General features: G+C 36.3%; 180 protein-coding genes and 3 tRNA genes (1 of these 183 only partly in view). 78 read left to right on the forward strand and 105 right to left on the reverse strand.

What is annotated here, in order from left to right; genetic code table 11:
* Window positions 1-1,316: the 5' portion of a hypothetical protein gene (locus ACMAYX_RS11090; protein WP_103216355.1), read on the reverse strand. 412 nt of this gene lie to the left of the window's left edge; 1,316 of the gene's 1,728 nt are visible here — the first part of the coding sequence; it begins with the start codon at window positions 1,314-1,316; the stop codon falls past the left edge of the window.
* Window positions 1,317-1,497: 181 nt separating this feature from the next.
* Here ACMAYX_RS11090 and ACMAYX_RS11095 point away from each other — a divergent pair, with 181 nt between their 5' ends.
* Window positions 1,498-2,640, forward strand: coding sequence for an acyl-CoA dehydrogenase family protein (locus ACMAYX_RS11095; RefSeq protein WP_103216354.1), 1,143 nt, complete (start codon window positions 1,498-1,500; stop codon window positions 2,638-2,640).
* 33 nt (window positions 2,641-2,673) lie between these two features.
* Here the strand turns inward: ACMAYX_RS11095 and ACMAYX_RS11100 are convergent, their stop codons facing one another.
* The 9 genes from ACMAYX_RS11100 to ACMAYX_RS11140 form a co-directional block, all read right to left on the reverse strand.
* Window positions 2,674-4,797 carry a hypothetical protein gene (locus ACMAYX_RS11100; RefSeq protein ID WP_392990906.1) on the reverse strand — a complete coding sequence of 708 codons (2,124 nt, stop codon included), beginning with the start codon at window positions 4,795-4,797 and terminating at the stop codon, window positions 2,674-2,676.
* Window positions 4,797-5,393, reverse strand: coding sequence for a tetratricopeptide repeat protein (locus ACMAYX_RS11105; RefSeq protein ID WP_103216352.1), 597 nt, complete (start codon window positions 5,391-5,393; stop codon window positions 4,797-4,799). The genes ACMAYX_RS11100 and ACMAYX_RS11105 overlap by 1 nt, the downstream gene beginning before the upstream one ends.
* Before the next feature lie 11 nt (window positions 5,394-5,404).
* The gene (locus ACMAYX_RS11110) at window positions 5,405-5,992 is read right to left on the reverse strand and encodes a hypothetical protein (protein WP_393022148.1); all 588 of its coding nucleotides are present in this window, start codon (window positions 5,990-5,992) and stop codon (window positions 5,405-5,407) included.
* Between the two features lie 22 nt (window positions 5,993-6,014).
* The gene (locus ACMAYX_RS11115) at window positions 6,015-6,908 is read right to left on the reverse strand and encodes a hypothetical protein (RefSeq protein ID WP_392990903.1); all 894 of its coding nucleotides are present in this window, start codon (window positions 6,906-6,908) and stop codon (window positions 6,015-6,017) included.
* Entirely contained in the window at window positions 6,895-7,437 is a 543-nt protein-coding gene (locus ACMAYX_RS11120; RefSeq protein WP_412462955.1) for a hypothetical protein, read from the reverse strand. Before ACMAYX_RS11120 ends, ACMAYX_RS11115 begins: the two co-directional genes overlap by 14 nt.
* An 11-nt stretch (window positions 7,438-7,448) precedes the next feature.
* A complete protein-coding gene (locus ACMAYX_RS11125; protein WP_412471950.1) occupies window positions 7,449-8,873 on the reverse strand; it encodes a hypothetical protein in 1,425 nt (474 codons plus the stop codon).
* Window positions 8,874-9,035: 162 nt separating this feature from the next.
* A complete protein-coding gene (locus ACMAYX_RS11130) occupies window positions 9,036-14,027 on the reverse strand; it encodes a fibronectin type III domain-containing protein (protein ID WP_412471951.1) in 4,992 nt (1,663 codons plus the stop codon).
* A gap of 10 nt (window positions 14,028-14,037) precedes the next feature.
* Window positions 14,038-19,197 carry a fibronectin type III domain-containing protein gene (locus tag ACMAYX_RS11135; protein ID WP_412471952.1) on the reverse strand — a complete coding sequence of 1,720 codons (5,160 nt, stop codon included), beginning with the start codon at window positions 19,195-19,197 and terminating at the stop codon, window positions 14,038-14,040.
* A gap of 3 nt (window positions 19,198-19,200) precedes the next feature.
* A complete protein-coding gene (locus ACMAYX_RS11140) occupies window positions 19,201-21,087 on the reverse strand; it encodes a hypothetical protein (RefSeq protein WP_392990892.1) in 1,887 nt (628 codons plus the stop codon).
* A gap of 300 nt (window positions 21,088-21,387) precedes the next feature.
* Here ACMAYX_RS11140 and ACMAYX_RS11145 point away from each other — a divergent pair, with 300 nt between their 5' ends.
* The 3 genes from ACMAYX_RS11145 to ACMAYX_RS11155 are packed head-to-tail and all read left to right on the forward strand — an operon-like array spanning window position 21,388 to window position 23,448.
* On the forward strand, window positions 21,388-22,170 hold the full coding sequence (locus ACMAYX_RS11145) for a motility protein A (RefSeq protein ID WP_103216344.1): 783 nt from the start codon (window positions 21,388-21,390) through the stop codon (window positions 22,168-22,170).
* A gap of 2 nt (window positions 22,171-22,172) precedes the next feature.
* The gene (locus tag ACMAYX_RS11150) at window positions 22,173-22,910 is read left to right on the forward strand and encodes a flagellar motor protein MotB (protein WP_103216343.1); all 738 of its coding nucleotides are present in this window, start codon (window positions 22,173-22,175) and stop codon (window positions 22,908-22,910) included.
* Complete coding sequence (locus ACMAYX_RS11155) at window positions 22,897-23,448, forward strand: hypothetical protein (RefSeq protein ID WP_103216342.1); 552 nt, start codon at window positions 22,897-22,899, stop codon at window positions 23,446-23,448. The genes ACMAYX_RS11150 and ACMAYX_RS11155 overlap by 14 nt, the downstream gene beginning before the upstream one ends.
* Here the strand turns inward: ACMAYX_RS11155 and ACMAYX_RS11160 are convergent.
* Window positions 23,445-24,131, reverse strand: a complete 687-nt coding sequence (locus ACMAYX_RS11160) for a hypothetical protein (protein ID WP_412471953.1) — start codon at window positions 24,129-24,131, stop codon at window positions 23,445-23,447. The two genes, ACMAYX_RS11155 and ACMAYX_RS11160, sit on opposite strands and share 4 nt — an antisense overlap.
* A 120-nt stretch (window positions 24,132-24,251) precedes the next feature.
* Complete coding sequence (locus tag ACMAYX_RS11165) at window positions 24,252-24,431, reverse strand: hypothetical protein (RefSeq protein WP_103216340.1); 180 nt, start codon at window positions 24,429-24,431, stop codon at window positions 24,252-24,254.
* A gap of 228 nt (window positions 24,432-24,659) precedes the next feature.
* Between ACMAYX_RS11165 and ACMAYX_RS11170 the strand changes: the two genes are divergently transcribed.
* From ACMAYX_RS11170 to ACMAYX_RS11205, 8 genes are all read left to right on the forward strand, one after another.
* Complete coding sequence (locus ACMAYX_RS11170) at window positions 24,660-25,793, forward strand: acyl-CoA dehydrogenase family protein (RefSeq protein ID WP_103216339.1); 1,134 nt, start codon at window positions 24,660-24,662, stop codon at window positions 25,791-25,793.
* Window positions 25,793-27,019, forward strand: coding sequence for a glucose-6-phosphate isomerase (locus ACMAYX_RS11175; protein ID WP_412471954.1), 1,227 nt, complete (start codon window positions 25,793-25,795; stop codon window positions 27,017-27,019). Before ACMAYX_RS11170 ends, ACMAYX_RS11175 begins: the two co-directional genes overlap by 1 nt.
* Window positions 27,020-27,130: 111 nt before the next feature.
* Window positions 27,131-28,036 carry a GGDEF domain-containing protein gene (locus tag ACMAYX_RS11180; RefSeq protein WP_103216337.1) on the forward strand — a complete coding sequence of 302 codons (906 nt, stop codon included), beginning with the start codon at window positions 27,131-27,133 and terminating at the stop codon, window positions 28,034-28,036.
* A gap of 8 nt (window positions 28,037-28,044) precedes the next feature.
* Window positions 28,045-29,736 carry a DNA mismatch repair endonuclease MutL gene (gene mutL, locus ACMAYX_RS11185; RefSeq protein WP_103216336.1) on the forward strand — a complete coding sequence of 564 codons (1,692 nt, stop codon included), beginning with the start codon at window positions 28,045-28,047 and terminating at the stop codon, window positions 29,734-29,736.
* Window positions 29,733-30,692: a tRNA (adenosine(37)-N6)-dimethylallyltransferase MiaA gene (gene miaA / locus ACMAYX_RS11190; RefSeq protein ID WP_412471955.1), complete on the forward strand. Its 960-nt coding sequence runs from the start codon at window positions 29,733-29,735 to the stop codon at window positions 30,690-30,692. Before mutL ends, miaA begins: the two co-directional genes overlap by 4 nt.
* Window positions 30,693-30,733: 41 nt before the next feature.
* On the forward strand, window positions 30,734-31,576 hold the full coding sequence (locus ACMAYX_RS11195) for a pyruvate, water dikinase regulatory protein (protein ID WP_146037733.1): 843 nt from the start codon (window positions 30,734-30,736) through the stop codon (window positions 31,574-31,576).
* A 112-nt stretch (window positions 31,577-31,688) separates the two neighbouring features.
* Entirely contained in the window at window positions 31,689-32,234 is a 546-nt protein-coding gene (locus tag ACMAYX_RS11200) for a hypothetical protein (RefSeq protein ID WP_412469905.1), read from the forward strand.
* Window positions 32,235-32,291: 57 nt separating this feature from the next.
* On the forward strand, window positions 32,292-33,113 hold the full coding sequence (locus ACMAYX_RS11205; protein WP_103216332.1) for a hypothetical protein: 822 nt from the start codon (window positions 32,292-32,294) through the stop codon (window positions 33,111-33,113).
* A gap of 252 nt (window positions 33,114-33,365) precedes the next feature.
* On the opposite strand, the gene rpsU is transcribed toward ACMAYX_RS11205, so the two are convergent.
* The gene (rpsU, locus tag ACMAYX_RS11210) at window positions 33,366-33,590 is read right to left on the reverse strand and encodes a 30S ribosomal protein S21 (RefSeq protein WP_021266202.1); all 225 of its coding nucleotides are present in this window, start codon (window positions 33,588-33,590) and stop codon (window positions 33,366-33,368) included.
* Between the two features lie 164 nt (window positions 33,591-33,754).
* On the opposite strand from rpsU, the gene ACMAYX_RS11215 reads away from it, so the two are divergent.
* Complete coding sequence (locus ACMAYX_RS11215) at window positions 33,755-35,002, forward strand: replication-associated recombination protein A (RefSeq protein ID WP_103216331.1); 1,248 nt, start codon at window positions 33,755-33,757, stop codon at window positions 35,000-35,002.
* 1 nt (window position 35,003) lies between these two features.
* Here ACMAYX_RS11215 and ACMAYX_RS11220 read toward each other — a convergent pair whose 3' ends face one another.
* Complete coding sequence (locus ACMAYX_RS11220) at window positions 35,004-35,408, reverse strand: hypothetical protein (RefSeq protein ID WP_103216330.1); 405 nt, start codon at window positions 35,406-35,408, stop codon at window positions 35,004-35,006.
* Between the two features lie 233 nt (window positions 35,409-35,641).
* On the opposite strand from ACMAYX_RS11220, the gene ACMAYX_RS11225 reads away from it, so the two are divergent.
* Entirely contained in the window at window positions 35,642-36,460 is an 819-nt protein-coding gene (locus ACMAYX_RS11225; RefSeq protein ID WP_412469906.1) for an endonuclease I family protein, read from the forward strand.
* A gap of 133 nt (window positions 36,461-36,593) precedes the next feature.
* The gene (locus ACMAYX_RS11230) at window positions 36,594-37,346 is read left to right on the forward strand and encodes an endonuclease I family protein (protein WP_158246750.1); all 753 of its coding nucleotides are present in this window, start codon (window positions 36,594-36,596) and stop codon (window positions 37,344-37,346) included.
* Here ACMAYX_RS11230 and ACMAYX_RS11235 read toward each other — a convergent pair.
* Window positions 37,326-37,460, reverse strand: coding sequence for a hypothetical protein (locus ACMAYX_RS11235; protein ID WP_255407605.1), 135 nt, complete (start codon window positions 37,458-37,460; stop codon window positions 37,326-37,328). The two genes, ACMAYX_RS11230 and ACMAYX_RS11235, sit on opposite strands and share 21 nt — an antisense overlap.
* Window positions 37,461-37,580: 120 nt before the next feature.
* Here ACMAYX_RS11235 and ACMAYX_RS11240 point away from each other — a divergent pair, with 120 nt between their 5' ends.
* From ACMAYX_RS11240 to ACMAYX_RS11250, 3 genes are all read left to right on the forward strand, one after another.
* Complete coding sequence (locus ACMAYX_RS11240) at window positions 37,581-38,312, forward strand: class I SAM-dependent methyltransferase (RefSeq protein ID WP_412470890.1); 732 nt, start codon at window positions 37,581-37,583, stop codon at window positions 38,310-38,312.
* A gap of 93 nt (window positions 38,313-38,405) precedes the next feature.
* Entirely contained in the window at window positions 38,406-39,020 is a 615-nt protein-coding gene (locus ACMAYX_RS11245) for a hypothetical protein (protein WP_412469909.1), read from the forward strand.
* Between the two features lie 8 nt (window positions 39,021-39,028).
* Complete coding sequence (locus ACMAYX_RS11250) at window positions 39,029-39,601, forward strand: glutathione S-transferase N-terminal domain-containing protein (RefSeq protein ID WP_103216325.1); 573 nt, start codon at window positions 39,029-39,031, stop codon at window positions 39,599-39,601.
* Between the two features lie 48 nt (window positions 39,602-39,649).
* Here ACMAYX_RS11250 and sucB read toward each other — a convergent pair whose 3' ends face one another.
* Window positions 39,650-41,287 carry a 2-oxoglutarate dehydrogenase, E2 component, dihydrolipoamide succinyltransferase gene (gene sucB / locus ACMAYX_RS11255; protein WP_412471956.1) on the reverse strand — a complete coding sequence of 546 codons (1,638 nt, stop codon included), beginning with the start codon at window positions 41,285-41,287 and terminating at the stop codon, window positions 39,650-39,652.
* 19 nt (window positions 41,288-41,306) lie between these two features.
* Window positions 41,307-42,695, reverse strand: coding sequence for a dihydrolipoyl dehydrogenase (gene lpdA / locus ACMAYX_RS11260; RefSeq protein ID WP_103216323.1), 1,389 nt, complete (start codon window positions 42,693-42,695; stop codon window positions 41,307-41,309).
* Window positions 42,696-42,837: 142 nt separating this feature from the next.
* Here lpdA and ACMAYX_RS11265 point away from each other — a divergent pair, with 142 nt between their 5' ends.
* The 7 genes from ACMAYX_RS11265 (at window position 42,838) to ACMAYX_RS11295 (ending at window position 47,504) form a co-directional block, all read left to right on the forward strand.
* Window positions 42,838-43,722, forward strand: a complete 885-nt coding sequence (locus ACMAYX_RS11265; protein ID WP_103216322.1) for an exonuclease domain-containing protein — start codon at window positions 42,838-42,840, stop codon at window positions 43,720-43,722.
* A 15-nt stretch (window positions 43,723-43,737) separates the two neighbouring features.
* Window positions 43,738-43,998, forward strand: a complete 261-nt coding sequence (locus ACMAYX_RS11270; RefSeq protein ID WP_103216321.1) for a hypothetical protein — start codon at window positions 43,738-43,740, stop codon at window positions 43,996-43,998.
* Window positions 43,995-44,924, forward strand: a complete 930-nt coding sequence (locus ACMAYX_RS11275; protein ID WP_412471957.1) for a KamA family radical SAM protein — start codon at window positions 43,995-43,997, stop codon at window positions 44,922-44,924. The genes ACMAYX_RS11270 and ACMAYX_RS11275 overlap by 4 nt, the downstream gene beginning before the upstream one ends.
* Window positions 44,925-44,986: 62 nt before the next feature.
* Entirely contained in the window at window positions 44,987-45,841 is an 855-nt protein-coding gene (locus ACMAYX_RS11280) for an AraC family transcriptional regulator (protein ID WP_412462964.1), read from the forward strand.
* 116 nt (window positions 45,842-45,957) lie between these two features.
* Window positions 45,958-46,033, forward strand: a tRNA-Gly gene (locus tag ACMAYX_RS11285).
* A gap of 274 nt (window positions 46,034-46,307) precedes the next feature.
* Entirely contained in the window at window positions 46,308-46,793 is a 486-nt protein-coding gene (locus ACMAYX_RS11290) for a cyclic nucleotide-binding/CBS domain-containing protein (RefSeq protein WP_412462965.1), read from the forward strand.
* Between the two features lie 12 nt (window positions 46,794-46,805).
* Complete coding sequence (locus tag ACMAYX_RS11295; RefSeq protein WP_103219009.1) at window positions 46,806-47,504, forward strand: phosphoribosyltransferase; 699 nt, start codon at window positions 46,806-46,808, stop codon at window positions 47,502-47,504.
* Here ACMAYX_RS11295 and ACMAYX_RS11300 read toward each other — a convergent pair.
* From ACMAYX_RS11300 to ACMAYX_RS11315, 4 genes are all read right to left on the reverse strand, one after another.
* Window positions 47,501-48,139 carry a LysE family translocator gene (locus ACMAYX_RS11300; RefSeq protein ID WP_412471958.1) on the reverse strand — a complete coding sequence of 213 codons (639 nt, stop codon included), beginning with the start codon at window positions 48,137-48,139 and terminating at the stop codon, window positions 47,501-47,503. The two genes, ACMAYX_RS11295 and ACMAYX_RS11300, sit on opposite strands and share 4 nt — an antisense overlap.
* A 40-nt stretch (window positions 48,140-48,179) precedes the next feature.
* The gene (locus ACMAYX_RS11305; RefSeq protein WP_412469914.1) at window positions 48,180-49,274 is read right to left on the reverse strand and encodes a hypothetical protein; all 1,095 of its coding nucleotides are present in this window, start codon (window positions 49,272-49,274) and stop codon (window positions 48,180-48,182) included.
* A gap of 66 nt (window positions 49,275-49,340) precedes the next feature.
* On the reverse strand, window positions 49,341-51,200 hold the full coding sequence (locus ACMAYX_RS11310; RefSeq protein ID WP_412471959.1) for a CheR family methyltransferase: 1,860 nt from the start codon (window positions 51,198-51,200) through the stop codon (window positions 49,341-49,343).
* A 169-nt stretch (window positions 51,201-51,369) separates the two neighbouring features.
* A complete protein-coding gene (locus ACMAYX_RS11315; protein WP_412471960.1) occupies window positions 51,370-52,002 on the reverse strand; it encodes an NAD(P)H-binding protein in 633 nt (210 codons plus the stop codon).
* Between the two features lie 92 nt (window positions 52,003-52,094).
* Between ACMAYX_RS11315 and ACMAYX_RS11320 the strand changes: the two genes are divergently transcribed.
* On the forward strand, window positions 52,095-54,929 hold the full coding sequence (locus tag ACMAYX_RS11320) for a hypothetical protein (protein ID WP_412471961.1): 2,835 nt from the start codon (window positions 52,095-52,097) through the stop codon (window positions 54,927-54,929).
* 36 nt (window positions 54,930-54,965) lie between these two features.
* Here ACMAYX_RS11320 and ACMAYX_RS11325 read toward each other — a convergent pair whose 3' ends face one another.
* Entirely contained in the window at window positions 54,966-56,345 is a 1,380-nt protein-coding gene (locus ACMAYX_RS11325) for a M48 family metalloprotease (RefSeq protein WP_412471962.1), read from the reverse strand.
* A 178-nt stretch (window positions 56,346-56,523) separates the two neighbouring features.
* Here ACMAYX_RS11325 and ACMAYX_RS11330 point away from each other — a divergent pair, with 178 nt between their 5' ends.
* The 4 genes from ACMAYX_RS11330 to ACMAYX_RS11345 all read left to right on the forward strand — a co-directional run bounded on the left by ACMAYX_RS11330 (window position 56,524) and on the right by ACMAYX_RS11345 (window position 65,554).
* Complete coding sequence (locus tag ACMAYX_RS11330) at window positions 56,524-57,000, forward strand: hypothetical protein (RefSeq protein WP_392990848.1); 477 nt, start codon at window positions 56,524-56,526, stop codon at window positions 56,998-57,000.
* Window positions 56,997-57,794: a hypothetical protein gene (locus ACMAYX_RS11335; protein WP_392990846.1), complete on the forward strand. Its 798-nt coding sequence runs from the start codon at window positions 56,997-56,999 to the stop codon at window positions 57,792-57,794. Before ACMAYX_RS11330 ends, ACMAYX_RS11335 begins: the two co-directional genes overlap by 4 nt.
* A gap of 138 nt (window positions 57,795-57,932) precedes the next feature.
* Window positions 57,933-61,985: a tail fiber domain-containing protein gene (locus ACMAYX_RS11340; protein WP_412471963.1), complete on the forward strand. Its 4,053-nt coding sequence runs from the start codon at window positions 57,933-57,935 to the stop codon at window positions 61,983-61,985.
* A complete protein-coding gene (locus ACMAYX_RS11345) occupies window positions 61,982-65,554 on the forward strand; it encodes a fibrinogen-like YCDxxxxGGGW domain-containing protein (protein ID WP_412471964.1) in 3,573 nt (1,190 codons plus the stop codon). The genes ACMAYX_RS11340 and ACMAYX_RS11345 overlap by 4 nt, the downstream gene beginning before the upstream one ends.
* A 1-nt stretch (window position 65,555) precedes the next feature.
* Here ACMAYX_RS11345 and ACMAYX_RS11350 read toward each other — a convergent pair whose 3' ends face one another.
* Complete coding sequence (locus tag ACMAYX_RS11350; protein ID WP_412470900.1) at window positions 65,556-66,299, reverse strand: acyl-[acyl-carrier-protein] thioesterase; 744 nt, start codon at window positions 66,297-66,299, stop codon at window positions 65,556-65,558.
* A 144-nt stretch (window positions 66,300-66,443) separates the two neighbouring features.
* Here ACMAYX_RS11350 and ACMAYX_RS11355 point away from each other — a divergent pair, with 144 nt between their 5' ends.
* From ACMAYX_RS11355 to recJ, 3 genes are all read left to right on the forward strand, one after another.
* Window positions 66,444-67,787 carry a hypothetical protein gene (locus ACMAYX_RS11355; protein WP_412469922.1) on the forward strand — a complete coding sequence of 448 codons (1,344 nt, stop codon included), beginning with the start codon at window positions 66,444-66,446 and terminating at the stop codon, window positions 67,785-67,787.
* 145 nt (window positions 67,788-67,932) lie between these two features.
* On the forward strand, window positions 67,933-68,178 hold the full coding sequence (locus tag ACMAYX_RS11360; RefSeq protein ID WP_021265840.1) for a hypothetical protein: 246 nt from the start codon (window positions 67,933-67,935) through the stop codon (window positions 68,176-68,178).
* 46 nt (window positions 68,179-68,224) lie between these two features.
* Window positions 68,225-69,946, forward strand: a complete 1,722-nt coding sequence (gene recJ / locus ACMAYX_RS11365) for a single-stranded-DNA-specific exonuclease RecJ (RefSeq protein ID WP_412462972.1) — start codon at window positions 68,225-68,227, stop codon at window positions 69,944-69,946.
* A 19-nt stretch (window positions 69,947-69,965) separates the two neighbouring features.
* On the opposite strand, the gene ACMAYX_RS11370 is transcribed toward recJ, so the two are convergent.
* The 5 genes from ACMAYX_RS11370 to rsgA form a co-directional block, all read right to left on the reverse strand.
* Window positions 69,966-70,502: a peptidylprolyl isomerase gene (locus ACMAYX_RS11370; protein WP_412471965.1), complete on the reverse strand. Its 537-nt coding sequence runs from the start codon at window positions 70,500-70,502 to the stop codon at window positions 69,966-69,968.
* Between the two features lie 9 nt (window positions 70,503-70,511).
* On the reverse strand, window positions 70,512-71,255 hold the full coding sequence (locus ACMAYX_RS11375; protein ID WP_103218988.1) for a hypothetical protein: 744 nt from the start codon (window positions 71,253-71,255) through the stop codon (window positions 70,512-70,514).
* 19 nt (window positions 71,256-71,274) lie between these two features.
* Window positions 71,275-72,363, reverse strand: coding sequence for a hypothetical protein (locus ACMAYX_RS11380; RefSeq protein ID WP_103218987.1), 1,089 nt, complete (start codon window positions 72,361-72,363; stop codon window positions 71,275-71,277).
* Window positions 72,364-72,408: 45 nt separating this feature from the next.
* Window positions 72,409-72,870: a PilZ domain-containing protein gene (locus ACMAYX_RS11385; protein ID WP_103218986.1), complete on the reverse strand. Its 462-nt coding sequence runs from the start codon at window positions 72,868-72,870 to the stop codon at window positions 72,409-72,411.
* A gap of 133 nt (window positions 72,871-73,003) precedes the next feature.
* Window positions 73,004-73,990, reverse strand: coding sequence for a ribosome small subunit-dependent GTPase A (gene rsgA / locus ACMAYX_RS11390; RefSeq protein ID WP_412470901.1), 987 nt, complete (start codon window positions 73,988-73,990; stop codon window positions 73,004-73,006).
* Window positions 73,991-74,105: 115 nt separating this feature from the next.
* Here rsgA and ACMAYX_RS11395 point away from each other — a divergent pair.
* The 3 genes from ACMAYX_RS11395 (at window position 74,106) to ACMAYX_RS11405 (ending at window position 75,294) form a co-directional block, all read left to right on the forward strand.
* Window positions 74,106-74,182 (forward strand) — tRNA-Arg (locus ACMAYX_RS11395).
* 19 nt (window positions 74,183-74,201) lie between these two features.
* Complete coding sequence (locus tag ACMAYX_RS11400) at window positions 74,202-74,840, forward strand: hypothetical protein (protein WP_412462973.1); 639 nt, start codon at window positions 74,202-74,204, stop codon at window positions 74,838-74,840.
* A gap of 82 nt (window positions 74,841-74,922) precedes the next feature.
* Entirely contained in the window at window positions 74,923-75,294 is a 372-nt protein-coding gene (locus ACMAYX_RS11405) for a hypothetical protein (RefSeq protein WP_392990832.1), read from the forward strand.
* Between the two features lie 2 nt (window positions 75,295-75,296).
* Here ACMAYX_RS11405 and ACMAYX_RS11410 read toward each other — a convergent pair whose 3' ends face one another.
* The 5 genes from ACMAYX_RS11410 to ACMAYX_RS11430 all read right to left on the reverse strand — a co-directional run bounded on the left by ACMAYX_RS11410 (window position 75,297) and on the right by ACMAYX_RS11430 (window position 79,967).
* Window positions 75,297-77,603 (reverse strand): hypothetical protein, encoded by a 2,307-nt coding sequence (locus ACMAYX_RS11410; protein WP_412469925.1) that lies wholly within the window; start codon window positions 77,601-77,603, stop codon window positions 75,297-75,299.
* Between the two features lie 127 nt (window positions 77,604-77,730).
* Complete coding sequence (locus ACMAYX_RS11415) at window positions 77,731-78,462, reverse strand: tRNA-uridine aminocarboxypropyltransferase (protein WP_103218981.1); 732 nt, start codon at window positions 78,460-78,462, stop codon at window positions 77,731-77,733.
* A gap of 3 nt (window positions 78,463-78,465) precedes the next feature.
* Window positions 78,466-78,798 carry an arsenate reductase family protein gene (locus tag ACMAYX_RS11420; protein ID WP_233189733.1) on the reverse strand — a complete coding sequence of 111 codons (333 nt, stop codon included), beginning with the start codon at window positions 78,796-78,798 and terminating at the stop codon, window positions 78,466-78,468.
* A complete protein-coding gene (locus tag ACMAYX_RS11425) occupies window positions 78,798-79,436 on the reverse strand; it encodes a class I SAM-dependent methyltransferase (protein WP_103218979.1) in 639 nt (212 codons plus the stop codon). The genes ACMAYX_RS11420 and ACMAYX_RS11425 overlap by 1 nt, the downstream gene beginning before the upstream one ends.
* A 12-nt stretch (window positions 79,437-79,448) precedes the next feature.
* Complete coding sequence (locus ACMAYX_RS11430) at window positions 79,449-79,967, reverse strand: YkgJ family cysteine cluster protein (protein WP_412462975.1); 519 nt, start codon at window positions 79,965-79,967, stop codon at window positions 79,449-79,451.
* A 392-nt stretch (window positions 79,968-80,359) separates the two neighbouring features.
* Here ACMAYX_RS11430 and ACMAYX_RS11435 point away from each other — a divergent pair, with 392 nt between their 5' ends.
* The 4 genes from ACMAYX_RS11435 to ACMAYX_RS11450 are packed head-to-tail and all read left to right on the forward strand — an operon-like array spanning window position 80,360 to window position 86,524.
* Window positions 80,360-81,844: a TolC family protein gene (locus ACMAYX_RS11435; protein ID WP_392990827.1), complete on the forward strand. Its 1,485-nt coding sequence runs from the start codon at window positions 80,360-80,362 to the stop codon at window positions 81,842-81,844.
* Entirely contained in the window at window positions 81,841-85,035 is a 3,195-nt protein-coding gene (locus tag ACMAYX_RS11440) for an efflux RND transporter permease subunit (RefSeq protein ID WP_412462976.1), read from the forward strand. The genes ACMAYX_RS11435 and ACMAYX_RS11440 overlap by 4 nt, the downstream gene beginning before the upstream one ends.
* Window positions 85,035-85,643 (forward strand): TetR/AcrR family transcriptional regulator, encoded by a 609-nt coding sequence (locus ACMAYX_RS11445; RefSeq protein WP_103218975.1) that lies wholly within the window; start codon window positions 85,035-85,037, stop codon window positions 85,641-85,643. The genes ACMAYX_RS11440 and ACMAYX_RS11445 overlap by 1 nt, the downstream gene beginning before the upstream one ends.
* A 32-nt stretch (window positions 85,644-85,675) precedes the next feature.
* Complete coding sequence (locus tag ACMAYX_RS11450) at window positions 85,676-86,524, forward strand: class II glutamine amidotransferase (RefSeq protein WP_392990823.1); 849 nt, start codon at window positions 85,676-85,678, stop codon at window positions 86,522-86,524.
* On the opposite strand, the gene ACMAYX_RS11455 is transcribed toward ACMAYX_RS11450, so the two are convergent.
* The gene (locus tag ACMAYX_RS11455) at window positions 86,517-87,947 is read right to left on the reverse strand and encodes a hypothetical protein (protein ID WP_412469926.1); all 1,431 of its coding nucleotides are present in this window, start codon (window positions 87,945-87,947) and stop codon (window positions 86,517-86,519) included. The genes ACMAYX_RS11450 and ACMAYX_RS11455 overlap by 8 nt on opposite strands.
* Window positions 87,944-88,840 carry a YihY/virulence factor BrkB family protein gene (locus ACMAYX_RS11460; protein WP_412462978.1) on the reverse strand — a complete coding sequence of 299 codons (897 nt, stop codon included), beginning with the start codon at window positions 88,838-88,840 and terminating at the stop codon, window positions 87,944-87,946. Before ACMAYX_RS11460 ends, ACMAYX_RS11455 begins: the two co-directional genes overlap by 4 nt.
* A gap of 258 nt (window positions 88,841-89,098) precedes the next feature.
* Between ACMAYX_RS11460 and ACMAYX_RS11465 the strand changes: the two genes are divergently transcribed.
* Window positions 89,099-89,527: a hypothetical protein gene (locus ACMAYX_RS11465; RefSeq protein ID WP_103218971.1), complete on the forward strand. Its 429-nt coding sequence runs from the start codon at window positions 89,099-89,101 to the stop codon at window positions 89,525-89,527.
* Window positions 89,528-89,548: 21 nt separating this feature from the next.
* Here the strand turns inward: ACMAYX_RS11465 and ACMAYX_RS11470 are convergent, their stop codons facing one another.
* A complete protein-coding gene (locus ACMAYX_RS11470; RefSeq protein WP_146037909.1) occupies window positions 89,549-90,193 on the reverse strand; it encodes a hypothetical protein in 645 nt (214 codons plus the stop codon).
* Between the two features lie 163 nt (window positions 90,194-90,356).
* Here ACMAYX_RS11470 and ACMAYX_RS11475 point away from each other — a divergent pair, with 163 nt between their 5' ends.
* On the forward strand, window positions 90,357-91,103 hold the full coding sequence (locus tag ACMAYX_RS11475) for a hypothetical protein (RefSeq protein WP_103218969.1): 747 nt from the start codon (window positions 90,357-90,359) through the stop codon (window positions 91,101-91,103).
* Between the two features lie 29 nt (window positions 91,104-91,132).
* Here ACMAYX_RS11475 and ACMAYX_RS11480 read toward each other — a convergent pair whose 3' ends face one another.
* The 4 genes from ACMAYX_RS11480 to ACMAYX_RS11495 all read right to left on the reverse strand — a co-directional run bounded on the left by ACMAYX_RS11480 (window position 91,133) and on the right by ACMAYX_RS11495 (window position 95,154).
* Window positions 91,133-93,055 (reverse strand): serine/threonine protein kinase, encoded by a 1,923-nt coding sequence (locus ACMAYX_RS11480; RefSeq protein ID WP_412471966.1) that lies wholly within the window; start codon window positions 93,053-93,055, stop codon window positions 91,133-91,135.
* A gap of 61 nt (window positions 93,056-93,116) precedes the next feature.
* Entirely contained in the window at window positions 93,117-93,638 is a 522-nt protein-coding gene (locus ACMAYX_RS11485) for a hypothetical protein (RefSeq protein WP_103218967.1), read from the reverse strand.
* Entirely contained in the window at window positions 93,628-94,356 is a 729-nt protein-coding gene (locus ACMAYX_RS11490; protein ID WP_103218966.1) for an alpha/beta hydrolase, read from the reverse strand. Before ACMAYX_RS11490 ends, ACMAYX_RS11485 begins: the two co-directional genes overlap by 11 nt.
* A 6-nt stretch (window positions 94,357-94,362) precedes the next feature.
* On the reverse strand, window positions 94,363-95,154 hold the full coding sequence (locus ACMAYX_RS11495) for a GYF domain-containing protein (protein WP_158246935.1): 792 nt from the start codon (window positions 95,152-95,154) through the stop codon (window positions 94,363-94,365).
* 164 nt (window positions 95,155-95,318) lie between these two features.
* Here ACMAYX_RS11495 and ACMAYX_RS11500 point away from each other — a divergent pair, with 164 nt between their 5' ends.
* Window positions 95,319-96,926 (forward strand): hypothetical protein, encoded by a 1,608-nt coding sequence (locus tag ACMAYX_RS11500; protein WP_412471967.1) that lies wholly within the window; start codon window positions 95,319-95,321, stop codon window positions 96,924-96,926.
* Here the strand turns inward: ACMAYX_RS11500 and ACMAYX_RS11505 are convergent.
* Window positions 96,923-97,987: a Crp/Fnr family transcriptional regulator gene (locus ACMAYX_RS11505; RefSeq protein ID WP_412471968.1), complete on the reverse strand. Its 1,065-nt coding sequence runs from the start codon at window positions 97,985-97,987 to the stop codon at window positions 96,923-96,925. The two genes, ACMAYX_RS11500 and ACMAYX_RS11505, sit on opposite strands and share 4 nt — an antisense overlap.
* Window positions 97,988-98,030: 43 nt before the next feature.
* Window positions 98,031-99,197: a thiolase family protein gene (locus ACMAYX_RS11510; RefSeq protein ID WP_103218962.1), complete on the reverse strand. Its 1,167-nt coding sequence runs from the start codon at window positions 99,195-99,197 to the stop codon at window positions 98,031-98,033.
* Between the two features lie 121 nt (window positions 99,198-99,318).
* Between ACMAYX_RS11510 and ACMAYX_RS11515 the strand changes: the two genes are divergently transcribed.
* Both ACMAYX_RS11515 and ACMAYX_RS11520 read left to right on the forward strand, forming a co-directional pair.
* Window positions 99,319-99,753, forward strand: a complete 435-nt coding sequence (locus ACMAYX_RS11515) for a hypothetical protein (protein WP_103218961.1) — start codon at window positions 99,319-99,321, stop codon at window positions 99,751-99,753.
* 94 nt (window positions 99,754-99,847) lie between these two features.
* Window positions 99,848-100,189, forward strand: coding sequence for a hypothetical protein (locus tag ACMAYX_RS11520; protein ID WP_103218960.1), 342 nt, complete (start codon window positions 99,848-99,850; stop codon window positions 100,187-100,189).
* 38 nt (window positions 100,190-100,227) lie between these two features.
* Here ACMAYX_RS11520 and aspA read toward each other — a convergent pair whose 3' ends face one another.
* From aspA to ACMAYX_RS11650, 26 genes are all read right to left on the reverse strand, one after another.
* The gene (gene aspA / locus ACMAYX_RS11525; RefSeq protein ID WP_103218959.1) at window positions 100,228-101,646 is read right to left on the reverse strand and encodes an aspartate ammonia-lyase; all 1,419 of its coding nucleotides are present in this window, start codon (window positions 101,644-101,646) and stop codon (window positions 100,228-100,230) included.
* A 92-nt stretch (window positions 101,647-101,738) separates the two neighbouring features.
* On the reverse strand, window positions 101,739-103,019 hold the full coding sequence (locus tag ACMAYX_RS11530; RefSeq protein WP_412471969.1) for a flagellar hook protein FlgE: 1,281 nt from the start codon (window positions 103,017-103,019) through the stop codon (window positions 101,739-101,741).
* A gap of 143 nt (window positions 103,020-103,162) precedes the next feature.
* Complete coding sequence (locus ACMAYX_RS11535) at window positions 103,163-103,627, reverse strand: TIGR02530 family flagellar biosynthesis protein (RefSeq protein WP_103218957.1); 465 nt, start codon at window positions 103,625-103,627, stop codon at window positions 103,163-103,165.
* Window positions 103,628-103,637: 10 nt separating this feature from the next.
* Window positions 103,638-104,504 carry a flagellar hook assembly protein FlgD gene (locus ACMAYX_RS11540; RefSeq protein WP_103218956.1) on the reverse strand — a complete coding sequence of 289 codons (867 nt, stop codon included), beginning with the start codon at window positions 104,502-104,504 and terminating at the stop codon, window positions 103,638-103,640.
* Window positions 104,504-106,066 carry a hypothetical protein gene (locus ACMAYX_RS11545; protein WP_412471970.1) on the reverse strand — a complete coding sequence of 521 codons (1,563 nt, stop codon included), beginning with the start codon at window positions 106,064-106,066 and terminating at the stop codon, window positions 104,504-104,506. Before ACMAYX_RS11545 ends, ACMAYX_RS11540 begins: the two co-directional genes overlap by 1 nt.
* Before the next feature lie 80 nt (window positions 106,067-106,146).
* A complete protein-coding gene (locus tag ACMAYX_RS11550; protein WP_103218954.1) occupies window positions 106,147-106,680 on the reverse strand; it encodes a hypothetical protein in 534 nt (177 codons plus the stop codon).
* Window positions 106,681-107,139: a flagellar FliJ family protein gene (locus tag ACMAYX_RS11555; protein ID WP_412471971.1), complete on the reverse strand. Its 459-nt coding sequence runs from the start codon at window positions 107,137-107,139 to the stop codon at window positions 106,681-106,683.
* A 5-nt stretch (window positions 107,140-107,144) separates the two neighbouring features.
* Window positions 107,145-108,515 (reverse strand): FliI/YscN family ATPase, encoded by a 1,371-nt coding sequence (locus ACMAYX_RS11560; protein ID WP_392990805.1) that lies wholly within the window; start codon window positions 108,513-108,515, stop codon window positions 107,145-107,147.
* Window positions 108,502-109,317 (reverse strand): FliH/SctL family protein, encoded by an 816-nt coding sequence (locus ACMAYX_RS11565; RefSeq protein ID WP_103218951.1) that lies wholly within the window; start codon window positions 109,315-109,317, stop codon window positions 108,502-108,504. The genes ACMAYX_RS11560 and ACMAYX_RS11565 overlap by 14 nt, the downstream gene beginning before the upstream one ends.
* Before the next feature lie 20 nt (window positions 109,318-109,337).
* Window positions 109,338-110,369 carry a flagellar motor switch protein FliG gene (gene fliG, locus ACMAYX_RS11570; protein WP_021266524.1) on the reverse strand — a complete coding sequence of 344 codons (1,032 nt, stop codon included), beginning with the start codon at window positions 110,367-110,369 and terminating at the stop codon, window positions 109,338-109,340.
* 45 nt (window positions 110,370-110,414) lie between these two features.
* Window positions 110,415-112,076 (reverse strand): flagellar basal-body MS-ring/collar protein FliF, encoded by a 1,662-nt coding sequence (gene fliF, locus ACMAYX_RS11575; RefSeq protein ID WP_103218950.1) that lies wholly within the window; start codon window positions 112,074-112,076, stop codon window positions 110,415-110,417.
* A gap of 68 nt (window positions 112,077-112,144) precedes the next feature.
* Window positions 112,145-112,507, reverse strand: coding sequence for a flagellar hook-basal body complex protein FliE (gene fliE / locus ACMAYX_RS11580; RefSeq protein WP_199177570.1), 363 nt, complete (start codon window positions 112,505-112,507; stop codon window positions 112,145-112,147).
* A 26-nt stretch (window positions 112,508-112,533) separates the two neighbouring features.
* Window positions 112,534-112,977, reverse strand: coding sequence for a flagellar basal body rod protein FlgC (gene flgC, locus ACMAYX_RS11585; RefSeq protein ID WP_412471972.1), 444 nt, complete (start codon window positions 112,975-112,977; stop codon window positions 112,534-112,536).
* 14 nt (window positions 112,978-112,991) lie between these two features.
* The gene (gene flgB / locus ACMAYX_RS11590) at window positions 112,992-113,399 is read right to left on the reverse strand and encodes a flagellar basal body rod protein FlgB (RefSeq protein ID WP_021266076.1); all 408 of its coding nucleotides are present in this window, start codon (window positions 113,397-113,399) and stop codon (window positions 112,992-112,994) included.
* Between the two features lie 9 nt (window positions 113,400-113,408).
* Complete coding sequence (locus ACMAYX_RS11595; RefSeq protein WP_103218949.1) at window positions 113,409-114,341, reverse strand: sigma-54-dependent transcriptional regulator; 933 nt, start codon at window positions 114,339-114,341, stop codon at window positions 113,409-113,411.
* 42 nt (window positions 114,342-114,383) lie between these two features.
* Window positions 114,384-117,059 (reverse strand): tetratricopeptide repeat protein, encoded by a 2,676-nt coding sequence (locus ACMAYX_RS11600; RefSeq protein WP_103218948.1) that lies wholly within the window; start codon window positions 117,057-117,059, stop codon window positions 114,384-114,386.
* A gap of 237 nt (window positions 117,060-117,296) precedes the next feature.
* Window positions 117,297-118,838 (reverse strand): sigma-54-dependent transcriptional regulator, encoded by a 1,542-nt coding sequence (locus tag ACMAYX_RS11605; protein WP_412469932.1) that lies wholly within the window; start codon window positions 118,836-118,838, stop codon window positions 117,297-117,299.
* A gap of 152 nt (window positions 118,839-118,990) precedes the next feature.
* Complete coding sequence (locus ACMAYX_RS11610; protein ID WP_103218946.1) at window positions 118,991-119,221, reverse strand: hypothetical protein; 231 nt, start codon at window positions 119,219-119,221, stop codon at window positions 118,991-118,993.
* A gap of 237 nt (window positions 119,222-119,458) precedes the next feature.
* Window positions 119,459-120,625, reverse strand: coding sequence for a methionine adenosyltransferase (gene metK, locus ACMAYX_RS11615; protein ID WP_103218945.1), 1,167 nt, complete (start codon window positions 120,623-120,625; stop codon window positions 119,459-119,461).
* A 119-nt stretch (window positions 120,626-120,744) separates the two neighbouring features.
* Window positions 120,745-122,439: a hypothetical protein gene (locus tag ACMAYX_RS11620; protein ID WP_103218944.1), complete on the reverse strand. Its 1,695-nt coding sequence runs from the start codon at window positions 122,437-122,439 to the stop codon at window positions 120,745-120,747.
* A complete protein-coding gene (locus tag ACMAYX_RS11625) occupies window positions 122,423-123,847 on the reverse strand; it encodes a Mur ligase family protein (protein ID WP_412471973.1) in 1,425 nt (474 codons plus the stop codon). The genes ACMAYX_RS11620 and ACMAYX_RS11625 overlap by 17 nt, the downstream gene beginning before the upstream one ends.
* A 73-nt stretch (window positions 123,848-123,920) precedes the next feature.
* The gene (locus ACMAYX_RS11630) at window positions 123,921-127,766 is read right to left on the reverse strand and encodes a hypothetical protein (protein ID WP_412470914.1); all 3,846 of its coding nucleotides are present in this window, start codon (window positions 127,764-127,766) and stop codon (window positions 123,921-123,923) included.
* Window positions 127,767-127,780: 14 nt separating this feature from the next.
* Window positions 127,781-129,463: a hypothetical protein gene (locus tag ACMAYX_RS11635; RefSeq protein ID WP_412469935.1), complete on the reverse strand. Its 1,683-nt coding sequence runs from the start codon at window positions 129,461-129,463 to the stop codon at window positions 127,781-127,783.
* An 86-nt stretch (window positions 129,464-129,549) separates the two neighbouring features.
* Window positions 129,550-130,437, reverse strand: coding sequence for a serine hydrolase (locus ACMAYX_RS11640; RefSeq protein ID WP_103218939.1), 888 nt, complete (start codon window positions 130,435-130,437; stop codon window positions 129,550-129,552).
* The gene (gene ppdK / locus ACMAYX_RS11645; protein WP_392990789.1) at window positions 130,437-133,088 is read right to left on the reverse strand and encodes a pyruvate, phosphate dikinase; all 2,652 of its coding nucleotides are present in this window, start codon (window positions 133,086-133,088) and stop codon (window positions 130,437-130,439) included. The genes ACMAYX_RS11640 and ppdK overlap by 1 nt, the downstream gene beginning before the upstream one ends.
* A 64-nt stretch (window positions 133,089-133,152) precedes the next feature.
* Window positions 133,153-134,472: a glycine--tRNA ligase gene (locus ACMAYX_RS11650; RefSeq protein ID WP_304466325.1), complete on the reverse strand. Its 1,320-nt coding sequence runs from the start codon at window positions 134,470-134,472 to the stop codon at window positions 133,153-133,155.
* Window positions 134,473-134,787: 315 nt separating this feature from the next.
* Between ACMAYX_RS11650 and ACMAYX_RS11655 the strand changes: the two genes are divergently transcribed.
* From ACMAYX_RS11655 to ACMAYX_RS11680, 6 genes are all read left to right on the forward strand, one after another.
* Window positions 134,788-137,241, forward strand: coding sequence for a DUF3656 domain-containing U32 family peptidase (locus ACMAYX_RS11655; protein ID WP_412471974.1), 2,454 nt, complete (start codon window positions 134,788-134,790; stop codon window positions 137,239-137,241).
* Entirely contained in the window at window positions 137,241-137,501 is a 261-nt protein-coding gene (locus tag ACMAYX_RS11660) for a GIY-YIG nuclease family protein (protein ID WP_103218936.1), read from the forward strand. The genes ACMAYX_RS11655 and ACMAYX_RS11660 overlap by 1 nt, the downstream gene beginning before the upstream one ends.
* A gap of 64 nt (window positions 137,502-137,565) precedes the next feature.
* The gene (locus tag ACMAYX_RS11665; protein ID WP_103218935.1) at window positions 137,566-138,087 is read left to right on the forward strand and encodes a redoxin family protein; all 522 of its coding nucleotides are present in this window, start codon (window positions 137,566-137,568) and stop codon (window positions 138,085-138,087) included.
* 2 nt (window positions 138,088-138,089) lie between these two features.
* A complete protein-coding gene (locus ACMAYX_RS11670) occupies window positions 138,090-138,467 on the forward strand; it encodes a hypothetical protein (protein WP_412462990.1) in 378 nt (125 codons plus the stop codon).
* Window positions 138,467-138,898, forward strand: coding sequence for a FixH family protein (locus tag ACMAYX_RS11675; protein WP_412462991.1), 432 nt, complete (start codon window positions 138,467-138,469; stop codon window positions 138,896-138,898). The genes ACMAYX_RS11670 and ACMAYX_RS11675 overlap by 1 nt, the downstream gene beginning before the upstream one ends.
* A complete protein-coding gene (locus ACMAYX_RS11680) occupies window positions 138,880-139,767 on the forward strand; it encodes a hypothetical protein (RefSeq protein ID WP_412471975.1) in 888 nt (295 codons plus the stop codon). The genes ACMAYX_RS11675 and ACMAYX_RS11680 overlap by 19 nt, the downstream gene beginning before the upstream one ends.
* Here ACMAYX_RS11680 and recO read toward each other — a convergent pair.
* Window positions 139,762-140,559: a DNA repair protein RecO gene (gene recO / locus ACMAYX_RS11685; protein ID WP_103218931.1), complete on the reverse strand. Its 798-nt coding sequence runs from the start codon at window positions 140,557-140,559 to the stop codon at window positions 139,762-139,764. The two genes, ACMAYX_RS11680 and recO, sit on opposite strands and share 6 nt — an antisense overlap.
* Complete coding sequence (locus ACMAYX_RS11690; RefSeq protein ID WP_412477732.1) at window positions 140,547-141,491, reverse strand: DEAD/DEAH box helicase; 945 nt, start codon at window positions 141,489-141,491, stop codon at window positions 140,547-140,549. The genes recO and ACMAYX_RS11690 overlap by 13 nt, the downstream gene beginning before the upstream one ends.
* 79 nt (window positions 141,492-141,570) lie before the next feature.
* Here ACMAYX_RS11690 and ACMAYX_RS11695 point away from each other — a divergent pair, with 79 nt between their 5' ends.
* Both ACMAYX_RS11695 and ACMAYX_RS11700 read left to right on the forward strand, forming a co-directional pair.
* Window positions 141,571-142,275 carry an RsmE family RNA methyltransferase gene (locus ACMAYX_RS11695; RefSeq protein WP_392990773.1) on the forward strand — a complete coding sequence of 235 codons (705 nt, stop codon included), beginning with the start codon at window positions 141,571-141,573 and terminating at the stop codon, window positions 142,273-142,275.
* 1 nt (window position 142,276) lies between these two features.
* A complete protein-coding gene (locus tag ACMAYX_RS11700; RefSeq protein WP_021266260.1) occupies window positions 142,277-142,531 on the forward strand; it encodes a NifU family protein in 255 nt (84 codons plus the stop codon).
* 40 nt (window positions 142,532-142,571) lie between these two features.
* On the opposite strand, the gene ACMAYX_RS11705 is transcribed toward ACMAYX_RS11700, so the two are convergent.
* From ACMAYX_RS11705 to ACMAYX_RS11715, 3 genes are all read right to left on the reverse strand, one after another.
* Window positions 142,572-142,754 (reverse strand): hypothetical protein, encoded by a 183-nt coding sequence (locus tag ACMAYX_RS11705; protein WP_103218928.1) that lies wholly within the window; start codon window positions 142,752-142,754, stop codon window positions 142,572-142,574.
* Window positions 142,755-142,850: 96 nt separating this feature from the next.
* Window positions 142,851-143,657 carry a nitrilase-related carbon-nitrogen hydrolase gene (locus tag ACMAYX_RS11710; RefSeq protein WP_412471977.1) on the reverse strand — a complete coding sequence of 269 codons (807 nt, stop codon included), beginning with the start codon at window positions 143,655-143,657 and terminating at the stop codon, window positions 142,851-142,853.
* Window positions 143,657-144,970 carry a UDP-glucose dehydrogenase family protein gene (locus ACMAYX_RS11715; RefSeq protein ID WP_412471978.1) on the reverse strand — a complete coding sequence of 438 codons (1,314 nt, stop codon included), beginning with the start codon at window positions 144,968-144,970 and terminating at the stop codon, window positions 143,657-143,659. The genes ACMAYX_RS11710 and ACMAYX_RS11715 overlap by 1 nt, the downstream gene beginning before the upstream one ends.
* An 80-nt stretch (window positions 144,971-145,050) precedes the next feature.
* On the opposite strand from ACMAYX_RS11715, the gene ACMAYX_RS11720 reads away from it, so the two are divergent.
* The gene (locus tag ACMAYX_RS11720; protein ID WP_103218925.1) at window positions 145,051-146,043 is read left to right on the forward strand and encodes a lysylphosphatidylglycerol synthase transmembrane domain-containing protein; all 993 of its coding nucleotides are present in this window, start codon (window positions 145,051-145,053) and stop codon (window positions 146,041-146,043) included.
* A gap of 5 nt (window positions 146,044-146,048) precedes the next feature.
* Here ACMAYX_RS11720 and ACMAYX_RS11725 read toward each other — a convergent pair whose 3' ends face one another.
* The 5 genes from ACMAYX_RS11725 to ACMAYX_RS11745 all read right to left on the reverse strand — a co-directional run bounded on the left by ACMAYX_RS11725 (window position 146,049) and on the right by ACMAYX_RS11745 (window position 152,294).
* Window positions 146,049-146,669, reverse strand: a complete 621-nt coding sequence (locus tag ACMAYX_RS11725; protein WP_103218924.1) for a hypothetical protein — start codon at window positions 146,667-146,669, stop codon at window positions 146,049-146,051.
* Between the two features lie 2 nt (window positions 146,670-146,671).
* The gene (lepA, locus tag ACMAYX_RS11730; protein WP_146037906.1) at window positions 146,672-148,495 is read right to left on the reverse strand and encodes a translation elongation factor 4; all 1,824 of its coding nucleotides are present in this window, start codon (window positions 148,493-148,495) and stop codon (window positions 146,672-146,674) included.
* A gap of 89 nt (window positions 148,496-148,584) precedes the next feature.
* Window positions 148,585-149,817 carry a HAMP domain-containing protein gene (locus ACMAYX_RS11735; protein WP_103218923.1) on the reverse strand — a complete coding sequence of 411 codons (1,233 nt, stop codon included), beginning with the start codon at window positions 149,815-149,817 and terminating at the stop codon, window positions 148,585-148,587.
* A gap of 30 nt (window positions 149,818-149,847) precedes the next feature.
* The gene (locus ACMAYX_RS11740; protein WP_021266154.1) at window positions 149,848-150,543 is read right to left on the reverse strand and encodes a potassium channel family protein; all 696 of its coding nucleotides are present in this window, start codon (window positions 150,541-150,543) and stop codon (window positions 149,848-149,850) included.
* A gap of 20 nt (window positions 150,544-150,563) precedes the next feature.
* Window positions 150,564-152,294 carry a TrkH family potassium uptake protein gene (locus ACMAYX_RS11745; protein ID WP_158246933.1) on the reverse strand — a complete coding sequence of 577 codons (1,731 nt, stop codon included), beginning with the start codon at window positions 152,292-152,294 and terminating at the stop codon, window positions 150,564-150,566.
* Between the two features lie 65 nt (window positions 152,295-152,359).
* Between ACMAYX_RS11745 and ACMAYX_RS11750 the strand changes: the two genes are divergently transcribed.
* The 3 genes from ACMAYX_RS11750 (at window position 152,360) to ACMAYX_RS11760 (ending at window position 155,547) form a co-directional block, all read left to right on the forward strand.
* Window positions 152,360-153,508: a class I SAM-dependent RNA methyltransferase gene (locus ACMAYX_RS11750; protein WP_412471979.1), complete on the forward strand. Its 1,149-nt coding sequence runs from the start codon at window positions 152,360-152,362 to the stop codon at window positions 153,506-153,508.
* A gap of 97 nt (window positions 153,509-153,605) precedes the next feature.
* On the forward strand, window positions 153,606-154,409 hold the full coding sequence (locus tag ACMAYX_RS11755; protein ID WP_158246932.1) for a tetratricopeptide repeat protein: 804 nt from the start codon (window positions 153,606-153,608) through the stop codon (window positions 154,407-154,409).
* A gap of 16 nt (window positions 154,410-154,425) precedes the next feature.
* The gene (locus ACMAYX_RS11760) at window positions 154,426-155,547 is read left to right on the forward strand and encodes a helix-turn-helix domain-containing protein (RefSeq protein ID WP_412471980.1); all 1,122 of its coding nucleotides are present in this window, start codon (window positions 154,426-154,428) and stop codon (window positions 155,545-155,547) included.
* On the opposite strand, the gene ACMAYX_RS11765 is transcribed toward ACMAYX_RS11760, so the two are convergent.
* Window positions 155,544-156,725: an LptF/LptG family permease gene (locus ACMAYX_RS11765; RefSeq protein ID WP_103218918.1), complete on the reverse strand. Its 1,182-nt coding sequence runs from the start codon at window positions 156,723-156,725 to the stop codon at window positions 155,544-155,546. The two genes, ACMAYX_RS11760 and ACMAYX_RS11765, sit on opposite strands and share 4 nt — an antisense overlap.
* Window positions 156,726-156,826: 101 nt before the next feature.
* On the opposite strand from ACMAYX_RS11765, the gene ACMAYX_RS11770 reads away from it, so the two are divergent.
* On the forward strand, window positions 156,827-158,335 hold the full coding sequence (locus ACMAYX_RS11770; protein WP_103218917.1) for a leucyl aminopeptidase: 1,509 nt from the start codon (window positions 156,827-156,829) through the stop codon (window positions 158,333-158,335).
* A gap of 12 nt (window positions 158,336-158,347) precedes the next feature.
* Complete coding sequence (locus tag ACMAYX_RS11775; RefSeq protein ID WP_233189732.1) at window positions 158,348-158,824, forward strand: tRNA (cytidine(34)-2'-O)-methyltransferase; 477 nt, start codon at window positions 158,348-158,350, stop codon at window positions 158,822-158,824.
* On the opposite strand, the gene ACMAYX_RS11780 is transcribed toward ACMAYX_RS11775, so the two are convergent.
* From ACMAYX_RS11780 to ACMAYX_RS11825, 10 genes are all read right to left on the reverse strand, one after another.
* A complete protein-coding gene (locus ACMAYX_RS11780; RefSeq protein WP_412470920.1) occupies window positions 158,821-159,807 on the reverse strand; it encodes a hypothetical protein in 987 nt (328 codons plus the stop codon). The two genes, ACMAYX_RS11775 and ACMAYX_RS11780, sit on opposite strands and share 4 nt — an antisense overlap.
* 68 nt (window positions 159,808-159,875) lie before the next feature.
* Window positions 159,876-160,751: a hypothetical protein gene (locus tag ACMAYX_RS11785; RefSeq protein ID WP_412471981.1), complete on the reverse strand. Its 876-nt coding sequence runs from the start codon at window positions 160,749-160,751 to the stop codon at window positions 159,876-159,878.
* Window positions 160,752-160,861: 110 nt separating this feature from the next.
* Window positions 160,862-161,842: a hypothetical protein gene (locus tag ACMAYX_RS11790; RefSeq protein ID WP_412471982.1), complete on the reverse strand. Its 981-nt coding sequence runs from the start codon at window positions 161,840-161,842 to the stop codon at window positions 160,862-160,864.
* A 61-nt stretch (window positions 161,843-161,903) separates the two neighbouring features.
* Entirely contained in the window at window positions 161,904-162,899 is a 996-nt protein-coding gene (locus ACMAYX_RS11795; protein ID WP_412470923.1) for a hypothetical protein, read from the reverse strand.
* A gap of 102 nt (window positions 162,900-163,001) precedes the next feature.
* Window positions 163,002-163,964, reverse strand: a complete 963-nt coding sequence (locus tag ACMAYX_RS11800) for a hypothetical protein (RefSeq protein WP_392990757.1) — start codon at window positions 163,962-163,964, stop codon at window positions 163,002-163,004.
* A gap of 284 nt (window positions 163,965-164,248) precedes the next feature.
* Window positions 164,249-165,214 carry a porin gene (locus ACMAYX_RS11805; RefSeq protein WP_412472123.1) on the reverse strand — a complete coding sequence of 322 codons (966 nt, stop codon included), beginning with the start codon at window positions 165,212-165,214 and terminating at the stop codon, window positions 164,249-164,251.
* Between the two features lie 183 nt (window positions 165,215-165,397).
* Window positions 165,398-166,579, reverse strand: coding sequence for a hypothetical protein (locus ACMAYX_RS11810; RefSeq protein ID WP_412463002.1), 1,182 nt, complete (start codon window positions 166,577-166,579; stop codon window positions 165,398-165,400).
* Between the two features lie 153 nt (window positions 166,580-166,732).
* A complete protein-coding gene (locus ACMAYX_RS11815; protein WP_103218909.1) occupies window positions 166,733-167,869 on the reverse strand; it encodes a hypothetical protein in 1,137 nt (378 codons plus the stop codon).
* 128 nt (window positions 167,870-167,997) lie between these two features.
* Entirely contained in the window at window positions 167,998-169,527 is a 1,530-nt protein-coding gene (locus ACMAYX_RS11820; RefSeq protein ID WP_103218908.1) for a lytic transglycosylase domain-containing protein, read from the reverse strand.
* Between the two features lie 155 nt (window positions 169,528-169,682).
* A complete protein-coding gene (locus tag ACMAYX_RS11825; protein ID WP_392990753.1) occupies window positions 169,683-170,939 on the reverse strand; it encodes a dicarboxylate/amino acid:cation symporter in 1,257 nt (418 codons plus the stop codon).
* 47 nt (window positions 170,940-170,986) lie between these two features.
* Here ACMAYX_RS11825 and ACMAYX_RS11830 point away from each other — a divergent pair, with 47 nt between their 5' ends.
* Window positions 170,987-171,529, forward strand: coding sequence for a hypothetical protein (locus ACMAYX_RS11830; protein WP_146037905.1), 543 nt, complete (start codon window positions 170,987-170,989; stop codon window positions 171,527-171,529).
* On the opposite strand, the gene ACMAYX_RS11835 is transcribed toward ACMAYX_RS11830, so the two are convergent.
* The gene (locus ACMAYX_RS11835) at window positions 171,526-172,335 is read right to left on the reverse strand and encodes a hypothetical protein (protein ID WP_412469952.1); all 810 of its coding nucleotides are present in this window, start codon (window positions 172,333-172,335) and stop codon (window positions 171,526-171,528) included. The two genes, ACMAYX_RS11830 and ACMAYX_RS11835, sit on opposite strands and share 4 nt — an antisense overlap.
* 245 nt (window positions 172,336-172,580) lie before the next feature.
* Here ACMAYX_RS11835 and rplU point away from each other — a divergent pair, with 245 nt between their 5' ends.
* From rplU to ACMAYX_RS11860, 5 genes are all read left to right on the forward strand, one after another.
* Window positions 172,581-172,886, forward strand: a complete 306-nt coding sequence (gene rplU / locus ACMAYX_RS11840) for a 50S ribosomal protein L21 (RefSeq protein WP_103218904.1) — start codon at window positions 172,581-172,583, stop codon at window positions 172,884-172,886.
* A gap of 26 nt (window positions 172,887-172,912) precedes the next feature.
* On the forward strand, window positions 172,913-173,167 hold the full coding sequence (rpmA, locus tag ACMAYX_RS11845; protein ID WP_021266471.1) for a 50S ribosomal protein L27: 255 nt from the start codon (window positions 172,913-172,915) through the stop codon (window positions 173,165-173,167).
* 89 nt (window positions 173,168-173,256) lie between these two features.
* Complete coding sequence (obgE, locus tag ACMAYX_RS11850; protein WP_103218903.1) at window positions 173,257-174,258, forward strand: GTPase ObgE; 1,002 nt, start codon at window positions 173,257-173,259, stop codon at window positions 174,256-174,258.
* Between the two features lie 3 nt (window positions 174,259-174,261).
* Window positions 174,262-174,726, forward strand: coding sequence for a ribosome silencing factor (gene rsfS / locus ACMAYX_RS11855; RefSeq protein ID WP_103218902.1), 465 nt, complete (start codon window positions 174,262-174,264; stop codon window positions 174,724-174,726).
* Between the two features lie 6 nt (window positions 174,727-174,732).
* A complete protein-coding gene (locus ACMAYX_RS11860) occupies window positions 174,733-175,200 on the forward strand; it encodes a 23S rRNA (pseudouridine(1915)-N(3))-methyltransferase RlmH (RefSeq protein ID WP_103218901.1) in 468 nt (155 codons plus the stop codon).
* A gap of 3 nt (window positions 175,201-175,203) precedes the next feature.
* On the opposite strand, the gene ACMAYX_RS11865 is transcribed toward ACMAYX_RS11860, so the two are convergent.
* Window positions 175,204-176,211 carry a tryptophan--tRNA ligase gene (locus tag ACMAYX_RS11865; protein WP_199177574.1) on the reverse strand — a complete coding sequence of 336 codons (1,008 nt, stop codon included), beginning with the start codon at window positions 176,209-176,211 and terminating at the stop codon, window positions 175,204-175,206.
* A 111-nt stretch (window positions 176,212-176,322) separates the two neighbouring features.
* On the reverse strand, window positions 176,323-176,625 hold the full coding sequence (locus ACMAYX_RS11870; protein ID WP_393022161.1) for a hypothetical protein: 303 nt from the start codon (window positions 176,623-176,625) through the stop codon (window positions 176,323-176,325).
* A gap of 143 nt (window positions 176,626-176,768) precedes the next feature.
* Between ACMAYX_RS11870 and ACMAYX_RS11875 the strand changes: the two genes are divergently transcribed.
* From ACMAYX_RS11875 to ACMAYX_RS11885, 3 genes are all read left to right on the forward strand, one after another.
* Window positions 176,769-176,844 (forward strand) — tRNA-Met (locus tag ACMAYX_RS11875).
* Window positions 176,845-177,076: 232 nt separating this feature from the next.
* The gene (locus tag ACMAYX_RS11880) at window positions 177,077-178,291 is read left to right on the forward strand and encodes a sensor histidine kinase (RefSeq protein WP_412469954.1); all 1,215 of its coding nucleotides are present in this window, start codon (window positions 177,077-177,079) and stop codon (window positions 178,289-178,291) included.
* Window positions 178,292-178,339: 48 nt separating this feature from the next.
* Complete coding sequence (locus ACMAYX_RS11885; protein ID WP_412472276.1) at window positions 178,340-179,566, forward strand: sensor histidine kinase; 1,227 nt, start codon at window positions 178,340-178,342, stop codon at window positions 179,564-179,566.
* Here the strand turns inward: ACMAYX_RS11885 and ACMAYX_RS11890 are convergent.
* From ACMAYX_RS11890 to alaS, 3 genes are all read right to left on the reverse strand, one after another.
* A complete protein-coding gene (locus ACMAYX_RS11890) occupies window positions 179,563-179,862 on the reverse strand; it encodes a hypothetical protein (protein WP_103218896.1) in 300 nt (99 codons plus the stop codon). The genes ACMAYX_RS11885 and ACMAYX_RS11890 overlap by 4 nt on opposite strands.
* 65 nt (window positions 179,863-179,927) lie before the next feature.
* Window positions 179,928-180,281 (reverse strand): hypothetical protein, encoded by a 354-nt coding sequence (locus ACMAYX_RS11895; protein WP_412471983.1) that lies wholly within the window; start codon window positions 180,279-180,281, stop codon window positions 179,928-179,930.
* A 136-nt stretch (window positions 180,282-180,417) separates the two neighbouring features.
* Window positions 180,418-182,988, reverse strand: a complete 2,571-nt coding sequence (gene alaS / locus ACMAYX_RS11900; RefSeq protein WP_103218894.1) for an alanine--tRNA ligase — start codon at window positions 182,986-182,988, stop codon at window positions 180,418-180,420.
* A gap of 232 nt (window positions 182,989-183,220) precedes the next feature.
* On the opposite strand from alaS, the gene ACMAYX_RS11905 reads away from it, so the two are divergent.
* From ACMAYX_RS11905 to ACMAYX_RS11940, 8 genes are all read left to right on the forward strand, one after another.
* Complete coding sequence (locus ACMAYX_RS11905; protein WP_412471984.1) at window positions 183,221-184,804, forward strand: phosphoenolpyruvate carboxykinase (ATP); 1,584 nt, start codon at window positions 183,221-183,223, stop codon at window positions 184,802-184,804.
* Complete coding sequence (locus ACMAYX_RS11910; RefSeq protein ID WP_412471985.1) at window positions 184,804-185,340, forward strand: CopD family protein; 537 nt, start codon at window positions 184,804-184,806, stop codon at window positions 185,338-185,340. Before ACMAYX_RS11905 ends, ACMAYX_RS11910 begins: the two co-directional genes overlap by 1 nt.
* Window positions 185,340-185,585 carry a DUF1653 domain-containing protein gene (locus ACMAYX_RS11915; RefSeq protein ID WP_103218891.1) on the forward strand — a complete coding sequence of 82 codons (246 nt, stop codon included), beginning with the start codon at window positions 185,340-185,342 and terminating at the stop codon, window positions 185,583-185,585. Before ACMAYX_RS11910 ends, ACMAYX_RS11915 begins: the two co-directional genes overlap by 1 nt.
* Window positions 185,582-186,376: a 2-oxo acid dehydrogenase subunit E2 gene (locus ACMAYX_RS11920; RefSeq protein ID WP_392990742.1), complete on the forward strand. Its 795-nt coding sequence runs from the start codon at window positions 185,582-185,584 to the stop codon at window positions 186,374-186,376. Before ACMAYX_RS11915 ends, ACMAYX_RS11920 begins: the two co-directional genes overlap by 4 nt.
* A gap of 83 nt (window positions 186,377-186,459) precedes the next feature.
* Complete coding sequence (locus ACMAYX_RS11925) at window positions 186,460-188,313, forward strand: phospholipase D-like domain-containing protein (RefSeq protein WP_412469958.1); 1,854 nt, start codon at window positions 186,460-186,462, stop codon at window positions 188,311-188,313.
* A gap of 41 nt (window positions 188,314-188,354) precedes the next feature.
* Window positions 188,355-188,909, forward strand: coding sequence for a hypothetical protein (locus ACMAYX_RS11930; protein ID WP_103218888.1), 555 nt, complete (start codon window positions 188,355-188,357; stop codon window positions 188,907-188,909).
* 94 nt (window positions 188,910-189,003) lie between these two features.
* Window positions 189,004-190,095 (forward strand): hypothetical protein, encoded by a 1,092-nt coding sequence (locus tag ACMAYX_RS11935; protein WP_392990736.1) that lies wholly within the window; start codon window positions 189,004-189,006, stop codon window positions 190,093-190,095.
* A 1-nt stretch (window position 190,096) separates the two neighbouring features.
* Window positions 190,097-191,467: a hypothetical protein gene (locus ACMAYX_RS11940; protein WP_103218886.1), complete on the forward strand. Its 1,371-nt coding sequence runs from the start codon at window positions 190,097-190,099 to the stop codon at window positions 191,465-191,467.
* On the opposite strand, the gene ACMAYX_RS11945 is transcribed toward ACMAYX_RS11940, so the two are convergent.
* Window positions 191,468-193,204 carry an ABC-F family ATP-binding cassette domain-containing protein gene (locus ACMAYX_RS11945; RefSeq protein WP_103218885.1) on the reverse strand — a complete coding sequence of 579 codons (1,737 nt, stop codon included), beginning with the start codon at window positions 193,202-193,204 and terminating at the stop codon, window positions 191,468-191,470.
* A gap of 65 nt (window positions 193,205-193,269) precedes the next feature.
* Between ACMAYX_RS11945 and typA the strand changes: the two genes are divergently transcribed.
* Together typA and ACMAYX_RS11955 are read left to right on the forward strand one after the other, a co-directional pair.
* Complete coding sequence (typA, locus tag ACMAYX_RS11950; protein ID WP_103218884.1) at window positions 193,270-195,111, forward strand: translational GTPase TypA; 1,842 nt, start codon at window positions 193,270-193,272, stop codon at window positions 195,109-195,111.
* Window positions 195,112-195,334: 223 nt separating this feature from the next.
* Window positions 195,335-196,036 carry a response regulator transcription factor gene (locus ACMAYX_RS11955; RefSeq protein ID WP_103218883.1) on the forward strand — a complete coding sequence of 234 codons (702 nt, stop codon included), beginning with the start codon at window positions 195,335-195,337 and terminating at the stop codon, window positions 196,034-196,036.
* Here the strand turns inward: ACMAYX_RS11955 and ACMAYX_RS11960 are convergent.
* The 9 genes from ACMAYX_RS11960 to ACMAYX_RS12000 form a co-directional block, all read right to left on the reverse strand.
* The gene (locus tag ACMAYX_RS11960) at window positions 196,025-197,092 is read right to left on the reverse strand and encodes a UDP-N-acetylglucosamine--N-acetylmuramyl-(pentapeptide) pyrophosphoryl-undecaprenol N-acetylglucosamine transferase (RefSeq protein ID WP_412471986.1); all 1,068 of its coding nucleotides are present in this window, start codon (window positions 197,090-197,092) and stop codon (window positions 196,025-196,027) included. The two genes, ACMAYX_RS11955 and ACMAYX_RS11960, sit on opposite strands and share 12 nt — an antisense overlap.
* Before the next feature lie 7 nt (window positions 197,093-197,099).
* Window positions 197,100-198,257, reverse strand: a complete 1,158-nt coding sequence (locus ACMAYX_RS11965) for an NAD(P)/FAD-dependent oxidoreductase (protein WP_412471987.1) — start codon at window positions 198,255-198,257, stop codon at window positions 197,100-197,102.
* Window positions 198,258-198,261: 4 nt separating this feature from the next.
* On the reverse strand, window positions 198,262-200,073 hold the full coding sequence (locus tag ACMAYX_RS11970; protein WP_392990730.1) for a DEAD/DEAH box helicase: 1,812 nt from the start codon (window positions 200,071-200,073) through the stop codon (window positions 198,262-198,264).
* A 170-nt stretch (window positions 200,074-200,243) separates the two neighbouring features.
* Window positions 200,244-200,936, reverse strand: a complete 693-nt coding sequence (locus ACMAYX_RS11975; RefSeq protein ID WP_103218879.1) for a hypothetical protein — start codon at window positions 200,934-200,936, stop codon at window positions 200,244-200,246.
* Between the two features lie 74 nt (window positions 200,937-201,010).
* Entirely contained in the window at window positions 201,011-201,400 is a 390-nt protein-coding gene (locus tag ACMAYX_RS11980; RefSeq protein WP_412471988.1) for a hypothetical protein, read from the reverse strand.
* Between the two features lie 166 nt (window positions 201,401-201,566).
* Window positions 201,567-201,956: a hypothetical protein gene (locus ACMAYX_RS11985; RefSeq protein WP_412471989.1), complete on the reverse strand. Its 390-nt coding sequence runs from the start codon at window positions 201,954-201,956 to the stop codon at window positions 201,567-201,569.
* Between the two features lie 127 nt (window positions 201,957-202,083).
* On the reverse strand, window positions 202,084-202,923 hold the full coding sequence (locus ACMAYX_RS11990; RefSeq protein ID WP_412470932.1) for a hypothetical protein: 840 nt from the start codon (window positions 202,921-202,923) through the stop codon (window positions 202,084-202,086).
* On the reverse strand, window positions 202,865-203,584 hold the full coding sequence (locus ACMAYX_RS11995; RefSeq protein WP_103218875.1) for a LysM peptidoglycan-binding domain-containing protein: 720 nt from the start codon (window positions 203,582-203,584) through the stop codon (window positions 202,865-202,867). The genes ACMAYX_RS11990 and ACMAYX_RS11995 overlap by 59 nt, the downstream gene beginning before the upstream one ends.
* A 48-nt stretch (window positions 203,585-203,632) precedes the next feature.
* Window positions 203,633-204,682: a hypothetical protein gene (locus tag ACMAYX_RS12000; RefSeq protein ID WP_412463015.1), complete on the reverse strand. Its 1,050-nt coding sequence runs from the start codon at window positions 204,680-204,682 to the stop codon at window positions 203,633-203,635.
* Between the last annotated feature and the right edge of the window lie 169 nt (window positions 204,683-204,851).

Below are 204,851 nucleotides of genomic sequence, written 5' to 3' on the forward strand. Positions count from 1 at the left end.
CGAATCTTTTCAACACTTAATTCATTTTCTAAGTAGAATGACTCCAGTCTTCTTCTTAAATTCTTTTCAAGGTATGCGATATCAATAAGTACTTTTCCACCGCTCATGAAGAGTTTCAACACTTTACCTAAAAGTTCAGCGTTGATTTCTTTTCCATTGAAGTAAAAAAATTGAAATGGGCTTTCAACAAAATCTTCCCAGTGGAACTCATTTATATCGCTATAGCTATAATTCCAACTAAATTGACTTTTACAAAAATCAATAAAGCCAGAAAATGCAATGATCTCTTTGCTCTTAAAGTCTTTCACATTATGAAAGATATTAACCGCATTTGAAGTTTTAAAAATAAATTCATTATCTGAAAGTATCGTCTTATCGTTATAGAATTCGTCCAAACGAGAAGAATTAATGACTTGTTTCTTTAAATCAGAATAGATCCCATTCTTATTTCGATTTGGAAGAAGAATTGATGAAGGAAGAATTCCATTATCCAAACTCTTAAGGGCATCATCAATAATCTTCGTATCACTTACTTGATCAAGCATTCGGTTTTCAATTGAATTCATCGATCCTTCTAAGAAGGAAAAGTTCTTAACACCTTGCCAGTTCTTGTCTAAAGAATGCTTAACGATATCAATATAGATATGAGAGATTGTTTCATTATATTCAATAATAAACTCATGCTCTTGTTCAGCAGTTATTTTCTCAAGCTTAAGTTCCGCCTTCTTCATTTCCACAAAACGACTAAATCCACTTTGGAATGCGATTGAGCGATCAAAAATATAAGAATGAAAGTGTCCATGAGAATAATGACCACAATTAGCACCCCATAAAGGAGCATTAATTCCACTTTCTTGAAAATATGAGTTTAGCTCAGAACAAAAGCGAGTAAATCCCTTATAAACACGTGGATCATAGAAGCTATAAAAGTTATGAATTGTTCCGTCACTATCAGCACTTGCGCGATTAAGGCCATATTGATCACAGCTAGCTGTTCTTGCTAAAAGATATGGAATTCCACCATTTGGTAAATAAGGTACTGGTGAAACAGGTAAAAGAAAGATAATTTCCTTATCTAGCTCTTTGCAAATATCATAAAGGCGCTTGAAGTCCGTCTCGGGCTTTTGCTTTGCAAAATCAATCTTATCCCCCGTATCAGTATGGAAGCTCCAATTAATCGGTACGATAATCTTGTCCGTTAAAGACGTTTGTTCAATTTTAGATTTCCAAAGAGAAGCTGAAGTTTTCCAGTAGAAAAACCAATTCTCTCCTGGAAATACCGTGTCCTCATCCTTGACTACAGGTGTTGTAAGCATCAATCGACTCCTTAAAAAAAATTGTAGGTCATGTAAAACACTTTGACAATTTCAAGGACTTACAATTTTTATCTTAAGCCTAAATATTGGATATTGTCTAAAAACATCTTTGGGATTATTGCCATAGGATGTAAGACACGGTAAGTTATTTTGATTAAAATAGACAGAGGGGATCATATATATGTGGTATTTCACAGAGGAAGAAAAACAAATCCAAAAAATGTGTCGTGACTTTGCAAGACAAGAACTAGCTCCTGTTGCAGAAAAGCATGATACTGAAGAAAGTTTCAATATGGATGCTTTCAAAAAAATGGGTGAAATCGGAGTTCTTGGAATAACTGCTGATCCTGAATATGGTGGTGCTGGAATGGGTGCACTTGCCGCAACTATCGTTATGGAAGAATTTGGAAAAGCATGTGCTTCTTCAACTCTTTCTTACCTTGCCCACTCTATCCTTTGTGTTAATAATATTGAAAATAACGCGTCTAAAGAACAAAAAGAAAAATACCTTCCAAAACTAATCACTGGTGAGCACATCGGTTGTATGGGTATGTCTGAACCAGAATATGGATCAGATGCTGTTGGTATTCAAACAAAAGCTGAGAAAAAAGATGACCACTACCTTCTAAATGGAACGAAGATGTGGATCACAAATGCACAATATGCAGATATTGCTTACGTATACACAAGAACAGGTAAAGAGAGAAAAAATCTTTCAACATTCATTCTTGAAAAAGACAAAGGTCACTTTGACTTTGGAAGCCCAATTCACAAGATGGGTATGCGTGCATCGCCTACAGGTGAGCTAATCTTTGACAACGCTAAAGTTGGTCTAGAGCAACTTGTTGGCAACGAAGGTGATTCAATTTACCACATGATGAAAAACCTTGAGATTGAAAGAATCACTATTGCAGGTATCTCACTTGGTATCGCACAAGCTTGTGTTGATCAGTGTATTAAATATGCAAACGAAAGATCACAATTTGGAAAAACTATTGGTGAGTACCAAATGATCCAAAAAATGATTGCGGAAATGGCAACTGAAACTGAGATGATGAGAAACTTCCTATACAACGTAGCTTACCGTTACGATCAAGGAGAAAAAGGTCCAGTAGTTGCTGCACAAGTAAAATTAGCTATTCCAAAGATGGCAACTAAAATTGCACTTGATGCGATCCAACTTCACGGTGGATATGGTTATTCAAGAGAGTTCCCGGTAGAGCGTATGATGAGAGATAATAAGCTTAACGAAATCGGAGCGGGAACAAATGAGGTAATGATTATGATTATTGCCAAAAATCTTCTAGCACAAGCAAGAATGTAAATAATAAAAAAGCAGCTCTAAGAGCTGCTTTTTTTATGCTACTTTTAATTCAGTTTGTGTTTCACCTGAACCATATAAATCAAGGGCCCAAGTATGGACGAGATTTTCAATCTCTGTCTTTTCATCTTTCTCTTTAGTAATACGTGTACGAACAAACTTAACAAAATCACGCCAGCTATCATCTCTACCAGCAAGGATTTTACTCTTTCTCATCTCATCACGTTCAACAGATTCAAATTCAATCTGCATTAGATCACGGGCCTTCGTTCCATCAGGAGCAAAAAGATCAAGATAATACATTCTCTCATTCTCATCCATTGCAAAAAGAAGTGAAACCTTCTTCCCTAGATCATAAGTAGCTAGAGACTCTTTTAAGAACTTTGTCGGTAACTCTCGTACTAGCTCGGAAGGAAAGTTCTTCTGGCTAAGTTGAGTGAACTCTTCAACATTAATATTCTGCTTAAGTGTATTGAAAATACTTCTTTCAACAGCAGAAGAAACATTTGGAAGAATATCATAAAGCTTCTCAACAAATGGTAGCTTTGACTTCGATTCAACATATTGTGAAAGAACTTCTTTAATACGAGCCTGGTTATCCCTAACCTCACTCTCTTGAATAATTACTGAAGACATTAAAATCTGATCAACAGTTTCTGGTTCACAACTAGAAAGAACTTCAGCGATAAAACTCTCACTTAAAGCATTAAGTACAAGTGAAACAATATATGGATCTTTTTCATAGATCTGATTGATCATATCAGCATTAAGCTTTAGTAATAAATCGTAAGTGTTAGGATCTTCAATAACTGAAGGTAGGATTACACTTTGTACGATTTGGTTACTAATAAAGTCATTTGCAATAGAAAGCTCATTTGCAGTAAGAGGCTTATTTAGTAAGTCTCTCCACGTTGCTTTTTCTGGCTCACTTAACATCTTGAAAACATCTGCTAGTGCACTATTATCAATTTGTTGTACAAGTGCTCTAAGAGCAGCATGTCCACTTTTAGAATCTTGAGCAATCCATTTTTTCACAAGAAGGATAGCTTCTTGTGGTGTATTATTAGCAAAAACTTTAAATCTCTCGATACCATTAAGAGAGTGAACACCTGCAAGGCCATCTCCACTACCACCACCGGCAGAGATCATCTCGCCCGCACCTGACTCATCATCAGATTCAGACTTGTCACTTTGCATAGTAAAATTACCACCAGCTTGTGAAGCACTATTTAATTCAAAGAATCTTGAAATTAGACGGTTACCAACAAATCCAATAAGTAACACACCAAGGACGATTGCAATGATATTTGAAACACTACTTAATGCTTTTAAGAAGTCACCTTTTGAAATGACATCTTCTTTTTGAGGAACATTAATAGTGTAAGAAAATTTAAAGTTAGGAGTAATATCATTCACACCAAGTTTAATAGACTTGATAAGACCCTCAATTCTAACTCTTTCATCCTTAGCAATATCATTTGGAAGACGTACTGAAATATTAATTTCAGAGATATTTTTAAAAATATCTATTGAAGTATTATACTTCCACATCTGTTCGATCATACTAGGCTTTGCCTTAGTAGCGTCTTTTAGCTTTTTAATTTGCTCAACAAGTTTCTCTTTCTCTTTAGAGAAATCTTCTTTCATTTGATTCATTTTATCTTTAGAGCTATCCCCCATCGTTAGAAGGATTTTTCCTGAAGGAGAGAAATCATTGAAATCATCAATAAGAGGTGCCTCCATACCAAGGCGAGAAAATACAATACTCTCTCCGTAGTCTGTTTCAGGAACATCATTTGTAAACTTGATTTCAGCATCAGATTTTGTTTTCTTCTCTTCATCAGACTTTGCCATTTCAGCATCATCAGACATATCAAGAGTATTTCCATCTTTCCCGTTTACTCCACCATTGCTTCCTTGAGGAGCGGGATTGAGTGGAATACTAAAATTTGGAGTTTCAGGTGTATTCGTTACAATTTCTACATCAACGAAAAAATGTTCATGGCCCAGAATAACTCCGGTACCTCTTTGTAACTTATCGTGAACCTTCATTTCTAGTTCATTCTTTTGCCACTCAAGACTTGGTAAAACATTCATCTTCGGATTTGAAATTGCTGCAGAAGAAAGTAATAGTAATGAGATAAAAGCTAACTTCTTCATTATTTACCTCCTTCATTCTTAGAAACATTAAATTTCTTTTCTAAGTAAATCTTCATTTTATAGGCTTCTCTATTCTTTGGATTAATCCCAAATGCTTTACGATAAAAAGCAAGAGAGTTTTTAAAGTCTTTCTTCATATAAGAAATAGAGCCCTTCATTTCGTGAATAATTGAAAAATGAGGAAATTTTGCTTCTAGCTTTTCTAATTTTGCAAAAGCTAGGTCGAAGTTCTTACCTCTCATAAGTCTTAGTACGTCAAATAAATCACCTACTAGGAAATCGAAGTCTTGTGCTAGTTCGATATCTTTTTCAACTTTTAAATTAGCACTAATATCAATATCTGATTTCGCAAGCATTGGAACTGACAAACTGTAAGGCTCGAAGCCTGGCTTGAATACTTCAATTTGTACTGGACCATTTGCTCCATAATTGGTTTGCATTGTTTCGACATCAGTTTCATAAGGAGTTTTCCCAAGAGAAACTCTTTTTCCATTTTTATCAATAACATAGACATCACAATCACTAGGATCAGACTTAACATTAAACTTAGCAGCAAATACAGATGTAGATAGTAGTAGTAATAATAAGTACTTCATTAAAAAATTATTTATAGATATTGGCTAATACCTACAAATACCCCCATTTTAATTCCAGTTGTTTTAATTCCAGTTGCACGACTAACTGCCGCTTCAGCTTTAATTGTTCTATTCTTCCCCCAGCGCCATCCGCCACCAAGGTTAACTCCCAAATCAAAGAAAATATCTGAGTATTTAGCAGATTCGGTATTGTAAATAACATAACCAGGACCAACAAAAGCACCCCAATAGTACTTACTAGTCGGTGTAATCGTTAGATTCTGTCCATTACTTGTATAAGTGTACTTAGTTCCAATATCACCAAAGTACCAGTTCATTCCAATCGTCGTTGAGTAAACACCTGTTCCTTCCGCCGACATCATTGGAAGAACTCCACTAATGTAGTAACTCTTTTTTAATTCTGACTTAAATTCCCAATTCACTTGAATAGAAATTGCAGAAACAGCAGCTGCAGCAGCATCTGCACTTTCCCCACCAGTTGAACTACCGTCAGTATTCTGTAAAGTACTCTCATTTGGTGTTACCGAATAGTTCATCATTCCCAGTGATATACTTGCAGAATTAAAGAACTTTTCATTTGCAAAGATACTTGTACTCAAGAGAGTAAGTATCAATAGTTTCTTAAATGTCACTCACTGTTCCTTTTGAAACATGCCATCGAACACCATCGATATCGTTTACATTTAATGTGATTTTGAGTTTTGATTGATGATCAGCTCTAAAGTTTTTCACATAAATTGATGTATAAAGATCAGGAAGACGAGATTCCATCACCTTGCAAATATCGTTTAATCTCATTTTTCGTCCATGCCAACTTACATTTGCTTGAAAGTCACCGTCTGAGAAATTGAAATTTGTAAAAACACCAGTTAACTGAAGTCCATTCTTCCCACGACTAAACTCAACCGAACATTTTGTATCTTCAGTTTTTAGATTAAGCACCCCATAAAGTAGCTCAACAAAATCTTTTAAAAGCATTTTTGCTTCATTTGTATTTGCATACAGAAGACAATCATCCGCATATTGAAAATCATTAAGTGTTAGATTATTGTTAATCCAGTTTAATCTTTTTCCAAACACTTCATCTTCAATAAAATTATAAGCATCAAGCTTCTTTGACTCCATTAGAGCTGTTCTTTTAAGTGAGATCTTATTCATTACATCAACAGGAATCTTATAGATCCAACCATAACGATAACCAGTCGACTGATCCATTGATGTATGGATGATATAGTCATTTAAAATATCATTACAGTTCTTAAAAAGGTTACTTGTATCTGCTAATCCCTTCTCTTTGCGAAAAGTTTTTTTGAAGAAAGCGTCCCAATTTCCACCTTTTAGATTAACGTTATTAAACATCTTTCTAAATTCAGAATTCACTTTGATAACTTGGTCATTTTCATCAATAACTACTAAAGCAATACCTGGAAGATTTTTAAAAACCTTAGTCTTCTTAGCTGTTTTTTCTAAATCAACCTTATGATTTGTATTGTCTGCCACATCAAAGAACTTCATTCATTACCTCGCGATTTCTAAACTGTAGAAAATCTTTTTCATCAATATTCTTATATTTTACTTTTAAAACTAGATTAGTTTTCTTCCCACTTCGTGTAAGTCTAATTGCAACTAGATTAGAGAATCCACGACGGCCAAAGATATCCCTTTGCATATTCGCCACAGTAGTACGAACATTACCAATATTACAAAGTTGTATAGTCATAAAACTTGGCGTTACGTAAAGCTTTACGGCTCCAATATCACCAATAACTCTCTTTAGTAGCTTCATTTCTTCGATTAGTAACTTTTGAACGAGATAAGCATTAATCAGTTCTTTCTCTAAACTATTTTGTAGAATTTTAACTTCCACATTTTTAATCTTAAGAGCCTTTACACATTGATCTCTAAACGACTTACTAAAAATTGAAAAATCTTTAACTTGTTGCCTTTGGTTATCACCAAAATAAATTAGTGTTTCCTCATGCGTTGGTCTCACTTCTGGAGATGCATTAGAAAATAGGCTTTCAATTTTTTCCTTAAAATCCATAATCATTATTCCTAATTATAAACTAGCCTTACGCCAAATATTTGATGAGATGTATCGAATGCCGATGATGCTGCAGATGCAAGATTTACAATTTCAACATACCCACCAAGACCAAATTTCTTATATAAATTAACTGAAAAATCGAGAACATATTTATCACCATCAAGTGGTGCAGAGTCTCCATTTGTACTTAAATCAGAAGATCCAATTAATGCCTTTTTATAAAAACCTTCGATAACAGTTTTTTTGGCGAAATGCTCGCTAATGTACTTAAATCCAAATCCAAACCAAAAGACATTATTGGCAAAACCAGAAACCCCGGCCCCTCTATCTTTAATATTGGCAAAACTAATACGCTCATATTCAGCATCAACTGAAGCAAAGAAAGAATCTCCTATAAGAAGTTTGTTATATGCTCCAAAAACAGACATACGAGGAGATATCCCATAAGGATTTTCACTAAGAATATTTGAAAAAGCACCACCAATAGAAAAGTATTCTTGCCACTCTTCTACTTTGTAATTACTTAGATATGTTAAATTAATACTCGTAAGATTTGTTCTTGTATCTACTGTTTCATTTGTACTTAGAGTGTTAGATGCTAAAGTTGTCTCTTTAAGATATCCAATCGCATAAAAGCTATCTGGTATAAGAGTAAGAGTAGAAGGTTCTACTTTTTCTGGTTTTACATTCATTCTTAAGTCTAGATCTGGTGATTTAAACTCACTAATTTTAACCTTATCTTCTTTTTTCTTTTTCTTTTTCTCTAATTTTTTGTTTTTTAGCTTCTTTACATCGGCACCAACAATAATTTCTTCAACAGCTGCAGACTCTTCAACTGAAAAAATACTAACGGCATTAGCATTTACAACTTGTGAATTTCTTTGTGAGTTAATTGCAGAAACTATATCAGAATTTAATTTCTTCTTTATTTTCTTCTTCTCTGGAGTTTCTTTTGAAGGACGTAAGCTTGAAGACCCATCTCCGTAGAATAGTTCATACAATAGTTTTCTTACTTCTAAGTGAAATCTCTTTCTTGGAACGTTATTCTTTGAAACTTCTGTAACAATCTTTCCATTTTGGATATCTTGAATTTTAAAATTTAAAACATAAGAGTTTTCACGTTCTCTTTTCGTTGAAATATCTAGAGAGAATGTATTTTGATAGATGGCCTCAGCACTATCCCCCATTAAAATTTCAAATGAAGATGTTCCTAGAACGATTTCCATTGCTGACTTACGAATAAGTGAAAGGTCTTGCCTTTCTATTCCCTTTGCCTGAACAACTCGAATCATCATGTAAGGAGTAATCTCTTCATCTTGAACAGTCGTCACTGAAGCTGCCTTAACATCGGCTGTTACAGCGTTTCCATCCTTTGCGAATGAAAGAGATGATAAGAGAAATGTTAGAATATAAATGTAAAACGAGTTCATCACCTATATATTCTAAATTAATAAAATATCAATTAATACAGGGCAAAAATCTCTTAAACCATCTGATTTTATTGAGTTTTTTATGAAGATTTTGTTAAGAATTAAACTAAAAAGAGGGTTTGTATTACCCAACTAATTCATTGTGGATAATACTTCCCTCTTTTCTTAATAATCATCTTGAGAAACACGACATCTAGCTGCACCACTAAAGTCATCATAAGCATAAATAATTGTATCTAGTGGAAAGTCTTCCCCACCAACAATCTTAGACAAACTATTACAAGTACAATTATCACAGCTCTTAATAAACATAATGCTATCAGCTTCATTGTGCATATTTGTTAAATCACAACTAAAGCCAGGAAATAATGGTGCAATATCCTCTGGTGCGTCGGCCAACCAGTGTGGGAATGCAAAGAAAGGATAATCACTATTAGTATCGTCAGCATTAATTAAGTAATAGTCATTTAAGTCAATAAGCTCTTTTGCTCTAGTTCTGTTACCACCCTCTTTTCTAATTGTGCGAGTTGATCCCTCACAATTTTCAATGGCCTCTGATTTTGTAATAAAAGTAGGAGAACCAGATCCTTCAGGAAGAGCAAATTTATCTATAATTAATCTTCTCGAGTAATCATAAATTGCAGTCTCGTTAGGTATGACTACTTCTTTCGTCGTAAATCCATTAGGCATAGAAAGATATTGTTTACCTGATGAAGTTTCTCTAACAGCAACAACTCTTAAATAATAAAATCTATTTTGTAGCAGTCCTGTGATTTCAACATTCGGTGTAACACCTGCAGTTTCAACAAAAGTTAAACCAGTTGAGTTATATAAATCATTTAAACTACTTTCAAACTCACTATAGTAAACGCGATAAGAGATAATTGGTCCCCAGTCATTATTGATTGGTGAAAAATCAACCCATTCTAAATAAACTCTTCCTGTATCATCTGTTTCAACATTAAAGATTTCATTTGTCATTGCATTTGAACGGTTTGGTTCAATAAAACCTTTTACATAAATCGGCAGTGTCGAAACTGATGCCCTCTTACTATCGTAGTATTTTAAAATAGCATAGTTTTGACTTTCATCGACGTATTCACCAAGGTATGTTTCATCGAACGTGAATGTTACTCTCATCGTACAAGTACTAGTCGTATTGACATTGAAACCCCACTCTTCCTCTGGAAGAACTCCCCCTTCATCATCACCAAAGAAACAAGGTCGATTTAACTCAACCTGAATGAAGCCTTGGTTATAGACTGTATGAAAGTCACCTGCAGGAATTGTCGCACTTTGATTACCAACATACTCTCTATACTCTTTCAAGAAACTTGCTTTCTCATCACTTGGATTATTAAGATTAATATTCTTAATCAGTGATCCACTTGGATAAGAAGAAAGAATCGGGTGCGCAGGATTCGCATAAGTTCCAATATCAATAAAGTAAGCATTAGGAATTGTTCCACCTGATCCGTCACTAATATTATTTGTAATTAAATTCCCTGCCGCAACTTTGGCCGGATCAACTGCAGTAAATTGAATTCTAAACGATTCTGCATAGTACTGATCTGTACCAATATCATAAGAGAGAATACCGTAGCGAGTAGTCAAAGGTAACTCAGCAATACTGGCCTTATGCTTAACATCTGCAAAACAAGATGCTCCAGGAGCTAAGGTTGCTCCACAATTTACTGACTCAAGAGAATATCCCACACCTGCACCATTATTATCATGGATGGCCCCAAGAAGAGATGTCTTTAAGTTAAATTTCACATTATTAACTGTTGTAGTTCCTTCGTTTGTGAAAACGAGACGAGTTTTTGCATAAACATTTGAACCTCTAACGGCTTCCACCCCTACGGTTGTTGCAACATCATAGCCATTCATTTCAAGGTTATGAGTTGTTTCAGTGACATCTAGGGTTTCAGTATGTGAATTAGTCAGCTCATCATATTCAACAGTATACTTTTGAGACTTCATAGAAAGTCTTCCTGTATTTGCAGCTACTGCCTCTGCAACAACTAGAATACGTAGAGACTTAATATTATTTGTGTAAGCATAAGTATCACGATTAGTAAGAGTTTGAGATCCATCTCTATATTGAATTTCTAATTCAGTCTGAAATGTTCCTTGTACAGTAGGAGCAAATCCTAGTTCAATATTTGCCAAAGATGCTTGTCCAACATTCCCAGGCATTGACGTAACAGAGAATTCACTGTCACCATTTAACATTTGAGATAATGAAGAAGCTTGTTTTTCTCCAGCATTATAAAGTTGAAATGGTAATGTTACTGTATCTCCAGCATAAAAAGTTCCTGCATAATAAACATAGTCATAAGTTGTATCACGATACGGAGCAATTCTATTAACAGACTTTGTAGGTGCATAAGTAATAGGCTCTACAGCAGTACCTTTTGCAAGATCTCGATACATAGCTGGAATTGTGTAACTTCCAAAACTTTGTCCCCATTCTCCGGCCAAAGGAGAATGAGAAGGGATATTTACTTGTTGACGCCATAAAACCGCACTAATCATCGGTTGCGCCCCTTCTGGTACAAGTGCTGCTGATCTTCTTGAGTTTATAGCAACAGGATAATCTTGAGTCATATAGTATCCACCGTGCCCATCTAATTCAGGAGTGTATCCAGTACCGGCATCCGCAATCCCATCTCCATCGAAATACCCAAAATTGAAGAAATCTTGAACCATCATTCCACTACTATATTCTCTTAGCGCATGTGATCCATTTAAAGGCGCAGAAAAGTGACGTTGCCACCTGCGGTCGTTCGTAGTGTAATAGCTATCTTCTCTTTTATCATTTGAGAGCTTTTCCAATTCAATTGTTAAACTACAAACCTCTCCAGGAGCAAGAAGTGAAGGTGCATTTGTCCCTGGTGAAGTTGATACTGGCCCCATCGCGCCACCAAAGTCCATAACGTCATAGCAATCCTTATCAACACCTGCCACAAGTGCAGAGCTTGGGTTATTAACAATTTCACCTCCAAATAAAGGTGTACTTGCATCAGGGGCCCAAAAGAAAGTCCCTGGAAAAACTAGAGGAGTGTTCAAATTAATGTATGTAATACCACCTGTACCAACATTTTCTAATTTTAAATGGAAGTAACGTGTTTCATTAGCTGTAACAGGAGGAGTTGTAATCCCTTCTGTCATTGTAAAATCAGAATAAGAGAGGAATCCTTTTCTAACGAGAAGGCCACGCATCTTCATTTCAATTTCACGATCAGTGCGGGGAGACATATCATCATTATAAGTTGTCCCATCTTTGTATTTGATTCTGAAAATTTTGTAACGATTTGGATAAGCTTCTAGTACATCGTACATTGCTGAGTTTTCTTCATTCTCAGCCGCTGTACTATCTGGGTTTGTTGATACAATTGGATTTAGATCAAATAAGATATCACATTGCCCATTATATGGATTTAGGTAGTCACACCCAGAGTTTTTCACGTTTTGGTAATAGTTATTAATATTATAACTTGTTTCTGTAATAACATTAGCAGTAGGTTGAGCTCCGTCTGTAATACTTACGACCTCTCCAGAAGTTGATCCACTATTATTCACTCTGATTCTAAGTCTTTCTTTATAATTTGAATTTGCAATTAGAGAGATTCGACCTAAGTCATAATCAAATAGATCGTTATCAACGGTATCTGTATTAGTATATGTTGTATTCTTATACTCAATTACATTAAAGCTTAATTTAGCCGCAGCTAAGTAGTTAGCATCTTCAACAATATAGTTATTTTCGTCAGCATCTAAGTCATTTTTAATAACGACATTATCTTTCCATGTTGAATCATAGCGAACATTAAAGCGGTAGTTATTAAAATTACCATCAGCTTCAAACTGCACACTAGGATGAAAAGTAACATTAAAGAAACAAGATCCACCTGGATCAGCAATCGTTCTACCAGCAACTTGCTTTAATGCTGTATTTGTAATTCGACCATCTTCACCACGAATATAGTTAAAATCATTTACATCAATAAAACACTTACTTGAATCGAAGAATTTAAAAGGAATTGTTGTCAGTGGAAGATCACTTGCACTACTCGTTAAATCTCCTGAAGGATCGCGACATACGAGATTATCGCCACCAGTACTTTCGTCTCTTAAACAACGTGCAACGAGCGTATTTGCAGCATTTCTTACGTCAATACTTAGAACAATCGCCTCTTTATATCCCTTATTTGATACTTTTAATGTTTGAGTATCGATATTCCCTACAACAAGATCATCAAAACTTAAGTTAGGAAGACCACCGATTTGAATATCACCTTCAATTCGAATTGACTTAGCATCAAAGTAAACGTTAAGGGCATTAACACCACCCTCAGGGTCACGGCCATAGTCAAATCTAATATTTGAATTGTAATCAACATCAACATTGCCATCAGGTGCACCAACACCATAATTCTTTGCCTCAAATTCAACAAGAAGTTCACAAGTTTCATTTTGTAAGAGTACAGTTCCACATGTATTTGAAACAATACTGATAGCATTTGAAGTCGTGTTATCAAGCTTTGTCATTGTGATATTACGGGCCCTTAATTCTCCCGTGTTTACGACAACAAGTCTTTGGGAGAATACTTTTGGCTCTGTTCTTTCAACAACACCGAATGAATAATTAATCGTCTCCTCTTCAAAGACTAATGATGCTGGAGTTCCTGTTAAGAACTTTAACTGAGTTGACTTCGAAAAATTATCGATTAGAGTTTTGTAGTTAAATTGAAGATCTTGCGTGTGAATACCTGAAGTACGAGCTTCATATCTTAACTTATAATAACAAGTTGCTTTAGAAGCAATAACGAGACCACAATCTCCACCAAAGCCTGGACTTTCTGATTCCCCTGCTTCGTCAGGAAAGAATTTAACTCCAGCAGATGAGGTTTGATCTATAAGTAATTGAGCATCACTTAAATTATAACCAGTATTATTCTTAACTCTTATAAGAATTTCGTCACCGAGTCCGCCAAGTAGGAACTCCCCTCTATCAAGATCTCCAACGACTGAAAATTCAACCGTACCGTCAACACCATCATTTAAAATTTCAGCTGTCTCATCTGCCTTCTCCACCGGAGTACACGAGATAATTGTTATAAAGAATAAGATCAACCAAACGTACTTCTTCATTTATTCTACCTTATTGATAAGACTCATCTTCGATGCGCACAACACACCTTACTGCTGCATACTCATTTCTCATCTGATCATATTCGTTTCTAGCATTAAATCTTGCTGAATAACGACCACTACTCTTAGTGTTCGATTCTCCAAAATTCAGCATATAGATAGGAGTTTCTCGAGAAAGGCTCCATCTTACGTAGTCAACCGCAGTTCCATCATTATCAAGAGATGACTTTAGCGCTCCAGCGTGTGTGCTTGAATATGTGGCATATGTATCCGTTGCTGGGTCAACAGATTCAACAAAGTCGTAGAAATACTCTCTACTTGCAGGAGAAATATAACGGTTACGAGCAATTGAAATTTCAGACATCCCATCCGAAAAAATCTGACTATCACCAACAGGGAAATTTGGAATATCCATTGATGATGGATCAAGACTAAAGTCCGTTACAAAAGTTTCAAGAGAAATCGACATATTATCCAAACTCTCAGAACATAAACTTCCCTGACATTCCAGCGGTAAACCTAGAATTGGGTTAAAGTAGCGGCCACGACGAGGGTCTGTTGAGATATCTTGTGCACGATTAATAACATCCTGATCCCACTTAATGGCCAGAGTGTCATTAATTGAAAGCTTAGGCGCAAAATTATCTTGCCCAAAGTCTAAGAAGAACCCGTCACCATTTCTATAATAACTAACACTTCCTGGGTCCAATGAGTTTACAGATTCTGCAACTCCCGTATTCACGTTTCCAAATAGGTCAAAGATAGGTGTAAAGGCACCGTTTACAAGATAGTTACCACCTCTTGCACCACCTGGTTCAACAAATGAACAACGCCCAGTATCAGTATCAGACATAACCCAAGAAATTAAAGTATTAAGATAGTTAGCACCATTTGGCACCTCAACAGAGTTTGAAGCAAGTCCTGCACCAAGCATTAGCTTTTCACTATCAAAACCACAAAAGATTTGTTCTGATGAAATTTCCGCCTTATTTCCAATAATATCTTGGACACCAAAGCGAGATGTACAAGCTTGAGTCGTAAATTGTGCCCCACCATTATCATAGAAACTTGAGCCAGTAATAAATGGTACACGACGCGGAGTCGTCACTGTTCCCTGATAACTACTTGGCATATTGATCATTAGGCGATCACCTGACCTTTGCTGATTTGTCGCTGCTCCACTGATAACATCTCTATCGTAGACGTTACATGAATTTTGAAAATTCACACCACTTGTTACAGGAGCATCATTTCTTGTTCCTGTCTCAACTTCTGCTACAGCTGCTTCATCAAAGTCTTTAGGATAACGACTTGCCGTAATCCCTTCTCCACGACGCATAAGCCTCTTTTCTCTTACCGGGCCAATTTGCTTAAATTCTTCTGCGTCATCATCATATGTTCCAATCTTTACTTCATATGAATTACAAACACGATTGGCCTGCGTCTGACTAAGCCCCGTTAATGGAGGAAGCTTTGAATCATTAGAAGAGAAAACACGAGATAGTTTTGTATCTCCACGATAGCGTGGTGATGTATCAACATTTGTATAAGCAGGACTAGGAGTTGCATTAATTCCTGAATCAAATAACTTATTATTAGTAAGAATATCATTCATCGACATATCAAGAATGTCGACATCATCTACCCCATGAGCAAGTGTTGAAAGATTATTAACAGCAAGCCATCTCGGCTTAAGCTTATCACCGTCAGTTGAATCCGAAACAGGAATATTAATCATACAACGTGATGGCCCAAGAGTATTTTTATTTCTTAGGTTATTACCATCAGCAAGGGCCGCACCACCTGCTCCTCTATAGTAACCGTGGCTATTACGATCTTCATAAGTCTTTAAAGCATTACGAGAGTAGTAAACTGCCGCAAACTCACTTTGCACATTATAAGAAGCATAACTTCCATTTCCTCCATAAGGATTAAAGAAGTTTGTCGCAATATTGGCCGGATCAGTACAATCAGTAAAATCACCACTAACTCCTGGTGCAACAAAATCTCTACGATCAGCAGTATCCGGATCGCTACATGTAGTACTTGTAATTGCAATTGAAGCTGTATCTTCACCAAAGCAATCACCTACACGAAGTTGACTACGATCTGTATAAGACTCGCCAGTATTTGGGTGATTAACACCAGAAGTGTACCCCGGAGAATTTCCGTTAAAGCAACCCACAAAACCAGAACCTAGATCATTAGAACCTGTAAAATTAGGAATTGTTCCAGAGAAATTACTTCTTTCATATGCGTAATCCCCTCTCGTAAAATTACAACCTAGCTCAAAACGGTCAATTAGCATACTTGGACCAAAATCATAAACTGTTGAACCTTTAATCCATGGAGATGTTAGACCTCTGGCCCCAACCCCATTCCAAGAACAAGTATATTTCTGGCTAATATCTCTTGAATGAACCTTTCCAAGTTCACGACATTGCTGACGGTTTGCCATAAAACGATGAACAAGGGCCATATTTTCAGGAGGAAGGACAACCTTAATAATATGCTGAGGGTTAGTTGTCTCTCTTTCATACTCGAGCTCAACTCCTCTAAAAACTGGAACGACTTTATAGTAGTAAACACGAGCGTGATTAAAGTCATCACCCGCTTGAATATGCTTTACAGAATAGTCTGTAAACATCACGGCACGATATGTTTCAAGTACCTCATTAGTACGACTTCTTTCTGTGTAATCAACTGGGTGAAGTAAACCTTTATTCGTCAGAGTTTGGTAATCAAAGTCACCACTTGTGATATCTTTCCAAGTGATTTTATTATCATCAGAGCGATAAACACGATATCCAATTTTATGATCTTTCTTTTGTAAACCAGTTTCATAGGCATCTATGAAAGTTTGCATCGAAAGTGTTCCACTTGTAAACGTTACATCCTTCCAAGCGATACGAATGATACCAGAGTTCGAGTATTGATGTAGTGAGTTTGTTGTCACTCCATCTTTAGATCCATAAGCACCACTAAATTGAGTACTACCATTTGCAATACCAAATTGATCTTCAAAACCACTTGTAGGAGCTAGTGTAGCAGGATCTACTTCTACTTCAATTGGTTGTCCACTATCATTTAATGTTTCTAAAATATAGTCTTTTTTACGATCAGGTCCCGTTGGAGTAACCATTCCATTTGCTTTAGGACCAATGGCAAAAATATCAACCCACTCTTCAAATCTTGGCTTAGGTACTTCAATCTTACACTCACCTAATCCAGTATTGATATCTGCATAAATCGGAGATGCTCCGTCAATATAAGGAAGAACACCAAATTGATAAATCTTACCTGGAACAAGAGATGGAATTGTATATGTATAAGTTGTCGCAACAATGTTATCAACTCTAGTATAGGCAGGGTCATTTGCTAGAGCATCTGTATACTTAAATACTTTCCCATCTTTTTCTTTATAGAAAACAGCATACTTGTCATAGATACCACCAGTAGGAGCATCCCAGCTTACTGTAATGTAATCGGCACCAGTGTTACATGCATTAATTACACCAGGAAATTGTTCCACAGTAGGAACCTTAACAATTGGAGTAATACACTTTACGATCGCGTTATCAACATCATTAAGTGAAAAGTTATTTCCTGTAACACTAGGAACGGCCGCAAAACAATATTCTTTATCAGCAACAGTATCCCCGGCTCCAAAAAAGTTTCCTTGGATACGTACACTTGTATATGCACCAAATCCTGCATAGTCTCCTGGGTTATCATCTAATCTGATAAGTCCATCACACGATGCCTTACCACTTGCATTTGCAATATTAAAATTCAAAAGCGTTGGACTAGCATCACCTTCACCCTCATAACAGTAAATATCAAATCCATTAAGAAACCCTGTTTCAATAACAGGTGGATCAAAATTAATTGTAATTTGATTAAGGTTGTTAATATCTTGTGGACTCTGAATCCCTAAAATTCCAGAAAAAGAAGCAAGCTTTGGAATTGCACGGTAGAAAACAGGTTTTCCAATTATTCTTTCACCATCACCACATGTTAGAGTTCGACAAGCAATCGCAAAAGTTAGGTAGTAATCATACTCTTCTAAACTTCCTATCCTTTTTGAAAATTCTTCTGCATTAGCTGTTCTATAATCACCGGCCAAGTTAAGAGGATCAATAATTGAAGCATCAATTTCTTCAGGAATTCTTGCTCTTACAAGATCAACGTCTTCCTCGGCTTCACCAAGTTTATAATTATAAATTCTATAATTTTCAAATGGCCCTACTGCAGGGGCCCAAGTTAAATCAATTGAAGTTAGACCTAGATTCTTGTCTGGTGTTGTTGCTCTTAGAGATAGGGTATCCCAGTCAAAAAGCCCTCCTGAACCTAAAGTGGTAACAGAAATAATTTTATTATTTTCTTCAAAACGATAACCTTGTGTATCTTGATAAATACCGTAACTCTTATGAATAGATCTAACTCTGAAATAATACTGCTTGCCAGGCATTAATCCCGTAACTTGTCTTTCTCTTTCAGTTGTTCCACCTGTTGAAGCCGTTACTTCACCAGGCTTTAGATCTCTTTGAATCGCAGGATGTGTATTATTAAATAAGTCCGAAATTGTTCCATCATCAGCAGCGATGTATGAAACCTCATAAGCGATTGGATCGTTAGGCATAGGATTATAAGTTGATCCTAGAGTCACAGCTGGTACCCATTTTACAAGAACAGTATTTTGGCCAGCAGCACCTACCAATGGCTCAACACTCGAAATACCAGCGAAGTCCGCAGTAAAATTTGAAAATGTTTTAGCACTTAATGTTGCATCGTTCTCACTCTGACTTCCAGTACTTCCGTCTCTTACACCAACAGAAAATGTATATTCAGTGTTTACATTTAAATTTCTTACAGTGAAACGATACATCCCTTCATCATTAACTGATAAAGAGTCGGCTTTAACTTCAATAGGAATCGTCGCATCGTTAACTTTAATAAGATAAGTTAATTCAGAAGCAGGTCCAGTCGCAGGAAAGAAATAAACTTCAATCTTATCATTTGAAATTGGTATGACTTTTGAAATACCGGCAAATTGAAATGTCTGCCTACCACTTTCAGCGTTTCTTGCTTTTTCAAGATTAGCGTCTTCTACTTTTCCAACACAACCAGCAAGTAATAATAAACTTAGTACAATAGATAGAAATTTCATAAATTACTCAACCACCAGTGTTTGAATACTATTGTTATATTCAGAGTATTTGTCTTCTTGGTACAGATAAGTTAGTGCACCAAAGTAATATGTCCCAGGCGGAATAAAAGGAATTGTTATACCAACAGCATTCTCTTCGGCCTCAAATCTTAAGTAATCATTATTCCCATTTACAGCATCACTAAAACTAAAAGTTCCAGTGGTTGTCTTCATAAAGACAACATATCGGTCGTAGACACCCTCTTCAGGAGGAGTCCATGAAATAGCTGCGGAATTATTTGAACTATCAAAATATAAAGAACTGATTCCAGTAAAGTCTTCATATGTAGGAGTCATTACCTGCGGAACAATACAGCTAACTACTTCTGAGTCACGGTTAGGTGTAACAACGTCACCAACGTAAACGAATGGTAATAAAGCAAAGCAGTACTCTTCAGTCGAGTTAATGTCGATCCCTCTAATTGAAACTTCTGTTCCATTAGTAAAATCGAGAGTTGATGGATTTAGCGATGTAGGGTTATTACCATCTGGAAAGTTAATGAATGTATCAATAAATGGCTCACCAGTACTTCTCCCTTTTACTTCAATTAACATCCCATCAATTACACCACTAGCTAGATCTACAGGTTCAAAGCTTAAGTAGATTTCGTTAAGGGCCCAATGGTATCGTGGATTATTAATTTCAGTAATTCCTGAGAAGCTTACAAGCGGAGGGCTTGTACGATAAACGTTCGGAGAATTATATATAATTGACTTCCCCGGAGAACATAAAGAATCTAAACACATAATAAGATATACTTCATAAGAAGTATAAGGCTCTAGCTCAACAAGCTTTGACTTACTATCCTCGTATGTAACTTGCTTACAAAAGTAAGCCGGATCTGTCGTTTCCTGACCATTACAAATATCATCGCGACTATTCTTATATGTCGACCACGCCTCACCTGTTCCATTTTCTTTATAGTAGATTCGGTAATGATCGATTGCTCCGATCCCTGTTGCCCAACTTAAATCAAGAGAGGTTTTTCCAGTACTATTACTAGGAGTTGTTACTTCAAAAGAATCTAGATCAACTTGTATGTCCCCCACGCTATCACTTAGTGTAGTAGCTGATAGGTAGTTATTATTCTTTTCATAATAATAACTTGGATCAGAACTAAATTTACTAAATCCGTGGTGAATACCTCTAACTCTCACATAATAAGTTGTACCTGGAAGAAGACCATTTACCTGTTGAGAAATCTTTTTTCCATCAACATAGTTTACAATACGAGTTGGTGCTGTAAATGAAGTGTCGTCGAACGCAACTGGTGTTGCTGTATCAGAATTAATTAAAACAACTTCATACTTTGAAACATCCGAATCTTCAGGAATGTATCCACCAGTTCTCTCTGCCGCTGGCCATTCAATTAATAGAGAGTTTTTCGAAGCTCCACCTGACAGATTTTTAATGCTACCAATACCAGTAAAGTTAGCTGTTTGATTTGAATAAGTTGCTACAGACTTAAAAGCGTCATTAACTGACTGCTGCCCTTTATCGTCTTTAGCCTGAACGTTAAAAACATATTGTTCATTAATATTTAAACCAGTAACTGTGTAACGAAGAAAACCACGATAATCAGGAACAAGAGTACGCCCAGGTACTGTAATTGGAGCAATCGCACCATCGTAGTTAATGATATAAGTAACTTTTAAAGGATCAAGATTTGAAGGTGGAAAATATATTTCAACTTTATCATGTGCAACGGCCATTGCATCCTGAATACCAGTGTAATTAATGACTGTTTCTCCGTCATTAATCCCCTTTGTTAATTCAGAATTTGCATCCTCAACCTTTCCAACACAACTAAAAAGTAAAAAACATCCTAACAGAAAGTAAATTCTATTCATTCGATAACCCATTTTATTTACATTAATTAAAAATAACGCTACGCTTCTCACTCAAAATTGTAGTTTAAAAAGAGAATTATTTTAAGTGCCTAAAATTAAAGGAAAATATTACCGAACGCATATTTAGTTTAGTATTTGTTCAACCTTACCGCTCCCCAACCGATGCCATGACAAACTTAAAGTTAAGAAATCTGAGGCCGCATAATTTCAGGCGGAAAAAAGTGTCGACCTGAGAAGAAATTAACCTAAGTAGTTAAAAATAGTAAAATTTTGGTAATCAATATTTACAAAGGTGAATAAATGAACATTTTTTCTTTAATTGGTTTGGTCCTCTCTGCGGTAATTCTCTTTGCAGGTTTAAGGATGTCATCAAGTGACTTAAAACTTTTCTTCGATGGCCCTTCCCTCTTCATTGTACTTGGAGGAACTTTTGCTGCGACTTCAGTAGCATTTCAACTTAATAAAATTGGAGCTCTCCTTAAGATTTTCATCAAACAATTTCTTGGTGGGAAAATGGTGGACTCTCCAGGTGTTATTAAAGAGATCATGCAAATTTGTGAAGCTTATCGTTCAGGCGAAGCTGCTGAAAACCTTCCTGGTAAAGCATCCGATGAATTTCTAAAAGAAGGACTTGAGTTAATTGCAGATGGATTTCTTCAAAAGGAAAAAATTATTGAGATCCTTGAGCAAAGAGCTGTCAATATGAATCAGCTTAGAAGTGAAGATACTAGAAAGATTAAAACTCTTGGAAAATTTCCACCGGCTTTTGGGATGATGGGGACAACAATTGGGATGATCGTACTTCTTGCAAACCTTGGTGGAGCAGATGCTATGAAGATGATTGGACCGGCCATGGGTGTTTGTCTTATTACAACTCTTTATGGAGTTATCATTGCAAACCTTGGATTTATCCCAATTAGTGAAAACCTTGAAGAGATTCAAAGACAAATGGAAGCTAAAGACAATATCGTTCTTGAAGGTATTAAACATATTCTAGAAAAGTCTAATCCAGTACTAGTTGCAGAAGAGCTTAACTCTTTCCTTGCACCTAATGAAAGATTAGACTGGAAATCTGCGAGTTAATAATGGCAATTAAAAAGAAAGTTCAAAATCAGGGCGGCGGAGATGACGAGAGTGGTTGGCTAGTATCGTATGCAGATATGATGACTCTAATTGCTTGTTTCTTCATCCTGATGATGGCATTTGCAAATTATGATCCTGTCGGTTTCAACAAAAAGGCCAAGGATCTTTCGACTTCTTTTCAAAAGGGAAAATTTAAAAGCTCGGAAGTTAAGCTTAATGAGCTTACAGAAGAAATTTCAAAGCACCCTGAATTAGAGAAGAATAGTAAGATTTCCATTGTAGATAATGAACTCATCATATCATTTTCAAGTAGTATTCTTTTCCCTGAAGGAAGTACAGAGCTTAATAAGAGTAGTATGCAATCACTTGATACAATGATTGATATTATCAGAACTAAGAATCCTAATTATCGAATTATGATTGAGGGGCACACTGACTCTGATGAGAGAAGTATTGCTCCGGGCATCGAAGGTCCTTGGCAATTAGGAGCAGTAAGAGCAGCTAAAGTTCTTTCTCGTTTTGAGTACTTTGGTTTCCCTCCTAGCACGCTAGCAGCAACGACAAAGGGTGACTCTGAGCCACTTATAACTCCAGAAGAGTTAGAGAAACTAAAAGAAAAAAATAAGAATAAAATTTTCTTTAACCCAAACAGAAGAGTTATTATTAAAGTTGTAGAACCTAAAGATCCAAAATCGAAAATCAAATTTGGATTCGGAATATATTTTAATGACAAAAAATAAACTTAGAGACTTTATAAAATTTATCGTTGTATTTGTCGTATTCTTAGGAGTGACAATTCCAACTTACCTATTCCTTAACCCTTCGGTGGCACAAGAGAGAATAGATAAAATGGATTACGACAAATGCATTCAACAAGATAAAATAACAAAGTATCAATCATGTCTTCGACGTGATCTTACACAAATTATTTCTGTTGCTAGGCCAATAGATATTAATTCGATTGAAAGTTTCATTCACTCTCTCTATGATCGTGACTTAAAAAATAGTTCAACAAATGAAGATCAAAGTATTGCTGCTCTACTCTATTTAGAAAATATGGCGATTTACTTCAATAGTATGAGAGAGATTGAAATTGCACGTAATAATATCACGTTCCTTGACGTGTTTTTTATTGGTAAAGCAAGAGAAGACCTATCTAAGCGATATAAAAAGTTTATGAGTACGATTGATAATCTGGATTTTAGGGCCCTTCCTGTTGATATTGCTTACCGTAAGGATATGGCCCTGAAACTATTAGCTAAGTTTGAAAGTAATTAGAACTCCATATTATTTGAGCTCCATTCATCAGACTCAACAGCTCTTTTCTGATTACTAAGTACTTTTGCATTCACTGGCTGATTTCCTTTAAATTGAACAACATGACGTGTAGCACTTGCAGGTGCTCGCGTCTTAGCATTATCAACTTCTGCCATCATCTTACGACCCATTCGTGTAATCGTTTCAGTACTTGCTCTATTGTGCTCATCTAAACGCTTCTGGTATTCATTTTCAATTTGGGCCAGCTTCGTTTTATATTCTAGTGCAGACATTTTTAAATTTTTAAGACTTTCAATTTCTAGATTAGCTTTTGCTAGATCTGTTTTACTTTTTGCAATAATGGCATTCAAGGAATCCACATGAGCGACTTTACTCTTAAGAGTTTCTTTTGAAATCTCTTGAATCTTCTTGTCTGCCATATATTTCATCGAGTCCATTTGCAGATTAGCAACCTTTTGAGTTAATGAAGCATTCGCTTCTTTTAACTTTGCTACTTCTGAAGACTTTTTATATTGCCCAGCACCCATAAGAACTGCACAAACAGCAAGGGCCACGTTCGTCAGATTAAAAGAAGAGCTCCCCTTTTTAGCCTTCTTTGACTTACGAGACGTGCCGGCTTTCTTGGCCTTACCGTTGTTAATTACATTTTTGTGAGTTGGTCTAAATTCTTGTAGTGTTTTCATAATCAAATTATAAAAGTGATATGAGACTTAACGAAGAACTTCATTGGGACATCAATCAAATCAGATACTTAGTGTAGAAAACACTAGTTTTAAGGCGGCTAAATTCTGTGGCAGTTGTACCTAATAGCCGATGAATCTCGCTGCAAACTGCTTGGCCAGAGGATATAAAATTAAATGCATGATTGTAATTACGGCCATTGAAGCAATGAGAAGCATATAAGGAAACGAATTAGTTAACTCAATCTCTTCCGCATTCCCGTTTGCATTCTCAGAATGAACTAGGTTGAAGTCGTTTCTCATTGTATTCTCCTTGCATGCGCTTAGGAAGGGGCTTTCACCCTTTGTTCTATTGTATCGCACAAATCCATTAAATAAAACCTAGTTAATCACTACATCATCTAAGATACTGTAATTACGTTTAAGAATTCAAGAAAGCGGCATTAAATTTCATAAAATTTAACCATTTATGATTTATTTGGTACTGTAGGTAGATTTTATAATTAATTGAACAATTCTAAGGGTTTAGATATGAATGAAATGCAAAAAGAGATTGTAGAGGGACTTAAGCGCTTTCGCCTAGAGAAAATCGAGCCACATATGGAGCACGATGATTTCGAAGGAAAGTTTCGCATGGAAATCTTCAATGAACTTGGAGAGCTAGGTTTTACAGGAATGACTGTTTCTGAAGAATACGGTGGACTTGATCTTCCAGTTCAAGACTATAGTTATGCACTTGAAGAAATTGCAAAGTCATCAGTGGCCTATGCTGTGACAATTTCTGTTTCATCAATGGTTCAATCAATTCTAAATACTTTTGGAAATGAAGAACAAAAACAAAAATACCTTCCAGAACTAACTAGTGGTCAGGCCATTGGAGCTTTTGCTCTTTCAGAGTCTGGTGCAGGTTCAGATGCTGCAGGTCTTAAGACGACAGCAAAGAAAGTTGAAGGTGGCTATATTTTAAATGGTTCTAAACTTTGGATCACTTCAGGTGGAATTGCGAAAACATATATTGTAATGGCAAGAACAGGTGGAGAAGGAGCAAAAGGTGTTTCTGCATTTATCGTAGAAGACGGAATGGAAGGATTCTCATACGGTAAAAAAGAAAGAAAAATGGGATGGAATATCTCACCTACTCGTGAACTTCTATTTGAAAACTGTTTTGTTCCTGACGCTAACCTTCTTCAAAAAGAAGGTGAAGGTTTCAAAGTTGCAATGAGTGGGCTTGATAAAGGTCGAATCGCAATTGGATCAATCTCTGTTGGTTGTGCTCAACGTGCACTAGATGAAGCAATTAAATACTCACTAGAAAGACAACAATTTAAACAAGCAATCTTTGACTTCCAAGGACTACAGTTCATGATGGCCGATATGGCCTGTGATGTCGAAGCTGCAAGACTACTTGTTCAAGCTGCTGCAAAATCAATTGATGACGGAGCTTCAAATCAAAAGCTTGCTTCAATGGCAAAGATGCGTGCAAGTGATACAGCAATGAAAGTTACGACTGATGCTGTTCAAATTCTTGGTGGAGTTGGTTATACAAAAGAGTATCCAGTCGAGAGATTTATGAGAGATGCAAAAGTTCTTCAAATTGTTGAAGGAACAAACCAAATTCAAAAAGTGGTTATCTCTCGTCTTCTAAAGAAGGAATACGGAGCCTAATGAAAGTTTCAATTAATTCCTTTATTCAACATAAAGACAAGTCAGAGCAAATTCTAGAGGAAATTGAAAACTTTCAATCAAACCCTCGTTTTGAATTTGTTTCAAAATTAAATGAAGAATATTATCAACAACAGTGTGTTGATATCTTTTCTAAATTTAATTCTCGACGTGACTTTGTCCAAGTAGGAATTGGTGGAAGTGCACTTGGGCCAGAGATGCTAGTAAGCGCACTAAGAAAAGATATGAAACGTCGTTTTCATTTCTTTAATAATATTGATCCAGACGATACAAAGGAACTACTAGATAGTATCGATTTAAAGAACTCTCTAATCTATGTTGTATCAAAGTCTGGTGGTACTGCTGAAACACTTGCTTCTTTTGCAATTCTTGCAAATGAATTAGTACAGTCAGGAGTCGCCGAAGAAGATTTAAAAAATTATTTTGTATTTGCAAGTGACCCAGATAACTCACAACTAAGAGATCTTGGAGATGAGCTAGGTATTACAACTTTGGCAATCCCATCAAATATTGGTGGGCGTTTTAGTGTTTTAACTCCTGTAGGCTTATTACCTGCTCTCTTTGCTGGAATTGATATTCAAGCTCTTTGCAAAAGCGGTTTCGAATATGGACAGTCACTAAAAGAATCATCAGAACTAAAAGAAGTAACTTCAACATTTCTAAATCATCTTGAACAAGGCTATGACCAAACTGTTATTATGCCTTATTCGAGTAAAATGAGAGACTTTGCATTTTGGTTTGTACAACTATGGGCAGAGAGTCTTGGGAAGAAAAAAGAAGATGGAACAAGAATTGGTATAACTCCAATTCCTTCTTATGGTGCTACTGATCAACATTCACAAATGCAATTATTCATGGAAGGCCCGTTAAATAAAGTAATGATCCTCGTCCATGTAAAAGAGTTCGCAAACAATTTTGAATTAAGAAATTCATTCAATCATCCGAAATTACAAAAACTCGGAAAGTACACACTGAAGAATTTAATCGATTCAGAATTCTACGGAACTCAAAAAGCTTTAACAGAACAAAGAGTTCCACATATTACTTTTGAAATAGAAAAACTAAATGAAGTAAATTTGGCCAAGTTGATTGTATTCTTCGAGTACCTGACAGCTATCACAGGTTATTGCCTAAATATTGATCCGTTTAACCAACCAGGAGTTGAGGCCGGAAAAATATATAGCTTTGAATGGCTTGATAACCTATGAGAAATACACGATTTAGACAGATAGAAATGTTTTCCAATCTTGATTAAAATCGGGGCGCTAGTTAAAATCAACAGGGAAAACAATCTATTATAAAGTACTGAAAGGACGAATATGAGTGATGACGCTACTCTAGTATTGACTGACATTAAAGCTGCCCTAGCATCAGCGAATAAAGAAGCCGAAGATAAGCCTGCGGCCCTTCTTGTTGTTGGTGGTGATTTAAACGGCACTCTTTTTGATTTAAAAGCAGAAGAGATTACTGTTGGCCGAAGTGCAAAATGTGATATTCCATTAGAGTTTAATGGTATCTCAAGAGAGCACTTCAAGTTAGTTTCATCTGCGGATGGATATCAGGTAGTTGATCTTGGTTCTAGAAATGGAACTTTTTTAAATAATAGTAAAGTTGAAGCTCCTACTGATCTTCAAAAAGGTGACATCATTAAGATGGGTGCAATGGCACTTAAATACCTTCCAAAAGGTGATCCAGAGAGACTTACTTATGATAAGCTTCAACTAGAAGCAAATACAGATGGACTAACTGGTTGTTACAATAAGTCTTTCTTCAACAAGAAACTTGATCTTGAAGTGAAGAAGTCAAAAGTGACAGGTACTCCACTCTCTCTTATTGTTTTCGATCTAGATCACTTTAAGAAACTTAATGATAACTACGGACACGATGCTGGTGACTACGTACTAAAAGAGCTAGCTGAAGTTATCCGTTCAAACGGAATTAGAGAAACTGATATTTTCGCACGTTATGGTGGAGAAGAGTTTGTTGTTCTACTTCCTAAAACAAATATTAAACAATCATACGAAATCGCTGAGCGCCTAAGAAAGGCGGTAGAAACTCACGATTTCATTTACGACGATAATAAGTTACCGGTAACTGCATCGATTGGCGTTTCTGACTACAGACAGGGAGTTAGTAGTGGAACAGACCTATTTAAAAGGGCCGACTCTGCAGTATACAAATCCAAGGAAGGTGGAAGAAACCAGGTTAATTTCTATCGCGACTAGTTCGTATAATGGAAATATCAGAGAATACACAAAATAGAATTAACCTTCTTCCCGAACACTTAATTGATCAAATCAAGGCCGGTGAGGTTGTTGAACGCCCGGCCAATGTTCTTAAAGAATTACTTGAAAATTCAATTGATGCAAACTCGACTAAAATTCGAGTCACGATTATTAATGCAGGTTTAGATCTTATCGCAATTGAAGATAATGGTGATGGAATGTTCTTTGATGAACTTCCCTACGCCTTTTGCCGTCACGCAACTTCAAAGATCAATAACTTCGAAGATATCTACCGCCTAAATACTTTTGGCTTTCGTGGAGAGGCACTTGCCTCAATCTCATCAGTGGCACGAATATCATGTCACTCAGCTCCTCGTTCAAATCCTGAAGAAGGTGCAAAGTATGTTATTCACGGAGCTAGAACGGTTGAGCATTCAAAGTATTCGACACATAAGTGTGGAACTTCTACTTATGTCAAAGACCTTTTCTTTAATACTCCAGTTCGATTGAAATTTGTGAAGTCAGGACAGAGTGAGAAGAATGCCCTAAAGCGTGTTATTAACTCGTTCTTAATTAACTACCCTCAAGTTGAGTTCTCAATCACATGGGATGACCAAGACCCTGAAATTTATCGTGCTCAAGAACATACAGTGAATCGAGTTGGGGAAATCTTCAAAAAGAAATCACGCAAAAATATTCCAGAGATAATGCAATCTTATGGTGAATACCTTGGTTCAAGTTGTAAATTCTACGTCTCTAAAGATGCCTCAAAAGGATACAGCGGAAAGCAACAGTTTCTCTTTGTAAACAACCGTCTCTTCACTGACAAAAAGATACATCAGATCATCATTAGAAATATGGAAAAGTTTTGGCCTCAAGGCTTAACTGGCGACTACATCATGCAATTCAGAGTGCCTGAGCATGAAATTGATGTAAACGTTCATCCAAATAAAACAATTATTAAATTTTTAAAGAGCAATGAGATATTCTCTCTAACAAGTGCTACAGCGAAAAAGCTCATTTCAGAAAATCAAGATCATATCAATGAGAACCACTCTCTTGAAATGAATGAAGATGAAGCAAATTTCAACTCTCTATCAAGTGCCCTATTCAACCAAGGTGGAGATAATATTATTGCTAATAACTTTGGCGGTGGTTTAAATCTACAAAGATTTCAAAATGAACTTAATCAAGGTACAGACTTTCATGGCCAAAGCTCTCTTTTTGGAGAAAATACAAGTGGCCAGCAAAGTGAGTTAACGATATCGGCACTTGGTGAAAATATTTTTCTCTTTAATCACATCGAGAGAGGTCCATACTTTGTTGATGCTCAAGTATATTTAGATGAAGCTTGTGGGCAAATTGATATCGACAATATGACTCCTCTACTAATTTCAGAGCCAATTTCAAAAGATATGACGGATATGGAAAACCTATCGCAATACATGGCAATGGGAATTGAGATTGAACGTCTTGATGCACACACTTGTGTTCTAAGGTCAGTGTCTCACGTATTCGAAGATCTTCCATACGCAAAAATATCTGCAAATATTATTAACGGTAATGATCTGCTTGAAGATTTAGAGCTTCAAGTAAGTGAAGTAAGAAGACTTCTTTCATTTATTTCTTTCTACGATTTAGTAGAAAAGAAAATTGCAAAAAGAATCTCGCCTAAGAAATTAAAAAAATTACTAAAATGACAAAGAAATTAATTCTTCTATTAGGGCCAACTGCATCGGGCAAAACAGGTATTAGCATTGATCTTGCCAAACGTATTGGTATTGAGAAATGTCACGTTATCAACTTCGATAGCGTTCTCTTTTATAATGAATTAAATATTGGAAGTGCAAAGCCAGACGAAGTTGAAATGGACGGTGTCACTCATCATCTCGTTAGCATCTCCCCTATTACGAAAGAATTAAATGCATCTGACTTTGTCGAATTAGCTATAAATAAAATCAATGATCTTCATTTAAAAGGAATTGTTCCAATTCTAGTTGGAGGTAGCGCCTTCTATCTTCGAAGCCTTATTCGCGGCATGTATGAATCAGAATCAACCGATGAGGCCATTCAGCAAGAGGCCCGTGATCTTTATGAAAAAGAAGGTATGGCCCCAATTGTGGCTTATCTTAAGGTTCATGATCCTGAGTCACTTGAGAATCTTCATGAGAACGATCACTATCGTCGTACTCGTGCTTATGAGTACCATCGCATGACGGGGAAGAAGATTTCTGATCAAAAAAAGCAAGCCGATGATCATGGGGCGTATGATTTCTCAACAAATATTCATGGCTGGGACACACTTAATATTTGCCTTGAGCTTCCAAAAGAAGAGCATTGGGAAATTATACTGAAGCGTACAAAACAGATGCTAGAACAGGGACTGCTTAAAGAGGTTGAAGATATTATGGCCAATGATGATCACTCGCCAGAGCTTAAGGCCCTAAAAACCATTGGCTATAAAGAAACGATTCAATATCTAAATGGTGAGATTACATCTGAAGAAGAACTTATCGAAAAGATTTATTTTGCAACTCGCAGGCTTGCGAAGTCTCAAAAAACTTTCCTAAAGAAAGTGACTCCTTTATCTCGCTTTCACCCATTAAGTCAGCGAAATGACATCTATAACCTTGTCGAAGACTTCATTCTTGAATAAAGTAGTTATAACGATTTTATTAGAGGTTAATTTTGAAAAAGATGAAAATAATTATTATTTCTGACGGAACAGGTTCTACTGCAAAGGCAATCAGTCGCGCGGCCATGACACAATTCCCAGAAAGCGAAGTCTTCTATACAGGTTTTAAGAATGTTCGCACAAAGGAACAAATTAAATCAATTTTTGACGAAGCAGCTATTCATCACGACCTCGTTATCTACACAATCGTATCAGCAGAACTTAGAGAATATACAAAAGAAATCTCAATGCAAAAGCATGTGCGCTCCCTTGATCTAATGGGGCCAGTTTTAACGACTTTCTCTAATTACTTTCATCAAGAACCTAAGAGTGAGCCTGGCCTTCTACACGCTGTGAACTCAGAATACTTTGACCGTGTTGCTGCCATGGAGTTTACGCTTAACCACGACGATGGAAGGAATGTTGAAACTCTCCACCTAGCAGATGTTATTCTTGTGGGGATTTCTCGTACATCAAAAACACCTCTTTCAGTGTACCTATCTCAACACGGAATCAAGGTTGTAAATATCCCTATTATCAATGGACAAGATCTTCCTAAGGAACTTTTTGAAATTGACCAAAGAAAAATCTTTGCTCTAACAATTGATCCAGAGGCTCTTTATTCAATTCGCAAGAATCGCCTTAACAAACTTGGTGCTACTGAGCACACAGGAGATTATGCGGATACGAATAAGGTTATCGAAGAGTTAGAATGGGCCAATGAAATCTTTGGCAAGAATAAGAGATGGCCTGTGTTTGACGTTACTGACCGCGCCCTAGAAGAGACGGCCACAGATATCATGAAATTGCTTCAAATGAGAAAAAATAATATTTTCAAGCAGTTAATGAGTGAGTCTGACGACTAAATTCGACGATAATTAGTTAAATTTCAAATTTATAGCAAATTTACTTAATTAAATACCCAATCGTTCCGATTAACTAAATAACATTATCAATTTAGTAACTACGAGGTTCGTTGTGTCTAAGGTCTTATTTTCTGGAAAAATCAAAGTTAAAGGTGCTGGGGCCGACGTTGTATACAAATTCGATACTCAAGAGCCCACTTTTGATGAAGTAATGATGACGAATTTTACTCATCTAAATTTCTCCGAAAATGAGAAGAGACTTCTAACGGCAAAAAACAGAAAAGACATCTTCAAGTTTGAAAACTTGAATACAAAAGAACTTGAAAGATATGCTGGCGACCTACTCTCACTTATTAAAAAAGTAAAAAGCGACAGAATTCAAATTGAAACTTGTAATGCGGGAACTTTTATTTGCTTAGCACTCATCTATTCAGGAAAGATTCCATCTCACCTTGATGTGCACTTCAAGCTACATGGCTCACCACTAAGACTTTTTCCAAGAAACTTAGCGAAACACAAAATTCCTAAACACAATATTTCTATATCTCTATGTAACACAGACAGCTGGGTTCAGGAGTTTCGTTCACTTCAAAAGAAGCCAAAATATATTGAACTAAGTCACATTGCCCCTCAAGAAGATCTTGATCTCGTTGGCTAATTTGACTTTTTATTAAGCTAATTGACATTTTGCACCACCTCTTCAATCATTTAAGAAGTGAAAAAAATAATCTTTGCCATTCTTCTTACCCTTTCTAGTTTTGCGGAATACCCGTACTTTAATTTTGATTCTTCAAAACTAAAATTAAATGACTATAGCTATCGTCGCTATGTTCGTCCGCAACTGCGCTCACTTAAGAATGACTTCTATTATATCGTTAAGAGAATTACTTACACATCACAGGACTTTATCAACTTAAGAGAAAATACTCTTAAATTAGTACTGCAATTTGATGGAGCTTATGACGAGTGTAAAAAAAATCAAAAGACTTGTTATCAAGAAATAAAAAAAGTCGTTCCACTTATTCAGGCAACTGAGCGAAACATTAAAAAGCTTCGCGAAGACTTCATCTCTCTTCCAACTCAACAGTATGGAAATGTTGACGACTATATTAATCTTATCTCTCTACTTGATAATATTGATAACCTGAATCTTCGTGTTCAATCCTATATACAGCTTCTACATCTAACAGAAGGAACAAATTTTTCAACCTATGTTCCTCATATTGAAAGTTATAAGAATTACGTTGGAAAAATGTATAACTACTCAAATGATGCCTTTATCTACATTATACCTAATGAACTAAAGCCATCCTTTGAACAATTCCTTGATAACTTCCTTTCGCCACTTGAATTAAGAATGATGGCAGAGTTAGATAAGCGCTGGTTTATCGATCGTTTGGGTGATCTCAATATGCAATGGAATGTATTTCATATGGACCTAGAAAAAGGTCAGACAGGATTTCCAAGAGAATATGTTCGTAACGTTAAAGTTATGCACGCTCGTTGGAATAGTATTTTAAAATTAATGTTCTACTAACATCGTGCCATTTAAGACATGCGTCCGCTTTCGGTCATGTGCCACAAAAACAAAAAGGGCTCCCGTCGGGAGCCCTTAAAGTATATACATCCTGCGGCAAAAGTACCCACAAGGGTAGTTTTGAAGCAGAGATGAATGTGACTCAAGAAAGCTAGCCAAGCGAAGCGATGGCGCGGCTTTCGGTCATGTGCCACAAAAACAAAAAGGGCTCCCGTCGGGAGCCCTTAAAGTATATAAGAAATTTAAATCAAATTAGATTTTAGAACCTCTACTGTACTTCGTCTGAGTTTTCTTTCTTCTCTTCTCAGCCGCTTGTAGCTTTTCTTTATTTCTAATAGAAGGCTTCTTATACTCTTGTCTCTTTCTGTATTCTCTAATAACACCGAAAGCTTCGCAGTATCTCTTGAATTTCTTAAGAGCTCTTTCCGCACTTAATCTTTCATCGATCTCGATTTTGATTGAGTAATCTTTAGACATAACATTCACCTCCTTCTATTTTTTTTTTCTCACTACCTTTAACGACAGCTTTATGAGATTTATTCAGAGCTTTAACGCTCTAAATTTTGTCTAGCTTTAATTGGTATGTTAAATTACACGACGGCCCCACAATGTGTCAATGGCCAACTTACTTTAGGTAATATATGCAACAAGGTTTATTCAGCGCAAAAGATTCATCCGTCACACCACTTGCTCATCAAGTAAGACCAAGTAGCAAGCAGGATTATGAGGGCTTTGATGCCCTAGCTAGACGCTTCCCTTTTCTTAAGGGTGAAAATATACCTTCACTTATTGTCTGGGGTCCTCCAGGGAGTGGAAAAACCACGCTGGCCAAGGTGCTAGGTAGTGAAATTCACGCAAATTTCTACGAATTTAGCGCAGTTTTATCTGGCGTAGCAGAACTTAAGAAGCTTATCCAAAAGGCACAAGACGAGGCCCGAGACTTCCAAAGAAAATCTATTATATTTATTGATGAGATCCACCGCTTTAATAAGGCCCAACAAGATGCTCTTCTTCCACATGTGGAACAAGGAAGCTTTATTCTTATTGGAGCAACGACTGAGAATCCTCGTCGTTCAGTTAATCGCGCTCTTCTTTCTCGTATGAAGATTATTGAGCTTAAATCATTCACAACCGACAAAATTCGCTCTCTTATAAAGAGAACGATCACAAAATTAGAAAAAGAATTATCGCAAGAATATCTCGATCTAATTTGTGAATACGCAAACGGTGATGCTCGCATTGCTCTTGGAAGTTTAGAAGTTATTTTCTCTCTTCTTGAACAAGACGAAGATATTGACTTTGAAACAGTTAAAAATATTATCAAAGAAAATTCACGAAACTTTGATGCTGGTGGTGATCGCCACTATGATGTAATCTCTGCCTTCATTAAAAGTATGCGTGGAAGTGATCCCAATGCGGCCATTCTATGGCTAGCTGTTATGCTTGATGGTGGAGAGGACCCAGTCTTTATCGCCAGACGCTTAGTTATCTTTGCGAGTGAAGATGTGGGTAATGCAGACTTAAATGCACTCACTGTTGCCACAAATGCACTTCATGTTGTTCAAAATATTGGTATGCCTGAAGCACGAATTACACTAGCACAGGCCACGACTTACCTAGCTAGTACCGTTAAGAGTAATGCTGCTTACAATGCAATAAACGAAGCCTTAGCATATGTAGAGAATTCGCAAACAATCCAAGTTCCAGAGCATTTAAAGAACTTTCCAGATAAAGATCATAAAGTTGTTTACCAGTATCCACATAGCTTCGAGGGAGCTTTTGTTAAGCAACAATACGCACCTCAAGGAACGCCAAAGTTCTACCAACCAAAAGCGATTGGCGTAGAAAATAATATAAAGAAACGTTTAGAAGAACTATGGGGAAAGTAGTCTAGTCCCAACGAGAATAAACAACAAACGCATCCGTTTGAAGGTCTTTTGTTACAAAGAAGAATCCCATATTTGATTCAACATAACAGCTCATTGAATAGTCTTGTCCTGGAACAAGTTCGACACAACGGCTTTTTGCACGTCCAGATGGTGTTTTAGAAAAGTTAATTGCGTTATTACTATTACATCCATTTAATTCAAGAGTTGTCCTAATGATAGCAATCGCTTCATCAAGAGGTCTCCCTTCGAAATCAATATCAGCATCTACTTCATCAGTATTAATTTTAAACGCACGACTATCGACATTAAGATCATACGTTAGCTTCTTAATACAATTAAGAGTTGTCTTAGTGTAAGCAAAGACACTTGAAGATATAAGCAATGATGCAATTAAGATGTATTTCATATTAAGTTACCCTAATAATGTTGTTATTTTCTTTGGTGACTTATACAAAACCCGACTAAATAAATCCAGATTTTTCGATAGTATTATTAAACTTTCATTAAGGGCAGCGCGTCTAAACATTGAAATTAGATTACCTGACAGAAATTATTAGAAAAACTTAAGATTCCTATTAGCCATTTTAATAATTATGTCCTATAAAAGCTTCACACACACAAACCACTAAAGGGGATTAGATGAAAATCGCAATCGTTCTATCAACACTACTTTTCACTCTTACGAGTAATGCAGCAGAATTAAATAACTACTACCCGAAAGAAACTAATGATGTTCTTTCAAGAGGTGGAGCAGAGTTAAAGAGCTACCTATTCGAAGTTCTAAATACAACTCACCAAGAAACAAATTCTCAAGATGTTCTTGGATGTGATTCAAAGAACAAAGGTCGTTGTTACAGCCAAAGAAGCCTAGGTTACAAAGGCGCTAGAAAAGTACTTTTCGGAAAAATCCACTTAAAAGAAGATGATAAAGGTTACTACATTAAAGATGTTTATTGCCAAAAGACACTAAGAAGAGTTCAAACTCGTTCTATGGGTCCAGGACAAATCCCTAGCCCAAACGTTCTTAACTGCGAGCACACTTGGCCACAATCAAAATTTACTGGTCGTTTTGACAAAGGTCTTCAAAAATCAGACCTACACCACCTATACCCAACTGATTCAAAAGCTAACTCTGTAAGAGGTAACTATGAATTTGATAATGTAGATGGTTTCCCAGTTGATTATGAAGATTGTACAGCTTCACAAACTCAAGGTAACGGTGCTTTCGAACCACCAGCTGAGCACAAAGGAAATGTTGCAAGAGCACTTTTCTACTTCTCAGTAAGATATGATATTTCAATCTCAAACCACCAAGAGCAAGTTCTTAGAGAGTGGGATAAGCTTGATCCAGTTGACGCTGAAGAAAGAGAAAGAAACGAAATTATCTATTCTGTACAAAACAATAGAAATCCATTTATCGACATCGCTAACCTAGCTGATAAAATCGATAATTTCTAAATATTTGACTAATCCATTTCAGTACTAATATTGGCCTTCTGTTAAGAAGGCCTTTCTATTTCATTTTTTATTTTGCAAAACCTTTCATCTTTGAGATGCTTTTATATACAGCAACAATATCAAGGATTAGATTTTGAAATTAAAACTCTTAGTAGCAGCCTTATTGGCACTAACGACCACTGCCGGCTATTATCCGGAATCATTTAAAGCAGAAGTCGCAAATGACCTTTTACAAGATGAAAACCTAAGAACAGAATTACAAAGAATTATCAGCCAAAATCACAAAAAAAATTCCTACTCTCAAGCTAAGCGCTACCTTTTTAACGAATTACATTTAAAATATGATGAAAGTAACCAACCTTATGTAAAAGGTGTTTACTGCAATAAAGTTTTCAATGGAAGTACTCCTAATATCGGACCAATTGGAGATGGGAAAATCCCTAATCATCAAATTGTTAACTGTGAGCACACATGGCCTCAGTCAAAATTCACAGGCGGATTTAGTTCACAACTTCAAAAAGGTGACCTTCACCATTTATTCCCAACTGACTCTAAGGCCAATAGCGTTCGTAGCTCAAATGACTTTGCTGACCTAAAAGGTGGAAAAGCTGCAACGAGAGATTGTTTTGCTTCTCATTCTGATGGACATTATTTTGAACCACCAACAGAGCACAAGGGCAATGTTGCTCGAGCAATGTTCTACTTTGCAACTCGCTATGGAGCGAAGATTAATAGTAGAATGGAAAAATACCTAAGAAGATGGCACGCAGAAGATCCAGTGGACAGCGATGAAATCGAAAGAAATAACAAGATTGAAGAGATTCAAGGAAATAGAAATCCTTATATCGACTTCCCTGAGCTAGTTTCAGATATCAAAGACTTCTAATATATTTTCAACTTTTTGGCGGCCTTTAATATTGAGGCCGTCAATAAAGACCGTCGTTACCGCAGCATTCGCTAAAGTCACAAGTAATCCTAAAAATACTAAAAACTTAATCATAGGAACCTCCTATTTGGCTTCTTAGTCTATTTTAAACACTGATTTAAAGTTCTCACAAATTCTAATTGATTAAGATTTCATGAAGATAGAATTTTAAAGAAAATAGGAGTATAAAAAACTATGTTTCAATTTATTAGAAAATTACTTACACAAAAGGGATTCAACGCCAAAGCTAAACGTGCCTTCACGAATTACTACCGTTTTGCAAAAGAATCACAATCATATCTAACTTATTGTAAAGAGATGCATGGAATTGAATGCTTCATGCAAAATAACCTATCAAAGAAGCAATTCTCTGCTCTAACTTCTCACTTTAAGCCCCATCAAAAAGTTCTTGATATCGGTTGTGGAACAGGACAATTAACGGCTTACTTTGCAAAGAAATACAAACTTAAGGCAAAAGGATTTGATCTCGTCGAAAGTGATCATGATTATAAAGAAGCAAATTATGAAACAACATGGCTCGGAGAGAATGAATTTGATCTTGTTATCTCGCTAGATGGTTTCTATATGCTCAATGACCTCTACCGTACTTTAAACAAGATTATGGATAGCTTAAAACCAAAAGGAAAGTTTGTCCTCACCTATACATCAGAGCGACCATTTCACAAAACACGACTTGGTAAGGCCATTACAAATAAGTATAAAGATAAATTTGAAATTCAAGACTTCACTCAAGATGACCTCATTTTTAATAATAAGGCCAAGGAACTTCTTGAGAAACTTGAATCAGATTTTACTGCTGAAGGAAATTCAAATTTATATCGTACTAAGTATAATGAGATTAGCAAGAATGTAGAGTCCCACAAGGCCAATAAGATGTATCGAAGCCTTATTACTATTTCTAAGTAGTTAGTGATTTAGTTTGTTGGCCTATTGTTTTCTTTGTTAATCTTTTGTGAACTTGTTTTACTTCAATCTCGATGAATTCTATAGTTCATAGTTATGAAGAAGCTCCTACTGATATCGTTTGCCCTTATTCTAACCTTTAAAACATTCGCTACCGAAATCTCAGGTATCGCAATCTCAAGCCACGTAAATGAGTTCTCTGTCGTTGACTCAAAGTATGCAAGAGAAATTTTTTTAGGTCTTCCTGTTAAAAATACCTACGCTGACCTCGTCCATGGCCTCGTCTTTCGCTACCACAAATACTTTTTTTGCGTGCGCGAACCAAGTCATAAATTTCACTGTCATCTCTATCTAAATGGAAAAGGAGAAGGAGAATTATCTTCATATAATAGTGATACCGATTTTGGAAAAGGAGCTATCAGTGAATTTTTAGAAACATCGAGGACAAATGGGAAGGCAAAGATTCGCTTTGAAAATAATACATTAAAGATAAAGTTTGATGGAAACCTGGCCCAAAGATTTTGGCAAAAACTCGACTTAATTGCTGATGACTATCACACAATAGGGGCCAAGAATTACGAAGTGAGGAAAGGTAAACACTTAAATTGCTACTTAGAAAAGAATAAGAAAAAAGATATCTATCAATGCCAATTTAACGTTACAATCAAGACAGATAAACCAGAAATTAAAATCAATAATGATTTGAACTAGGGGCCTGTATGAAACTAATTGGATCAACGACATCACCATTTGTTAGAAAAGTCATTCTCGTACTCGAAGAACTTGGAATTCCTTATGAACTTGAACAAGTGAGATCACTTACTCCAGATGGTGCAAAGAAAATTGGTGAATATAATGCTGCAAGAAGAATCCCAATTCTAGAAACAGAAGATGGATCAATCTTTGATTCAACTATCATTTGTGAATACTTACTCGAAAAACAAGGAAAGCAATTAGATGTACATACAAAATTAGCGCTTCGTTTAATCGATGAACTTTGTGATTCATGTATCATTCTGTTTCAACAAAAACTCTGGGAATGTGATACAAAATGGGAGTCTAAATTCTCTAAAGTTCAGTACGAAAGAGTGCAGAGTATTCTAGACTCACTTGAAAAGAAAGTTGATAAAGGTGGACTTCATCAGCTGGAAAAAGACTGGCTACTTTGCGTTCTTGATTGGCTGACATTTCGAGATGTTTTTAACTGGAAGAAAGGTCATCTCGCCTTAGAAAACTTCTATGAAAGTCTTAAAGATAGAGAACGTTACCAAAAATCAGCACCAAGAATATAAAAAAAGGCTACCATCGGTAGCCTTTTCTATTTTGATTTTTTAAATTTACTAAAATAATCCCGCCCAATCAGTTGTCTGAAGAGTGTTGATTACGTGTCTTAGGAATTTCGATCCTACTTCACCATCAATCAGTCTGTGATCATATGTATGAGTTGCATACATCATCTGACGAATTGCAATTGAGTCATCTTCAGTAACAATTGGACGCTTCTTCATTGTACCAACACAGAAGATACCAAGTTGTGGTTGAAGGATAACAGGTGTTGCAATAAGGATTCCGAAAGATCCATTATTTGTGAAAGTATAAGTTCCACCTGACATATCATCCATAGTAAGCTTCTTCGCTCTTGCCTTTTGAACAAGCTCGTCTAGCTTTCTAGCGATACCTCTAATATTTAGGTTATCTGCACCTTTGATTACAGGAACAACAAGTCCGTTACCAGGAACAGCTACAGCACAACCAAGGTTGATGTCTTTTTTCATGATGATATTGTCACCATCAATTGAAGCATTAACCGTTGGGAACTCTTTAAGCGCTTGCACTAGAGCATAAAGAATAAAGTGAGTATAAGTTAGAGAGAAACCTTCTTCTTTTTGGAATTGTTTCTTGAACGATTCTCTAAATTTAAATAGGTTTGTCATATCAACTTCATCAATCGAGTTAACGTGTGGTGAAGTCATTTTAGAAGCAACCATATTCTTAGCGATTGCTTTTCTCATATTATCCATTGGAATAACTTCAACACGTCCGCTTGTTGCAGTTGGAACAGAAGCTGGTGCTGCTGCCTTAGGTGCAGGTGCCGCTGCTACTGGAGCAGGAGCCGCCGCAGGAGCTGAAGTTGTTGCTGCAGGAGCTGCTCCTCTATTATTTAGGAAATTCATGAAGTCAGCTTTGTTTACACGTCCGCCTGCTCCACTTCCTTTAAGGTGTGCTAATTCATTAACATCAACACCATGCTTAGCTGCTAGAGTTCTTACAAGAGGAGTGTAGAAACGACGTCCTGCTGGAACAGAAGCTGCCACTACTGGAGCTGCTGCAACTGCCGCTGGTGCTGCTGGAGTACTTGCCACTGCCGCAGCCGGAGCTGCCGCTGCACCAAATGCTTTTGAAGTATCAGTTTCAATTGCTGCGATTTTAATACCAACATCAATTGTCTCACCTTCTTCAAAAAGAATTTGTTCAACACGACCTGCATATGGTGATGGAATTTCTGATTCAACTTTATCAGTTGAAATCTCAAGAAGGATTTCATCGATTTCAATCATATCACCTGGCTGCTTGTGCCACTTTGTGATTGTACCGTTAGTAATTGACTCTCCCATTTGTGGCATAACAACGTCTTCAAGAGTATCTGAAGAAGAAGTCGCTGCCGCAGGAGCAGGAGTTGCTGCTGGAGCTGCAGGAGCCGGAGCCGCCGCAGCAGGTGCTGCTGAAACAGCTGCATTTGCATCATCATCAATTGCTGCGATTTTTACACCAACATCAATTGTCTCACCTTCTTCAAAAAGAATCTCAACGATCTTTCCAGAGAATGGAGATGGAATTTCCGATTCAACTTTATCAGTCGAGATCTCTAATAGGATTTCATCGATTTCAATTGTGTCACCAACTTGCTTGTGCCACTTTGTAATCGTTCCGTTTGTAATAGACTCACCCATTTGTGGCATTACGATATCATTTTTCATATTCAGTCCTTATATATAATTAAAAATTGATTGATCTACCTTTAGCGTTTAACACAGATTCAGCCAGGAATTCTCCTAAAGTTGGGTGTGGGTGAATCGTTGCGAACATTTCTTCATCAACACCTTCCATTTGTCTGAACAGTACATACTCGTGAATTAGTTCAGTTGCATGAGTACCAACAATGTGTGCACCAAGCATTTCTCCATCTTCACCCATAAGAGTTTTAACAAACCCTTCTGTTTCGTTAGATGCCATGGCCTTACCATTTGCAGTAAATGGAACCTTACCTACTGAGTATTTAATACCTTGTTCTTTAAGAGCTCTTTCTGTGTAACCAACAGATGCAACTTGTGGCTGACAGTAAGTACAACCAGCAACATTCATCTTATCTAGTGGATGTGGGTGAAGACCAGCAATCGCTTCAGCAGCAATAATACCTTCGTGAGAAGCTGCGTGTGCTAAAAGAGGTGGACCAGCAAGGTCACCGATTGCGTAAATATTTGGTACGTTTGTTTGGTAAGTATTATTAACTACAACAAACCCACGATCAGTTTGAACACCAACAGTCTCAAGTCCGATACCATCGATATTTCCTGTCATACCAACAGCGATTAGACCCATGTCAAATTTATGCTCAACAGTCTTACCACCTTTTACTTCAGTGATTGTTACGTCATTACCATTGTTCTTAGCTGAAACTTTTTCAACACCAAGAGACATTTTAATTCCGTATTTCTTATATGCTTTCTCAACTACTTTTGAAGATTCTTCATCTTCGATTGGCAGAAGATTCTTTTGAAGTTCAAAGATATGAACATCAACACCAAATGCATTCCAGAAGTAAGCAAACTCAACACCGATAGCACCAGCTCCGATGATCCCAATTGACTTTGGAAGCTCTTCCATTTTAATTGCTTCCCAAGCACCAATCAGTCTTTTTCCATCGTGCTCAAGTCCAGGAAATGAGCGGTAGTGAGCACCAGTTGCAAGGATGATATTTGTTCCTTCAATTGTTTCAGTGTGACCACGAGATGAAGTAATTTCAACTTGAGTATTTGTACGAAGCTTTCCATAACCTTCAAAAACTTCAATTTTATTTTTCTTCATTAGGTAAGCAACACCACCAGAAATCTTTGCAGAGATTCCCTTTGCACGCTTAACAGCTTGGCCACCGTTTAAACCTTTAAGTTCAACATCAATACCAAGATCTTTCATATCAGCAAGCTCGTGTACACTGTGAGCTGCTTTAAGAACCGCTTTTGTTGGAATACATCCACGGTTAAGACAAACACCGCCTAATTCTTTACTTTCAACGATCGCAGTCTTTTTTCCAAGTTGGGCAGCACGAATAGCGGCGACATATCCACCTGGCCCAGAACCAATAACAATAACATCAAATTTCTTCATAAAAATATTTCCTCAAACTATTGACCATAAGGCCCATAATCAGTAATAAAAGTTAAGATTTAAGGTTCTTCAACGTACTAAAATTATTTAAAATTGGCATGACACATTGCTACGATTCGTTAATATTTACAAATCGTTGTAATTGCCCTCTATAAGCCAACTTAAAGGGATTATCATTAATTTTACACAGAGCGAAATTAAAAATATCAATAAGTATTTCCCAGAAGGCCTTATAGCACTCGATCTAGAGACCTCAGGACTTTCCCCTTTAGTTGACGAAATCATTGAAATTGCGGCTATTAAAGTCATCGGGAACAAAATAGAAACTTTTGAGTCCCTAGTAAAACCTAAAAATCCAATCCCTGAATTCACAACAAAAATCCATGGTATCACAGATGAGATGGTCAAAGATTCTCCTTCAATTGAAGAGGTCTTACCAAAATTTCTTGAGTTCAGTGGAACTCACACTCTTGTGGCCCATAATGCAAAATTTGATATAGGCTTTATCGTCTTTGCGATGCACCAACTTAAGATGGAATTACATAAAGCTAAGGTTTATTGCTCATGCAAACTTTCTCGAAAATATGTGAAAGGAAGTGAGAACCATAAACTAAGTTCATTGTGTAAACACTTTGATATTCCTCTTGAAAATCATCACCGTGCACTTGATGATACAATTGCCTGTCTTCGTGTTTTTGCTAAAACCCTGGATGAAGTGAAGTCTAATCGCCAACTTAAAGAAGGTGAAATTCTAAATATCCAAGACTTTAGAAAGGCCAATATCGCAGAAGCCCCTGAAACGATTCAAAAACTTCAAGCACATATCGCTAAACAAGAAGTCATTGATATCAAATACAAGGGTGGAACATACAAAGGTAAATTTAGACCAATAAAACCTGTTGCTCTTTTACCAATGCCTGCCGGCGATGTTCTCTACGCTCACTGCCTACTTACAGATATCTACAAATCTTTTGCCATTAAAAAGATCCAAGAAATCCGTGAGCATGTTGAAAATGACTCAAAGTAGTTATATAAAGACGCCATGCTAGCAGGAAAATCAATCTCATATAAAATCCAATTTGTCGTGATCTTCATCATTCACATCGCTCTACTCTATTGGATCTACTGGTTACTTCAAAACACAGGTGTGCTCTCTACAGTAAGTGTAATGCTTCACTTTACAGGAATTGCTCTTTACGGGGCCCTTCTTATTCGTGGATGTGCCTATTGGGCCAAGTGGCATCACCTAAATGACATTAAAAAATACGAAGAACAAAACAAAAAAGATAATAGCGAAGAATGAGAAAAGGACTGCGAAGCACAGATGAAGTCAATGCTCGCTTTGGTCTTAATTTAGAACCATCTCGCTACGAAGTTTTTATCCCCAATCATATAAATGAGCTAATTGAAAAAGAAGGATTTGATGGCATTCATGCCAAACAATTTCTTCCTTCTAATCAAGAACTTCATCAGGATGGATTTGATGACCCAATCGGTGATCAACAAAAATACGTCGCTCCACAACTAATCCATCGCTACGATAATCGCGCCCTTTTTACTCCGACAACTATTTGTCCGGTAATTTGTCGCTATTGTTTCAGAAAGAATGAATTAAGTGGAAAGCATGAAATTTTTAAGGCCGATTTTGAAAAAGTTATAACTTACCTCAAGGCCCATACTGAGATTAATGAAATTATCTTTTCAGGTGGCGATCCTTTTATGCTTTCAGCTGCAAAAATCGATTTCTACCTAAATGAATTTAGCAAATTAGAACATATTAAATTCATTCGTTTTCATACCAGAACTCCCGCTTCCCTTCCAAATTATATTGGTAATGAAGTGATCGAAGTTCTTAACAAGTTCAAGCAAGTATTCAACGGTATCAATATTGTTATTCACATAAATCACGCCGATGAGATCACAAGCGATGTGCGTGATTGTCTTGCAAAACTTGGAAAATACTTTCCACTACTCTCGCAATCTGTGCTTCTAAAAGACGTGAATGATAAAGTCGAAGACTTAGAAAAGCTTATTTATAAACTTCATGATTTAGGAGTTAGGCCCTACTACCTCCACCACCCTGACCAAGCAAAAGGTGCCATGCACTTCTACCTCACACAAGATGAAGGGCGAGAAATCTATCGTAAGCTTCGCCGCCAAGTCCCAGGGTGGCTTCTACCTCAATATATTCTCGATTCACCTGATGGCTCGGGAAAAAGAAATCTATAAAGAAATTCTTAAAGAGCAAGATTAATCAAGTTTCCAAAATTAAAGTACGCTATCATAGTTTTATGAGTAATGAATATAACGATAGAATAGCTCTTATCTGTAAATATATAGCTGATAATATTAATGAAGATCTTAACCTTGAAAAACTATCAGAAGTATCAGGTTTATCTAAGTATCACTTTCACCGTGTCTTCACGGCAAAACTTAATATTAGTCTATACAGCTTTATTCAATTAACACGATTAAAGAGGGCCTCGTATCAACTTGTCTTCAACAAAGAAATGAAGATTATCGATATCGCATTTGATGCTAATTTCGATAGTCCTGAGGCATTTTCTCGTTCTTTTAAAAAAGTTTTTAATGTTACTCCTTCTCAATTTAGAAGTGCACCTAACTGGGAAAAGTGGCATGAGAAATATCAATTCATAATTCCTACAGGAGATAATCACATGGAAATAAAAATAATAAACTTAGAAGAAATGAAGGTGGCCGTTCTTGAACATAGAGCTTCACCCACAACTCTTAACAACTCAGTTGAAAAGTTTAAAAATTGGCGAATTCAAAGTAAGCAATCACCAATAAACAAAGCACGCACATTTGGTATCGTCTACAACGATCCAAATAATACAAAACCAGAGGATTTTGCCTTTGATATTTGTGGTGAACTATTTGAAGACTTAAAACAAAATAAAGATGGAGTTATCGAAAAAACGATTCCAGCTGGGCGATGTGCTGTTGCACGCCACTTTGGTTCACCTGATAATATTGAGGGTAAGATCTACGAATTATATGGAAAATGGCTTCCGACAAGTGGCGAGGAGCTTCGAGATTTTCCACTTTTCTTTCATTATCATAACTTCTTTCCAGAGGTTCCTGAAAATGAACTGATCACAGATATTTATTTACCTTTAATTTAAACTAAGGTGCAGAATATATTTGTAAAATTAAGTAGTTAATACTTTATTGAAAAAAAATATTCTGTACCTATTGACAACTTTTTCTCTCAGCAATATATTTCATCTCACTCAAATAAGCGCGTGTAACTCAGTTGGTAGAGTGTCACCTTGCCATGGTGGATGTCGCAAGTTCGAATCTTGTCACGCGCTCCATTCTTTTAATAAATAAGATATTTTCATTTTTATACGATACGCTAGCGCTGACGCTTGCTAATCTTGCTGAATGCTTGCACATTCAGTATCACGCGCTCCATTCTTTTAATAAATAAGATATTTTCATTTTTATACGATACGCTAGCGCTGACGCTTGCTTCGTGAACGATAAGCGAAAATTAATCAAAACCTTTCTTTAAAAATAATTAAATCTTATCTACTGATAACTCCTCTTATAATCAACTTGAAAGAAAAGCTTATCAGGAGATAAATAATGGCGATTAAAGATATCATTCAAAAAGATGTTGTTATCATAAATTCAAATGCAACTTTAAAAGATGCGGCCAAACAGATGTATGAAAAGCACGTTGGGGCCATCATCGTTGTGGATAATATAACAGGAAAGAAAAATACTCCCGTTGGAATTTTAACAGACAGAGATATTGCCATATCTTTTGGAAAAGAAGGAAAGATTGAACCTTATTCTAAAGTAAGTGAGATCATGACTCAGAATGTAGTTCTGTGCACACCGAAGGATAGTATTGTCGATACAATAAAAAAGATGCAGGCCAATGGTATTAAACGCATACCAGTTGTAAACAGTAGAGATCAAATAGTAGGAATCATTTCTTCGGACGATATTATTCAAAGACTTGGTAATGAAATCCATGACCTTTCACAAATTGTTAAATTAGAGATAGAAAAAGAATCCGCTATTCAATGTCCAATTGACGAAACACGACAAGTTAAAATTGCGTAATAGGAAGCGAAGATGTTTAAAAATCGAAAGGAAGCCGGTGCATTATTGGCCGAGGAATTCAAGGATAAGATACGCGAAAAAAATAACGCTGTAGTTATTGCTCTTCCTAGAGGAGGTGTTCCTGTAGCCTACGAAATAGCAATGAGGCACCGTCTTCCTCTTGATGTATTTTGTGTAAAAAAGATTGGTGCACCTAGAAACAGTGAATTAGCTATTGGCGCTGTCACCGAAACTGGAGACACATACTATAATAGAGATTTAATAAGTCACTTCGGAGTTAATGAACTTCAATTACGTCGATTAACAAATGAAAAGAGACGAGAGGCCCTGGAGCAGGCGAAAATTTTACGAAGAAGGAGAGAGCCAATTAATTTAGCAGGTCGAGATATTCTGATTGTTGATGACGGGATCGCAACAGGTGCAACAGTGAAGGCCGCAATCAAATTAATCAAACAGCAAACACCAAATAAAATTGAAGTTGTAACACCTGTATGTTCTAGAGAATCTTGGAGTGAGATTATAAATCTGGTAGATGATATTCTTGTACTTGAAACTCCACACAACTTTCTCTCCGTTGGTGAGTGCTATCTAGAGTTTCTACCAGTTTCTAATACAAGAGCAGGAGAACTATTAAAAGAAGCCTATGAAACATATCAAGGAAAAATACTAGCACAAGAACAAGATAGAATGTTCAGAAAATCCAAGGGCTAATCTTTACTTTTTGCTAGAGCGAGACCAAAGAATAAGAATGCTGAACCACTAAGTGTTTCAACAACACGCTTAGTTCTTCCCTTTTCAAACTGTGCCTTAAAGAAAGTAATAAAGCTTCCAAATAAGAAAAGCCAGATTAGATTAAGAGTTATATGAACTAATGATAGGCCTATCGACTGCGCAAGAGGATTCGAGTTGATATCAATAAATTGAGGGAGAAAAGTTAAGTAGAAAATTGCAACTTTTGGGTTCAAGATATTTGTTAAAAGTCCTTTGCGAAACTCACTCAAGACAGAGACCTGCCTTCTCTCATTACTAGCGACAAATACTAAACTTGATTTACTGCCAGTAAACCATGTCTCATACAATGCTCGTACACCTAAGTATATGAGATATGCTGCTCCAATCATTTTAATAAAATGAAATAATTCGCCAGATTGTTGCAAGATTGCAGAGAGCCCAAGTGATGACATCACAGCGTGAATAAAAAGTCCTGAACAAATTCCAAAAATAGTGGCCAATATATTCTTACGATTACCACTAATTGAACTTTTCAAAACTAACGCTGTATCTGAACCAGGAGTAATGGTTAAGATGAAACATAAGAATAAGAAAGCGCTAAAAGAATTCTCCATGTAGACATACTACATTCGATAAAGAATTTGCGTCAATAGCTTATAGTTTTGCCTCATATTCCTTTTTAGGTGATTCTATAGCTCTCATCCATTTTACTGAACGTACTTCCCATTTTGGATCGTTTTCTTTTAAAAGTTCAAAAACTCCTGAAAAATGCTTCGCTCCATAAGTAATGAAAATCTTCTTATTTGTATCATTCGTGATTCTTTTAGCAAGTTCACGATTTCTATAATCTAAAATAACTGGCTCAATATTAGCGACTTTTCCACCATCTGACTGACCAATCTTCTTAGACATAAAGCCTCGACAAACAATCCCCGCTAACTTTTTTTGACCTTCACTACCTGATTTTAAAAACGATACAAGTGCAGCACTTGGATCTGCACTACTATCCTGTTCAGCTACATCGAAAAAGTTTTTATTGGCCTTAGCAAATTTTACATCAGTCTTCATTAGACGCTCAAATTCACCCTTCAATTCAAGAGCATCCACATCTGCAATGACATGCCTTTCTGGATGTTCTTTTTTATCAGCTTCAAGTAAACCAAAATAATCAAGTTGAAACTTAAGACCACATGCCTTTCCAATTGCAGAATAAGTCTCATCTAAATGTTTTTGACCGCCAGTAATACCAGCAGTTAATTTTTCAAAAAAATCTTTCGACTCTGGTGAGTTTGTTTGAACACCTTCGTAGTAAATTACAAATCCATTTGAAAGTGCTTCTTCAACATCATAAATTACAGATTTATAGAAGTTTTCAGATCCAATATGTTGCATTCCTTGAAATGTAACAGTTTTATCACCATTGACTAAAACAGCTTGAGGCTGAAGAGCTGGATTTGTTTCTGTTATAACAATCGAATAATAAATAGGTAACGACGCTACTCCTGTAGCAAAGAAAAACAGGCCAACACTACAACGTATCCAGTTTGTTTTCACTGAATGAGAATGACAAATTTTAGTAAGAAGCCAACCAAGAGGAATTGCAGTTAACACACTAGCAATTAATATATAAATATACATTGTAGGCCAATTAAGAATAACTGGAAGACTTGAAATAAAGCCGAGGATTAGTACAAGCCAAAGAATAGTTTGTAGACGAATTTTCCAAAATAATTTTGTATGACTTTGCATAATCTCTCCCGAATCTTATTCAGAAGAGATTAAACAATATTACAATAGAATAGTAAACATTATTAACTATTCATCATCAGCAAGATATTCTGTGCCTAAGTGAGCAAAACTAGTCCATGGAAAGATATCTGAAGCTACTTCCTTAACACTAGCATTGATACTTTCAGTATCTTCGATCAGGATTTGAGTATTCTTTAAATCAAAAAATGAGTTTTCAACTTGTTTTGATACAATTCCAAAAACTGATAAGCTCTTCTTTCGTGAAGAAGTTTTCGCGTTTACAGAAGCAAAATGAGACTTGAAATCACAAATATAGACAGCATTATTCACAATAGTTGTCATTTGAGAGAAAACTTCGATATTTGGAACAGACTTAAATTCCTCACTAATCATCTCAAGGAAGTTTCCGTTCCCTTCAAAGAATAAGAATGTCGGAGGTTGGTTACCTCTTAACTCATCAAGTGTTGCAACGATTTTCTTTTTATCACTAAAGCTTCCAACAAAGAAACGTGCCTTTGTATCTGGATTCTTGATATCAAAACTTTTCTGGAATGAGCGATCAATTTTTGTAACAGCAGGTCCTGCATTTAAGAAAGACATTTTCACCTTATTCTTAATCTCTTCTGCTCTTTCAGTTAAGTTATTTAGAGCTGGTTTTTCAACAAAGTCACATGCTCCATTATTAAGAGTTTCTTGAGCATAACGTGTATCCTCACGGCTAGCACTTGATACGACAATTACATTTGGATGTCCCATACGATAATTCTTTTTCAGATACTCAACTCCATCCATTTCTGGCATATGAATATCAAGAGTCATCGCATCGACTCTATTAGTTTTTAGGAACTCCTGGGCCTCAACACCATTGGCCGCACTTCCAACAACTTCGAAGTCCTCATCTTTTTCAAATATCTTAGTTAGTAGTTTTACAACAGAAGAACTATCATCAACTATTAGCATACGAATAGGCTTAGGAATTGAAGGAAGACTCGAAATTGGTCTAATCGCAGGTCTTGAAAGTGGCGCTACGCCATCTTTAACAAGGCTAAGATTTCTTTCTGTCTTAGGAGCTTGAGGATCAAGACAGTAAACACTTGGAGCTAGTGTTTGAACCTTTAAGCTCGTTCCTTTTAAAGACTCACTAATTCCAGTAACAAAAAGAGCATCTTTATGTAGATATTTTTTGAAATTCATTACGATATTTTCAATAGATTTTTGATCAAAGTAGATGAAAACGTTACGACAAAAAATAATATCAAATTTTTTGCTACCTAGAAACTTTTCTGGTGCAAGTAAATTCATAACACCAAACTGACAGTTATCTTTAATATTTGCGTTAACTTTAGCAAATTTTGAAATTTCACCAGAGCCACGCATCCAGTTACCAGTTAAGTATACAGTTGGGATTGATTTTATTTCACGATAACGGTAAACACCATTCTTTGCAATCTTAACACTTTCAGGATCAATATCAGTTCCAACTATTTCGAAACGCATCCCAGGATAGTTTTTTAAATGATGATGAAAAAACATTCCAAGTGAGTAAACTTCTTGCCCACGACTACAAGCTGCCGAAAGAATTCTTATCGTAGAATCGCCACGCTTCTTTGCATTCGCAACAATACTATCAAGATTCTTTAATAAATATTCAAAGTGAGAAAACTCTCTAAAGAAGTAAGTATGGTGAGTCGTTAACATTGAAATTAAATGCGATGATTCTTTTGCATAATTTTTTGTTAAATAACTATAATAATCTTCCGGAGTCGAGCAACCTAAGGTCATCATTCTCTTTTTAAGACGACTTGTTACCATCGACTGTTGTGCCGGTCCTAGAATATTGCCACTTTCTTTTGAAACAATTTCTGACACATAATTAGCAAGACTGATAATATCCCACTCAATACCTTTCTTAAAAGCTTGGTTCACATAGTTCTCCGAAATATAAAAAATCCCAATAGATGAAAAATCTATATCTCGACTTATCGTCAACTGTTATAATTTCTTAACAATAATTTCAGATAGTTAAATGATAAAAAGTAATCGGAACAAAATTTATATAGATTGCTTAGTAAGGTACTGAAAAGTCGTTTTCAATTTACGTTAACCTGTCAGAGGTCATGATTTTTATCCCCGCTCTTTGCTCTATTGCCGCCTCTAGCATCACTTTTGCAATTGATGAAGCAGGGTTAATACGTAAGCTTTTTGGTAGGATATAGTGAAGAGCCTTTAAGAAAAATTTCGCTATAAGCTCCCCTAAACGAAACTCTTCTCTTTCCCCTCCAATGAGTCCAGGTCTTACAAGATAAAGAGATTTGAAATGTAAGTCCATCAATGCATTCTCTAACTTCCCTTTAACTTTATTATAAAAGAATATGGAGCTCTCATTTGCTCCCATTGCTGAGTTTAAAACAAAAACTTCGACTCCGGCATCCTTTGCACATCTTGCAAAAGTAAGAGGATACTCAAGATCTACTTTTTTAAATGCTTCTTTACTACCGGCCACTTTAATTGTTGTACCAAGAGCACATATGACGACATCAACATTCCACTCTTTAAGCATTGCTGAAGTTACCTGATCAAAATTAATGATGGGTGAATATAGTTTAGTGTGTGAATTAATTTCTCGACGTACAGGTGCAACAATATATTCGATTTCATCTCTTTCGATGGCCTGCTTTAACACATGACTGCCCACAAGGCCTGTTGCTCCTAGTATTAGTAATCTCATTCAATACTCCCTAACCAATTCATTTACATATTCACTACAATAAAGTTTAATTTTAATAAACAAAATTAGCTTTAACCACAGTGAGACAATTAATGACAAAGTTTGTTCTATATATTGCCTTTATATTATCAACTTCTTTTCACACATTGGCCCAACATAATTGGGTAAATACTCAAAGCCCACCACAAGATTGGTCAACTTTAGAGAATGATTTTGTGCAAGTTATCTACCCTAAAGGTTTTAAGAAGAATGCAATTTATATGGCCAATCTAATGGAGCACTACTCAAAATATGTAGGACTTTCTTATGGGCTAAAAAAGCCGGAGCAAGTTAGCTTGATCTATCGTCCGGAAATGGGTGATCCTAATGGATTTGTAACACTTGCTCCAAGACGTACAGAGTGGTTTGATTCAACAAATTTCTTTGCCCATGTAAGTACACTTGAGTGGCATGAAAATTTATCGATTCATGAGTATCGCCACGTTATCCAGCAAGATATCTTTAATAAGAAAACTGTAAAGGCGTTTGATGTACTTATGGGTGATACTGGGCAAGCACTTCTAAGTTATTTAGCTAGAAAGCCTTGGTATATGGAAGGTGATGCTGTTTATGCTGAAACAAAATATACTCAATCAGGACGAGGTCGATCTTCTCGCTTTATGGCAAGACTAAAAGCAATTTTACTCAAAGGCGAAACACCAACATACGATCAATTTGTTAATGGAACATATAATGATAGATTAGTGAGTTGGTATATTTATGGATACGTTCTAATATCTCATGGTTACAAAAAGTATGGTGACAACTTTTGGGATAATGTCATGGACAATGTTACAGCAAGGCCTTATCCAAACGGAATTGTTGGCGCAATTGAAAATGCATCAGGCATCGACTTTTATGACTTCTACTACGAAGCATTTGAAGATTTAAGAAAAAAGTGGAAAAAGGACAGCTTTCCAGAATTAAAAATAACAGATTTTAATATTAAGACTAATCAATACAAAAATGGCGCTGATCTATATTATCTAGAGTATGACCTTAATAACTTCTATCGCTTAATTAAAGAAACTAATGGTAAAAAAGAAGTTCTAACAGATTTAGCCTACAGTGAAGACATTACTCGATTAGACTATAGTAAAAATCATGCCGTACAATCTCATTTTTTACCGCACTGGCGATATGGGTTCAAAAGCTATTCTGATTTAAGCCTAATTAATTTAAAAAATGGTCATAAGAAGTATATTACTTCGGGAATGAGGCTTTATAATCCACACTTCAACGAAGATGGGACAAGGATCATTGCTATTAACTTTAATGACAAAAATGAATGGATAGTTCAAGAACTTGAATTAAATGGCAAACTCCTTAGAACAATCAAAAGCAATGAATACAAATTCTTAGAAGCTGTTTCAATCAATGAAGATGAGGTTATAGCACTTGTGACAAAGGCCAGTGGTGGAAAAGGTCTCGTACGTGCAAATTTAAGAAATAATAATATAACTAATCTAATTCCAGTAAGTTTTAACAATCTCTATTGGCTACAATCTGATTACAAAGATAATATTTTATTTGAAGCTCAATACAATGGTTCAGTTGAGGTTTTCAAATTCAACATAAACGCAAAAGAGCTACAAAAGTGTACGACTTCCAGAATTGCAGCCTACTCACCTACATTTTCAAATGATGAGATTTTATTCTCTGAACAAACAATAAATGGTAAGAGAATTAGCAATACTTCGATGTCAAACTGTCAGAAATTACCAATCGATAATTTAATTAATCCTGATAAGTTTTATTCCAAAGATAGCCCTAGTGATCGCTTAAATAACTTTGAAAAAATAGAATTTAAAGACCGTGATGAAGTAGCAAATAAAAACTTCAATCTCTACAAAGAAAAAGATTACTCTGGTTTTGACTGGCGAGCTTTTACTCCACACTCTTGGAGCTTCTTTGTTGGTCAAGGTTATGGACTGTCATTGTGGGCAGATAATTACTTAAGAGACTTTGGATGGAATGTTAACCTAGGATATGAAGCGGCTGAAAACACACCATACTCTTCTTTGCAGATTGATTTCAAAAGATACTGGCCAATTTTCAGCCTAATCGCCGACTTAAGAGAACGAGAAGTAAGTCGTCTAGGGACAGATAATGATGACTATGGCTGGGATGAAAATGCAGTAGGAGCAAAAGTACAACTACCATTCGTTTTCAGAAAAAATCTCTATAACTTAAATATAACTTTAGATTATAGTGCTGAGTTCGTTCAAACTAAGGATTACAATTCAAATGACGTTGACACAACAGGAAAATCGGATTTAATTCGTCAAAGTACGTCACTACTAGTCGATCTTTATAAAGACTATACGGCAAGATCGATTATCTCGCCATGGAGCTTTTCTCTTTTAGGAATGTATCAGGATGCAAGTACAGATGACACGACTGGATTAGTTGGTGATTATCGCTGGTTTGGAGATCTTACAATTACGACACCTGGTTTTTTTAATAATAATGGCTTTAAATTTTCTGTTACTGGTGAAAAGTATGGAGATGGAACAAGCTATCGCTTTCAGCCAACTTCACAAGAAATTATGGGATACGTTTTTTCTCGTGGTTATAATTATTTCGCAACGAAGAGATATGTAAAAACCACTTATAATTATTTATTTCCACTTTTCTATCCGGATTATAATATTTCAGCATTCATCTACTTTAAGCGAATTTATATGAATCTCTTCTACGATAACACTAAAGTATACGCTATATCAGCAGACAATGGATTTCATATTAGTAGTTATGGAGCGGAACTAGTCTTTAACACATCGATATTCAGGGCCATTCCCGTGGACTTTGGATACCGTTTTGTTAGAAAACACGAAACAGAAGAAAATGAAAGTGAAGTATTTTTAGGTATTGGAATTACATACTAGAATAAAAAAGGCCCTCATATGAGGGCCTTCTTTTTGTTATCTATCTTCTAATTTGTGATCTAGCTTAAGTTTTTTACGAACACTCTTTTTAATACTTGATTCAACAAGGGCCCCCATCGAAACCATTAGTTGTCTAACAACATATGGTGGCATTGCCTGTAGTTCATCAATCGACTCTTTTGCTTTTTCGTACTCAGTACTTGTAACAACAAGAGAAGAGTCATATGGAATGTAGTTAAAGATTAATTCTTCAATTTTTTCAACACGAGTTGATGATTTTGGGTGACTCGAAGTAATTGCTTGAAAGAAAGTTTCATCATAATCAGGTACCGATGAAAAGTACTTTCCAAGTCCGTAAGGTGAATATCCTGCTTTATATGCATACTGAACACCTAGCTTATCAGCTTCAAGCTCTTGAATACGGCTAAATCCCATAAGTGGAATATCTTCTAATTTATCATATACATAATAAGTAGCTGCACCACCTAGAATCCCAAAGTTGGCCCAAACAAAACCAGCTCCAACAAACTTAGTAGCAATAGACTTTAAGCTTCTTGTTACAGACTCTGTACCGTGTCTTTCAGTAACGTGTGCCCATTCGTGTCCTAATACACCAGCTAACTCAGCTTCAGTTTTAAGAGAATCAACTAGACCTCTAAAAACAAATACGTATCCACCTGGAAGAGCAAAAGCATTTTCAATTGGAGCATTAATAAAGAAAACCTTAGGTTCTACATCTGGCATATCTGATGCTTTAGCAATCTTAGTAATCATTGTCTTTAAGTACTCGGCCATTTCTCCATCTTGATAAATGTAGCGAGAGAAGTTATTTACGATTTCATAAGCAGCTTCTTTTCCAAACTGAGTATCAGTCGCAAATTTAAAAAAGTTACGTCCAAAACCATTGTGTAGACGGCCTTCTTCACCAATACGGTTATAGTTTTTGTACTTTCCTACGGCCTTACAAGAAGCAAGACTTTTAAATTTAGACATATCGACAACAAGCTCATTACCATTTACTTTGAAGTCAACTGTGTTTGTACAATTAGTAAGCTTAAGCTTATCACCTTGAAGTTTTACAGAACCTGCTTTTCTTAGATCAACACTTCCCTCTTCAGAATCGTAGTTACGTACTTCAAATTCCATCTTAATTTCAGTAGCTGATAACTTGTTAAGCTCTGGCCCGTGATTATATTCGAGCTTTAGATTTAATTTTCTTGGGTACATTGGCTTCACTTCAAATGACTCTTCACTTGAACCAGTTAAATTTAATTCCTGGCCATTGATCTTCATTTCACCTGAAAGAGATTCACCCTCAAGAGCATGTACAAACTTAACCTTTGATATTTTTTCGGCATTACATGACACAAGAAGTGCTAATGTCATTAACGTCGCAATATTGACCATTTTCTTCATATGTTTCTCCCATTTTTGTAATAGGCATTACTACCAGTGAAAGCCTCTATATGTCTTAAAGTGTGTAATAATGAACACAATACTTAGGCCAAATAATTATCCATGGGGAAATCTTGTCTCCCAAGAGCTCTAAACCCTTATAAAATGGTATAATTCGAGAGTTAATAAGAGGATAGGTATGATTAAGAATTCCACTATAAGTATCTGTAAATTGGTAGTAATTTTAGCACTACCAACAATGGCGTTGGCCGCTTCAGCGAATGACTTCATCTCTGCGATGAAAAAGCATGTGGGTGAATACAAAACCCTAGTGAGAAGCTCTGATTTTTGTGACGCTTCTGAAGTACAATTTATTGATGAAAAGTCTCCACAAAAAGGACTAAGAGTAGGACATCGTATTTTCCTAGGCCCATTTTCTGATAAGAAAAAAGTTGAAAAGTCGGATTGTACATATAGTTCAGTATTCACTTATACAAAGACAAAAGTTACCCAAGTAAGTGAAGTCAAAGATTGCAAGGCATCAGCGAATCAAAAGGATTCGATTAGTACTCAAATTCTCGAATTAAAAAATGATACCATCAACTACGAGTCGAAAGAGAGTGGAATTAAGTGTGTCTATCAAAAAGTACAAAAGAGTAAGGAGGCTAAAAAATGAAGTCACTTATTCTTGTATCTACATTAATTCTTAATTTTAATTCTTATAGCTCTGATCTTAATTCTCGAAAAACTGATTTCTTAAATGAGCTTAACAGCGTTATTAATAGTGTCACAAATCCGCCGGATGGTGGTTGTCATAACTGTCAGGTAGAGGACAATACAATTTCTCAGGGTGATCCCCTACCAACTGAACACAGAAGAGATGGAAAGTATTTTAATAAAGACTGCCAAATGTTTATTACTGAAGATGGTAAAGAAGGCGTTTGGGGACAAATGATTACAGAGTATATTGAAAATGAATCGGGCGCTTCTGAGATGTTTCTCTATGATGAAATCAAAGGGATGACAGCGGCTCCATATACTTGTCCCAATTGGTACAACCTAAATAATGAGCAAAGAAAGAGATTTTGGGTTTGGATGTTTGCTTCAATCGCACAAGTTGAGTCATCATGCGATCCTACAAAGGTAAACACTGGTCGTGTACCAGATGCTACAGATCGCCCTACTGGACTCTTTCAACTAAACCGAAAAAAAGATGCACGTTATTGGCGAGGTAAGAACTGCCAATTTGCATCTGGATATGAAACGACAATAGAACCTAGAAACCAAGTTAGATGCAGTATGGATATTATGTACAATATTCTTCTTGGTAAAAAAGGTATGTATAAGGCAAATGGTAAGGTTTTCCCAACTAACTCTTATTGGGAAAAGCTAAGACCGAATCATAGCCAAACTGGTGGACCTATTGGCGAGCTTGCTCGTATGTATCCACCTTGTAATGCGACCCCTTAATCTAAGGGGTCAGCCACCTTTAATTGGCACATTTCTGCCCTAAACTGGAAATATTGTCCACTTAACTACCTAAATTTCATTTCTTTAATGATTCGTAATATTATGTCGATATGCCACTGTAAACACAGGGGAACTTTGTTGCACGTTAGTAGAATCTTTACATTCATTTTAGCGTTTAGTTTAAGCTTCTTATCCTTAAATCTATATGCTTCGACAAGTAAGCTTGGTTACTCAGGCAGACTTGTACTTAGTAACGGTACTCCTGTTACAGGAACTCCTAACTTAAAATTTGATATCTTCTATTCAAATGATCTTCCTACAGTAATTGCAACTCAAACAATCAATAGCGTCCCTCTATCTAATGGAATCTACACTGTTGAGTTGGACTTTGATAACCTAGGATCCTTTGACCCTCTCTATTCGAGTACTGCAGATGTTATTGATAAAATACCATCGGGACAAACTCTTGTAATTCGTGTGACAGATGTGACTGATGTTGGAAATCCAATCGCCTATGATTATCAAAATATCTTAGCGACGCCAATTTCAGTTTACGCCAATCACGCAGCTCTATCGGATAATTTAGTTATCGCAGCAACTTGCTCTCCTGGACAAGTGGTTTCTGTAAACGCATCTAATGAACTTGAATGTGTGAATCAAACTGCTGCAGTATCTGTTGATTCAACGCTTGTTAACAATGCAGGGGTTATAGGTTTACCAAACCTTGTGACTGATAATACTACTTACTATTCTGTTGTTGTGGATGCGCAGGGACGTGTAAAAAGTGGTAACACAACACCTCCTTCAACAACGGCAAATGATATTCAAGACAACTTAATCGTTGATGCTGATATCAATACGAGTGCAGCAATTGCTTGGTCAAAAATTAATGCACCAACAATTGATAAAACATATGTCGGTCTTGCAAATGTTGCCAACGTTGCTCAAATTCCAGCAAGTGATCTTGATAACTCAGGGACTCTAGATTCAGCAACACAAGTTCCAAGTGAACTTGCAGTAAAAAGCTACGTCGATACGACGGCACAATCCATGGCCGATGCAAAAGTTATTAACTCAATGGCAGGAACACAAACGGATACTGCCCCTTCTGTTGATTCAGTAAAAAATTATGTAACGGCCCAAACTAGTGCTATTACGTCATCTCAGTGGACGACAACAGGAAGTGACCTTTATTACAACACAGGTAATATCGGAATTGGTACAACAACACCAACTTACCCACTACACATTCAGAGTGCCACATGGGCCGAGATTGGAATAGAAGGTACAACTTCAGCAGCAGGAGCAAGCCTGAACCTTCTTGGACACGAAGATAAGAAGAGTGCAATAAGAATGCAAACAGGAAACACTGCAAGTGCTTACTGGGATATTATGGCATTCGGCTTAAACTCAGCAGCAACAACAAGTCGCAATGAACTTCACTTTAACTTCTTTAATGGAAGTAATAATACAGCTCTAGTCTTAGATGGTGACACTGGAAATGTTGGTATTGGTATGGATGAGCCTACTGAAAAACTTGATGTAGCTGGTAAAGTCAAAGCAACCGAGCTTTGTATCGCGGCCGATTGTCGTGCTGCATGGCCGACAGGTAATGCAGGAACTGTTACTGCCGTGACAGGAGGAACAGGACTTACAGGTGGAACAATTACGTCATCAGGAACTCTAGCAGTAGATGTTGGAACAACTAATGGTAAAATTGCGCAAGTTGGGGCCGGTGATAAGTTAGCAGATTCAATTATTAATTATAATCCTGCAATTGATGTTGCCTTAACAGGTTTTACAACAGGTGCAGCTTCAAGTGTATTAGCGACAGATACTGTTATTCAAGCATTTCAAAAAGTTCAAGGTCAACTTAATTCACACGCCTCTTCTCTTGCTGCTATTTCGGCATATGATACAGATGATATTGGAGAAGGTTCGACAAACCTTTATCATACAGATGCCCGTGCAAAGACTGCAGCAGTTGTTAACTCGACAGTAGGTAGCGAGACAGACCAGGCACCTTCAGTTGCTGCGATTAAATCATATGTTGATAATCGTGCAACTCAATGGACAACAGCAGGAAGTGATATTCACTATCCGACTGGAAATATTGGAATTGGTGTAACAACACCTTATTCTCTTCTTGATATTAACGGTGTGGATAAAACGGTTAGCCTTGCAGCAGCTAGAGACTTCCCTGCGATGCTACGTTTAAACTCAACTGATCCAGCGATTGGCGCTGAAACAAATATTCTTTTTACATCTAACTACTCTGGATCTTCAAAAGTTGCTAACGCATCAATTGCTTCAATCCAAGAAACTGATGGTGCGAATGCAGATTACGGACAAGCGGCTCTTGTTTTTAGAACAAGTGGGCCACTAATTGCAGATCTTAATAAAGAAAGAATGCGAATTGATGGTACAGGTAATGTTGGGATTGGTGTTGCATCTCCAGGCCACAAGCTTACCGTAAATGGTGGTGCAAACTTTGCAACAGCATCTGGTACACAACCATTCTATATTTCAAGAGCAGGTGCTACAGTAGAAGCCTTTTCTCTAACTGTTGGTGATACAGCATCTTTCTTTGATTTGATTGAAGATAATGGTGAACCTGACTTTCAAGATATGAATTTCCGCCTAATCTATGAAGGTGGTGCAACACATACCTATCTTAGAACTTTAGCATCAGGTCCTAATGCTGGTGATGTCGATGTTTATCTACAGTCTTCTGGTGGAAATGTAGCCATCGGAAATATTGCACCTACGCAAAAACTAACTGTTGATGGTGGCATGAATGTCACAACAGGCAATGATATCTGTATAGACGGTGCAGGTTGTTTATCAACAGTTGTTGCAGCAAGTGGAGAACAAAACACAGCTTCAAGTGCCGGTGGAACTTCTCTTTATAAAACAAAGACTGGAACTGATTTAGTATTCAAAGGTTTAACAGCTTCTAGTGATCTAACTCTAACGGCAAACACTGATGATGTGAATTTGGCCGTTAATACTTCAAATGGTGCCAATGAGCTTCTAAGACTCGATGCGAGTGGACGTGTTCCTTCTTCAGTTATCGATGGATCTACTGTCCTTAGTACACCTCTAACAGGATACTCTGTAGGTGCAAACTCAGCTTTAGTAGCAACAGATACGGTTCTCGATGCTTATGGAAAATTACAAGCACAAATCAATGCAAACTATACTGCAATTACAGGATTAGCAGACACTGATGATCTTGCGGAAGGTGCGACCAATTTATACTTCACAAATGGACGTGCCCAAACAGCAGCAGTTGTAAATTCGACAGCTGGAACAGAAACTGTACAAGCTCCATCAGTTAGCGCGATGAAAAGTTATGTAACGACTCAAATTGGTGGAGTTAATCAATCTCAGTGGACAACGACAGGTAGTGATATTTACTATAACACTGGAAAGGTGGGAATTGGAACAAGTGTACCAACATCTGATCTACTTATAGTTCATGGAGTTCGTCAACTTAGTTCAACAGGTTTAGGCGGTCTAGTTGTTCAATCTGGAAATGATCAAGTCGGTATGCAAGTTTTCGATATTGATGGAGATGGAGCAACAGGAGATGACAAGATTCCTTCTGTTACGTGGGGAGATAATCCTTCTGACCCGTTAGTTTTTGCAAGATACACTAGTGGGAGTAGCTATACTGAGTACATGAGGCTGACGGGGACAGGTGAGCTAGGTCTTGGTACAGATGCACCATCTGAAAGGCTTCATGTAGCAGGTAATGTTTTAGCTGCAGCTTACCTTTATACTTCAGATGAAAGATTCAAAGAAAACGTGGAAACGATAATTGATCCACTTCATAAGGTAAATTCTCTACGTGGGGTAACTTTTGATTGGAAAACAGATGAATTTCCAGAAAGAAATTTTCCAAAAGAGAAGACTGTAGGTTTTATCGCTCAGGAAGTTGAAAAAGTTCAACCAGAGTTAGTAAAGACTGGTCAAGATGGTTATAAATCAGTTCAGTACGGTAATATCACAGCGCTATTAGTAGAAGCAGTAAAATCAATTTCAAGTAAAATTGATAAGCTCTTTAATAATGATGAAGAAGTGAAAAGAGAGATTGCTTCACTTAAAGAAGAAAACGAGCAACTTAAAGCAGATATGCAAGAGATGCGCAAAGCAATTAAAGAGTTACAAAAAGCAAATAAGAAATGAAAATTCAAATAGGTTTTCTATTTACTCTACTCTTCTCGCAAGCTGTTCTTGCGATCAATACAGTTGATACTGGTTTTAAACTAGCAAGCAATGAACTTAAAACTATTGTGGCCCATAATACTTGTAAGAAAGTATGGAATACATCAACAACAAATGAACACTTTGTTTCAACAAAGACAAATCCAGAGTGGATGAATTTCTATGCCAATGCACCATCTGATATTGTCGTTCGCGACTGTCAGGTTTCTTGCTCGACTTTAAATAAAACAGGATCATATCCTAGTGGACTTTATACAATCGACATAGACGGCGCAGGACCACTTGCTGCTCTAAGTGTTTTTTGTGATATGGATAATAATGGCGGTGGTTGGACGAGAATTTACAGACACGATGTAGCTGGAGGATACTTTCCAACAACGAATTCGGCCCTACTCTACAATCAAGCAGCACCTACAGGAAACCTCTACTCAATTGTTCAATATATTGATGAGCTCGAAAGTCTAAATCGTTTTACATTTTGGATTAATTATCCGAATGAAACGAAGAAAAATATTTGGTCACAATTTACAAATCCAATTTACGACACTCCTGTACGTGGCTATCGAGGAATTGATATTGAAATGAATAGCCAAAGGTGGGGAGGCCTTGAGCTTGGAAATAATAATTTCAGCTACTCTAATGGTGATCAATCTCTTATTGATGGCTCCGTTAACCACTCAAATTGGTACTTCGCCATTGGATCAGATGCTGCTTATAAAACGGGAATTCCTTCAGATCATAATAATGACGTAGGGACACAATTAGTAGAGCTCTATCTTCATGATGAAGGGATGAGACCGATGTCATGCCAACATCTCGTTGAGCTTGGTGAATCGAAAGGCTCAGGTCTCTATACAGTATACCCAGATCAAGTAACAGCGACTCAAGTCTACTGTGAAATGGATATTGATAATGGCGGCTGGACTCTTTTCTATGCCAACGCTGCAGATCCTACAATGACGACAAAGAAGTCATATAATACGATGAAAAGCGAATTTGCTGGCATTAATATCACCAGCACAAATTACGCAGAAATTAATACCGTTGGTATGCATAATTTCTTTGATTTTTCAGCAACGCAAATGATGGCCCGTGATATCGGTAACTGGGGAGCGACAGATTTCTCGACAGTAGAATTTTTTAATCCTAATGACTTAAATCTTGTTCTCGACATCAAAGCAGGACCAAGTAGGACGACACCAGGAGATTGTGACATTATGACAGGTGGCTCACAATTTCGCTTTAGAAATAGCAATGGAACAAACTACTATTTAGATAGGCAAACTAATTGGGCCGGAGTTGGTTTTGGATGGGGAGACTGCTTCCCTACTTATACGCAAACACCAAATTCTGATGTACACGATTATCCACGACACTATATTTATCATACAAATGGTAGTGATGACCTTAACCGTGTTCGTGGCGTTGGTGGTTTCAACACAGGACAAGCAACTGTTAAGGCACGCTACTTTTTAAGAGAGAAATACGACCGTCCAAAAAACTGTATGGATATTCTTTTAAATGGTAAATCTCGAGGAAACGGTTCCTACACAATTTATCCAGAAGGGACGGCCGTCACAGTTGATTGTGATATGACCACAGAAGGTGGTGGCTGGACAAAAGTATGGCACGGCTACCCTACTCACGCTATTCGTGGAGATACTTCAGCGGAAGTTTACTCAAGATCAAATTCAATTGCCTTCAATCAAATGCGCGTTGAAGGTGTGAATACAGATTTCAGTATCACTGACAATACTTGGGAGACGGCTTATTTAGACAAAACAATTCCTAACTATTTTCAACAAGTGGCCGCTCTTACAGATGCAAGTAAACCACAAGTAAAGTTTGCAGATATGGACGGTAATGAAAACGTAGGACTTGTTGGAAACTATTTCTTTCATGGCTACGGAAATAATTGGCGTGTTTTTTATTCATGCGTAAATGTTGACCCCAATACTACGGATCGAATTTTTATCGGTGGTGCCTATGGAAAAAGATGTACTCCAAGAGACTCCATGGCCAGAGCTGAAATCACAACTTGTACTTCAACCGGTAATAGTTACTGTACAAATGCTTACAATAGTACAGAGGTAGAATCAGGCCTTGGTCTAACATTAAAACAATACCAAGAAACACGCGTTTGGGTACGCTCTCTTCCTTCAATGAAGTCATGTCGAGAGTTTCTTGACCGTGGCTATTCAAGTGGCACAGGGGTTTACTTAATTGATCCAGATGGACCACGAGGTTCAAATCCAGCCTTCCCAACAGTTTGTGATATGACAACTCATGGTGGAGGCTGGACGCTTGTATGGGGAAATACTCGTGGTGGAACGAATAAGCCTACAACTGCTATTACATATGCTGATTCAATTTCAACTCTGCCAAAATGCTCTGCAGCCGCTGGAAGCGTAAGTGATACAACAGGAAAATGTAGTCTATTATCGACTACAAGTATTGCATCAAATAACACTAACGACTACCTAGACTACTTAAACTACTTCGTCGGTCTCTCTCATTGGGATAATATTGCTGGTAATGGAGATTTTCAACTACTCTATTCTTGGTCTTACGATTACGATCAGTCATTTTCACAACAGGCGATGATGACGGTGAAAAATTTTAATCCTGCGGATAAGTACCGTTTAAATATTGAATCCTATACTCAATTAATAGGTACAGTAAAAGCGGCAATTGCCACAAGTCATAATGGAATGATGTGGTCAACACTTGATCAAGATAACGATAATCATACTGGAAATTGTCCGTCATTCTATTCAGACACTCCATTTTGGTATGCAAACTGTTGGAACGGTAAGATCAATGGAGGAGGAGAAACTTCAGAAGGTGGTTATTTCAATGGTGCCTATTGGAATGGAACTGCTATGGAATTTGCTACTGACCCAGCAACTGCAATTGGTGCGGGGAACGGTTGGTTTATGATTCGAGAGTCAAACTCATACGGAGATTATAAGTCTTCATGCAAGCAGATTCTGGAAGAAAATCCAAATGCTCCATCAGGTAATTACACTATTAACTTCTATCCTGGTCAAAATGCTCTACGAAGCGTCTATTGTGATATGACAACAGATGGTGGTGGCTGGACATTAGTAGCACGCTCAAGTGGAGTTACAGATCTTGATAATTCAATCATGGTAAGCTCTATTGCTGATAACCTTATAACTGAAAGAACACTTCCTGCAACTAGAGCTTCAATTAATCCAGAATACTTCTCTCGTGCCAATGGAACAACTGATGCCATGTTCATTTCACCTTCATACAATGGTGGAGCTCCAATAATTGAAAATGGCAATGGTACTTGGGATTATGACTATACTGATTGCGTGGGAAATCTACGTCATACAAGTCGTACAGCAGGATGTTCAGGACAAAATGCCAATGATAATTACAATAGTGCAGATGCCTTTAATATCGCAATCAATTCAGGAAATGAAGGTGTCGTGCCAGCTTATGGAACAGAAGTCTGCTATTCAGGAAAAGGTGCCTGTAGCTTTGAGTTCTACCTACGTTAATTTAGTCTGCTAAAAGCTTTGCCAAGAAACAGGTCTTGCCATCTGATTCCCTAATACCTTTATAGACAATATCGTGAGCAACCTCACCTTCCTCATTACGTGCTCGTAAGATATCAATTTTATCACCAAGGTGTGTTTCGGCCATAAAGTTAATTTCAAAGTCATTTAACTTTGCAGTTTTATGAAGCTCTATTGGAATTGAATCAAGAATCCACTGAGAATACTTCGTATTATTAACGTGCATATTTAAATCCAGATCACTATTTCGTACTGTAATGGTATTAACTTTTTCAAAGTTATCCCTTACCTCAACTTTATGAGCAATATAATCTAAATGATAATCAGTGCGAGGATTTATTTTATCCATTGGAAAGTCAGGTTTTTTCACCTTTCTTGTCACACCATCTAGAATCATCCATACCGTTGAACAGTCCCCAATCTTCTCACCATTAAGGAAGATCTCAAATTCGCGAAAGGCATACATACCCTCAGGTGCTCGAGACCACGTCTTAATCTCAATAACCTCATTCCAATGAGGAAACCTGTCCATGCGAAGCTTTTGTCTAACCAGTACCCAAAAGGATTGATCCTTAATCATATCTTCGATACCAAAGCCTGCCTCTTCGCCGTGAACAGTCGCAATATCTTGAAGATAGCCGAGCATTCCAAAGAGCCCAAGGCGCTTGTTGATATTCACATTATTGATACTGACCTGATAAGTCTTTTGATAGATTGGATTTTTCATAAAGATATTAAAGCAAAAGCGCATTCGTTTTGGCCAGTGTCTAAAAGATGAACACTATCCATGGCATTTTTGCATGGTTTTTGGCCTTTTTCTTGGCATAGCAGTTGCAACTAATAAATTGAATCAAATTCTTGGGAGGAATTTATGAAAGCTTGTTACAAAAAGCTATTTATTATGAGTGCATTATTTCTATCGAGCACTTATGTGCAAAATGAAATGTTAGTTTCTGACAACTCATACCATAGTGGCCACTACCGCGAGATCGCAGGTGAGAAGCAAATTTCTGTAACATCTTATCAAGTCCACCAAAAAGGTATTTTTGATCTTTGGTTTGATACTGCAAAGCTATTTGGAAAAGTAGAGAATATCGTTAAAATTGAAATTAAAGATGTTGATGAAAAGCTAGTAAAAGATTTTAAAGATCTTTCAAAAAGATATGAAGAGCTTCAAGGTAAGTCTAATACATTAACTGAAGAGCTTGCAAAAAGTAGTGAAGAAATCACAAGTCTAAAATCTCAACTTGCTAATGTACAATCATCAGATCCTGTTGATGATAATATTCGCCAAGAAAAAATTAAGGCACTTGAAGAACTAATCGAGCAAAGAACTTCTGAGCTAGATACGGCCAAAGAAGCAATTTCAAAATTTGATGAAACAAGAGAGAAACTTCAGGAAATTAGTGAAAAGTTATCTTCTCTAGAACTAGAGAATGAAGAGCTCAAGAAAGAAAATGCTGTTTTAGCCTGTGAACTAGAAAATGCTAAATCAAAAATAGATACTGACGAGATAAAAAAGCTTCAAGATGAACTTGCAAAAATTACGGCAGAACTTGAGGAATATAAGAACGAGTCAGAACAGAAAGAAGTTATCGCAGAAGCAGGTAGCAAAGAGATTGATAAAGATAAAATTAAAGCAAAGAAGAAGGATAAAAAAGAAGATAAAGAAGATAAAGACGATAAGTTTTCAGAAGCAGAGCTAGCTCTTATCGAATATATCAGAGAAATGAAAGAGCAAGCAGAGTACCAGCGCCAGCAACAACAAGAGGCCATGGCCATGCAACAATTTGTAAGCATGCTTACATCTCAATTTACGCAGCCACAAGTTAACTCTTACTTTGGAACATACGATGCGCTTAACCAGAGACAAGATAGTTTCTCAAGTATGGTACGCGACTTTAGAGAACAGTCTTTTATGATGCAAGATCTTAATCGACTAAACAACTGGAACTATAGTTATAATGATTACTATGGAGCAAATGCACCAATGCTAAGAGTAAGTGAATCGATGCCTTGGGGTAATTACTACACTCCAGAACAATCGATTCAAGTACAAAACTTTGACTACTCTAAAAGTGGATATAATTGGGGAAGCAGTATTCCAAATCAAAACTTTAATATGGGAATCAATACTGCAAGCAGCTCTCCTATCTTAAATAATTTTACGACTGCTCTAGACGCTACTAATAGCGCTAATATAAAGCTTTTTTAATACCCTCCCCCCTTTAATTTGATACTGAAGGCCGAGTTTAACACTCGGCCTTTTGTTTTTTTCGGTAATTATTGCCGATTTTTCTAAACTTATTCATCTATGTTTCGAAGAGGTAGGTACTAAATCTAAAGGAATTAAGGTTAGAATGATGAAAGAAATAAATATGGAAGTTGCGAAGAAAAGAATTATCAAGAAATGTCATGTTTGTGGCCATGTGCACGATACCGCAACTGAAGTTCAAAAATGTCAGAGTTGTAAAAAGTCATTCTTACCAACAAAATACTTTGATAAAGTCCATGCAAAGAACTCTTCAGACTTTAAGCTATTGTTTTCAGATGTTAACGAGCTGCACGAAGAAGATATTATCAAAGGCATTACTGTACTTTGGTAAGACTTTATTAATTCTCGATCAAGTTCCAACGTGATATCGTTCTCTTATGGAGAACACTACACACGCTACTCAGAATTTTAATTTACATCCAGTCGTTCAAAGGCTCTTTGCTAAAAGAGAGATGGGACCTCAAGAGATTCAAGAATTCCTATCTTGGGATCTGAATTCCCTACCAAACTTTGGAGCACTCATTGATATTGATGTTGCCGCAGATGAAATAATTAAAGCTATTGATAATAATGAGAAAATTGCCATTTATGGTGATTATGATGTTGATGGGACGACTTCTTGTGCTCTCTTCTATCAATTTTTTCAAAAGCTAAATCTCGAAGTAGACCTCATTCAACCTTCCCGTTTTGTTGAAGGTTATGGACTTCATAATTGTTCAATTGATCGTGCAATAGAAGAAGGTATCGATTTAATGATCACAGTCGACTGTGGAATCTCAAACGTTGAGCAAGCCGCTTATGCAAAAGAGAAAGGTCTAAAATTAATTATCACCGACCACCACAAAGATGGACGCGAAACAATGCCAGAAGCGATCGCTGTTGTAAATCCTTCGCGCCGAGACGAGCCAGCAGATTCAGACATGAAACCACTTGCTGGTGTTGGTGTAGCATTTGCGATTTGTGTTGAAATTAGAAAGAAGCTCTTGGCCCGTGGACAAGATATCCCTTCGGTATATGATCTACTTCAATACGTAGCGATTGGTACAATTTGTGACCTTGCACCACTAAGTCCAATGAACTTAAAACTTGTTCGTCATGGAATGAGACTTATTAAGAACACTCAATATGAAGGAATTAAGGCTTTCTTTGATCCAACAGATCGTGGAAAAGATATTATTCCAAGCGAAAAACTATCTTTCAATGTTGGCCCGTTAATCAACTCTAAAGGGCGATTAGACCACCCAGAAGTAGCATTAAAACTTTTAATCTCAAAAGACTATAACGAAGCACGTGAGTACTATCACCAGCTTGTTAACTGTAATACAGAACGTAAGGCCATTCAAAAAGAAGTCTTTGAAGAGGCAAAAGAACAAGTCATAGACGAACTTAAAAGAGATGGCGAACTAGACATTGCAATTGTCTATGCTCCTCACTTTCATGAAGGTGTTATCGGAATTGTTGCTTCAAAGCTTGTTGAAACGTTTAAAGTACCTGCCATTGTTTTCAGTGATGCCGAAGATGAAGGTGTGATTAAAGCATCAGCAAGGTCTGCAGGTGATCTCGATATTTATCACCTACTTAATGAGCATCGCGATCTGTTCTTAAAATTTGGAGGCCACAAGGCGGCCGCAGGGCTTTCAATGCCAGTTGAAAATCTGGAAAAATTTAAAACTTCGATGAATGCAATGTTAAAAGAAATTCCCTTGATCCAAAGAACGGTACAAGATTTTTATGATCTTGAGATAACTCCAGATGAAATTGATCCAAATCTTCTTAGAGGGCTAGATGCGCTTGAGCCTTTTGGAATGGGAAATGCAAAACCAATCTTTAAATTAAAAGGTGCAAAGCTTAAAAGTTTTGATCTTCTAAAAGATGTACACGTTAGATGGAATTTTACATCAATAACAAATCAGAAAATTAATCTTAAAGGGATTAGTTTTAATTATATGTCTAAGTGGGGAGCGCTTACACCGAACGAAATTTATGAGCGCCAAAATGATCCAAGTGTTGAACTTGATGTCTACTTCACACTTGCTCTAAACTACTTCAATGGAAATAAGTATATTCAGCTAATGGTTGAAAGAGTGGACCTTAACTAGAGTTAAGGTCCGTATCTAATTATCTTTCAATAGTCACTTTTTCCATAACTACATCTTGTATTGGACGGTCATGCATACCAGTGCGAACCTCACCGATCTTCTCAACAACATCCATACCTTCGATAACTTTACCAAACACTGTATGGCGTCCATCTAAGTGTGGAGTTGCACCAAGAGTGATGAAGAATTGAGAACCATTTGTTCCAGGGCCAGCATTTGCCATAGAAAGAATCCCTGCACTATCGTGGCGAAGGTCTGAGCGACATTCGTCTTCGAATTTATAACCTGGACCACCCATTCCTGTCCCATCTGGACATCCACCTTGAATAACGAAACCAGAAATAACTCTGTGGAAAATTAGACCATCATAGTAAGGACCTTCTTTTGCAGGAGTCTTTTGTCTCCCTTCAATAAGGTTAGCAAAGTTCCATACTGTTTCTGGACATTCTTTTGCGTAAAGCTCTACTTTGAAATTTCCCATATTAGTTTCAAAGTTTGCGTATAGACGATCAAGATCCTCTTTGTGGGCATCTTTCTTAGTTCCAAAACCGAACATAATTACTCCTTAATAATTTATATATTTAAAGCGTCCCTTAATAAAATTCGGGCGTTTCTTATGAGAATAAACACGGCGTACTTTTACACTTGCGCTTAAGTATTGATCTAAATAAAAACTTTCCTCTGAAGATAACTCTCCCTTAGGCGTATAGTAAGTTAGATAGCGATAATCGACAAAGTAGGCACCTTCAAAATTTACATTAGCTTCTTTTAAAGAAGCCTTCACTTCAATATCATTCAGGCACAGAGAGACAAATACAGGTCTTCCTTCTAACATTGATTTTGAGGACATTAATTTTTTTAACTGATCTAAATTCTCACGATAGCTATCAAACCAAATGATATTAACTCGATTAAATTTTGGAAGCTTGATATAGCCACCAGTGGCCGTTACAAAATCATTAGCGCTAAAAAAGATTTGCTCAACTTCTTTAAGAGTTGGGCTTCTCTCCATATTATGCGCACGTTCAGAGTACATACGATTAAAGGCAAATTGTATTTGCGAAGCGCTTTGATGATCTATTGAGAAACTATCCATTAGATTCAAAATATTTAAGTATCTCATATCTCTTGTGCGTTTACATTGTCCTTCTCCTGAAAAGTTTCTCCATTCAGGAAGAATTGGAAGCATATAAACGGCAGCACCCGAGTCACGATAGTATTCATCTGTTTGCACTCTTTTATACTCACGATCAACAGTCGTGGTACAAGAAAGAAGTGTTAATATGAATACGATATAAAGTAATCTCAATATAAAACCTATTTTTTAATTATTGCTTAGAGAAATATCTTAACATATTTTCTTTAATTTCATCTAACGTCATTGCATGAAGAGGATAGAAGCCTTCTTCATCCATTGCTAGGCCCCTAACTTTACTAGACTCAACACTTACACCCTGATCAACACAAATTCGATCACAAGCAAGAGTCTTAAGCTGTTCAGCTCCACCAAGTAGGTCACTGCCTTCAATCGTAACAAATAGACCCTTACGATCTAAAAGCTTATCAACAGAAGAAACGACTGCACTATTATAAATCATTAGCCTAGGCTTTGGTTCAGCCGGTGTAGGAGTTTTGGCCTTAATATGAGGCTCAAGAGATCTCCACTGCATAATCTTTTCTTCAAACTCTCTCTTCTCTTCGTCAAATTGCTGGCGATCCTTTGCTAAAAGGTCACTAAATTGAGAAATTTCATCTTTATATTCTTTAACCTGAGCTGAAGTTAGATTCCCGAAAGGAACTTCTTCAGCAGTGATTAGCTGGAGTGTTTTTGTTAGATCATTTAGATAATCTTCTTTTATTAGACTTAGAAGCCTTAGATTCTCAATACCAGTTCCAACTAAGCATAGATTTCTTGTCGCTTTAATATCTTCAAGACTAGCATGGTGTTCATTGTGATAAGTGATTCTTTCATCATCGGCAAGGGCAAGCTCATTAAGAGCATGAACTTGAGCTGCACCCATAGGATTTGCTATTGTTAACTCATTTGAGTAACAGATAAAATCAAAGTCTTCAAAAGATTCAATCGAATTTTTTAATGATTCAAGAACATCTTTACCAAGCTTTTCAAAAACTTCAGGGTTTTCTAATTTTTGGCGTTCAATTTCAGTTGTAGCATTTACCTTAAAAACGACGCGAAAAGTATCGGCCATACGAGAGCGACTCTCCAAGACAGAGTTCGGCGATAAAAAGCGCTTATGAACACGAATCACTTCCACATTACGGTGGGCGATTTCCCTAAACTCTCCTTGCGAGTCTGTTGGAATTTGACCAATAATTTTAACGTGGACACCTAAGTCTTCAAAAAAACGATAAGCGGCAAGGGCCTTCTTATCACTACCTAAAATCGCGATTTTCATGGCCCGATCTTATAAGCTTAAAGGCTTAATGACAATTAGATACCATTAAATAAAAAGAGATTTCATCTCTCCATTATCCACTACTGAATACTCAGAGAATGCATAAATAAAGTTGATGAATTGCTCCATGGCCTTGAACGAGTGCATCGATTTATCGAACTCACAACCATATTGCATATAAGTGACACCGTCAGCACCTTGAGTTAGTGCGCTGTGACGAATTTTAACGATAACAGGGATATATGATCCTTTTGTAAAATAGAATTTAAGCTTTAGCTCATCCCCTTCTTTTAGCTTTGCATCTGTTTTATCTGTCCACGGAACATTGAAAGAAAGTCCATCATGAGAGATATCAACCATATTGATTGCATAAGAATAACCATCTGACTCAATTACCGAGTAAGCTCCCATAAAGTTATTAAAGCAAATACGCTCAAAGCTTCTACGCTTCTTCTCGATATTCTCTTCTCTCTTTGCTTGGAAGTTGATTACTTTGTTATCAGACATTATTACCCCTTATTACAGATATTTTTGCTGTCTGACTTATCGTCAAAAAGGCATAAATCATGAGGTAAATAAGAGATAAAACTTGCGCTAGGCAAGAAGGTCCAAATATTAAAAACTAAATAAATTTAGATACTTATCGATATTTTTTCTTTTTCTGCCAAAATGGTGTCGAAGAAATCTCTGAGTGAATCAGTTGATAAGTTTCAAGCCTAGAGTGAACCATTAAACCCTCTTCAGTTTCAGGATCGTACTCTTCGCTAAAAAATGCACAACCTCGGTTCTCTGGCTCATGATTACAATTTGAATATTGGCAGTGACGAGCAATCTCTTCCAAATCAGGGAATAGCTCCATTAGATCATCTGGGTCAATATCATCTAGTGAAAATGATCGAATTCCAGGAGAATCAATAAGATAGAAGTCCCCAAGATCCACAATCTCAGACCAAGTGGTCGTATGTGAACCCTTTCCAACTTTTCCAACCTGCTTAGTCTTTAGCTCAACTTCGCCATCTGATAAACAAGAAATCGTTTGTGATTTCCCAACACCAGACTGGCCAACAAAAAGGGCCGTCTTCCCCTTTAGGGCCTCTTTAAACTCATTCATCCCACCTTTAAGATATTGAGTCTCATAGTCCTTATCAAGGGCGCAAATCTCGAAATACTTCACACCGAGCTCTTTCAAACGCAGGATTTCATATTGAATATCAAATTCTTCTGGGTCATAACCATCCATCTTATTGAAGACAATAATCGGCTCAACACCCCACTGAAAAGCACGCACAAGAAAGCGATCGATAATTCCTCGTTTAAATCTTGGCTTAGCAGCGGATGAAACAATAACCAAGTAGTCACAATTGGCCGCAGTAACTTTTCTTTTTGACGTTCTGACTAGAATTCTAAAGATCTCATTTTTACGAGGCATGGCCTCCTTGATGATATATTCACCAGTTTCAGCTATCGTATCTAAACAAACATTATCGCCAACAACTAGAGTTTCTCCTTTTTTTAGGAGATTACCAAGTGCCGTCGCCTTCACTACTTCCTTTGTTTCATCGATGAGACAATCGAAGTCGCGCTGGTGAGAGCGAATGATTTTAGCTTTTAATACGTTATCTGACATAGAATTCCACTGTGTAAACTTTCTATAAACTTTACCATCTCTTCAACATTTTTACATCTTATATTGACAAATGTGGCGAGTGCCATTATTTTAACTGAACACAAAGTCACTGTACGCACTCGTAGCTCAGCTGGATAGAGCATTCGCCTTCTAAGCGAACGGTCTCAGGTTCGAATCCTGACGAGTGCGCCATTTATTTCGACGACTTTCTATGAAACAACAATCTCTTAAATTTACTATTATCGTGGGATGCTTTTGGATCCTAATCATGGGTATTATTAATCTAGTCTTTAAACCATATGGAATTGACTATGATTCAGGTTGGGCCGCTACTTCGGCATTCTTCATTGCAAGTGCCCTGATCTTCAATTACTTAACGAATTCAATTCAAATCTCGAAAGATCACGTAAAGTCTTACTTGCTAGTAATCATAGTCTTCTTGGCCATGGCGCTTTCAATTAATTACATCTTTCCAATTTCAATTATTAAGAAATTTGAAATCATTAATTCGAAAATAATCTTTCCACTTTTTAGTTGGAATGTTTTTGTTTCAAAATCAGCAGATATTATTTTTCAGCAATTACTAATCAATATTCTCATTGAACATTATCTAAAATTCTATAATCGAAGAGATAGTGTAAAATATTTTGGGATATTCTTTGCAGTAATCCACCTGCCTCTATTCTATGTATTTGGACTTAAGGCCTTGTACTTTATCTTGCCGTCAATTGCAGGAGGAGTGCTCTTTGCCTATCTTATTTCATATTTCTATCGCGGCTATCTGCTATCGCTAGGGTTTCACTTCACTTTTTATTTAGGTCTGGGTGTCTTTTTAAGATATTTAAATTAATTTAATCGTCTAAACCATTAAATTTACTTAATTGAAACTTTGACAGTTAAAGGAATTTTCATGAGCTGACGATAAGTAGTGCATGAAACGAATCACTCTAGCATTACTTTCAATTTCTTTCTTTATTTCGTGCTCACCTAGCTATCATGTGGCATATGATGTTGATACGTGTGTAGAGGAATTAGATAATCGCTACACAGGAACAAATCGTTCTCCAAGCTCAATCTATAGAGTGGATGATGTCGTTATTAATCAAAAGAGTAAAGAAGCAGAAATCAAAGTAAGTTCGTGGTCTCATTCCCAATGGTTTTATGAAGGAAAGAAACCACATTACTTTTTCCAAGATACGAAATTGTTTTCTTATCAGGAAGTCGATTGTCCAAAGAAATTCGGTGAAGAATATCGTAAGAAAAATCTAGGTATTGATAAGCGAATCAAAAAAATTGACCTCTAGCCTTATTCAATTCGCTTTAATAATCTATCGTAAGCTGTTTTCTTATAACGAACAGAGATTGCCTGCCAAATATCGACATTTGAATCTTCAATAATTTCACCTTCACCATCTTCTTCCATTGCAGCAACGGCATCAGCATTGGCAGCAAATTCAGAATTCTTCTGAAGCGCATATTGATCTGCAGCTCCCTCTCCAAAGTCAAATTTAAAACCACCATTATTGGCCGCGCCAGCTGCATCAAGACCTTTCCCACCTTTTGCATCAACTGCTAGTCCATCTTGTAGCTCTTCCTCTTCATCATCATTACCAAAGTTAGAACCTTGGTTTGGTTGAGAAAGATATGGAAGTGCAGACATCAGGCCACCTGTTCCACCTGCTCTCTTATTTAAGCCTCCAAACTTTCTTCCAAAAGAAGCTAATAAGTTCTTAGCAACAGGCTTCTTCTTATTCGCCTTCTGTGCACGCTCTAGTGTTTTCTTCATAACTGCATTTGCTTTCTTATTTAGAGCGTTGGCAGATGAACCAAGAGCATCAAAAGCCTCTTGCGTAGTTGGAGAAACAGATGAAGTATCTTGAATACCGTTTGCAGCATTTACAAGTGATCCCACTAAGCTATCAGGCATACTAAATCCAGCAGCATTTAACTTATCTGTTCCACTTACAATATACTTTTTAGCGTTTGGACACGCCTTTGAACCGTTATTAGTCGCGATTTTTGGAAGACCACCAATACATTCAACTTGTTCACCAATTTGCTGAGGAGTATAAGCACTTAGCATTGTCGTTTTCTTTTGTAGAGTCTTTGCTTGAGCACTAGTCACAGAATCAGCAGATCTAAACTTTGCTAAGATAGCATCGATCTTATCAATATTCTTTTGTATCGCATCCGCTTCACTCTCCATTGCTTTTGCTGAAGCTAGAGAAGTACCACTCATTGCAATCCAAAGAGTCCCTCTTTTTATACTTGAAAGCATAAACGTATCCATTGCAGTACCTACAGGTAATTTATAAGCAGCAATTAATCCACCAAGGGCACCAATTAGACTTCCATAGTTACCGGCTTGAGCTTTACTAATTAATAGGGAAAGAAGAGATGCGTAGAAACCTGCTTTTGCGCTTGGTTTAGCTTCTGAAACCTTATCAATCCCTTTCGATTGACCTGAGTTCTTTACCGTCTCTTTTGTATGCATTAAACAAGCTGACTCAAGAGTTGCTTTTGTTCCTACAAGTGCTCCATTTGCTGTTTGAATCGTAGCATAAGCAGCATTTAACTTAACAAGAAGAGCTGCAGCCGCTGCTGCACCAGGACCAGTCGCTGCGGCAGCTTTTGTCGTTGCCTTAATCTTGGCCTCACATTCTTTTATTTGAGTTGCTGCGTATGTGTCTCCACCCAATGTACATGTCTGCTTACTTGATTCTTTCACCGTAATTAGCTCAGTTAAAAGAGTGTACTGAGTAGCTGATTCACCTGGTTGTAATTTTAAGGCTTCAATATTCTCTGTTGTTACGGCCGTCGCTTCACATGCAGTCATCGGAGCTTTAGCACCTGCCGCTGTTGTGTTAAAACACGCAGCTGCACCACCTTCTAGGGCCATAATTGTTTTAGCTCTCGCATTGACAGCAGCAGCACATGCCTGTGCTTGAACTAATTCTCCATTCCCTTGCACAAATGCAATACCAGATGCTACAGCAAATGCCGCAGCAGCTGCTTTTTGATATTTTGACTTATCTTCTGCTGTCCCCTTGATTTCCTCTAGGGCCGCTTTCTCTTCTTCAAGCATTTGTTTTTGTGAAACATCAACTTGTCCATCTTCATCAAGTCCTTCATATTCAATTCGATCTTTTCGGTCTTTAAGAGAAGTATTTTGTTTGAAGGCACTCATTAGTTCATTCACTAATAAAATACCTGCACCTAAAGCAGCAGCATAAACATCATAAGGCTTACTTGGTTTAAAGAATAACCAGATTTTTGAAACTAAGAATGCAATCGTAAGCATAATAAGAGGAGCAAAAAGTTGATTGTTGAAAATTCCAAGTCCACCGCTTGCTTCTTCTTTCGTATAGGTCCCACTATTTTGCTGACGCTTGCGGGCCATACTATCGTTATCTGATTCTTGTGCATTCTTTAATTTGAATGACCCATCACCTGACATCGAACGATCTTCTTTCGGAAGTGTACTTTGTGCCATCGCCTGTTGGCCCGTGATATTAAAGCGCGCTTGCTCGATATCAATTGCAATATTGAGATTAATCATCGTGAAGATGATGGTCGCCGTTAATAATTTATTGAGTACGTTTAAGCTTCTCATAAGAATCCCTCTTTAATAATTTATATTTTATTATAGGGCCTTAAGAGTTCCTAAAAAAGCGGGAACTTAAGTGCATTCTCTTTAATATTAACCACTTAGCTAAGATTAGGAATGCCAAAAAATTGAGTTATTTGAGAATAAATGAACGGTTTTTCTTCTCTCTCACAAGAGCGACCCTCTGCTTGTCCATCTTACGTCCACGATAAGTGGGAACATTAGGATCTGAGGCAATATCGATTTGCTTTTGAACCATAACCTTAAAGGCATCAATCATCGTATCCTCATTACCATCAAGCTCCTCGACTCCATACTTACCTAATTCTTTCACTAGGACGTGTACAGACTCAACAGTTGAAAGTGCTTGCTTATGAGGCTGGTGCTTAATGAGGAATGCTGATTCTTTATCAGAAGAAAAAGAAATTCGAGGAAGCTCATTGATATTTGTTGAAAGCTTCATCATTTTCTTAGCACATGGCCAAGTCCCATCGATCACAAAGATCAAAGGAATTTTATTCTTTAGTAATTCAATGTCTTTGTTTGAAGGTGCAGAAATATTAAGAGCATCTTCACCTGGATAGAGAACCATTGGATAATATCTTTCATCACTTAAAAGATCATTCACCTTCTTATCATTAGTAAAATCAATCCCCATGATTAGTTCACTATTAGCTAATCCAGTATGAGTTATACGACCTGTACCCAGCTTCTCTTTCTTTGCTTCCATTGGATGAATAAGAATGACAATCTTAGAGCGAATTTGAGATGTTTTGATAAGGCTACATACACAAAGTGTTTTGGGCCTTGAACAGCCCATACACTTTATGCGATATGAATTTGTGTCTTTTAAATCTTTAAGCATATATTAGAATAACTGATCCCACTCTTCCTGTGAGAATCCTCTTAGAGTTTTCTTACCTTTTTCTAGAATAGGTCTTTTTATTGCAGATGAATTTTCAACAAGAAGAGAAATTTGCTTTGCCTTTGTTGCTCCTTCAAATTCTTCTTTAATTTTTCTAAAAGTTGGTCCACGCTTATTAGCAGGAAGCTCTCCAAAAGCTTCATCCCATCTCTTTAAATCATCTTTTGTTGGTGGTGTTTTTTTATAATCAATAAACTCGTACGATACACCCTTTGCATCAAGGTACTTAAGAGCTTTTTTTACAGTATCGCAATTTTTTATTCCGTAAACTTTCATCATAAATCCTTTTTTAGAATAACAACCTGGCGACTTAAAATCTCTAAGCTCGCCCCAAGTTCCTTAGCAATATATCGAAAGACTTCTTCGTTGTAAAAACCAACATGAGTCTCGTCACGTAGATACCACCAGTTAGAGAACTTCTCTTTTTCTTCAGGGATAAAGTAAGTCATCACTCCTAAGTGACCACCTGGTTTTACAAGATCCCAGCACTTCTTAATATCTTTTGCTGGCTCATAGAAATGCTCCCACACTTCTGTAGAAGTAACAAAGTCGTACTGTTTTTCCAAAAGCTCAGGTCTATTTGCATAGTAAATGTCGTAGTCTTCAACATGATGCCCACGCTTTTTCATTTCTTTAGAAATCGTAGGCCCTGGTCCACAGCCAAAGTCTAATCCACGACTATTTTCAGATAATCTTTCACTTAAAGGCAGGATTAATCGATTCAAGAAATCAATATATCCTTGATCTTCACAATTATTTTCATGAGTATCGTAGCGAGATTTTTCAATTTCACTATTAAGCAATTTAGAACGATCTTTAAAAACGTAAGAACAATTCTTACATTCAAAATAATCACTACCTAAAGTATTCGCGTATAAATGAATTGAGTTACTATGACATAATGGACAGTGCATGAAATATTTTTATTACATCGCACCACTAATGAAAAGCTCTTTTAGCCTTTTAAAGCTATTCTTCTTGAAGTTCTTCTTCATTGATTTAGATAATTTTTGTTCCCCTAATTTATTTAGAGACTCAACAAGCATTTGAGGTAATGCGCCACCTTGCGAACTGAGATTAAAAGCCGCCATCGTTACAAAATCGGCCTTACTAGTCTTGAGGATTCTAATCGTAGCAAACTCACCATTTGATGTATCACAATGTTTTGCATCACTTATGACATAATTCGTGCGACACACACTAGGTCGATCTGAGTAAACACGGCAAGTACCCTTATCATCTAAGAATACACAGCCCCTTTGCTTATAAGGAATTGAAAACCAAGCAGCAGAATCATTTCCAGCAGCATATTGGATCGCCAGTAATTCAACATCAACCCTTATTCCATCTTCCAAAATTCGCGTGGCCAACAGCTCCGCCTCATCTTTATTTACGGATACTTGAGTATGGCAACAGGCAGAGCAACCCTTCCGACAAGAAATCATTGCTGCGGCAACAGGATCTGACTTAGCTTCATTCGTATAATGATCAATGATTTCATGAGAAAGCTGAACCCTCTCAATAGGGCCAGCCCTCTTTTGTAGGCGCTTATAGACAGAAATATAAAACTCTCTAAACTCATTTAATTGTGAGTATTTCTTAAAAGTTTCAAGTGCTCTTTGCGGATAATTCAGCTCGACCTCCTGGTCACGGCTAACTCTCTATCACTATTATATTCTAAAGCTCAACTTAAGCTTATCGCTAGGCAACAATGTTCATTTATAAAGTGAAAATGTTCGGCCATAAAAGTGTTTGGCAGTTAAACCAAATTATAGTAAATTTCAAACAAGCGTTTGAATCAAACAATTGTTTGAATATATAAGGGAGTAATTTTATTATGAAAGAGTACTTACGCCACGGACTCAACTTCTCAGTCCTCATGGTACTGATTACTGGCACTTCATTTAGTTGGGCCAATTCCCTTCCTGTCCTGCTCAGTGAGGATAAGCTCATTGCCTGGGCCGAGGAAGAAAACTTTAATCAATTAAGGATCTCATTAGAGGAACTTGCCAAGAAACAAGAAAGAGCAAAGTATGATGAAAACTTTGGTTTCAAATTAGATGCTCAAGCTAATTATCAAGAAACGAAAGAGAAATCTTTTGCACAGTTTATTCCGGTAACCTCTCCACTAGCAGATTTCCAAATGAAATTAAGTAAGAATTCTAAATACGGTCTTTCTTACGGAGTCTTGGTTAATGCAAATCAATACTCAAATAATTTCGTAAAAGATGGAACGACTTCTTCTGCAGGTGCATTCTTAGCTTTAGATATCTACAAGGATTTCCTAGGTTCAACTTCAAGAGCACAGGACGCAAGCCTTATGGTTCAAGAAGAGATTGCAAAGAGACAAAGAACAATTTCTTCACATGCATTTATTCAGGAAGTAAGAAAGCTATATTGGAAAATTGTAGCAAATAACGAATCAACTAAGATTGCTAAGGCACTTCTAAAAACAACAAAAGAGCTAGAAAAAGACACAAAGAAGAGATACCGCAGTAATATCGCTGACAAAGGTGATCTTTCACGTATTAGCTCTCAGGTTGAAGCTCGTAATGGCCAGCTATATCTACTTGAGTTTGAAAGAAATGAATTACTTAAAACACTTAAGTCTCTCTTTCCTGAAAAGCTAGGTGGTAAGACAGTACAATTAGAATCTTATGATCTTGATAGTACGGTTGAAGAAGTTATGGGTTGTACTCAAACTATTGCTCAACACTCGTCTTCCCTACCACTTGAGTATACTGAATATGATGAAGTTCTTGGACTACTTCAAAAAGATTTAGAACTTTCTCAAAAAGTTAATAATAACTACGACAAATCGGATCTAAAACTAACGACTCAATTTGAAGTTGTTGGAAAAGAGTATAGTTACTCAAATAGTTTTCAAGAAATGACTGACAATGGAGATAATCGTTTTTCAGTTGGTATTCAATGGACTATGCCGATTGGTGGAGAAAAGGATAAGACAAGAGAGATTCAAGACAAAATTATCAAACGTCAAAACCTTGCTCAAGCACAAGAAGTGAAAGGAAAGCTCGATGCGTTCCATGCACAAACACTTCGATCAGTACTAACACTACAAAATGTTATTAGAGCTCAAAAAAGAAATGAAGTTCACCTAAGAGAAACATTAAAAGACTCTAAGAGAAAGTTTAAACAGGCCCGTGTTACATCACAAGACCTCTTGATCGATGAGAACCAACTTTTAAACTCAAATCTTGATGAAGTTAGTACAAAGTATCAAGTAATAGAAACTATTATCAATTACTTCACAGTTTTCAACCAAACACCGTGTAAGTTAAATAGAAGAGTTAAGCTATGAATCAATTATCAAAATTCTTTATAGAGAATCATAAGTTTACGATCGTTGTTACGTTTTTCCTTTTAATCTATGGATTAATGGGATTAAACAAAATGACATCAGAATCATACCCAACAGTTTCCTTTGCTACAGCAGTCGTAACGACAATTTATGATGGTGCTTCAGCAAATGATATTGAAATTAAAATTACAAAACCGATTGAAGATGAAATTAGAACTGTTTCTGGAGTAAAAGACGTTAAGTCAACTTCTCAAGCAGGTTTATCTAAAATTATCATCCGCGTTGATATGGATAATGTTGACAGTGTTGATGATGTAATGAGTGATCTACAAAAGGCAGTCGATCGTGTATCTGATCTTCCACAAGATCTACAAGATGCACCGCTCTTCCAAGAAATTGCTTCGGATGAAATTCCAGTTTATCAAATTGCTCTTGTTGGACCAAACAACGTCAGAGAAAGAGATGAAGTAGCAGATATTCTTAAAGAAGATATTGAAGATATCAAGGCCGTAAAAGGCGTAACACTTGATGGCTTTGCAAAGAGAAAATTTGAAATCATTCTAGATCTTCAAAAACTTGAAAGACAACACATTGGTATCGACGAGGTTTTAAATAAACTACGTCTTAGAAATGTGAACGTTCCAGGTGGTACACTTAAAACTGACAATGACCAAAAACTTGTTCGTATTGAAGCAAAAGTTAGAAATGTTGAAGAGCTTAAAAATATTCTTATTCGTTCGAACTTTTCTGGGGCAAATATCTTTTTAGAAGATGTTGCTCAAGTAATCGATGGAAAAGAAGAAAAGAAAGTAATCACTTCATACAATGGTGAAGAAGCGACTCTTATCACAATCTCTAAAAAATCAGGTGAAGACACAATCGCGATGGTTGAAGAGATTAAAGCTCATATGGAGAAGTTTGAAAAACGCTATCCTGAGTACAAGTTCTATGTATACAACAACGAAGAATTAAAAGTTGTTAACAAACTTGAAGTACTAGCTTCCAACGCAGTTTCAGGTCTACTGCTTGTAATCTTCTTCTTATTTATTTTCCTTCCTGGACGTATTGGACTTCTAGCAAGTATGTCTCTACCACTTGCTGTATTCGGTACTCTTGGGTTTATGCCAGATTATGGACTGACACTAAATGCGATGACAGTTCTAGCGCTAGTTATTGCTCTAGGTATGCTTGTTGATAACAGTGTTGTTATCAGTGAAAACTTCACTCGTCTAATGAATGAAGAAGGATATAGTGCTAAAGAAGCAGCCCTTTCAAGTGTTAAGTCTCTTTGGCTTCCAATTACGGGAACAGCGATGACAACGATTGCGGCCTTCATCCCAATGCTAGTAACGAAAGGGATCATGGGACAATTTATTATGGCGATTCCAATCATCGTAACTGTTTCTCTGATTCTTTCATTAGTTGAATCATTCTTCTTACTTCCAATGAGACTTGCAAAGTACTCAGGTTCAGCAAAGAAGACTGGTACAGAAAAGAAAGCAGACTGGTTTACTAAGTTTCAAGCAAAGTTTGAATCGTTAATGACTATCGCGATTAGACACCGCTATATTTCAGCATTTTTCTTTACAACTATTATTATCGGCTCACTTGTTTTCATGGCCGTTGGTAATAAATTTATTCTCTTTCCAGCAGATCAAACAGAAATTTACCTTTCTCGCTTTGAAGCTAAAAGAGGAACTCCTGTTGAGAAGACAGAAGAATATATGCTTGAAGTAAGTCGTAAGATCAAAGAAAAGATCGGTGACCAAGCTAAGCATATCGTTGGTTTCTCGGGGAAAGCTGCTATTGGTTTCTCTGATCCAAAAGATAAAGAAGGTAATAACGTAGGTCTACTATTCATTTACGTAAATGATTATGCAAAATTTAATATTGCTGAAACGCAGATGCTTAAGAAACTTCGTGAAATTAAAGTTGAAGGACTTAAGTCATTAACATTTGAATCTCAAGTTAACGGTCCACCTGTTGGTGAAGATATTCAAGGTACATTCAGAGCAAATAGTTTTGATCAACTTGATGCAATCATTGGTGAGATTTCAGGAGAGCTAGGAAAGATCGATGGAATTCTTGATCTAAAAACTGATGATGTATACGGTGATGAAGAAGTTTACGTAGATATCGACTATGTTCGTGCAGATCAGCTAGGTGTATCAGCTTCTCAAATTGGTACGGCCATTAGAGCAGCTATCGCAGGAAGTATTGCAAGTACTGTAACATTAGATAATAAGGATGTAGACCTTGAAGTACGCTTTAAGAAAGCACTTAGAGGTAAACCAAATGATATTCTTAACATTCAAGTTATGGATAATCGTGGAAACCTTATTCCACTAAAGTCATTTGCCAAAATTCGTAAAGAGAATGGTACTCCAAATGTTAAACGTTATGACTTCAAAAGGTCTAAAACACTAATTGGCTCTGTTGATAATATTAATGCGACATCTGCAATGGCAAATATCAAGCTAAAGCAGATCTTTGATAAGGTTTCAGCTAAATATCCAGGTGTTTCACTACGCTTTGGTGGTGCCGCAGAAAGTACGAAAGAATCACTGGAGTCACTCGCTCAAGCAGGTGTCCTTGCAATTATTGCTATTTTTGCAATTCTTGTATTCCTGTTTAAGAGTTTTCTTCGTCCAATGATCATTATGATGACAATCCCTCTTGGATTTATTGGTTTCTCAATTGCCTTTGCGACGCCAATCCTTAGTGGTTACCCTGATCGTTCACGTCCAATCAGCTTCCTTGCCTTAATTGGTATTATTGGTCTAGCTGGGATTATCGTAAACTCAGGTATTGTTCTAATCAGCTTCATTGATGAGTTAAGAGCAGAAGGAAAACTTAGTTTAAATGAAATTCTTGTTAAAGCTTCTGGCTTACGTTTGAGAGCTGTACTTGTTACTTCTCTTACGACTGTATCGGGACTATTACCGACAGCTTACGGAATTGGTGGTTCAGATGCCATGCTTGTTCCAATGACGATGTCGATGGCATGGGGGCTAACTTCGGGAACAATTATGACTCTTATCTTCATTCCATGTGCTTACGCAATTATTGAAGACTTTGTTGAGTTTACGGATAGAATTTCGAATAAGATTTTCAAGAAAGGAAACACAGCTCAATCAAATAATGAAGAAGCTCCTACTGAGATCGTAGAGACGAAAGAGGTAGAAGTATAATGAGCAAGACAACTAGAGATTTAATTTTAGCAACTGCGAGTCGGCTTTTTGCCGACCGCGGTTATGATAATACTTCAATTCGTGACATTGCAAAGGAAGCAGATGCGAATGTTTCTGCAATAAATTACCACTTTAAATCAAAAGCTGGACTTTATGCAGAAGTATTAAATGAAAACGTTTTACGTATGCGTGATAAGCTAGACGAGATCAAAGGACAGATTTCTTCAACTGAAGACCTGGCCATTGAAATCTACAAATACTTCATGGATGAAAGTAATACTTTCTTTAATTCCATGAAACTCTTTCTTATGAATACACTTCCACTGGATGAAGCAATTATGCCTCCAACATGCCTAGAGGAACCAATGGGGCCTCCTGGGACACATGTTTTAATGGAACTGATTCAGAAAGAAATTAATTATTCTGGTGATGAAGAAAAGCTCATCTGGGCCGCTAGAAATATCATGCATAATATCATCATTATTTCTCTTGTTGCCCAGTCTTCTTTTATCAAACTCATGAAAGAAAAGGTCTGCAATTTCTCTGAAGAGGAAAAAATTGAGTCTATTAAAAGAAATGTTCGTTCAACTTTAAATTTTATTAGATAAATCCGATCAGACACATAGAAGGAATTTTTTCTATGTGTCGATTATTTGGATTTAGATCAGTTATATTAAGTCAAGTTCACCAAAGCCTTGTTCAGGCTGACAATGCCCTTGAGGTACAAAGTCGAGAACACCCACATGGTTGGGGCGTTGCCTACTATGTAAGAAACTCACCACATATTATCAAATCTACTTGTGCTGCACTCGAAGATAAGATCTTCAAAAAGGTTTCTGGTGTAGTTTCATCACAAACCGTACTTGGACATATTCGAAAGGCCACCATTGGAGAGACTAATATTCTTAACACTCACCCATTTCAATATGGGCATTGGACCTTCGCACACAATGGAAATATTAAAAATTTTGATGAGTGTCGTGACAAGATTCTTTCACATATCCCAGAGTATTTTCAAAAATTTATTTTAGGGACAACTGACAGTGAGGTTCTCTTCTACTTTCTCCTTTCAAAGATCTCAAAAGAGATCAACTTAAGTGAAGAAGAAATTGATATCGAATTTGTCACAAATATTATCAACAGTGCAATTGATGAGCTTATTGAAATTATTGGCGAATTGAACTTTGATCCAAAAGCTCCACCAACAGATAACTTCATTTCATTTATCTTAACAAATGGAAACCTTATGCTTGCCTTTAATGGTGGTAAAAAGCTTTACTATTCTACATATAAGAATAAATGTCTCGATCGAGATACCTGTAGTAGTTTTTCCCCAGAATGTGAGGCACCAACTAAGACAGGTTTTGTAAACCATCTAATCTTTTCAAGTGAGCCACTATCTGGTGACAATATTTGGATTGATCTTAAGCCTATGGAAATTATGGGTGTAGATTTTAAAATGAGATTATTTAACAAAAGCCTTAGATAGCTCGATAGAATTTCCCCGAGTTTAAGTACTCATGGTAATCATCCATTTTATATACCTTCATTCTACTGATCGAGTAATCATAAATAACAGATTGGAGCATCTGAGGGTTTAATCGCGATGTAGCAAATGCTTCCCAAAGGGCCTTGTACTCATTCCCATCAATAGCTTCATCAGCAAATAAGATATGACAAATTGCGAGATACTTAAGCTTTGAATCTTCTTTCTTAATACCTTTGAAAACCCTTTCAATGTACTTCTTATTTAAAAAGCCATTGATTTTTTCAAGGTCATAACGATCATTTAAAACAAGATTAATTATCAGAAGAATCTCTTCTTCTACGACCTTACCTGATAAGATTTCATCGATACCCTCAACAATCCCTTTCTTTCTTCCAGATTTAATAAAATCAGAAAAAGTTGTCAGTCTATTCTCATCTAATCTTAAGAAGTGTTTCGCAAAAGTTAGAAATAGCATATTGGCCATATCGTAAAGCGGTTTCTCTTCGTGCCATATTTTACGTATAAATTTACGATTTTTCTTAAAGACAGTTGGTACTTGAATAAGGACACTAAAGAGCCAAAATACCTGTTCTATATTATTAACGACGAAGTTCGCATCGTAGTTATCAAAAAACCACTCTTCTTCTTTTTCAGTTAATTCGTGATCTGCGAGAAGGACAATCAAAGAAATAAATGGAGAGACAACTTTCCAGCTATCGTCGTGAAACTCACCGAGATGCATCTTCTTAATAACTGATTTAACAGCTGCAATTTCCCTTTTATTTACTTCGCCATCAGACTTTACAGCGGCAATGACTTCATTACGCATCTTTAGAATTTCATCTTTAGAATATGCATTTACTGCCAAAACATTCTTAATATCAAATGAATGGATTGGAACCTTTGGCATGTGTCCACTAATATGACGTAAAATATTTCGAAGGCTTTCAAATTCAGCTTGATCCAAAACACCATCATTAGAATATGAGATCATTAATGAGAACAATAAGGCATTTGAGTAATCTCTAAGTCCTGCTCTATTAAAGTAATGGGTACGATAAAATCCATCTCTGATATATTCAAGATCTTCTTCTTTAATCTCTAGATGTTCATAAGCTTCACGTAATACATTTGGCGCTTTCTTATTTCTAATCTTCGTACTAAATACGTCAAAAAGGCGAAAGAAAATCTGCTTCTTTTCCTCATAAGTAAACTTAGCATTGATATATTTGAATGAGCTTTTCCATCGATTGTAAAAGGATTGATCTTCATCAATTTCATTAATAATTTTTTCAACTTGATTATAGGAGCTAAAAGACCATGAATAGAAATAAGCAAAGAAATTCTTTCGAAGTACCTTATCAATATGTAAATCCTCACATATTTCATGGCACATCAATAGAATGACATCTTCTTTAATCAACGCTTACCTCTTTTCTTGCCATCGAAAATCTTAATCTTAGGCACATAAGTATAACAGGCCCCTAAATAGAAGGAACATATAATATAATAAACCCAAATCATTGCTACGAGTAGGTTATAAAAACTTCCGTAGTCACTAACTAAATCATCTTTAAAATACTTAAGATAAACCCAATAAGTCGATTTGCCGATGAAGAAGCACATAACAAATACGCATGCACCACAGAGCGCATCTTTATAGCTAACCTTGATTTGTGCTGAGACCTTATATACAAGAGCAAAGGTTGTAATTGTAAATGGTAACAAGAGCAATTCAATAAGATAATAAAGTTCATTTGAGTGTTTTGTTACATTTGATAACAAACCAACAATCACATTCTTTTCCATCAAAAATGAAACGATTAGAAAAAAGAGAGCTAAGACAACACCAAAAATAGCAGATCTTAGATCATCTTGAATCATTCCCCCGTCAATATCCACTTTTGAAAGAGTATTAATTCCAAAAATAAATGAAGTACTAATACCTAAACAAGCAAAGAACCAAAGACCAAGCTGATGCCAGTCCACAAATGAGCCCTTTACCTGCTCTTCTACTAGATGCTTAATAGCATTTAAGACAGAAGTATCAATTTGTGGAAAATTTGAAAAGATCATTGAAATGATATGTTCTTTTGCCGTATCACTATCACCTAGATAAGCACCAATAATTGAGATAAGAATCATGATCGCCGGGCCAAAACTTAAGATCGTAAAGAAAGTTGTTGCACCGGCCAGTACTTCTCCTTTTCTCTTTTTAAATAAAAAAATTGAGGCAATTAAGCGAAGTACGAATGTCTTACAAAATTCAAGAAAGTCTTTTTCAATTTTGTCAGGATCGAGCCTAACGGCGTTCATATATTTTTTCATTTGCTATTCAGGTACGAATACCTGACTCCCTTTCTCTTCTTTTCATCGATTCCTATATATATTCATCGGTTATAAATCCCTGAATTTTAGTTTGTTCATTCTTTTTTTTTCCGCAATTTTAAGTACCTACAAAAGTTAGCCGATAAGTATGATTAGCTGATGGTCAAAGATTACCATCTCAAACTGCTTTTAAAATGGTGGTAAAATACTAAGGTGGCCCTGGTCACTTCTAGGATGGAGAAAATAATGAGTAAGTTAATTATCGCAATTTCATTAATGTATTTATCGTCACAATTTTCTTTTGCAAGAAAACCAGCGGTAGAAGATACATATACTTCTTCAATCGAAGAATATAAAGAAGTTGAACCTTCAAAAGCAAAAGGATATGACTTCTCTCCAACGAGAAAACCCTCTACAGCAAAAACAGAAAGAGTACATAGCCCAGAACTTTTAAAAGTAGAAAGTTATACAGAAAGTAATGCCTCAGAAAGCTTACTTTACCTTTTCTTTATTCTACTTCCAATTGCAGTTAGTGCTTATACATTCTTCAGAGCGAACAAAGATTCTTACGCTAATAACCTAAAGCGTGAAGAGACTACTGATCATTCAAATGTAACTCACCTCTCAGATAAGAGAAGTACAAAAGAGAAAGACGAAGTTAAGAAAGCTTCGTAAAAATCCTAAAAAAGAACCAATTTATTTTTTATATGTTTGAGACCACTTACTCCCATTAACATGGGAGTAAGCCTTATAGACTGAACCACTAGAGATAACGACATCTAGTTGTCCATCATTATTAACATCCATAAAGTTAACTAAATGCGCCCTCTTATAAAGGCCATAATTATCTTTGTTCTCTTGCCAAATTTGTCCGAAGTTATGAATTTTAATATTATCTAATTTTCCATTCTCAACTACGATACCCCATAAATTGGAAGAACCATATGTATTGATATAGTTAGTATTACCATTAAATTGGTAAAAGAGTGTTGCTGTTTTATTTTCTGAAATCTTTCTTCTTTTAATTCGATAGATGTGAGAATTAAATCCTGAAATTGGAAATCGATAACTAAAAATTAATCTTTTTTGAACATCATAAATCTGTAAAGTCGGGATACCATCAACAATTGAGGTTCCAATATACTCTCTTACAATGTCGCCATTTATATCAATTTGGTAAAGTGCGGAATCTTTCTTGTAATGAGTTTTAGCTCTCTTCTTCTCTTCCTTTTTGCTACCTTGTGTATAAAAATCATCGAGAAGCCAGGCATCCTGAGCAATACTATTTGTTGAAAATAATAAGATCGGACATAGGCCAATCATCAATTTTAATGACAACATATGTTAATTATATCATCGAGTTCAAATTCCAACATCCCCATGCTCTTTTATTCCCCTATTTCGTCAAAAACAGCGACAAACAATATCCTCGAGGGCCTAGAAGATTGACGTATGCTCGACTAATTCGATAATATTTTGCAATAGGACACACAGAGGGGACATAATGCAACGCCAGATTGGTTTTATTAAAAATCAGAATCAAATTATTATCAGAGATTTAAATAGCAACACAAAAAGCAAGATTGCTGACGTGTCAGAAGTATCTGAAGAGAAATTTGACTGCATCTTTTATTCTCCTGAATTATTAGAAGAAGAGGTTGTCCATAACTTTCTAAAGAAAGAATCAAAGTACACTCCACTACATGAAGGAAATAATTTTTTTGAAAGCTCTGAACAATTTGAAGCAGAATCAAACGATAAACTAAAACAAGTATTTGATAAGATTTCAAGTAACTGGATTTTGCAAAATAATATTGTTCTACTAGAAGAGCTATTCGAAGTAGTGGATCACCTAAAAGCTCTATGGCCAAATGATAGAACTGCCTTTTTCGAAGAACTGTGGCATATTTTCAAAATCAACCTAGGTGCTAATAATCTAAAGCTTATCTATAATGATATCGAAGACGTTTCAAAAAATAGCGATAAAAAGGCACTCGTTCACATAACGATTGATGGGGACAAAAAACCAAACCCAGTTAAGGGAAAAGAATTTGAAGCAAAGTTAATGAAACACTTTGAAGAAGAATTCGTAAATGCTTTTCAAATTGTAGAATACAGTGAAGAAAAGGGTGAATTAACTATTTGTGGAAATATTCTAAAGAGTCCATTTATTATTATGGCCAATATTGGTCAAATAACAAAGCTTCAAGAGTCAGTTCTTGCAACACTAATTAAAGCATTATCAAGATAAAAAAAGGCCCGCTAAGCGGGCCTTTTTTTTTATAATAATTTACAAAGATCGACGACCTTGGAATTTTGAATTTCGAAACTTACCTTATGTGGTACAGAGCTCTTTGCATCCTTAATAATGACTTCATATTCCTTTGGAACACTATCACCTTGTGGACTTATTCCAGTTGCAAATGGAATCCCTGGAACAAAGCGGATAGGTAATCTCTCTTCTCTTTGCTCTCCAAAAAGTTCAAAACTGATCGTTCCCTTTAAACAAGCAGAACTTGTTTGTAGATATCCAAAGTATGCTTTTGGCATCGATTCAACTTGAATATTACGAGACTCTCCATCCTGAATTGAAATATCTTGGACAATGAAGTGCTCACGCCCTGTCTTCTCTACACGAACAGTTAATAGTTCATTTGCATTTACTTTTATACGATTTAAAACATCAACACTTTGTTCAGATCCATTGATATAAAGTTTATCTTTATTTCGACTGAAGTTCTTAAGCGTTATCGTTCCACGCTGGTTACTTGTAGGCTCACGCTTTGTTTTAGCCTTTGGCTCTACTGTCGTTGCAACCTCAGTTGGAGTTGTTGATGAATTTTTCAAGAAAGGAATATGATCCTTAGCAAAGTAAACTCCAGCAGCAATTGCTGCCACAGAGGCAACATGAATGAAGTAGTTCTTTTTCTTTGCTTCAACTTTCTTCTTTTTCTTAATTCGCTTGATCTTAGTACTAGCACTAGTCTTATTAGAGCGAATATCAATCTTATTAATTTTTGTTTTTGATGACTTTGAAGCCATATCAAGTTTAGGTAATGAACCTTCTACTTGAATATCTGTTTGTTCATCAATATCAAGTTCAAAAAGTGCCTCTTTTTCTTTTCTCTTCTTAGCTACAGATGGTTGAGTTGCATCAACACTTTCATCACTACTGTAAGGCTTACCTTCTGTTTCATTTTTATAATCTTTAATATATGGGCCAAGCTCAATCTGACCAAATTCATACATTCTTTCACGGTCAACTTTAATCTCATCTTTGAATAACTCTTTAGCAAAGTATGAAAGATCTGAAGAGTTGAAGTCTGGATAAGTTGAGTATAAGAACTTATTTAAAGCTCGAGCAAACTCTTCAAGAGATTGGTAACGCTTGTTACGATCTTTATGAAGGGCCTTTAAAATAATCTTATCAAGTTCTTTTGGAACCATTGGGTTAATTGATGAAGGTACAGGAATTTTACATTCTTGAATCTTCTTTAATACCGCTAGATCATTTGAAGCTTTGAAAAGCTTTCTAGAACATAGCATTTCCCATAATGTAATTGCTGTAGCAAATAGATCGTAACGTGGATCAAGATCTAAACCATCTAAGTATTCAGGAGCAAGGTATGATAACTTACCTTTAATAGTTCCCGCCTGAGTCGCTTCAGAGTTAGTTTCAGACTTTGCAATACCAAAGTCGATTACCTTTACTGAGCCATCAAAAGTTAACATGATATTATGAGGTGAAATATCACGGTGAATAATATTTGCAGGTTTCCCTGTTAGTTTATCAGTGAATGTGTGAGCGTAGTGAAGGCCTTGGGCTGCTTGAATCGTAATAAAAGCTGAGATTTCAACAGGAAAGACATAGTTATGTTCTTTAAGTTTATCGATATATTGCTTTAAGTTTCTACCATCACAATATTCCATCGCAACAAAAAGCTGACCATTATGAAAACCATAGTCATAGGTCTGAACGATATTTGGATGTAATAATCCAAATGTCGTCTTAATTTCATCCATGAACATAGTTTGAAATGCTTCGTCAGATGAAAATTGTGGCTGAACCATCTTGATTGCTACAATTTTATCGGCTTGCTCCCCCAGAAAGCGAGCTCGACAAATTTTGGCCATACCACCATCAACTAGGTGATCTAGAATAAGGTATCGACCAAATCTATCAAATTTCTTTTCTTCACTCATTACTAAAGCTCCTCGAATTTTTATCGGAACTTCAGAGTGCAAACTTTAGATAAGTTTTTGACTAAAAATGCAGAGTTTTCACTCTATAATTTGGAAAATGAATCTTTAAGTCACCGATATCAGATGTAGCACAAAGTGTTTTACTCTTGTATAACGACAAAAAGAATTTATTGAAGTCTGGATGGTTTGCAATGGCAAGATCAAAGTCATTAGTTACGACAGGCTGAAGCTCTTTCGATAAAACTTGATTATAAAACATTGCATGAGAAATTCGGTCAGAGTCTAAACTAAATGTGATAGCAACATAGACATCCTTACACTCTTTAAGGCGTCTTGACTCACCTTCAGAAAACCATTGCCAAAACGGAGAGCTTGGCTCGATTTTAGTTAAGAAAACATCATACATTAAATTAAGCTCTGAATACCAAGAGAGGCGTTGAAACTTCAAAGGATCATTCCAAGGCTTACCACCAGCAGTACCACCCTTGATAATAGATTCTCCGCCTTTGACAAAGTTCTTTGTCATATTTCCGCAAGAAGTTAATAAAACCAGGGCAAAAAGAGCTAAAATTTTAGTTTTCATGTATCCAATTATAAGTTTCTTTGAAAATAATGTCTTGTTTTTTTATGGTCTTTACAGAATTAAACTCAGGGATTTCAACCTCTTCTCTAAATTCACTCATAATTGTCTCAAAGATAATACTGTCTTTATTACTACTAAAGATTAAGTTTCGACATTGCATGAAATAGACGTTCAATTGAACTTTTTTCAAGATTTGGTTAAGAACAACTAGAGTCTTCTTTGTTACAAAGTTATTGGCCGTTAAGTCATTGCTTTGCTTTGATAGCTTAATATGAGAGCGTGACAAGAAATTTGGTTGCCATGGTATTTTAGATATTAATTCATTTTTTAAGTTCTTATTATATTCAGTTCTAATTTTAGGATTTAAGAATATATTACCTTTTACATTATCAAATAGCGTGGAATAAAAAAGAGAGATTAATGCACCTTGATTAACGGCCAGAGTATAAATCTCCTCACCTTGCGCAAGTTTACTATGTTGATATAGTTCATTTAAAAAATTCTTAACGTGATTAATACTTTCAAAGTGTCCACGTGTGCCAGAACTTAGGCCATGGCCAATATAATCAAAACAAACAACATTCACCCCTTCTTCCACAAGCAAGGGAATTAAACTATCGTAAGTATAGTGGCCTCCGCCAATATCATGAAAAAGAATGAGGGTTTTTGCTTCCTCATTACCTGAATGATACTCACGAATATAAATCGAAGTATCCATCTTCAATTAACCGATATAGCTTTTAATCGAGCTTTCAGCTTCGTCTGAGAGATTAACAAATCGGAGAGCAAAACCTTGGTTCTCATTAAGATGTCTTACTACTAGGCCCGAGGCAATAAAGTGGTAATCAGTATTTTCAGGGTGAACATTTAATGTGACCTCATCACCTACATTAAATGGAAAATTCGAAACAAGAACTTGCATTCCACCAATTGAGATGTCGCGGCAAACTCCTTCAAATACTTGTTGAGAATCATGAAAGAACATACGAGCAACAAATGGTTTTCTTTGATTTAATCTTCTTTCATCATCTGTAATTAATGGAGGAACAGTCCCCATTACCTTCTTAGCAATTGGTGTTTCTGCTAAGAAAACCCATTCGTTTTCACCAGGTATATAAGCAAGAGTTTTTTCATTAATACGATTTTGCTGATAAGCCTTTTGTAAATCAATTACACTAAACGGCCCATACTCAACTTCTTCCATTCCTCGATCAAGACCAATTTTAATCGTAATTATTTTTTCATCATCTTTGATATCATCCCATGAATAAAGAACGACGTGCTGATCATCAATGACAGGAGGCATATCGAGCTCTGGAGGAAGTTCATCCATTACACGCTTATTTAATAAGTGTCCTAGCTCAGTTGCTTCTGAAATAAGTTTCCAATTATCAAATCCTTTAGTCCAAACATAGCTATCAGGTGTCAGCTTTCCTTTTCCAAATAGGACTTCAACCTCTTCCAATTCAACAGGTCCTACTCTTTCACCTTTTTCAACGTAATACCATTGTGCCATTTTCTTCTCCATTTGATTTGCACTTCCTATTTTAACCTGTTGATATCATTAACAAAATTAATGAAAAATATTGCCCCTAAGAAGCATCAAATGGGAATAATACTTTAGTAAAAAAGGCTGAATTATATTTAAGTTTTAGTTTTTCTTAACCGAAGAGTTAATTGATGAAAAAGATCTTACTTGTTTTGACATTATTATTCATGGCCTCTTGTGCGAAAGAAGAATTTGCGACTCGCAAGAATTCTGACTCATTTGGAACTGATCCAACTCAGACAGTAAACAGTGAAATGTGTTCTAAGTTTACTTATATTAGGCCACCTGTTGACCTACTCTTTGTTTGGGATAACTCAAGAAGTACCAGCTTTATTAGTAGCCAGACTAAAACGGCACTAAATAATGTTGTAAACAATATTGCGGATCGATTCGATTACCAGGTTCTTATGGCGCCTCTTATTGGTTCAGGAAATAATGAAACTTATTTCTTTTCTCGCTCAGGAATTAATCCTTCAGGAGTAACAACGATATCTCGTTACGCCGCTTCAAATGTCATCTCAAACTTCAGTGGTGCAACAGGAACAGAGGAAGCTGGACTTACTCGTATTAGAGACCTTGTAAAATTAAATCAATTAAATGGTGCCCTTAGAAAAGGTGCTCATACAATTATTGTGATCATGTCTAACGAGGATGATAACTCTTGGGTTCCTTCTGGTTCAGGTGTTTCAGGGAGACATCCAATCGGAGAAAGGTATATGAAAGGGATTTCTCATGATCTCCTTTGTATGCGTGGTAATTACAATGGCTCACTCTATGATCAATCTGTCTTTAGTAACGAAGAAAAAGCAATGTTTGGAATCACTCGTACGACTTATGCTACTTTTAATAGAACATGTAGTAATGTCGGAAACTACGAACTCGACTCATCAATGATGAGATTCATTTCTCTAGCTCCATCTGTTCAGCCTAGCTCTTACAATTGTCCGCAAATTAGCAAAGGTGAATTGAATTATTACTATCATAAAGCTAGTGATTTAATTTATAATCAACCATATAGTAATATAACAGGTAGTAATCCATATCCATTTCCACGTTCTAGTAATTCATACAACGGATTTGGCTACAACGATAATATTAACGTATGTACTCAGAGTAACTTCAATAATATTTTTGACCACGTAAACAATTCAATTGTTGATGCAATTCTTAAACACAAATACAACTACTGGAAAGTAGCAGAGCCAGGTGCTCTTATTGACACAAGTTCTCTAATTATCACAAAGTATGTAAGAGGAAGCTCTCAAGCTGGAACACCAATTCTTGAAGGAATGAGCAATGGCTATACTTATATTGGTGAGAGAGGAAACTTTGCAACTAGATACTCTCCTTCAGTTGGAGAAGAACACTCTGGCCACATTATTCGCTTAAATGGAAATGCAATTGTGGAATATCCAGAATGTTTAGTTGTAAGCTATCAAACACCACAAAACTTTTATGGTTACGTAAAACTTAATAGTAAGCCTGTTGAAAGTTCGATTACTCTTAAGATTAATGGGCAGACTATTAATAAGAGTTCGACAAATGGATGGCAATTAATGAAATCAGGATCTAATCCTGCTTATTATTCAAACTTCAATATTAAGGTGACAAGTCCAACAGATGACACTCCAGCGACACCTGTTATGAACGAAACTGGTTACTTCTTAAAACTTTATGGAAATGCTGTTTATAGTGATGGTGCCAATGTTGAAGTAAACTTCTATCCAACTGGAAACTAATAACTATTACCGGCCTTTTCTTCATTTAAACGTTGCCAAGCAACTTGAAAGATTAGGCCCGGTAAAATTTTAATCAATTTATCCATATCAACAACATTAGTCATATTACCTTTGTCATCCACGAAAATATCTTCCACAATTCCCGCTAATATTGCAGGACGAATATCTTCAGCGTTAACAATCGCTTCACCTTCTCTAAGCTCAGCAATAACTGCAGATAAATCGGCAGAAGACTTTCCTTTAGTAATACCTTTTGCAAGAAGTTGATTCTTCATACGAGAAAGAATTAGATTGCACTTCTTCGTTGTTTTTATTTTCTTATCATCTGTTTTTATTTTTTCAGCATTAACAAAAGCTACAATACTTCGAAGATTTTCAAGATTAGGTATTTTGACAAGCTTCGGTTGCCCATCCTTGTCATCTTCCATAACAATTAAACCTTCTCTTTTTAAAAGTTCTATCATCTCTTCAAATTTAATTTCAGAAACACCAAAGATATCGAATAGGTAATAACGAATTGAACTTATATGAATTCGATGAGCACCATCCTCACCTTTTTGTGCGTGTACTTTTGATGATAGATAAATCCCTGCAAGAATTCTTAGTACATCTGTTGTGTGAAAGAAGACATACTCGCCAACTTTACCATCTTTACCGAAACCAACAGAATTAGTCTCAAGTGCTTTTACACGATCATTCGTCTTTCTCAAACGTTCAGCAAGAGTATTAACGATTGTTTTAAACCATGGATTAAGACCCTGCATTGTTTTATCGAATGCAGAAAATGTAACGCGAACAACATCTGTAGGAACAATGGCAGCAGCAGAACAACTTCTTCTTGATCCCTTATCATCAAAATAGGCCATCTCACCAATAACTTCACCAGCACGAAGGATTGCAATTTCAACAAAGCCCTGTCCTTTTGGAATATAGAGTCTTATCTGTCCTTTTTGAATAATATAAAGAGAATCCGCTGGATCGTTTTGGTTGAAAAGAACTTCACCTGCTTTGAATCGAACGATACCAGATTTGTGTTGTTTTTGTGTTTGAGCTTGGGCCATCCATAGTCCTACTAAAAAGCAGGACTACGAAAGTCCTGCAAATTTATTTAATTTTTTCTAATATCAATGATAACGCCTCACCGCCACCGATGCAAATAGAGGCCAAACCGTACTTTGCATTTTGGTTTTTCATAGCAGTCATAAGTGTTACCACAATACGAGTACCAGAAGTTCCAATTGGGTGACCAAGTGATACACCAGAACCATAGATATTAAGTTTTGCGTGATCAATTCCCATTTCTGCCATCGCTGCCATTGGAACAGCTGCGAAAGCTTCATTGATTTCAAAAACATCAATATCTGAAAGTTTTAGTCCAGTTTTCTCAAGGTTCTTCTTCATTGCTTCAATTGGAGCAGTTGTAAACCAAGTTGGCGCTTGAGCGTGAGATGCCCAACCAACGATTTTAAATTCTGCTTGGTCTTTATATTCTTCACCTGCAAGAACAACAGCAGCAGCACCATCATTAATAGTTGATGCGTTAGCAGCAGTAATTGTTCCATCTTTTTTGAAAGCTGGTCTTAGACCAGGAATCTTATCAAACTTAGCCTTGAATGGTCCTTCGTCTTCAGAAACAACTACGTCACCTTTACGACCTTTGATTGTTACTGGAGCGATTTCATCTTTAAAAATCCCAGCTTCGATTGCAGCTTGAGCTCTTTTAAAAGACTCAATTGAATAAGCATCTTGTGCTTCTCTTGTTAGGTTATATTTTTCAGTACACTCTTCTGCACAATTTCCCATTGCTTGGTCAGAATAAACATCCCAAAGTCCATCCCATTGCATAGCATCTTTAACTTCTGCTGCACCAAATTTTGCAACACCAGTTCTAGAGTTCATAAGCAAGTGAGGAGCTTGTGACATATTTTCCATACCACCAGCAACAACAACTTGATTGTCACCTGTCATAATTGACTGAGCACCAGAGATAATTGTCTTCATCCCCGATCCACAAACTTTGTTAATTGTTGTACATGGAGTTGCTTCGCTTAGACCTGCAAAGATTGCGGCCTGACGAGCTGGAGCTTGTCCAACACCTGCCTGAACAACGTTCCCCATAAATACTTCATCAACCTTATCTTTTGCGATTCCCGCTTTTTCAACTGCAGCTTCAATTGCCGTTGCACCTAAGCGAGTTGCTCCAACTTCTGCAAGTGAGCTTAAGAAACTTCCACTTGGTGTTCTAGCACCAGAAAGAATATAAACACTCATTATTTACTCCTTTTTATTTAGTCTTATTTAAAGTCCAGATATATTGACACACAAACAGTGGCTTGTTAATTATCTTCTACTTCTATATAGATTTTCGTAGCGTTAAAAAAGGATATTGCGAATGCTTTCAAGAACAAACGGGCCATTTTTAATTGATCTTCCAAATGAGTGGGCAGATTCTGTACTTGAACTTCTTCAAGATACGTATCGCAACGAGTTATTTGATGCTAATAAAGTTTTTGAAGTCTATGGAAGATTGCACAAAGGTGAAGTTCTAGTAATTGCTTCTCTTGTGGACACATCAAACCAAGCAGCTGCTGCTACAACATACTTTGCCTCAATGGATCTAGAAGAAAACGGTGACCACACTAAGCTTCTAGAAGGATTAGTGGATTCAATCGGTGCCTTCTTTGATCAATTCTTTGCAGACGAAAACTGGGATGATTACCAGGATATGTGGAAAGAAGAAACTTTCAAAGGTACGCAACTATACTGCAAAGTGACAAGAGAGAATGTTGGCCTAACAATCCAGGCCGATAGACTACTAAACCAGTAACACGTCGCACCTATAGCTTTACCCTCGTTAACTTGCCAGAGCCTCTAATCTCTAATAGCATTTTTATATAAATATTCATTAGAGAGGGATTTTTATGAAAAAGCTATTATGTTTAGCGCTGCTACTTTTTTTAACTCAAAAGATTTGGGCACAAGAAGAAAGACACCGCACAGTGGAAGGCCAAATTAATTGGGGACCTTTTGTTAATTGTGAAATTTATAATAATTCACATAGGTTTATGACTGTTCTTGATTATCAATACACGATTACATACACGAATGGATTTCAAAGAACTTTTAACTACCGTTGCCAACATGGTTGCAACGTTAGAAGCTTTGATTTCACAAGGTTCTCGGGGCCAACAAATCATCCAAATATCATGGCGGCAACTTGTCGTGCCCATGTTTTTAAAGAAAGAAGAAATCGTCGTAATTAATATAGCGAAAAAGAAAGCCTCCGAAATGGAGGCTTTTTTTATTTGAATAATTTTGCTCTGTACTTAGGCTTAATTAAATTTTCAACTGAAAGAATCTCATCTAATTCTTCTTCTGAAAGTAACTTCTTCTCAAGAACTAATTCTCGAATTGATTTCCCCGTCTTTACGGCCTCTTTTCCAATAACGTCACCCATGTGGTGGCCAATAAATGGATTTAAATATGTAATGATTCCAACTGAGTTTAAAACCATATTTGTTGTATGCTCTTCATTAGCTGTAATCCCTTCAACGCACTTCTCTTTTAATGTCGTAGCAGCATGACTAAGAAGATCAACTGATTCAAATAGAGATTGAGCAATAACTGGCTCCATTACATTAAGTTGCAGTTGTCCTGCTTCAGCGGCCATTGTAATAGTCATATCATTTCCAATAACTTTGAAACAAACCTGATTTACAACTTCTGGAATAACTGGGTTTACCTTTGCTGGCATAATAGATGATCCGGCCTGGAGCTCAGGAAGATTGATTTCATTAAACCCACAACGTGGACCTGAAGAAAGAAGTCTTAGATCATTACAAATCTTTGAAAGTTTAACCGCTGTTCTTTTTAAAGACCCAGAGATCATGACATAAGCACCACAATCTGATGTTGCCTCAATTAAGTTTTCCGATTTTACAAAACTTTCTTCTGTAAATTTTGAAAGAAAACCGATGGCAAGATCAGAATAACGATCGTGAGCATTTAGTCCTGTTCCAATTGCTGTCGCACCTAAGTTAACTTCTAAAACAAGGTCACGACAACGAGAAAGAGAGCGCACTTCTTCACGAAGATTAACTGCCCATGAGTGAAACTCATCTCCTAATGACATAGGAACAGCATCCTGTAATTGTGTTCTCCCCATTTTTAAAACTTTTTCAAACTCAACTCCCTTCTTTTCAAAACTATCTGATAGCTCTTGAATTCGCTCAATTACTTTAGTCATATAAAAGAAAACTGCGACACGAAAACCAGTTGGATAAGCATCGTTTGTTGATTGAGATTTATTTACGTGATCGTTTGGATTTAAGACACTATAATCGCCACGTTTATGTCCATTCATTTCAAGAGCAACGTTAGCAATAACCTCGTTAGTATTCATATTTACCGAAGTACCAGCTCCGCCTTGAAAGACATCTGATGGAAAGTATTTTAAGTAATCATCAAGGTTTGCTAGGATTTCATCACAAGCGCTAATAATCATATCGCACTTATCATCTTCCATTGTACCAATTTCTTTATTAGCAGCTGCTGCTGCCTTTTTAGTAAGAACCATCCCCTTAACAAAATTAGGGTAGTCTCCAATTTTTGCATTTGATATTTGAAAATTATTTAGGGCCCTTTGCGTATGGATTCCATAAAGCATTTCATTATCTATTTCTAATTGTCCGAGTAAATCTTCTTCAATTCTTGTCTTCATAAAATTCTCCAATAATAGAAGTATTTAAGCACAAGAACATAAAAAAGGCCCTCAAAAGAGGGCCTTAAAAGCATAGGAGTATGAGTTATTTATTAACCCTTGATTCTGAAGACCTCTTGCATCATTTTATCTGCTGTAGAGATCGTCTTAGCATTAGCTTGGAAGTTTCTTTGAGACGTCATTAGGTTAACGAACTCATTTGCAATATCAACGTTTGAAAGTTCGATCGACTTTGAAAGAACTTGTCCACGTCCTGCTTCACCTGGTTTCCCCATTGCTGGTTGACCAGAGTTTTTAGATTCTTTAAAAAGGTTTTTCCCCATTTTGAAAAGACCTTCGTTATTATCAAATTTTGCAATAGCGATTTGAGCGATATCTCTTGTTTCACCATTGTCATAAACTGCAGTAAGGATACCATCATCGTTGAACGATAGAGATCCAAGAGTAGCAGCTGATGCACCATCTTGAGTGTGTCTAGCAACTGCAGACCCTGAACCATACTGAGTTGAAGCATCAGTACCATCTCCACCTTCAGAGATTGATTCACCCCATGAGAATTCAATTTTTTGACCTTGTTGTGCACCTTTATTGAAGTTGAAAGCATTTGAAGACTCTACTTCTTCTTGAAGCTGACCTTTGTCGTTGAAGATAAGTTGACCTTGTGCCATTTCAACCATAGTTCCTGCTTCACCACCTTGAGCATCAGCACCGTCAACCATTGCACGGTAAGTCCAGTTATTATCAGCAGTCTTATTATAATAAACAGTAATTAATCTAGCTGTACCTACGTTATCGTATACAGTCATTGAAGAAGAAAAGTTTGAAGTTTCTTCCGGATTATTTGGATCAAATTGCTTAACAGAAGCTCTTGAGTCTAAGTTCATAGAAAGCTTAACTCTTTCAGTTGCTTGAGCTGGAATCGTTGTGTTTCCTAACTTAATCTCACCTTCTTTATTTGTAAGTGTTCCATCTTCATTTGATTTGAAACCAATTACTTTATATCCATCACCGTTAACAAGCTCACCGTCTTTGTTAAAGTGCATTGAACCATCTCTAGAGTATCCATTTCCGAATGGAGCTTTCACCTTGAAGAATCCATCACCTTGAATAGCAAGGTCAGTGATCGACTCAGTTCTTGCAACATCACCTTGAGTCATGATTGGCTTAATGTGAGCTAGCTTTGTACCAGCACCGAACTGATCTCCACCTTCGATCCCTTTTAGAGAGACTGCAAGTACATCTTGAAATTCAGCTCTAGAAGCTTTAAAACCATGTGTCCCAGCGTTTGAGATGTTGTCTGAAACAACGTTCATTCCCGCTCCAGAAGCGCTTAAACCAGATACACCAATGTTAAATGACCTTAAAATACTCATTCGTCCCTCCTAGACTAAAACTAAATCTAAACTGCTCTGTTAGATCCAGATCTAAAAACGACTAAATGGAATAAAGATTTTTAAAGATGTGTTTACAACGACAGGCAAACACGAAGCTTCCGTTAGGACCAGCTAATTAAATCTTAAACCAATACAGTCGAATCAATTTTTGTAAATACGTTACTCTCTATACTTCCCTTATCAATGGCCGTTACCACCTTCTTGGCCGGTACATCCACGATATAGGCTGCTTTATCTGTAATTACTAAAGAATCCTTTCCACCCTTACTTTGAAGTTTTTGAAAAGCATCCTTAAGTTTAAAAAACTCGTTACTATCAATATCAATATTTCGCTCTTGCAATCTCTTCGCTGCATGAGTCGAAAGTTGAATTCCGTGTTCTCTTTGAGTTTGCGCTAACTGATCTAACTGATGCGCTTTATTGATCTTCTCATTTGAGATCTGCTCATTTAAAAGATTTTTAAATTCTGATTGAGCAGCTTCGTTTCCACCAACATTACCAAGACGGTTACGAAGATCAACTTTCTTCGAACCAGGAATCTGGCTTACATTTGGAATATGAAAATTTGAAATATCTTTAGTTCCCATTTATTTCCAATTATTGGTTAGCGGAATTGTTAATATTATTATAGTTTTGTGCCGCCCTCTTTTGCAACGCGGCAATATTTTTATCGTTCACTTCTGAACCTGTATTAGAAGCTAGTTTGAAGCTATCAACATCACGTAAGAAAACTTTTTTTCCATTTTCTAATGTGAAAATTGTCTCTCCGTTTTCAAAATCAACACCATTAACAACACCAGTCGATTTTGTTTCACCCTTAAATTTATTCATGTCCTTATCAAAGGCCCAAACTTCAAGTGTGTAATCACCTTTTGCAGCTCTTGTATTATCAAGTTGACGGCCATTCCAAGCAAGAGTGTGTTGTCCTCTTCCAAGATTTTCTGCTTCAACCTTTCCAATTAACTGGCGATTTTTATCATAGATATTAACCATAACATTCTTAGCTTCTTTATCTAAGAAAAATGGAACATCTTTTTTATACGATTGGCCATCATAACTAACTGAGGCACCTTTCGTTAAAATTTCTTTTCCTAAGAAACTAGCACCGAAAAACTTGAGCTCTTGAGGGTCATTCTTACCCATTTTATCGAGCTTAGCATTCATATTTGTCATCTGCTCTAATTGAGAGAATTGTGCAAGGTCAGCAGATAGCTGTTTTTGATCCATCGGCTTCATTGGATCTTGATTTGTAAGCTGGTGAGAAAGAAGCTTTAAGAAACCATCTTGGCCCATTTTATTGTGCTCTTTTTCATCAACAAACTTTTGATCAACAATATCATTACCAGCAATACGGTTTAGTTGCTCACCAACCGATTCACCTCGACTATTGCCCTTTGTTTGACGTGGGCCCATACCGATTTGTGAAAATGAATTTCTCTGTTGTGGTTTTCCAATTTCTGGCATTATGCACCTATGCGTTCGCTATACTCTTGCCATCTTCTTTGACGGCCTTCTCTTGTATCTTGAAAACTATCAAATGCAAAAGAATCTTCACTATCTAATTGTCTCGCATATTCAGACTCATTTCCACTCATTTTTGAAGAGGAGATTTTGTCCGCTTGCCTTTCACTATTACGCTTTTCATTCTTAAAGCTTTTAGATTGTGAAGCAGTATCGCTCATTTGACCAGACGTGGCCGTATGGATCTTAAAGTCAGCTACTCTGATTCCTTTCATATCAAGATTTTTAAGTAGCTTAACTTCGTTTTCCTTAAAGAATTCTTTCGCTTCAATTGTTGAAGCTTCAATATTTAATGCAATCATACCATTAGCGTCTTTATTGGCCGTTACATTAAAATGTCCAAGTTCATTATGCTTTACAAGAACTTGTAGAGACTTACTATTTTCAATTCGATTCATTTCGATATAGTTAGTCACTTCTTTAATCATTTGATCAGCATTCGTTACGTTTGAAAGATCAAGAACTTCTGGTGCTTTCGCAAGATTGATTTCAGCTTTAAAATCATTTGCTGTATTCGAATTTCCAAGTGCACCAATTAAATTATTTTGAACCTGTTGTGGTGCTCTTCTATCACCTTTTGCTGTAATATCTGATGAAAAGTCTTCAACCTTAACTTCATTTTTCATACGAATAATTGAGTTATTCTTCTGTGATGCTTCTTTTGTAAACTTATTCATATGTAAGCTATTTGAAGCTTTCATTTCATTTGCAGGTTGATTATTTAATACTTGGCGATTAGCAATAAAATCTGCACTACTCGTCAACTGATTACTTTGTAAACTAGGTGCTTTCTTACCTTTAAGTAGGTTTGTTGGTGCCATTCTTAAAAGATTCGTGTTTTCACGAGGAGCTTCAACTTCTCTATCTGGTGAAACTTGCGCTGTTTCAATAATTGCTTGTGTGTGCTTACCTAGTAGAGCATTAGTCTTAACACCATTTGAAGCTAGTTTTGGTGCTTGCTTGTTTTCAGTTGAATTTTCTAATTTTGAGTTAACAAGTGTTGTTTTTGCTTTTTGTAATTCAACAATATTCTTTGTTCCAAGAATATTATCAATATCACTGTGCTTACCAACTGGTCTATTCTCTACTGTACTTGCTGAGCTTAAAGTTGAAATTAAAGATGTCGGTGTTGAGTGTTTGGCCATGGCCTTTGCAATCTTTGGACTATTTGAATCTTTAATTAGCGAGCTAGTATTTGCTTTTCCCTCTTTAAGAAGCTCTCTTACTTCTTGATGAGTGATTTTTTCGTTAACTGGATTTTTAAGATTATGCTTTTGCGATTTTGACACTAATCCCTTGGCCACATTCGTAGTCAGAAGTGATTCTTGTCCTTTGGACTCCCCACCATGAAGAAGTTTACTAAACTCTTCTTTTTGTCCTTTAGAAAGCTTCTTATTGGCATGACTAGAAAGCAGGTTATCGAGAGAAACAGTTTTCGCACTAGTCTGCGACTGCTCCTTCATCCCCTTTGCTTTTAAGTTATGTCCAAGTAAGTTTTTAAGCATTATTCTTTGTCCCTTTTTTTAACGCCTTGCAATATCTTTACATAAATTCACAAAAAAATTAACCATGGAAAAGTTTACCCCTACTTCTTCATCGTCATGTATTGCTTTTGTAAACGCGCTGAAACTTCTTTATCCATCATGTTAAAGATCTTCGAAACCTTTACAGGATCGAGCTCTCCGAGAATCTTGATTGAGATAGAAGGATCTTGCTGAGAAAGTAGATTTGCCGCTGTCTGAGGCCTCATATTAGAAACAACATCAACCATGTGAATAACACGCTTTTGTTCATCAGAATCTTTCTTATCAAGACATGATAGGAAATTTGTTTGGTAAGTTTTAAATTCCTTAATTCGACCTTCAAGTTCTTTTTGATTAACAACAACTTGTTCTTGTTGATTCTTTAAGGCCTTTTCACGAATTGCCAACTCTTCTTCCTTTTTAAGAAGCTCTTTTGAGAATTCAATCAACTTTGAACGCCCTATTTTTTTCATTTTCTTCTCTAAGGCAACTTCAAGTGCCTTATCAAACTCTTCTTGTGAATATATTTTCTTCTCTTCTGCAATAGCTGAAAGTGAAGATGAAATAATCAAAACTAAAAGTAATAACCTTTTCATTTAAGCTTCCCCGGCCAATTTTTGAGCATGCCTTTTTGCCATCATTAATTCATCAATCGCTTCTTGGCGCTTCTTCTCAATGACCCTATTTTGTTCTGTTTCAAATTCATTTTTTAAATTATCAATTACTTTAACTTCACCTTTTGCAACAGAAAGCTCTTTTACTTTCTCTTGATACTGTCTTTGAACTGCGTGTAATTGATTTTCTAAGACTTTTATTTCGTCTCTTTTTGATTGAATAAACATTGGAAAAAATTGAGCATTCCTTCCCGATGTATATGTATCAAAGAAAGCCTCTTGGGCTTTATAAGTTTCTTCAATATCGAGGTTACATTTTGCAATAGCTTCGTTTAAACGGCCTTTTTCGATATTAATCTGCCCTAATTCAAGTTTAATTTTTTGTTCCCTGAATTCTCTTAGTTTTAATAAGCCTTGTAGTTTAAACTTTTCTCTACGCAATTATATTACTCCTCATATGAGTTATAAGCTTCTTCTGCATACTTTGCGAGTCCAACCATCGAATCATATAGTTCATCAATTGATTGATAATGGTCCTCACCTTGCATTTGTTTTAGTAGATCATTTAGTTGATCAATGATAATCATCGCCTTATCAACCTTAGGGTTTGAACCTTTTGAATAAGCTCCAACGTTAATTAGATCTTCGTTATCTCGATAAGCTGACATAAGATCTCGCATATGTCCTGCGACTACTCTATGTTCGCTAGAAACAACTTTATTCATTACCCTTGATAATGACTGTAAAACATCAATTGCAGGAAATTGGTTTTTTGATGCAAGAGCACGAGATAAAATAATGTGTCCATCACTGATCCCCCTTACGGCATCAGCAATCGGCTCATCCATATCTCCCCCTTCAACAAGAACAGTATAGATCCCAGTAATGGTACCAGCGTCAGCTTTTGTTCCCGCGCGCTCCATTAATTTTGGAAGCTGTGCAAATACAGTTGGAGTGTATCCCTTTTGACCTGGAGGATCTCCAGCACTTAAAGAAATTTCACGAGAGGCCATAGCAAAACGTGTAATCGAATCCATCATTAAGAGAACATCTTGATTTTGATCTCTAAAATATTCTGCAAATGTTGTAGCAACATAAGCGGCCTTCATACGAATAAGTGCAGAAGTATCAGAAGTTGCAACTACAACGATTGATTTCTTTAAACCTTCTTCACCTAAGTCATGTTCGATAAATTCACGAACCTCACGGCCACGCTCTCCAATTAGAGCGATAATATTAACATCAGCTGATGACTTTTGCGCAACCATACCAAGTGTTACTGACTTACCAACACCAGAACCGGCCATAATAGCTAAACGTTGTCCTTTTCCAGCTGTCATAAAAGCATTAATTGCATTAACACCAGTATCTAGCATTTCACAAATTGGTGGACGCTCTAATGGATTAATAGACTCACCAAAAATAGATCTCACTTCATTAGATCTTTTAATCGGGCCCTTTCCATCGATTGGGTTTCCTTGGAAGTCGATAACACGACCTAGATATTGCTCTCCAACGTTAACCTTTGTAACAAGCTCTTTTAAGTATACTTTTGTTTCTGAGTTAATCCCTGCGATTTCAGAATAAGGCATTGTTAAACATTTTGGGCCATCGATTGAAACGACCTCTCCAAGACAACGATCACCAAATTCAGTAACAAACTCGACGTTTGAACCAATAACGGCACGTGATAGGTTTACTTCATAAAGCATACCCTTTGATGCACAAACCTTCCCTACTTTTTGGTAAGGAGTTGCGTATTCATATGCCTTATGAATTGCTTCAAGGTCTAATGTTGAAAAATTATTGTGATTCATCCGAGTCGTCCTCTGAACTTGCTAAGCCTACTGCTTCAAATAACTTATCTAGACTATCAAGTTGAGTCTTTAAGCTACCATTGACAATACCGTTTTGAGATTCAACGACAATACCAGGTGCCTCGATATCAAAGTCAATTTCGACACGAGTGTTAGTAAGCTCTCCAAGTTTTGCTTGAACAACTTCTAAAACCTCTGGCATTTGTTCGAAATGCTTTTCATTGACTCTAATAAGAAGGTTTTCTTTTGTTTGTGCTTCGACAATAAGCTTTTCGAGAAGACGAATAATATATTCCCCATCATCTTTAAGCTCTTTTAAAACAATCCACTTTGCGATTGTTCTAAGTAGTGTATATGTTTGCATTTTCTGTGCAGAAAGAAGTCCTACTTGAGTACTAAGAACTTCTGAAACCATATCGTTTAAAAGAAGAATCTTCTCTTCCGCTGCTCCAGCAAGTTCAACCTTAACTTCTTCACGTCCTTGCTCTCGTCCAAGCTCTAACCCTTCACGATAAGCGTCCTCTTTAACAGCTTCAACTTGACGGGCCACTTCTTCTTGTACGGCCCTAGCAAAATCATCTTCTTCCTGTGCTCGCACACCTCTATGCTCGTGAACAATTGGATTTAAGTCAAAACCAGTATCTTTGGCCATTTGTCTTTCAACGCGAATAATCTTTTGCTTCTCTTCGATTTCACGAATCGACATTCCTTCGAAATCTTGAAACTCAAAATCCTCAACACTAGAGTTCAGAGGTTTTTGAGAGAAAGAGTGAAATTCATATTCTTTTACTTCACGAGTCATACTAAGCTACTAACCTTATCTTATACAAGGGCATCGCCATCTCCACCACGTGAGATAAACGCCTTACCTTGTTGTTCAAGTTCTTTACATTTGTGAACGATCTCTGCTTGAGCTTTTTCAACATCAGAAAGTTTTGTCGGTCCAAGAGCATCCAAATCTTCCTGTAGAAGAGTTGCTGCACGGTTAGACATATTTCTAAACAGCTTCGCTTTAATTTCTTCAGGTGCCGTTTTAAGAGCAATAACAAGTTTTTGCTGATCAACTTCTTTAAGAAGTGCTTGAATACCACGATCATCAACATAGACAAGGTCTTCGAAAACAAACATGAGCTTACGAATTTCTTCTGCAAGTTCTGGGTCTTTTTCCTCAACTCGTCCCATAATATTCTTCTCAGAATTCTTATCCATAAGGTTAAGCATATCTGCGATAGGTTCAACACCACCAAGTTGATTTGTATCAATTGTTCCAAGTGTAGAAAGTTCAGTCTTAAGAACATCATCAAGTTGTGCAATAAGTTCAGGAGAAACGAAGTCAAGGTTTGCTACCCTTAATACAACTTCGGCCTGAAGTCCCTCAGGAAGACGTCTTAGGACATCAACCTTACGCTCTGCTGATAAGTGAGCAATAATAAGCGCAATTGTTTGTGGGTGCTCATTAATTAGGAAGTTAGCAAGTGTTCTAGTATCAACTAGCTCCAGTGATTCTAGTGTCTGATTGGCACCAACATCAATGATTTGACCAAGAAGTTGCTTAGCACGATCTTCACCAAGAGCATTAACAATAAAGTCACGAGATGAGTTATCAGAGAAAAGTAGATCATTTTCTTCGTTTAGTTCAGAGTAGAACTCCTCTAAAACACGCTTGATCATCCAAATTGGCGCCTTCTTAACATTAGACATCGCATTGATAAGACGTTTTACGTCGTTATCGCGCATATGTGCGAATATAAGTTGCGTCGTACTCACACCAAGAGAACTAAGCAGAAGTGCTGCTTTGTCCTGTCCTGATAGTAGCGAGTATTCTACATCTGGGTCTAATGATTGATCGGCCACTTTTCTCTCCTCTTCCTTAAAGGGCTCTATTATTTACTATTCTCATTACGCAATCTGCTTATCAGATTCCGTACTATGAATCATATCATGCACAATCTGTGCCGCTTTTGCAGGGTTTCCTTCAACCAGTGAAATAATCTTCTCACGTAGCATATTCCCTTCAATTTTCTCTGGATTAAGCTTTTCTTCAATCTGTGGAAGAGCATCCTCAAGTCCAGGTAGTTTTTGATTTGCTTGAACCTTTTCTAGTTCTTCTAGAGTTCTTGGTAAGAAATCTTCAACAGTTTCTACTGCGTTGTCTGTTACCCACTGGATAAACGGACGAACAACTACAAAGAAGAATAGTGAGATCGTTAAACCAATTGCAAGATACTTGAAGATATTCTTGATTAACTCTCTATTTTCACGCTCACGCATAAGAGCATCAATGGCCTCAAGATCTTCTTGTTGAAACTCCATATTCTTAATTGTGATAACATCACCACGACGGTTATCAATACCTAGAGTTGAAGCAACGATCGCTTGAAAATTTGCAATATCAGCTTCCGACCATGGCTCATACTTAGTAACCGTCTTACCATCTAACGATTGTGTTACACGTTTACCGTCAACCATTACTGCAGCAGAGATTTTTCTAACAGATGCAGTTGGTGATTTTGAACGAGTAACTTTCTTTGGAACATTATAGTTACGAGTTGCTAGTTCTTTTTTAACGTCATTTCTTGTCTCTGGAACACCTGGTTGAGGCTGCTCTCCAGGTAGATTTGAACGTGCTCCAGGAATACCTTGTGGAGAAGGACGTGAGCCTTGAAGGTTTTGAGTATTTGTTACTTCAGAGAGAACTGCCTTATTTTCAGAATCGTAAGTTGTTTGAGTCGATACACTTTCAGTAAAGTCCATATCAACAGAAACTTTAGCAATTACCTTTCCTGCACCTACTACTCTAGTTAAAATATCTTCAATTTGTTTTTCATACTTTCTATTTAATTTAGACTCAAGAGCAAGACGATTTGCAGTATTAGCAGTCATAGCATCACCGATATTTTCAGAAAGCTTCTTTCCTCTGTGATCTAAGATGACAACACCTTCTCCTCTCATTCCTTCTACAGATGAAGCAACAAGTGAAGAAATACCTTTAATCTCTTGTTCTGTTAGAGTAACACCACGGTTTAGCTCAAGAACAACTGAGGCCGTTGGTGGTTTCTTCTCAGATACAAACGGAGAAGATTCAGGAATATTTAAGTGAACACGTGCTCTTTTAACACCTCTTAGGTGCTTAATTGTCTTAATTAGCTCACCTTCAAGTGCTCTTTGCTTATTTACTTTTTGAACAAATGAAGTTGTACCAAAAGATTGATTATCAAATACTTCATATCCTACTGTTCCAGAAAATGAAAAACCAGAAGTCATCATTTTAAGACGGACAGTTTCAATCATATCTTCAGGGATACTAATTGTTTTACCATCTGCAGATGTCTTCTTCTCAACATTGTTCTGACTTAAGAAGACTTCAACTTTAGTCATATCTTCTTTGTTAAGATCAGAGTAAAGAACTTTATAGTTAGTATGAGTGGCCCAAAGGACAACACCTAGTAGGAAGACTAGAATAACCCCAGTAACAGCAAAGAGAGAAATCTTCTTTCCTGCATCAAGTTCTCCGTAGAACTCTTTGAAGTTTCTAAGCATTTTATCGAAAAAATCTTTCACGTATCCTCCTGACACCTGAAACTCTTAATTCATCCTAAACTAAGAGATCATTAACAACTAGTTATTAACTAGACTTGCATTCTCATTACTTCTTTATAAGCATCAATTACTTTGTTACGAACTTGGTTCATTGTCTTAAAAGCAATTTCAGCTCTTTCAACAGCTAGCATTGTTTCGTGGATATTCTTACTTTCACCACTTACTAATTTTTCAATAGCTGTGTTAGCTTCTTTTTGTAAATTGTTAACATCCATGATCTGATTTGCTAAAAGTTCAGAAAAAGACTGACTCTTCTCAGATGGAGTAACCTTAGATAGCTCATCGAAGCCCTCTAATTTAAATTCTTCCGCGCCACCAGTTGGACTAGTCCACTCGCGCATTTTATGTGAGTTAAAGACGTCATTCATTGTAGTAATATTATTGATCGCCATGGTTTAACCCCTTTCCTTTATACTTCTTAGTTTCCACTTCCAATTTCAAGCGCTTTCATCGCCATACTCTTAGTCGTATTCATTACGTTAATATTTGCTTCATAACTTCTTGAAGCTGAAATCATGTCTGCCATCTCTTCCATTACATTAATATTTGGATAGGCAACATACCCTTGCTCATTTGCATCAGGGTGATTTGGTTCATATTTTAAGATTGGTGTTTTATCGCTCGAAACAACTTCTGTTGCATGAACAGATTGTGCTACTTCGCCCATCTCACCTTCTAAAATATCAGAAAAGCTTTCACGAGCTGGCTCGCTTCCAAAAGCAACTTCTTTCTTACGATATGGACCACCTTCGGCCGTTCTTGTCGTCTGGGCATTTGCAATATTTGAAGAAATCGCGGCCATGCGCTTCTTATTTGCAGCAACACCTGATGAACTAATTTTTAAACTCGTTAGTAAATCCATTATCTCCCCCTACTCTATTTTTCAGAGTTAATTGTATATTTCAGCATCCCAAGTTTCTTATTCAGTAACTTTACCGATGCATCATACAAAATTTTATTTTCTGCCATTTTGGCCATTTCAGCGTCTCTGTCGACAGTATTCCCGTCTTCAGAGACGATTCCATTTGGATCATCATAAATTTCAGGTTGAAGATTTTCAAAACCACCATTGCCAACGTCAAAGTGTTTCTCTTCAGAGGTCAACATTTCAAGATTCCCATCAACGTCTAAAGCTCTTGCAAGTGCTTCTTCAAAGTCAACTCGCTTTGCTTTATAGCCAGGTGTATCTGCATTAGCGATATTCGAAGTTAAGACCTCATGTCGGATCTGCCTTAAATTCAAAGATGCAGCTAGTGCTTTTAATGTCTTATCCTCAACCCTCATGATGAAACCTTATCTTAAGTTAACAAAGTATGAGTTTCCGTCTCCACGGTACTCATTGATTTTGTTTCTTAGTGTTCTAATTGAAACACCAAGAATCTTTGCAGCTTGAGTTCTGTTTTCAGAAGTATGGATAAGTGCCTTCTTGATAAGTAGCTTTTCAGCTTCTTTAAGAGACATTAGTCTGATTCCTTCTGAATCATCTTCAGAGATAACATTTACTGCTTTCTTCTCACCGATCTCAAGGTGTTCAGCTGAAACTTCATCTCCTTCAAAGTTTGCAAGAGCATTTTCAATTACTGCCTTAAGTTCTTTTACATTGTGAGTCCAGTAGTGAGAAAGAATCTTATTCATAGCATCGTCTTGAACGCTAACTTCTGCACCACCAAGAGTAGTTTTGATAATATTTTTTGCGATGTACTCGAGGTCACCTACTCTCTCTCTAAGTGGAGTTAGAGTGATTGAGTTAGATGAAATGAAAGTATATAGTCCACGGTAAAAACGACCTGCACCAACAAGCTTAGATAAGTTCTTAGTTGTTGTAGCAACCATTCTTACATCAATTTCATAATCAGTTAATTCACCAAGAATCTTGTGAAGCTTCTTTTGAAAAGTATCTTCTAGACCATCAACATTAACTAGAACAACAGTTCCACCGTTAGCGTTTTCGAATGCACCTTTAATGAAACGTCCTGTTTCTGGGTCTCTATAACCTAAGATCTCATTCTCAACTTGGTTTGCTTCTGCTGCGCAGTCTACAGTTACAAATGGCTTTCCCTGTCTTGTTGAATTTTCATGGATAAAACCAGCTAGTGTCTTCTTACCAACACCTGCTTCACCAACGATAAGTACTGGTGCTTTTGTAACAGCAACATTGTTTGCAACTTTGAGTGCTTTAACAATTTTAGGATCTTGTCCGAAAATTTCTGCTGTAAACGTATTCATCTGACCTCCTGTCTGTCATTGCCCGATCCGTGGGCTAAAATTTTATAGTGTACGTTTTTTCAAGTTAATTAATGTCAGCTCTGTCCTGGCCAACTCTTTCAGATAATCTTTAGCTTCACTATCTGAAAGTATTTCATTTAATAACTTTTCCCCAGTTGTGAAATCATTCATTCTTAGGCTTTCCTTTCCTAATAAGAACTTCACACGGTTTTTATAAAGAGAAGTTTTATACTCATTTAAGAATGTTCTTGCCTCATCTGCAGCAATCTTATCTGTATTCTTAAATAGGATTTCAATTCTTTGGTAATTTACTCTTTCTCTTAATCCCTCAACAACTGTATCAGCGATCTGGAATGAGCTAGCATCTTTTAGAAGTGCAGTTGATACCTTCAGGTATTTATCGAACTTCTTACTCTCATAGATTGATTCAAGGTAAAACTGGATTGAGTCAACAAGGTCTTTAGCATCAATTGAATTTGCATTTGTTCCACTTGCGTAGAATTTCTCATACTCTTTTTCAGCTTTTGAAAACTCTCCTCTCTTATAGTGAGCTAGAGCTTTATAGAATGTGATCTTTTCGAATCCTGGGTAATCTTTTTCTGTACTCGCGATAATACGATCTACTGAAGAGTAATTTTTTAGCTTTAGATTTCTTAGAATTTGTAGCTCGTTTTTATACAAGTCCAATTTCTTAACTTCCTTGCGAGAAACCCATAGAGGGAAAGTATGAGCAGTTTCCTTTTTGCTCGCTATCATTTTCTCATACATTTTTTGAAATCCGTCCCACAGTGTAAGATTTATATACGATTTCGCGATAATAAATTGTATTTCAGGGTCTGCACCGATCTTAGCAAAATAAGTATCTTTGTAGATTTCCCAAGCGCGGATAGCACGAGCAAATTTTCCTTCATCAAAGTTAGACTTAATGATCCCGTACACAATTTCTGCACCATCAGCTTCAAAAACCTTCTTTTCACTAATTTTCATTCCTGCAATAGGTAGAGCTGTTAAGAAAGTCAGGGCCTCTTCATACTGTCCATCAACAATGAACGTTCTTAAACGAGTTTGCCAAAGTAGCATTTCGAGTTCTTTATTAAGTTTCTTATCAGTACCCTTATCAAGGAAAACTCTTGTTTCAATATCTTTTGAATCAGGCTTAAACTTTCTAATTGTACGAAGACCTACATAACGAATACGGGCCTCAAGGCTCACTTCTTGGTTTTGAGCTCTATTAATTGCATTCTTATAAAGCTCTAGTACTTCATTCTTTGGACGATCCTGTAGATCAGCAATAAGGGCCATACGAAGTCTTGCTTGAGCCGCTTCACTCACATATGAATATTTAGCGATGAAAGTATCGTAAATTCTAAATGCTTTTTCATATTGAGAAGTTCTAAAGTAAGCTTCAGCTGCGTTATAGTAGATTGACGGTAGGTATTCACCCTTAGTAGTTTTTGCAAAGTTCTCGTAAGCATCAATCACTTTTTCTTCATCATTTTGTCTCAGATAAGTGTACATCTCGTACGCTTTAAGCTTTTGCTTAGAAATGATCTTAACTAATGTCTTATCTTGAATTAAATTTTCTACTTTCTCAACTTGATTAAGGTTTGCAAGAGAAGAAAGAATATACTCTCCCATATACTCTAATTCTTCATAATCAAAATTTTCTTTTGCATCACTAAAGAATCTCTTTGCATACTTAAGGGCCTTAACGAAGTCTTTCTTTTCACGGTAAAACTGTACTAAGTATTTATAAATACCTTTTCTTAAGTCATAAACATCAGTTCTTTCAAGAATATTTGTGTACATTGAAACAGCAGTATCAACTGGCTTAATATCACCTTTTTCTAGTGTTTCTCTTAAAAGAGCATTTGCTTTCATGTAGTCATTGTATGGATTATATGACTTTGGAAATTTCTTCTCATAAAGCTTAATCGACTTATACATAAGTCCCCACTTACCTTTTCTATAAAGATTAAGTGTCAGTTGCATATGAGCTTCTTGTTCGTTCTTATTGTAATCAAAGTTCTTAATTGGAAAGAAGTATTCTGCAGTTTTTCTATTCGTTAAAATTTGTGTCTTTAGCTCTGGTGCAAGTGCTTGATAATCCCAGATAAAAGAGGCTCCATATCTAAAGTCACGATATGGATTCGTTTTTTTAGAAGGAGCCTTTTTAACAACATTTTTTCTAACTTTCTTCGGAGCTGGCTTTGCAGCGGAAGCTTTTTTTACAAATTTTGGAGTTGATTCTTGGGCCGAAGCTTCATTCTTTTTCACAAGTGTTGAAACATCTTTAATTGCGGCTTGCTTATTGCTTACGGCACCGTCTTTCCAGAAGTCGACAAAGTAAGCACGATCACGATTTTTATAGAATGAGAAAACCTCTACATCCTTCTTTAACATTAATGTAATCGTGAAAACATTATTTCCAGACGTTGGCTCAGTGTATGAGATTGTCTTGATATACTTAGAAGAAGAGAAGTTCTTCAGCCCATCTTTTACCTTAGAGTAAACATCACCATCTAAAGTCGAAAATGATACCTCTGTGCTTGATTTCGTTACATTAACTAGTTTCTTATCAATAAAAAACTTAACGCGTAGAAAGTCATTATGAGCTTCTGGAGTAACAATTGTTGCTGATGCGATATTTAGGAAGGCCGTACAAAATACAAGTACGATAAAAGATAATAAATTTTTTGAATTAAAATCTATCTTCATTTGGTAGAAACTTCCTGTTTCAAATTTAATAACGTCAATTATTTGGCAATTTCTTCGTCCTAAAGCATGCCGTGAATTCATTTTACAATATTTTGAAATATTTCAAAGGAAAATTTTTCTCATAGGACGATTTTTCCATGTCAAAGATTTTACATTACAGAATATTAGGCATTTAAAAAGCCGACTGTGAAAGTCGGCTTAAGTATTGGTGTCATAATGGCTTTGTTAAGTAGAAATTTATTGTTGCATATTAACGTCTAAATTTCTCTTCTTCATTTTTTCGATAAGTGTCGTACGATTCATCTGGAGCAGCTTTGAAGCTTGGTTCTTATTACCATTTGTTTTAATAAGAGCTTGCTTGATTAGCGACTCCTCTACTTCATTCATAAAATCTTTTAAATTGATACCGTTTTCTGGAAGACTAACAAGGTCATCTGTATCAATCATCGAACGATTTGTAAGAGCTAAGATTTTAGGCGGTAAATCTTGCGGTCTAATCTTATTCCCACCTCTTAAGATAACAAGTCTTTCAATTAAATTCTCAAGTTCACGAACGTTACCAGGCCATTCATATGACATAAGAATTTCAAAAGTCTCGTCATCTAATTCAATATCGTTTCTTCCGTCTGCACTTACAAAACGAGATAAGAAATATGATATTAAAAGTGGAATATCTTCCCTGCGATCTTTAAGAGCAGGGATTTTTATAGGAATTACGTTTAAACGATAATAGAGATCTTCTCTAAAATTGCCTTGCTGTACTGAATCTTCAAGGTTTCTGTGTGTTGCCGTAATGATACGAACATCAACAGGAGTCGTCGTTGAAGAACCAACTCGCTCGATTTCTCTTTGCTGTAGAACTCTAAGAAGTTTTACTTGAAGTAGTAGTGGCATATCACCAATTTCATCTAAGAAAATTGACCCACCATTAGCAGCTTCAAAGCGTCCCATGCGACTTGATACTGCTCCAGTAAAGGCTCCTTTCTCATGACCGAATAGCTCACTCTCTAAGAGTTCTCCAGGAATGGCACCACAGTTTACATTTACAATTTTATTGTGATTACGATTTGAAGATAAGTGAATGGCCTTCGCTACCAACTCCTTCCCTGTACCAGAAGGTCCACCAATTAAGATTGTCGAATTAGAAGCAGCAACCTTCTTAATTCTTTCAAAAATCTTTCTCATTGGTTTTGAGCGTCCAATCATCCCACAAAACATATCATCTTCTGTAGGCATCTCTAGCTTGTATCTACTACTAAATGAGCGTTTATCGCTTGATACTGCTGAATTAGCATTAATCTCAAGACTTTCGCGATACTCTAGCTTGTGAACAAGAGCTCTAACAACTAGATCCTTAAGCGCTTCTAACTCAAACGGTTTTGTTAGATAGTGAAAAACACCTTTCTTCGTTGCCGCAATGGCAGTTTCAATTGATGCAAACCCAGTCATCGCTATCGAGCTAAAAGTTAGCCCACGCTCTTTTAAGAGGTCGATTAAGTAAAGCCCATCTGAAGAATTATCTTCAAAACTAATGTCAGTAATTAAACAAAAGCGATCAACTTGATTCTTTGTAATATGCTCGATTGCAGGTGCAGGAGAAGAGAAACTAATAACTTCTAGGTTAATCTTCTTACTTAGATACTTCGTTATCATTGCGGAAAGAGTTTGATCATCTTCCACGACAATAATGACTGGTTTTCTTCCTTGATCGATTTTTACTTCATTATCTGATTCATCATTAGAAAATGTATCAGTTAGAAAACTAAAATCATTCTTCATGTGTCATTGCCTCTCATCGTGTGAGGTTAAAATTGTCCCACTAAAATGGTATCGAATAATTCGTGGACGTGTCAATTTTTTAACACCAAGATAAAACTTCCGAAACTAGCATAAATAGCTAATATTACAGTATTAAACAAAAAGTTTAGTCTCTAAAAGTTTCTTACAATATCTAAGAAATAATGAACAACTTTGTCTGGGCCACCGGCCATTATCCAAATAAAGAGAAAGAAACTTGAGATACAAGAGCAAAGTGCAAAAAATAATGGCGGCAGAGTATAGCCTCTTAGCCAGTAATAATACGCGAAACGGCCACCGATAATAATAATTGGAATTGACCAAAATGGCGTGTAGCGCAATGTGAACATGAGGAATTCATTCATAGGATAAGTATAATCGCATTTGCAAAAAAAGAAAGTCATTCCCATTAGTCGGCCCTTGAGTCGAACCGTCGTGCATAAATGCACTCCTCTCGATTAATTCAATAGCTAAAGAATAGTGGGCTAGCACCGCAAACAATAGCCCGCCTTGGGGCGGCCAATTTCGCGGATGCTTCATTCATAAAGGTATTTTAAACTGAAAACAAAAAAAAAGCTCCCTATTGGGAGCTCTTTTTTATATTAAAGGCATAAAGCTTTTAACTTCTCTACGTAAGACAGCTCTTCCCAAGGAAAGAATCCATCTTTAGTTCTACCAAAGTGCCCATAAGCAGCAGTTGGAGAATAGATTGGTCTTAGAAGATCTAGTCTTTCAATGATTGAAGCTGGCTTCATATCAAAGATTTGGTTAACAGCATTGTTAATCTTTGCAACATCAACTTTCTCTGTACCAAAAGTATCAACAAGTAGTGACATTGGCTCAGCAACACCAATTGCGTATGCAACTTGTACTAGAGCTTTTTCAGCTAGACCTGCAGCAACGATGTGCTTAGCAATTTGTCTTGTAGCATAAGCAGCTGAACGGTCAACTTTAGTTGGATCTTTACCAGAGAATGCACCACCACCGTGAGCACCGTGACCACCGTAAGTATCAACGATAATCTTTCTACCAGTAAGACCACAGTCACCCATTGGGCCACCGATAACAAATTTACCAGTTGGGTTAATGAAGTATTTTGTGTTGTTATCAACAAGTGAAGCTGGAACAACTTTATTAACAACTTCTTCTCTTACTGCTTCTTGAACTTGAGCAAGAGTCATGTTGTCTGAGTGTTGAGTAGAAACAACGATTGCATCAATACGTGAAAGTTTACCATCTACGTACTGAGCAGATACTTGTGTCTTACCATCAGCTCTAAGCTCACCTAGAGTTCCATTCTTTCTAACTTCTGAAAGTCTTTCAGCAAGTCTGTGAGAAAGATCAATTGTCATTGGCATAAAACTGTCTGTTTCATTACAAGCGTAACCAAACATTAGACCTTGGTCACCAGCACCTAATTCTGTATAAGTACCTTCACCAACGTTTACACCTTGAGCGATATCTGGTGATTGCTTATCAAGAGCAACCATAACTCCACAAGTGTTAGCATCAAAACCTTTGTCAGAGTGATCGTATCCAATCTCTCTAATTTTATTTCTTACTGTTTCTTGAAAATCGATATTAGCTTTCGAAGTAATCTCACCTGCAAGAACAACTAAACCAGTTGTAATCATAGTCTCACAAGCAACACGAGATTTTGGATCTTGTTCTAACATCGCATCAAGTACCGCATCACTGATTTGATCCGCAATTTTATCAGGGTGCCCTTCTGTTACTGATTCAGAAGTGAATGTAAAATCTTTTAGCACTGCCTCATCTCCTAGCTATAAATAATTAATACACTAATAATTGAATGAATATACTTCTATTAGCACGTTTTAACAACTAGTTTAAGGCACTATTTTCAATAGTTTATACTCAATAAAAATTAGTAATCATCGTTCTTTACGAAGTATTTGAAATAATGAGGATTACGATATTGGTAGAATTTACCAGTCCTCGCAGAATGTACATAAACATTATTTTTATAGCGATAAACATCATATGTTTGCTCGCCACTATCTTTAAATGAATACAAGAAGTTCAAGTTCTTACGATTCAGTAGAGTATTTAATCTTGTCGTATTATGAATTAAAGGCCCAGGCCTTTCTTCCATGCTTGAATATTCATCCCATAGTGATGACATATCCATTCTTCCCAGCATTGATGCTCTCGAAAAATAGCGAGTAGCTTTGAAATCTTTATCAGGGTTATGTAACTCATCTAAAATCATTTTCAAGTTCTTACGCATTAGTTTGCGAGCAGACTTTGATTGATCAGGACAAAAGATTCCTTTAGATGCAGGAATAAAAAAGTAAGTAAAAGAGAATTGTCCCCTTTTAAAAAGTACATTTAACCAAGGATACTTTTGTGTGTCCTTAACTCCAGCATCTAATAGTGACTGATAGAAAGGCTCGTCACTTTCAATAGTATTATAGCCAGGATTATCAACACGATTGATTACAACCTTAGCAACATCTCTTCTTTCACTTCCGTAACTATCGTCAAGGCGACCAACTTCATGAATGAGAATCGTCTCAAGTGCATATAGCTTGCGATAAATTTCTTTTTGTCTTTTCCAAAACTTATAAACTAATGCTTCTTTATCATAGATATACTTACTTAAAGCATAACGTGCTTGATTCTTATCTTCGAAAATTTTCTTTAAGATATCATCTTTCGTTTTACTCTTATTTAAAAGATCAACGTAGTAATCCTCTCGTTCAATGATTTTCTTTTGCCAATAATTTGTTCTAGCAAAAGTTTTCTTATAACCTTGTCTTAAAACACCATCAAGACGAGAAATTAAATCCGAAATATCATAACGGAGGTCTTCCGTTAAAAATGGCTTATCAAAACCAACAATACGTAAATAAACAGAATCAATTAGTGACCGTAAGCTTAGATCAGATCGACCTTTTTTAGGGTCAACACTCCCATCTTCAACGATCTTCCTTAACAAATAAGCAGAGTTTGACTTCTGCTTACCTTCTGCTGTCTCTATATCTTTAACTTTATCGTATTCACTTCTTAGGTGAAGATGATCAACGGGAAAGCTGAATGACTGTAGAAAGAAAAGACTATTTAAATATACTTCAAGATCTGTTAGAAATTTTTTTATCTCGTTCTTTGATTTTAAAGCGACTAATGATTTAGTTTTTAAGTCTTTTATATAGCGATATTTATAATTGTGGCGCATGGCCTTTTCAAACTGATTTTGAATTTCACGATTTCGCGAAAGAACATTTCTAAACGAACGCATTTTTGAAAGACGTTTATTAACACCCTTTATCCACTCACGTTTCTTTTGCATTAATGGGAGATATTCTTTAATCGTAGCTTCATCAAGTTCACCATTTAGTTTGAACGGAATAAAAATACCATTACCTAAAAAGTTTTTATAAAGCTTTTGTGACTCATTATATATCTTCATTGAGCATGTCGCTTTATACTGGGCGCGATGAAGTTTCATATACTCATTAATAACTTGAGCATCACTAATTTCTTTTGCTTGAACAAACTGATTTGAAAAACTTGTAAAAGCGATTAAAAATGGAAGAGTTGTTTTAAAGTGCTTTAACAAACTCACTACTCCATAAGCCGAGACAAGAACTATTGCTCATAACTAATTGAACACTTTGCCCATTACTATTTTCTTTAATTAAAGAAATTAAAGGCTCTAGCTCAGTGACAATATTTGTTCTAATTCCGCTTTTCTCTAAGTCTGATTGTAACTTATCAACATCTAAATCCCCCTGCCCTTTGGCCGTCGTCGGACGAGATGGTTTGATAATCGTTGCACTGACAGCCTGTTTTAAAGAATCAGCAAAGCGCTCTTGAAATAGGTCACTTCGAGCTGTTGCTGAGCCTGGCTCTAAATAAGCATGTATCTTCTTACCTGGATATTTTAATGAAATAGCATGTAGTGTTTCCAAAACAGCTGTTGGATGGTGTGCAAAATCATCGATTATCGGAGACTCGTTATATATCCCCTTAACTTCTTGCCTTCTTTGAACCATTCTTAGATCTAGTATTCCTGCTTGAATCTCTTCAGGCTTTTTCCCAGCTTTTAAGGCAACGATAATAACAGAAGCTAAATTTAAAATATTATGATGTCCCATTAGATTTGTTTTGAATTCGTGATCACCCAATGAACATTTCATAGTAAATGTCGTTAAACCATTATCGACATTGATTATTTTCACATTATCACGATCATATTCTGACCAAGACTTATCCGTAACTTTAAGATCGTTAATACTTTTCCATTCAGAGCATGCAATTACTTCGTCCACACTAGGAAGAATTGCTTTAAACTCATTTTTTATATCTTCAATTGATTCAAAAATATCTGCATGGTCGAACTCAAGAGATGTAATAATTAATTTATTAATATAGTAAGAGCGAAATTTTGAGAATTTTTCAAAGTATGCCGAATCGTACTCATCCGATTCAATAAAGAAGTAATCCCCTCTTCCAACTCTTGCAGGTGGGCGCTCGTCCATAACACCACCGATAAGGTAGCCCGGCTCCATCCCCAACTTTTCAAAAAGTTGAACACCGAAGTATGTAGTTGTCGTCTTACCGTGCGTCCCCGAAATACCAACAACAGTTTTATCTTTTAAAACGAGTGCTCCAATAGCGGCCGGAAATGAACAAAAAGGAATTCCTGATTCTTCAATAAATTTTGCATCATCAGAGTTTCTTGCAACGACATTACCTACAACAATTAGATCAAAATCTTTAATTACTTCTTCAATATTATGTTCTTCAAATTTATAGACATCAATACCCGAGTTATCTAGATAGGTACTCATTGGTGGGTAAAACATACGATCCGCACCAGCTACTTCAAAGCCTGCTTCTTTTAGTAAACAAGCAGCTGCTCCCATTCCCGTCCCACAAATGCGGTAAAAGAATACTTTTTTTAATTTATTTGATTCTGTTAATGCAGAAAGTGCATTTATATCTTTATAATTTTCTAAATTCATAACTTACCCTTTATCCGTCAATTTTAACCGTTTTTCGGACAAAGGGTAAGGGTAAATATTTGTAATTAATCAATTACTGTTGAGATAGGAACATTTTAATTACATCCTTACATGTCTTAGTTGAGTTTGCAGATGTAATACCATCCGGGTTAATTTGATTCCACCACTCAAGCACCGCTTTAACTTTGAAATCTTCATTATCATCGGACTGTACCGCAATTCTTTCTAATTCAGTTGGTTTGAGTTGGCGTCCAATCTTTTCCTCAACAGCATCCTGAATTGCTTCAAGATCTCCAGCAGGTTCAATTGAAATAATCTCATCAGGAAAGACAATCAGTGGAATCATCTCTTCTAGCTCATTATAATTTGAAACAAGATTTAATAAGCTCCTATTATTAGACATCTTTAGTGCGGCTATATTTTGCCCTTTAAATTCACTAGCAAAACTATCTGCTACAGATAGGACTGAGCCTGATAAAAATGGAGAACCTAAAGGCTCAACACTATGCCCTTTAAATACTGCGGCCAACGATTGAAATTCAACTGGCATATATTGACCTGACTTTTTACTAATTTTTTTATCAAAGAAAGTTTTTAAAGAACGAAGCCTTCTCGTATAACTTCCCTGATTCTTAGTTAGCATTTTGGCCATAAGGAAGTGTCCACCATCATCTGATTCACGAACAAGATCATCTCCTAGGCCTCTAAAGCTCACAAAGAAGTCATCACTTGGATTTTCAATTTCTTTTAACCATCTTTGCCAAGCTGCAATCTCAGTTGGCTCCATTTGTTCCCATGGCATATAAGCTTCAATAAGTTCTGCCACTTTCTTACGATTACCTGAAGAAATATAATCATCTAACTTGAGATCTTGCGCCTCAAGTGCTTTATGAAGTTCTTTCCATTGTTTGGCCAAACCATTTCGAACAGTCTTTTCAGAACGCACTTTCTTCTTAAGGTTATTTACAATTTTTGATGCGTGTTCTTTTCTCGTATTTGCATATTGCTCAATTTTAGAAAGTGCTTCATCAGCATTTCCTTGGAAGTAGCCTCTCATCATATTAGTAAGCTTATCCATAGCATCTACTTCTGCACGTGCTAAAAACTCACGAGAACGCATTGATCCATGCTTTGCATTTAAAGCTGCTTCGGCCCAAAATACCGGATGTTTCAAGAAGTCGCCATTGCGTGTAATTTGCTCCACATGCATAGCCTCTTCTAAAAGAACCAGAGGATTCTTATATCCTTCCTCAGTAAAGCGTACCTTTATTAAAAGCCCTTTTTCAGGATCAACATCTGGAACAATTTCAGCAAGCTTTCCATCTTCAAGTGTAGCATTCTTTTCAACTACAACTTCATATCTGTAGTTTTTAGCATTTCCTTGTAAGTTAGCTGACTTAATATATTCATTAAAAATATAAACAGGATCTTTATCAAATTGTGCTTTAAATTTTGCATGTGTATCAAAATCGACTAAAAGATCTTTTGTTGATTGGTCTGGTTTAAAAAATGATAAGTGACAGAATTTATCATCAACACAAACATCTGAGTTATTAACAGTAGGTAGGAAATTAAATTTTAAATTACCATTATAAGTAACTTGTGCATCAAGACCGGCTTGCTTAAATGCGGACTGAGAATAAAGATTAACAAGGAAGTCACTGTCAAGACCTACGTATTTTGGAATTGTAACAAATTCCTCAGATGGGGGTCCTCTTATAAAATTGATTTCACAAAACTTAGAAACCTTACTAATTTCTTTTTCTAAGTCAGCAACAACTTCTTTATATTGCTCAACAATAGCATCTGTATCAGCATGAACGTTGATAATAATCTTATCTGTTTTAGGATGCCACTTACCATCAACAAATTTCTTATCGATAGAAATCTTTGGCATATGCCCAAACTCTTCAAGTTTTCTTAAAACATAGCTTGAAACTTCAGATGATTCAGTAATTCTCTTTGTAAAGTAATTATCACTAAAGTTATCAACTGAATCGACTACGGCCTGAATCTCTGCTTCAGAAACATTCTTATTATCTTTTAACATTGAAAAGACATAATACTTTAATGTATTTGCCTTATTCCCTAGTACTTTATCAATTGTACTTCTCAATATTCCAATGTGGTTATCAGCAGTATTTACTCCTTGAGGAATACCCACTTTGTCTCTATCAAGCATTGCATAGAGAAGTTTATTCAATGAATTTCTTCTTTTTGCACCAGTGGCCGATGCGAGTGTTTCACCTTCAGAATTTAAAACATCTGAAATTAGAAGATAAGCTTGGAGATCATCATCTTGACCATTAAGAATTTTTCTTAAGTGACTTACTTCAACTTCAACAAAATCTGAATGACTAGAACTCTCTGTTAACCACTCATTTGTTTCAATAAAAGGAGAATAAACATGATCAACAGTACCACCGACTTTAGCACCATCAATATCCATAATCGTTCCACGAAGTTTTTTGCTTTCTCCGTCTAAACGAGTATGTGAAGGAATCACAAGATCACCAACACTATAGCCTTTATCAGGAAACGCTCCCGCAGTACCGATATATGTTATATTCTTATGTCCAGTATTCTTTAAGGCCTTAGCAAGTGGAGAGATCTCATCCCCCCAACTATTAGCAACAACACGCCAAACAACGTCTTCACCTTCAGAATTTTTAAAGACAAGATCAGACATTGAGATAACATAGTTATCATAGTCATATTTCTTAAACTCAAAAGGTTCTATCCCCTTGGCCTTAATTGTCTTTTCTAATTTCGTATAAGCTGTTTCGACATCTTTTTTATTTTTAAAAATATCGTATTTCTTAATATCACCATCAGCCATTAACGCTTTAAAGGAGTCTTTCAATTTATCCGAAATATGTGAAAGCACCAAATCAGGCTCGTCTTCGTAAAGATTTTTAAGTGCACGTACTTTCCATAACGTTTCAAACGTCCTCTCAATAGCACCCTTTTGACCAATGATGACTCTTTCAGATTTTGGTAAATGTCTAAAAATACCTGATAACTCATCCTCCATCATTTTGTGAGTCTCATCCAGATCACCAAAGATTCTCACCTTATTAGTTACTGTGTGTCCTCTTTTAGAAAGTCCAAATTGCAACATTAAGTGATTAAGGCGATCTTTCCCACCAATGGCCGTGATAGCGTAGCGATAAGTTGATTCTCCAGGATATTGAACAGCATAAATTTTATTATAATTATTAGCAAAAGGACGGATTTCCTTTAATATCTGACCACCATTTGCCTGAAGATTCTTTAAGAATTCTCTTGAGTTCTCAAGGTGAAATTCTACATCGCGATTACTTTCAACAGCTTCCCAAAATACAGCACGTGTTGTTCGATTAGAAATATAGTGATCCGCATCTAGGGTTAATTCACCATTTTTAATTCCTTGATCAGGAAGAGTGAATTCTGATCGCGGCTCTACTTTAGTAACAGCTGAATCATCTTTTGGTTTAATCTTAGAGTCTAGAAGAGTGAAACCTTCATTAAGCTTATTCTTAAAGAAGTTATAACCCCATTCATAGCTTGTTTTTGTCCCAGAAGGCTTCTTACCTAATCGATCTTTTAGAATATCATAAATGATTGCATCATAATTTTTTGCATCAAATATTCTTGAATCGCTTGAATATTTATCGACGATATAATCAAGCTCAACTTTTTTAAGAACATCTAATGATTCCTCATCAATCTTCTTTCCAAAATTATTAACGTACTCGCCGATATAGTAATCAAGTTTATCAACTGCTAATAAAGTCTCTAGCCTCTCCATATCTGCAACAGATGCAGGAGCTCTCGTACTAAAATACGAATATTCAGAGCGATCGACCTGAGTATACTGTGTTAGAACAGTGAGAGTGAGTAGTAAGACGGAAAGTAAACCAAATGCTTTCTTATGCATGTATTCCTCTTTTATTATTGTAAGAAGCTCTTAATAGCGTATAAACAATTATTAATCTTAGGCATTTCATCAATCACTTTTACTTTCCCCTTACTTGAAGAAGAAAATTTATTTTTTAAGTTACTAAAGAAATTACTAATCTTCTTGGCAACTCCAACATTACCTTCTGTCGATCCTGTTAGGTTTGATTTCAACTTTGGAACTAGGTATGCCTTATCATATTCATTGAACTCACTAGAGCGAGACAGAATCTCGTCAGCAATACTAGGCCCTTGAGCATCTCCATAAATCCTAATCATCTCTTTTCTAAGACCGTCATGAAGTGAGTCTTTAATCGCCTCGCGATTTGTCTTCTCCATATAATCCTCATCAAAGAATCCAACCATTTCATCTGGGAAAGTAATTAGTGGAGCAAGGTATTCCATTTCAGACTTAAAACCAGACATTTGATTAAAAATCAGAAGCTCTGGATCGATTAGGAAAGCCCCCATAGCACCTTTTGCATCGGCCACAGTCTTATCATCTGCAATAGAAAAACCAAATGTATATCCAGTATCAAAGTTTGAAGTGAAAGAAAGGAATGGGCTTCCTTGCGCTTCAATTGAGTGTTGTTTAAGCATTGTCGTTAAACGAGCAGTTTCGACAAATTTAGAGTCTGCATTACTTGGGTTTGAAGCAATCTTCTTACCATACATCGTCTGTAAAGAACGAAGCCTACGGTTATAAGTCCCTTGATTTCTTGTAAGAATTGTCGACATTGAGCCTAGGTTTGCTTGCTTAACAGCATCCTCATATTCTAGCTCTTGACCATTTACGATTTGTGGAAAAAGTCGATCTCCATAAGTTCCACGATATACTAGAACCTTATCTTTGGCTTCAATAGGGTTTCGCATGCGCTTAAGAATATGATTCCAATACGAATCTTCAATAGGAGTCATTTGCTCCCAAGGAAGATATTTTTCAAGAAGATCTGCAACACCTTTTCGGTCATTACTTTGAATAAGTGCTTTAAGCTGATGATTTTCAGCAGCTTTATCCAGCGCGGCCATTGCATTTTTTCGCGCTGTCTCTTTCGCCTTCATTTCTTTTTTCACAACTTTAAAATCACTTTCAAGTTGAGAGATTCCTTCTTCGATCGTTTTACGATCTTCATCGTAAAGCGCTGAATCACCTAATGCCTTAATTTTTAATTCTTCTAAAGCGATCTTTGCACGAAGGTCTCCATTTTTAGCATTATGTGCAATTTCAAAGAATGAATAGATATTTACGATATTCTTTTTCTCATTAATTTCAGATAGAAAATTGAATAAAAGACTCTTTGAAGATTTAGTGATTGCTTCATTATTTGTTGAACGAATAACTTTTAAAACATGAACACCATTTTCTTCAATGGATGTATCAATTGCAAATGCTTGACCTTCAGGTAAATCCATAGAGTCTAGTGAAATTAAGACGGCCCTTGTTTCACTCGAATCATAAACTCTCTTTTGTAAGTTTACATTGTAATGTGCAACTAGCTCTTCTAAGTTACGGTCAAATAGGTCAGACACCTCTGTAACAGAATTTAAGTAAAGAGCAGGTTGATTACTAATCTCACCATCGACACTTGAGATCGATCGATCTTTTTGCTGACAAGACATTAGTAAGAATGAAAATACTAAAAATAATAATTGAATGCGCTTAAGGACGAGTCCCATTATTCATCTCCGATAAAATACTTGATATTTATCGGCAATTATTAAGAATTTCTTAATTGAAGCTATAAGAGGAACTGTAAATTCAGCTACTTAGAAAAGAAATTATTTGCGATTTCCTTCCTGATTTCACTTAATTTCTGGCGGTCATACCAATACTTAATGACTTCATTCGATAAGATCACCACTCCTTTTTGCGAGTGTGGTTCAATCCAAATTGAAGTACCTGTAAAACCAAGATGACCAAAAGTATCTTTATTGGAATAAATACCTGCAAGAGATGTTTCAGGATTTGTCACGCTATCCCAACCATTAATAAATCGATGATCACTTTCACGATTTGTTTTATTAATTAATTGATAATCATTATTTACTCTTAGAAGTGTTCGGCAAACGCCATCAATGGTTCCAAAGAGCCCAGCATGTGAAACTTTCTGCGCAATAACGAAAGCATTATCATCGTGAACTTCCCCATCAATGATATCTCGGTTTCGACGTCCCGTTGGCACACAGATCTCATCTTCGATATCAAGCCAATGCTTTATTTCTTCATCCCACATTGTTGAAACAAGTTCGTAAAGCCCTTGCTCCTTTTCGATTTCAAGTTGAAGCCTTAGAGCGCCAAAATCAGAATAAAGAGTTTCGCTCTCTTTAATCTCATATGAAAGAATTTGTTCTCTCCAAGTATCGACCGAGAGTCTCCCCCAAGAATTCAAACCACCACGATGATTTAAAAGAAGCTTCATATCTTCAGAGAATAGCTCTGGTTTATTTAAATAAGCAAAACCAAGTGTCAGAGGCTTTGTCAGAGAGGCCAAATCAAAATAAACCTTTTGACCTTTTAAAAAAGGATTTTCAAAAAAAGAAAATGTTTCATACGTACTTTTTTTGAAGTCAATATAAGCAAAAGCAAGGCAGTTAAAATTATAACTGCCAAACTCTGCTTTTATTTTGTTTGTTAATTCTGTAATCGACATTACTTGTTGCGAATCACGGCCTGTGCCGCTGCAAGACGAGCGATAGGAACTCGGTAAGGAGAACAAGAAACATAGTCTAATCCAATTCTATGACAGAAGTCGATTGATTGTGGCTCACCACCATGCTCTCCGCAGATTCCAACGTGAATATCTTTATTGGCACTTCTACCTTGCTCTGTTGCAAACTTAACAAGATAACCAACACCTTCTTGATCAAGAGAAACAAATGGATCATTTGGAAGAACTGATTTTGAAATATATTCAGTTAAGAAACGTCCAGCATCATCACGAGAAAGTCCAAAAGTTGTTTGTGTTAAGTCATTTGTACCAAACGAAAAGAAGTCTGCATGATTTGCAATCTCAGCAGCAGTAATAGCAGCACGAGGAAGCTCAATCATTGTTCCAAGTTTGTATTTGAACTCTTTATCACCTTTTGTCTTATTAATTGTTTCAACAAGAATTTCTCTTAAGATTGATAGTTCTTTTGCTGTTGCAACAAGAGGAATCATAATCTCAGGTCTAACATCAACACCTTCAGCAATAGACTCAAGAGCTGCTTGAGTGATAGCAGTTACCTGCATTGTATAGATTTCTGGATATGTAATTCCTAAACGACAACCACGGTGTCCAAGCATTGGGTTAAACTCGTGAAGTCTTTCACAGCCATCTTCAATTGTTTTAACTTCAACATCAATATACTCAGCAAGTTCTTTTTTCTCTTCATCTGAGTGAGGTAAGAACTCGTGTAGAGGTGGATCAAGAAGTCTGATATTAACAGGCATACCATCAAGGGCCTTGAATATTCCTTTGAAGTCTTCTTTCTGATAAGGAAGAAGTTTTGCAAGTGCTCTTTCTCTTTGAATTGTTGAATCAGCGAAAATCATCTCACGAACGGCAAGGATTCTCTCTGGCTCAAAGAACATATGTTCCGTACGACAAAGTCCAATCCCTTCTGCACCAAATTTAACGGCCGTTTCACTGTCTTCTGGGTTATCAGCATTAGTACGAACTCTAAGTGTTCTAATCTCATCTGCCCAAGTCATAAACTCAGCGAAATCTGCATTGATTTCAGCATCAAGTGTTGGAACCTCACCCTCTATAACTTCACCTGTTCCACCATCAAGTGTGATGAAGTCACCTTCAACATATTTCTTATCGCCAATCATCATCGTGCGATTCTTACTATCAACGAGAATGTCAGAACATCCTGCAACACAAGGCTTCCCCATACCACGAGCAACTACGGCCGCATGTGAAGTCATCCCACCACGAGCAGTTAAGATCGCCTGAGCGGCTGCCATTCCAGCAATATCTTCAGGAGAAGTTTCTTGGCGAACAAGAATTACCTTTACTCCATTTTCATGCATACTAGTGGCATCGTCTGAGTGAAATACAATCTTACCTGCACCAGCTCCTGGAGAAGCAGGAAGACCTTTTGCAATAATATTCTTTGTTGCATCTGGATCAAGTCTCGGGTGAAGAAGTTGGTTAAGTGCTTCAGGATCGATTTGCATAATCGCTTCTTCCTTCGTCACAATTCCTTCTTTCTCAAGATCAACAGCAATCTTTAATGCAGCTGCTGCAGTTCTTTTTCCATTACGAGTTTGAAGAAGATATAGTTTATCTGCTTCAATCGTAAACTCGATATCCTGCATATCTTTGTAATGCTTTTCTAGTTGCTGATAAAGTTCCGTTAATTCAGCAAACGCCTTAGGCATATATTCTTCAAGTGTTTTTTCATTTCTATTTGAATCATTCTTTGAACACTCGTTAATTGGAGCAGGAGTTCTAATTCCCGCAACAACATCTTCCCCTTGAGCATTTACAAGGTATTCACCAAAGAACTTCTTATCCCCAGTAGAAGGATCACGAGTGAAGCAAACACCTGTTGCACAATCATCACCCATATTTCCAAAAACCATGGCCTGTACGTTTACAGCAGTTCCCCAGTCTCCTGGAATATTATTAAGCTGACGGTACTTGATAGCTCTTGGGTTATTCCATGAACCAAATACTGCTTCAATTGCTAGCCATAGTTGTTCCATTGGATCAGTAGGAAAAGCCTTTCCTGTTTCTTGTGCAATAATTTGCTTATAGACTTTTACTAAATTTTTAAAATCTTTTGCATCTAACTTTGTATCAGAATCAACGCCCTTTGCTTCTTTTAAATCTTCAAGAGTAGATTCTAAGAGTGAATGGCTCATTCCCATAACAACGTTTGCATACATTTGAATGAATCTTCTATATGAGTCCCAAGCAAATCTCTCGTTACCAGACTTCTTGGCAAGGGCCTCAACAGTTTCGTCATTAAGTCCTAAGTTTAGAACCGTATCCATCATTCCTGGCATCGAAACTCTTGCTCCAGAGCGAACAGAAAATAGTAAAGGATTGTCTCCACCACCGAAAGTTTTCTCTGTTGAAAGCTCAACAAGCTTTAAAGACTCAATAACTTGGGCCTTAATTTCTTCATTTATTTTATTAGCTTTTTGATAATCGATACAGGCTTCAGTTGTAACTGTAAAACCTGGAGGGACTGGTAATCCAAGAGCAGACATTTCAGCCAGGTTGGCACCTTTACCACCTAGAAGATTTTTCATGCTTCTATTACCTTCAGTTTTTTCCTTTGAAAACGAGTAAACCCATTTACTCATAACTGCGCTCCTTGCTTAGTATAGAAAAAAGGCCACGAACTTGTGGCCCTTCAAAAAATTTATTTTAAATGTAGATTCTATCTCTTAAATAATTCTTAACTTGATCTAGTGCAATTCGCTCTTGATTCATTGAATCGCGATCACGAATCGTAACAGCGTTATCATCTAAAGAGTCAAAGTCAAAAGTGATACAGAATGGAGTACCAATTTCATCTTGACGACGGTAGCGCTTTCCAATTGAACCTGCCACATCATATTCAGCTGCAAACTCTTGTTGGAGTTCATTAAATAATTTTGTTGCTGGCTCATCTAATTTCTTCGTTAGTGGAAGAACAGCAACTTTAACAGGAGCAAGAGAAGGGTGGAATTTCATTACAACTCTTTCATTCTCTTTATCACCTTCATTTTCAATTCTGAAAGCATCACATAGAATCGCTAGTAGTGAACGATCACAACCAACAGATGTTTCAAGAACGTAAGGAAGGAATTTCTTATTTCCATCAAGTAGATCTGTGTACTTTAAGTTCTTTCCTGAAAACTCTTCGTGTTGGCGAAGGTCAAAGTCTGTTCTTGAGTGGATACCTTCCATCTCATCCCAACCATGTGGGAATTTATATTCAATATCTTCTGCAGCATCCGCGTAGTGAGCAAGCTCATCACCTAAGTGTGGATGCCATCTTAAGTTTTCTGGACGCAGACCATTTGATAAGTGCCAATTCCAACGAATTTCTTTCCACTGCTCCATTGCCTCAGCTTGAGTTCCTGGCTTAATGAAATATTGCATCTCCATTTGTTCAAACTCACGAGTTCTAAAAATGAAGTTACCTGGAGTAATTTCGTTTCTGAAAGCTTTACCAATTTGAGCAATACCAAATGGAAGCTTCTTTCTCATTGTTGATTGAACATTTAGAAAGTTTACGAAAATCCCCTGAGCCGTTTCAGGTCTTAGGTATACTTTTGAAGATGAATCTTCAACTGGCCCCATTTGTGTATTAAACATTAGGTTAAAATCACGTGGCTCAGTGAACTCACCAACAGCACCACAGTTTTGACAAGGAGCTGATGTATCAATTTTATCTTCGCGGAAACGAGACTTACATGCTTTACAGTCAACCATTGGATCGTTGAAACCATCAACGTGACCAGAAGCTTTCCAAACCATTGGGTGCATGAAAATTGAAGCATCAACACCAACGATATCTGAACGTAAAGTCATGGCCTTCCACCACTTATTCTTTAAGTTTCTTTTTAACTCAATTCCGTATGGGCCGTAATCCCAACAAGAAGATAGACCGCCATAAATTTCCGAACTTTGGAAAATAAATCCACGGCGTTTAGCTAGACTAACAATTTGCTGCATGTCCTTAATATTACTTTCTGACACAATGCCCCCTACTATGGTAAATAATTGCACAAAGTATACCCACTCATTCACCAATCGGCTAATTATTTTCCCATTAAGGTACACGCCACCTTTTCGTAATATTACTAACTTATGCGTCATTTTTTCTTAAAATTACGATGATTCTGACCAGTTTATAAGTGGTGCCTAATAACGAAACTCAAGCAGAATTAGTAGCTTTTATAATATGAACAAATTAGCGGAAAACTCATTAAAATCAGCACAAACTCTCTATATAAATTACTGAAATCACGATTTGGTGTCGCGTACCTTTTACGCTCGTGCTAAAAACAGGTCATGAAAAAATCTGAAATTCTCGCCCCAGTGGGCAATATGCAAATGTGCCTCGCGGCAATTCACGGCGGTGCGGATGCCATCTATGTTGGTATGCCTGGATTCAACGCTCGTGGAAGAACTCACGACCACTCAGTTGGTGAACTAAAAGAGATGATCGACATGTGCCACCTCTACGGAGTAAAGGTTCACGTCGCATTTAATATTTTAATTTTTGAAGAAGAAATAGCTGATGCTATTGAAAGATTAAATGAAGTCGTGGCGCTAGGCCCTGACGCTTTAATCATTCAAGATATCGGACTTGCAAATTTAGTTCGTCAAATTTATCCAAATCAAGTTATTCACGGTTCAACACAAATGACTGTGACAAACCACGATCACATCGCGTTCTTAGAAGATCTTGATATCAAACGCTTCGTACTAGGACGCGAAAACTCAATTCCTGAAATAAAAGAAATTCGAGCAAATACTGAGCGAGAGCTTGAAGTCTTCACTCACGGGGCGCTGTGTGTTGCCTACTCTGGCCAGTGCTTTACTTCAGAAAGTATCGGCGGACGTTCGGCCAACCGTGGTCAATGTGCACAGAGCTGTCGCTTCTCTTATGAAATGTTTGTGGATGGTAAAAAAGAAGACCTCACGAAACATGGCCGTAAAATGAGCTATCTTGTGTCTCCTCAAGATCTTTGTGGAATTGAAGAAGTTAACGAACTTCAAGACATGGGCATTGACTCTTTTAAAATTGAAGGCCGTCTTAAAGGTCCTGCATATGTGTCGACAGCAGCAGGTGCTTTTAAAGCAAAACTTGAAGGGAAAGAAGTAAGTCAAAAAGAAATAGATAATATGGCACTTACTTATTCACGTGGCCTGTTTTCTGGTTGGCTTCATGGTGTTGACCATCAACAACTAGTAAAAGGTAACTACGGAGCTCACCGAGGAATTGAACTTGGTAAGATCAAGAGAGTTGATCCTCCATATTTAGAAATCGACACTGATCGCGAATTAGAAAATGGAATGGGCGTTGCAATTTGTGATGACAATAAAGGTATTGAAATTGGCTCATCTATTTTTAGTGTAAAAAGAAAAGGAAAACGAGTTAGCCTTTCTCTTGCTCATGATTTTAAATGGAAGCAAGTTCGCCCAGGTATGGATATCTACCTAAACTCTGACCCAAAGGTTGCAAAAGAGAGCGAGTCTCTAATTAGCGATATTAATAAGCAAAAGCGTATACCTGTTGAAGTAACACTGTTAGCAAATGCAGGAGAAAAGCTTACTTATATTATTACAGATGGCCAATACAAAGTTATTAGACAAAGTGATGACTTAGTAGAAGAAGCGAGAAAACCAGCTGATCTTGAGAAAGTTGAAAAAGATGCTTGTGCACTTTCGCGTACTATTTATTCTGTTTCAAAATTCGATTTAAAAACAAATGGTAAGTCTCCTTTCATTCACTCAAAGGCACTTAAGAAATTAAGACAAGAAGCTATTGAAGAATTGAATAGTCAAAGAGTTAGTGTCAAAGCACCAAAATCGCAATCATTTAAACTATCTAAAAAAGAAGTTTCAGAAAACGAGATCACACTAAACTTTCTTCTTAGAGATTTTGATCAGGTTAAGCAAGCATACGAAGTATTGAAAAACTGTGATTTTGAAAGACTTCTAATTACTTTAGATTTTGAATTTGGAAAAGACTATAAGCCCTCATTAGAGCTTCTTAAACAACTACCAAACTGCCAAGTTGGTGTTGCGACTAATAGAATTTTAAAACCTAAAGAATACCATCATTTAAATGTTCTGACTCGATTGGATCCGGATTTTATCCTTTGTCGAAATCTAGGGTCGTATCAATATTTAAGATCAAAGACAGATGTTCAATTGAAAGGAGATTTCTCTCTTAACGTTGCAAACTCTCAAACAGCAAATTATTTACTTGATAAAGGTTTTGAAACATTAACTTCATCATATGACTTAAATGCAAAACAACTAGAAAATCTTCTTGCCAATACTGATGCTGGAAAGATTGAAGTTAATATTCATCAGTATATGCCAAGCTTTCACATGGAACACTGTGTGTATGCAGCATTCTTATCAGAAGGTTCTTCGTTTAAGGACTGTGGGAAGCCTTGTGAAAAACATCATGTAGAACTTAAAGATCAATTTGGAAATATGCACTTTATTAAAGCCGATCAAGAGTGTCGAAATACAATGTTCAATGCTATTGCACAAAGCTCAACTGACTTAATTGATGAGTTAATTGCAAAAGGTGTCTCACAGTTTAGAATTGAACTTTTAAATGAGCACGATGACAAACTTAAGAGTAAACTTGAAGGTTATCTAAATTTCTTCAATGGAAAGATTTCAACGAATGAGTTAAAATCAATGTTAGGCACTCAGGAAAAGTACGGAATTGGTACAGGGATGCTAATGAAAGAAGATACTTATCAAGCGAGAAAGAATTAATGGCAAAAGCCAACAAGTGGTTTGTCTATATTATAGAAACTCAAAATGGAAAGCTCTACACAGGCATTACAACTGATGTAGAGCGCCGATTTGAAGAACACAAAAATGATCCGAAAGGAGCAAAATTCACTAAAGCAAACCCTCCTAAAAAAATTCGTTTTACAGAAGAGCACCCTGACCGCTCAAGTGCGAGTAAACGAGAAGCCCAAATTAAAAAATTAACACGTCCCCAAAAACTGACATTAATCAAGAAATCGTAAATATTAATACCTACTAGGGTATTGAATTCTTGTACTTCAATTAGAGATTTTATAAATATCACATATGAAATTACTAATTGCATTTATCTTCTCAAGTATAACTTTTGGAGCCTTCACAGAAGTTCGCTACGATTTATCAACACATAAAGAGAAACAAATTTCTCGAACTAAAAATAAGAAAGTTCTTATTTTTCTTTCACCAAGCTGTCCTTGCTCCCAAAAACAATTTGATTACATAAACTCTCTTGCAAAAAAGTTCAATAACATTGAATTTATTGGTTTTAGTTCTAACAAGCATATAAGCAAAAAGAAGGCCCTTGAATACTTTGATCAATTCAAAATTAACTTTCCAATCTTTATCGATCAGGATCTTAAGTTTGCAAATAAGATGAATGCATTAAAGACCCCACATATTTTCTTATTAAATGAGAAAGAAGAAGTTATCTATCAAGGAGCTGTGACAAATAAGAGAAGCCCTGAATTATCGACGAAATTTTATTTAAATGATGTGCTAACTGCACTCAAAAATAATAAAGAGCTACCATATAAAGAATCAAAAGCACTTGGTTGCTATATCGCGAGGTAAATATGATTAAGACACTAATTACACTACTTATGACAGCTTCAATTGTTGCATGTCCTTACCAAATAGAATCTCAAAACTTATGTGTTGATCTTGAATGGACTAATGGGCCTTTTGATGGAAAACCATCTACATTTGAAGCCGTTGTCTTTGATAAAGATTCACTAGAGAGAGTGACACCGAAAGATTTAAAAGTATATGTATGGATGATGATGGCCAATGGGCATCAACATGGTGGGCCTGCAATCACTTGGTCATTTAATGAAGAGTCAATAATCAATGGAAATGCTAAGTTCTTCATGGGACATATGAAAGGTTACTGGCAAGTTCGCTTTGAATTAGACGGCGACATTACAGCTATTGATGTGGAGCTTAAGAAGTAATGAAACTATTGTCACTTACACTTCTATTCTTACTATTTACAAGCTGTGGAGATTCTCCCTTTTCCGGTGGTCTTAAAGAGTTAGTTAGTGGAGTTGATAATATTTCTAACGAAATACGTTTTGATACGGAGGCCTTAACTATTTTGAGACAGTGGGATAAAGGCCCAATAGTTTACGATAGTTCAACACTTACAATTACATTTAAAGACTCAGCAAATAACTTGAAAGATCCTGCAGGTGAATTCTCTGCCTACATCTGGATGCCAGATATGGGACATGGCTCATACCCAATTACTGTAACGAGAATAGCTACTGGAGTTTATCAACTTACTGATATCTATTTCACAATGGGTGGCCTCTGGGATTTTCACTTACAATTAAAAGATAACGGAAATTTATACGACTCTATATCATGGCCTCTTACACTTTAATTCTATTTACAACTTTCTATACTATTAGCACTTATGCGTCTTCATGCTGTGGCGGCGGAGCAAATATACCTAATATTATTCTTGGCGATCACCAATGGGAGGCAAAAATTAATTATGCCAACTCAGCAGTAACAAGTGAAGCCGGAGTAGATGGTAAGATTCATAATATTAATTCTAAAAATGAAGTAACAGAAACAATCGCCTTAAAAGGCAGTTATCTAATTGATAGCTACTTTCAATTTGCCTTTGATATACCAATCAAAAAAAGAACAGTTGAGTCTCCAACCCAAAGGACGAGTACCACAGAGATAGTCGATCCAAGCTTTCAATTTACTTGGGAGTTCTTACCGGAGTTAACTTATAATCTCATTAAGCCTCGTGGTTTTATATTCTTTAAACAGTTAATTCCAAATGGTAATTCAATATACAGCTATAACGATCCTCTATTGTCAGACTCCCTAAGCCGTGGTGTTTTTGAATCAACTCTAGGTTTTGCATTTTTTAAGGTAGTATACGAATACGATTATTCATTAACACTAGAAGGTCACTACGGTTTTAAAAGAACGATAGACAATAAAGAAGTAGAGCCAGGTTTTGGGTACTCTTCTTCCTTAGGATTTGGTTATAATCCAAATGCAACTATGCGCTTTGGAACTTCTTTAACTTATTGGCAAGACAGTGCCGTTAAGATAGATGGCATCGAAGGTGAAAACAAATACTACCTTTCAACGAGTTTCAATTACTCATATATGTTTACGAGAAGCTCTATTGTCTTAAATTACTCAGATGAAACAATTTTAAATATTGCAAAGAATACAAATTTAGCTAAGGCCATTTCACTTACATATAAAGTTTTTGAAGATCTATAATAATAAGCTTAGTGACTTATAATGTTCACGCTGCACGTGTTGATGGTAACAAATATAATTCACTAATTGATTAAGATCCGACTTTTGAATATGTGTACTAACTTTATAATCCGAATACTTACTTGCAGCTACGTTAAGCATTTCGTTTCGAAGGCTCTTTCCCTCTTGCCCATTTACCAATCGTTGCTCTTCGAGACTTAAATGTGAGAAGTGAATAAAGCCACCTTGTTCAATTGAGAGTGACACAAAGTCATTATCACCAATTTCAACACCAGAGACGGCGCATGTTTCAGTTCGAGGAAAAATCCCCAATTCGACCATCGCCTTTACTAGAAAAATAAATAGTTCATGATTAGGATTAAAATCGCTAGCAGTAACTCGACTTTCCAAGCGAAAGATTGCATTTGAAAGAAGTCGAAAAATACCTTCATGACTTTTTTCACTTAAATCAAGATCATCTTTGTGCGTAATCTGTGGAGCAAAAGACTGACAAAGTTCGCAGAAAAAACAAAGAAGGTAGAATGCCATTGGATTATGTGAGATATTTTTATGACACCATTTTTCAACATGATCCTTACTAGTCAGTATTTCGAAACTATTTTTAACTCGGCCAAAGCCAACTTTAAAAAGATAACCAACTTGCAAGATAGAAGATACTTTCCTCTTTCCTCCTCCCTGTCCACCATAGAACATCACAGAAATTTTATTTCCGTTTCTGAGGAGTAAATTTCCAATCAAGTGTTTGTCTTGATATGGAATTTTGTTAATAAGAATGCCTTCTAATTCAACCATAATAATAAATCCTGACTCATTATAAAGAGATAATCACATATCTTGTAGTGAATTCTTTCCCACCACTTCTTCCCCTTTTCAAGAGCTCCAATGTATTGAAATTCCTCTCCAAATCGTCCTCCGCGACCTATCATTTGAAAATTTGTCGATTCATTTGGTTTATAACTAATATAAATATTCTCTATTCCATATAAATTAACCCCGTGACTTAAGGCGCTAGTTGCAATAATTAAATCAGAGGGTGCCTGATTCTCTCTGACAACAAAATCCTTAACCTCTCCCCCCACGCAATAATCACAAGAAACACCTAATCTTTGAAAGAACTTATTCCAAAAAAAGACTTCTTTTCGTGACGAGCAAAACAGAATTGTTCGTCCCCTCTCAAAGAACAACTGCTCAAAGATAAGCTTCAATAAAAGAAGTGGCCTAATTAACATCCTCTTCTTTTTATACATATTTTTCTTTTGAAAATTTCCGATATTTAGAAAACAAAAATGCCTAAAATTATTTTCAACATCTCTTTCAATCACTCGATAAAGTTCGTCAGTGATTGTCGCACTTAAACCAATCACCTTTGTATTTCCAGAGGAAGAGATTTGATAGAGAAAATCAAGCAAGCGTGGACGAAAAGACTCTCCCCATTCGTAAAAGAGATGAAATTCATCAAGCACAAACAAGGAGTTGGATTTTAAAGCAAACTCTAAATCATCCCGAGAAAGCGACTCCACTGTCGTTAAAAAGATTCCTTTGTCAGAAATATTATTCACAACACAGTCCCTCTCCTTCAAATCTTCCAGTATTGAACGCAGCGGAGAGACAATAATAATCCTTTCAAAGTCCTCTAATAATTGCCAAATAAGTCTTGTTTTCCCCCAGCCCATAGGGGCCATAAATAAAGTGAATGAATGCTCTCTATTGACGATCTGTGACAAAGTTGCTTTAAAATCCATACCCAAGAGGTGCAAGAAGTGGTAAAAGAGTTAAAGCTATAACTCATTAAAATTAAAGAACATGAATTCTGTCATAATTAGAAAAGAGCAAATTCACGATTCAAAAGCTGTTCTCACACAAGAACAGTCGAAGCATTTACTTGAAATTGTAAAAGTAAAAGTTGGCGACGAACTCAAAGGGACAATTCTTGAAGAAGGTCTAACGACTATTACTGTAAGTAATATTAGCGATGGAATTGTTGAAGTAGAAATTGGGCAAGTCAGAAAAGGGCTTCACTTTCCAATTGAGTTGATTATTGCAGCTTCAAGACCTCCTACAATGAAAAAAGTGTTTGAGCATTGTAGTGCTATGGGTGCAAGTCACTTTCATATTTTTAAGGCCATTTTAAGTGATAAGAGCTATCTCACTTCTAAAGTTTATGAGCGCTTTCAAGAACTATCAGAACTTGGCGTTAGTCAGTCTGCTGTTTTCTATAAAGCTCCAACTCTTAAGAAGACTTATCAATATGAGGATATAGAAGCGAAAGGTGTTCAACGATTTATTCTCTCACCTTATGCCACAACAAAGTTAAAAGATGTTAAAATAGATATTGAAAGACCATTACAATTGGCTATAGGCCCAGAGCGTGGATGGACCAACCAAGAAATAACTGAATTTAAAAATCTTGGTTTTGAAGAAATCAGCATAGGTCCTTCAATTATGAGAGTTGAAAATGCCTCAATCGCAATCCTTGGCCACTTAAACCAATTAATGGATAGGAAATAATATGCTTAGAAAAATTGAAAAACTTTTTGATGAACAAGTAAGACCAGCTCTTGCTGCTCACGGTGGTAATATCGAATTAATCGATTACGATAATGATAAACTTTATGTAAAGATGACTGGTGGTTGTCAGGGTTGTTCTGCTTCACAGGCAACGCTTACAGATGGTGTTGCAAGACTTGTTAAGCAAAACTTTCCAGACATAGTAGAAGTTGTGGATGTTACAGATCACTCAAAGGGTGATAATCCGTTTATGTAAAAAAATAGCTCCCAGTCGGGAGCTATCAGCTTATTAAAGTTTAAGCGACTTTAGTATGTTCTTCTAATTCGGACTCGCGCATTCCATAGTCTTCATTTGCATGAGAAATTGATCTTCTCACCCTATCCTCAGTCTCCCAGTAACTTAATCCTGAAAGGATAATACTTCCGCTGGTGGCAAATGCCATGACTGTAGTCACGAGTATAATCTCTAGTAATTCCATATTTGCCTCCTTAATCTAATCATATAGACTTATCGGCAGATAAATGTGGAATACCTCCAAATTCTACTCAATTTTCAATAAATTTAAATACTTAGATTAGAGAATGACCCTTGAACGGGCCTCAAGAATTTGCTCTTTTTTGAGTCTTACAATAGACACACCTTCTTCATTTTTTTGATCAGAAAGAATCTCGCCCCAAGGGTTAATAACAAGGGAGTGTCCGTAAGTGTGAATGCCAGGATTATTTTCACCACTCTGTGCACTGGCCACGACATAACACTGTCCTTCAATTGAACGAGCTCGTAATAGAGTATGCCAATGTGCCTTTCCAGTAGGAACAGTGAACGCTGAAGCAAAAGTAATCAGATCGACCTTATTATAGTAGTAATACTGAAGGAACTTTGGATATCGAAGATCAAAACAAATTGCGATACCAATTTTCCAGCCAAGAATATCAATAATTAAAGGATCATTTCCTGCTGTATAAATATCAGCTTCATTAACTTTCTTATGAATCTCATTTCCCTGTTCATCTACAGTTGTGATGTCACAAGAAAATAAATGGCACTTGTCGTAGCTACCAATAACACAACCTTTAGGATCCAAGTTAATGGCCTTATTATAAATAGCTGTATTACTTTTAAAAGCAACAGAGCCCCCAACAAGGAAGAGCCCAGAATCAATGGCCAATTGCCTGATGTTATCAAAGTGTTCATTGTCCCACTCCACAAGGTATGGACTTGGCATGCGGCCATTTGAGATTGAATAAAAACACTCAGGCAGGAAGGCCACTTGGGCCCCCGCTTCTTTTGCCTGAGATAAGTATTTTTTAATTTTTTTTAGATTCGATTGATAATCGAGAGATGAAGAAATTTGAATATTGGCGATAACCAACTCATTCATTAAATTTTCTTTCCGATCGCGTAGTAAGTGAATCCTTCCGCTAAAACTTTTTCTGTTTTAAATAAGTTTCTTGCATCAAAGATGATTTTACCATTTAAGCGCGAAGAGATTTCAGTAAAGTCAGGAGTAGAGAATTCTCTCCATTCAGTTACAGTAACCATAGCGTCACATCCACTTAAACAGTCATACTTATTAGCTACTTGCTCAATAGATGAGTGATACTTTTCATCCACAGCTTTCATGAAGTTTGGTCCACCTTCAGGATCGAAGAAACGAATCTTTGCACCAGCATTGATTAGGTCCTTTGCCATATAAATTGCAGGAGACTCACGAACATCATCAGTATTTGCTTTAAATGCTACACCCCAAAATGCAAAAGTTTTTCCACTTAAGTCTTCACCAAAATGCTTTTTGATTTTTGTTGCCATGTAAAGTTTTTGCTCATCATTTACATCTTCAGTTGATTCAATGACTCTTAGAGTATGCCCATGTTCTTTAGCTGTATAAATTAAGGCCTTCACGTCTTTTGGAAAACATGATCCACCATAACCAGGGCCCGGATATAAGAAGTGTGGTCCAATTCTTCGATCACTTGAGATTCCTTGGCGAACCTCATTGATGTCTGCACCAAGAGTGTCACAAAGTCTTGCAATGTCATTAACGAAAGAAATCTTAGTCGCTAGAAAACAGTTTGCCGCATACTTTGTCATCTCTGCTGAAAGATTAGACATCATATAAATTGGGTTACCTTGTTTTACTAATGGCTCGTAAAGCTCTTCCATAGCTTGCGCTGCGTACGGGTCGTTGTGACCGATAACTACACGATCAGGTCTCATGAAGTCTTCAATTGCTGATCCTTCTTTTAAGAACTCTGGGTTATTTACGATATGAAATTTTTTGTCAGTATTTTTTGCAACAATCTCTTTTACTTTCTCACATGTTCCAATTGGAACTGTTGATTTAATAACAATGATTGCATCATCACTAATATTTTTTGCTACATCTTCGGCAGCTTGAAATAAATATGAAAGATTTGCACTTCCATCATCTCCAGAAGGAGTTCCAACCGCAAGAAAGATTGACTTAGAATCTTTTACTGATTCAAGACCTGTTGAGAAAGTTAGTCTCTCTGCTTTAATATTTCTTTCTAGTAGATCGTTAAGTCCTGGTTCAAAAATTGGTGATTCACCACGTCTCATCATTGCAACTTTATTTTCATCGATATCAACACAAGTAACCTTGTGACCGATTTCCGCAAAACAAGTTCCACTTACTAAACCTACATATCCTGTTCCAATAACTGTAATTTTCAAGCTTTTATCCTTTTTAAAAATTGGTACTAGATTAGCACCTTTTATGCTAAGTTTTAAGTCTAAATAAGGACTTCAACAGTATGCTCAAGGCGTCATTCCAGACAATTCTCAAAGTAGTTTTCGCAATTGCTATCCTGACATGGCTTGCAAAGTCAGACAAGCTTGACCTTGGGCTAATAAACAAAGTACTTGAAAATGGGCCATGGGCCCTGATCTCATTTACTCTGTTAGTGTGTGGTTCATTTATTGCAGCTTTTCGCTGGTCACTTCTCCTTAAAACAAAAAGTGAAAAGATTCATATAAAGAAAATTTATCCAATTAATTTGATTGGACAATTCTTTTCCACTTTTCTCCCAGGTGTTGTAACTGGTGACTTCTTAAAACTTCTCTATGTTAGAGATTGTGATCGAAATTTAAAAAGATCATTTCTTTTAAGTACTGCACTTATTGATCGAATAATTGGCCTTATTGGCCTTTTAATTGTCGGTGGCTCCTCTTCGATTTATTTTTATTCGGAACTGATCGTTTTATCACCAAAGGTAAAACCTCTCATTTCATTCAATATTATGCTTCTACTTGGTGCACTTGGTTTTGTCTTAGTACTCTTTATGCCGGTAAGAATTAAAAGACATGTCATTGAATTAATAAAAATTCTACCAATTGTTGGAGATAAGATTGCAAATATTACTGAAACGTTTTGGAAAATTGGTGAAAGTCGAAGCGTGATATTAAAATCAATTGGCCTCTCAGTGATAGTCCACATCTTTGCAATTAGCGCTTTCTGGAGTTTAGTTCATTCTTTCCTAGATACAAATATTGGAATTAAACAACTTTTTAGTATTATCCCTATTGGGCTGATTTCAATAGCTATTCCAATATCTCCTGCAGGAGCAGGTGTTGGCCACCTTGTTTTTGAAGAGCTCTTTAAGGCACTGGGACAAGATAAAGGTGCTTCATTTTTCAATCTCTACTTCTTAGTAGCAATTTCAGTGAATCTTCTAGGTGTCATTCCATACGTTCTTTGGAAAAAGAAGCACACCTTCAAAGAAGCTGAAGCACTTGAAGAAAATTAAGTAAATTAGTTAAAAACAAAAATCTTTTTCGGATCGATATGGCCGTACTGACGCCACTTAGTCTTTAAAGCTTCAATCCTTAAAAGAAATTGCATATCTCTTTTACGATCATTTAGCTTTCTGACTTTCTTAGATTCCTTAACAAGCGGCCCTCTCGCATCATAAGGAAGAACAGAGATATCATCTAATAACATCGTCTTTCCTTCGTGAGAAATTGTTCGAGCAATGAATAAGTCATCTTTTACTAGTTGTAACGTAAACTCATTCTTAGGAATATAGAATTTAGTATTATGTAGAATGTCTTTAAAGACATGCTTTTTAAAAAGATTTTGTCCACGGTATTCAAAAAGAGAATGATTAATACTTAACATTGAATCTTTTTGATTTTCTTCAATTGAGATTTCATTAACAAATTTCTTAATAAGTGGCCCATTATCATCGAAGTCACGTTGAGTGATATACCAGTAAACGAATCCATTCATACGAGATTCGTAATCCTCATCCTCTTCCGATAATTTCCCAGCAAGCTTAAAATACTCTTCTTTTGCTGATCTTAATTTGTCATAGTATTCATTCGACGAAAACTTAGTTACAGCATCGTCTAAAATACTTCTCAATTCTTCCATGTTTATTTTTTCCCACCACTACTTTCTTCATCTACAGCAAGAACGGCCAAGAATGCTTCTTGTGGAACTTCTACGGATCCAACCATCTTCATTCTCTTCTTACCTTCTTTCTGCTTTTCAAGTAGTTTTCTCTTCCTTGAAACGTCACCACCGTAACACTTAGCAAGTACGTTCTTACGAAGTGCCTTTACAGTTTCACGAGCAACAATTTTAGCACCAATTGCAGCCTGAATGGCAATATCAAATTGCTGACGATCAATAATCTTTCTTAATCGCCCTACAAGATCACGACCCTTATAGTATGCATTATCAACGTGACAAATAATTGATAGAGCATCAACTTTCTCACTATTTAAAAGGACATCAACCTTAACAAGTTTTGAGGCTTGATAACCTTTGAACTCGTAATCCATCGATGCATATCCCTTAGTGTAACTTTTTAACTTATCATAGAAGTCAAAAACCATCTCACTTAGTGGAAGATCATAAGTAACCTGCACACGCTCTTCAGTAATATATTTCATATCTGTCTGAATACCGCGCTTTTCCTCACATAGACGAATAATCTTACCAACAAATTCGTTTGGTACGTGAATTGAGATTGAAACAACCGGCTCAGTAATTTCTTCAAATTTTCCAGGCTCAGGCATTGTTGAAGGGTTTTCAACATCAACAATCTCACCGTCATTCATCTTAACTTTATAAGACACAGAAGGTGCAGTTGAAATTAAATTTAAACTAAATTCACGCTCAAGACGTTCTTGAATAATATTCATGTGAAGTAGACCAAGGAATCCACAACGGAAACCAAAGCCTAGTGCCTGAGATGTTTCAGGCTCGTATGTAAATGAAGAATCATTTAGCGCTAGTTTTTCTAGAGCATCTTTTAATACTTCATAATCATGAGATTCAACAGGGAAGATACCACAGAAAACCATTGGCTTTACTTCTTCGTATCCACCTAAACTTGGCGTATCTTTCTTCTTAGCATTAACAACTGTATCCCCAACCTTTACGTCACGAATATTTTTAATACCGCAGATAACCATCCCAACTTCACCGGCACCGAGTTCTTTTACCTCAGTAAAGAACGGAGTGTTCACAGCAAGCTTAAGAACTTCATATTCTTGATCTGAATTCTTAAGATAGATAATATCTTTCTTATTAATCGTACCTTCAACCACTCTGAGTAAGAAGATTACACCCTGATACGGGTCAAACCATGAGTCAAAAATTAGACCCTGAAGATCTTTATTTGGGTCCCCTTTAGGACAAGGGATTTTTTCAATAATCGATTCAAGTAGGTCTTCTACACCAAGTCCTGACTTAGCTGAAACTTCATCAGCATCTAATGCTTCAATACCAACAACATCTTCAATCTCTTGCTTAACACGTTCTGCATCTGCGTGAGGAAGATCAATTTTATTAAGGACAGGCATGATTTCAAGATCATTTTCCATGGCCATATAAACGTTAGCAAGAGTTTGCGCTTCAACACCTTGAGAGGCATCAACAACAAGAAGAGCACCATCACAAGAAGCAAGTGATCTTGAAACTTCATATGAGAAGTCAACGTGACCCGGAGTATCGATGATATTTAGGTAGTAAGTCTGTCCATCGCGGGCCTTGTAGTTCAATCGAACAGTTTGTGCCTTAATGGTAATCCCACGCTCTTTTTCAAGCTCCATATTATCGAGAATACGATCAGATTTCTCGCGATCAGTAATTGAACCTGTTTTTTCAATTAAACGATCCGCAAGAGTCGATTTCCCGTGGTCAATATGTGCAATAATGGAAAAATTTCGAATTAGTTTCCTATCAATCATTGTATCTATAACTCCGCTAAATTCCACGAATCATAGCACATATTTCTAGGGATAACTATATTTTCGAGAGTTTTGAGGCACCTAAATACTTAAGATGCCTGAACTTCTTTTGACATTACCATTAAGTAATAATCTAGTGACGAGTCGCGTCCACGAATTGGAATTACTGACGCATAGCCTTCGTAAATATATTCAACTACTTCCTCGATATCTTCATGAGACTCACCTGCTTCATCCCCTTCGATATCAACCTTTACAGAAATCTTATCTCCAATCTCTTTATCTGATTTAGCTGAGTCATCGCGCTTAGCGATTTTGATTTCCTGGTTTTCAATCTTAGAACGACGCTTAATGGCAAGTTCATATGTTTCAATGATGCACTGAGGAATAATTGAATCTGTCATCACTTTACCAATTGTATCTTCTGATTGAACCTGAAGAAGTTGGTAAATCTGATTATTCATATACATGAGCTCACCCTTGGCATTTGTTAAAAGAACAGGTCTCTTAACCATATTGGCAAGTACATCAAACTTTCTATTCTCTACAACAATCTTATCTGCACGTAATTCTTCAAACTTTTTGAAAGAGTGAATCATCTTATTCATCTCTTGAGCAATCTCTCCAATCTCGTCATCTTGCGAATAGTAGATCGAAACGTCGAAGTTACAATCTTGTAGCTCTCGAATAGCATCTTTAATCTTCTTAAATGGTAAAGCAATTTTACCAGGGATAACTAGACCTAAAATAATCGTCCAAAGAAATGCAATAATTAGAGTAATCATCATCTTGCGTTTAGTTTCGTTGATGATTCCTTTAATTTTCTCTTCTCTTTCCACATTCTGATAATACTGAATGTCTTGAAACTCAGAGAATGCATCAAGAATTTTATCGGCCAGCTCACCTATGGAAGTCATTCCGATATTATTTCGATGGAATAAAGAAGCTTTACTTAGAATAACCTTCAATGAATCGGTATAAGAGAGCATTTGTCCAATAATCTTTTTAACCTCTGGTTCATCGTAGTGAGTATCAAGTCTTTGAAGTTGTGATGTAAAAGACTCACAAAGGTTTAGAATTCTTTCCACCATCTCTGGAGTTGGTTTTTTTGTGAGAATCCTTCTTTGATTCTTTAAAATCGCAACCGCTGAAATCCTAACCTCGTCAGTAATAAGAGTTACTTTATTTGAACGATCAGTAATCGACTCAATTTCTTTATTGAGGTTATTTAAATGATAAAAAACGATGAACGCTAGAAGAATTACAACTGCTGCTGCAAATGAAAAACTCCAGGCGACTCGATTTCTTAGTGATAAATTCAAAATTATTCCCCTTTATGCGACGTCAAAGACTTATGCATCCTCAAGATCAGCAAAAAGTTTATTAAAATTCTTTTCACTTCCAACTAGAACAACGATGTCATCTGATTCGATAATATCCATCGGCATTGGACAATCGTTAATTTCCATACGATAAGCAGACTTACCGTCTTCAGTGATATATGGAACCTTCTTTTGAAGGGCAACAATATTAAGTGAATAGTTTTGACGAATCTTACTCTCTACCAGGGTTTTTCCTTCAAATTTCTTTCCAAGCTTAAGCTCGACAATAGAATATCCGGCCGCAAAGTTATAACGCTGAAGAACGTGAGGAGCAATAATCTTAGAAGCGACGATTTCCCCCATCTCCTCTTCAACTTTAATAATTTCAGAAGCACCAATTTCATGAAGAACGTGCTCGTGAAGTTTTGAAGTAGCACGGGCAATTACACGACCTACACCAAGCTTTCGAAGCATTGTTACGGCCATAATCGACATCTGAATATTGTCACCAATGGCAACAACCGCAGTATCAACGTCAGAAATATTTACAGATCGTAGAGATCTTTCATCAGTAACATCTAGTGCAACAGCGTGTGTTGTACGGTCTTTAATTTTATCAACGAGCTCATCATTCTTATCAATAGCAATTACCTCGGCTCCCTTTTCAAAAAGTCCAACCGCAGTTTTTGCTCCAAATGTCCCTAGCCCGATAACAGCAACTAGCATATAAAATCCTTTATCTAATTTTAACCAATCATTATTCGTCCGTCAGGGTAGTCTAATTTACCTGAGTATTTCTGTCTCTCACCAATTGCTAAGATTAGAGTTAAAGGACCAATACGTCCAATAAGCATCAGAATAGAAATTGCGACTTTCCCTGCGACTGTTAAAAATGGAGTAACTCCAAGAGTGAGCCCAACTGTTCCCCCTGCACTTAGAACTTCAAAGAAAAGTGGTAAGAAGTTTTGATTTGGCTCTATTTTCATCATGATAAAAATAAATGATGTTGAAACGACAATAGAGATGAACATAAGTGCTGTTGCCTTAACAACAACAGGTCCAGCAATTTTGCGATCAAACATCATAACGTTTTTATCACCTTTTAGTGTTGATATAATAGACTGAACAAGAATAGCAAGAGTCGTCGTCTTAACCCCACCGGCCGTCGAACCTGGTGAACCACCGATGAACATAAACATGGCCATCATATAAATCGTATACGAATGAAGATTCGTCAGAGGAATCGTATTGAATCCCGCAGTTCTAAGGGTAATTGATTGGAAGACAGAAATCTGAATTTTCTCCCAAAGATTATAGCTATCAAGAGCACCAAGAAACTCTCCAAAGAAAATAAAAATTGCACCACCAACAGTAAGAGCTAATGAAGTTATAAGAACAACTTTAGTGTGCATCCCTAAACGAACAATCGTCTTCTCTCTAGTGACAACTTCCTTTAATTCCTTTAGAGCAATGAAACCAATTCCTCCAAGAGAAATAAGAATTGCAATAGTTCCGTGAATTAATGGATTAGTAGCATAATTTTCAAGAGAGTTATCAAATAGAGCAAAACCAGCATTACAAAATGCAGAAACACTATGGAAGAATCCGTAGTACATTGCCTGGCCAAATTCAAAGCCTTCGAAAGTGAAACCAATCGTTAAGATAATGGCCCCCCAAAGCTCAATAATAAAAGTATATTTAACAATATTGATAATCATAGCAAAGAGCTCTTCCAGAGAAGAAACATCGAGAAGGTCCTGCATGATGATACGATCTTTCATCTTCATCGATCGACCTAGAACAATGGCCATAGAAGAGTAAAGGGTCATAATGGAAAGACCACCAATTTGAATTAGTCCTAAGATGACCAATTGTCCGACCACACTAAAACTCGTATTCGTTCCAAGGGTTGAAAGTCCTGTAACACAAGTTGCCGAGGTTGCAGTAAAGAGGGCATCCACAAAACTGATACTTACTCCATCTGCAGCAGAGAGAGGAAGCATGAGTAATAAAGTCCCTGCCATGATAACCCCACCAAAGGTGAAGAGAACAAGCTGAGCAGACGTTAATTTGATTTTACTAAAGAGCGTATCAAAACGATTCTTATACTCTCGATTTGTTGGCTCTCCCCCATCATCATATAAAGATAAAATAGTCGAGAGTAAGTGCGCGCTGGCGAGCAAATAGGTAAACTTTAAATCACCCCAAGTAATGAGTGTCGGTATAAATACGAGTAAAGAAAATGAATATCGACGAAAAAAGTCTTCACCATTTTTTGCTTCAATCATGTTCTTAATAACCGTTAAAGCAATGGCAATTGGGACTACCCAAACCATTAAGTCTAGGGTATTCACGATAAACTTTTGATTCCAACTGGCCGGGATCTTCTTATTATCGTAGAGAGTGAATAAGAGGATAAAACTACCGTTGAAAAAAAGTTCAAACAGGAATGACAATTTTTGTAATAATGATGCCATATTCTTTAATAATATTACTAATTTAGCTAAGTTGATACTTATAGCAGATTGAGACATATTTTCCTATGACTAAAAAGAAGAAACCAAACAAAGAGATCAAGTTTCCAAAAACTTTCCCAATCGATTTCAAAGTCGAACACCTCGACTCTCTTGGTCAAGGAGTTTCAAAATCAAATGGAATTGCTTTTATTCAAAAAACACTTCCCGGAGAAGAAGGAAAGGCCCTTGTATACAAGTCTAAGAAAAGTATTCAATTTGCAAGCTTAACTGAATTAACTAAGAAGTCCCAATTACGTACTGATTCTGAATGTCCTTACTATAGCGAGTGTGGAGGTTGTCACTTCCTACATACTAGTTATGAAAATGAGATTGAGTTTAAAAAGAAAGCTTATCTCGACAACTTTAGTCGCCAATTTAAAATCGACTTAAGTGAATCTCTGATTATTCATAAAGCAGACGAACGCTATAAATATCGAAATCGTATTCAACTTCATTATAATAAGAAGGACAACTCTCTTGGCTTTTTTAACGATTCAAATTCTAAAATCATTACAATTAAAAATTGTTTAATGGCAAATGATGACATTAATAGTGAATTAGCAGTGCTTCATGAAGATTGGCAAAGTGATGCAAAAAAAAGCAAAGGCCATGTTGAATTATTTCAACGAGATGGAAAAATCTTAAAAACATTTGATTCCTACTACTCAGCGGAAGGGTTCTTACAAGTAAATCCACCGATGAATGAACGCCTATTAACACTAGTTAATGAATATATGAGTAAAGTCACAAGTAACTCCTCTATCACTGTTGATTTATTTGGAGGAAGCGGAAATATTACAAAAGCACTTTCACATCGTACTGTTGTCATGGATGCAACTCCGACTAAATTTATCAAGTTACAAAATAAAGAGCATCAGGAATATTTTGAATTAGATATCTACCACCACACGGCCATAAAGAAGCTTGAGGAAATGGCAATAACAGAAATTGATCTACTTGTAATTGATCCTCCTCGAAGTGGTCTTAAAAATATTGATGAATTCACTAAAATCCTAAAGCCAAAACATATCGTATATGTCAGTTGTAATAACCAAACTCTGGCCAGAGATACCCATAAAATTCAATCAGAATATCGTATTGAAGAGTCGCACATGTTCGACTTTTTTCCTGGTACCCGACACTTTGAATCAGTTATCTTCTTTGCGCATAGGTAACGATTGTAAGTTCTTAGATTAACATTGTAATGGGCACTGAAAGCCATTACAATTAAAGAGTATATTCTCTTTTTAATCTAACGTTTTTGGTGAAATGATGAAACGAACTACAGTTACTTTTCTATTTGCAACATTAATTGGAATCATGACGACTTCATGTTCTTCGAATCAGAAAGCAGAACAGTTAAAGAAGGCAGAGCTCTTCTATACATATGGTACTCAAAAAATGATCGATAAGGATTACTCTCAAGCACTTGAAGCTTTAGAGAATGCGAATCAATTAAATCCTAATGATACAAAAACTTTAAACAATCTTGGTCTCGCATACTACTTTAAAAATAGACCAGAAAAAGCAAAGTTCTACTTTAATCAGTCGATTAAAATAGATAATAAAAACTCAGACGCTAGAAATAACCTTGCTTCAATTTATTTCAAAGAAGGTGATTACAATAAAGCAGAAGAGCACTACAAAATTGTTTTAAAAGACCTTATTTATCGCTACAACTATCGAGTTAAGTACAACCTATCTCTTATAGAACTAAAGAGAGGAAACAAAGATGCAGCAGTTAAGTACCTTCAAGAAGTAACTGGCTACACACTAGACTATTGTCCTGCTCCTTATCAATTGGCCCTAATCTATAAGAAAGATGGAAATATCAAAGAGGCCATCAAGAACTTAAATATTGCAACAACAGGTGAATGTAAGAAAGAGATTGCACCAAAGTTTGAACTTGCAGAAATTTATCGTTCTCTTGGTGAAGCTAAGAAGGCACTACCTCTTTACAACGAAATTATTGAGCAGTTCCCAAGAACTGATTATGCGAAAAGAAGCTTAGTAATCAAGAATAATCTAATGAAGAATGTTTATTACTCAAACAAATTTGAAACTGATAATTTATAATTAAAAAGGCGTAATAATGGAACAGGAAGTTGCAAAAGAAGCCCAAAACCTATCTCTAGGAAAATATCTCCAAAAGGCCAGAGATAAGAAAGATCTAAGTATCGAAGCAGTAAGCAGACATACTAGAATCAACCTAACAAACCTTTCGGCACTTGAAGCGGACGACGTAGAGCGACTACCTAACATCGCTTACGTAAGAGGTTTCGTTAAGACACTGGCAAAAACTTATGACATCGATGTCGAAGAAGCAACAAGAAAGCTTGAAGAGCTTTATGGCGAAGCTGCAAGTGAACAGATACAACCGCTTGAAGCAACAGACTTCCCTCAAGCAAACGTAGAGAAGAAGCAGGATCTTGTTAAAAAAGAAGTACAGATTTCGGACTCTCTAAAATATAAATTACTAGGTGTTGTTGCGGCCTTCTCTATTGGTATTTTTATTTTTATTAATCTTGATAAATCCAGAGAAGTAGATACTGGTGAAGAAACTAAAGAAGTCGTTGTCGAAGCACAAGTGTTAGATGAGAACACTCCGCTACAAGAAGAAAGCGTTGAAGAGACAGAAACAACTTCACAAGAAGCAACAAGTGAAGATGCTACTGAGCAAGTAGTAGAAGAGACAAAACCTGAAGTTATCGTTGAAACTAAAAAAGAAGAAAAGCCAGAAGAAAAAAAGGTAGAAGAAAAAGAAGAAAAAGAGCTTAATTTCTACAATCTTCCTTCTCCACTCTTTGCATTCAAGGATATCTCAGAAGATGAGAAGAATGAGATTATTCCAGCAAATATCAGAGCTGCATTTGAAGATGGAAAACAAAATATTTTTCTAAAAGCTATGACTGGTGATTCTTGGATTGTTTATCAAAGTGATGAAGATCCAATCAAAAAGTTCACGCTTAAAGAAGGAAGGTATCTTCTAATTAAGGGTGATAAGATTCTACTTCGCCTAGGAAATATTGATGCTCTAAACGTATTTTATAATGGTGAACTACTAGGTATGAATTCTCGCTCAGGGGTCAAAAGCTTAGTTTTCCCTGTTGAAATTGCAAAAGATTACAAGTTACCACTGTTTATTTTTGATAAAAACGGTGGTGTTCAAACATCTAAAGAATATTTAGAACAAAAAGAAAATTCTCAAAACTAAGAATTCCAATCTAATTTTTTATAATAACTAATTCCAATAGCTCCTGTGACTACCGCTGGTAAGAACAGGACTAATGGGATTGGTAAATTACTTTTCTTAGCAACAGACACACCAGAGAAATAAAGGGTGTAATAAACAATCGTTACCAAAAGAGCTAATGCACTAGTATTACGAGTTGCACCTCTCCCCTTTTTTACACCAAAGACAAAGCCTAAAAGAGCAAAAACAATACATTGAATAGGTATCGTAAAACGTTCCCAATACTCAATATTTCCCTTTCTTATATCATCTTCTAGCTTATCCTTTATCTTCTTCGTCTTAGTATTTTTTAATTGGCCCTTTAGCTTTCTAATATGTCTTCTCAGCTCGTTAGATGACATCATACTTGCCTTGTTAACACTCGAAAAACTCTGACCTGTTACTATTGGATATTCATACGTTTCAAATAGAATTTTCTCTACTTCATGGCCTTCTTTATCAATAGAAATAATACTTCCATTGAAAAAATCAAATCTAATATTTAAACCACTTGAGTCTCCATCAGACTTTGGCTTATTCAAGACTCCTTGTTTGGCCATAATTACTTTATCAACACCATCTTTAGAAGAGATTCTCAAAAAAACATTTTCTAATATCTTTCCATCATCCTTCACATCTTCAGCAAAAAGAATTACCCCAGGAATCTCTGTAAAAAATTGTTCTTTTTTAATATCTGTCAGAATTCCCTTTGATCCAAGTTGCTTAAAAGTATTCCTGAATATTTTCTTTGAAGTAGGAATCATATTCGTATTTAAAGAAACGACAGAGACAGCAATAAGAATTGAGATAATAAAATAAGGAGAAAAAATTCTGTGCTTATTAATTCCCATGGCCCTCAATGCAACAATTTCTGAGTCTTCACTTAATTTATTTAGTGTATAGATCATTGCAAAAAGAATCGATAACGGAGTCGCCATTGGGATGAAACTAATAGAGATATGGCCAAGAATTTCTAAAAATTGAAAAATTCCTACACCTTTTTTTGTCACAAGCCTCATGAATTTGAACAGTTGTGTCGTTAAGAGGAAGGCAACAAAGAAAGTAAGACTCATCGCAAAAGGGACAATAAAGTTTGACGCAAGGTATCTTTGAAATATCTTAGTTGGGATTAAATCTTTGATCTTTTTGACTGCGTCCATGAAAACCCTTAGCGACTGTTGTCATACTTTGTCTTTTTGTATAGTTACTGCTAGTTTATACCCTCTTAAATCACTTTGAAACCCCCTTTTAAGGAGCAAATATGAAATTCACTTTGAATTTAAATTCTAAAGAAAATTCAAGTGCTGATTGTTATGTAATTGGTGCTTATTCAACAAAAACAAAAAAAGGTAAAAAAGAAGTAGAAACTGTAGCTCTTACAGGTTGGCCAAAAGAGCTTAAAGCTACTTTTGAATCAATGAATAGCTCAGTTGATTACAATGGTACAAAAGGTACTACTTATGCTTTCAATCACTATGGTAGCGACGTATTAGTTGTTGGACTTGGTGACAAAACTAAAGTTACAACTGAAGACATTAGAAAAGAGTTAGCGAAAACTTATAAACTTGTTTCTAAGTATAAGAAAGTTGCTGTAGCTTTTGATACGTTTACTTTTAAAACGAAAAAAGAAGAGTCTCTAGCAGTTCTAGTTGAAGCTTTTGAAATGTCTGCTTATAAATTTGATAAGTATCTTTCAGAATCAAAGCCAGCTGCTCTTAAAGAAGTAATCATTGATACTGCTGAAAAAGCTGCAAAGAAGAAAGACTTTGATAAAGTTATCAAAGATTCACAATTTGTTACTGAGTCGATCAATGTTGCACGTGACTTTGTTAACGAGCCACCAAACGTTCTACGTTCAACTGAATACGCAAAGCGTGTTAAAAAAGATGTTGAAGGTATCGCAGGTGTAAAGTGTAAGATCCTTGGAAAGAAAGAGCTTAAGAAAGAAAAAATGGATCTTTTCCTATCTGTTAACAACGGTTCTGCATACGATGCTCAACTTGTTCACCTTACTTATACTCCAACAAAAGCTACTAAGAACATGAAGCACATCGCTTTCGTAGGAAAGGGTTTAGTTTTTGATACTGGTGGATATTCTCTTAAGCCAGGTGGATCAATGATGAATATGAAGTTTGATATGGCAGGTTCTGCAACTGTTTATGCTGCATTTAGAGCTGCTGCTAAAATGAAACTTCCAGTAAAAATCACTTGTATCCTAGGTATGACTGATAACGCAGTAAACGCTGATGCAACGATGCCAGACTCAATTGTAAAAGCTAGAAATGGTAAAACAGTTGAAATCCTAAACACTGATGCTGAAGGACGTTTAGTTCTTGCTGACTGTCTAGACTATGCTTGTGATCTAAAACCAGATGCAATCATCGACGCTGCAACTCTTACTGGTGCTTGTCTAGTTGCTCTTGGAACTGAAGTTTGTGGTCTTATGTCAAATGACAAAAAGCTTTCTGCAAACCTTCTTAAAGCTGCTGAATCAGCGGATGAGTACATGTGGGAACTTCCAATTATCCCTGAGTGGACAAAAGACATGAAAGGTACAATCTCTGACCTTAAAAATATCGGTGGTTCTTCTTTTGGTGGTACAGCTAAAGCTGCTGCTTTCCTACAAGAATTCATCAAAAATGATATTGCTTGGGCACACCTTGATATCGCAGGTGTTGGTGACTCTCAATCTCACCTACCATACTGTCCACCAAAAGGTGCTTCAGGAACTGTGATTAGATCTCTTGTAGAGTTCTTAAAGCAAAACTAAGAAGTCATCCCAGTGAGTAGTAACGCAATTTTTAACATTGTTCTATATGCGCCAGATATTCCCGGAAATACCGGGAGTATAGGGCGTACTTGTATCGCTCTTGGTGCAAGACTTGTCCTTATTAAGCCTTACGGATTTGATCTTTCAGAGAAGGCCGTCAGACGCGCGGGACTTGATTATTGGAAATATGTTGAAGTTGCAGAATACGAAAACTGGGAAGAATTCATAGAAAATGAAAAGCCAGATGAAGAAAATCTTTTCTTCTATACAAAGACGGCCATAGAAAATCATTTCTATGGACGAAACTACACTAAAGGCTGCTATCTTGTCTTTGGTTCAGAGACAAAAGGGCTACCAAAGCATATCTTTGATAGCTACCCTAATCGTTTATTTTGTCTTCCAATGTTTTCAGAGCATGTGAGATCGTTAAATCTCTCAAACGTGGCCACGACTGTGGCCTACGAAGCATTAAGAGTTATTCAATATTAAAATTGATAACCCATACCAAGTGTAATTCGATATTGATCTAGCTTGATATCTTGATTAGCAATCTCAAGACTACCATCAGCAAGATAGTCAAAAGCTAGAGTTATATCCATCCCCGCTTCACGATATCCAAAATCCATAGAAGTATAGATTTGTTCAGATGATGAGTTATTAATATCAAGTTTTCGATATTCAATACCTGGAGTAACATAGAGATATTTTGTATAAAGAACTTCAAGATCGAAGTTAAACTTCATTCTCTTATAATCACCTGAAGCGTATCCATTATCTCCTGACTCATATTCAAAATCAGTATCAAACTCTAAGTTACTATGTTTTCTTGTTCCACCAATAAAAAATTCTTTTCTTGTTCCACGATTAAGCTCTTGGCTTTTTGTTTTAATACTAAGACCAGCTTCAGCAGATAGAACTTCATCAAGATAGCCACCAGCAAGTGTTAGATCAGTGTAGTAACCATGCTTTTTTGAATTTGGCTTTACGTATTTATAGGCTCCACCAAAGCTTACACGATTAATATTAAACATAGTTGAAGCTTCAACTTCGAATGTATTGATATTTTTATTTTGAAGGTCTCTTTCAATATTTCTATATCCAAAACCAAAAGAAACTAAATCAACAGGTCTAAATCCCATAAGAAGAACAGCTTCTCTATTGTGGCCAACCTCTGTGATAATTGGCTGAGTCTGTGCAAATCCAACATTGTCATTATATGAAAACTCTGCTGAAAATACACGGTTCCCAAAAGCACCATTAATATCAAAGTCTGAACTATCAAGAGTATCGATATCCTGAATCTCTGCACTTCCGCCTTCGAATTGTGTGTTAAAGAATTGTCTACGATCATTTGCTACGGCCATTGAAGAGCTATGTCTCGTTTTACCATCTTTAGAGATCTCAGGCATAACTCGATTTGCAAATGCAGTTGATGTTAATAGTAGTGATAGTGCAAAAATTTGTCTTTTCATAATCCCTCTTAAATAATTTGATTTTATTCTAGAGGATATAAAAAGGGAGGTCAAAACCTCCCTGATATTTAGAAGAAATAAACTGCGTTTACTTTTAAGTTCAGATCTCCACCTAGAAAGAAATCAACACCTACAGTCGCGTCAATTTTATCCTTACGATAACCAAAATCACCTGAAACAGCTAAGTTATCGAATTCAAAATCGTAATCCACGATATCCCACATAACACCTGGAGTTACGTAATATTGATCTTTCACTAAAATTTCGGCATCACCAGTTAGAGAGATAATATTATCAGAGAAAATATTTAAGCCATCAGTCGATGAAACAGAAATATCTGCATCGTATTCAACTTTATCAACGATCATTGTTAAACCACCAAAAAGATTTAATCTATCATCTCGACCTAGATCATCTGATGAAAGCGCATAAGTCATTCCCGCTTCCCAAGTCATTTTCTTATTCACTTGCCCAATACCAGCAGTCGCAGAAAGATAACTTCCATCTACAAATACCAAGTCCTGAGAATTATATGTAACAGATCCACCAACAATAAACTCTTTCCACTTAGTAGAAGCTGCAAACTCAATGGCCATGTCTTTTGCATCAGAATCAAAACTATTAAAATCAATTCCAAGACCAATGGCCAAGTCATCAGAGACCTTCATTCCACCTTTAGCATTGATTGAATTATAACCATCACCAAAATCAACAACACCTTCTGCTGAATAGTTTTTAAATGAATAAGCACCAAATGCTGCTAATCCTGAAGTGTCTTCAGTATCTTCGATCATCGCTCCTGCAAATGTTCTCTGTTGAGTCGAAACTGCGATTGCAGAATTATTAAGAGTTTTTCCATCACGTGAAGTTTCAGGAACTATTGTATTAGCAGCTGCTGATAAAGTTAGTGATGATAATAAAATTGTACTTAGTGTTTTTTTCAAAATTACTCCTTTAATTTTAATAACTTAAAAAAAGAATTATAGGAGAAAATTAAAATAAAAAAAGGGAGGCCAAAGCCTCCCCGTCCACATATAAAATTTATAAATAAATCTTAGAACTTGTAACCAACGTTTAAGTTAAATCCTATACCATCAGCATCAATACCTTCTAACTCACCTGTTGAGTAGCTTAGTCCAAAAGTAGTATCTAGACCATCAGCTCTATAACCGAAATCAGACTTTACGCTAAGAATTGATGTATCAGAGTCAGCGGCTTTAGGTAATGTAGTACTCAAGTGATAAACACCTGGTGTGATATAGAAAGTTGGACCAACTAAGAATTCTGCATCAAGAGAGATTTCAAGTTGAGAATAATCGTTGTCTGTTGCACGATTTTGTAAGTAATCACCATATTCATAAGATAGTGATCCATCTAATTCAACATCATTAACAATCATTGTACCGTTACCAAAAACTCCTAGGCGAGTATCTGCAAGTACAGCATCGTTACCTTTAGTTGTATATTGAATTCCCGTTTCCCAAGAAACAGATTTATCTTGTTTACCAAAAGCAAGAGTAAGAACAGTATAATCTCCTTCAGTTGTAGGAGTATCAATCATATGATGAGCAAGTGAAGCACCTAGGGTAGTTCCATTAACAACCATAGTTCCACCTGCTTCAAGAACAGTGTCATCAATAGTTTCAGTCAATTCATCTACAGATAGCCCTAAACCAAGAGTTAGGTTTCCACCTGTTCTAAATCCCATTAATAGATTAAGTTCTGCAAAATCTTGTTCTGCACCCATCGCTTCCATTTTATTTTTTGAATAAGAACCTTCAAATGAAAATGTATCAGTTGAAACTGCACCAAATAAATTTGTAAAAGTAATATCTAGATCAACTGAAGGTGTCGTATCAGTTTCAAGGGACTGAGAAGTATATTCACCAGCAATATAGCTTCTTTTATCTTGAGAAACAGCAAGTACTGATGTGTTTTTTGTTTTACCATCGCGTGAAATTTCTGGCATTAATACGTTAGCGTATGCTGATGTCGAAAGTGCTGCTAGAGCAACTGCACTAATAAACTTCTTCAAATCTTCCTCCTTGAAGCAATAAAATAAATATTAAGATTTATTATACTTTAAAATAAATTAATTAAAACAAATATCCTACGTTTAGTGACCAACCAAGGCCATCGTAGTCGATATCGTTTTCTTCACCAACAAAAATATAGCTTGCACCTATTGTTGCATCTAGTCTATTTGTACGATAGCCAAAATCAGTTTTAAGTCTTACGTCAGAAGTGTCACTTGAGACACCTGGAGCATTTTCGGCCGAATAATTTATTCCCGGAGTAATATAGAAGTTTGATCCTAATAGGAATTCAGCATCAAATTCGAAGTATAGAGCATTAAAGTTATTTCCATCTGTCGTATTATCTTCATCTTTTAAGTAGTTTCCAAATTCATATGTAAAGCTACCATCAATTTCAATACCGTTAACAACTTTAGTCATGCCACTAAAAAGAGTGAATCTCTTACCAGTTGTTAAATCATCAGTGCCTTCAGTCTTTAGTTGCACACCTGCTTCGACACTATTTTTAGAATCTTGTTGACCAAAGCCTGCACTTAGAACGAAGAATCCACCTTTCGTTGAAGAAGTTTTGTTTTCGACGAATTCAACAGAACCTCCTAAAACCTTGTCATTAACTTTAAGACTTCCACCGGCAGAAATAATACTTTCATCTGTTGAAATATCTAATTCAGACTTTGTGTAACCAAGCCCTAAAGTTAGCTTCTTATTTACTTGGTATCCGCCGAGAAATGAGAAGTTGGTTGCATGATTTTTAGAACCTTCAATATCGAAAGTAGGTATATCAACAGTTAACTGTCCATTGAATCCATTTGAAGAAAATCCACCAAAAACACCTGGAACAGTTTGTTTAATTTCAACTACTGGAGTCGTATCACTCTCTACGCTTAAGTATTCATACTTAGCCGCCGCAAAATTTCTCTTTTCTTGCGATGATGCAATAACAGACGTGTTTAAAGTTTTACCATCACGTGAAATTTCAGGAAGAATAAAATTTGCAGTTACATTGGTACTAATAAGTGAAAGTACACTTAGACATAAGATATTTTTCGACTTCAACTCGAACTCCTAGGGCGTATGAATATTTTATTAGATTATACAAAGAGAAAAGGGAGATGAAAATCTCCCTTTTTATGACAAATATTTGATTAATATCAGTTTTTAAAATAAATAGGCTACATTAACTTTCCACGCCATTTCATCGTAATCGACAGATCCAACTTCGCCAATAACTGCATAATCGACACCGAATGTCGCATCAATTCCGTTCATACGATATCTAAAGTCTGCAGAAAGATCGAGTTGCTTTGTGTCTGTTCCATCATTATCAATAAGTGTATATTCAATACCTGGAGCAATGAAGAACATCTTATGTAGCATAAATTCAGCATCAAAATTTAAATGAAACATAGAGTAGTCACCACCAGCTGTTGTGAAATCTCCAGTTGTGTAATCAATATCACCATCAAGCTCTGTGCTATCTAATACAGTAGTCATTCCCGCAAAGATTTTTGTACGACTAGGAGACTTAATAGCATCATCTTTCTCTTCAAGATCAAACTGAAGTCCCGCTTCCCATGACATATTATCTTTATTTGAACCAACACCTAAGATGATACGATTATGAGAACCATCTATAGTTCCATTATCTTCATCCACAAGACTAAAAGACCCACCAATAATTAGATCATTCATATTAAATGAAGCTGCTATCTCAATAACTGTATCTTCACTATCAGGATCTGTATCAACCATCTGATAGCCGATACCAAGAGCAAATTGATCTGATAACCTGAAGCCTGCTTTAATATCATATGTATTACTATCAGTATCAGTAGCACCAGTATCAACATTTCCAAAATTTAGATCTGCCTCGATTGACATCATCTTATTTGACCAAGCACCGTAAAAATCAAAGTTAGTGGTATCAATATCACCACCACTATCTGGTTCTAAATTTGAAGAGTTATACTCAGCCGCAACAAAAGTTCTCATCTCTTGTGTTACTGCAATTGTTGAATTATTTTTTGTTTTACCGTCACGTGACGTTTCGGGAACTATCGTATTCGCAAACGCTGTCGTTGTAAGCCCAACTAGAGTTGCGGCCATAAAGATATTCTTCATTTATTCCTCCATAAAAGTTGTATATGCAAATTTTCAACTAAGATGAAAAAAATAAAAACTTAATTTAATTTAAAAAAAAGAAACTTAGAGGGGTGCAGTTTTTATATTTACAACTAAGAGCTTCATTCAATAATGAGCTACTTAATTTTGCAAAGACCGTACCCGAAGGCTCCCTTCGTGGTCGCCTCTGGGTTGAATTGCGTCATCCGCTCCTGCGGATGGCCGCAAACAAAAAGGGAGACCTAAGTCTCCCTTCACGTATATTCTAAATTTTAAAATTAAAATTAGAAGTTGTAAGCTACGTTAACTTTCCAAGCCATTGAATCGAAATCAACGTTGTTTGACTCAGCCATAACAGCATAGTCAATACCAAAAGTAGCATCGATTTTATTAGCTCTGTAACCAAAGTCAGCAGATAGGTCTAGTTGGTTAGTTTCAGTACCAGCTACGTCTTCGCTTGAGTAGTTAAGACCTGGAGTGATGTAGAACATTTTCCCTACTAGGAATTCTGCATCAAAGTTAAGTACTAAGTTAGTGTAATCTCCACCAGCAGTTGCTGAAGCATCACCAGTTGTGTAAGAAAGGTCACCATCTAGTTCGATGTTGTTAACAACTTTAGTCATACCAGCAAATAGTTCAAATTTTGAACCAACATCCATTCCGTTAGCTGCATCGTCTTCTTCCATTGTGTAAGTAAGACCAGCTTCCCATGACATGTTGTTTGCGTTTGAACCAACACCAACAGTTAGAGTGTTGAATGAACCGTCTGTACCAGCATTATCTTCTTCAGAGTTAATTGCAAAAGAAGCACCGATTACTAGGTCATTCATGTTGTATGAACCAGCGATCTCTAGTTTTGTTTGCTCATCATCATTAGCTGTATCTTGAGACATCATTGTGTAACCAAGACCAACTGCAAATTGCTTGTTGATTCTGTATGCAGCTTGTACACCGTATGAATCATTATCTGTATCTGCATCTTCACCCATGTTGATATCTGCTTCTACAGAGATCATTTTGTTTGACCATGCACCGTAAACATTCATGTTAGTTGTATCAACTTCTTGTGCACCAGCAGTATCAGCTTCTGTAGTTTTTGAGTTATACTCACCAGCTACGAAAGTTCTCATTTCACCAGTTGTAGCGATAACTGAAGAGTTCTTAGTTTTTCCATCACGTGAAGTTTCTGGAACGATTGTGTTTGCAAATGCTGCAGAAGAAAGTACTGCCATTGCGATAATACCTGTCATTTTTTTCAAAACTTACTCCTTGTTTTGTTTTATTTAAACTAGCGTTCTAGTTCGATTTAAAAAAATAATTTACTAAATTATACCCTTTTTGTTTTTCTGTGCAATTTTTTTTTACTTTTTTTTAAGAAAGGCCGTGGTTACACTTCCACGGCCTTTTGTATACAATCAAAAATTTTAAAATAATTAGAAGTTGTACTTCATTGCAACTCTTGAATCAGTGTCTTCACCATTTGTACCAGTGTAAACATCAATATCAACAGTTTTATAAGTTAAAGTAGCACCTACAGCAACTCTTGTAGTGTTTTCAAAAGAAGCATCACCATTTGTGTAAGAACCATTGTAGTTAGCAACAACAGCTGATGCTAAAATATTAGTTGGTCCACCTGTTGCATTTGCAAGGTCAGTAGATTTTGCATTTGAGTAAACAGATTGAGAAACAGAACCTCTTAGAGTTAACCAATCAGTTGCTTTAGTTTCAGCACCAATAATAACTGGAAGATTCATTGTTTCTAGCTTTGCTTTACCAGGAACTGCGTTAAGTTCTACATTGATTACTTGGAATGCAGTTCTTACGAAAACCATTCCACCTTCAACTTTGTATTCTTTACCTGCACCAAGATCTAAACGAGAAAGTTCACCATCTTCAGCACCGAAACCTCTTTCTTGGTCCCAAGAAAAAGTTTTATATGAACCGTAGAATTTAGTGTCTTTATTGATTGTGTAAGAACCACCAACTTGAACACCAAGAGTTCCATCAAACTTATTACCTGATAGAAGGTTCTTAGACTCAGACATTAGAGAAACGTTTGCGTATGCATCCCAGTTGTCTTTGTTAACACCAAGCTTAACGGCCATTGCTTCGTCTTCCATTTTATTATTTGTTGTCCCATCAATTGATGTAACGTCTCTGTCTGAAGAAGCATAAACAAAAGCTGCACCCCAGTTAACACCAGCTTTTCCACCAATGAAAAGTTCTAGTTGATTATCTGATGAAGCTAAGTAGTTTGTTGTAGCAGCTGGAGCTGATGCAAGAATTCTTAGAGATGTAGAAATATTTGATTCGTTACCTAGGTAAAGACCATAAGTGAAGTTCCCCATTTTCTTAAAGAATCCACCCATCGCTTTTGGGTCACCATCAGTATCAAGAGTTGCTGATCCAGAACCAATACCTTCTGCACCGTACTCAAGTACAACCATATCTCCATAGTTGTTTACAAATGAAGCGTTAGTGAAGATATAACGATCATCCATTGTGTAGTAGTTGTCTTCAACTTCATCACCAAGAGCAAGAAGTCTTGCTTTTGTAGCATAAGCACTTGTGCTTAAAAGAGCTAAAGTAGCGGCACCTAAAAATACCTTTTTCATATTCCTCTCCTTGAGTGAGTAAATTCCATGAGTTCAAAAAGTAAACTCTTATTAAAAAATGTTAGTTCTTAAATTTTCGAAGGAGATGGGATGAATGTCAACACCCTGAAATTGCTAAAGAATTCGCAATCCCAGGGCTGATATAAGTATTTTTTATTTTATTTTTGCTTGGACAGCGATTCCTCTTGCGAGAAACTTTGACGACATCCAGGAATCTACGAACGTATCATTCTTTGTCGCCGCCTGCTTCAAAGGAGCGTTAAAACTAAAGAAAATAAGGTGATCTTCGTTTAGAGTTCCATCCTCTATTGAAGAATCGTCAATATCCGGACAATAAGAATAGTCTCTTAAAACCACACGCTCTTTTGACTCATTCTCATTAAAAGCGTCAAAATTCTTGGCCAGGTTTTTCTTCAGAAGATTGATTTTTTTAGAAATATCTTCCTCCGTGCTCTCTTCTTTATCGACAAAAGTAACAAATTTGGCCGTTTGAGCATATCCTTCACTTTCAGATTCACAAATCTCACCGATAAAGTGTCCCCAATCGTGCGTAAAAGATAATGGAAAGAAATAAGTTTGCGACTCTTCATCTTTTGTAATTTTCTCTTTTAAGTCTAAGTGAACATAAAGAGAACATGGTGTCGATGTACTTTCACAAAATTCAATGAACTCACTTGAAAGTGTCTTCTTATCTTGAAAGAGCTCTAAAAACTTAGCAGGAGACTCTCCCCAATATAAATTTTCACATTCAATAATTAGACCATTTGTTAGGCATACTTTCCAAAATGCTTGATCAATTAATTCTTCAGGAGTTGTACGATAGATTTCTTTAATTCTAAGATTAAAACTATTAGTTTTAATTCTCTCTAGAAGTCCTTCTTTACTAAGCGATGGAAGAAGTTGCGAGGGCGATAGTTGAATATGATTATCAATATAACTCTCTTCCCCCCACAGTAGTGGCATCGGCTTTGTACGAGATCCAAACGGGTGAAATTTAGAATCTTTGTAAAAACATGAACTATTGATTGGTGTCTCTTCAACAAGTCCTAGATCTTTTAAGATTGAAATATTTCCTTCACCGCGAATTAGTGACGGTCCCATTAGCTTGAAGTTATCTTCAGTTACCTCTTCTTCAGAAAGAAGCTTTACACTTGTTGCATCTAAATTATTTAAATGATCGAATAGATCAATTGCAAAGATATCACTTCCAACAATCAAATTTTTAATGAATGTCTTCTCTTCTTGTTTTACTTCAACTTTTTTAAGTTTAAGAATATCGCTATAGGCCATAGTACCAAATTCCTTGTGTGTTGTGTTTGGCAATACAATAACGTATTTTTTTTGGAATTAAAATAGCGAAACCACGCATTAAAGCGTGGTTTCAGGTAATTTCACTATTTTTTTCTTACATTTTTAGATTATTTAATGACGAGCCTATCGCCTGCTCTAATTTGTCTCTTCTTGATAATATTTAAATTTGAAACAATTAGAGTATCAAGGCTTACACCTGTTTTACGTGATACAGACCATAAAGAGTCTCCACGTTGAACAGTATAGTATTGAGTTGGATTATTAATTTTCTTTCCACGTTGTTTCGCTAATCTGATGCGATTACTATATTTTCTTTTTCTTACAACAGACTTACGAGGTTTATCATAAAGATCTGCGTACATATTATCTTTCTTACTCTGTCCTATTCTAAATGGCAGTGTTACGTAAGATCCGCGCTTAACTCTTGAACGATGTGATTTGTAATCATCGTTTAACCAAGTAAGAACTTCTTTATCTTTAATTTTAAATTTTTGAGCAACATCACTTAAACGAGTTCTCTTACCTCGTACACGATACTTTTGAAAAACATCCTGGCTAGCGACGTAATTCTTTTCAGTACAACAACTTGCCCACTGCTCTCTTTTTCCAACAGGAACTCTTAACGTGTAAGTTTTGTGTGTTGGTGGCGTGAACCATCTTTGAATCTCTGGGTTTAAGTAATGAAGATCATCAAATTCAATATTTAAATCTTTTGCAATTTCGAATAAGTCCGCTCCACCAGGAACAGAGATTTCTTGAAAATCCAGTGGTTCATGCCAATCGATCTCTTCAAAACCAAAAGACTTTAAGTTCTTTCCAATAATAGCTAGCGCCATAATTTTAGGAACATAATTCTTTGTTTCTGGTTTTAAATAACGGCCTTTTCTGATTTGCCAAAAGTTCTTTGTACGATAGCGACGAATCGCACGAGACATCTTTCCTTCACCAGCATTATATGATGCTGCAGCAAGCTCCCAAGAACCAAATTGATTAAAGAGTTTTCTTAAATATTTTGAAGCAGCAATTGAAGACTTGATTGGATCACGTCTCTCGTCAACATACCAGTTAACTTCAAGTCCATAACGACGACCTGTATAAGGCATGAACTGCCAAGGCCCTACCGCTTTTGCCCACGACTTAGCTTTTGTTTGAAATCCAGATTCGGCCATTGCTAAAAAGATTAAGTCTTGTGGTAGACCATTATCCTTTAAAACTTTAGAAAGGATCGGAGCATACCTTCCAGCTCTTGCAGAATATCTCTCAAAGAAGCCACGGCCACGTGTAGTAAAATACTTAATCCATTTCTTAACTGCCGCATTGTAAACAACAGGAATATCAAAATAATTATTTTCTAAATTTAAATGCTCAGCTCCATATAGGAAGTAAGTCTTAAGTTCATGAGTTGTTGGATGTTCAATCTTTGCAGAACCAACAATCTGATCATTCGAGAACTCTGCTCCGTGCTTTGCACTACGAGCGATGATTTTTTCTTCTGAGTATTCCGCATCTGCTTCAATTTCAGCATCTGTTTCAACAACTTCAGAAATGTCCTTCGGGCTCGGGACATCTTTCTCAACAGAGATACATGAAAAGAGCAGTTGGGAGGTTACCAGTAAAATTAATCCATTAATTCTCATCGATCTTCCTTAACTATATGTGCGTATTTCGTTTTCATAAATATTCGGGAACCCAACTTTGGGGTTCCCATATTTTTTCAAATTGTCGTGTCTGAGTCAACGAGGAAAAGATTTTTTCGGTTAAGTACAGTACTGAATTCAATACTTTATATTGTTTACTCTTTATTTTTCAGCATAGAATCAACAACAACTGTTCCCATGGCGTCACCAAAGACGTTAACTGCAGTTCTGAACATGTCCAGAATTCTATCCACAGCTAAGATAAGACCGATCCCCTCAATAGGAAGCCCGACAGCTGAAAGTACGATCGACATTGTAATTAGCCCCGCACCAGGAATTGCTGCTGCTCCGATTGCCGCAAGAGATGCTGTCATAAAAATAATAATCTGCTGAGTTAAACCTAAGTCAAAGCCATAAGCTTGCGCAATGAAGATGGCGGCGACTGACTCATAAAGAGCAGTTCCATCCATATTTACAGTTGCACCTAATGGTAAAACAAATTTTGCAGTATCTTTATCAACGCCTAAATTTTCTTCAACATTCATCATCGTAATAGGTAGAGTTGCTGCTGAAGAAGCAGTTGAAAAAGCAGTAATAATAGCTGGCCCTACACCTTTTAAAATCTCAATAGGTGAAGTCTTTCCGCGAATACTTCCAATAATCAGAAGAAAAATACCATGACAAATCAATCCTAGAATTACTGTCAGCATATACTTAGAAAGAGATATAATTGCGCCAAAACCAGATTTAGCAAGAACCCCTGTCATAAGAACAAAGATTCCATAAGGAGCTAAGCTCATCACTCCCATTGTTAGTTTATTAGAAAGAGATTCAAGAGAACCTACTACTTTAACAAATGGTTCACTATCTTTAGGAATAAATAGCGCAGTCATTCCCATAAGAATTGAGAAGACGATAACTTGTAAAATATTTCCATCGGCCATTGAACCAAATGGATTCGTTGGAATTGCACCTAGAAGAACTTCTTTGATTGAAGCAAACAGTGACGCCCAACCACTTGAACTACTTGCAACTTTCGACTGCATTGCTTCTGAAAGACCATGAACTCCAGCAGAGCCAAGATCAGCACCAATACCAGGATTGATAAGATTTACAAAAATAATTCCAAATAAAACGGCAATACAAGTTGTAATGAAATAATAAGCAACGGCCCTTACCCCCATTCTTCCTAATGATTCTGGTGTTCCTAAGTGGTACATCGCCATAAAGATAGATGAGAAAACAAGAGGGATAATCACCATTTTAAGAAGAGAGATAAACGCATCTCCTATAGGAGAAATAAATTTTACGTATTCACCCTTTCCAAAATAATGTAACAGAAGACCCAAAATTAATCCGAGTACCATTGCAATACCAATCTTCTGCGCTTCCTTCTTTGCTGCTGGTTGCATTAAATTCCCCTTTTAACTATAAAAATTCAAATCGTTTAAAATAACGTATGGTAAAAAAAATTCTTAACAATATTCTAACTTGTTCATTTATTCTCTTATCATTTTGCATATTTATCAATCCGGCAAAAGCTAAGGTGGAAGAACCGAATTACGACTTCACCTTTGATAAATTCAAACCATTCTATCCTGGACAAAAACTGTCAGATATAAAGAATGAATATAAAGCAATCAGATTAATCAATGACAAGAAACCTCTAGCAACTTATGAAATTCAAATTCGCCATCAGAACTACTTCTTTCCTGTTTTTATTCATGTTAGAGATGAAGTCGTTTTAGATTTCTACGCAAGACTTCCAAATTACTTTCTTCACAATACTTTTCATCAATCACTAATAAATCGCTATGGTAAGCAGGATAAGTTTATCAATAATGACGGCACGTCAGTCTATATTTGGAATGATGAAGCCGGATTCACAATTACATACACAGGAGCATGTACAATTACATGCTTCCCGATATTTATTCATATGATAAAAAAAGATGATGTGAAGAATAAGGATTCTTTTCTCATTAAACTTTTAAAAAACTAACTTAACTCTTTTGCAACATCGTTTAATGCAAATTTGTAACACATAATATTTTTGGCAAGAGTGGCCAGGGCCTGTCTTGTTGCCATTGGCATTCCATTGGCACCAAAGTAAGCCGAGTGAATTGCTAAAAATGCCTGTGCATCTTCAAACCTCATCTTAACAGGGCCCAACTTATTAAGAGGATCAAGCTTTATAAAGATCTCTGATTTTCTCAGTTTATATACTTCACTCATCGTAAATATATTCTGATTACGATAATCGATATAAATAACTTCACCTTTAACATCTGCCATACGGCCAAGAATAATTCCCTGCTTAGTTTTTCTTCCCCATAGGCCAATAATTCCCATAGGAGCTAAAGCCCAAGTTAAAAAGCGATTGATAACGACTCGGCTTTCAAATTCTCTTTCGGTGTGACCAAATTCTGGAAATGTTCCCATTAGCCACTCATTTGAGGCCAAAGACAGAACAATCATCGCCATATTCTTATAGCGATAAACATTGTATCCAGGTTTTTGTACGATCGACTCCTTCCCATACTTGTCATTGTCAAAATTTGATCTAATTTGGGCGGCCACCATCGGTGTCGCTTCATCAATAGTCATGACCTTGGCCAGTTGATTTGACGCTATATTTTGTTGGGCCAGCTCACTTTCTTTCTCACCCAGCTCAGTAAAATTCATAATTTGTAAAAATCCTGCGATTTCCGGATCGAACTCCGCAATACGCAGCCTAATATAAACAGGCAGCGCCTGCTCCTTAGCATATTGATAATATGTGTATTTTTCAGTACTTACAGATTGCATTATCGCCTCCATTCAACTTAATTTTTCGGTATTTTTTCCGACTAAATAAGCTCGAAGTGGTTTCCGCTTAGCGCTAGGCAAAAAATCCTCAAATAAAGGAGTGTAATTGCGTCTTAGTCCTTGACAACAGGCCCAATTATTAATAAAAATCCTAGTTTCATAAAGTTAATTTCAGTCCGAGGGAAAAAAGAGTTAGCGAGAACTATCGAGCAACCCCCAAAGGCTGCCTTTCATTAGGAGAAAGTATGTACGGAGTAGTAGAGATCTCAGGTCACCAGTACAGAGTAGAAGCTGGTATGACTATTGATGTTCAGAAGTTAGAACAAGAAGCTGGATCAACTGTAGAATTTGATAAAGTTCTATTTGTTGGTGGTGAAAGCGCAAAAGTTGGTGCTCCAACTGTTGCTGGTGCTAAAGTTGTTGCTGAAGTAGTAAGACATGATCGTTCAAGAAAAGTTATCGTTTCTAAAAGAAAGCCAGGTAAATACATGAAGAAGAACGGACACAGACAACACTTTACAACTTTAAAAATCAAAGAAGTTAAAGCTTAATTAATTATCAATTTTAGGAGTTAGATATGGCACACAAAAAAGCCGGTGGTTCAACAAGTAACGGTCGTGATTCAAACCCAAACATGTATGGTGTTAAGAAATTTGGTGGTGAAGCTGTTGTTCCAGGAAACATCATTGTAAGACAAGCGGGATCTAAGTTCCACGCTGGTAAAAACGTAAAAGTTGGAAAAGACTTTACTCTATTCGCTACGAAAGAAGGTAAAGTACAATTTGGTTTCTATAACAAGAAGAAGCAAATCGTTTCTGTTGTTGAAGCTTAATTAAAATTACCATTTTACGCTATTAATTAGTTGTAAATATTAAAGGGAGCCTATACATAGTGCTCCCTTTTTTTATATAAGACCTTATTATGAAATTTATCGATGAAGTTAAAATTACAGTAATTTCCGGAAACGGAGGAAACGGATGCGTAAGCTTTCGCCGCGAAAAGTATATCCCATTTGGTGGACCAGATGGTGGTGACGGTGGTGACGGTGGTAGCATCTACTTTGAAGCCGACGAAGGAATGAACACTCTTGTTAACTTCAGAGGTAAAAAACATTACCGCGCCGAACACGGACAGCAAGGTGGTGGCCGTCAAATGTGTGGAGCATTTGGTGACGACCTCACAATCAAAGTTCCTGTTGGAACAATTGTTCGTAATGCAGAAACGAATCAAGTTATCGCGGATCTAACTGATCACGGTATGAGATTAATGGTTGCACAAGGTGGACGTGGTGGTCTTGGAAATATTCACTTCAAGACTGCAACTAATCAGGCTCCACGAAAAGCAACTGCAGGAAAAGAAGGCGTAGAACTTGAAGTAGATCTTGAACTTCGTCTACTTGCTGATATCGCACTTGTTGGATTACCTAATGCTGGTAAATCAACACTTATTTCTTCAATCTCTGCAGCAAGGCCAAAGATTGCAGATTATCCTTTTACGACTCTTGAGCCAAACCTTGGTGTTGTTACACTTGGTGAAGATGACTCATTTGTTGTTGCCGATATCCCAGGGCTAATTGAAGATGCCTCAGAAGGAAAAGGCCTAGGGATTAAATTCCTAAAACATATTGAAAGAACAAAATCTCTTGTTCACCTAGTGGATGTTTCTTGGTGTCTTGATGAATACGAAGCGTTTGAACAATACGTAATTATTCGCCAAGAGCTTGGTCGCTATAGTGAAGATCTTTTAAATAAGAAAGAGCTAATTTGTTTAACAAAAATTGATGCTATGACAGATGAAGAAATTAAGAAGTTCCAAGACTTCTTCGAGGCACAGGTTGATAGAAAGTGTCTTCCAATCTCTTCAGTATCTGGACTAAATATAGACTTACTAAAATCTTTAATGCTTAAAACGATAAAGGACTAATCAATGTCACAAAATGAATTTATCACGAAAAACGTAGATGAAATTGCAGATAATTCAAAGCTTGAATTCCCATTAAATATTGCTATGGCGAGTGCTTGGATTCTTGGTAACTTTAAAGGTGTTAACCTTAAAGTTCTTGATATGAGAAAAACAACTGCACTAGCAGATTTCTTCGTACTTGCATCAGCAACAAACTCTTCAATGGCAAATGCAATGTCTGATGAGATTGCAAAACAAATGAAAAGAAAAGGTCAGACGGTAATCTCTAAAGAAGGTCTACACCAACAAACAGATTGGATTCTAATTGACCTTGGTGACATTATTGTTCACATCTTTGATGAATCAGCTCGCGAAGCATATGACATCGACAATTTATGGTCTGTTCCATCAATTGAAATTCCAAATGAGTACTACTACTCTTCTGAAGAAGCTGGAGCATCTACTGATTCAGATAAAGGTTACTTCTAGTAACTCATGAAAGACAATCATGTTATTGTCATTGGGAAGTTAAAAGATAAGCACCTTATCGCGCTTGAAAATGAATACCTTAAGCGTATTAACTTCCCAAAACTTCACATCCATGAGTGTAAAGGTCATCAAGAAAATATTGATCTTGAACTTAAGGAACTTCTAAATAAAGTCGAATCCATAAAAGCAAAATTTGGAAATCAACACGTAGTTGCAATGACCGAGCATGGAAAAACTTGCGATAGTGAGAAGCTTAGTAAGTATATTTATGATGTTATTGAAACCCAGCAAAAAGGTGTTTGCTTTCTAATCGGTGGAGCAGCGGGCTTTCCTAAAGAGTTTTTAAAGACAGTTGATTACCAACTCTCCCTATCTCCTATGACTTTTCCACATAAGATTGCCCGACTTGTTCTAATCGAACAAATATATCGAGCTCAAACGATCAAGCAAGATCATCCTTATCATAAAAACTAAATATTAGTTTGAAACACCAATAGCTTTCTTAATACGACGTAAGTTCTCTTGAGCGATAGGACGAATCTTAGCAGCACCTTGTGCAAGGATAGCATCGATCTGTGATTTATCGGCCATAAGAGCTTCATACTTTTCACGCATCGGTGTTAGTTCACGGTTTAGGACCTCAAAAAGTTCAAGTTTAGCGTGGCCCCAACCAATTCCTTCTTGATAACGTTTGGCCAAGGCAACTTGTTCTTCTGATGTTGCAAAGAATTTATAGATATCAAAGATTAATGATTCGTCAGGATTCTTTGGAGCCTCAGGAGGAGTTGAGTCTGTTGTGATTTTATTAATCATTTTCTTAAGCTTCTTCTCTGGAACAAAGCATGGAATATGGTTTCCATACGACTTACTCATTTTACGTCCATCTAGACCTGGAAGAAGTTTATTTTCGGCCTTGCTTACAATAGCTTCAGGAAGAGTAAGAAGATCACCAAATTTGTGATTAAAGCTTGAAGCGATATCTCGCGCAATTTCGATATGCTGTAGCTGATCCTCACCTACTGGTACATAATCAGTATTCATAAAAAGAATATCTGCGGCCATAAGAACAGGATAAGAAAATAGACCCATATTAATACCAAAGTCTTCATCGCGATTTTCTTCAGCATTCTTATCTTTCTTTGCTTTATATGCATGAGCGCGATTCATTAATCCCTTTGAAGCAAAACATGAAATAATCCAATTTAGCTCTGTAATCTCTGGAATATCACTTTGCTTATAAAGAATTGCTTTATTTGGATCAAGTCCAGCAGCTAGCCAAGTCGCGGCCACTTCATAAATATCATTTCGAAGAATTTCTCCATCGTGAATAGTTATAAGAGAATGATAATCAGCAATAAAGAAGTAGCCTTCCATATCTGATTTATTAACATTATCAATAGCAGGTTTAATTGCACCGATATAGTTTCCTAAATGTGGCATTCCTGTTGGTTTAACACCTGTAAGACAAATTTTCTTTTTACTTATGTCACTCATTTTCAAAGCCTACTTCTTAAAGTTCACAGTCTGTTATAGCTAAATTTTTGACAAAAAAAAAGGGCCCATTGCAGGCCCTTTATCTCTAATTATGTAATTCTATTAATTGTCGTACTTTACTAAAGAAGAAGACTCCATAAGCTCAGTTAGAAGCTCAATAGAAAACTCTAAAGCCTGATCTCCGTATGGAATTTTTGAATTCTCTTGGCAAAATTTCGACTGTTTTACTAGTGAAGCGCAAATTCTCATCACTTCCGCAGTCCCATCAAAAAAGTCTGCTTCATCTTCTGTTGTCACAATATGTGCCATTAGCATATTAATCGTTTTAATTGCGCGAAGCTGTGCAGGTGTAAGCTCTGAAGTATCGATATCAATCGTTAACTTACTATGATTTTGCATTTCCATCGTCTAAACTCCAAAAAATTTATTTTTTAACATCCCTCATACAGAGTTCATATCGGAGCGTCTTCTAGAAATTTTAGTAATTTATGTCTGACAAATTTAATTTGACATAAGACCTTTCTGATAATATATTGATTTTACTTTGTCGCGGGGTGGAGCAGTTGGTAGCTCGTCGGGCTCATAACCCGAAGGTCGTTGGTTCGAATCCAGCCCCCGCAACCAATTTCTTACTTAAAAAATCCCAGTCATTTACCACACTTACCGTCATTAAAATAAGGCGCTAACGCTTATATTTTAATTTTGCATATTAAGCTCCTCAGCGTCATAAAGCTGCGCTTCATGAACGCAGGGACAACCCGCAACCAATTTCTTACTTAAAAAATCCCAGTCATTTTCAACTAAATAAAATATCGTCATAGCCGACAATCTTTTATATTATTTATATTTAGTAATTATGAAAGATCGTTTTAATACACTTCTTATTCACTTTACTAATGTCATGGCGATGATCTCATTACTTGCCTATGCCTTTAGACACCATCATTTTATCAATGATAATGTTTTGTATTATTTTGTTTTACCAATCTCAACTCTTTACCTTGCCTTCTATTATTTTGACTTTAAAGGGCAACATACACTTAGAAATATTTCGAGCCTCTTTCCTTCTATCGCAATAACATTGGTATTAATTACTTCTTTTGGTGGTATTCACGCTCCAGGAGTCTTCTGGATTGCAGGGTTCCCAATTTTCTTTGCAATATTTTTTAGAAAAAGAGGGATGATTATTGGCATCTCACTCATGCTTGCTGTCTATGCTGTCTTCTATGCCTTTGAGGCGCAAATTCTATCGATGACAGTTAATGTGTCACCAGAGCTTTATATGCAAGAAAAGAGGATGAATGTTATTCACTTCTCGATTGTTATTACTCTTTTCTTTCTATACTACACTTGGCTTGAGCAACAAACGCGAGATGAAATTGAACAATCAAAAGAGCAACTGGACACCCTTTTACATGTTGTTCTTCACGATCTTTCTAATCCAATTACAATTTTAAAGTTAAAACTTTCAAATTTGAAAAGACGGTTTCAAATTAAAGATAATGAAACAAAGCAAATCAAAGAAGCTTTTTCTAAAATTGAAGAGATTATACAAAATATTAGAAGCTTTCAAATGAGTTCTGAAAACTTACAAGAAGATAGAAGAATAATCGAATCAACAGAGTTGAAATCATATCTTTCAGAGCAGTTTAGATTAATTAATAAGAAACACTTAAAATTAATTTTTAAAGATGAAGGAGGCTTTAAGATAAAATGTTCTCCCTCTATTCTTAAAGACCATATACTAAGTAATTTACTTACTAATGCTGTGAAATTTAGCCATCCCGAAGATATCATTGAAGTAACTTTTAGCATCCAAGGAGACTCTGCACTGCTCAGTATTCGAGATGAAGGTATTGGTATTCCAGAAGAACTTATGGAATCGATTTTTGAATTTGATAAGAAAACCACAAGGCCTGGAACAATTGGCGAAGCTGGTACCGGTTACGGGCTTCCAATCGTACACTATTTTGTAGAGCTTTCAGGTGCAAAAATTTTCGTTCACTCGCCTACAAGTAATGAAAATGGCACGGAGTTTACCCTAAGTTTTCCCTTGAGAAATCATAAATAAATTTCACTTTGCTAGCATAAGATCACAATTTGATTTAAAGTGGCCTCGATGAAACTAAAATTCAAAAGCGAGAACCTTATTCAGCGCTATCTGATTGTTTTTACGCTTATCATGGTATCAATTACAGTCAGTTACTACTATCTGGCGTACCCTAATGTTCTCTTTCATAAAATTCCGAAAGAGTTCTTTTATACGTATACGACGGCCCAGGTTTTATTTTTTATTATTGCCTGTGCACTAGGAAAGCATGGTCTCGCCAAGGCGATTTGTGTTCTGCCATCTATTCTAATCATGATAATCATTGTCTTCACTTTTGGAGGCGTAAAGTCTCCTGGGATTATTTGGATAACAGGAACGCCTATTTTTTTCGGAGTTTTCTATAATAGATCAGGGCTTCTTTTTGGTGTATTTGTGATGATCTCCACATTTGCATCTTTTTTTATGCTTGATCATACTATCGCATCTCTATCTTACCCTTTAACGAATACTCAATACTATTCTCTATTGAAATTTAATATCGTACAATTCTCTATTCTCACGACAATATATTTTTTCTTCTATGTTTGGCTGGAGTCCAACTCTAGACTAAAACTTGCACTTTCAAATAAGCAACTTGATACACTACTTCATGTAGTCCTTCACGATCTTTCAAATCCAGTTACTATTTTGAAATTAAAAATTTCAAGCCTACTTAGAAAGAGCGTAATTGATGAGTCTTCTTACATACAAATCAACACCTCTCTAAAGAAGGTTCAAGAGATCATTTCAAATGTAAGAAGCTTCCAATTGGATTCAGAGAGTCTCTTCTCACATAAAAGTAAAATCGACTCTGAGCTAATTAAAAACTTCTCTGAACAGCATTTTAAACTCTTAAATGATAAAAACTTAAAACTACACTTTGATATTCTCACAGAGAAAAGCTTTTTTTGTGAAAAGAAGATTTTCTGCGATCATATATTAAGTAATCTGATCTCAAATGCGATTAAATTCAGTCATGAAGGGCAAGACGTGCTTATAAAATTCTATGATGAAGCTGGTCGTATTTATATCGATATTGTCGACAAGGGAATAGGTATTCCAAGTGACATCATTGACGGCCTTTTTCACTTTGAGCGAAAGACTAGCCGCCTAGGGACAAAAGGAGAAGTTGGCACAGGTTATGGCCTACCTATTGTGAAATACTTCACTGATTTCTCAAATGGAAAAATCAAGATAAGCTCTGATGTAAATATCGGAACCCGTGTAACACTCTCATTTCATATAGCAAAGAATTAATGCAGGCTTTGATTTGGCAGCATTAGTAACTCACTCCAAAAATTAAGGTGTTCTTTAGCTTTATCATTTAAAGTAAAAGATTCCTGGCAGATGCTCTTATAACATTCGATCCAGCATTCGCGTATTTTTTCAGCAATATCGACAGGTATGATATTGGCCTCAAGATAAGCTTTATCTAAATGCTTTAGTGATGAAAAATAAAATACATCGTTTACACGCGAGCGCTGTTCTCGCGTGTAGTGAATTGCTACAACAATTTTTTGTGCAAATGAAACTCTAGGGTCAAAATCTCTCATAAGTTACTCCAAATCTCTCAGAAATTTTTCGGAGCAAAGTTAACAAATAGTTAATTATGAACAGGTTATGCAGAGATTTTATTGAATCGATGAACAATTCCTTCAAAACGATCTTTGATCACTTTTAGACGTAGTTCATTCTTTTGAGGAAAACGGCCAATTCCCTTACTAAGTAGATTGATTTCGGCTTGGACAAAGCGCTTCTTTAAGTTAGTTTTTCTAATTCCTTTCAATTTCCCAAGGTAATTGATATTTGAAGAAGTCATATCACTCATTTTTAGAATAATAGACTTTTCAACAATCTCTCTCTTTTCTTCGATTTCGGCAGCATCAAGATGATTCTCAATGATTTCAAGTTGCATTGTTAAACGACGAAGCTCACGAGAAAGAGCATCTGTAGGTAAATTGGTTTTAATCACGTCTACACTCCATAAATTTAAGACAAATTCTTTATACATCAGAATTTGTTTCTAACGACTATGGAGTGAAATTAAGTATAGGGATGTTAGGAAATTAGACACAGGTTTGTCGAACCTGTGTCTATTATAGAAATCTTTATAAACTTTCAATAAATTCAAGCACTTGAGCCCCAGAGTTTACATCTGGTGCACCACCTTGAGCAAAGTTAGGGCGTCCGCCACCACGTCCAGCGACAGGCTCTAGGATCTTCTTTAAGAAGTCCCCTGCCTTAACATCAGAGTTAGACCATACAAATGATTTCATCCCCTTATCATCCTTCGAAATGAGGCAGATAAGCTGTACTTCACCCTTGTTGATCATATTATCACCAATTTCTTTAACCGCTTTAGCATCAGCATCCAAAGTAGCAGCAAATAGCTTAAACCCTTCATAGTCACGCTTAACTTCTTTGATAAAGTCAGTTGATCCATTTTGAGCTGCTTTAGCACTCGCTTCCTTGATCTTCTTTTTCATCTCTGCACGAAGATCCTTAATACGAGCTGGAACCTCTTGAGGTTTCGTACTAAGTTCTTTTGCCGCAGCATTAAGTAGTGCCGTTCTTTCCTGCATCACACGAACTGCTTCAGTTCCTGTTACGGCCTCAATACGACGAATACCTTTTGCAACAGAAGTTTCCTGAGTAATTACGAAAAGACCAATATCACCTGTGCGTCCTACGTGAGTCCCACCACAAAGTTCAACACTTTCCTTTCCGAATGCAATTACGCGAACATCGCTATCGTATTTTTCACCAAATAATGCCATCGCACCATTATCAATTGCTTCTTCGTATGAACAAAGCTTTGTTGTACGTGAATCATTTTGCATAATCCACTTATTTACTAAAGCCTCTACTTTAATCAGTTCTTCGTTAGATACTGCTTGAGGGTTTTGAAAGTCAAAGCGTAGACGCTCTGAAGTTACCATTGAACCCTTTTGAATCGCATGCTTTCCAATCACTTCGTGAAGAGCAGCATGTAGTAAGTGAGTCGCAGAGTGGTTTCTCATTGAAGCTTTTCTATTTTCACCATCAACTACCAACTCAATCTTTTCACCTGTTTCAATTTCACCAGAAATAATCTTAGCGATATGAACATGAGTATTTTTTACTTTCATTGTATCGATAATCTGAAGCTCACCAGTAGATGTTCTAGCAGTTCCGATATCACCGGCTTGTCCACCAGACTCACCATAGAATGGTGTTTCTTTTGTCGCAAAGTAGATTTCATCTTCAGTACGGTAAATTTTTAAAATTTCACTATCTGTCTCAAGAGAGTCATATCCAGTAAACTCAGTATCAGCTACTTCGATAAACTCAAGTTCAATTCTCTCCTGGTCTGCACCAACAGAGCTCTTGCGAGAAATTACACGAGAAGCTTTTCTGTGAGCTTCGTAACACTCGTTATATTCAATTTCAGCAAATTCAATTTTCTTTGAAGCAAGCTCAGCTTTAATTACTTCTAAAGGAAGTCCATGAGTTGTTACAAGTTCAAATGCAACATGCCCTGGAAATAGTTCTTTTGATTTAGAGTTTGTTGATAGCTCTTCTTCAATTTTCTTTAGACCATTTTCAACGATTGGAACGAACTCATTAATTTCTTGTTCCATATTATAGATGATTGCTTCACGAGCTGACTTAAGCTGTGGGTAGTAATCACCAAGCATCTCAATTGTTTTTTGAATGTGCTTATTAAAGTTAGGTTTCACACCTCTTGAAATACATGCGGCGACACACTTACGAATAAGACGACGTGGAATATATCCTTGTCCTTCGTTTCCAGGCATAACACCTTCAGCAAGAATCATAATACTTGCACGCATGTGATCTGAAATCATACGCTCAGTTTGAATATCTGTATTCTTACCTAAAAGCTCTTTTGAAAATGCCATAAGCGGTGCGAGTAAATCAGTTTCATAAACAGAATCGCAACCATTCATAACCATTGCAAGTCTCTCAAGTCCAGAACCTGTATCAACGGACTTAAGTGGTAGAGGCTCAAATGTCCCGTCTTTTTGCTTGTTAAGCTCCATGAAAACACCGGCATTCCAAATTTCAATGTAACGACTTACATCATCAAAATGTCCACCCGGCTTATACTCAGGCCCATACTCTGCACCTGTGTCATAGAATACTTCAGTACATGGTCCACATGGCCCATGGTCCCCTGCCGGTCCCCAGAAGTTATCTTCACCAAGAACGACAATATGATCCTCAGGAACACCACACTTCTTCCAAGCCTCAATAGACTCAGTATCTGGTTTAATCCCTAGATCATCATTTCCACCATAAACAGTGAAGTAAAGTCTCTTTGGATCGAAGTCTAGTTCATGAACTAGTAAGTCGTAAGCAAGCTTACATGCTTTTTCTTTGTAATAGTCACCTATTGACCAAGAACCGAGCATTTCAAAAATTGTTAAGTGGTGACGGTCACCAACATCATCAATATCTTTTGTACGAATACATGGTTGATAATTTGCTAGCCTTGGAGATGGAGGAGTCTCTTTTCCAAGAAAATAATTCTTTAACGGGGCCATCCCAGAGTTGATAAAAAGTAGTGTCGGGTCGTTTTGAGGAACGATTGAAGATGCACTAATTTTTAAGTGATCCATCTTTTCAAAGTAATCTAGGAATCTCTCTCTAATCTCGCGAGATGATAATGGCTGCATATTTTCTTCCTTATAATTCAAAGCACAACTAAGTGCATCATATCTATTGTGTATAAGTCCCCAAAATATACTATAAAATCGTTATTCCGACTACTTCTTAGCGTTAAAAAATATGAGCTGAATTAGGATAAAAATGGTTATCAATACAGGTTAAAAAGCATATATTTAGTGGCATAAAAGAACTAATAACAAGAACTATTATGGACTGTAAAAAACGAACCGGAGATGATGTATGACGCAATTTTATACAGACATGGGAATTAACATGGAGCGACCAAATAATAAGATATTTGTAAACTCAGCAAGAAGCTTTTTAATTCAAGAAACAGTAGCTCGTGGCATTGGAAAGCTAACTAAAGACGGTGCTCTAGTAGTTGAGACAGGAAAGCATACGGGGCGCAGCGCCAATGACCGTTATATCGTTCGCGATGAAACAACAGAAAATACAATCTGGTGGGACAATAATTTTAAGGCCATGACACCGGAGACTTTTGCAAAGTTAAAGTCACATATAACTAATTACCTAAATGAAGATCGTGATCTTTTCATTACTGAAAGAAGCGTTGGTGCTGACGAAGTTCACAACCTTGGTGCAAGACTTGTAACAACTAATCCTAATCATGCACTTTTCTCAACTCACCTATTTCGTGAAAAGATGAGAGACTTTAATGAAAATGATTTTACGATTCTTCACGCTCCAGAACTTCAACTGGATCCAGCTGAATTTGATTTAAGATCTGAGACTGCAATTGTAACTTGTATCAAATCTAAAATTACAATTATTGCAGGAACACTTTATGCGGGTGAAATTAAGAAGAGTATGTTTGCAGCGATGAACTATCTTCTACCTGAGTCGAATATTATGCCAACTCACTCAGGGGCATCTCGCCTTGATAACGGTGAAGTTTCAATCTTCTTTGGTCTTTCGGGAACAGGAAAAACAACTCTTTCAACAGATGTTGGTACTTATCTAATTGGTGATGATGAGCACGGAATTAGTGAAGCGGGTACTTTCAATTTTGAGGGTGGATGCTATGCTAAAACTTATAAGCTTTCTCAAGAAGGTGAACCAGAAATTTACGCGGCTTCAAATCGCTTCGGATCACTTCTTGAAAACGTTGTTCTAGACGAGAATACTGGACTTGTTGATTTCTATGATAAGTCACTTTCTGAGAATGGACGTGCTTCATATCCTTTAGAGTTCATCGATGAACTTGAAAAGACTTCACGTGGTGATATTCCTAAACACGTATTTTTCTTATCTGCTGACGCCTTTGGTGTTTTACCTCCAGTTGCAAAACTGACAAAAGAACAAGCGATGTTCTACTTTGTTCTAGGTTACACAGCGAAGCTTGCTGGAACAGAAATTGGAGTAAAAGAGCCAACGGCCACTTTCTCATCTTGTTTTGGAGCTCCTTTCATGCTTCGTCATCCAAGTGAATACGCAAAACTTCTTGGTGAGTATATTGACAAGCTAGGCTTTAATGTTTGGATGGTGAACACTGGTTGGACTGGTGGTGCTTACGGAACAGGTCAGCGCTTTCCTCTAAATATTACGAGACAGATTATTCGCAATATTCAAGCTAATAACCTTAAGAACGTTGAAACTGAACAAGATCCAATCTTTGGTCTAAATATTCCAAAAGTTGTAGGAGAAATTCCAAGCACAATTTTAAATCCACAAAAATCGTGGGAAGATCATGATGCTTACACAACTAAGGCACAAGAGCTTGCCGTTAGCTTCCATAAGCAAATGAGCACATTCGGTAATTTCTATGAAGAGAATATCGCTGGTGCTCCAACATTTGGGAAATAATGAGTTACGAGTATTTAAAAGCACTACATTTAATTAGTATCGTTTGTTGGTTTGCTGGACTTTTTTATATAGTTCGCCTCTTTATCTATCATACGGAGGCCCAGGATAAGAGCGACAGCGAACGAGATATTTTAAGTGCTCAATTTAAAATTATGTCTCGCAGGCTATGGTATGGAATTACCTGGCCTGCGTGTATCTCTACAGTGATCTTTGGGGCCGCACTAGTTTATACAACTTACTGGCCAATGAAAGGTCACTACTGGCTTCATCTAAAATTAACACTAGTCGTTTTACTGCTAATGTATCAATTTAAATGTCATAAGATTTTTAAAGCACTTCAAAATGACAATTTTCCTCATACCGCAAAATTCTTACGTATATGGAATGAAGTTGCGACACTCTTCCTTTTTGCGATTGTCTTTCTTGCTGTAATAAAAAGTTTAGAAGGAATTCTCTACGGAGTTGGCGGAATTATTGCTTTAGGAGTTGTTCTTATGGCGGCAATAAAATTTTATAGAAAAGTAAGGAAGGACTAATGAGTAAGATCGTCAAAGGTGGGTTATACCAACACTACAAAGGTATGAATTATATCGTTCATGATATTGTTCGCCATTCGGAAACATTAGAAGAGTTAGTCTACTACGAATGTCTATATGAGAATGATCTTGGAAAACTCTGGGTTCGTCCTCTAGAGATGTTTATTGAATCTATTGTTATTGATGGAGTTGAAACTCCTCGTTTCAAATACATTGGTGATCAGAAGGCAAATTCTCGCTTATGAGACATATTAAACTCACTAAGGTCAAACGCCTTTCTTCTTGGCGTAAGGTTTCCATGAATACATGGAAAACGCCTGTTGATCCTTCGACATTTGGCCTTTTAAAATTTGATGCGACTAATTTCAAAAAATACACAAAAGATAAAGGAGTAACTCCTACCCATCTTTTCACAAAAATAATTGCACAAGTATTCCACGAAAATCCGCAAATTAATCGAATGATTCGTGGCCCTCATCTTTATCAAAGAGAGAGTGTCGATATCTTTTTACAAGTCTCAGTAGATCATAGTGGAAAGGACCTTTCAGGAACAGTCATTAGGAATGCTGACAAGAAAAGTGTTTTTGATATCAAGAAAGAGCTGATGAAAAGTGCGAATAATATTCGAAACGACAAAGATAAATCTTTTAAAAAAGTTAAAAAGGTTGTGGAGCTTATTCCTAACTTTCTTGCGAGACCTGCCCTTACACTACTAGACTTTGCTATGTATCGACTCAATCTTTACACGAAACTCTTCAGTGTAAAACGTGATCCATTTGGATCTTGTATGATTACAAGTGTTGGTAACTTTGGTGCTGAATTTGCATTTGCTCCAATTCCCACAATCTCTCACGTGCCAATTGTTTTGAGCTTATTTAAAGTCAAAGAAGAGGCCATCGTAGAAAAAGGTGAGATTATTGCCAGAGAAACATTAACTGTTGGAGCTACACTCGATCACAGAATCATTGATGGAGTCTATGCGAGCAAGATCATTGCCGGAATAAAGAAATACGTTGAGCACCCGCAACTACTCTAAATTACGTCTGTTTTCTTTTTAAACAGAACGGTAGTTATTTCAAAAATCAATATTTTTTCATTAATCCAACATAAAATATGAGCATGTCTCATATATTAGTAAGATCCATAAGATCTGCACTCATATTAACTTTGGCCACTAATGTCCTAGCGCTGCAAATTCCTTTTGTAGATCAAGACTATGTTATCAATCAGGCAAGTGCTGACAGAGCAACATACAGCTATAAGACAGATGAGTATGGAAGGCTTGAGAATACAAAGTGGTATGAGCTGACTTGGCATCTCTTACAAGAAGATTACCAAACTGATTATGATGCCTATATAGAAAAGTATGGGGGCACAACTTTTAATGAAGCAAAGATCAATTACTACTCACAATTTAATTTTTCAAATGAGAATAGACATCATCTCGTAGATGTATACCCATTAAAAGAATGGGGTTTTTTAAATCATCCACCAATTAGAAAGAAAATAGCTAACCTATCTTTATTCTCAGAAGATTTTAAAAGAATTAATTTTAATACGATTGAACATTCCTTTTTTACATCAGCATTTCAAATAGAAATGGATAAGGTTTCAAAATCTCAACTTAGCTTTGGCAATAATGTAGAACTTCTTGAAAATCATTATTCATATAAAAAGAAACTAGAGCTTATTAAGAGCGCAAAGTCTGAGATCTTAATGTCGTCTTTGAGTTTTGTTTGTGACTCTTCTGTAAAGATACTAGTTAATGAGTTAATTAAAGCTCACCAAAGAGGCGTCAAGGTCTATATTATGGACGATAAAATGATGTCTAAAGCACTAGGACATAATGAATGTCCAAATAAGCTTAAAGATAAGGGTATTCAATTTATACGAGCAAATGATTTTTGGAAACATGAAGGACGTACAGTCTATCATCACAAGAAATTAGTCGTGGATGGAAAAATTGCTATCGTTGGCGGTCAAAATCAACTGAATGCTGACAATCTTTCCCAAGATACTGACTTCAAAAACAAAGATATTGATATCATGGTTCAAGGTCCCCTTGTCACCGATATTGCAATTGGCTTCCTAAAAGACTGGCAATATTTTAAGAAAAAAAATACTCGAAATATTAGAGGAAGAAACGGCGCTATCATCAGACACACTGGTAAGAATATCGCAAACCTAGAAAAGGAACTCAACTTTTACCTCACAAGACTAGAATGGGAAGAAAAGAATGAGCTGAGAGGGCAAGGACAATATGACAAAATATTAAATAATAAAGACACAAGAATGAAGGGAGTCTGTCGTTTTATACAACAGTCACCTTATGAATATCGAACAAATATTGGTGATGCCTACCTCCTTGCACTTAATTATACAAATACATACCTAGGAGTTATGGATCCGATTCGTTCAGATACATACTATAACTCAGTATTTAAAGATGCTCCTTTAATAGAGAAGTTTGATACATTTAAGATGTTTAAAAAATTACATCAAAAAGTAGAAGAGCTTCAAAAGAGCGGCATATCTCTAGACTTCATTACGACAGGTACTGATATGACTGGTAATGAAATTATTGACATAAAGAATGAAGAAATAAAAGAATTACTACTTAATGAAACACTTAGTGATAAATCACTACAGAAAAAAATCAGAAAAAAACTCAAAAGTATAAAAAAGTGGAATGACTATTTTGGAGAGGCCCATTTCTCTAATCTTTTAAAAGATTATGCTAGATTTGACTCAACTCGAGTCTGGTTACATCTGAGTTTTCTGCATTCTAAAGTATTTTATTTTGATAGAATATTATCAAGTATTGGAAGCTATAACTTCCAACACAACGCTACAGATCACTCTTATGAAAATACTCTGCTTTGCTTAGATAAAGACTTAAATAATGCTTTGGACGAAGTATTTGTAAGAGATATGGCAAACTCAGTTCCACTTAAATTTAATAATTTAGATTAAATTCCGATGAGCTACTTAGGAAACTTTTCTTAGGTGGTAATATGAGACTTAAAATTGTCTTAAAATCTTCATTAGTCATTTTATTTGCATTTGCAATTCACGCTTCTGAAATGAAGATAAAGCTTAACAAAAGCTTTTTTCCTAAGAAAGAAATTACAATAGATGCAGATTCTCCTGATCGAATTATTGTTGAATATGACCTACTTTACTATATTAGTGACGGCTGTGCCGCAGATGTCATTACTTCATATAAGTTAGGAGGTTGTCCACGTAAGAAATACAAAACACTTAGAAAAGAAAGTAAATACATAATCGAGCTAGAGGATTCAAGTGCAAGAAAAGGTAAAGGGCCACAAACTATTAGACTTTCAGTAAAACAAGAAGAAAAAGACTCATATGATATTGTACCCGTTATCACTATTCTAGATGGTAATGAAGACCAAATTAAGATTGAAGATCCTTGGTTTAGTGCGACGAAAGTTACTTTAAAATCACGTGATCGTGTTATCAACCAATCTCAAAGTAATCAAAAAGGTGAAGTTGAAAACAACCAGTCTAATCGTAAAAACAACAATGTGAAATCACATAATCAATAAGAATTTTAAATACTTAGATTAGAACGCTTTTGCTCAAGTAATTGCCCCTCATTACCGATAAGAATTGAGTAATGAGAGAAAGGGAATTATCGTAATGATTTATTCAAAGAAAAAAATTTTAAAACTATGTAGTCTCATAGCACCGCTACTCTTTTCAAATCCTTTGTTTGCAAATGATGACAAAATTGTAGATCAAATTATTGAAGGTCATGAATTCTACGAAGCAAGTGTTCATGGCTCTAAGATCAATATTCTTGAGTCTGATGCATATAAGAAGGCTTTTACTGATCATTTAAAAGCTCGCTTAACTGAAGTAATTATGGAAAAGGCCGATCCTCTCTTACAAGAGGAAAAAGCTTTAATGGATAAAATAGCTAAAGGTGATAGTTCTGTAAGCACTAGAGATAGCTTAAGTAATGTACGTGCAAGATTAGATATCTATCGTGATCGCGAAGAAGTTAGAAAAATCTATCGAGAAGTCAAAGAGATCGAAGTAAATAAAGAAAGTAATTATTGCTACGATAGCTCTCAAGCTACACTTAGAATTGTTTCAGGTGGAGAGATGACGATTCGTTGTATTACGAATGAAAGTGCTCGCAATATTGTAAAAGTTGCCCTTTTAAATCCAAAAGATCGCGGAGCTATTGAAGTTAAGACGTCATCTGCGACAAAACCAGAGCCTGTTGAGATTGATACTCAAACACCTGAGATCGAAAGAAAATTTTATTTTTGTTACGAAAGAACAAAAAACATTTTAGCAAAAGAAAGTAACTGCCGTCCCAAAAGGCTAAAGCTTTCCGAAGATGAGCTTGAAAAAGTTGGACGTAGCAACTGTTATCCTATCGATCAAAGTTATAGGTATAAACCAGAAGACGGATTTACTCCAACGGCCAAGCTTTATGGTAAATGTCGAGATGAGATATGTACAAATGAAGACGAGCAAATTGACTTTGCAAAATTCGAACTTATATCATTCTCACAAGAAGATCCAAAACAGTGTATCAATGACAATTCAAAATCTAGAGTTTGTGCTCAAACTTATAAATGTAAAAATCAAACTTATCAGATCACATGTGAATTTAATGATGAAGAATCAATTGGAGATAACTCTTGTCATGTGAAATCCATTTCAAATTCTACAATTGAGAATAAGTGTAGTGTTATTGAATTAGGAACGGAGGTATAAGATGAAATATTTAATTTCTGTTCTATTCACTATTACTTCATTTTTTAACACGTATGCTTTTACAGTACCAACAGTATACAATACAGGTAAGTTAATTAATATTACGAAAGAACACTATTTAATCCAAACTAAGTCGAAAAAATATATAAAGGTGAAACCATTTTTAAACAATCCTAAAGTAGGGATTCAGGTAACCTACCCTATTTCAACGACTGACATTGCTGTATCAGATAACTATATTTATCAACAAGCTTTAAAAATGTTACCGCAAAGTGAATACACATCGGATATTATCGAAGCTTATTTGAAGACACTTGCTGAAGTTTCACGAAATGGACTCTACAAGGTTGAAAGTACAAATGGTGGAAAATATTCATTTAACTTTGTCATCGATATGCTAATCCCAACAGCTTGCGCTGAAGGGCAAGAGTGTAACAATATGTGCTACTTTGGTGGTTGGGCATCAACGAGAAAAGGTAGCTATTGTCAGGCTCCTTGGAAAGTTTCTGGTTTAGATAAAGTTCAAAGTGTTGATTCAGAAGTTTATACTAATAGTTATAGTTGTGGTGGAAAAAACCTATTTCGCTGTAATCCGAAAATTTTTGGTGGCTATGACTCTAGTCTCGACCCACTACCATTTGTAGCTACAAAAAACTCAAAAAGAAATAGCGAAGCCGGAATTTGTATTAAAGTCTCACCTTCATATGCTTATGCGACTTCTCAATGTCTAGAAGCTTCTGCAAAAGTTCCTAATTTCAAAGAGTCTTTGAAAGAGCGCTATAATAACAATAAAGAAACATTTGAAAAAATCATTGATAATGTAAATTGTTTTTGTGAAGCAAAGAGTACACCTAAAAAGGCATTTAGCTGTAATGCTCTAAAAGAGAGGCTTGCAACAATTTTTGAAAAGCCTGAGCAACCAGAAAGTCCTAAAGTAGAGGAAAAAGAACCAGAGCCTACACCAGAAGCTATTCCAGTAATTCCACGTGATGACGACGGAAGAGAGAAAGCAATTCCTCGAGAAGCAGATGGTGGCGATGAAGAAAAATTTGTTCCTGTACAGGTAGAAGTCGAACAAGAAGAGGAGCTTCTTCCTGATGATTTAATCTATTACAATTGTAACTTTGATTCGAATGAAAAATTATTTGAAGGAAAGAATGCTAATTGCTCAAATAAGGGAGTGTGTCTTAAGAAGTTAATCTGCGAAGCCCATTCTGAAAAGCAAAAGAAGTTCGATATTAAATCTAAACTTCTTGCATACTGTCCTTGTGATGAAAATGATGCCACTCAATGTGCCAATGCGAAAGCCGACAAGGCCATTCGTACAAGTGCTCCTGATTCGTCTAACTCATCATCAGCACAAGAACAATAATTATAGTAACTCTAGTAACTCATCGATTTTTGCATTAACTAGTTCAAGCTCATGGCCTGCGCTAGTTATTGCATCGGTGTCACCCGCCGCTGAAGCATTCTGAATTTTCTCTTCTAAAACAGACTGATACTTTTCTAATGTTTCAATCTGGGCCATGATCTCTTCTTCTTTATATTTATTTCCTGATACCTTAGGCTCTTCTTTTTTTACTGGTTCTACTTTTATCGGAGCAGGCTTTTCTTTTATTGGCTTTACATCTTCTTCCCAACCAATTTTTTCAAGAAATTCGTCATAAGTACCCTCAAAGAACTCGGCACCATCTTTTCTAAAGATTACAAGTTTGTTAACACAAGAGCGCAGAAGATCCTCATTGTGAGTTACAATCAAGCATGCACCCTCATAGTCATTGATCGCTTCACCTAGAGACTCAATACTCTCCATATCTAAGTGGTTTGTTGGTTCATCTAGAAAAAGTAAGTTCGTTTTCTTTGCCAGAATTTTTCCAAGCATAACCCTAGCTTTTTCTCCACCAGATAAAACAGAAATTCTCTTGTCTGAATCTTCACCAGTAAAAAGCATAGTTCCGGCAATTGCCTTTACTCTCGTAATAGGTAGTTCCGTATTAACTTCTTGGATTTCTTGAGCAATTGTATTCTCTGCATGAAGACGTTTCACATTTGTTTGACCAAAGTGTCCTAGGGCAAGACTTGGGTGTTCCCAAATCTCTCCTGTTCTCTGTTTAAGCTCATGAGAGAGAACATTGAGAAGAGTCGACTTACCTTTACCATTTTTTCCAATAATCCCAATTCGATCTTCACGGTCTACTTCAAAACTCACACCAGAAAATAAATTCTCTTCATCATAACCAAAGCTCAAATCATTAACCTTCATGATTTGCTTACCTGGGCATGAAACGTGATTAAAAGAAAAATCAAGATCAGCTATCTTTTCTAGTTGCTTCATATCTTGCATCTTTTCAATTGCCTTTAAACGCGACTGAGCTTGAGATGCACCTCTGGCACTTACACGGTACTTATCCACGTAATCCATCATATGCTTTATTTTCTTCTCTTGATTCACACGAGTTTGTTCATAAATAATCTCATCTTGCTCAAGCTGCTCGTAGTACTTCTTTGTTGGCCCTTTTATTTTTCTAAGCTTTCCACGATGAACACCCATCGTATGAGTCGTTACCGAATCCATAAATGAACGATCGTGAGTAATGATAATTACTTCACCTTGGAAGGTTCTTAGAAATGAACGAAGCCACTGAAGTGAGACGATATCAAGGTAATTTGTTGGCTCATCTAATAAGAGGCAGTTCGGCTCAGTAAGAAGAGTTTTGACGAGATTAATTCGTATCTGATAACCACCTGAAAAACTCTGGGGACTTTTCACAAAATCTTCATCAGAAAAGCCTAGTCCAGTTAAGAGTTTTTCTGCTCGGTAAGTTTCATATTCAAACTCAGGCCCTAGTGCTGACATACACTCGGCCAAGACAGTCTCATGCGAGAAGTGAATATGTTGATCTAAGGTACCGATTTTATAAGACTTTGGAATCTTTACTTCGCCACTATCATAGGACTCGATCCCCATAATGACCTTAAATAAAGTCGATTTACCAGTACCGTTTCGTCCCACTAGGCCTATTCTTTCACCCATATTGAGTGAGAACGTCACTTCTTCAAAAAGCGTTCGGCCACCAAAAGATTTAGTTACATTTACAAGCTGAATCATATATATTGTGTAGCAAATAAATTCATTAATAGAAAGCAGATTAGACAGACAAGAAAGGGCACACAATGAGTCAATTTGAGAAATTAAAAAACATCGCAGTAGTTGCGCACGTTGACCACGGTAAAACAACCATGGTTGATGAAATCCTTAAGCAATCAAACACTTTTGACGAACGCGCTGAAGTTGAAGAGAGAGTAATGGACTCTGGCGAAATCGAAAAAGAACGCGGGATTACAATTACAGCTAAAAACTGTTCTTTCTTTTACAAAGACACAAAAATTAACCTACTTGATACTCCAGGCCACGCGGACTTTGGTGGAGAAGTAGAAAGATCACTAATGATGGTAGATGGTGTACTACTTCTAGTTGACGCTTCAGAAGGGCCACTTCCACAAACTCGTTTTGTACTTAGAAAAGCTCTTTCAAGAGGACTAAAAGTTGCCGTTATTATCAATAAGGTTGACCGTCCAGACCAAAGAATTGAAGAAGTAAAAGGTGAATGTGAAGACCTACTTCTAGAAATCGCAACTGAACTTGAAGTTGAAGACTTTGATATTGATATCCCTTTTATCTACGCTTCTGCAAAGAATGGTTGGGCAGCAATGGAGCCAGGTGTAGTAAGGGAGGATATGATTCCGGTACTGGATTTCATGGTTTCAGACTACTTCCCAGAACCAAAACAAGACATCGATTCTCCTCTACAATTACTCGTTTCAAATCTTACATACTCAAAATTTCTAGGACAACAATTTGTTGGACGTATTCACCAAGGTACAATTGTTAAGAACCAACAATTTACTTGTATCGGTGATGGAAAATCTAAGAACTTCAAAGTTTCAAATATTCAAACTTACTCAGGACTTCAAACAGTTGAAGTTAACGAAGCTCACGCTGGTGAGATCGTTATTTGTGCAGGTATTGAAGAAGTTCATATTGGAGATACAATCACTCCAACTACTGCTCAAAACCCACTAGAAAGAATTGAAGTAGAGCCACCAACTGTTGCGGTTAACGTTTCTGTTTCAACTTCACCAATGAGTGGTCAAGAAGGTGAATACCTAACTTCAAGAAAGCTTGAAGAATTCTTACAAGATGCTTGTCGTCTAAACGTTGCTCTTCAATATGAAGGAACTGACGATGCAAAAGTATACAAACTAAAAGGTCGTGGAGAGCTTCAAATCGCTATCGTTTTCGAAGAACTAAGACGTAAAGGTTTTGAGCTAATGGTTTCAAGACCAGAAGTACTTTTCCAAGATATCGATGGGCAAAAGCACGAGCCATATGAATTAGCAGTTCTTGATGTACCAGATGATTTTACTGGTGTTGTAACTGAAAAACTTTCAATCAGAAAAGGAATCATGTCTTCAATGATGCCAATCGGTGAAGGTCGTACAAGAATTGAATTCGAAATTCCATCACGTGGTCTAATCGGTTACCGTGGTGCTTTCATGACAGATACTCGTGGAGAAGGGATCCTTTCAACAGAATTCCTAGGTTACCGTCCATTTGCAGGTGAAATGCTTGCTCGTCAAAATGGTGCCATCATTTCAGATAGAGCTGGTAAAGTTACTGGATACGCTGTCTTCAACCTACTTAACAACGGTGAGTTCTTTGTTGAGCCAGGTGATATGGTTTACGAAGGGATGGTTATCGGTGAAAGTAAAAAAGAAAACGATGCCAACGTTAACATTTGTCGTGGGAAACAACTAACTTCAGTTCGTACTGCAGGTAAAGATGAAAACATCATTCTTCCACCAGTAAGACCAAGAACTCTAGAGTGGGCACTTGACTGGATTGATAACGATGAATGGGTAGAAGTAACACCTCAAAATATCCGTATTAGAAAGAAAGAGCTTGCTGCTAATAAACGTTCAGTTGTTAGAAAAGAAAAGAAGAGCAAGGACTAATTGCCAATTAAAAGCTTAAAATACCCAATATAGGCCCCTAGACAAGAACTAGGGGCTTTTTTTTTCCACAATTACGAACTCTTAAGTACCTATAATTAAAGAAATTATCTAAATAATTCCAAAACGACGCGTCGAGCATATATTTATCTTATTGACGAGCATATGAACCAACCTTTAAAATCAATACGTTATAGTTCAAAACTAAAGAACGAGAAGTTGAATCATGTCAAAAATTTTAAAGGCCCAGAAGCCACACGTAACAATCGTTGACGATGACAGCGATAACTTAGAAAACTACCAAGATCTTCTAGAAGATGAGTTTGATTTAGAACTTATTCAAAATCCTCTTGAGCTTCTAAGTTTCTTGAACACAAACAAGACAGACATTATGGTGCTGGATCTTCACATGCCGGAAGTAAATGGTTTCGAACTATTTAGTAAGGCCAGAGAACTTGCTCCGCGTACTCCTGTAATTTTCTTAACTGGTGACCCATCAGAAGAAGCCTGTGTTAAGGGACTTGAAATTGGAGCACAAGACTTTATTGTTAAGCCAGTAACTATTAATGAACTAGTGGCCCGTATTAAAAATAAAGTAGAAGCAAAGAAGAATAAGCATCGTCGTAAAAAGAAGAATGAAATCAACTTTGAAGATCATAATTTCTCAATCAATCTCGATCAGCAAAATGTTGTTCTAGAAGGGAAAGAAATTAAACTTACGACAACTGAGTATAAAATCATCACTCTATTAGCTTCAAACCCTAACAAAATATTCTCAAGAGATCATATCTCTCAAGTTGTTTGGGCCGATAGTGATGTTAACTCACAAAATATTGATACTCACCTATCAAACCTAAGAAGAAAGATTAAGCCTTTCTCAAACTACATCAAGACAATTAAGTCTCGTGGTGTACTTCTAAGACTGTAATATTTCTTTTAATATAATCTCACTCGCATGCTCCCTATCCTGAGGGATAGCATGTGATGGGATATTTTTTATTTCTTCTAATAAGTCACAACGACCAAACTCATCTTCAGTAATTACGATAGAACCTAAGAGGCGGTTTGCTTCCATCGCATTGTGATATTGCTCGTTCTTTTGTGCAATTTTTAATGGAATATAAAGACTAGGTTTACCAATTGCAATCAACTCAGCAACTGTTCCTGCGCCAGAGCGTGAAATAATGTACTTTGCTGCCTTCATTAGATCAGGCATTTCATCACCTAAGAAAGCGACTGGAAAATAGCGACTACTTTCAAGAGATTTATACTCCTCAATATACTGACTTCCAACTTGATGTATAACGACAAATTGTTTCGTTAACGACCCTAAGTTTTCTTTAATTTTATCATTCAATAATTTCGAACCATTTCCACCACCAGTAATGAAAAATATTGGCGCATCTGAATCCTTAAGCTCAATACCTTTGAAAGTACGAGTCTTTAGTTGAGTTGTTTTAAACTCGTCTCTTACAGGGTATCCAGAATATCGAACGATCTTTTGAGGAAAATATTTTAAAGAATCTTTGAAACTAACGAACACACGATGAGCAAATAATGATGCAATTTTATTAGCAAGCCCTACTCGTGACGTTTGTTCATGAACAATAATTTTATAACCAAGAAGTTTACCTGCAACAACAGTTGGAACACTCACAAATCCCCCCATCGATACAATAGTATTTGCACGTAAACGAATATGAGCAAGATAATAAAAGCATTGAATTAGTCCGATCATTAGACGAAAAATATCTGTAATATTTTGCCAATCGAGATATCTTCTAAGCTTCCCTGTTGAAACACCAATATAGCGATCAACCTTACCTTTCGTTAACTTTGACTCAATTCCAGTATATGAACCAATATAGTAAATCCTAACAGAATCTTCTTTTAACTTATCAATTAAAGTTAGAGCAGGAACAACATGTCCACCACTTCCACCACCAGTAAATACAACAGCTTTTTCTTTCTTCTTATTTCTCATAGAGAAATTATACATATTTTGCGGCTACATAGCCAGAGGACCAGGCCCATTGGAAGTTATATCCTCCAAGAAGTCCTGTAACATCAAGAACTTCACCAACAAAGTAAAGATTCTTTTGCAATCGACTCTCCATTGTTTTGGAGCTTACCTGATTTGTATCCACACCACCTCTTGTAACCTCGGCCTTACGATAGCCTTCGGTTCCATTAGGGACAAAAGTCCAGTGATGCATTACTTCTATTAGCTTTTCTTTTTGTGCTCCAGAAAGTTCTGCACAATTTCTATTTAAGGGAAGATCATGCTGGGCCAACCAAAGCTCAACAAAACGACTTGGTAAATGTCCCTTTAAAGCATTAACTAGATTTTTCTTCTTATGTTCTTTAAGAATTTCGTAAAGATCACTCTTAGGTAAGAAATTAATCTTAACCTCGTCCTTAATATTCCAATAAAGTGATGCTTTTAAAATCGATGGACCACTTAGGCCCTTATGAGTCCATAAGATATTTTCAAGAAACTTCTTACTTCCTACCTTCACCTCTGATTCAATAGCAATACCTGCTAAATTTGCATTCACTTTGTCTAAAGTAAAAGGCACTAGTGCAGGTGTCGTCTCGATTAATTTATGACCAAATTTTTTCGCCACACTATAGCCGATATCAGTTGCTCCAAGTCCAGGAAATGAAAGACCTCCTGTTGCAAGAACAAGAGTTTCACTTAAAAATTCAGTACCATCAGATAAAGTGACTTTATATTCTTCTTCATGCTCAACATCAACAACACGACTATTAACTCTTAGCTCACAATTTTTAGGTACAGACTTCAGTAGTGCTTCTAAAATTCCACGCGACTTTTGATCACAAAATAGCTGACCTAACGTCTTTTCTGTATAAGTTAAATTGTATTCAGATATAAAAGAGATAAAATCCCAATTTGTATATTGGCTTAATGCTGACTTACAGAAATGAGGATTATTAGAAACATAGAAATTTGGAGTGACGTCAAGATTCGTAAAGTTACAGCGCCCGCCTCCAGAGACAAGAATCTTCTTTCCAGGGCCTTTTGCACCTTCAAGAATTAAAACACTTCTTCCTCTTTTGGCAGCATGAATGCCGCAGAATAAACCTGCGGCACCAGCACCAATGATTATGACATCATATTTTTTCATTTAATTAGATTTGGCTACGAGAGTTTCCTCTATTTCCGTTTGAGCGCCCAGTGCTGCTACGACGGTTTCCAAAACCACCACGGCCACCTCTTTCAGAGCGTCCACCACGATCTCCACCGCGTCCGCCACGGTCACCGCCACGGCTAAAACGACCACCGCGATCACCACTGCGTCCACCATCACGAGAACGTTCTTTAGTTGCTTCAAATCTTAGTTTCTTGTTACCGATGAATACTTGTTCTTCACCGTTGATTAGAAGCTTTCCACTTTCAATTGGAATATCAATGAAAGAGAACTTATCTTTAAGCTGAACGTTACGGATCTTTCTTTGATCAATTTTAAGCTCACCTGCAATTGCATCTAAGAAAGAAGCAATTTGAGCACCGTCATCACGTCCGTAGTTTACGAAACAACGAATATTACCACGGTTATCTGCTCTAACTTCACCACGTGCACCACGCTCACCTCTTTCACCTCTTTGCTTAGGCTCCATATCGATGATTGGATTCATTTCAAAACGCTTCAGATTGTCAGCAAATAGTGACATATACATTGCTCTAAGAACTTGCTCTTTTTCAAGATGATCAAAGTTCTCAGCAAAGATGCTAAAGCTATCGTCTAAAGAATCATCTCCCTCAAGTTCTTCAAAAATCTCCTCAAAGTGGTTTAGCTTACGGCGAACCATAGCTCCTTTAAGAGTATCAACTGAAGGAATTCTTTCTCTTTCAATTTTAGCTTTTGTTAGTCTTTCTAGTGCAGAAATCTTTCTAATTTCACTTGGTGAAACGACAGAAAGAGCTAGACCTTTTTGACCCGCGCGTCCTGTACGACCAATACGGTGTACATAAGACTCTAGATCTTGCGGAAGTCCATAGTTGAATACGTGAGTTAGGTGATCAACATCAATCCCACGAGCTGCAACGTCTGTACATACAAGAAGCTTTACTTTCTTATCTTTAAACTTTCTCATCGTTACATCACGATGTTTCTGATCCATATCTCCGTGAAGAGAATCCGCAAGGTAACCTCTAAGGTTTAGTTCATCACAAAGAGAGCTTGCTTCAAGCTTTGTCTTTGTAAAGATGATCCCGTAGTAATCCTCAACAGCATCAAGAAGACGACAAACTGCTTCTCTCATATTTTGATCACGTACAAGGTAGAACTTTTGCGTAATATTATCATTCGAAAGAGTTTTCTTTTGAACTCTAACAATTTCTGGTTCATCAAGATAATTCTTAATTAAATCAAGAATTGCAGGTGGCATTGTTGCTGAGAACATCCACGTTTTCTTATTTTCAGCTTGAGCAAGAATTTCCTTAACATCATCAAGGAATCCCATGTCTAGCATCTCATCAGCTTCATCAAGTACTGCATACTTAACTTTTTCAAGCTTTAGAACACCACGATTAATTAGATCAAGAACACGTCCTGGCGTACCAACAACAATTTGCGGCTTAATTTTCTTTAGGTTTCTGATTTGGTTATCAATTGCAGTACCACCGTAAACCGACATCGTCTTTACAGTTTCAAATGTTGAAAACTTTTTAATTTCATCGTTGATTTGGTTAGCAAGCTCTCTTGTAGGTGAAAGAATAATTGCTTGAATATTCTTTTCACTTCCATCAATACGATGAAGAAGTGGAAGAGAGAAAGCAGCAGTCTTACCTGTCCCAGTTTGGGCCTGACCAACAAAGTCAGTGTCTTTTTCAATTAATAATGGAATAGCTTGAGACTGGATATCTGTTGCCGATTCGAACCCTCTATCTTCGAGTGCACGAAGCAGCGATTCCTTAAGTGGAATTTCGTTAAAATTCAATTTTGACTCCTTAAACGCAAGCCTAGAATGCAGGCCACGGATGTTTGCTCGATCTTGAGCTGAAATAATGACTAGTGACCGTCATTTATAAATAGGCGTATTTTCTTAATTTCCGGGACTCTAACACGCTAGACGCTGTGTTTCAAGGGCCATGGAAATAATACAATTGTTCAATTTTTAATTGTATTGAACTCATCTCTCAAATTTTTGGCCATGTTACTAAAAAATGTTGAAACCGTGATGGATTTATTAAGTAACCAATGGTCTGTGCTACACGTAAATGTGTACGTATAACGTGTCCTGCCTCCAGCGGCCGGCATTATGTAATAAACCCCACCAGATGTTTGCATCACACTGTTATTACTAAGGGGAGACGAGATATAACTCTTTGAAAGCTTGTCATCCATCATCTCCATCGTAATTTTAAAGCCATCCATATAGCGATAAACACGTATCAAATCATTATATGTATAAAGGCCACGATTATAGGATCTACGCTTAACGACAAAGCGCTTGATTTCATTCTTATCGAGTTTTTTTATTTTGAGATCATTTACAATGACAGACTCAATTAATGAGTCACTAGAAAATGGACATTTTTTAAATTTATTAGAGAGAGTGCGTTTATCACTAAGTTCATTATTACAACGTTTATCAAAGGCCAAGACTGTGTCTAAGACAGTATTTACAGGTAGAGCTAGAACATCACTAATGGTTCCTTGATAGAAACGAATTCCATCTTTCTTTCCCGAAATCATAGCGACATCGAATTCTTTCGATTTTACACGATGATCAATATCAAATTTTTTAATATTGATGGCATATGCTGAAACCGCAAAAAATATAAGAATAAGAGTCTTCATGCCTTTTATTTACCATCATTTGAAAATTTGGGCAAAGACTAAGAGGACTTTCTATAAAAGATCAAAAATTCTAATTACTCTCTATTATCTTTATGGTCTTCATAAAAACGATCGATTACCTCTTGCCTCTCATCAGTACTTAGTTCCAAAAGAATATTCAATGTTTCTAAGACTTCTTTCTCCTCTTGTGAGGAGCTATCTTTGTAATCAAGACGATCTTCAAGTTTACTTATAACATGCTGTAATGCCGTCTCTTCTACTAAAATTTGTCTCTTTAAAAGCAGATTATTAAGGCTCTTTTGCTTTTTAAGAATAACAATATCTAGTGCCGAGCTCTCCTGCTCTTGATGATAGATCTCATTTTTAATTGTATTTAGCCTTTCCTCTAGCTCACTATCAACATTACCTGCAAAAGTACTAGCAGATAGAAGTAGGGCCGATAGAATAACCAATAGTGCTTTCATGATATTTTCCTTAAATTTAATTTTGAATTAATTCAAGTTAACATCAACAAACTGTATTTTGATTACGATTGAAAGCATTACAAGCGGTGTATGAAATATACACATAAAATATTTAGATCTTAAGGCCCATTCCCAAGAGAAGGAGCCCTAAGTCATCGATTTTATATTATAGATCGCGAAAGACTTCGTCCTCTATGAATTCATTTGTTTCAAAGTTCTTAAACCAAAGCCTAGCTGAGACTGTTTTTATAATCTCACCAGTTTTCACGTCCTCGATCCCAATAGCAAGATGTGCAATATCATCTGCTATATCGTAACACTCTTCTTTTGTCGTATTCTCAATAATGCGCTTTTCAGTCCACTCTTGAAATACTCTACTCATTTTTATTCTAATTGGTAGATTTTCACCAAAATTTCCCTGAACCATACAAGCAGTACTTAACGGAACTGGTATTGGCTCTGTTGATGAATCAGCGTCAGTTTGATCATTGGCAAAAATACTAAGACTCGCTAGAAGTGCAAATAGACAAAGACTTCCTTTTAACATTTTAGGCATAAATTCCCCCTCTCATAGAATTCAAATATTTCGATATGGGCAAACCTATCAATAACGAGGAGCCTCGACAAACCTACTTCATACAAATTGAGAAAGATTAAGAAAAACTTAACCGCAGTTAAGTGTCTTAGAAGTCTGTCATTGGTGAAATGGGGAAAATAATTTCAGACATTTCTGAATACCTAGAGCTACCGCCCCAGTAATCAAGATATTTGTAGCGAAAATAATAACGGCCATCACGCGAACTATGCCAACAAAACTCTGATCGATCGGCCCAAATCTCACGTACCATTTTCTTCTTATCAATATCACGATAGATTTCTATAAAGTACTTCTTTGCAGTTGAGTAACTAGGAAGATCCACTTTGTAACAATTTCTTTTTGAAACAAATTTCATCACATAACTACTCATGCTTTTTGGATTACTATTTTCTGGCGCAGTAAGAGAAAAACTTCTTTCACCAAATGATATCAATTGCCCATTTTCGATTTGAGAAACCTTAATTTTATAGATTCCGACAGTGTTTTGTTTAAAGACAAATTGTGAGTTCACAGTCTCTTCTTTTAACACCCTTTGGTTCTCTCTATTAAGAATTTCGATTACATATTTCACGGAGGCACTTGCTTTCTTCGTTGTGCTCCAAGTGAAAGTTTCACTAATTAAATCTTTTTGTTGCTTTCGCTCTCCAGTAGTAATTTCAATTTTTTGAACTTCCAATATCTTCGGAATTATTACTGGCTCAACTTCTTCAACTTTTACTTTCTTTGCTACAACTGGCTCAGAGGGTGGAGGTGATATACTTTGAACTGTTGTAACGATAACAGATTGTTTTGATTCTATTTCTTTATTTTGAAATATAAAGATCGTAAGAGCAATGAAAGCTCCAACGATCATTATGATAGAACTTCTATTGCTTAATAATTTTTTCAGAACTGATCTCTCTTCTTTTTGGATTTGAAAAATCATACTTCGCTCTTACTGCACGATATTCTTTCTTAACCGTTGCATAATCTTTGTAATATAAAGTGAAGCCTGGAAAAATTAAATCGTAATCATCAATGATCTCTTTATTATTATCCCAAATATTAATCCAGAATCGACTATTACCTTCGTAAACTCCTTGAGAAATTTTCCCAAGGGTATCATCCTTTTTTATAAGGTATGGCTCACCTTCTGGTCTTACATAATTTAAATTTTCAGGAATTCGAGGAACCTTAATTGTTTGCCCAACATACATATCTACTGATCCATTTAAATCCCTAATTTCTTTCCATTTACGAATATCTTTATAAAGATAAAATGCAACTTTCATGGCGGTATCAAACTCTTGAACTTCATATAGGTCATAACTCAGATCAGACGAAGCAGGAGTTCTTGATCCCTTCATTGAAATTTCTTTTTCAATAAGATTACTTTTAGGAATATCTTCATAGATTGTATCAGAGCGAAGAAGTTTAGTTTTTTCACTAACAGTACCTAGATTAAAAACTAGATCATCCTGAGTAAGGACAAGAGTATCATCCTCAATAGACGAATCCTCTTCAGAAACAAATTTGTAAACATCAATTGAACAAGATTGAAAAATAAGATTAATAAATAAAATTGAAATAAGATTGATTTTTTTCACATACACCTCAATACATATTGTCGGTATCAGTAAAAAAAAGTTTAAATTTTATAAAATATAACCAAAACCGAGACCAACCCTTAAAGTTGTAATATTAGAGGGCCCACTCATCCAATGATACTTAATCAAACTATGGGCGAAAAAGTTATTCCCGACGTTTTTAAACAGGTAAAAAAGAATCTTACTACCTGTAAAGCTTTGAGTATTTTCAGCATTTACTAAACTAGAGCTCCTCTCAGATGCTATAGACTGGGAATAACTCAATTTTGCAAAGAGCTTTTGACCAAATAAATTTACAGAGCGAGAAGCTCCTAACGTAGCATATAGGACTTGATTAGTATCAAAGCTTACAAGGTCATTCTTTTTCAGGTTTTCAAGATTGAATGTATTAAATTCTTCGTAATCAAGACCAGCATATAATGAAATAGCAGGTGAATTTAAACGATATGAAAAATAAAGATTTCCTCCAATCTCAGGATCTACATTTATCTTATCATTAGTATAATCATCTATTTCGGCCGTTGTTAGATATGAATAATAAATACTACCTGAAATATTAAAAGGTCTATCCTTTGGATAATAAGATGTACTAAGCCCTAAAGATACAGGTGAGTTCTGTAGAAAGCTCACATCAGCGTAAGCAGGATTATCTTGAGCAAACTTACCATATGAGGCCATATAGAACACAGAAGAGCGAAACGTTCTCTCGCCTAATTGCTCTTTAATCCTTTTCATGCTGTTTTGATCAATCCTCCCTGCTTTATTTAACTGGCGTTGATAAACAGAGAATTTATTATAATCCAATAACTCAACTGAAATATATAATTGCAGAACACTATCTTTTTTAAGCTTCGAAAAATCCACTTCATTAGCTTTCATCGTGCGCTGAACCATTGGGTGCTTTGCACTTACAACAGCATCATCAAGAATAAACCTTTTATAAATCTCAGAGAGTCTCTCACCACTAAAGTTTATTCGATAAGGAAACTTGATAAAATCGACTTTCTTATTTTTAAGTACTTCTTGAAAATCTATTGGCTCTGCACTGACAAAGTTGATGTAAAAGAATGCTAGTAATATGACTTTAATAATTTTCACTTTAATCCAATCGCTACGACAAAATATATTTAATTATAGCAAATGATTGATTTGAAGCAACCGCCTGCAAAAAATATGATTATCAAAGCAAGTAATACGACCAATCCATCTTACGAAGTTGAGAGCAAGATAAAAATAAATTTGAGTTAAAGTTAAAAAAAGGCAAAAA

Source organism: Halobacteriovorax sp. RT-2-3 (assembly GCF_047085075.1).
Lineage (GTDB): Bacteria > Bdellovibrionota > Bacteriovoracia > Bacteriovoracales > Bacteriovoracaceae > Halobacteriovorax_A.

What these genes read in the sequence shown, in the direction of transcription:
- ACMAYX_RS11320 (WP_412471961.1), top strand. Translation starts at nt 52,095, where the DNA reads ATGACAAAGTTTGTTCTATATATTGCCTTTATATTATCAACTTCTTTT.
- ACMAYX_RS11695 (WP_392990773.1), top strand. Translation starts at nt 141,571, where the DNA reads ATGAATTCTGTCATAATTAGAAAAGAGCAAATTCACGATTCAAAAGCT.
- ACMAYX_RS11920 (WP_392990742.1), top strand. Translation starts at nt 185,582, where the DNA reads ATGAGACATATTAAACTCACTAAGGTCAAACGCCTTTCTTCTTGGCGT.
- ACMAYX_RS11545 (WP_412471970.1), bottom strand. Translation starts at nt 106,066, where the DNA reads ATGCTTAAAAACTTACTTGGACATAACTTAAAAGCAAAGGGGATGAAG.
- ACMAYX_RS11450 (WP_392990823.1), top strand. Translation starts at nt 85,676, where the DNA reads ATGTGTCGATTATTTGGATTTAGATCAGTTATATTAAGTCAAGTTCAC.
- ACMAYX_RS11800 (WP_392990757.1), bottom strand. Translation starts at nt 163,964, where the DNA reads ATGAAGAATATCTTTATGGCCGCAACTCTAGTTGGGCTTACAACGACA.
- flgC (WP_412471972.1), bottom strand. Translation starts at nt 112,977, where the DNA reads ATGGATTTACTAACGAGTTTAAAAATTAGTTCATCAGGTGTTGCTGCA.
- ACMAYX_RS11740 (WP_021266154.1), bottom strand. Translation starts at nt 150,543, where the DNA reads ATGCTAGTTGCTGTTATCGGGCTAGGGACATTTGGAGCAAAAACTGCG.
- ACMAYX_RS11300 (WP_412471958.1), bottom strand. Translation starts at nt 48,139, where the DNA reads ATGGAGAATTCTTTTAGCGCTTTCTTATTCTTATGTTTCATCTTAACC.
- ACMAYX_RS11215 (WP_103216331.1), top strand. Translation starts at nt 33,755, where the DNA reads ATGCAACAAGGTTTATTCAGCGCAAAAGATTCATCCGTCACACCACTT.
- rplU (WP_103218904.1), top strand. Translation starts at nt 172,581, where the DNA reads ATGTACGGAGTAGTAGAGATCTCAGGTCACCAGTACAGAGTAGAAGCT.
- ACMAYX_RS11130 (WP_412471951.1), bottom strand. Translation starts at nt 14,027, where the DNA reads ATGAAGAAGTACGTTTGGTTGATCTTATTCTTTATAACAATTATCTCG.
- ACMAYX_RS11780 (WP_412470920.1), bottom strand. Translation starts at nt 159,807, where the DNA reads ATGAAAAGACAAATTTTTGCACTATCACTACTATTAACATCAACTGCA.
- rpmA (WP_021266471.1), top strand. Translation starts at nt 172,913, where the DNA reads ATGGCACACAAAAAAGCCGGTGGTTCAACAAGTAACGGTCGTGATTCA.
- ACMAYX_RS11880 (WP_412469954.1), top strand. Translation starts at nt 177,077, where the DNA reads ATGAAAGATCGTTTTAATACACTTCTTATTCACTTTACTAATGTCATG.
- ACMAYX_RS11955 (WP_103218883.1), top strand. Translation starts at nt 195,335, where the DNA reads ATGTCAAAAATTTTAAAGGCCCAGAAGCCACACGTAACAATCGTTGAC.
- rsfS (WP_103218902.1), top strand. Translation starts at nt 174,262, where the DNA reads ATGTCACAAAATGAATTTATCACGAAAAACGTAGATGAAATTGCAGAT.
- ACMAYX_RS11155 (WP_103216342.1), top strand. Translation starts at nt 22,897, where the DNA reads ATGACAAAAAATAAACTTAGAGACTTTATAAAATTTATCGTTGTATTT.
- ACMAYX_RS11505 (WP_412471968.1), bottom strand. Translation starts at nt 97,987, where the DNA reads ATGGCCCAAGCTCAAACACAAAAACAACACAAATCTGGTATCGTTCGA.
- ACMAYX_RS11235 (WP_255407605.1), bottom strand. Translation starts at nt 37,460, where the DNA reads ATGATTAAGTTTTTAGTATTTTTAGGATTACTTGTGACTTTAGCGAAT.
- ACMAYX_RS11910 (WP_412471985.1), top strand. Translation starts at nt 184,804, where the DNA reads ATGAGTTACGAGTATTTAAAAGCACTACATTTAATTAGTATCGTTTGT.
- obgE (WP_103218903.1), top strand. Translation starts at nt 173,257, where the DNA reads ATGAAATTTATCGATGAAGTTAAAATTACAGTAATTTCCGGAAACGGA.
- ACMAYX_RS11665 (WP_103218935.1), top strand. Translation starts at nt 137,566, where the DNA reads ATGAAATTACTAATTGCATTTATCTTCTCAAGTATAACTTTTGGAGCC.
- ACMAYX_RS11905 (WP_412471984.1), top strand. Translation starts at nt 183,221, where the DNA reads ATGACGCAATTTTATACAGACATGGGAATTAACATGGAGCGACCAAAT.
- ACMAYX_RS11700 (WP_021266260.1), top strand. Translation starts at nt 142,277, where the DNA reads ATGCTTAGAAAAATTGAAAAACTTTTTGATGAACAAGTAAGACCAGCT.
- ACMAYX_RS11415 (WP_103218981.1), bottom strand. Translation starts at nt 78,462, where the DNA reads ATGCTTAAAGATTTAAAAGACACAAATTCATATCGCATAAAGTGTATG.
- ACMAYX_RS11535 (WP_103218957.1), bottom strand. Translation starts at nt 103,627, where the DNA reads ATGGGAACTAAAGATATTTCAAATTTTCATATTCCAAATGTAAGCCAG.
- miaA (WP_412471955.1), top strand. Translation starts at nt 29,733, where the DNA reads ATGACAAAGAAATTAATTCTTCTATTAGGGCCAACTGCATCGGGCAAA.
- ACMAYX_RS11820 (WP_103218908.1), bottom strand. Translation starts at nt 169,527, where the DNA reads ATGAGAATTAATGGATTAATTTTACTGGTAACCTCCCAACTGCTCTTT.
- ACMAYX_RS11975 (WP_103218879.1), bottom strand. Translation starts at nt 200,936, where the DNA reads ATGAAGACTCTTATTCTTATATTTTTTGCGGTTTCAGCATATGCCATC.
- ACMAYX_RS11305 (WP_412469914.1), bottom strand. Translation starts at nt 49,274, where the DNA reads ATGCAAAGTCATACAAAATTATTTTGGAAAATTCGTCTACAAACTATT.
- typA (WP_103218884.1), top strand. Translation starts at nt 193,270, where the DNA reads ATGAGTCAATTTGAGAAATTAAAAAACATCGCAGTAGTTGCGCACGTT.
- ACMAYX_RS11935 (WP_392990736.1), top strand. Translation starts at nt 189,004, where the DNA reads ATGATTTATTCAAAGAAAAAAATTTTAAAACTATGTAGTCTCATAGCA.
- ACMAYX_RS11705 (WP_103218928.1), bottom strand. Translation starts at nt 142,754, where the DNA reads ATGGAATTACTAGAGATTATACTCGTGACTACAGTCATGGCATTTGCC.
- alaS (WP_103218894.1), bottom strand. Translation starts at nt 182,988, where the DNA reads ATGCAGCCATTATCATCTCGCGAGATTAGAGAGAGATTCCTAGATTAC.
- ACMAYX_RS11380 (WP_103218987.1), bottom strand. Translation starts at nt 72,363, where the DNA reads ATGAAAATCGCGATTTTAGGTAGTGATAAGAAGGCCCTTGCCGCTTAT.
- ACMAYX_RS11145 (WP_103216344.1), top strand. Translation starts at nt 21,388, where the DNA reads ATGAACATTTTTTCTTTAATTGGTTTGGTCCTCTCTGCGGTAATTCTC.
- ACMAYX_RS11660 (WP_103218936.1), top strand. Translation starts at nt 137,241, where the DNA reads ATGGCAAAAGCCAACAAGTGGTTTGTCTATATTATAGAAACTCAAAAT.
- rsgA (WP_412470901.1), bottom strand. Translation starts at nt 73,990, where the DNA reads ATGTCAGATAACGTATTAAAAGCTAAAATCATTCGCTCTCACCAGCGC.
- ACMAYX_RS11810 (WP_412463002.1), bottom strand. Translation starts at nt 166,579, where the DNA reads ATGAAAAAGGTATTTTTAGGTGCCGCTACTTTAGCTCTTTTAAGCACA.
- ACMAYX_RS11550 (WP_103218954.1), bottom strand. Translation starts at nt 106,680, where the DNA reads ATGAAAAGGTTATTACTTTTAGTTTTGATTATTTCATCTTCACTTTCA.
- sucB (WP_412471956.1), bottom strand. Translation starts at nt 41,287, where the DNA reads ATGAAAAATGATATCGTAATGCCACAAATGGGTGAGTCTATTACAAAC.
- ACMAYX_RS11805 (WP_412472123.1), bottom strand. Translation starts at nt 165,214, where the DNA reads ATGACAGGTATTATCGCAATGGCAGTACTTTCTTCTGCAGCATTTGCA.
- ACMAYX_RS11315 (WP_412471960.1), bottom strand. Translation starts at nt 52,002, where the DNA reads ATGAGATTACTAATACTAGGAGCAACAGGCCTTGTGGGCAGTCATGTG.
- ACMAYX_RS11605 (WP_412469932.1), bottom strand. Translation starts at nt 118,838, where the DNA reads ATGAAGAATGATTTTAGTTTTCTAACTGATACATTTTCTAATGATGAA.
- ACMAYX_RS11165 (WP_103216340.1), bottom strand. Translation starts at nt 24,431, where the DNA reads ATGAGAAACGACTTCAACCTAGTTCATTCTGAGAATGCAAACGGGAAT.
- ACMAYX_RS11465 (WP_103218971.1), top strand. Translation starts at nt 89,099, where the DNA reads ATGAGTAAGTTAATTATCGCAATTTCATTAATGTATTTATCGTCACAA.
- ACMAYX_RS11825 (WP_392990753.1), bottom strand. Translation starts at nt 170,939, where the DNA reads ATGCAACCAGCAGCAAAGAAGGAAGCGCAGAAGATTGGTATTGCAATG.
- ACMAYX_RS11595 (WP_103218949.1), bottom strand. Translation starts at nt 114,341, where the DNA reads ATGAATACGTTTACAGCAGAAATTTTCGGACAAGATCCTAAAATTGTT.
- ACMAYX_RS11830 (WP_146037905.1), top strand. Translation starts at nt 170,987, where the DNA reads ATGGTAAAAAAAATTCTTAACAATATTCTAACTTGTTCATTTATTCTC.
- ACMAYX_RS11175 (WP_412471954.1), top strand. Translation starts at nt 25,793, where the DNA reads ATGAAAGTTTCAATTAATTCCTTTATTCAACATAAAGACAAGTCAGAG.
- ACMAYX_RS11135 (WP_412471952.1), bottom strand. Translation starts at nt 19,197, where the DNA reads ATGAAATTTCTATCTATTGTACTAAGTTTATTATTACTTGCTGGTTGT.
- ACMAYX_RS11530 (WP_412471969.1), bottom strand. Translation starts at nt 103,019, where the DNA reads ATGAGTATTTTAAGGTCATTTAACATTGGTGTATCTGGTTTAAGCGCT.
- ACMAYX_RS11275 (WP_412471957.1), top strand. Translation starts at nt 43,995, where the DNA reads ATGAGAAAAGGACTGCGAAGCACAGATGAAGTCAATGCTCGCTTTGGT.
- ACMAYX_RS11280 (WP_412462964.1), top strand. Translation starts at nt 44,987, where the DNA reads ATGAGTAATGAATATAACGATAGAATAGCTCTTATCTGTAAATATATA.
- ACMAYX_RS11600 (WP_103218948.1), bottom strand. Translation starts at nt 117,059, where the DNA reads ATGAAGATAGATTTTAATTCAAAAAATTTATTATCTTTTATCGTACTT.
- ACMAYX_RS11335 (WP_392990846.1), top strand. Translation starts at nt 56,997, where the DNA reads ATGAAGTCACTTATTCTTGTATCTACATTAATTCTTAATTTTAATTCT.
- mutL (WP_103216336.1), top strand. Translation starts at nt 28,045, where the DNA reads ATGGAAATATCAGAGAATACACAAAATAGAATTAACCTTCTTCCCGAA.
- ACMAYX_RS11225 (WP_412469906.1), top strand. Translation starts at nt 35,642, where the DNA reads ATGAAAATCGCAATCGTTCTATCAACACTACTTTTCACTCTTACGAGT.
- ACMAYX_RS11470 (WP_146037909.1), bottom strand. Translation starts at nt 90,193, where the DNA reads ATGTTGTCATTAAAATTGATGATTGGCCTATGTCCGATCTTATTATTT.
- ACMAYX_RS11240 (WP_412470890.1), top strand. Translation starts at nt 37,581, where the DNA reads ATGTTTCAATTTATTAGAAAATTACTTACACAAAAGGGATTCAACGCC.
- ACMAYX_RS11115 (WP_392990903.1), bottom strand. Translation starts at nt 6,908, where the DNA reads ATGAAGTTCTTTGATGTGGCAGACAATACAAATCATAAGGTTGATTTA.
- ACMAYX_RS11385 (WP_103218986.1), bottom strand. Translation starts at nt 72,870, where the DNA reads ATGTCTGATAACAAAGTAATCAACTTCCAAGCAAAGAGAGAAGAGAAT.
- ACMAYX_RS11410 (WP_412469925.1), bottom strand. Translation starts at nt 77,603, where the DNA reads ATGAGAAGCTTAAACGTACTCAATAAATTATTAACGGCGACCATCATC.
- ACMAYX_RS11750 (WP_412471979.1), top strand. Translation starts at nt 152,360, where the DNA reads ATGACTAAAAAGAAGAAACCAAACAAAGAGATCAAGTTTCCAAAAACT.
- ACMAYX_RS11140 (WP_392990892.1), bottom strand. Translation starts at nt 21,087, where the DNA reads ATGAATAGAATTTACTTTCTGTTAGGATGTTTTTTACTTTTTAGTTGT.
- ACMAYX_RS11560 (WP_392990805.1), bottom strand. Translation starts at nt 108,515, where the DNA reads ATGAATCACAATAATTTTTCAACATTAGACCTTGAAGCAATTCATAAG.
- ACMAYX_RS11150 (WP_103216343.1), top strand. Translation starts at nt 22,173, where the DNA reads ATGGCAATTAAAAAGAAAGTTCAAAATCAGGGCGGCGGAGATGACGAG.
- ACMAYX_RS11195 (WP_146037733.1), top strand. Translation starts at nt 30,734, where the DNA reads ATGAAAATAATTATTATTTCTGACGGAACAGGTTCTACTGCAAAGGCA.
- recJ (WP_412462972.1), top strand. Translation starts at nt 68,225, where the DNA reads ATGGAGAACACTACACACGCTACTCAGAATTTTAATTTACATCCAGTC.
- ACMAYX_RS11425 (WP_103218979.1), bottom strand. Translation starts at nt 79,436, where the DNA reads ATGCACTGTCCATTATGTCATAGTAACTCAATTCATTTATACGCGAAT.
- ACMAYX_RS11725 (WP_103218924.1), bottom strand. Translation starts at nt 146,669, where the DNA reads ATGGAAGAATTGAGAAGTATTTTAGACGATGCTGTAACTAAGTTTTCG.
- ACMAYX_RS11520 (WP_103218960.1), top strand. Translation starts at nt 99,848, where the DNA reads ATGAAAAAGCTATTATGTTTAGCGCTGCTACTTTTTTTAACTCAAAAG.
- flgB (WP_021266076.1), bottom strand. Translation starts at nt 113,399, where the DNA reads ATGAGGGTTGAGGATAAGACATTAAAAGCACTAGCTGCATCTTTGAAT.
- ACMAYX_RS11515 (WP_103218961.1), top strand. Translation starts at nt 99,319, where the DNA reads ATGCTTTCAAGAACAAACGGGCCATTTTTAATTGATCTTCCAAATGAG.
- ACMAYX_RS11170 (WP_103216339.1), top strand. Translation starts at nt 24,660, where the DNA reads ATGAATGAAATGCAAAAAGAGATTGTAGAGGGACTTAAGCGCTTTCGC.
- ACMAYX_RS11355 (WP_412469922.1), top strand. Translation starts at nt 66,444, where the DNA reads ATGAAAGCTTGTTACAAAAAGCTATTTATTATGAGTGCATTATTTCTA.
- ACMAYX_RS11755 (WP_158246932.1), top strand. Translation starts at nt 153,606, where the DNA reads ATGAAACGAACTACAGTTACTTTTCTATTTGCAACATTAATTGGAATC.
- ACMAYX_RS11670 (WP_412462990.1), top strand. Translation starts at nt 138,090, where the DNA reads ATGATTAAGACACTAATTACACTACTTATGACAGCTTCAATTGTTGCA.
- ACMAYX_RS11245 (WP_412469909.1), top strand. Translation starts at nt 38,406, where the DNA reads ATGAAGAAGCTCCTACTGATATCGTTTGCCCTTATTCTAACCTTTAAA.
- ACMAYX_RS11680 (WP_412471975.1), top strand. Translation starts at nt 138,880, where the DNA reads ATGGCCTCTTACACTTTAATTCTATTTACAACTTTCTATACTATTAGC.
- rpsU (WP_021266202.1), bottom strand. Translation starts at nt 33,590, where the DNA reads ATGTCTAAAGATTACTCAATCAAAATCGAGATCGATGAAAGATTAAGT.
- ACMAYX_RS11095 (WP_103216354.1), top strand. Translation starts at nt 1,498, where the DNA reads ATGTGGTATTTCACAGAGGAAGAAAAACAAATCCAAAAAATGTGTCGT.
- ACMAYX_RS11980 (WP_412471988.1), bottom strand. Translation starts at nt 201,400, where the DNA reads ATGAAAGCACTATTGGTTATTCTATCGGCCCTACTTCTATCTGCTAGT.
- ACMAYX_RS11325 (WP_412471962.1), bottom strand. Translation starts at nt 56,345, where the DNA reads ATGAAGAAAATGGTCAATATTGCGACGTTAATGACATTAGCACTTCTT.
- ACMAYX_RS11330 (WP_392990848.1), top strand. Translation starts at nt 56,524, where the DNA reads ATGATTAAGAATTCCACTATAAGTATCTGTAAATTGGTAGTAATTTTA.
- ACMAYX_RS11430 (WP_412462975.1), bottom strand. Translation starts at nt 79,967, where the DNA reads ATGATTTCTTGTCGGAAGGGTTGCTCTGCCTGTTGCCATACTCAAGTA.
- ACMAYX_RS11640 (WP_103218939.1), bottom strand. Translation starts at nt 130,437, where the DNA reads ATGTCGATTACAGAATTAACAAACAAAATAAAAGCAGAGTTTGGCAGT.
- ACMAYX_RS11500 (WP_412471967.1), top strand. Translation starts at nt 95,319, where the DNA reads ATGAAAAAGATCTTACTTGTTTTGACATTATTATTCATGGCCTCTTGT.
- aspA (WP_103218959.1), bottom strand. Translation starts at nt 101,646, where the DNA reads ATGAAGACAAGAATTGAAGAAGATTTACTCGGACAATTAGAAATAGAT.
- ACMAYX_RS11835 (WP_412469952.1), bottom strand. Translation starts at nt 172,335, where the DNA reads ATGCAATCTGTAAGTACTGAAAAATACACATATTATCAATATGCTAAG.
- ACMAYX_RS11480 (WP_412471966.1), bottom strand. Translation starts at nt 93,055, where the DNA reads ATGAGTGAAGAAAAGAAATTTGATAGATTTGGTCGATACCTTATTCTA.
- ACMAYX_RS11745 (WP_158246933.1), bottom strand. Translation starts at nt 152,294, where the DNA reads ATGGCATCATTATTACAAAAATTGTCATTCCTGTTTGAACTTTTTTTC.
- ACMAYX_RS11940 (WP_103218886.1), top strand. Translation starts at nt 190,097, where the DNA reads ATGAAATATTTAATTTCTGTTCTATTCACTATTACTTCATTTTTTAAC.
- ACMAYX_RS11350 (WP_412470900.1), bottom strand. Translation starts at nt 66,299, where the DNA reads ATGAAAAATCCAATCTATCAAAAGACTTATCAGGTCAGTATCAATAAT.
- fliE (WP_199177570.1), bottom strand. Translation starts at nt 112,507, where the DNA reads ATGGCGATCAATAATATTACTACAATGAATGACGTCTTTAACTCACAT.
- ACMAYX_RS11965 (WP_412471987.1), bottom strand. Translation starts at nt 198,257, where the DNA reads ATGAAAAAATATGATGTCATAATCATTGGTGCTGGTGCCGCAGGTTTA.
- ACMAYX_RS11105 (WP_103216352.1), bottom strand. Translation starts at nt 5,393, where the DNA reads ATGAAGTACTTATTATTACTACTACTATCTACATCTGTATTTGCTGCT.
- ACMAYX_RS11510 (WP_103218962.1), bottom strand. Translation starts at nt 99,197, where the DNA reads ATGAGTGTTTATATTCTTTCTGGTGCTAGAACACCAAGTGGAAGTTTC.
- recO (WP_103218931.1), bottom strand. Translation starts at nt 140,559, where the DNA reads ATGGTTGAATTAGAAGGCATTCTTATTAACAAAATTCCATATCAAGAC.
- ACMAYX_RS11860 (WP_103218901.1), top strand. Translation starts at nt 174,733, where the DNA reads ATGAAAGACAATCATGTTATTGTCATTGGGAAGTTAAAAGATAAGCAC.
- ACMAYX_RS11985 (WP_412471989.1), bottom strand. Translation starts at nt 201,956, where the DNA reads ATGCCTAAAATGTTAAAAGGAAGTCTTTGTCTATTTGCACTTCTAGCG.
- ACMAYX_RS11220 (WP_103216330.1), bottom strand. Translation starts at nt 35,408, where the DNA reads ATGAAATACATCTTAATTGCATCATTGCTTATATCTTCAAGTGTCTTT.
- ACMAYX_RS11925 (WP_412469958.1), top strand. Translation starts at nt 186,460, where the DNA reads ATGTCTCATATATTAGTAAGATCCATAAGATCTGCACTCATATTAACT.
- ACMAYX_RS11160 (WP_412471953.1), bottom strand. Translation starts at nt 24,131, where the DNA reads ATGAAAACACTACAAGAATTTAGACCAACTCACAAAAATGTAATTAAC.
- lepA (WP_146037906.1), bottom strand. Translation starts at nt 148,495, where the DNA reads ATGATTGATAGGAAACTAATTCGAAATTTTTCCATTATTGCACATATT.
- ACMAYX_RS11945 (WP_103218885.1), bottom strand. Translation starts at nt 193,204, where the DNA reads ATGATTCAGCTTGTAAATGTAACTAAATCTTTTGGTGGCCGAACGCTT.
- ACMAYX_RS11120 (WP_412462955.1), bottom strand. Translation starts at nt 7,437, where the DNA reads ATGGATTTTAAGGAAAAAATTGAAAGCCTATTTTCTAATGCATCTCCA.
- ACMAYX_RS11610 (WP_103218946.1), bottom strand. Translation starts at nt 119,221, where the DNA reads ATGAATGAATTCCTCATGTTCACATTGCGCTACACGCCATTTTGGTCA.
- ACMAYX_RS11630 (WP_412470914.1), bottom strand. Translation starts at nt 127,766, where the DNA reads ATGCATAAGAAAGCATTTGGTTTACTTTCCGTCTTACTACTCACTCTC.
- ACMAYX_RS11100 (WP_392990906.1), bottom strand. Translation starts at nt 4,797, where the DNA reads ATGAAGAAGTTAGCTTTTATCTCATTACTATTACTTTCTTCTGCAGCA.
- ACMAYX_RS11675 (WP_412462991.1), top strand. Translation starts at nt 138,467, where the DNA reads ATGAAACTATTGTCACTTACACTTCTATTCTTACTATTTACAAGCTGT.
- ACMAYX_RS11345 (WP_412471964.1), top strand. Translation starts at nt 61,982, where the DNA reads ATGAAAATTCAAATAGGTTTTCTATTTACTCTACTCTTCTCGCAAGCT.
- ACMAYX_RS11890 (WP_103218896.1), bottom strand. Translation starts at nt 179,862, where the DNA reads ATGAGAGATTTTGACCCTAGAGTTTCATTTGCACAAAAAATTGTTGTA.
- ACMAYX_RS11370 (WP_412471965.1), bottom strand. Translation starts at nt 70,502, where the DNA reads ATGTTCGGTTTTGGAACTAAGAAAGATGCCCACAAAGAGGATCTTGAT.
- ACMAYX_RS11435 (WP_392990827.1), top strand. Translation starts at nt 80,360, where the DNA reads ATGAAAGAGTACTTACGCCACGGACTCAACTTCTCAGTCCTCATGGTA.
- ACMAYX_RS11475 (WP_103218969.1), top strand. Translation starts at nt 90,357, where the DNA reads ATGCAACGCCAGATTGGTTTTATTAAAAATCAGAATCAAATTATTATC.
- ACMAYX_RS11400 (WP_412462973.1), top strand. Translation starts at nt 74,202, where the DNA reads ATGAAACAACAATCTCTTAAATTTACTATTATCGTGGGATGCTTTTGG.
- ACMAYX_RS11565 (WP_103218951.1), bottom strand. Translation starts at nt 109,317, where the DNA reads ATGACTCGTGAAGTAAAAGAATATGAATTTCACTCTTTCTCTCAAAAA.
- ACMAYX_RS11720 (WP_103218925.1), top strand. Translation starts at nt 145,051, where the DNA reads ATGCTCAAGGCGTCATTCCAGACAATTCTCAAAGTAGTTTTCGCAATT.
- ACMAYX_RS11990 (WP_412470932.1), bottom strand. Translation starts at nt 202,923, where the DNA reads ATGATTTTTCAAATCCAAAAAGAAGAGAGATCAGTTCTGAAAAAATTA.
- ACMAYX_RS11420 (WP_233189733.1), bottom strand. Translation starts at nt 78,798, where the DNA reads ATGAAAGTTTACGGAATAAAAAATTGCGATACTGTAAAAAAAGCTCTT.
- lpdA (WP_103216323.1), bottom strand. Translation starts at nt 42,695, where the DNA reads ATGAAGAAATTTGATGTTATTGTTATTGGTTCTGGGCCAGGTGGATAT.
- ACMAYX_RS11490 (WP_103218966.1), bottom strand. Translation starts at nt 94,356, where the DNA reads ATGGATACTTCGATTTATATTCGTGAGTATCATTCAGGTAATGAGGAA.
- ACMAYX_RS11460 (WP_412462978.1), bottom strand. Translation starts at nt 88,840, where the DNA reads ATGAACGCCGTTAGGCTCGATCCTGACAAAATTGAAAAAGACTTTCTT.
- ACMAYX_RS11360 (WP_021265840.1), top strand. Translation starts at nt 67,933, where the DNA reads ATGATGAAAGAAATAAATATGGAAGTTGCGAAGAAAAGAATTATCAAG.
- ACMAYX_RS11710 (WP_412471977.1), bottom strand. Translation starts at nt 143,657, where the DNA reads ATGAATGAGTTGGTTATCGCCAATATTCAAATTTCTTCATCTCTCGAT.
- ACMAYX_RS11870 (WP_393022161.1), bottom strand. Translation starts at nt 176,625, where the DNA reads ATGGAAATGCAAAATCATAGTAAGTTAACGATTGATATCGATACTTCA.
- ACMAYX_RS11765 (WP_103218918.1), bottom strand. Translation starts at nt 156,725, where the DNA reads ATGGACGCAGTCAAAAAGATCAAAGATTTAATCCCAACTAAGATATTT.
- ACMAYX_RS11885 (WP_412472276.1), top strand. Translation starts at nt 178,340, where the DNA reads ATGAAACTAAAATTCAAAAGCGAGAACCTTATTCAGCGCTATCTGATT.
- ACMAYX_RS11250 (WP_103216325.1), top strand. Translation starts at nt 39,029, where the DNA reads ATGAAACTAATTGGATCAACGACATCACCATTTGTTAGAAAAGTCATT.
- ACMAYX_RS11290 (WP_412462965.1), top strand. Translation starts at nt 46,308, where the DNA reads ATGGCGATTAAAGATATCATTCAAAAAGATGTTGTTATCATAAATTCA.
- ACMAYX_RS11915 (WP_103218891.1), top strand. Translation starts at nt 185,340, where the DNA reads ATGAGTAAGATCGTCAAAGGTGGGTTATACCAACACTACAAAGGTATG.
- ACMAYX_RS11495 (WP_158246935.1), bottom strand. Translation starts at nt 95,154, where the DNA reads ATGGCACAATGGTATTACGTTGAAAAAGGTGAAAGAGTAGGACCTGTT.
- ACMAYX_RS11445 (WP_103218975.1), top strand. Translation starts at nt 85,035, where the DNA reads ATGAGCAAGACAACTAGAGATTTAATTTTAGCAACTGCGAGTCGGCTT.
- ppdK (WP_392990789.1), bottom strand. Translation starts at nt 133,088, where the DNA reads ATGAGTAAATGGGTTTACTCGTTTTCAAAGGAAAAAACTGAAGGTAAT.
- ACMAYX_RS11625 (WP_412471973.1), bottom strand. Translation starts at nt 123,847, where the DNA reads ATGAATTTAGAAAATTATAAAGATATAAATGCACTTTCTGCATTAACA.
- ACMAYX_RS11770 (WP_103218917.1), top strand. Translation starts at nt 156,827, where the DNA reads ATGAAATTCACTTTGAATTTAAATTCTAAAGAAAATTCAAGTGCTGAT.
- ACMAYX_RS11485 (WP_103218967.1), bottom strand. Translation starts at nt 93,638, where the DNA reads ATGAAAACTAAAATTTTAGCTCTTTTTGCCCTGGTTTTATTAACTTCT.
- ACMAYX_RS11540 (WP_103218956.1), bottom strand. Translation starts at nt 104,504, where the DNA reads ATGCCAGAAATTGGAAAACCACAACAGAGAAATTCATTTTCACAAATC.
- ACMAYX_RS11960 (WP_412471986.1), bottom strand. Translation starts at nt 197,092, where the DNA reads ATGAGAAATAAGAAGAAAGAAAAAGCTGTTGTATTTACTGGTGGTGGA.
- ACMAYX_RS11295 (WP_103219009.1), top strand. Translation starts at nt 46,806, where the DNA reads ATGTTTAAAAATCGAAAGGAAGCCGGTGCATTATTGGCCGAGGAATTC.
- ACMAYX_RS11270 (WP_103216321.1), top strand. Translation starts at nt 43,738, where the DNA reads ATGCTAGCAGGAAAATCAATCTCATATAAAATCCAATTTGTCGTGATC.
- ACMAYX_RS11815 (WP_103218909.1), bottom strand. Translation starts at nt 167,869, where the DNA reads ATGGCCTATAGCGATATTCTTAAACTTAAAAAAGTTGAAGTAAAACAA.
- ACMAYX_RS11405 (WP_392990832.1), top strand. Translation starts at nt 74,923, where the DNA reads ATGAAACGAATCACTCTAGCATTACTTTCAATTTCTTTCTTTATTTCG.
- ACMAYX_RS11180 (WP_103216337.1), top strand. Translation starts at nt 27,131, where the DNA reads ATGAGTGATGACGCTACTCTAGTATTGACTGACATTAAAGCTGCCCTA.
- ACMAYX_RS11930 (WP_103218888.1), top strand. Translation starts at nt 188,355, where the DNA reads ATGAGACTTAAAATTGTCTTAAAATCTTCATTAGTCATTTTATTTGCA.
- ACMAYX_RS11440 (WP_412462976.1), top strand. Translation starts at nt 81,841, where the DNA reads ATGAATCAATTATCAAAATTCTTTATAGAGAATCATAAGTTTACGATC.
- ACMAYX_RS11635 (WP_412469935.1), bottom strand. Translation starts at nt 129,463, where the DNA reads ATGGGACTCGTCCTTAAGCGCATTCAATTATTATTTTTAGTATTTTCA.
- ACMAYX_RS11655 (WP_412471974.1), top strand. Translation starts at nt 134,788, where the DNA reads ATGAAAAAATCTGAAATTCTCGCCCCAGTGGGCAATATGCAAATGTGC.
- ACMAYX_RS11760 (WP_412471980.1), top strand. Translation starts at nt 154,426, where the DNA reads ATGGAACAGGAAGTTGCAAAAGAAGCCCAAAACCTATCTCTAGGAAAA.